Origin of the sequence: Streptomyces coeruleofuscus (assembly GCF_039532725.1) — a bacterium.
In the GTDB taxonomy this organism is placed as follows: Bacteria; Actinomycetota; Actinomycetes; order Streptomycetales; family Streptomycetaceae; genus Streptomyces; species Streptomyces coeruleofuscus.
Genome location: NZ_BAAASE010000003.1, coordinates 455,743 through 686,428, shown reverse-complemented (window position 1 = coordinate 686,428; position 230,686 = coordinate 455,743). Strand labels below are relative to the sequence as shown.

General features: G+C 71.0%; 199 protein-coding genes, 4 tRNA genes and 6 pseudogenes (1 of these 209 cut by a window edge). 128 read left to right on the top strand and 81 right to left on the bottom strand.

Annotated elements, in window-relative coordinates; translation table 11 throughout:
* Positions 1-143: the beginning of a methyltransferase domain-containing protein gene (locus ABFX81_RS14315; RefSeq protein WP_086850800.1), read on the bottom strand. It extends 841 nt beyond the left edge of the window; 143 of the gene's 984 nt are visible here — the first part of the coding sequence; its start codon is at positions 141-143; its stop codon lies off the left edge, out of view.
* Between the two features lie 66 nt (positions 144-209).
* Between ABFX81_RS14315 and ABFX81_RS14310 the strand changes: the two genes are divergently transcribed.
* On the top strand, positions 210-623 hold the full coding sequence (locus ABFX81_RS14310; RefSeq protein ID WP_086850799.1) for a globin domain-containing protein: 414 nt from the start codon (positions 210-212) through the stop codon (positions 621-623).
* Positions 624-638: 15 nt separating this feature from the next.
* Here the strand turns inward: ABFX81_RS14310 and ABFX81_RS14305 are convergent, their stop codons facing one another.
* The 5 genes and pseudogenes from ABFX81_RS14305 to ABFX81_RS14285 form a co-directional block, all read right to left on the bottom strand.
* A complete protein-coding gene (locus ABFX81_RS14305; RefSeq protein ID WP_086850796.1) occupies positions 639-1,307 on the bottom strand; it encodes a DUF8185 domain-containing protein in 669 nt (222 codons plus the stop codon).
* Positions 1,304-1,714 (bottom strand): acyl-CoA thioesterase, encoded by a 411-nt coding sequence (locus tag ABFX81_RS14300; protein ID WP_059419984.1) that lies wholly within the window; start codon positions 1,712-1,714, stop codon positions 1,304-1,306. The genes ABFX81_RS14305 and ABFX81_RS14300 overlap by 4 nt, the downstream gene beginning before the upstream one ends.
* 2 nt (positions 1,715-1,716) lie before the next feature.
* A complete protein-coding gene (ettA, locus tag ABFX81_RS14295; RefSeq protein WP_086850794.1) occupies positions 1,717-3,381 on the bottom strand; it encodes an energy-dependent translational throttle protein EttA in 1,665 nt (554 codons plus the stop codon).
* 322 nt (positions 3,382-3,703) lie between these two features.
* Positions 3,704-4,009, bottom strand: a pseudogene (locus ABFX81_RS14290) (UTRA domain-containing protein); the annotation flags it as partial.
* Positions 4,004-4,360, bottom strand: a pseudogene (locus tag ABFX81_RS14285) (transposase); the annotation flags it as partial. The pseudogenes ABFX81_RS14290 and ABFX81_RS14285, both read right to left, overlap by 6 nt.
* 2 nt (positions 4,361-4,362) lie before the next feature.
* Between ABFX81_RS14285 and ABFX81_RS42190 the strand changes: the two are divergent.
* A pseudogene (locus ABFX81_RS42190) lies at positions 4,363-4,589 on the top strand (IS701 family transposase); the annotation flags it as partial.
* 1 nt (position 4,590) lies between these two features.
* On the opposite strand, the pseudogene ABFX81_RS14280 reads toward ABFX81_RS42190, so the two are convergent.
* The 3 genes and pseudogenes from ABFX81_RS14280 to ABFX81_RS14270 form a co-directional block, all read right to left on the bottom strand.
* Positions 4,591-5,102 (bottom strand): annotated as a pseudogene (locus tag ABFX81_RS14280) (IS701 family transposase); the annotation flags it as partial.
* Positions 5,103-5,283: 181 nt separating this feature from the next.
* On the bottom strand, positions 5,284-6,198 hold the full coding sequence (locus ABFX81_RS14275) for a pentapeptide repeat-containing protein (RefSeq protein ID WP_346138132.1): 915 nt from the start codon (positions 6,196-6,198) through the stop codon (positions 5,284-5,286).
* 230 nt (positions 6,199-6,428) lie between these two features.
* Positions 6,429-6,728: pseudogene (locus ABFX81_RS14270) on the bottom strand (IS5/IS1182 family transposase); the annotation flags it as partial.
* Between the two features lie 50 nt (positions 6,729-6,778).
* Here ABFX81_RS14270 and ABFX81_RS14265 point away from each other — a divergent pair.
* The 4 genes from ABFX81_RS14265 (at position 6,779) to ABFX81_RS14255 (ending at position 8,849) form a co-directional block, all read left to right on the top strand.
* Positions 6,779-7,297, top strand: coding sequence for an HAD domain-containing protein (locus ABFX81_RS14265; RefSeq protein WP_086850790.1), 519 nt, complete (start codon positions 6,779-6,781; stop codon positions 7,295-7,297).
* A 104-nt stretch (positions 7,298-7,401) separates the two neighbouring features.
* A complete protein-coding gene (locus ABFX81_RS14260) occupies positions 7,402-7,803 on the top strand; it encodes a DUF4234 domain-containing protein (RefSeq protein WP_346138131.1) in 402 nt (133 codons plus the stop codon).
* Positions 7,804-7,825: 22 nt separating this feature from the next.
* Positions 7,826-8,236, top strand: a complete 411-nt coding sequence (locus ABFX81_RS42185; protein WP_428837172.1) for a DUF6000 family protein — start codon at positions 7,826-7,828, stop codon at positions 8,234-8,236.
* Positions 8,148-8,849 (top strand): hypothetical protein, encoded by a 702-nt coding sequence (locus tag ABFX81_RS14255; protein WP_086850786.1) that lies wholly within the window; start codon positions 8,148-8,150, stop codon positions 8,847-8,849. Before ABFX81_RS42185 ends, ABFX81_RS14255 begins: the two co-directional genes overlap by 89 nt.
* Positions 8,850-9,295: 446 nt before the next feature.
* On the opposite strand, the gene ABFX81_RS14250 is transcribed toward ABFX81_RS14255, so the two are convergent.
* From ABFX81_RS14250 to ABFX81_RS14215, 8 genes are all read right to left on the bottom strand, one after another.
* On the bottom strand, positions 9,296-9,517 hold the full coding sequence (locus tag ABFX81_RS14250; protein WP_086850784.1) for a hypothetical protein: 222 nt from the start codon (positions 9,515-9,517) through the stop codon (positions 9,296-9,298).
* A 128-nt stretch (positions 9,518-9,645) separates the two neighbouring features.
* Complete coding sequence (locus tag ABFX81_RS14245) at positions 9,646-10,617, bottom strand: N-acetylglucosamine kinase (RefSeq protein ID WP_346138130.1); 972 nt, start codon at positions 10,615-10,617, stop codon at positions 9,646-9,648.
* Positions 10,608-11,873, bottom strand: coding sequence for a family 4 glycosyl hydrolase (locus ABFX81_RS14240; RefSeq protein WP_086854572.1), 1,266 nt, complete (start codon positions 11,871-11,873; stop codon positions 10,608-10,610). Before ABFX81_RS14240 ends, ABFX81_RS14245 begins: the two co-directional genes overlap by 10 nt.
* 61 nt (positions 11,874-11,934) lie before the next feature.
* Entirely contained in the window at positions 11,935-12,828 is an 894-nt protein-coding gene (locus ABFX81_RS14235; protein ID WP_086854571.1) for an ABC transporter permease subunit, read from the bottom strand.
* Complete coding sequence (locus tag ABFX81_RS14230) at positions 12,825-13,769, bottom strand: ABC transporter permease subunit (RefSeq protein ID WP_086854574.1); 945 nt, start codon at positions 13,767-13,769, stop codon at positions 12,825-12,827. The genes ABFX81_RS14235 and ABFX81_RS14230 overlap by 4 nt, the downstream gene beginning before the upstream one ends.
* 33 nt (positions 13,770-13,802) lie before the next feature.
* Positions 13,803-15,140, bottom strand: coding sequence for an extracellular solute-binding protein (locus ABFX81_RS14225; protein ID WP_086854570.1), 1,338 nt, complete (start codon positions 15,138-15,140; stop codon positions 13,803-13,805).
* An 88-nt stretch (positions 15,141-15,228) separates the two neighbouring features.
* Entirely contained in the window at positions 15,229-16,440 is a 1,212-nt protein-coding gene (locus ABFX81_RS14220; RefSeq protein ID WP_346138129.1) for an ROK family transcriptional regulator, read from the bottom strand.
* 239 nt (positions 16,441-16,679) lie between these two features.
* Positions 16,680-17,783 carry a mechanosensitive ion channel domain-containing protein gene (locus ABFX81_RS14215; protein WP_086843135.1) on the bottom strand — a complete coding sequence of 368 codons (1,104 nt, stop codon included), beginning with the start codon at positions 17,781-17,783 and terminating at the stop codon, positions 16,680-16,682.
* A 313-nt stretch (positions 17,784-18,096) separates the two neighbouring features.
* On the opposite strand from ABFX81_RS14215, the gene ABFX81_RS14210 reads away from it, so the two are divergent.
* A complete protein-coding gene (locus ABFX81_RS14210; RefSeq protein WP_086843133.1) occupies positions 18,097-18,633 on the top strand; it encodes an HNH endonuclease in 537 nt (178 codons plus the stop codon).
* 113 nt (positions 18,634-18,746) lie between these two features.
* On the opposite strand, the gene ABFX81_RS14205 is transcribed toward ABFX81_RS14210, so the two are convergent.
* The 4 genes from ABFX81_RS14205 to ABFX81_RS14190 form a co-directional block, all read right to left on the bottom strand.
* The gene (locus ABFX81_RS14205) at positions 18,747-20,102 is read right to left on the bottom strand and encodes an FtsX-like permease family protein (protein WP_086843130.1); all 1,356 of its coding nucleotides are present in this window, start codon (positions 20,100-20,102) and stop codon (positions 18,747-18,749) included.
* A gap of 106 nt (positions 20,103-20,208) precedes the next feature.
* The gene (locus tag ABFX81_RS14200) at positions 20,209-20,895 is read right to left on the bottom strand and encodes an ATP-binding cassette domain-containing protein (protein ID WP_086843128.1); all 687 of its coding nucleotides are present in this window, start codon (positions 20,893-20,895) and stop codon (positions 20,209-20,211) included.
* Positions 20,892-21,425, bottom strand: coding sequence for a helix-turn-helix transcriptional regulator (locus ABFX81_RS14195; protein WP_086843139.1), 534 nt, complete (start codon positions 21,423-21,425; stop codon positions 20,892-20,894). Before ABFX81_RS14195 ends, ABFX81_RS14200 begins: the two co-directional genes overlap by 4 nt.
* A 77-nt stretch (positions 21,426-21,502) precedes the next feature.
* The gene (locus tag ABFX81_RS14190; protein ID WP_346138128.1) at positions 21,503-24,406 is read right to left on the bottom strand and encodes a glycoside hydrolase family 84 protein; all 2,904 of its coding nucleotides are present in this window, start codon (positions 24,404-24,406) and stop codon (positions 21,503-21,505) included.
* A 223-nt stretch (positions 24,407-24,629) separates the two neighbouring features.
* On the opposite strand from ABFX81_RS14190, the gene ABFX81_RS14185 reads away from it, so the two are divergent.
* The 3 genes from ABFX81_RS14185 (at position 24,630) to ABFX81_RS14175 (ending at position 27,342) form a co-directional block, all read left to right on the top strand.
* Complete coding sequence (locus ABFX81_RS14185) at positions 24,630-24,899, top strand: hypothetical protein (protein WP_381032545.1); 270 nt, start codon at positions 24,630-24,632, stop codon at positions 24,897-24,899.
* The gene (malQ, locus tag ABFX81_RS14180; protein ID WP_346138127.1) at positions 24,900-26,993 is read left to right on the top strand and encodes a 4-alpha-glucanotransferase; all 2,094 of its coding nucleotides are present in this window, start codon (positions 24,900-24,902) and stop codon (positions 26,991-26,993) included.
* 61 nt (positions 26,994-27,054) lie between these two features.
* Positions 27,055-27,342 (top strand): hypothetical protein, encoded by a 288-nt coding sequence (locus tag ABFX81_RS14175; protein WP_086847882.1) that lies wholly within the window; start codon positions 27,055-27,057, stop codon positions 27,340-27,342.
* Between the two features lie 163 nt (positions 27,343-27,505).
* Here the strand turns inward: ABFX81_RS14175 and ABFX81_RS14170 are convergent, their stop codons facing one another.
* A complete protein-coding gene (locus ABFX81_RS14170) occupies positions 27,506-28,084 on the bottom strand; it encodes a TetR/AcrR family transcriptional regulator (RefSeq protein WP_086847879.1) in 579 nt (192 codons plus the stop codon).
* A 157-nt stretch (positions 28,085-28,241) separates the two neighbouring features.
* On the opposite strand from ABFX81_RS14170, the gene ABFX81_RS14165 reads away from it, so the two are divergent.
* Positions 28,242-29,684: an FAD-dependent monooxygenase gene (locus tag ABFX81_RS14165; protein ID WP_086847877.1), complete on the top strand. Its 1,443-nt coding sequence runs from the start codon at positions 28,242-28,244 to the stop codon at positions 29,682-29,684.
* Between the two features lie 70 nt (positions 29,685-29,754).
* Here ABFX81_RS14165 and ABFX81_RS14160 read toward each other — a convergent pair whose 3' ends face one another.
* Positions 29,755-30,273: a MarR family transcriptional regulator gene (locus tag ABFX81_RS14160; protein ID WP_086847875.1), complete on the bottom strand. Its 519-nt coding sequence runs from the start codon at positions 30,271-30,273 to the stop codon at positions 29,755-29,757.
* Between the two features lie 106 nt (positions 30,274-30,379).
* On the opposite strand from ABFX81_RS14160, the gene ABFX81_RS14155 reads away from it, so the two are divergent.
* The gene (locus ABFX81_RS14155) at positions 30,380-31,408 is read left to right on the top strand and encodes an EamA family transporter (protein WP_346138126.1); all 1,029 of its coding nucleotides are present in this window, start codon (positions 30,380-30,382) and stop codon (positions 31,406-31,408) included.
* 13 nt (positions 31,409-31,421) lie between these two features.
* Here ABFX81_RS14155 and ABFX81_RS14150 read toward each other — a convergent pair whose 3' ends face one another.
* Positions 31,422-32,000, bottom strand: coding sequence for a TetR family transcriptional regulator (locus ABFX81_RS14150; RefSeq protein WP_086847873.1), 579 nt, complete (start codon positions 31,998-32,000; stop codon positions 31,422-31,424).
* A gap of 71 nt (positions 32,001-32,071) precedes the next feature.
* On the opposite strand from ABFX81_RS14150, the gene ABFX81_RS14145 reads away from it, so the two are divergent.
* Complete coding sequence (locus ABFX81_RS14145) at positions 32,072-32,665, top strand: dihydrofolate reductase family protein (protein ID WP_086847871.1); 594 nt, start codon at positions 32,072-32,074, stop codon at positions 32,663-32,665.
* Positions 32,666-32,741: 76 nt separating this feature from the next.
* Here ABFX81_RS14145 and pepN (ABFX81_RS14140) read toward each other — a convergent pair whose 3' ends face one another.
* The gene (gene pepN / locus ABFX81_RS14140; protein WP_086847869.1) at positions 32,742-35,315 is read right to left on the bottom strand and encodes an aminopeptidase N; all 2,574 of its coding nucleotides are present in this window, start codon (positions 35,313-35,315) and stop codon (positions 32,742-32,744) included.
* Positions 35,316-35,979: 664 nt separating this feature from the next.
* On the opposite strand from pepN (ABFX81_RS14140), the gene ABFX81_RS14135 reads away from it, so the two are divergent.
* Positions 35,980-36,480, top strand: a complete 501-nt coding sequence (locus ABFX81_RS14135; protein WP_086847884.1) for a DUF1203 domain-containing protein — start codon at positions 35,980-35,982, stop codon at positions 36,478-36,480.
* Here the strand turns inward: ABFX81_RS14135 and ABFX81_RS14130 are convergent, their stop codons facing one another.
* A complete protein-coding gene (locus ABFX81_RS14130) occupies positions 36,481-37,497 on the bottom strand; it encodes an aspartate-semialdehyde dehydrogenase (protein ID WP_086847865.1) in 1,017 nt (338 codons plus the stop codon). It lies immediately after the preceding gene.
* A gap of 337 nt (positions 37,498-37,834) precedes the next feature.
* Between ABFX81_RS14130 and ABFX81_RS14125 the strand changes: the two genes are divergently transcribed.
* Together ABFX81_RS14125 and ABFX81_RS14120 are read left to right on the top strand one after the other, a co-directional pair.
* Positions 37,835-38,371: an RNA polymerase sigma factor gene (locus ABFX81_RS14125; protein ID WP_346138198.1), complete on the top strand. Its 537-nt coding sequence runs from the start codon at positions 37,835-37,837 to the stop codon at positions 38,369-38,371.
* Between the two features lies 1 nt (position 38,372).
* Positions 38,373-39,302 carry a hypothetical protein gene (locus ABFX81_RS14120; protein WP_346138125.1) on the top strand — a complete coding sequence of 310 codons (930 nt, stop codon included), beginning with the start codon at positions 38,373-38,375 and terminating at the stop codon, positions 39,300-39,302.
* 76 nt (positions 39,303-39,378) lie between these two features.
* On the opposite strand, the gene ABFX81_RS14115 is transcribed toward ABFX81_RS14120, so the two are convergent.
* Positions 39,379-42,675 carry a S8 family serine peptidase gene (locus tag ABFX81_RS14115; RefSeq protein WP_346138124.1) on the bottom strand — a complete coding sequence of 1,099 codons (3,297 nt, stop codon included), beginning with the start codon at positions 42,673-42,675 and terminating at the stop codon, positions 39,379-39,381.
* 219 nt (positions 42,676-42,894) lie between these two features.
* Between ABFX81_RS14115 and ABFX81_RS14110 the strand changes: the two genes are divergently transcribed.
* From ABFX81_RS14110 to ABFX81_RS14095, 4 genes are all read left to right on the top strand, one after another.
* Positions 42,895-43,362: an NUDIX hydrolase gene (locus ABFX81_RS14110; protein WP_346138123.1), complete on the top strand. Its 468-nt coding sequence runs from the start codon at positions 42,895-42,897 to the stop codon at positions 43,360-43,362.
* Between the two features lie 231 nt (positions 43,363-43,593).
* A complete protein-coding gene (locus ABFX81_RS14105) occupies positions 43,594-45,351 on the top strand; it encodes a TIGR03767 family metallophosphoesterase (RefSeq protein WP_346138122.1) in 1,758 nt (585 codons plus the stop codon).
* A gap of 91 nt (positions 45,352-45,442) precedes the next feature.
* Positions 45,443-46,582, top strand: a complete 1,140-nt coding sequence (locus tag ABFX81_RS14100; protein WP_346138121.1) for a serine hydrolase domain-containing protein — start codon at positions 45,443-45,445, stop codon at positions 46,580-46,582.
* Positions 46,583-46,721: 139 nt separating this feature from the next.
* Complete coding sequence (locus ABFX81_RS14095) at positions 46,722-47,384, top strand: phosphopantetheine-binding protein (protein ID WP_086849293.1); 663 nt, start codon at positions 46,722-46,724, stop codon at positions 47,382-47,384.
* Between the two features lie 84 nt (positions 47,385-47,468).
* On the opposite strand, the gene ABFX81_RS14090 is transcribed toward ABFX81_RS14095, so the two are convergent.
* Positions 47,469-48,509, bottom strand: coding sequence for a hypothetical protein (locus tag ABFX81_RS14090; protein WP_086849295.1), 1,041 nt, complete (start codon positions 48,507-48,509; stop codon positions 47,469-47,471).
* Positions 48,510-48,705: 196 nt separating this feature from the next.
* On the bottom strand, positions 48,706-51,285 hold the full coding sequence (gene pepN / locus ABFX81_RS14085; protein ID WP_086849297.1) for an aminopeptidase N: 2,580 nt from the start codon (positions 51,283-51,285) through the stop codon (positions 48,706-48,708).
* Positions 51,286-51,422: 137 nt separating this feature from the next.
* On the opposite strand from pepN (ABFX81_RS14085), the gene ABFX81_RS14080 reads away from it, so the two are divergent.
* The gene (locus tag ABFX81_RS14080; RefSeq protein ID WP_346138120.1) at positions 51,423-52,061 is read left to right on the top strand and encodes a mycothiol-dependent nitroreductase Rv2466c family protein; all 639 of its coding nucleotides are present in this window, start codon (positions 51,423-51,425) and stop codon (positions 52,059-52,061) included.
* 3 nt (positions 52,062-52,064) lie between these two features.
* On the opposite strand, the gene ABFX81_RS14075 is transcribed toward ABFX81_RS14080, so the two are convergent.
* From ABFX81_RS14075 to ABFX81_RS14030, 10 genes are read right to left on the bottom strand one after another with little or no spacing between them, the layout of a single operon-like run.
* Positions 52,065-52,286, bottom strand: a complete 222-nt coding sequence (locus tag ABFX81_RS14075; RefSeq protein ID WP_086849301.1) for a hypothetical protein — start codon at positions 52,284-52,286, stop codon at positions 52,065-52,067.
* A complete protein-coding gene (locus ABFX81_RS14070; RefSeq protein WP_086849302.1) occupies positions 52,286-53,326 on the bottom strand; it encodes a glycerophosphodiester phosphodiesterase family protein in 1,041 nt (346 codons plus the stop codon). Before ABFX81_RS14070 ends, ABFX81_RS14075 begins: the two co-directional genes overlap by 1 nt.
* A 26-nt stretch (positions 53,327-53,352) precedes the next feature.
* Entirely contained in the window at positions 53,353-54,777 is a 1,425-nt protein-coding gene (locus ABFX81_RS14065; RefSeq protein ID WP_086849304.1) for an FGGY family carbohydrate kinase, read from the bottom strand.
* An 18-nt stretch (positions 54,778-54,795) separates the two neighbouring features.
* Positions 54,796-55,827 (bottom strand): NAD(P)-dependent oxidoreductase, encoded by a 1,032-nt coding sequence (locus ABFX81_RS14060; RefSeq protein ID WP_086849306.1) that lies wholly within the window; start codon positions 55,825-55,827, stop codon positions 54,796-54,798.
* A complete protein-coding gene (locus ABFX81_RS14055; protein ID WP_086849309.1) occupies positions 55,824-56,903 on the bottom strand; it encodes an ATP-binding cassette domain-containing protein in 1,080 nt (359 codons plus the stop codon). Before ABFX81_RS14055 ends, ABFX81_RS14060 begins: the two co-directional genes overlap by 4 nt.
* The gene (locus ABFX81_RS14050; protein WP_086849310.1) at positions 56,881-57,705 is read right to left on the bottom strand and encodes a DeoR family transcriptional regulator; all 825 of its coding nucleotides are present in this window, start codon (positions 57,703-57,705) and stop codon (positions 56,881-56,883) included. The genes ABFX81_RS14055 and ABFX81_RS14050 overlap by 23 nt, the downstream gene beginning before the upstream one ends.
* Positions 57,702-58,790, bottom strand: coding sequence for an ATP-binding cassette domain-containing protein (locus ABFX81_RS14045; protein WP_086849312.1), 1,089 nt, complete (start codon positions 58,788-58,790; stop codon positions 57,702-57,704). The genes ABFX81_RS14050 and ABFX81_RS14045 overlap by 4 nt, the downstream gene beginning before the upstream one ends.
* On the bottom strand, positions 58,787-59,611 hold the full coding sequence (locus ABFX81_RS14040; protein WP_086849313.1) for a carbohydrate ABC transporter permease: 825 nt from the start codon (positions 59,609-59,611) through the stop codon (positions 58,787-58,789). The genes ABFX81_RS14045 and ABFX81_RS14040 overlap by 4 nt, the downstream gene beginning before the upstream one ends.
* Complete coding sequence (locus tag ABFX81_RS14035) at positions 59,612-60,493, bottom strand: carbohydrate ABC transporter permease (RefSeq protein WP_086849315.1); 882 nt, start codon at positions 60,491-60,493, stop codon at positions 59,612-59,614. It abuts the gene before it with no gap.
* 3 nt (positions 60,494-60,496) lie between these two features.
* The gene (locus ABFX81_RS14030; RefSeq protein ID WP_086849317.1) at positions 60,497-61,918 is read right to left on the bottom strand and encodes an extracellular solute-binding protein; all 1,422 of its coding nucleotides are present in this window, start codon (positions 61,916-61,918) and stop codon (positions 60,497-60,499) included.
* A gap of 156 nt (positions 61,919-62,074) precedes the next feature.
* Here ABFX81_RS14030 and ABFX81_RS14025 point away from each other — a divergent pair, with 156 nt between their 5' ends.
* The 3 genes from ABFX81_RS14025 to ABFX81_RS14015 are packed head-to-tail and all read left to right on the top strand — an operon-like array spanning position 62,075 to position 64,977.
* Positions 62,075-63,559, top strand: coding sequence for an FGGY family carbohydrate kinase (locus tag ABFX81_RS14025; RefSeq protein WP_086849318.1), 1,485 nt, complete (start codon positions 62,075-62,077; stop codon positions 63,557-63,559).
* Complete coding sequence (locus ABFX81_RS14020) at positions 63,556-64,188, top strand: histidine phosphatase family protein (protein ID WP_086849320.1); 633 nt, start codon at positions 63,556-63,558, stop codon at positions 64,186-64,188. Before ABFX81_RS14025 ends, ABFX81_RS14020 begins: the two co-directional genes overlap by 4 nt.
* A gap of 12 nt (positions 64,189-64,200) precedes the next feature.
* Entirely contained in the window at positions 64,201-64,977 is a 777-nt protein-coding gene (locus tag ABFX81_RS14015) for an SAM-dependent methyltransferase (protein WP_086849322.1), read from the top strand.
* Between the two features lie 138 nt (positions 64,978-65,115).
* Here the strand turns inward: ABFX81_RS14015 and ABFX81_RS14010 are convergent, their stop codons facing one another.
* Positions 65,116-65,763 (bottom strand): Fe-Mn family superoxide dismutase, encoded by a 648-nt coding sequence (locus tag ABFX81_RS14010; RefSeq protein ID WP_086849324.1) that lies wholly within the window; start codon positions 65,761-65,763, stop codon positions 65,116-65,118.
* Between the two features lie 135 nt (positions 65,764-65,898).
* The gene (locus ABFX81_RS14005) at positions 65,899-67,281 is read right to left on the bottom strand and encodes an amino acid permease (RefSeq protein WP_086849326.1); all 1,383 of its coding nucleotides are present in this window, start codon (positions 67,279-67,281) and stop codon (positions 65,899-65,901) included.
* A gap of 379 nt (positions 67,282-67,660) precedes the next feature.
* On the opposite strand from ABFX81_RS14005, the gene ABFX81_RS14000 reads away from it, so the two are divergent.
* On the top strand, positions 67,661-68,242 hold the full coding sequence (locus ABFX81_RS14000; RefSeq protein ID WP_086849328.1) for a biotin transporter BioY: 582 nt from the start codon (positions 67,661-67,663) through the stop codon (positions 68,240-68,242).
* Between the two features lie 90 nt (positions 68,243-68,332).
* Here ABFX81_RS14000 and ABFX81_RS13995 read toward each other — a convergent pair whose 3' ends face one another.
* Complete coding sequence (locus ABFX81_RS13995) at positions 68,333-69,073, bottom strand: LPXTG cell wall anchor domain-containing protein (protein ID WP_086849330.1); 741 nt, start codon at positions 69,071-69,073, stop codon at positions 68,333-68,335.
* A 274-nt stretch (positions 69,074-69,347) separates the two neighbouring features.
* Between ABFX81_RS13995 and ABFX81_RS13990 the strand changes: the two genes are divergently transcribed.
* Positions 69,348-71,351 carry a protein kinase domain-containing protein gene (locus ABFX81_RS13990; RefSeq protein WP_428837171.1) on the top strand — a complete coding sequence of 668 codons (2,004 nt, stop codon included), beginning with the start codon at positions 69,348-69,350 and terminating at the stop codon, positions 71,349-71,351.
* 88 nt (positions 71,352-71,439) lie between these two features.
* On the opposite strand, the gene ABFX81_RS13985 is transcribed toward ABFX81_RS13990, so the two are convergent.
* On the bottom strand, positions 71,440-72,936 hold the full coding sequence (locus tag ABFX81_RS13985) for an amino acid permease (RefSeq protein WP_346138117.1): 1,497 nt from the start codon (positions 72,934-72,936) through the stop codon (positions 71,440-71,442).
* A 287-nt stretch (positions 72,937-73,223) separates the two neighbouring features.
* On the opposite strand from ABFX81_RS13985, the gene ABFX81_RS13980 reads away from it, so the two are divergent.
* A complete protein-coding gene (locus tag ABFX81_RS13980; RefSeq protein WP_346138116.1) occupies positions 73,224-73,709 on the top strand; it encodes a ribose-5-phosphate isomerase in 486 nt (161 codons plus the stop codon).
* Between the two features lie 290 nt (positions 73,710-73,999).
* Positions 74,000-74,815, top strand: coding sequence for an Fpg/Nei family DNA glycosylase (locus tag ABFX81_RS13975; protein ID WP_346138115.1), 816 nt, complete (start codon positions 74,000-74,002; stop codon positions 74,813-74,815).
* A gap of 16 nt (positions 74,816-74,831) precedes the next feature.
* Here ABFX81_RS13975 and ABFX81_RS13970 read toward each other — a convergent pair whose 3' ends face one another.
* Positions 74,832-76,088, bottom strand: a complete 1,257-nt coding sequence (locus ABFX81_RS13970; protein ID WP_346138114.1) for a GNAT family N-acetyltransferase — start codon at positions 76,086-76,088, stop codon at positions 74,832-74,834.
* A gap of 163 nt (positions 76,089-76,251) precedes the next feature.
* Here ABFX81_RS13970 and ABFX81_RS13965 point away from each other — a divergent pair, with 163 nt between their 5' ends.
* Positions 76,252-77,430: a PP2C family protein-serine/threonine phosphatase gene (locus tag ABFX81_RS13965; RefSeq protein ID WP_346138113.1), complete on the top strand. Its 1,179-nt coding sequence runs from the start codon at positions 76,252-76,254 to the stop codon at positions 77,428-77,430.
* A gap of 87 nt (positions 77,431-77,517) precedes the next feature.
* On the top strand, positions 77,518-77,955 hold the full coding sequence (locus ABFX81_RS13960) for an HD domain-containing protein (protein WP_086853908.1): 438 nt from the start codon (positions 77,518-77,520) through the stop codon (positions 77,953-77,955).
* Positions 77,956-77,970: 15 nt separating this feature from the next.
* Here the strand turns inward: ABFX81_RS13960 and ABFX81_RS13955 are convergent, their stop codons facing one another.
* The gene (locus ABFX81_RS13955; RefSeq protein ID WP_086853904.1) at positions 77,971-79,167 is read right to left on the bottom strand and encodes an acyltransferase family protein; all 1,197 of its coding nucleotides are present in this window, start codon (positions 79,165-79,167) and stop codon (positions 77,971-77,973) included.
* A 620-nt stretch (positions 79,168-79,787) separates the two neighbouring features.
* On the opposite strand from ABFX81_RS13955, the gene ABFX81_RS13950 reads away from it, so the two are divergent.
* Together ABFX81_RS13950 and ABFX81_RS13945 are read left to right on the top strand one after the other, a co-directional pair.
* Positions 79,788-79,982 carry a hypothetical protein gene (locus ABFX81_RS13950; protein ID WP_003990237.1) on the top strand — a complete coding sequence of 65 codons (195 nt, stop codon included), beginning with the start codon at positions 79,788-79,790 and terminating at the stop codon, positions 79,980-79,982.
* A gap of 84 nt (positions 79,983-80,066) precedes the next feature.
* Positions 80,067-82,424, top strand: a complete 2,358-nt coding sequence (locus ABFX81_RS13945) for a protein kinase domain-containing protein (RefSeq protein ID WP_086853903.1) — start codon at positions 80,067-80,069, stop codon at positions 82,422-82,424.
* 54 nt (positions 82,425-82,478) lie between these two features.
* On the opposite strand, the gene ABFX81_RS13940 is transcribed toward ABFX81_RS13945, so the two are convergent.
* Positions 82,479-82,549, bottom strand: a tRNA-Gly gene (locus ABFX81_RS13940).
* 164 nt (positions 82,550-82,713) lie between these two features.
* Between ABFX81_RS13940 and ABFX81_RS13935 the strand changes: the two genes are divergently transcribed.
* The 5 genes from ABFX81_RS13935 (at position 82,714) to clpX (ending at position 87,646) form a co-directional block, all read left to right on the top strand.
* Positions 82,714-82,790: transfer RNA gene (locus tag ABFX81_RS13935), tRNA-Pro, on the top strand.
* Between the two features lie 193 nt (positions 82,791-82,983).
* Complete coding sequence (gene tig, locus ABFX81_RS13930) at positions 82,984-84,390, top strand: trigger factor (protein WP_086853901.1); 1,407 nt, start codon at positions 82,984-82,986, stop codon at positions 84,388-84,390.
* Positions 84,391-84,755: 365 nt separating this feature from the next.
* Positions 84,756-85,361, top strand: a complete 606-nt coding sequence (locus ABFX81_RS13925) for an ATP-dependent Clp protease proteolytic subunit (RefSeq protein WP_030818448.1) — start codon at positions 84,756-84,758, stop codon at positions 85,359-85,361.
* A 109-nt stretch (positions 85,362-85,470) separates the two neighbouring features.
* A complete protein-coding gene (locus tag ABFX81_RS13920; protein WP_086853899.1) occupies positions 85,471-86,178 on the top strand; it encodes an ATP-dependent Clp protease proteolytic subunit in 708 nt (235 codons plus the stop codon).
* Between the two features lie 181 nt (positions 86,179-86,359).
* A complete protein-coding gene (gene clpX / locus ABFX81_RS13915) occupies positions 86,360-87,646 on the top strand; it encodes an ATP-dependent Clp protease ATP-binding subunit ClpX (RefSeq protein ID WP_086853897.1) in 1,287 nt (428 codons plus the stop codon).
* Between the two features lie 60 nt (positions 87,647-87,706).
* Here the strand turns inward: clpX and ABFX81_RS13910 are convergent, their stop codons facing one another.
* Positions 87,707-88,669, bottom strand: a complete 963-nt coding sequence (locus tag ABFX81_RS13910; protein ID WP_346138112.1) for a hypothetical protein — start codon at positions 88,667-88,669, stop codon at positions 87,707-87,709.
* Between the two features lie 137 nt (positions 88,670-88,806).
* Here ABFX81_RS13910 and ABFX81_RS13905 point away from each other — a divergent pair, with 137 nt between their 5' ends.
* From ABFX81_RS13905 to ABFX81_RS13785, 25 genes are all read left to right on the top strand, one after another.
* Complete coding sequence (locus ABFX81_RS13905; protein WP_086853895.1) at positions 88,807-91,431, top strand: valine--tRNA ligase; 2,625 nt, start codon at positions 88,807-88,809, stop codon at positions 91,429-91,431.
* A 126-nt stretch (positions 91,432-91,557) separates the two neighbouring features.
* Positions 91,558-93,078 (top strand): bifunctional tetrahydrofolate synthase/dihydrofolate synthase, encoded by a 1,521-nt coding sequence (gene folC, locus ABFX81_RS13900; RefSeq protein ID WP_086853893.1) that lies wholly within the window; start codon positions 91,558-91,560, stop codon positions 93,076-93,078.
* Between the two features lie 6 nt (positions 93,079-93,084).
* Positions 93,085-93,441, top strand: coding sequence for a DUF4233 domain-containing protein (locus tag ABFX81_RS13895; RefSeq protein WP_086853891.1), 357 nt, complete (start codon positions 93,085-93,087; stop codon positions 93,439-93,441).
* 66 nt (positions 93,442-93,507) lie between these two features.
* On the top strand, positions 93,508-93,921 hold the full coding sequence (gene ndk / locus ABFX81_RS13890) for a nucleoside-diphosphate kinase (RefSeq protein WP_020271915.1): 414 nt from the start codon (positions 93,508-93,510) through the stop codon (positions 93,919-93,921).
* Positions 93,922-94,187: 266 nt separating this feature from the next.
* The gene (locus ABFX81_RS13885; RefSeq protein ID WP_006133575.1) at positions 94,188-95,207 is read left to right on the top strand and encodes a rod shape-determining protein; all 1,020 of its coding nucleotides are present in this window, start codon (positions 94,188-94,190) and stop codon (positions 95,205-95,207) included.
* A gap of 144 nt (positions 95,208-95,351) precedes the next feature.
* Positions 95,352-96,299 carry a rod shape-determining protein MreC gene (mreC, locus tag ABFX81_RS13880; RefSeq protein ID WP_086853889.1) on the top strand — a complete coding sequence of 316 codons (948 nt, stop codon included), beginning with the start codon at positions 95,352-95,354 and terminating at the stop codon, positions 96,297-96,299.
* A 13-nt stretch (positions 96,300-96,312) separates the two neighbouring features.
* Positions 96,313-96,984 carry a rod shape-determining protein MreD gene (gene mreD, locus ABFX81_RS13875; protein WP_086853886.1) on the top strand — a complete coding sequence of 224 codons (672 nt, stop codon included), beginning with the start codon at positions 96,313-96,315 and terminating at the stop codon, positions 96,982-96,984.
* Positions 96,985-97,132: 148 nt separating this feature from the next.
* Complete coding sequence (gene mrdA, locus ABFX81_RS13870) at positions 97,133-99,379, top strand: penicillin-binding protein 2 (RefSeq protein ID WP_086853884.1); 2,247 nt, start codon at positions 97,133-97,135, stop codon at positions 99,377-99,379.
* On the top strand, positions 99,376-100,578 hold the full coding sequence (rodA, locus tag ABFX81_RS13865) for a rod shape-determining protein RodA (RefSeq protein WP_086853882.1): 1,203 nt from the start codon (positions 99,376-99,378) through the stop codon (positions 100,576-100,578). Before mrdA ends, rodA begins: the two co-directional genes overlap by 4 nt.
* A gap of 55 nt (positions 100,579-100,633) precedes the next feature.
* Positions 100,634-102,139: a CHAD domain-containing protein gene (locus ABFX81_RS13860; RefSeq protein WP_086853880.1), complete on the top strand. Its 1,506-nt coding sequence runs from the start codon at positions 100,634-100,636 to the stop codon at positions 102,137-102,139.
* An 87-nt stretch (positions 102,140-102,226) separates the two neighbouring features.
* Positions 102,227-104,191, top strand: a complete 1,965-nt coding sequence (locus tag ABFX81_RS13855) for a TIGR03960 family B12-binding radical SAM protein (protein WP_346138111.1) — start codon at positions 102,227-102,229, stop codon at positions 104,189-104,191.
* 319 nt (positions 104,192-104,510) lie between these two features.
* Positions 104,511-105,008 carry a DUF2975 domain-containing protein gene (locus ABFX81_RS13850; protein ID WP_086851555.1) on the top strand — a complete coding sequence of 166 codons (498 nt, stop codon included), beginning with the start codon at positions 104,511-104,513 and terminating at the stop codon, positions 105,006-105,008.
* Positions 105,008-105,238, top strand: a complete 231-nt coding sequence (locus ABFX81_RS13845; protein ID WP_086600810.1) for a helix-turn-helix domain-containing protein — start codon at positions 105,008-105,010, stop codon at positions 105,236-105,238. Before ABFX81_RS13850 ends, ABFX81_RS13845 begins: the two co-directional genes overlap by 1 nt.
* Positions 105,238-105,708, top strand: a complete 471-nt coding sequence (locus ABFX81_RS13840) for a GNAT family N-acetyltransferase (RefSeq protein ID WP_086851557.1) — start codon at positions 105,238-105,240, stop codon at positions 105,706-105,708. Before ABFX81_RS13845 ends, ABFX81_RS13840 begins: the two co-directional genes overlap by 1 nt.
* Before the next feature lie 98 nt (positions 105,709-105,806).
* Positions 105,807-106,994: a hypothetical protein gene (locus ABFX81_RS13835; protein WP_346138109.1), complete on the top strand. Its 1,188-nt coding sequence runs from the start codon at positions 105,807-105,809 to the stop codon at positions 106,992-106,994.
* Positions 106,995-107,042: 48 nt separating this feature from the next.
* Entirely contained in the window at positions 107,043-107,825 is a 783-nt protein-coding gene (locus ABFX81_RS13830) for a TIGR03936 family radical SAM-associated protein (RefSeq protein ID WP_086851559.1), read from the top strand.
* Between the two features lie 259 nt (positions 107,826-108,084).
* On the top strand, positions 108,085-112,236 hold the full coding sequence (locus ABFX81_RS13825; RefSeq protein ID WP_086851561.1) for an Rne/Rng family ribonuclease: 4,152 nt from the start codon (positions 108,085-108,087) through the stop codon (positions 112,234-112,236).
* A 268-nt stretch (positions 112,237-112,504) separates the two neighbouring features.
* Positions 112,505-112,825 (top strand): 50S ribosomal protein L21, encoded by a 321-nt coding sequence (gene rplU, locus ABFX81_RS13820; protein WP_004931419.1) that lies wholly within the window; start codon positions 112,505-112,507, stop codon positions 112,823-112,825.
* A gap of 14 nt (positions 112,826-112,839) precedes the next feature.
* Positions 112,840-113,094 carry a 50S ribosomal protein L27 gene (gene rpmA, locus ABFX81_RS13815; RefSeq protein WP_010041940.1) on the top strand — a complete coding sequence of 85 codons (255 nt, stop codon included), beginning with the start codon at positions 112,840-112,842 and terminating at the stop codon, positions 113,092-113,094.
* 126 nt (positions 113,095-113,220) lie between these two features.
* Positions 113,221-114,657 carry a GTPase ObgE gene (gene obgE / locus ABFX81_RS13810; protein ID WP_086851565.1) on the top strand — a complete coding sequence of 479 codons (1,437 nt, stop codon included), beginning with the start codon at positions 113,221-113,223 and terminating at the stop codon, positions 114,655-114,657.
* A gap of 153 nt (positions 114,658-114,810) precedes the next feature.
* Entirely contained in the window at positions 114,811-116,307 is a 1,497-nt protein-coding gene (locus tag ABFX81_RS13805; RefSeq protein WP_346138108.1) for an FG-GAP-like repeat-containing protein, read from the top strand.
* 168 nt (positions 116,308-116,475) lie between these two features.
* Complete coding sequence (locus tag ABFX81_RS13800; RefSeq protein ID WP_086846437.1) at positions 116,476-118,026, top strand: alkaline phosphatase D family protein; 1,551 nt, start codon at positions 116,476-116,478, stop codon at positions 118,024-118,026.
* 572 nt (positions 118,027-118,598) lie between these two features.
* Positions 118,599-120,095, top strand: coding sequence for a D-ribitol-5-phosphate cytidylyltransferase (locus ABFX81_RS13795; RefSeq protein ID WP_086846439.1), 1,497 nt, complete (start codon positions 118,599-118,601; stop codon positions 120,093-120,095).
* A gap of 203 nt (positions 120,096-120,298) precedes the next feature.
* Complete coding sequence (locus ABFX81_RS13790) at positions 120,299-122,383, top strand: hypothetical protein (RefSeq protein WP_086846441.1); 2,085 nt, start codon at positions 120,299-120,301, stop codon at positions 122,381-122,383.
* 204 nt (positions 122,384-122,587) lie between these two features.
* Complete coding sequence (locus tag ABFX81_RS13785; protein ID WP_086846443.1) at positions 122,588-123,796, top strand: glycosyltransferase; 1,209 nt, start codon at positions 122,588-122,590, stop codon at positions 123,794-123,796.
* 114 nt (positions 123,797-123,910) lie between these two features.
* Here ABFX81_RS13785 and ABFX81_RS13780 read toward each other — a convergent pair whose 3' ends face one another.
* Complete coding sequence (locus ABFX81_RS13780) at positions 123,911-125,992, bottom strand: hypothetical protein (RefSeq protein WP_346138197.1); 2,082 nt, start codon at positions 125,990-125,992, stop codon at positions 123,911-123,913.
* A gap of 320 nt (positions 125,993-126,312) precedes the next feature.
* Here ABFX81_RS13780 and proB point away from each other — a divergent pair, with 320 nt between their 5' ends.
* The 5 genes from proB (at position 126,313) to ABFX81_RS13755 (ending at position 131,304) form a co-directional block, all read left to right on the top strand.
* Entirely contained in the window at positions 126,313-127,473 is a 1,161-nt protein-coding gene (gene proB, locus ABFX81_RS13775) for a glutamate 5-kinase (RefSeq protein ID WP_346138196.1), read from the top strand.
* Between the two features lie 134 nt (positions 127,474-127,607).
* On the top strand, positions 127,608-128,066 hold the full coding sequence (locus ABFX81_RS13770) for a hypothetical protein (protein WP_059416949.1): 459 nt from the start codon (positions 127,608-127,610) through the stop codon (positions 128,064-128,066).
* Positions 128,067-128,138: 72 nt separating this feature from the next.
* A complete protein-coding gene (locus ABFX81_RS13765; RefSeq protein WP_086843910.1) occupies positions 128,139-129,425 on the top strand; it encodes a glutamate-5-semialdehyde dehydrogenase in 1,287 nt (428 codons plus the stop codon).
* Positions 129,426-129,583: 158 nt separating this feature from the next.
* Positions 129,584-130,144: an SCO2584 family spore wall biosynthesis protein gene (locus ABFX81_RS13760; RefSeq protein WP_487222174.1), complete on the top strand. Its 561-nt coding sequence runs from the start codon at positions 129,584-129,586 to the stop codon at positions 130,142-130,144.
* A gap of 89 nt (positions 130,145-130,233) precedes the next feature.
* A complete protein-coding gene (locus tag ABFX81_RS13755) occupies positions 130,234-131,304 on the top strand; it encodes an SCO2583 family membrane protein (protein WP_086843914.1) in 1,071 nt (356 codons plus the stop codon).
* Between the two features lie 76 nt (positions 131,305-131,380).
* On the opposite strand, the gene ABFX81_RS13750 is transcribed toward ABFX81_RS13755, so the two are convergent.
* The gene (locus ABFX81_RS13750; RefSeq protein ID WP_086843916.1) at positions 131,381-132,505 is read right to left on the bottom strand and encodes a M48 family metalloprotease; all 1,125 of its coding nucleotides are present in this window, start codon (positions 132,503-132,505) and stop codon (positions 131,381-131,383) included.
* Between the two features lie 125 nt (positions 132,506-132,630).
* Here ABFX81_RS13750 and ABFX81_RS13745 point away from each other — a divergent pair, with 125 nt between their 5' ends.
* The 10 genes from ABFX81_RS13745 to ABFX81_RS13700 all read left to right on the top strand — a co-directional run bounded on the left by ABFX81_RS13745 (position 132,631) and on the right by ABFX81_RS13700 (position 137,837).
* Entirely contained in the window at positions 132,631-132,792 is a 162-nt protein-coding gene (locus ABFX81_RS13745) for a hypothetical protein (RefSeq protein WP_086602242.1), read from the top strand.
* A 165-nt stretch (positions 132,793-132,957) separates the two neighbouring features.
* Positions 132,958-133,122, top strand: a complete 165-nt coding sequence (locus ABFX81_RS13740) for a hypothetical protein (protein WP_086602241.1) — start codon at positions 132,958-132,960, stop codon at positions 133,120-133,122.
* Between the two features lie 85 nt (positions 133,123-133,207).
* Positions 133,208-133,951, top strand: a complete 744-nt coding sequence (nadD, locus tag ABFX81_RS13735) for a nicotinate-nucleotide adenylyltransferase (protein WP_086843918.1) — start codon at positions 133,208-133,210, stop codon at positions 133,949-133,951.
* A gap of 16 nt (positions 133,952-133,967) precedes the next feature.
* A complete protein-coding gene (locus ABFX81_RS13730; protein WP_086843920.1) occupies positions 133,968-135,665 on the top strand; it encodes a LytR C-terminal domain-containing protein in 1,698 nt (565 codons plus the stop codon).
* 104 nt (positions 135,666-135,769) lie between these two features.
* Positions 135,770-136,216 (top strand): ribosome silencing factor, encoded by a 447-nt coding sequence (rsfS, locus tag ABFX81_RS13725; RefSeq protein WP_086843922.1) that lies wholly within the window; start codon positions 135,770-135,772, stop codon positions 136,214-136,216.
* A complete protein-coding gene (locus tag ABFX81_RS13720) occupies positions 136,207-136,881 on the top strand; it encodes a histidine phosphatase family protein (protein WP_086843924.1) in 675 nt (224 codons plus the stop codon). The genes rsfS and ABFX81_RS13720 overlap by 10 nt, the downstream gene beginning before the upstream one ends.
* A 74-nt stretch (positions 136,882-136,955) precedes the next feature.
* Positions 136,956-137,028, top strand: a tRNA-Ala gene (locus ABFX81_RS13715).
* Positions 137,029-137,228: 200 nt separating this feature from the next.
* Positions 137,229-137,399: a hypothetical protein gene (locus tag ABFX81_RS13710; protein WP_150480816.1), complete on the top strand. Its 171-nt coding sequence runs from the start codon at positions 137,229-137,231 to the stop codon at positions 137,397-137,399.
* Between the two features lie 3 nt (positions 137,400-137,402).
* A complete protein-coding gene (locus ABFX81_RS13705; protein ID WP_006136074.1) occupies positions 137,403-137,636 on the top strand; it encodes a hypothetical protein in 234 nt (77 codons plus the stop codon).
* 128 nt (positions 137,637-137,764) lie between these two features.
* A tRNA-Ala gene (locus ABFX81_RS13700) sits at positions 137,765-137,837 on the top strand.
* Positions 137,838-137,946: 109 nt separating this feature from the next.
* Here the strand turns inward: ABFX81_RS13700 and ABFX81_RS13695 are convergent.
* Both ABFX81_RS13695 and ABFX81_RS13690 read right to left on the bottom strand, forming a co-directional pair.
* Complete coding sequence (locus ABFX81_RS13695) at positions 137,947-139,563, bottom strand: NADH-quinone oxidoreductase subunit NuoF family protein (protein ID WP_167537343.1); 1,617 nt, start codon at positions 139,561-139,563, stop codon at positions 137,947-137,949.
* Positions 139,560-140,825, bottom strand: coding sequence for a ferric reductase-like transmembrane domain-containing protein (locus tag ABFX81_RS13690; RefSeq protein WP_086853935.1), 1,266 nt, complete (start codon positions 140,823-140,825; stop codon positions 139,560-139,562). The genes ABFX81_RS13695 and ABFX81_RS13690 overlap by 4 nt, the downstream gene beginning before the upstream one ends.
* A gap of 468 nt (positions 140,826-141,293) precedes the next feature.
* On the opposite strand from ABFX81_RS13690, the gene leuS reads away from it, so the two are divergent.
* The 9 genes from leuS to holA all read left to right on the top strand — a co-directional run bounded on the left by leuS (position 141,294) and on the right by holA (position 153,302).
* On the top strand, positions 141,294-144,167 hold the full coding sequence (gene leuS, locus ABFX81_RS13685) for a leucine--tRNA ligase (RefSeq protein WP_086853939.1): 2,874 nt from the start codon (positions 141,294-141,296) through the stop codon (positions 144,165-144,167).
* Positions 144,168-144,305: 138 nt separating this feature from the next.
* Positions 144,306-145,067 carry a hypothetical protein gene (locus ABFX81_RS13680; protein WP_086853940.1) on the top strand — a complete coding sequence of 254 codons (762 nt, stop codon included), beginning with the start codon at positions 144,306-144,308 and terminating at the stop codon, positions 145,065-145,067.
* 72 nt (positions 145,068-145,139) lie between these two features.
* Positions 145,140-145,985, top strand: a complete 846-nt coding sequence (locus tag ABFX81_RS13675; RefSeq protein ID WP_086853942.1) for a DegV family protein — start codon at positions 145,140-145,142, stop codon at positions 145,983-145,985.
* Between the two features lie 119 nt (positions 145,986-146,104).
* Positions 146,105-147,235, top strand: a complete 1,131-nt coding sequence (locus ABFX81_RS13670) for a helix-hairpin-helix domain-containing protein (protein ID WP_086853944.1) — start codon at positions 146,105-146,107, stop codon at positions 147,233-147,235.
* The gene (locus ABFX81_RS13665; protein ID WP_428837170.1) at positions 147,232-149,988 is read left to right on the top strand and encodes a ComEC/Rec2 family competence protein; all 2,757 of its coding nucleotides are present in this window, start codon (positions 147,232-147,234) and stop codon (positions 149,986-149,988) included. Before ABFX81_RS13670 ends, ABFX81_RS13665 begins: the two co-directional genes overlap by 4 nt.
* 4 nt (positions 149,989-149,992) lie before the next feature.
* The gene (locus ABFX81_RS13660) at positions 149,993-150,832 is read left to right on the top strand and encodes an arylamine N-acetyltransferase (protein WP_086849992.1); all 840 of its coding nucleotides are present in this window, start codon (positions 149,993-149,995) and stop codon (positions 150,830-150,832) included.
* A gap of 232 nt (positions 150,833-151,064) precedes the next feature.
* Entirely contained in the window at positions 151,065-151,946 is an 882-nt protein-coding gene (locus ABFX81_RS13655) for a YceI family protein (protein ID WP_086849995.1), read from the top strand.
* Positions 151,947-151,984: 38 nt separating this feature from the next.
* Positions 151,985-152,230 (top strand): ubiquitin family protein, encoded by a 246-nt coding sequence (locus tag ABFX81_RS13650; protein ID WP_078945276.1) that lies wholly within the window; start codon positions 151,985-151,987, stop codon positions 152,228-152,230.
* Positions 152,231-152,312: 82 nt separating this feature from the next.
* Positions 152,313-153,302, top strand: a complete 990-nt coding sequence (gene holA / locus ABFX81_RS13645; RefSeq protein WP_346138106.1) for a DNA polymerase III subunit delta — start codon at positions 152,313-152,315, stop codon at positions 153,300-153,302.
* A gap of 46 nt (positions 153,303-153,348) precedes the next feature.
* Here the strand turns inward: holA and ABFX81_RS13640 are convergent, their stop codons facing one another.
* A complete protein-coding gene (locus tag ABFX81_RS13640) occupies positions 153,349-153,774 on the bottom strand; it encodes a VOC family protein (protein ID WP_086849997.1) in 426 nt (141 codons plus the stop codon).
* Positions 153,775-153,859: 85 nt separating this feature from the next.
* Between ABFX81_RS13640 and ABFX81_RS13635 the strand changes: the two genes are divergently transcribed.
* Positions 153,860-154,255, top strand: coding sequence for a nuclear transport factor 2 family protein (locus tag ABFX81_RS13635; RefSeq protein WP_086850017.1), 396 nt, complete (start codon positions 153,860-153,862; stop codon positions 154,253-154,255).
* 178 nt (positions 154,256-154,433) lie between these two features.
* On the opposite strand, the gene rpsT is transcribed toward ABFX81_RS13635, so the two are convergent.
* Positions 154,434-154,700, bottom strand: coding sequence for a 30S ribosomal protein S20 (gene rpsT, locus ABFX81_RS13630; protein WP_086849999.1), 267 nt, complete (start codon positions 154,698-154,700; stop codon positions 154,434-154,436).
* 238 nt (positions 154,701-154,938) lie between these two features.
* Between rpsT and lepA the strand changes: the two genes are divergently transcribed.
* Together lepA and ABFX81_RS13620 are read left to right on the top strand one after the other, a co-directional pair.
* Positions 154,939-156,807 carry a translation elongation factor 4 gene (gene lepA / locus ABFX81_RS13625; RefSeq protein ID WP_086850003.1) on the top strand — a complete coding sequence of 623 codons (1,869 nt, stop codon included), beginning with the start codon at positions 154,939-154,941 and terminating at the stop codon, positions 156,805-156,807.
* A gap of 262 nt (positions 156,808-157,069) precedes the next feature.
* Positions 157,070-158,944 (top strand): AMP-binding protein, encoded by a 1,875-nt coding sequence (locus ABFX81_RS13620; protein WP_086850005.1) that lies wholly within the window; start codon positions 157,070-157,072, stop codon positions 158,942-158,944.
* Positions 158,945-159,034: 90 nt separating this feature from the next.
* Here ABFX81_RS13620 and ABFX81_RS13615 read toward each other — a convergent pair whose 3' ends face one another.
* Together ABFX81_RS13615 and ABFX81_RS13610 are read right to left on the bottom strand one after the other, a co-directional pair.
* On the bottom strand, positions 159,035-159,505 hold the full coding sequence (locus tag ABFX81_RS13615) for a response regulator (protein WP_086850007.1): 471 nt from the start codon (positions 159,503-159,505) through the stop codon (positions 159,035-159,037).
* Entirely contained in the window at positions 159,502-163,500 is a 3,999-nt protein-coding gene (locus tag ABFX81_RS13610; protein ID WP_086850011.1) for a HAMP domain-containing protein, read from the bottom strand. The genes ABFX81_RS13615 and ABFX81_RS13610 overlap by 4 nt, the downstream gene beginning before the upstream one ends.
* A 267-nt stretch (positions 163,501-163,767) precedes the next feature.
* On the opposite strand from ABFX81_RS13610, the gene ABFX81_RS13605 reads away from it, so the two are divergent.
* Together ABFX81_RS13605 and hemW are read left to right on the top strand one after the other, a co-directional pair.
* Positions 163,768-165,999 carry a SpoIIE family protein phosphatase gene (locus tag ABFX81_RS13605; RefSeq protein WP_428837169.1) on the top strand — a complete coding sequence of 744 codons (2,232 nt, stop codon included), beginning with the start codon at positions 163,768-163,770 and terminating at the stop codon, positions 165,997-165,999.
* Positions 166,000-166,026: 27 nt separating this feature from the next.
* Positions 166,027-167,259 carry a radical SAM family heme chaperone HemW gene (hemW, locus tag ABFX81_RS13600; RefSeq protein WP_346138104.1) on the top strand — a complete coding sequence of 411 codons (1,233 nt, stop codon included), beginning with the start codon at positions 166,027-166,029 and terminating at the stop codon, positions 167,257-167,259.
* Positions 167,260-167,424: 165 nt separating this feature from the next.
* Here the strand turns inward: hemW and ABFX81_RS13595 are convergent, their stop codons facing one another.
* The gene (locus ABFX81_RS13595) at positions 167,425-168,234 is read right to left on the bottom strand and encodes a DUF3097 family protein (RefSeq protein WP_086854044.1); all 810 of its coding nucleotides are present in this window, start codon (positions 168,232-168,234) and stop codon (positions 167,425-167,427) included.
* A 31-nt stretch (positions 168,235-168,265) separates the two neighbouring features.
* Positions 168,266-168,997 (bottom strand): MBL fold metallo-hydrolase, encoded by a 732-nt coding sequence (locus ABFX81_RS13590; RefSeq protein WP_086854046.1) that lies wholly within the window; start codon positions 168,995-168,997, stop codon positions 168,266-168,268.
* Positions 168,998-169,168: 171 nt separating this feature from the next.
* Between ABFX81_RS13590 and hrcA the strand changes: the two genes are divergently transcribed.
* From hrcA to ABFX81_RS13540, 10 genes and pseudogenes are all read left to right on the top strand, one after another.
* Positions 169,169-170,185, top strand: a complete 1,017-nt coding sequence (hrcA, locus tag ABFX81_RS13585) for a heat-inducible transcriptional repressor HrcA (protein ID WP_086854047.1) — start codon at positions 169,169-169,171, stop codon at positions 170,183-170,185.
* Complete coding sequence (dnaJ, locus tag ABFX81_RS13580) at positions 170,185-171,321, top strand: molecular chaperone DnaJ (protein ID WP_346138103.1); 1,137 nt, start codon at positions 170,185-170,187, stop codon at positions 171,319-171,321. Before hrcA ends, dnaJ begins: the two co-directional genes overlap by 1 nt.
* Before the next feature lie 328 nt (positions 171,322-171,649).
* On the top strand, positions 171,650-172,726 hold the full coding sequence (locus ABFX81_RS13575; protein ID WP_086850953.1) for a nitronate monooxygenase: 1,077 nt from the start codon (positions 171,650-171,652) through the stop codon (positions 172,724-172,726).
* The gene (locus ABFX81_RS13570) at positions 172,723-173,463 is read left to right on the top strand and encodes a 16S rRNA (uracil(1498)-N(3))-methyltransferase (protein WP_086850951.1); all 741 of its coding nucleotides are present in this window, start codon (positions 172,723-172,725) and stop codon (positions 173,461-173,463) included. Before ABFX81_RS13575 ends, ABFX81_RS13570 begins: the two co-directional genes overlap by 4 nt.
* A gap of 36 nt (positions 173,464-173,499) precedes the next feature.
* Positions 173,500-173,574, top strand: a pseudogene (locus ABFX81_RS13565) (VOC family protein); the annotation flags it as partial.
* Positions 173,575-173,623: 49 nt separating this feature from the next.
* Positions 173,624-174,181: a hypothetical protein gene (locus ABFX81_RS13560; RefSeq protein ID WP_086850949.1), complete on the top strand. Its 558-nt coding sequence runs from the start codon at positions 173,624-173,626 to the stop codon at positions 174,179-174,181.
* A 72-nt stretch (positions 174,182-174,253) separates the two neighbouring features.
* Positions 174,254-177,493 carry a S41 family peptidase gene (locus ABFX81_RS13555; RefSeq protein WP_086850947.1) on the top strand — a complete coding sequence of 1,080 codons (3,240 nt, stop codon included), beginning with the start codon at positions 174,254-174,256 and terminating at the stop codon, positions 177,491-177,493.
* 123 nt (positions 177,494-177,616) lie between these two features.
* Positions 177,617-177,970 (top strand): histidine triad nucleotide-binding protein, encoded by a 354-nt coding sequence (locus ABFX81_RS13550; protein WP_086603813.1) that lies wholly within the window; start codon positions 177,617-177,619, stop codon positions 177,968-177,970.
* A gap of 12 nt (positions 177,971-177,982) precedes the next feature.
* Positions 177,983-178,888: a ribonuclease Z gene (locus ABFX81_RS13545; protein ID WP_086850945.1), complete on the top strand. Its 906-nt coding sequence runs from the start codon at positions 177,983-177,985 to the stop codon at positions 178,886-178,888.
* Between the two features lie 20 nt (positions 178,889-178,908).
* Positions 178,909-179,901 carry an adenosine deaminase gene (locus ABFX81_RS13540; protein WP_346138102.1) on the top strand — a complete coding sequence of 331 codons (993 nt, stop codon included), beginning with the start codon at positions 178,909-178,911 and terminating at the stop codon, positions 179,899-179,901.
* A 46-nt stretch (positions 179,902-179,947) separates the two neighbouring features.
* Here the strand turns inward: ABFX81_RS13540 and ABFX81_RS13535 are convergent, their stop codons facing one another.
* Positions 179,948-181,261 carry an MFS transporter gene (locus ABFX81_RS13535; protein WP_086855304.1) on the bottom strand — a complete coding sequence of 438 codons (1,314 nt, stop codon included), beginning with the start codon at positions 181,259-181,261 and terminating at the stop codon, positions 179,948-179,950.
* 203 nt (positions 181,262-181,464) lie between these two features.
* Positions 181,465-182,244, bottom strand: coding sequence for an IclR family transcriptional regulator domain-containing protein (locus ABFX81_RS13530; protein ID WP_086855306.1), 780 nt, complete (start codon positions 182,242-182,244; stop codon positions 181,465-181,467).
* A 99-nt stretch (positions 182,245-182,343) separates the two neighbouring features.
* Between ABFX81_RS13530 and ABFX81_RS13525 the strand changes: the two genes are divergently transcribed.
* The 9 genes from ABFX81_RS13525 to ABFX81_RS13485 all read left to right on the top strand — a co-directional run bounded on the left by ABFX81_RS13525 (position 182,344) and on the right by ABFX81_RS13485 (position 190,361).
* Entirely contained in the window at positions 182,344-183,303 is a 960-nt protein-coding gene (locus ABFX81_RS13525; RefSeq protein ID WP_428837168.1) for a 5-dehydro-4-deoxyglucarate dehydratase, read from the top strand.
* The gene (locus ABFX81_RS13520) at positions 183,300-184,589 is read left to right on the top strand and encodes an enolase C-terminal domain-like protein (RefSeq protein ID WP_086855305.1); all 1,290 of its coding nucleotides are present in this window, start codon (positions 183,300-183,302) and stop codon (positions 184,587-184,589) included. Before ABFX81_RS13525 ends, ABFX81_RS13520 begins: the two co-directional genes overlap by 4 nt.
* Positions 184,590-184,728: 139 nt before the next feature.
* Positions 184,729-185,865, top strand: a complete 1,137-nt coding sequence (locus tag ABFX81_RS13515) for a carbohydrate kinase family protein (protein ID WP_346138101.1) — start codon at positions 184,729-184,731, stop codon at positions 185,863-185,865.
* A gap of 226 nt (positions 185,866-186,091) precedes the next feature.
* Complete coding sequence (locus ABFX81_RS13510; protein ID WP_346138100.1) at positions 186,092-187,159, top strand: PhoH family protein; 1,068 nt, start codon at positions 186,092-186,094, stop codon at positions 187,157-187,159.
* Positions 187,160-187,172: 13 nt separating this feature from the next.
* Entirely contained in the window at positions 187,173-187,670 is a 498-nt protein-coding gene (gene ybeY, locus ABFX81_RS13505) for an rRNA maturation RNase YbeY (protein WP_059414063.1), read from the top strand.
* A gap of 8 nt (positions 187,671-187,678) precedes the next feature.
* A complete protein-coding gene (locus ABFX81_RS13500) occupies positions 187,679-188,983 on the top strand; it encodes a CNNM domain-containing protein (RefSeq protein WP_086847387.1) in 1,305 nt (434 codons plus the stop codon).
* Complete coding sequence (locus ABFX81_RS13495) at positions 188,980-189,339, top strand: MmcQ/YjbR family DNA-binding protein (RefSeq protein ID WP_086847389.1); 360 nt, start codon at positions 188,980-188,982, stop codon at positions 189,337-189,339. The genes ABFX81_RS13500 and ABFX81_RS13495 overlap by 4 nt, the downstream gene beginning before the upstream one ends.
* Before the next feature lie 20 nt (positions 189,340-189,359).
* Positions 189,360-189,713 (top strand): cytidine deaminase, encoded by a 354-nt coding sequence (locus ABFX81_RS13490; RefSeq protein ID WP_086847391.1) that lies wholly within the window; start codon positions 189,360-189,362, stop codon positions 189,711-189,713.
* A 171-nt stretch (positions 189,714-189,884) separates the two neighbouring features.
* The gene (locus tag ABFX81_RS13485; protein ID WP_086847393.1) at positions 189,885-190,361 is read left to right on the top strand and encodes a hypothetical protein; all 477 of its coding nucleotides are present in this window, start codon (positions 189,885-189,887) and stop codon (positions 190,359-190,361) included.
* 21 nt (positions 190,362-190,382) lie between these two features.
* On the opposite strand, the gene ABFX81_RS13480 is transcribed toward ABFX81_RS13485, so the two are convergent.
* Positions 190,383-190,721 (bottom strand): P-II family nitrogen regulator, encoded by a 339-nt coding sequence (locus ABFX81_RS13480; protein ID WP_086847395.1) that lies wholly within the window; start codon positions 190,719-190,721, stop codon positions 190,383-190,385.
* Positions 190,722-190,900: 179 nt separating this feature from the next.
* On the opposite strand from ABFX81_RS13480, the gene era reads away from it, so the two are divergent.
* The gene (gene era / locus ABFX81_RS13475) at positions 190,901-191,863 is read left to right on the top strand and encodes a GTPase Era (RefSeq protein ID WP_086847397.1); all 963 of its coding nucleotides are present in this window, start codon (positions 190,901-190,903) and stop codon (positions 191,861-191,863) included.
* A gap of 43 nt (positions 191,864-191,906) precedes the next feature.
* On the opposite strand, the gene ABFX81_RS13470 is transcribed toward era, so the two are convergent.
* From ABFX81_RS13470 to ABFX81_RS13435, 8 genes are all read right to left on the bottom strand, one after another.
* Positions 191,907-193,733 (bottom strand): ABC transporter ATP-binding protein, encoded by a 1,827-nt coding sequence (locus tag ABFX81_RS13470; RefSeq protein ID WP_346138099.1) that lies wholly within the window; start codon positions 193,731-193,733, stop codon positions 191,907-191,909.
* Complete coding sequence (locus ABFX81_RS13465) at positions 193,711-194,184, bottom strand: lasso peptide biosynthesis B2 protein (RefSeq protein ID WP_086839252.1); 474 nt, start codon at positions 194,182-194,184, stop codon at positions 193,711-193,713. Before ABFX81_RS13465 ends, ABFX81_RS13470 begins: the two co-directional genes overlap by 23 nt.
* Positions 194,181-194,561 carry a lasso peptide biosynthesis PqqD family chaperone gene (locus tag ABFX81_RS13460; RefSeq protein WP_086839250.1) on the bottom strand — a complete coding sequence of 127 codons (381 nt, stop codon included), beginning with the start codon at positions 194,559-194,561 and terminating at the stop codon, positions 194,181-194,183. The genes ABFX81_RS13465 and ABFX81_RS13460 overlap by 4 nt, the downstream gene beginning before the upstream one ends.
* 13 nt (positions 194,562-194,574) lie before the next feature.
* Positions 194,575-196,410 carry a lasso peptide isopeptide bond-forming cyclase gene (locus ABFX81_RS13455; RefSeq protein ID WP_086839261.1) on the bottom strand — a complete coding sequence of 612 codons (1,836 nt, stop codon included), beginning with the start codon at positions 196,408-196,410 and terminating at the stop codon, positions 194,575-194,577.
* Positions 196,411-196,519: 109 nt separating this feature from the next.
* Positions 196,520-196,633 carry a keywimysin-related RiPP gene (locus ABFX81_RS13450; RefSeq protein WP_107092234.1) on the bottom strand — a complete coding sequence of 38 codons (114 nt, stop codon included), beginning with the start codon at positions 196,631-196,633 and terminating at the stop codon, positions 196,520-196,522.
* A 108-nt stretch (positions 196,634-196,741) separates the two neighbouring features.
* Positions 196,742-198,079, bottom strand: a complete 1,338-nt coding sequence (locus tag ABFX81_RS13445; protein WP_086839249.1) for a GH1 family beta-glucosidase — start codon at positions 198,077-198,079, stop codon at positions 196,742-196,744.
* Between the two features lie 58 nt (positions 198,080-198,137).
* Complete coding sequence (locus ABFX81_RS13440; protein WP_086839247.1) at positions 198,138-198,404, bottom strand: protealysin inhibitor emfourin; 267 nt, start codon at positions 198,402-198,404, stop codon at positions 198,138-198,140.
* Between the two features lie 20 nt (positions 198,405-198,424).
* Positions 198,425-199,495, bottom strand: coding sequence for a M4 family metallopeptidase (locus ABFX81_RS13435; RefSeq protein ID WP_086839246.1), 1,071 nt, complete (start codon positions 199,493-199,495; stop codon positions 198,425-198,427).
* Positions 199,496-199,816: 321 nt separating this feature from the next.
* Between ABFX81_RS13435 and leuA the strand changes: the two genes are divergently transcribed.
* The 6 genes from leuA (at position 199,817) to ABFX81_RS13405 (ending at position 207,868) form a co-directional block, all read left to right on the top strand.
* Positions 199,817-201,538, top strand: a complete 1,722-nt coding sequence (gene leuA / locus ABFX81_RS13430) for a 2-isopropylmalate synthase (protein ID WP_086839244.1) — start codon at positions 199,817-199,819, stop codon at positions 201,536-201,538.
* A 186-nt stretch (positions 201,539-201,724) separates the two neighbouring features.
* Complete coding sequence (locus ABFX81_RS13425; RefSeq protein ID WP_086839242.1) at positions 201,725-202,423, top strand: TerB family tellurite resistance protein; 699 nt, start codon at positions 201,725-201,727, stop codon at positions 202,421-202,423.
* Positions 202,424-202,605: 182 nt separating this feature from the next.
* Entirely contained in the window at positions 202,606-204,696 is a 2,091-nt protein-coding gene (locus ABFX81_RS13420; protein ID WP_346138098.1) for an MMPL family transporter, read from the top strand.
* A 49-nt stretch (positions 204,697-204,745) separates the two neighbouring features.
* Positions 204,746-205,978: a histidine kinase gene (locus tag ABFX81_RS13415; protein WP_086839238.1), complete on the top strand. Its 1,233-nt coding sequence runs from the start codon at positions 204,746-204,748 to the stop codon at positions 205,976-205,978.
* Positions 205,975-206,637 carry a response regulator transcription factor gene (locus tag ABFX81_RS13410; RefSeq protein WP_086839236.1) on the top strand — a complete coding sequence of 221 codons (663 nt, stop codon included), beginning with the start codon at positions 205,975-205,977 and terminating at the stop codon, positions 206,635-206,637. Before ABFX81_RS13415 ends, ABFX81_RS13410 begins: the two co-directional genes overlap by 4 nt.
* Positions 206,638-206,683: 46 nt before the next feature.
* Positions 206,684-207,868 carry an exo-alpha-sialidase gene (locus ABFX81_RS13405; protein WP_086839234.1) on the top strand — a complete coding sequence of 395 codons (1,185 nt, stop codon included), beginning with the start codon at positions 206,684-206,686 and terminating at the stop codon, positions 207,866-207,868.
* Here the strand turns inward: ABFX81_RS13405 and ABFX81_RS13400 are convergent.
* The 5 genes from ABFX81_RS13400 to ABFX81_RS13380 are packed head-to-tail and all read right to left on the bottom strand — an operon-like array spanning position 207,865 to position 214,411.
* Positions 207,865-208,797, bottom strand: coding sequence for a dihydrodipicolinate synthase family protein (locus ABFX81_RS13400; protein WP_086839232.1), 933 nt, complete (start codon positions 208,795-208,797; stop codon positions 207,865-207,867). The genes ABFX81_RS13405 and ABFX81_RS13400 overlap by 4 nt on opposite strands.
* Complete coding sequence (locus ABFX81_RS13395) at positions 208,794-209,822, bottom strand: oligopeptide/dipeptide ABC transporter ATP-binding protein (protein WP_086839230.1); 1,029 nt, start codon at positions 209,820-209,822, stop codon at positions 208,794-208,796. The genes ABFX81_RS13400 and ABFX81_RS13395 overlap by 4 nt, the downstream gene beginning before the upstream one ends.
* Positions 209,819-211,804 (bottom strand): oligopeptide/dipeptide ABC transporter ATP-binding protein, encoded by a 1,986-nt coding sequence (locus ABFX81_RS13390; RefSeq protein WP_086839259.1) that lies wholly within the window; start codon positions 211,802-211,804, stop codon positions 209,819-209,821. Before ABFX81_RS13390 ends, ABFX81_RS13395 begins: the two co-directional genes overlap by 4 nt.
* Before the next feature lie 8 nt (positions 211,805-211,812).
* A complete protein-coding gene (locus ABFX81_RS13385; protein ID WP_086839228.1) occupies positions 211,813-212,775 on the bottom strand; it encodes an ABC transporter permease subunit in 963 nt (320 codons plus the stop codon).
* A gap of 4 nt (positions 212,776-212,779) precedes the next feature.
* On the bottom strand, positions 212,780-214,411 hold the full coding sequence (locus ABFX81_RS13380; protein ID WP_086839226.1) for an ABC transporter substrate-binding protein: 1,632 nt from the start codon (positions 214,409-214,411) through the stop codon (positions 212,780-212,782).
* 250 nt (positions 214,412-214,661) lie between these two features.
* Between ABFX81_RS13380 and ABFX81_RS13375 the strand changes: the two genes are divergently transcribed.
* On the top strand, positions 214,662-215,375 hold the full coding sequence (locus ABFX81_RS13375; protein WP_346138097.1) for a FadR/GntR family transcriptional regulator: 714 nt from the start codon (positions 214,662-214,664) through the stop codon (positions 215,373-215,375).
* Between the two features lie 41 nt (positions 215,376-215,416).
* Positions 215,417-215,854, top strand: coding sequence for a protein-tyrosine phosphatase family protein (locus tag ABFX81_RS13370; RefSeq protein ID WP_346138096.1), 438 nt, complete (start codon positions 215,417-215,419; stop codon positions 215,852-215,854).
* Positions 215,855-215,899: 45 nt separating this feature from the next.
* On the opposite strand, the gene ABFX81_RS13365 is transcribed toward ABFX81_RS13370, so the two are convergent.
* The gene (locus tag ABFX81_RS13365) at positions 215,900-216,133 is read right to left on the bottom strand and encodes a hypothetical protein (RefSeq protein ID WP_346138095.1); all 234 of its coding nucleotides are present in this window, start codon (positions 216,131-216,133) and stop codon (positions 215,900-215,902) included.
* Between the two features lie 457 nt (positions 216,134-216,590).
* Between ABFX81_RS13365 and ABFX81_RS13360 the strand changes: the two genes are divergently transcribed.
* From ABFX81_RS13360 to ABFX81_RS13345, 4 genes are read left to right on the top strand one after another with little or no spacing between them, the layout of a single operon-like run.
* Complete coding sequence (locus ABFX81_RS13360) at positions 216,591-216,797, top strand: hypothetical protein (protein WP_086848533.1); 207 nt, start codon at positions 216,591-216,593, stop codon at positions 216,795-216,797.
* Positions 216,794-217,009: a hypothetical protein gene (locus ABFX81_RS13355; protein WP_086599578.1), complete on the top strand. Its 216-nt coding sequence runs from the start codon at positions 216,794-216,796 to the stop codon at positions 217,007-217,009. The genes ABFX81_RS13360 and ABFX81_RS13355 overlap by 4 nt, the downstream gene beginning before the upstream one ends.
* 26 nt (positions 217,010-217,035) lie before the next feature.
* Positions 217,036-217,782, top strand: coding sequence for a DNA repair protein RecO (recO, locus tag ABFX81_RS13350; protein WP_086848535.1), 747 nt, complete (start codon positions 217,036-217,038; stop codon positions 217,780-217,782).
* Positions 217,783-217,826: 44 nt separating this feature from the next.
* Complete coding sequence (locus ABFX81_RS13345) at positions 217,827-218,657, top strand: isoprenyl transferase (RefSeq protein WP_086848538.1); 831 nt, start codon at positions 217,827-217,829, stop codon at positions 218,655-218,657.
* A 125-nt stretch (positions 218,658-218,782) separates the two neighbouring features.
* Here the strand turns inward: ABFX81_RS13345 and ABFX81_RS13340 are convergent, their stop codons facing one another.
* The 4 genes from ABFX81_RS13340 to ABFX81_RS13325 are packed head-to-tail and all read right to left on the bottom strand — an operon-like array spanning position 218,783 to position 221,916.
* Positions 218,783-219,202, bottom strand: coding sequence for a Fur family transcriptional regulator (locus tag ABFX81_RS13340; RefSeq protein ID WP_086848540.1), 420 nt, complete (start codon positions 219,200-219,202; stop codon positions 218,783-218,785).
* 58 nt (positions 219,203-219,260) lie between these two features.
* On the bottom strand, positions 219,261-220,163 hold the full coding sequence (locus tag ABFX81_RS13335; protein ID WP_086848543.1) for an iron chelate uptake ABC transporter family permease subunit: 903 nt from the start codon (positions 220,161-220,163) through the stop codon (positions 219,261-219,263).
* Complete coding sequence (locus tag ABFX81_RS13330) at positions 220,163-220,930, bottom strand: ATP-binding cassette domain-containing protein (RefSeq protein ID WP_086848578.1); 768 nt, start codon at positions 220,928-220,930, stop codon at positions 220,163-220,165. Before ABFX81_RS13330 ends, ABFX81_RS13335 begins: the two co-directional genes overlap by 1 nt.
* A gap of 20 nt (positions 220,931-220,950) precedes the next feature.
* Complete coding sequence (locus ABFX81_RS13325) at positions 220,951-221,916, bottom strand: metal ABC transporter solute-binding protein, Zn/Mn family (protein ID WP_086848545.1); 966 nt, start codon at positions 221,914-221,916, stop codon at positions 220,951-220,953.
* Positions 221,917-222,099: 183 nt separating this feature from the next.
* On the opposite strand from ABFX81_RS13325, the gene ABFX81_RS13320 reads away from it, so the two are divergent.
* The gene (locus ABFX81_RS13320) at positions 222,100-223,482 is read left to right on the top strand and encodes a glycine--tRNA ligase (protein ID WP_086848547.1); all 1,383 of its coding nucleotides are present in this window, start codon (positions 222,100-222,102) and stop codon (positions 223,480-223,482) included.
* 61 nt (positions 223,483-223,543) lie between these two features.
* On the opposite strand, the gene ABFX81_RS13315 is transcribed toward ABFX81_RS13320, so the two are convergent.
* On the bottom strand, positions 223,544-224,647 hold the full coding sequence (locus ABFX81_RS13315) for an endonuclease/exonuclease/phosphatase family protein (protein ID WP_086848549.1): 1,104 nt from the start codon (positions 224,645-224,647) through the stop codon (positions 223,544-223,546).
* A gap of 215 nt (positions 224,648-224,862) precedes the next feature.
* Between ABFX81_RS13315 and ABFX81_RS13310 the strand changes: the two genes are divergently transcribed.
* The 4 genes from ABFX81_RS13310 to ABFX81_RS13295 all read left to right on the top strand — a co-directional run bounded on the left by ABFX81_RS13310 (position 224,863) and on the right by ABFX81_RS13295 (position 228,146).
* Positions 224,863-225,477 carry a LysE family transporter gene (locus ABFX81_RS13310; RefSeq protein ID WP_086848551.1) on the top strand — a complete coding sequence of 205 codons (615 nt, stop codon included), beginning with the start codon at positions 224,863-224,865 and terminating at the stop codon, positions 225,475-225,477.
* Positions 225,478-225,566: 89 nt separating this feature from the next.
* Positions 225,567-226,571, top strand: coding sequence for an aldo/keto reductase (locus ABFX81_RS13305; protein ID WP_086848553.1), 1,005 nt, complete (start codon positions 225,567-225,569; stop codon positions 226,569-226,571).
* 26 nt (positions 226,572-226,597) lie between these two features.
* Entirely contained in the window at positions 226,598-227,185 is a 588-nt protein-coding gene (locus ABFX81_RS13300) for a TetR family transcriptional regulator (protein ID WP_086848555.1), read from the top strand.
* Between the two features lie 103 nt (positions 227,186-227,288).
* Positions 227,289-228,146: a GNAT family N-acetyltransferase gene (locus ABFX81_RS13295; protein ID WP_346138094.1), complete on the top strand. Its 858-nt coding sequence runs from the start codon at positions 227,289-227,291 to the stop codon at positions 228,144-228,146.
* Positions 228,147-228,194: 48 nt separating this feature from the next.
* On the opposite strand, the gene ABFX81_RS13290 is transcribed toward ABFX81_RS13295, so the two are convergent.
* Both ABFX81_RS13290 and ABFX81_RS13285 read right to left on the bottom strand, forming a co-directional pair.
* On the bottom strand, positions 228,195-228,401 hold the full coding sequence (locus ABFX81_RS13290; protein WP_086848580.1) for a hypothetical protein: 207 nt from the start codon (positions 228,399-228,401) through the stop codon (positions 228,195-228,197).
* 126 nt (positions 228,402-228,527) lie between these two features.
* Complete coding sequence (locus tag ABFX81_RS13285) at positions 228,528-230,381, bottom strand: peroxidase family protein (protein ID WP_086848560.1); 1,854 nt, start codon at positions 230,379-230,381, stop codon at positions 228,528-228,530.
* Positions 230,382-230,686 lie beyond the last annotated feature (305 nt).

Sequence of the window (230,686 nt, the reverse complement as noted above, 5' to 3'; positions counted from 1 at the left end):
AGGTGGCGCGGGACCGCCGCGAACGCCGCCCGCCACGCCGGGTCGGCGCCCCAGGCCCCGCTCGCGTCGATCCGGCGCACCAGAGCCGCCCGCGCGGAGGCGGCGAGATCGTCCGGTTCCCTGTCGGGTGCATGCCCGCCCATACCCCCACAGTAAGGGCACCGGGGCCGGTCCTAGGGCTTGAGACCTATGTCCCCACGTCTGAGAGCATGGAGGGCGTGAAAGAGATTCGGCGCGGCACGCTTCAGGAGCAGACCTTCTACGAGCAGGTCGGCGGGGAGGAGACCTTCCGTCGGCTCGTCCACCGTTTCTACGAGGGAGTCGCCGAGGACCCGCTGCTGCGGCCCATGTATCCCGAGGAGGACCTGGGCCCGGCCGAGGAGCGCCTCACGCTGTTCCTCATCCAGTACTGGGGCGGCCCCACGACGTACAGCGACAACCGCGGCCACCCCCGCCTGCGGATGCGGCACGCGCCCTTCACGGTGGACCGTGCGGCGCACGACGCCTGGCTGAAGCACATGCGGGTCGCCGTCGAGGAGCTCGGGCTGTCCGAGGAGCACGAGCAGACGCTGTGGAACTACCTGACCTACGCGGCGGCGTCGATGGTGAACGCCCCGGGCTGACGGACAAGGGCGCGGTCAGCGGACGCTGACGTCCAGCGCCCCGAGCCCGGCCTGTCGTACGGCGATCGACCCGTACGGTGTGCGCAGCCGCAGCCACGCGCCCGACGAGAACAGCACCAGTGGCGCCCCGGGCCGCAGGAACCCGAGCGACTGCGCCGCGTGCACGGCGCGGACCGGGAGCCGGGTGTCGCCGACCGTACGGGACCAGATGTCCCGCCCGATCCGGTCCAGTTCGGCCCTCGTGCGCCCCTCCGGGGACAACTCCTGCGTACGGGACCGGAACTCGGCGACGACGGCGGCCACGAGGGACCGCAGCGCGTCGGGCGCCGGCAGCCCCGGCTCGGGCCGCCAGCCGCCGCGTGGCGGCAGGACGCCCGCCCACGGCGGCCCGGTCACCGCGCCCGGCACGAGGGCCGTGGCGCCCCTCTCGTCCACCGACTCCAGCAGCTCACCGGCGGACACGGTCACGTCCAGCGTGACGTCGAGCCCGTCCTCGTACGGCTTCGCCAGCCGCACCGCGCGCACGGCCAGCACGTCGAAGGACGGCGGCCGCCCGAACACGGCAAGGGCGGTGCCCGCCGCCTGGAGGCGCACCGCGGCCCCACGGTCGTAGTGGAGCAGCCGGGAGAGGAAGGCCGCGAGATCCGCCGCCTCCCCCTCGTCGGCCAGGTGGAGCACCGTCATGCGGCGACGGCCTCCTCCTCGTCGTCCGTGTACTCCCGGAGGAACTCGCGTTCCTCCGGGGTGAGCCGGCGCGGGCGCTGTGCCTCGAAGTCGAACGGCACTATCACCGTCGAGGCCCGGACGTAGACCAGGTCGTCGTCCTTCACCTCGTACGTGAGGGTGAAGGACGCCGCCCTGATCTCCGTGACCCACAGCTCGATGTCCACGGGCGTGTGCCGGTGGACGAGCTGCCGCTTGTAGTCGATCTCATGGCGTGCCACCACGGACCCCTGCTTGAAGTCCTTCTCCGGACGGAACAGGAAGTCGATACGGGCTTCCTCCAGGTAGCGGAGGAACACCACGTTGTTGACGTGGCCGTACGCGTCCATGTCCGCCCAGCGCAGCGGGCAGCGGTAGATGTGCCGCAAGATCAGCCCCGGGTCAGCTTCTTGTAGGTGGCGCGGTGCGGACGCGCGGCGTCCGGGCCGAGCCGCTCGATCTTGTTCTTCTCGTACGACTCGAAGTTGCCCTCGAACCAGAACCACTTGGACTCGCCCTCGTAGGCGAGGATGTGCGTGGCGACCCGGTCCAGGAACCACCGGTCGTGGGAGACGACCACGGCCGCACCCGGGAACTCCAGCAGCGCGTTCTCCAGGCTGCTCAGGGTCTCGACGTCGAGGTCGTTCGTCGGCTCGTCGAGGAGAAGCAGGTTGCCGCCCTGCTTGAGGGTGAGCGCGAGGTTCAGGCGGTTGCGCTCACCGCCGGAGAGCACACCGGCCGCCTTCTGCTGGTCCGGCCCCTTGAACCCGAAGGCCGAGACGTAGGCACGCGACGGCATCTCGACCTGGCCCACATTGATGTAGTCCAGCTCGTCGGAGACCACGGCCCACAGCGACTTCTTCGGGTCGATGTTCTCGCGGCTCTGGTCGACGTAGGAGATCTTGACGGTGTCGCCGACCTTGATCTCGCCCGAGTCGGGCTGCTCGATGCCCTGGATCATTTTGAACAGGGTCGTCTTGCCGGCGCCGTTCGGGCCGATGATGCCGACGATCCCGTTGCGCGGCAGGGTGAAGCTGAGGTCGTCGATGAGGACCTTCTCACCGAAGGCCTTGCTGAGGTTGTTGACCTCGACGACGACGTTGCCCAGGCGCGGGCCCGGCGGGATCTGGATCTCCTCGAAGTCCAGCTTCCGCATCTTGTCGGCCTCGGCGGCCATCTCCTCGTAGCGGGCCAGACGCGCCTTGGACTTGGCCTGCCGCCCCTTGGCGTTGGAGCGCACCCACTCGAGCTCTTCCTTGAGCCGCTTCTGCCGCTTGGCGTCCTTCTGGCCCTCGACCTTGAGGCGGGCGGCCTTGGTCTCCAGGTACTTGGAGTAGTTGCCCTCGTAGGGGTAGAGGCGGCCGCGGTCGACCTCGCAGATCCACTGGGCGACGTTGTCGAGGAAGTACCGGTCGTGGGTGACCGCCACGACGGTGCCCGGGTACTTGGCCAGGTGCTGCTCCAGCCAGTTCACCGACTCGGCGTCGAGGTGGTTGGTCGGCTCGTCGAGCAGCAGCAGGTCGGGCTGCTCCAGCAGCAGCTTGCACAGCGCGACCCGGCGGCGCTCACCACCGGACAGGTTGGTGACGGGCCAGTCGCCGGGCGGGCAGCCCAGGGCGTCCATGGCCTGCTCCAGCTGGGCGTCGAGGTCCCACGCGTTGGCGTGGTCGAGGTCCTCCTGGAGCTTGCCCATCTCGTCCATGAGCTCGTCGGTGTAGTCGGTCGCCATCTGCTCGGCGATCTCGTTGAACCGGTCGAGCTTGCCCTTGATCCCGGCGACACCCTCCTGGACGTTCTCCAGGACGGTCTTGTCCTCGGTCAGCGGGGGCTCCTGGAGCAGGATGCCGACCGTGTAACCGGGAGTAAGGAAGGCGTCACCGTTGGACGGCTGCTCGATGCCGGCCATGATCTTCAGGATCGTCGACTTGCCGGCGCCGTTCGGGCCGACGACGCCGATCTTCGCTCCCGGGAGGAAGCTGGTCGTCACGTCGTCGAGGATCACCTTGTCGCCGTGCGCCTTACGCGCCTTGCGCATGGTGTAAATGAACTCAGCCAAGAGAAACCGTCCGGCAGCTTGAATACGGCAGTGGGCAGATACACCCCATCTTGCCGTACCGCCACCCCTGGGTGGAAACGCGTATGGCCGGGGGGCTCTGACCTGGGAATTCGTGGTTGGCAGCCGAGACCCGTCTGTCACTGTCGGTCGCCGTTGGTCGGTCTCGGGCGCCCTCGCACGGCCCAGAGACGGCCCAGGGATGATCACTCGATGGCAGCGTTGTACGGGGGTTGGGCCACCGTCGCGACGTGAACGGCAGGGCTGACCGCCCTCACCGCTTGCCAGACGTGGTCGCGCCGCAGCCCGCGCGCGAAGCCTGTGCCTACCGGTTGATCGGGATCTCGTAGACGATCTCGCAGTGAGCGGCGGGCACGACGATGTCCGCTGTCTCGACGGGTCGCCCCTGGTCGCTGTAATACGTCCGCCGGATGTGCGTGACGAGTGCGGCCTTCTGGATGCCCAGAAGAGAGGCCTCCTCGGCGGTCGCCTGTCGCGGCTCCGGCTGTTCCACGGCGTGGCTGACGGTGACACCGATCGCGGACATGCGGTTCACGACACCTGCCCCTGCGTGCGGGCCTCCCTCGGGGAGAACGACGAGAGTGCCGACGGTGAGGTCGTAGGTGTCGTATTCCTTTTCGCCGAGCACGGCGTCGGGTCGGCGACTCGGTCGGCCGGGGTTGCCCGGCCACGGGTGGGATGTCGTCGACCAGCGGATGGGCGGTATCCCGCGCACGAGCGGCTCCAGGCCGAGGCTGTCGTGCATGTTGGCACCGGAGATGCCCAGTGACAGGGGCAGACCGTTCCGGTCGGTGATCAGGTGGATTTCGATCCGCTCTTGCCGCGGTCGGTCGGATGCGGTCCGGTCAGTGGCCCCCTTTTGCCGCCCGGACCCTGGCAGAGTCGATCGCGCACCGCGACCAGTCCAGTTCACCGCGGGCGCCGAGTTCGTCGAGGACGACCGGTGGAGGCGAGCCCACACAGGAAGCCTTCCAGGCCGCGAAGAACGAGTGCGGCCTGGACCAGTACGAGGTCCGCCGTATACGGGCTGGTACCGGCACATCACCCTGGCCATGCCCGCTCGCGCCTTCCTCGCCGCCATGGCCTCAGCGGCAGCCGAAAAGGGGGCGGCAGAAACGGTTCCGGAGCTCTCGCACCGCTCACCGTGGCAGAAATCCGGCGACTCCTGGCAGTTGACCGTCCCCCGGTGACGGCGAACTCCCGCTCGTCGGGGATCCTCGCTGCCCGGCAGCGACTTCGGTCGGACATCCAGGACTTGGGCAGGTACAGCTCCCGGTCCACCAGGGCCCGGCCCTTGGCTGAGGCGTAGGCGGCGAAGACACCGATCTGGCAGTTCTCGGTGCGGCCGGCGGTGCCGGAGTACTGGCGCTGCACTCCGGCCGAGACCGTGCCTTTCTTGATGAACCGGTGTCGTCGATGATCAGTACTCCAGCCGCGTCCCCGAGCTTCTCGGCGACGTATTCCTGCAGGTCATCGCGTACATGATCGGGATCCCAGCAGGCCCGGCCCAGAAGGTGCTGCAGCCCCGCAGGAGAGCGGTGACCGGCATGTTCGGCCAGCTGCCAGCTGTTCTTCCGGCCCACCGGACCGATCAGGCCGTGCACGTAGGCGCGCATCCTCCGGCGTAGATCCACCCGACCGAACCGATGGCCGACCCGCACGAGTACTTCTTCCAGTTCCGCGGACCAGGCATCGAGCTGCACATCGTCTTGCACGACAAGCACAACGGCCCGCCGCACCCGAGGTCACGAACTTCCACAACCTGACGTGGCATCAGCCGAGTACACTCGGGGACACGGCTCTGACCAGCAGTGATAGCGAACTGCGGCTGGAGTATTAGAACGGCTAACACAATGAGTCGAGGTGGTGGAAATCGGGCTGTGGTCATGCAGGCAACCCTCGGGTGTCCTTGAGGACCGCACCATCGAAACCCGCTGTCGACAGGTTCTTCGCCCCGGTAAGGTCGGCGCCGGTAAGGTCTGCTCCGGTGAAGTCCGCGTCACGGAGATCGGCTTGCCTCAAGTCCGCTCCGCGCAGGATCGCGCGGGGCAGGCTGGCACGGACGAGGCTGGCCCGCTGCAGGTCGGCATCCTCCATTTCAGCCCCAGTCAGATACGTGTTGTCGAATTGCGCCCCGGCCGCCTGGATCCGCCTCAGGTCGGCTCGCACGAGGTGCGACCGCGCCAGATCCGCATTGGTTAGGACCGCGTCCGCCAACTGGGCTTCATTCAGAGTTGCTTCCCGCAAAACTGTGCCCGCCATGACCGCCCCGGTCAGACGGGCGTGCTCCAAGTCCGCGTCACTCAGGTCTGCGGAACTGAAGTCCGCCTCCGGAAAACTGATACCGATGACGCGTTGGCGCGCCCGGTCCCACATCCCCATGTAGCCCAAGTGGCGAAGGCGAACATTGCGCAGGTTGAAGTCGCCCTTGCCGTCAGCCGCGGGATCCCGGTTGGCTAGCACCGTCATGGCCCCATGGACGTCCGTGGCCGGGCGAGCATCGGCTGAGCTGGCCACCTGCCGGTGGGCGTGCTCACGGACGTATGCCGTAAGCAGACTGACGATGGTGGGCTGGTCGGGCGGCGAGTCCCGCATGAGGCGTTCCAGGCCATAGATGCCGCCCAGGCGGACGTCTACAGCCGGTGAGGCGAGGCTGCCGATTGCTGCATTGAACCGGCCGGTCACCTGCCCGCGCTCGGCGATCCGCAGCTGTTCTCCCGACTGCTCGACCGAAACCCAGGTGAACAGCAGGGCGGCAAGAGCCGCGATGCCTGGTAGTGATGAGGCCACCAGCACCACCGACTGCAGTCGGTTCCCCGCTGTACGGTCGTCCGTGCGAGGGCGTCTTGCCGGCCTTGGGCTTCCGTGACGTGTGCTGCGGTGAGAGATTCGGTGCAACTGCGCCAAAGTGCTCAGCCTGGTCATACCGCCCATGGAACCCCGGAACCCGGGGACTGGCATTCCGACGGTGCGGCGAACGACAGCTTCGGGCGAACGGCCGAACGATCACCCCTGTGTCATCGCTTTACTTAACACAGTGAGTGGATTTGGCGCAGGGTGATCAGACAGCAGGCAAGCCTTAGGAGCGCTTCGTGCATGTCGGCTTGCCGTTCCCAGCGGATTCGCAAACGCCGGAAGGCATGGAGCCAGGCGGACCGCTCGACCACCCACCGGTAGGTGCCCAGTCCGGTGCCGTGCCGAGTGCCGCCGCTGGCGATGGCCGGCACGATGCCGCGGGCGCGGACCTGGTCTTGATAGACGTCGTGGTCGTAGCCACGATCGGCGAACGGCGAGTCGGGGCTACGGCGAGGGCGGCCGACTCGGCCACGGTGAGCGCGGCCCGAAGGTACTCCTCATCGCACCGGGTTATCGTGCCGGCGTGACTAGCGCAGTGGAGCGCCCTCTCCTCTTCCTCGACGTCGATGGCCCGCTCATCCCGTTCGGGTCGCCGTCCGGCCCCCCGCGTTCCGCGGCTGCCGAGGCCTCGGCGCCTGCCGATCAGGGGAACCCGCTGCTGCGGCGGCTCGACCCCGGGATCGGGTCGCGTCTCATGGCCCTGGGCTGCCGTCTCGTATGGGCCTCGACCTGGATGGAGGAGGCGAACGAGGTCGTCGCGCCGCGCATCGGTCTGCCGAAGTTGCCAGTACTGGAGTGGCCGGAGAACGGCGCCGAGGCGGTTCCGCGCGGTCTGCACTGGAAGACCCGCCCCCTTGTCGAGTGGGCCGACGGTCGGCCGTTCATCTGGGTCGACGACGAGATCAGCGCCATGGACCGTCTTTGGGTCGCTGCCGGCCATCCTGGGCGGTCGCTGCTTCATCACGTCGACCCGGCCAAAGGCCTCGACGACGCCGACTTCCTCACGCTCGCTGCTTGGCTCGGTGCCGTCGCGCCGGGATGAGCACCGTGCCTCCGTGAGGCACGGCAGGCTGTGGGACCGCGCCGAATTTCACCACGCGCGCGTGGCTGCTGGTCGTGATGCACTGGACTTATGGGAGGTGCGTCATGTCAGGTCGCGCTGGAAAGACCCGCAACATATTTCTTGTCTGGCTGATCTGGCCGCTGATCACGCTGGGCATCTACCACCTGGTTTGGTATTACAAGGTGAATCGCGAGGCCCGGGACTTCGATCACCGCATCGAGGTCGATCCGGTGAAGTCCCTCCTGGCTCTCGCTGTCGGCTGGCTGCTGATCGTTCCCCCCTTCGTATCGGTCTACAACACCGGTCTGCGCATTGCCCGCATGCAGGAGTCGGCCGGGTTGCAGCGGAGCTGCAACCCCTGGATCGGCCTCATCCTTTTCATCCTGGCTGGTCTGTACCCGCTCTACTACCAGCACGAGTTGAACCAGATCTGGGCTCACTACAAGATCCCGGAAGAGGGCGAGCAGGTGCCTCTCGCGGCCTGATTGTGTGACGTGGCGATCTTCGATGGGCCCGCCGGTATCTCAGACTCGGCGGCGCCCTTCTCTGTATGAGTGGCCGCGAACGCTCATCGCTGTTGCCGGCAGGATCGAATTCCGGGAACGCCTCGGGGAACCCCTGCTCGCCAGCAATTGGCCCTACGCCGGGCAGGCTTACTGTGTCGCCTGGCCGCCTTCGGCACCTCTGCCGACGCCGACTCCTGCTGGTTCGTCCACCACCCTGTGCCGCGGCCGAGCCGTCCGAGTGCTCTACCGTGATGGTCCCTGTGGCGTCATATGGTCCCCCTCGGACTGTTCTCCCAGAGGTAGTTGCTCGCGGAAGGAATGCGATGGATGCACGGCGGACCCTGGTGGGCGTGGTGACGGTGTCGGCGTGCCTCGCGCTGACGGCTTGCGGAGCCGAGATCGCTGTCCATAACGCGGCACCGGGACGGGAGAAGACCGTCATCGACGTGCCCGCCGGCACGGTGCTCAGCCCGGTGCGCTGGCCCGACGCCTGCTCGTTCGTCACCGACGCCGAGATCAAAGCGATACTGCCGCAGGCAGGGAAGCTCAGCCGGGAGTCGGACTGGGTCAAGCTCCCCGTGGACGGCGCCCTCGGCGGGAAGGCGGGCGCCGGGCTCGCCTCCGACGGCAAGTGTGCGTACTCGTTCGGGCTGCCGCAGAACGGCGGGTACAAGGGACACATCGAAGGCTGGGGCGCCTTCGACGTCGAGATCCTCGCCGTGGCCGACCCGAAACTGCTCACCCGGTACGTCGCCGACTCCAAAGCCGCGCACCAGAGGGATGCGGTCGTCCTCGAAACGGACGCCAGGACGTTCGGAGCCGATGAGTGCTACTCCCATGCGAGGTCCAAGAAGGAGATACCGACCGTCGTCTGCCGCAAAGGGCCGCTCATGTTCCAGAGCAACGGCGTGGGCTTCAAGTACATCGACTTCGAGGGCGCCGAAGAGGACACGGCCGCCTTCGACAAGATCGTCAAGGAACGGGTGACCCCGGCCGTCTTCCGCGCCATTACCGCGAACCTCTGATCAGTCCCGGCACACAACGTCGGAACGTCGGCGCAGCCGTCCGGAGCCGGGCACGCGGAAGGCCGTCTCCGCGAATCCACCGGGCCGCCGGTCAAGCCCACGACGGCCCAGGTGACGGCCCAAGCCGCCTGACACGGCCCCTCATCGGTGAGGAAACCGCTGGTGAAGGGCATTTTCATGCCCTTTGGGGTAAGGGAAAGTCTGCTCTTGGCCGGGTTCTACCGTCCGTGCCGGTCACCGTGGAGCGGCTCCGGCGCAGTCGCGCTGTCGTCCTCTCCGAAGTCCGGGGCCTGGAAGGGGTTCGTGGCCGGAGGCGGTGATGCCGTGGCCGCGGAGTGGGGCGCCCCTTCCGGGGCGGAGAAGAGCGAGGTCAGATCGATGAGAGGTCTCCTTCTGGTGCCAAGCCCCGGGAGGGACCTGGTGTGCCGTGACCGGGCACAGCGGTGCTAGAGCTTGGTCATCTTGGAGTACGGGCTCAGGATCCGCTTCTGAGCGGAGCCGAAGTCCACGAGGACCGCGATCCCGTCCTCGATGCTGATGACCCGGCCGAGGCCGTACATGTCGTGTGTGACCTGGTCGCCCACGGAGAAGTGCTTCGGGGCCGGAATGACCGGGGCCTTGAAGGGGCTGGTGGGCAGATGGCGCTTAGGTGCAGCAGGCTTTGTCATTGCCCCTAGTATGCGCCCTCGCGTGTTCGGGCGCCTTCGTCTGTCCATCTCAACTGTCCCGCGGGGCCCCGGCCCCTCTCGTGGGAGGGTCTCTCGCCCGCCCCGATCAAGCCCCGATCAAGCCCCGGTCACACCCCGAAGTGCGCCCGCAGACGCCCCTGCGCCCCCTCCCCGGCTCCCACCTCGTCCAGCCCCAGCAGCGCCGCCCCGAGGACAGGACCGGCCGTGACCACCTGAGGGGCCGCCTTGGGGGCTCGGTCGGCCAGCAGATCGGTGATCATGCCGTTGAGCTGCGGGTGCCGGGCGGCCAGCACCCCGCCGCCCAGGAGGACGGGCGTCGGCTCGTCCAGCAGTTCCAGGCGGGTCAGGGCCACCACGGCCATCGCGACCACCTCTTCCGCCTGGCGTTCGACGATCGCGCGGGCGACCGTGTCGCCGTCCGCCGCCGTCGCGAAGAGGACCGGGGTCAGCTCGTGGCGACGAGATTGTTCCAGGTCACCCAGGTGCAGTGCCTCGATGAGGGCGTACATGGAGGACAGGCCGAAGTGGGCGGGGAGGGTGCGGGCCAGGGCCGTGGGGCGCCCGCGGCCGTCCTCCGAGCGCGCCGCGTGCCACAGTGCCTCCTCCGACAGGCCCCAGCCGCCGCCCCAGTCGCCCGAGACCCGGCCCAGTGCCGGGAAGCGGGCCGTGCGGCCGTCGGGGCGCATGCCGACGCAGTTGATGCCCGCGCCGCAGACGACCGCGACTCCCCGGGGTTCCGTCACACCGGCCCGGAGGATGGCGAAGGTGTCGTTCCGGACGGTCACCGTCGTGCCCCAGCCGCGTGCGTCCAGTGCGGCCGCGAGCCGGTCCTCCTCGACCGGGAAGTCGGCGTTGGCGAGGCACGCCGAGACGTGGTCGACGGTGGTGAGTCCGGCGGTGGACAGGGCCTGGGCGACCGTGTGGGCGAGCGTGGTCATCGCCGTGTCCAGGCCGACCGCGGGCGGGCGGAAGCCGCCCCCGCGTGCCGTGGACAGGACCTCTCCGTCCGCCGTCACGACCGCGACGTCCGTCTTGCTGTTGCCGGCGTCGATGGCGAGGACGTGTGCGGTCAGGCCCACGCGAGGTGCTCCCGGTTGTGTGCGATCAGCCGGTCGGTGAGCTCCTCGGCGTACGCGTACTGGCCGATGAGGGGGTGGGAGAGGAGGGCCCGGAAGACGCGGGTCCGGCCGCCGTGCAGAGCCGCCTGAAGGGCCAGGTCCTCGTACGCCGTCACGTTCGCCATGAGGCCCGCGTAGAGGGGGTCCACGGACGGGACCTGAAGGGGGGACGCGCCCTTCGCGCCCACCGCCGCCTGCACCTCGATCACCGCGTCGTCGGGGAGGAACGGGAGCGTGCCCCGGTTGTACGTGTTCACCACCTGGTACGGGGTGCCGCCGCCGCCCAGCAGGGCCGCCGCCAGGTCCACCGCCGCCTCCGAGTAGTAGGCCCCGCCCCGTTCGGCGAGCAGGGCCGGCTTCTCGTCCAGGGACGGGTCGGCGTACATCGTCAGCAGTTGCCGTTCCATGGCCGCCACCTCGGCCGCGCGGGACGGTTTCGTCCCGAGTTCCCGTACGACCTCGTCGTGCGCGTAGTAGTAGCGCAGGTAGTACGACGGGACCACGGCCAGGCGGTCGAGCAGGGCGCGGGGGAGGCGCAGGTCCGCCGCGATCCTGTCGCCGTGCTCGGTCAGCAGCTTGGGCAGGACGTCCTCGCCTTCCGGGCCGCCCAGGCGTACCCCCGTCTCCCAGGTGAGGTGGTTGAGGCCCATGTGGTCCAGGTGGACTTCCGGGGGCTCGACGCCCAGCAGGGCCGCGAATTTGCGCTGGAGGCCGATCGCCACGTTGCACAGGCCCACCGCCTTGTGGCCGGCCTGGAGCAGGGCGCGGGTGACGATGCCGACCGGGTTCGTGAAGTCGATGATCCAGGCCTGCGGATTCGTGCGGCGTACGCGGTCCGCGATGTCCAGGACCACCGGGACGGTGCGCAGGGCCTTCGCGAGGCCGCCGGCGCCGGTCGTCTCCTGGCCCACGCAACCGCATTCCAGGGGCCAGGTCTCGTCCTGTTCCCGGGCCGCCTGGCCGCCCACGCGGAGCTGGAGGAGGACCGCGTCCGCGCCGTCGACCGCCCGGTCGAGGTCGGTCGTGGTGGTGATGCGGCCGGGGTGGTCCTGGCGGGCGAAGATGCGGCGGGCGAGGCCGCCCACCAGGTCCAGGCGGTCCTGCGCCGGGTCCGTCAGGACCAGTTCCCCGACGGGCAGGGTGTCCCGCAAGCGGGCGAAGCCGTCCACGAGTTCGGGGGTGTAGGTCGAGCCTCCGCCGACCACGGTGAGTTTCATTGCGTCCAACCCTTTGCTTGCATTCAGGCGTTTGCTTACGTCCAAGCCCTTCGGCTTGCGCCTAGCCCTTTACGCCGGTGAGCGTGACTCCCTCTACAAACGCCTTCTGGGCGAAGAAGAACACGAGGATCACGGGGGCCATCACCAGCACGGTGGCGGCCATGGTGAGGTTCCAGTCGGTGTGGTGGGCGCCCTTGAAGGACTCCAGGCCGTAGGAGAGGGTCCACGCGCCCGGGTTCTCCGAGGCGTAGATCTGGGGTCCGAAGTAGTCGTTCCACGCGTAGAAGAACTGGAAGAGGGCCACTGCGGCTATGCCCGGTTTCGCCATCGGGAGGACGACCTTCAGGAGGGTGCGCAGGTCGCCGCAGCCGTCCACCTTGGCCGCGTCCAGGTACTCGTCGGGGATCGTGGTGAGGAACTGGCGCAGCAGGAAGATCGAGAAGGCGTCGCCGAACGCCATGGGGATGATCAGCGGCCAGAGCGTGCCGGACAGGTCCAGCTGCTTCGCCCAGAACAGGTACATCGGGATGATGATCACCTGCGGCGGCAGCATCATCATCGAGATGACCAGCATCAGGGCGAGGTTGCGGCCACGGAAGCGGAACTTCGCGAGGGCGTAGGCCACCGGGATCGAGGAGATCACCGTGAGCGCCGTGCCCAGGACCGCGTAGAACAGGGTGTTCCGCCACCAGGTGAGGAAGCCGGGGGTGTCGAGGACCCTTCGGTAGTTGTCCCATTCCCAGGTGTCCGGGATCAGGTCACGGCTGAGCGCCTGGCTGTCGCTCATGAGTGAGGTGAGGAAGACGAAGAGGAAGGGGAGGGTGAAGAAGAGGGCGACCGCGACGCCCAGGGAGTGGACCGCGATCCATTCCAGGAACGCCCTGCGGTGGGCCGTGCGTTCCGCCGGACTGGGCGGTGCCTTCGACTCCAATGGTTTGTCCAGTAGTTGGGTCATCGGTCACCTGCCTGGATCAGACCGCCCTTGCGGCGCATCAGAAGTGCGGTGAAGGCCATGGAGAGGGCGAAGAGCACCAGGGCGACCACGCAGGCGGAGCCGTAGTCGAAGCGCTGGAAGCCCAGGTTGTAGACGAGTTGGGGGAGCGTGAGCGTGGACTTGTCCGGGTAGCCCGGCTCGAACTGGGTGCCCGCGCCCTGGATCACGCCCGAGGCGACCTTTCCGGCGATCAGCGGCTGCGTGTAGTACTGCATGGTCTGGATCACGCCCGTGACGACCGCGAACATGACGATCGGGGAGATGTTCGGGAGCGTGACGAACCGGAAGCGCTGCCAGGGTGTGGCGCCGTCCAGTTCCGCCGCCTCGTACTGCTCCTTCGGTACGTCCAGCAGCGCGGCCATGAAGATGACCATCAGGTCGCCGATGCCCCACAGGGCCAGGAGGGTGAGGGCCGGCTTCGACCAGGTGGGGTCGTTGAACCAGCCGGGGGCGGGCAGCCCGGTCTTCTCCAGGAGCGAGTTGACCGGGCCCGTGCCGGGGTTGAGGAGGAACGCGAAGGCCATGGTGGCTGCCACGGGAGGGGCCAGGTACGGCAGGTAGAAGAGGGTGCGGAAGACACCCGTAGCCGTCTTGATCTTGGTGATCAGCAGGCCCACGCCCAGGCCGAAGGCGACCCGGAGCGTGACCATGATGACGACCAGCCACAGGGTGTTGCGCAGGGCGGGCCAGAAGAGGGGGTAGTGCTCGAAGACGTACGTCCAGTTCTTCGTGCCCGACCACGTCGGCGGCTTGAAGCCGTCGTACTGCATGAAGGAGAAGTAGACGGTGGAGATCAGCGGGTAGGCGAAGAAGACCGAGAAGCCGATCAGCCAGGGGGAGAGGAAGGCGAGGGTGCGCAGGGTCGAGCGGCGGTGTTTCGCGCGCAGGGTGTGAGTGCTCACGGTGCTCACGGCGGTGCTCACGGATTTCATGGCCTACTTCGCCTGCGCGATGTCCGTGTCGATCTGCTCGGCCGTCTTCTTCAGGCCGGCCTTGAGGTCGGTGGCCTTGCCGCTCTCGTAGTCGTAGCCGAACTCCTGGATCGTGGTGAGGTAGACGCCGCCGTTGACGGAGGCGGGGGCGGTGGTGGAGTTCGGGTCGGCGGCGATCTCCAGGAACGTCTTGAAGCGCGGGTCGTACTTCAGGTTCGGGGACTTCAGGGCCGCGAGCGTCGACGGCACGTTGTGGATGGCGTTGGAGAAGTTCACCACCGCGTCCGTGTCCGTGGTCATGTACTTCACCAGCTCCCAGGCCGCGTTCTGCTTCGTGCTGGTCGCCGCGACACCGGCGATGGTGCCGGTGATGTAGCCCTTGCCGTACTGGTCGGCCTGGTCGTCGGGGACGGGCAGCGGGGCCACGCCGATCTCGAACTCCGGCTTGGTGTCCAGGGCCATGCCCAGGCGCCACTCGCCGTCGAGCTGCATGGCGACCTGGCCGGTGTGGAAGGGGTGCTTGGGGCCCCACTCGTCGCCGAGCTTGGAGCGGTAGGTCTCCAGCTTGCGGTAGCCGCCGAGTGCGTCGACCAGCTTCTTCTGCACCGTGAACGCCTTTTCGAAGGCCGGGTCCTTGCCGACGTTCGACTTGCCGTCCTTGTCGAAGTACGTGGGGGAGAACTGGCCGAGGTAGTGCTCGGTGGTGGTCTCCCAGCCGTGGTAGTTCGGCATGAAGCCGAGCTGCTTGTAGGTGTTGCCCTGCGGGATCGTCAGCTTCTCGGCGACCTTCTCGAACTCGGACCAGGTCTTCGGCGGGCTGGTGATGCCCGCCTTCTCGAAGGCCGTCTTGTTGTAGTAGAGGCCGTACGCGTCGCCGAGGAGGGGCACCGCACAGCGGTTTCCTTCGAACTGCGTGTACTCGTTCATCGCCTTCGGGAAGGTCTTCTCCGGGTCGATTCCCGACTTCTCGAAGAACGGGTTGAGGTCCACCAGGGCGCCGGAGGAGCAGAACTTGCCGACGCTGTTCGTGGTGAAGGACGAGATCACGTCCGGCGCCTTGCCGCCGCCGGCGCGCAGGGCCTGGTTGATCTTGTCGTCGGTCATGTTGCCGACGACATTGACCTTGATGTTGGGGTGCGTCTTCTCGAAGCCGGCGACCAGATCCTTGACGGCCTTCACCTCGGCGGGCGCGCTCCAGGCGTGCCAGAAGTTGAGGGTCGTCTCCTTGGAGGCGTCGTCGGAGGCGCCGGAGTCCGCCTGGCCCGTACAGGCCGTGGCGAGGAGGGCGATGGAGGCGGATGCGGCGAGGGCGATAGCTGCTTTTCTGGATATTCCGGGCATGGCGAGGTCTCCCTAGGGCACGGGGAACGGCGTGGGAAAGGGGGGTGGGGTCAGTGAGGGGGGGAGTGTTGAGCGCGGGGATGCGGCGTCAGCGCGAGGTGTCGAAGACCTCGTCGCGTGTGGTCGCGAGCGCGCTCTCCAGCGCGCCGCGCAGCACGGGGTGTTCACGGACGTCGCCCACGACCAGGCGGGGGCGTGACGCGGCCAGTTCCTCCAGCTCGGCCTGGACGAGGGCGCGCAGCGTCTCGCCGCCCGAGGTGAGGGACGCGCCGCTCAGTACGACGAGCTCGGGGTCGAGGACCGAGACGAGGGAGGCCAGACCGGTGGCCAGCCGGGTCGCGTAGGTCCGGAGGAGGCGGCGGTGCGGTTCGTCGTCGGTCTCCGCGGCCCGGGCCACCAGGTGTGCGGCGGCCTCTGTGTACGGGCCCGCGGGGATGTCCTCGATGCCCAGTTCACGGGCCAGCCTCGGGACGGCCTGGGAACCGGCCAGCTCCTGGTAGCCGCCGCTGTTGGCCTTGGTGACCTGGCGGACCAGGGGCGTGCCCGGCACCGGCAGGAAGCCGACCTCGCCGGCGCCGCCGGTCCAGCCGCGGTGCAGCCGGCCGCCCAGGACCAGGGCGGCGCCCAGGCCCTCCTGGTTCCACAGCAGCACGAAGTCCGTGTGGTCCCGGGCCGCGCCGAGCCGCTGTTCGGCGAGGGCGACCAGGTTGACGTCGTTCTCGTACTCGAACGGCATCGGCAGGGCGGCGGCGAGCTCGTCCAGGAGGGTGGGGGAGTGCCAGCCGGGGAGGTGGGAGGCGTAGCGCAGACGGCCGGTGGTGGGGTCGAAGGCGCCGGGGGTGCCGATCACGAGCCGGTGGATGTCGTCCCGGGCGAGGCCCGCCGCCTTCACCGCGCCGTCCAGGGCGTCGGTGACCTGCTGGACGACGGGGGTGCCGGTACGCCTGCCGGGGGTGGGCAGTTCGTGGCGGCCGACCGTACGGCCGGTGATTTCGGCGACCGCGGCGAGGATCCGCTGCGGGGTGACGTCGAGTCCGGCGGCGTAACCGGCGGTCGGGTTGACCTCGTAGAGCTGGGCGTTCGGGCCCGGCCGGCCTTCGGTGGTGCCGGTGGCCAGGACGAGGCCCGCGGCTTCCAGGCGGGCCAGGAGCTGGGAGGCGGTCGGCTTGGACAGGCCGGTGAGCTTGCCGATCCGGGTGCGCGACAACTGTCCGTGCTCCAGCAGCAGGTCCAGGGCGGCCCGGTCGTTCATGGCGCGCAGGACGCGCGGGGTGCCCGGCGTGCCGGCGGTTCCTGCCATGCGTGTCCACACCTGCCCTTCGGCTGCTCAGCTTCTCAGTGATCCGGCGGGGAAGTCCATCCGGCCGACCTGCGCCGGACCACTGTTAGGAAAGTTTCCTATCGGTGGGGAGGAAGGTAAGCCCGGCGCCTCGCGGGCGTCAATAGGGGACGGTTCAGGCAACGCAGTCGTTACCCGGGCATGCGAAGAGGGCGGCACCCGGAAAGCCCGGGTGCCGCCCTCTTCGTGTGGTGGGTCGGCTACTTCGTGGTGCTCGTCGGCGGTGCGGCGGGCGTGAGCGGGGACGCCGCCGCCGACTGCGGGGACGTCGAGTTCGCGTACACCGACGGGGGCGCCATCCCCGCCGTCGGATCGGCGGGCGTCTCCTCCACCGGGGCCGTGGCGCCGCCGACGATCCGGATGCCCGCCGCGTCGAAGGCCCGCTTGATGCGCCAGCGCAGCTCGCGCTCCACGGTCAGGGACTTGCCGGGCATGGTCTTCGCCGAGATGCGCACGACCATGGAGTCCAGCAGGACGCTGTCCAGCCCGAGGACCTCGATCGGGCCCCACAGCAGCTCGTTCCAGGGCTCCTCGGCGCCCATCTTCTCGGCGACCTCGTCCAGGGTGGCCTTGACCCTGTCCAGGTCCTCGCCGGAGTGGACCGTGACGTCGACGTTGGCCGTCGCCCAGCCCTGGGACAGGTTGCCGATGCGCTTGACCTCGCCGTTGCGGACGTACCAGATCTCGCCGCCGTCGCCGCGCAGCTTGGTCACGCGCAGGCCCACCTCGATCACCTCGCCGGAGGCGACCCCCGCGTCGATCGTGTCGCCGACGCCGTACTGGTCCTCGAGGATCATGAAGACGCCGGAGAGGAAGTCCGTGACCAGGTTGCGGGCGCCGAAACCGATCGCCACACCGGCCACACCGGCCGAGGCCAGCAGCGGGGCCAGGTTGATCTGGAAGGTGCCCAGGACCATCAGCGCGGCCGTGCCCACGATCAGGAAGGACGCCACCGAGCGCAGCACCGAGCCGATCGCCTGCGAGCGCTGGCGACGGCGCTCGACGTTGACCAGCAGCCCGCCGAGCCCGGAGCCGTCCACGGACTGGCCGGTCCGGTTCATGCGGTCTATCAGCTTGGTGATCGCACGCCGGACGACGACCCTCAGCACCGCCGCTATCACCACGATGAGCAGGATCCTCAGGCCGATCGCGAGCCACGTCGACCAGTTCTGCTCGACCCAGCCGGCGGCGTTCGTCGCGCTCTCCTGGGCGTCCTGGAGCGAGGGGACTCTCGGGGTCTCCGTATCCGAGGGGGTCGGCGACGGCGACGGGCCGGCGGCGAGCAGGACAGCGGACAGGGACACGGCAGGTACCTCCAAGTACAGCGGTCCGCCCCGGTGCGGTGGTTCAGGGGGGTCGAGGTCACGACTGGGTCACCGCGGGGGCAGAACCACCACACTAACGGGGCATTGTGTGTGCTTCGGCAGGATGTGTGAAGGAGAGACCGTGCTCACCTGGGCTTGAACAGGCCATGATCCTGGGGATGAATGGGATGTGGTCGAAAACACTCCCAGCCCGTTACGGGGACATGGTGGCGCTTTCACCAGGCATGAGGGGAGACTGGCTACGAATCGTCCCGGCGCGAGCCACGCGCCGCCGGCGTCCAAGGAGGCATCCGTGCCGCACGTCCTGGTCCTCAACGCGTCGTACGAGCCGCTAGGTGTCGTACCGCTCCGCCGCGCGCTCGTCCTCGTCCTCGAGAACAAGGCCGTATGCCTCGAGGAGTCCGGCGCCTTCATGCACAGCGCGACCGTCACAGTCCCCGCACCCAGCGTGGTCCGGCTCAAGCGATTCGTCCGGGTTCCCTATCGGGGGCCCGTTCCTCTGACCCGCCGGGCGCTGTTCGCCCGTGACGGGGGCCGGTGCATGTACTGCGGTGGCGTCGCAACCAGCGTCGACCACGTCATCCCGCGCAGCCGCGGGGGCAAACACGTCTGGGACAACGTGGTGGCGTCCTGCCGCCGCTGCAACCACGTGAAGGCCGACCGGCACCTCTTCGAGATCGGCTGGCGGCTGCGCCACAAACCCGCCCCGCCCACGGGCCTGGCCTGGCGCATCATCGGGACCGGCCATCGGGACCCGCGCTGGCTGCCGTACTTGCAGCCGTACGGCGCGGACGACGCCTTGGCCCGGATCGACGGCATTTCCGCCTGAGAGGATCCGGGCTTTCGTATTGCCGCATGACGTTCGTCATGGGCGCGTGCGGCCGGCCGACCGGCCCGGTGAACCCCCGTTCCCCCGGGCCGGCCCGCCTCTGTGGAGGGCGCCTACGCGTACCGCAGCTCCCCCGGGCGTACCGAGCGGCGCAGCAGGGGCAGCGAGGTGGCCGCGGCCAGCAGGCAGGCGGCGTAGGCGGCGACGGGGACCAGGGCGACCGCCCAGGGCACCGGCCGGCCGGCGAGCAGGGCGTACCAGGCGCCGATGGCCGTCCCGCCCAGGCCCGAGAGCAGTACGGCGGGGGCGAGCGGCAGCGCGGTCTCCAGCAGCAGGGCCCGGCCGAGCACCGTGCGCGGCACCCCGGCGGCGGCCTGCGCGGCCAGGCCCCGGCGGCGGGTGGCCAGGGACTCGGCGGTGCCGACGGCGAGGCCGGAGAGGGTGATCGCGAAGGCGACGAGGACGGCGGCGCCGGTGAGGGCGAGGCCGGTGGCGTAGTAGGACGCGGACATGTACACGTTCGGTGAGCTGCGCACCATGTCGCTCAGCACCTGCCGGATGCCCATGAAGCCGGTCCCGACGAGCGTCACCAGCAGCACCGCCGCATGCGTGCGGGCGGCCGACCAGGGGTCGTCGCGCAGCCGTTCCGCCGCGATCAGCGTCGCCGCCGACCGGGCCCGGGGCGCGAGGATCCGCCCGGTCGCCTTCGCGGTGGCCCCGGAGAGCCACACCGCGCCCGCGCCGACCGCGAGGACCACGCCCATCAGTTGCAGCGGCGGCCCGCCGTTCGGCCGGTTGGGGGCGGCCGTGGACGTGGTGGCCACGGTCACCAGCGCCAGCACCGCGACGAGCAGGACCCCGGCCAGGAACAGCAGTCCGGGCCCCCGTCCGCTGCGCGGCCCGACCCGGCGCACCCAGCCGAGCGGGGAGGCCACGACCCGGCGCAGCGCCAGTGCGCCCGCCACCGCGCCCAGCACCGGTACGGCGACGGCGACCAGCGCGATCCCCGCCCAGGCCAGGGCGGTCGGCCGGTCCCACTGGCGCAGCAGGACCAGCACCGACAGGACGGTGGCGGCCGCCGAGCCGAGCAGACAGGCCAGGCCGGTCTCCAGCGCGGCGATCCGCCGGACCTGCCGGGGCGTCGCCCCGGCCAGCCGCAGCCCGGCCAGCCGCCGGTCGCGGTGCACGGCGCCGATCCGGGCGCACTGGCCGAGGAACCCCAGCACGGGCACGAGCAGGAGCAGCAGGCCGACGATCACGCCGGACCGTGTGCCGGGCTCGTTCAGCAGGCCCGCGGCGAGGGGCACCCGGTAGCTGCCCCGCAGCGCGGCCAGGGCTACGGCGGCCATCGCGAAGCCCGTCGCGAGCGCGGCGCCCGTCGCCGTCAGCGCGACCCGCCACCACTCGCCTCGATCGGAACCACGGGTGAGCTCCCAGGCCAGACGCAGATCGGTACGCAGGGATGTCATGCCGTCACCTCCGGGCGGTGGCCGGTGCCGCGGGCCGGTCGCCCGCAGTCGGATGCCCGGCGGGCGGAGCCGGGTCGCGGCTCCTGAAGCAGGCGCACGCAGGTCCTCACGCCGTCACCCCCAGCGGCGTCACAGCGCCGTCCCGCAGCTGGACCTCCCGGTCCGCGTACGCCGCCACCTGGGCGTCATGGGTGATGAGCAGGACGGCCGTGCCCGACTCGCGGGCCGTGTGGACCAGGGCCGTCATGACCTGCTCGGCGGCGAGCGAGTCCAGGGCGCCCGTCGGCTCGTCGGCGAAGACCACCTTCGGGCCGGTGACCAGGGCCCGGGCCAGTGCGGTCCGCTGGGCCTGGCCGCCGCTCATCTCGCCCGGCCGCAGGTCCTCCTGTCCGCGCACACCGAACCGCTCCAGCCACTCACCGGCCCGGTCCCGGGCCCGGCCGCGGTCGGTGCCGGCCAGCAGCAGCGGCAGGGCGACGTTGTCCAGGGCCGTCAGCTCGGGGATGAGCTGCCCGAACTGGAACACCACGCCGAACTCGGTCCGCCGCAGCTCGCTCAGCCGCTTCTCGGGCAGGTCCTCCAGCCGCCGGCCGTCGTACGACACCGAGCCCTCGTCGGGCCGGACGATCCCGGCCAGGCAGTGCAGCAGTGTCGACTTCCCGCTGCCGCTCGCGCCGGTCACGGCGAGGATCTCGCCGCCGTGCAGGTCGACCGAGGCGCCGCGCAGCGCGGGTGTCCTGCCGTGCGTTTTGGTGAGGCCGCTCGCCGAGAGAAGAGGCACGGGTCTGCTCATGCTGCGTCGACCTCCGCGGTCAGGGTGGTGAGCCGGGCCGCCGTGGTGCTCATCCAGCGGAGGTCGGCGTCGAGGTGGTTGAGGGCGTAGTCCGCCGAGAGCACCGTCGCGAGGTCCGCGCCCTTGGCGGCCTTGACCGCCGTGAGCTCCCGCATCCGCTCCATGTGGGCGGCGCGCTGGGCGCTCAGGTACGCGGCCGGGTCCCCGCCCGCGAGGATCGCGACCACGACCTTGGCGAAGATCTCGTTCGCCACGAAGGGCGCGGGCGGCGCGATCTCCCCGGCCCACCGGGACAGTTCACGTGTCCCCTCGCGCGTGGCGCGGTACGTCGTCCGCTCCGGGCCGCCGTCCGAGTCGGTGCCCTCGACCGCGGCGAGGCCGTCCCGGACGAGGCGCTGGAGGGTCGTGTAGACCTGCCCGTAGGCCAGCGGTCGGGCCTGCGGGAACCGTTCGTCGTGGCGTCGCTTGAGGTCGTAGCCGTGGCTCGGACCCGTGGCGAGCAGGCCCAGCAGGATGTGGCGGGTGCTCATGGCGATCATTATGTACTGAGTACATGTACTGAGTGAATAGTGAGTCCGGAGAAGTCCGTCGCGGGACCTCCGAAGGATCAGTCCGTGACGGCGTACGCCTCCGCCGACCACAGCGAATACCCGTACGGCGTGGCCCGCTTCTCGCCCTGCACCCGGACGAAGCGCACGTCGCGCTCGTCCATGCGGACGCTCTCGTGGCCGCCCTTGCCGTCCCGTACCGCGGCCGCCGTGCGCCAGCGGCGGCCGTCGGGCGAGACCTGGACGCGGTACGCCGAGGGGTGGGCGTCCTGCCAGCGCAGTACGACCTGCCCGAGCCGCACCGGGCGGGGCAGCTCGACCTGCCACCAGGCGCCGTCGTCGACCGGGGACGACCAGCGCGTGTCCGGGTCGCCGTCGTTCGCCGCCGACGCGGGGAAGTCGGGTGTCTCGTCACCTGAGGACCGGGCCGTGCCGGTGCGGGCCAGGTCGGGCCCGCCGGTGGGCGGGAAGGCCCGGACGGTGAGCGTGCGGGTGGCTCCCGCGAACCCCAGCCGGATGTCGTAGGACCGTTTCGGCGCACCGCGCTCCACGGTCACCTCGACCGGGACCTCCACCTTCGTGCCGCGCGGCACGGACAGCTCGGACCCGGGCACCCGGACTCGTACGCCCTCGGGTGCCTCGACGGTGAGCCTGCCGCGGGCGTCGGCGGGGCGCAGCGAGCCCAGCCCGGCCGTCAGCCGCCGCGTCCTGCCGGTCTCGGCGTCCACGCGGTCGCGCGTCAGCTCCAGAGAGGTGGCGGGGGAGTCCGCGAACCACGGGACCAGGTGACGCACGCGGGAGGACGCGGGACCGGTGACCCGCACGGCGTCCACCCGTTGCCCGGCCGGTACCTCGGTCGCCCCCGAAGCGGCCAGCCTGCCGGCCCGCCGCCAGCCCCGGCCCGGTACGTGTACCTCGACGTCGCCCTCGGTGCCGGGGTCGGTGAGGGCGGTCACGGCCGTCAACGACCGGGGGTGCGGGAAGCGCAGGGTGCGGCCGTCGCCCGGGTCACCGGGGCTCGGGGGCGGCTCGTGGTCGATGCCCGACCAGGCCGCGTACGCCTTCTGCGCCCGCCCCAGAAAGGGGTCCAGGACGTCCGTGCCGACTCTGACCGGCGCCGGCTCCAGCCGGGCCCGCAGCGCGCCGAGTTCGCGGTACGCCGTCCAGGCCGCCGACGCGTCCCCGGCGCGCTGCGCGTCCAGCATGTCGAGCGCGGTCGTGCCCGCCTCGCCGTAACGGGCCAGTTGCTCCGACCAGGGGGCGACCTCCGGGGCGAGGGCGGTGCCCGTCAGCCGCCGGGGCAGCTCGCGCAGCACGGTGAACGCCTCGCGCAGCCGCCGCGCGGCGTCGCCGTCCGTACCGGGACCACTCGCCGTACGGGCCCGCCAGTACGCCTCGGTCAGCGGGCGCAGGTACGCCGACTCCTCCTCGCCGAGGACCGACGACGCGTCGTTCCCGGCGAGCGCGGCCAGGGCCTCCTCGCGGCGCCGGTCCCCGCCCGCCAGGTCGGCGATCGCGGCGCGCCAGGACTCCCCGGGGCGGTAGGCGCGCGGGTTCCAGGCGTAGTCGGCCGCGGTGAACAGCGGGATGCGGGACGCCTCGGGCTGCTGCATCGCGTTGGCGAGCAGGGCGGCCGAGCCGGCGGCGACGGCCGGCTCGCGGCCCCGGTAGGGGCCGAGGAAGAGGCGGCCGGGCTCGTAGTCGTTGACCGGGTAGTTGTCCATCGTGACCAGCGGATGCCGGAACGCCTCCCGGGCGTCGGCGAGTTCGCCGCCCGTGATGGTGCGGGGCACCACCCCGACACCCGTCCACGCCACCTCGACACGCGTGTCCAGCGAGCTCGCCAGGGCCCGTCGGTAGTCGGTCGTGCCGTCCTCGTAGTACTCGGTCGGCATCAGCGACAGACCGGCGGCACCGGGGTGCCGTTCCGCCAGGTGCCGGGCCACCGCGTTCGCCACCCGGGCCTGCGCCCGCGCGGCCGCCCGGGGGCCGGAGCCGAACCGGCCGGCGTCCGCGTCGCAGTGCCACTCGCTGTAGCTGACGTCCTGGAACTGGAGCTGGAAGGCCCGGAAGCCCAGCGCCCACATGGCGTCGAGCTTGCGGGTCAGCGCGCGCACGTCGTCGTCCGACGCGAAACACATCGCCTGGCCCGGGGCCACCGCCCAGCCGAGCGTGACGTGGTTGCGGCGCGCCCGCTCGGCCAGCTCCCGGAACGCGGCGCGCTGCCCCGCCGGGTACGGCTCACGCCAGCGGGCCTGCCGGTACAGGTCGTCACCGGGGGCGTACAAGTAGCGGTTCTGCTTGGTGCGCCCCATGAAGTCGAGCTGCCCCAGCCGCTGCCGGTGCGTCCAGGCGGTGCCGTAGAAGCCCTCGGTGATGCCGCGCACGGCGGTGCCGGGCCAGTCGCGTACGACGGCGGCGGCGATCGCACCGCCGGGCCGCAGGAGCTGCCGCAGCGTCTGGACCGCGTGGAACAGGCCGTCCTCGCCGGTGCCGGTGAGCGAGACGCCGCTCCTGCCCACGGACAGTTCGTATCCCCCGGACGGGAGGGCGCGGCGGTCGTCCCGGCGGACGGGCTCCGTCCGCACCCGCACGACCAGCGCCCCGGGCGAAGCGGAGTCCGTGATGCGACGGGCTCCGGCCTGTCGCAGCAGGTCGCGCAGGGTTTCGACGGCATGGGGGTCCCCCCTGTTCGAGCGAAGCCGAGAACTTGGGGGAGGGTCCGCCTGTGCGTCGGTGATCAGCGCGACCTCGTCGGTGACCGCGACCGGTGCGCCGTTCGCCCGCAGGGACTGGGGGCGCGGCCAGACGGAAAGGTCCGGACGGGGGGTGTCGGGGGTGGTGGGTGTCGCGGTCGCTTCCGGGACGGGCGGGGCCGCCACCGCGGCGGGCGGGGTGCCGAGGGTTCCGGCGACGACGGCGACGGCGAGAGCCGCCGCCCGCTTCCCACGCCGCAGTCCCACAGGCCCCCTCCACAGGTGTTCGACCGGGAGAACGAGCCCACCACCCGCCCGGTGAGGGTGTCAACGAGAGTGGCCGTTATGGCCGTATTGCCGGACTCTGGAGGGAGTGGAGGAGAGTGGAATGTGAGCAGAAGCACGATGTTCGGCCTGGGGTGTCTGCCTTCGCGTCGACTGGGTAGGGCTGCGATAGCCGTTGAACGCCGTACCCAACAAGGAGGCCCCCGTGGCTGTGATGACCTTCCTTCCGCTCCCGGCCCCGTCCAAACCCGTGGCGGACACGTCCGCCGACCTCGACCCCCACTATGACGACCCCCGCTACGAAGACCCCCACTACTGCATCTTCAGCTCCGAGAGCACCTGCGCCGAGCCCCCGCTGACCAGCGAGCCCCCGCTGCCCGACGCCGAGCCCCTCACCAGTGAGCCGCCGCTCGCCGAATCCGCCCCCCTGACCAGCGAACCCGCCGCCTTCGTCCCGGACTTCACGAGGTCCTAGATGACCGCACCCCGGCCGGCCGAACCGCCTTCCGAGGACCTGTCCCGACTCGCCGATCTGCACGGCGTCGCCACTGCGTACAGCCCGTCCCCGGACCGTACGGTCGCGGCCTCGGCCGCCGCGGTGGCCCTCACCCTGGCCGCTCTCGGCGTGGACGCGAGCACGCCCGGCGCCGTACGCGCCGCGCTCGCCGCCCGGGAGCGGGAACTGGGCGCCAGGCTGCTGCCGCCCACGGTGGTCGGCTGGGGCTCCGGCCCCCCGGCCGCCCTGGCCGCGCTCCCCGAGGGAAGCCGGCTGCTCATCGAGACCGAGCAGGGCGAGACCCGCGCCTCGGCCGAGCACCTCCCGCCCGGTGTCCACCGGCTGACCGTCACCGTCCCCGACGGCCGCACGGCCACCGCCCACCTGGTCGTCGCCCCGGCCCGCCTGCCCAGTCCCGCCGGACGCTCCCACGGACTCCTCGTCCAGCTCTACTCCCTGCTGTCCCGCCGTTCCTGGGGCATGGGCGACCTGGGCGACCTCGCCGAGCTGGCCGGCTGGGCCGGGCGGTCGCTCGGCGCCGGATTCGTCCAGGTCAACCCGCTGCACGCGGCCGTGCCCGGCGCCCCCACCGACCCCTCCCCGTACCGCCCCTCCTCCCGCCGCTTCCCCGACCCCGTGCACCTGCGCATCGAGGACGTCCCCGAGTGCGCGTACGTCGAGGACCGCGAGCGGCTGCGCGCGCTGCTGGAGAGATCCGGCCGGCTGCGCGAAGCGGTGCTGGACAAGGGCGCGCTGATCGACCGCGACGCCGTGTGGGAGCTCAAGCGGGAGGCGCTGGAGCTGCTGTGCGAGGTCCCGCTCGGCCCCGGCAGACGCGCCGCCTACTGCGACTTCCTCGCCGAGCAGGGCCAGGCCCTGGAGGACCACGCCACCTGGTACGCGCTCGCCGAGGTGCACGGCCCGGACTGGCACCGCTGGCCGACCGGCCTGCGCGACCCGCGCTCGGCCGAGACCGTCCGCGCCCGCAACGGACTGATGGACCGGGTGGACTTCTGGTCCCGGCTCGCCTGGCTCACCGACACCCAGCTGACCGCCGCACAGCGCGCCGGGCGCGAGGCCGGGATGCCGGTCGGGATCGTGCACGACCTCGCGGTCGGCGTCCACCCCGGTGGTGCCGACGCCTGGGCCCAGCAGGACTACTTCGCCGCCGGCATGTCGGTGGGCGCCCCGCCGGACGCCTTCAACGCCCGCGGCCAGGACTGGGGCCTGCCGCCCTGGCGCCCCGACCGCCTGGCCGAGTCGGGCTACGCCCCCTTCCGAGAACTGCTGCGCGCCCTGTTCCGCTACGCCGGAGCTCTGCGCATCGACCACGTCATGGGCCTGTTCCGCCTGTGGTGGGTACCGCTGGGCCACCCGCCCACGGAGGGCACGTACGTCCGCTACGACGCCGAGGCCATGCTCGCCGTCCTCGTCCTGGAGGCCTCCCGGGCCGGGGCGCTGGTGATCGGCGAGGATCTGGGCACCGTCGAACCGGGCGTGCGAGAGGCGCTGCGCGAGCGCGGGGTGCTCGGCACGTCCGTGCTGTGGTTCGAACGCGACTGGGAGGGCGACGGCCGCCCGCTGCCCCCCGACCGCTGGCGCGCCGACTGCCTGGCCACCGCCACCACCCACGACCTGCCCTCCACCGCCGCCCGCCTCACCGGCGAGCACGTCGAGCTCCGCGACAGCCTGGGTCTGCTGACCCGCCCGCTGGAGCAGGAGCGTGCCGAGGCCGCCGCCGACACCGCCGAGTGGCTGGCCCTGCTCACCGAGCTCGGCCTGCTGAACGGCACCGGCGGCACCGACACCTCCTCGGAGGAGGCCGAGATCCAGGCCGTCCACCGCTTCCTGCTGCGCACCCCGGCCCGCATGGTCGGCGTCTGGCTCCCCGACGGGGTGGGCGACCGCCGCCCGCAGAACCTCCCGGGGACGTGGGACCAGTACCCGAACTGGCGGCTGCCGATCGCGGACGCGGCGGGCCGTCCCGTGACCTTGGAGGACCTGGCCGCCTCGCCCCGGCTGCACGCCCTCATCGAGGTTCTGCGGCAGCCGCCCGACGCGTCGGGCGGCTGAGGACGTCTCTTACGGCACCCCGGGCGCGCGGCCCCGACCGGCGTTGGATACTTTTGGCACCGTGGACAAGAAGAACGCCCTGCGCGCCGGCGCCCTGGCCGCCGGTACGACGCTGATGATGCTGCTCATGTCGTCGCCCGCCTCCGCGCTCACGCGCGACGACGGTGACGACCCCGGTCAGGGCCTGAGCGTCATCGAGACGCTGGGCCTCTTCGTCGCGGCCCCGATCGTGCTGTACCTGGTCATCCACGGTCTGGTGATGGTCGGGGACAAGTCGCACAAGAAGAAGGACCCGACCAGCTCCAACATCAGGACCAAGGCCGACCCGAAGGCCGACGCCAAGGCCTGACCAGGACTCCCTTCGAGTCCGTCACGCACCTTTTCCGAGGGCGCCGTCCCCGCCGTACGAACGCGCATGCCGCCGTGCGACGACCGGGCGGCGCCCTCGGCTTTCCCGGCGGCCGTAAGCCGGCCGCGAGTCGGCCGTAAGCCGGCCGTGAGTCGGCCGGGAGTCAGGGATTCGGCGCCGTCAGATAGCGCTGCACCGTCGGCGCCAGCCACGCCACGATCTCCTGGCGGCTGAGCGCCACGGCCGGCGGGAGGCGCAGGACGTACCGGGCGAGCGCCATCCCGAGCAGCTGCGTGGAGGTGAGCGCGGCTCGCGCCGGGACCTGCTCGGGGTCAGGGCACACCTGGCGGGCGACCGGAAGCAGCTGCTCCTGGAAGATGCCCTGCATGCGCTCGGCCCCGGCCTGGTTGGTGGCACCGACCCGGAGCAGGGCCGTGAGCACCTCGTTCTCCTCCCACATGGCGAGGAAGTGGGTCACGAGGGCTGACCCGACCTCGTCCCGGGGCAGCGGGCCCAGATCGGGCAGCTTCAGATCGACGGCGACGGCGGCCGCGAACAGGCCCTCCTTGCTGCCGTAGTACCGCATCACCATGGACGGGTCGATGCCCGCGTCCCGCGCGATGGTGCGGATGGTGGCGCGCTCGTAGCCGTCGGCGGCGAAACGCTCGCGTGCGGCGTCGAGGATGGCGGCGCGTGTGGCGTCGGAGCGCCTGGAGGGGGCGGTGGGCTTGTGGTCGGGCATGCCGACGAGCGTATGCCAACACCTGTAGGCCAACAACCGTTGACGAAGCAGGAATCCGGTTCTACGTTGGTCAACGAGCGTTGGTCAACGAGCGTTGGCAAACGTGTGTTGGCCAACAGGCATCGACCAACACGTGTTGGCTTATAGGGAGGCCCTGATGAGCGACACCACCCGCACTGTGATCGTCGTCGGTTCCGGACCCACCGGCCTGCTCCTGGCCGGTGACCTGGCCACCGCCGGCGTCCCCGTCACCGTCGTCGAGAAGCGCCCGCACGGGATCAGCAACCTCTCCCGCGCGTTCGTCCTGCACGCACGGACACTGGAGCAGTTCGACGCACGAGGGCTGGCCGACGAAGTGGAAGCGGTCGGTCGGCGGCTCGGCCGGTTCCGCCTCTACGGCCGGCTCGACCTCGACCTCTCCGCGCTTCCCTCCCGCTTCAACCACCTCCTCGTCCTTCCGCAGTACGAGGTGGAGAAGGTCCTGGAGCGGCGGGCGCTGGAGGCCGGGGCGCGGTTCCGCCACGAGACCGAGGTGACCGGGCTGACACAGGACGCGCAGGGGGTGACGGTGGAGGTCCGGGGGCCCGGCGGAGACGCGGAGGCACTGCGCGCGGCGTACGTCGTCGGCGCCGACGGGATGCGCAGCACGGTGCGGAACGCCGTCGGGCTGCCGTTCCCCGGCCGTTCGGTGATCCGCTCCGTCATGCTCGCGGACGTACGGGTGACCGAGGAGCCCGGGGAACTGCTCACCTTCGACGCCGTCGGTGACGCCTTCGCCTTCCTCGTCCCCTTCGGCGACGGCTACCACCGCGTCGTCTGCTGGGACCGCGGCCGCGAGCTCCCCGACGACGCGCCGGTCGGACTCGACGAGATCAGGGAGACCACCCGGCGCGCCCTCGGCCGTGACTTCGGCATGCACGACCCACGCTGGATGTCCCGCTTCCACAGCGACGAGCGGCAGGCGCCCGCCTACCGGGCCGGCCGCGTCCTCCTCGCCGGTGACGCCGCGCACGTCCACACCCCGGCCGGCGCCCAGGGCATGAACACCGGCCTCCAGGACGCGGCCAACCTCGGCTGGAAGCTGGCCGCCGTCATCGAGGGGCACGCGGCCGACGCGCTCCTCGACACCTACCAGGCCGAACGGCACCCCATCGGCAGGACGGTGCTGCGCAGCAGCGGCGGCATCGTGCGTGCCGCGATGGCCCGGCGGCCCTGGACGATCGCCCTGCGCACCGCCTTCGCCGCCTTCCTCGGCACCGTCGGCCCGGCCCGCCGCAAGGCGCTCGGCCAGGTCACCGGCATCGGCTACCGCTACCCCGCACCCCGCGGCTCCCACCGCTTCACCGGCATGCGCGTCCCGGACGTCGCCCTGGGCGGAGGCGGTCGCCTCCACGAGGCGATGCGGGGCGGCCGGTTCGTGCTGATCACCCCGGAGCCGTACAAGGCCGGGGCCGCCCGTGAGGACCGGCTGGCCGTGGAGCGCTGGGCGAGCGACCGCCGTACGACCGTGCTGGTGCGGCCCGACGGGTACGCGGCATGGGCGGCCGACTCGGCGGACGCCCGGGCGATCGAGGCGGCCGTCACCGCCCACGTGGGGTAGCGCCTCTGCGGGCCGGCGCCGACGTCGGCACCGGCGCGTCGGGTCACCGGCCAACGCGTCGGACGCCGGTTCAGTCCTGCCGGTCCTCCGTCGTGCGGAGCAACTCCCTGAGCAGCTCCGCCAGCTGTCCGGCCTGCTCGGCGTCGAGGCCGGACAGCGCCTCCGTCTGGACGGCGAGTCCTGCACCGACCGCCTCGTCGATCAGCTCCAGGCCCTTGTCGGTGAGGGTGACCTTCAGGCCCCGGCGGTCGTGCGGGTCGGGGGAGCGGCGCAGCAGGCCGGCGCGCTCCAGCTTGTCGAGGCGGCCCGTCATGCCTCCCGTCGTGAGCATCAGCGTGGCCGAGAGCTGCCGGGGCGAGAGCGTGTAGGGCTCGCCGGCGCGGCGCAGGGTCGCCAGGACGTCGAACTCCCCGCGGCCGATCCCGAACCGCGCGTACGCCTTCTCGGTCCGTTCGCTCATCGCGCGGGAGAGCCGGTAGATACGGCCGAAGACCTCCATGGCGGCGGTGTCGAGGTCGGGCCGCACCGTCGCCCACTGGTCGATGATCGCGTCGACGGGGTCCGTGCGCTGCTCGGGACGTTCGGTCATGGCACGAGTATCCGACGGCTTCGGGTCGCCCGCAAGAAAGTGGCTTGACGGCAAGTTGCTTAACGCTAAGCTACTTGCCACTGACCTACTCAGAAGGGTGCGACTCATGCGTCCCCAGGCCGCGCACCGCGCCACGCTCACCGCCCTCACCGCCCTCGCCCCCGTCTCCTGGGGCACGACCTACGCCGTCACCACCGAGTTCCTCCCGCCCGACCGCCCCCTGTTCACCGGCCTCCTGCGCGCCCTGCCCGCCGGTCTTCTCCTGCTGGCCCTCGCCCGGGTGCTGCCGCGCGGCGCCTGGTGGTGGAAGTCGGTGGTGCTGGGCGCGCTGAACATCGGCGCCTTCTTCCCACTGCTGTTCCTCTCCGCGTACCGGCTGCCCGGCGGCATGGCGGCGGTCGTCGGCTCGGTCGGCCCGCTGTTCGTGGTCGGCCTCTCGGCCCTGCTGCTGGGGCAGCGGCCGTCGCCGCGCACGCTGCTCACCGGGATCGCGGCCGCGTTCGGCGTCAGCCTGGTCGTGCTCCAGGCGGCCGGGGCGCTGGACGCGCTGGGCGTGCTGGCGGCGTTCGCCTCCACGGCGTCCATGTCCGCGGGCACCGTGCTCACCAAGCGGTGGGGGCGCCCGGAGGGTGTCGGCCCGCTGGCCCTCACCGGCTGGCAGCTGACCGCGGGCGGCCTGCTCATCGCGCCCCTCGCCGTCCTCGTCGAGGGCGCGCCGCCCGCGCTGGACGGCCGGGCGGTCGGCGGCTACCTCTACCTCGCCCTGGCGAACACGGCGGTCGCGTACTGGCTGTGGTTCCGCGGCATCGGCCGCCTCACCGCCACCCAGGTCACCTTCCTGGGCCCGCTCTCCCCGCTCACCGCGGCCGTCGTCGGCTGGGCGGCACTCGGCCAGGCGCTGACACCGGTGCAACTGGCGGGCATGGCGCTGGCTTTCGGGGCGACGGTGGCGGGGCAGATCGGGCCGCGGCGGAAGCCGTCGGGCCCGGAGGCGGTCCGGGGCACCTCTGGCGGGCCGGTCCTCGGTTCTCCTGGACGGAAGGATCCAAGGGAGCTCAAGGGCGGGTCAGGGCAGGGCGTGACAGGCCAGGGAGTGACAGGCCAGGGCCTGACAGGTCCGGCGCTGCGGCGATAGGCCCCGCTCCCGCTCAGTCCGCCGCCACGATCCGCTCGACCGCGGCCGTCACGAGCTGTTCGCGCTCGGCCTCCGTGAAGACGTCCGGCAGGGTGAGCTGCTCGACGATCAGCCAGTTCAGGGTCAGCATGAGCAGTTTGACGGCCATGGCGTCGCCGGGGAGGCCGGAGGCCTCGTGATAGGCGACGTTGGCGTCGACGTCGGCCCGGACCCGTTCGGTGAGGACCTTGCGCAGCTCGGGGCGGCGGGTGGCCTCCAGCCGGAGTTCGAGGAGCGCGAGGTAGCCGGTGCGGAAGGAGGCGACGCGGCCGACGAGTTCGCGCATCAGCTCCACGTAGGTTTCCCGGTCGCGGCCGGCCGCGCGCTGGCGGGCGATGGTGGCCTCGTCGGGCTGGAGCCGCTCGTAGACACGCGCGCCGGCCTGGGTGAGCAGGTCGTCGCGGTTGGCGAAGTAGTTGGACGCGGTGCCGGCGGGTACGGCGGCCGCGGTGTCCACGGCCCGGAACGTCAGACCCCGTGCGCCTTCTCCGGCCAGCACCTCGATCGCCGCGTCGACGAGGGCGGCACGCCGCTGTTCGTTCCGCCTGACCATTGACACCACTCCATTCGTAGTACTACGTTCAAACCACTTCAGTCAGAGTACTACATGCGGAGTTGAATGATATGCGAAAGCTCGTGTACTACGTCGCTGTCACGCTCGACGGCCGCATCGCCGGGCCGGGCGGCGAGTACGACTTCTTCCCCGGCGGCGACGAACAGCAGTCCGCCGCCTACAGCGCCTGGACCAACAGCCTGTACCCCGAGACCGTGCCGACCGCCTTCCGCGCCGCCGTGGGCCTCGCCGACGCACCCAACCGGCGCTTCGACACCGTCGTCATGGGCCTCGGCACCTACCGCCCCGCCCTCGACGGCGGAATCCCCAGTCCCTACGCGCACCTGCGCCAGTACGTGGTCTCCAGCACGCTCAAGCCCGACATCGACCCGGCCGTCACCGTCGTACCGGGGGATCCGTCGGCCCTCGTCCGCGAGCTCAAACGGGAGGAGGGCACCGGCCTGGACGTCTGGCTCTGCGGCGGCGGCAGGCTCGCCGGCACCCTGCTGCCCGAGATCGACGAACTGGTGATCAAGAACTACCCGGTGGTCGCGGGCGCCGGCGTCCCGGCCTTCGACGGCGCCTTCGACCCCACGGTCTTCGACGTAGCCGAACGCACCGCCTTCCCCAACGGCGTCACCCTCACCCGCCTCACCCGCCGCTAGGGCGCACGCACCAGCCCCGGCACGAACGAGGGGCGCCCGGCACTGCGCCGGGCGCCCCTCATCGCCGTACGGTCGGCTACTGCGCCGCCGCGTCCGCCGCCTGCGCCCTCAGCGCGCGCTCCACGCCCGCGCGCGACTCCGACACCAGCCGCCGCAGGGCCGCGTTCGGCTCGGCGGAGGTCAGCCAGGCGTCCGTCCTGTCCAGGGTCTCCCGGGAGACCTGGACCGTCGGGTAGAGGCCGACGGCGATCTGCTGGGCCATCTCGTGGGAGCGGGACTCCCAGATGTCCTTGACCACCTCGAAGTAGCGGTCCGCGTACGGGGCGAGCAGCTCGCGCTGGTCGGTCTGGACGAAACCGCCGATGACCGCCTCCTGCACGGCGTTCGGCAGCTTGTCGGAGTCCACGACCGAGGCCCACGCCTCCGCCTTGGCCTCCGGGGTCGGCCGGGCCGCGCGGGCCGTGGCGGCGTGCCGCTCACCGGCGGCCGTACGGTCACGGTCGTACTCGCCCGCGATCTCCGCCTCGTCGAACCGGCCGACCGCCGCGAGCCGCTGTACGAACGCCCAGCGCAGCTCCGTGTCGACGACCAGGCCCTCGATCGTCTGGGAGCCGTCCAGCAGGGCGTCCAGCAGGTCCAGTTGCTCGGGCGTGCGGGCCGTCGCGGCGAACGCGCGCGCCCACGCCAGCTGGTGGTCGCTGCCCGGCGCCGCCGCCCGCAGGTGGGCCAGCGTCGCGTCGGTCCAGCGGGCCAGCAGTGCCTCGCGGGCGGCCGGGTCGGCGTACAGGTCGACCGCCAGCTTCACCTGGCGGTGCAGCGACTGCACGACACCGATGTCGGATTCCTTGCCGATGCCGGACAGCACCAGCGAGAGGTAGTCGCGGGCGGGCAGCTCGGCGTCACGGGTCATGTCCCAGGCCGACGCCCAGCACAGGGCGCGGGGGAGGGAGGACTCGAAGTCGCCGAGGTGCTCCGTGACGAAGGCCAGGGACTGCTCGTCCAGGCGGACCTTCGCGTAGGACAGGTCGTCGTCGTTGAGCAGGATCACGGCCGGGCGGCGCTTGCCCACCACCTGCGGCACGGACGTCAGCTCGCCGTCCACGTCCAGCTCGATCCGCTCCTCGCGGACCAGCTTGCCGCTCGCGTCGTCCAGTTCGTACAGGCCGACGGCGATCCGGTGCGGGCGCAGCGTCGGCTCGCCCTTCGCGCCGGCGGGCAGGGCCGGGGCCTCCTGGCGGATGGCGAAGGACGTGACGACACCGTCCGCGTCCGTCTCGATCTCCGGGCGCAGGATGTTGATGCCGGCTGTCTCCAGCCACGCCTTCGACCAGGACTTCAGGTCACGCCCGGAGGTCGTCTCCAGGGCGCCCAGCAGGTCGGACAGGCGCGTGTTGCCGTACGCGTGCGCCTTGAAGTACGCCTGTACGCCCGTGAAGAACTCGTCCTCGCCGACGTACGCGACGAGCTGCTTGAGCACGGAGGCGCCCTTGGCGTACGTGATCCCGTCGAAGTTGACCAGGACGTCGTCCAGGTCGCTGATGTCCGCCATGATCGGATGCGTGGAGGGCAGCTGATCCTGCCGGTAGGCCCACGTCTTCATGGAGTTGGCGAACGTCGTCCACGAGTGCGGCCAGCGCGAGCCCGGAGCTGCGGCCTGGCAGGCGATCGAGGTGTACGTGGCGAACGACTCGTTCAGCCAGAGGTCGTTCCACCACTCCATGGTCACGAGGTCGCCGAACCACATGTGGGCCAGCTCGTGCAGGATGGTCTCCGCGCGCACCTCGTACGCCGCGTCCGTCACCTTCGAGCGGAACACGTACTGGTCGCGGATGGTCACCGCGCCCGCGTTCTCCATCGCGCCCGCGTTGAACTCCGGCACGAACAGCTGGTCGTACTTCTTGAACGGGTACGCGTAGTCGAACTTCTCCTGGAACCACTCGAAGCCCTGCCGGGTCACCTCGAAGATGGCGTCCGAGTCGAGGTACTCGGCGAGCGAGGGACGGCAGTAGATGCCGAGCGGGACGGACTGGCCGTCCTTCTCGTACACGCTGTGCACCGAGTGGTACGGGCCGACGATGAGCGCCGTGATGTACGTCGAGATGCGCGGCGTCGGCTCGAAGACCCAGACGCTGTCCTGCGGTTCGGGCGTGGGCGAGTTGGAGACGACGGTCCAGCCCTCCGGCGCCCTCACGGTGAACTGGAACGTCGCCTTCAGGTCCGGCTGCTCGAAGCTCGCGAACACCCGGCGGGCGTCCGGCACCTCGAACTGGGTGTAGAGGTAGGCCTGGTCGTCGACCGGGTCGACGAAACGGTGCAGGCCCTCACCCGTGTTGGTGTACGCGCACTCGGCGACCACCCGGAGGATGTTGCGACCCTCCAGCAGGCCGCGCAGGGCGATCCGGGAGTCCGCGAAGACCTCGGCGGGATCGAGGGAGTCCCCGTTGAGGGTCACCTCGTGCACGGCCGGGGCCACCAGGTCGATGAACGAGTCCGCCCCGTTCTCCGAGACGTCGAAGCGCACCGTGGTCACGGACCGGTAGGTGCCGCCCTCCTGCGCGCCGGAGAGGTCGAGTTCGATCTCGTACGAGTCAACGGCGAGCAGCTTCGCCCGCTGCTGCGCCTCCTCGCGGGTCAGGTTTGTGCCAGGCACGCGGTCATCTCCTCGGTATGGGTGGGTTGCGCCATCTTTCCACGGCAGCCTCGCATCAGGCGACGACCTGGGCCTCTCGTAGGGATACCCCTCGCCCGGCGAGGGACGGGGCGAACGCGACGCACCGCCGCCGTCTCTCCGTCGCGGTGCCACACCAGGCCGAGAGCCGACTCGGGCACGGGCTCCACCGGTACGAACACGGGCCGATGACCGGCGACCCGCGACCCACGCCGGGCCCTGCCGGTCATCGCGGCCGGGCCGGGGACGGTCGTCCGCCTGCCGGCCCCGGCGGCGTGGTCACACGCCGGCTCGTCGTCTGCGGCCTGGTCTTCAGGGGGGGCGTCCAGGTCTGCGCCCAGACCTGGCTGCCGACCGCCGCGCCGAGGGCCGCGAGCCAAGATCGGCGCTCTTCGCGGGTGCCCGGGGCGGTGCCGCCTGCGAGCGGGGAGATGGGGACGGTCCTCGACACGGGGATCATGCCGGCCGCGTTCACCGGGGGCCGCGCGGCCGACGCACTGGGCCCGACTGCGGTGCCCGGCGTGGGCGGCTGCCCGGCGCTCCTGACCCTGCCGGCGGCCGTACGGACCGGGCTGCCCGGGACAGGGGCAACACGACGTCCGTTTCCCGCCGGTCCGGAGGGCGCGGGCGAGCAAGCCTGATGAGCATGACGACGACCTACACCGCGCAGCCCATCGCCGCGCGCGTCCTGAAGGAACTGCGCACGACGGACGACGCGGGCCGTCCCGCTGCCCCCTTCACCGACACCGAGGGCGGGGCACCCCTCCGCTGCTGCCTGGGCCGCAGCGAGCCGGGCGAGCGCATCGCCCTGGTGTCGTACGCCCCGCTGCGCCGCTGGGCGGCGGAACAGGGCGTCGATCCCGGCGCGTACGACGAAGTGGGCCCGGTCTTCATCCACGCCGACGACTGCCCGGGACCGGACGCCGACGCCGCCCTGCCCTTCACCAACGCCCACCGCACGGTCCGCCGCTACTCGGCCGAGGGGCACATCCTGGGCGGCCGGCTGGTCGAGGAGCCTGGCGACTTCGACGGGGCCCTCACGGAAGCGTTCGACGACCCGGCCGTGGCGCTCGTCCACGTCCGGGCCGTCGAGTACGGCTGTTTCCTCTACGAGGTGCGCAGGGGCCGCGAGGTGCGCAGGGACTAGCTAGCCCTTCAGCTCGGCCGCCACCAGCTCCGCGATCTGGACCGCGTTCAGCGCGGCGCCCTTGCGGAGGTTGTCGTTGGAGACGAAGAGGGCCAGGCCGTTGTCCACCGTCTCGTCGCGGCGGATGCGGCCGACGTAGGACGGGTCCTTGCCGGCGGCCTGGAGCGGGGTGGGGATGTCGGAGAGCTCGACGCCCGGGGCGTCCTTGAGCAGCTCCGTCGCGCGCTCCGGGGAGATCGGGCGGGCGAAGCGGGCGTTGACCTGGAGGGAGTGGCCGGAGAAGACCGGGACGCGCACGCAGGTGCCGGAGACCTTCAGCTCGGGGATCTCCAGGATCTTGCGGGACTCGTTGCGGAGCTTCTGCTCCTCGTCGGTCTCGTTCAGACCGTCGTCGACGATGTTGCCCGCGAGCGGCAGCACGTTGAAGGCGATGGGGCGCTTGTAGACGCCCGGCTCGGGGAAGTCGACCGCCTCGCCGTCGTGCGTGAGCTTGTCCGCTTCGGCGACGACCTTCTGGGTCTGGCCGTGCAGCTCGGCCACGCCCGCCAGGCCGGAGCCGGAGACCGCCTGGTACGTGGCGACGACCAGGGCTTCCAGGCCCGCCTCCGCGTGCAGCGGACGCAGCACCGGCATCGCGGCCATCGTCGTGCAGTTCGGGTTGGCGATGATGCCCTTGGGGCGGTTCGCGATCGCGTGCGGGTTCACCTCGGAGACGACCAGCGGGACCTCCGGGTGCTTGCGCCACGCCGAGGAGTTGTCGATCACGACGGCGCCCTGGGACGCGACCTTCTCGGCCAGCGCCTTGGACGTGGCACCGCCCGCGGAGAACAGCACGATGTCCAGGCCGGTGTAGTCGGCGGTCGCCGCGTCCTCCACCGTCACGCCGTCCAGCTCAGAGCCCGCCGAGCGGGCCGAGGCGAACAGACGCAGCTCCGTGACCGGGAAGTTCCGTTCCTTGAGGATCCTGCGCATGACCGTGCCCACCTGTCCGGTGGCTCCGACGATTCCGACCCTCACGGTGACTCCCTCTCCTGCGTCTCTTCACGTGCTCGTTGCTTGGCCGAGGCTTTTCCATCATGCGGCCGACCAAGGCCCGTCTGTCCACTTCTTTCCCCGGTCTGCCCGGGGAGTGGGACGACGTGTCCCGTTCCATGGTTGCGGACATTCGGCGTCCACCCCCGCTGAGCTGGATAAATTCGTTTGCCGGGGGTCATACGCCGCAAGGTCGCCTGCCCCTGTTGTTCTCGGCCACACGGGAGTGTGACGTACGCCTCTGCCGCCCGTTGGAAAGGGACCGAACGTTCCGGGCGGTACCGGCGTCGTAGAGGAAACACGGCGAGGGGGGTGGCTTGTGCTGCTGCGCGGAAGGGCCCGGCGGGGCCGGGAGGCGCACGCCGGGACCGGTGACGATCCGCTGGACGCGGCACAGGAGCGCCGGGTGCGGGCGGTGCTCGCGCTGGGCGGGGTGCCGCAGGCGGACCTGCCGGACGGGGTGCAGCAGGTCCGCCTGCGGCTGCTGGAGCGGGCCGCGAGCGGCCGGGAGGCGCCGCGGGACGTCTCGGCGTGGGCGGCGGTGGTCGCCTCCAACCTGGCCATGGACTGGCACCGGGCCAAGCGCCGCCAGGAGCGACTCGGGGAGCGGCTGGCCGCCCTGCGGCAGCTGGAGCACCCCTCCGGCGAGGACAGCAGCGTGCTGTCCGTCGCCGTCGCCCAGGGCCTGGACGAGCTGCCCGACGCCCAGCGGCAGGTCGTCGTGCTGCGTTTCTACGCCGACCTGCCGGTCCGGTCCATCGCCGAGCAGCTCGGCGTCCCCGAGGGCACGGTCAAGAGCAGGCTGCACACGGCGGTACGGGCTCTGCGCGCCCGCCTGTACGAGGACGAGGTGGTGTGACATGCCCGCCCGGAACGACGACGGCCGGCGCGACGCCGACTACGACGGCATGGACGCGCTGATGGCAGCGCTCGTCGACGACCCACTGCCGGAGGGGGCTCGGCGGGACCCGGCCTTCATGACGGCCCACCGCGCGGCCATGGCGGACGTGGCACAGCTGCGGGACCAGCTGCTGCTCCTGGGAGACACCCTGGCGCGCGACGCAGGGGCGGACGTGGCCGGGGCCGAGGGGGAGCCCGGCGCCGGGAGCGAGGCCGGGGCGCGGGCTCGGGGGGAGGCGGGGCCGGCGGCCGGCCCGCACGCCGAAGGGCCGGGGGCGGCCGTCGACCCACCGGTGAGGGAGCTGCCCGTGGGGCCCCGGGCAACTGGGGGCCGGCCCGGGCAACGGAGCGGTGCCGGGTCGTCGTCCGGGCGGCGCAGCCGGCCCCGGCCCCTCGTCGTGGTGCTGCGCGGGCTCGCCGCTGCCGCGGCCGCCACCGTCGTCGTGGGTATGGGATGGCTCGTCGTGCAGGGCGGTAGCGGGTCGGGGCAGGACTCGGGCTCCGGCTCCGACTCGGCCGCCGACTCCGCGGCCGGTTCGCGCCAGGGCGTTCAGGAATCCGGGCCCGGGCGCGCCGGCTACCTCGCCTGCGCCCGGCTCGTGGCCGAGGGCACCGTCGCCGAGGTCGAACCCGTCCCCGGCACCGGCCAGGACCGCGTCACCCTGGACGTGGACCGCTACTACAAGCCCGCCAAGGGCCAGGACCGGGTCGTCTTCCCCATGGACGAGGACGCCGCACCCCAGCCGCAGCCGGGTGAACGCGTCCTCCTCGGGATCACGCGCGGGCAGGCCCAGCCGGACCTGTGGAAGGCGGGGGAGAAGGAGATCGCCCCCGAGCGGGCCCGGATCGCCGCCGCCCTTCCCGAGTCGGGGACCCTTCCCTGCGAGTGAGCCGAGTGAGCACACGGCGGAAACGCCGAGGGCGGGCGTCCGTCCGGACGCCCGCCCTCCTGATGCCGTCGAACCGCTACGGCAGGACCTTCTCGATCTTCACACTGCCCACGCCCGCGGCCGTCCCGCGCGCGTTGACGAGCTGGACCTGGCCGAAGAACTCACGCCCCTCGGGCGCGGCCGCCGCGGCGGTGACGCTGCCCGAGACCGTCGCCGAGTCGCCCGTGCCGAGCTTCACCGGCGCCGAACCGTCGACGGTGACGCTGCCGAGGGAGGGAGCGAAGAACACGTCCCGGTAGTCGTACTCGGTCGTGCCGGCCGGCACCGAGTAGCCGACGACCTCGACGGTGTACTTCCCGGCGGCCGGGGAGGGCACGGAGACCGACTCCTCCGAGTCACCGTCCGCGGAGCTGCCGACCTGCTTGCCGGCGGCGTCATAGACCGCGAGGTCCAGGTCGGCGGCGTTGTCCGAGACACCGCCGATGGCGACGTCCAGCGACTTCGCGCCCGCGGGCACCTCGACCGTCGTGGTCTGCGTCTCGCCCTGCTTGATCGACGGACGGGTCGTCTTGGACGAGCCGAGCGGGCCGCCCACCAGCTTGCCGTCGATCGCGGCGAAGCCGTTCGTCACCTTCCAGGAGGCGGCGGCCGGGGTGCCGACCTTCGCCTCGGGCACGGTCACGGTCTCCGGCTCGAAGGCCGCGCCGAGCACGGCGACGTCCAGCTTGTACGGGTTGTCGAGCAGCGGCGACGTTCGGCGCGACTCGACCTCGATCTCCCACACGCCGGGCTGCGGGTTCGCGTAGGAACGCAGGTCCGGGCGGCAGGTGTTGGCCGGGTTCGGGTAGTTCGGGTAGCAGTTGATCGTCGACGTCGGGTCGGAGGGGACGCCGTAGGGGTGGATGGAGATGAACCGGGTCTGGCTCTTGTCCTTCAGCCCGCTCATCGCGACCTCGAGCGTCTTCGCGCCCTCGGGCACGGTGACGTAGTAGTGCTTCGAGCTGTTGCGCTGCACCGAACCGGACGCGGAGAACGTGTACTTCAGCGGCGCCGCGACCACGACCGTGTTCAGGACCTGCCTGTCGATGCCCTCGGTCTTCGGGTCGTCGACCTCCAGGATCGCGCTCTTGATGCCCGCGGACTTCGGCGCGGCCTGGACCTTGACGGTGACCGGCTTGTTCAGCGGCAGCTTCACCTCGTCGGAGCCGACGATGCGGAACGTGCCGCCCGCGTTGTTCTCGAAGTGCAGCTCGTGCCGGATCGCCTTGTCGGCGCCGGACGTACGCGTGACGGTGATCTCGTACGTCTTCTTCTGGCCGGCCTTCAGGCCGCCCTCACGGTCGTACAGGCCCGTGCCGTGGCCCGGGGTCTTCAGGAACTGGTCGATCGCGGTGTCGACCGGCGCCTTGACCGTGTACGCGTGGGAGGTCGCGCCGTCGCGGATCGAGTCCCAGGCGTCCTCGATGTTCATCAGGCCCGCGCCCTCCTCGTACGCCTGCACACCCTTGATGTGGTCGGCGGTCGAGGTGAGGGCCGTGCGCAGGGTCGCCGGCGTGAGCTCGATCTTCTTCTGCTCGGCGGCCGACAGCAGCAGCGCGGCGGCGCCGGCGGCCTGCGGGGAGGCCATCGAGGTGCCCTGGAGCATGCCGTAGCCGGCCGGCAGGGAGTAGCCCGCCTCGGCGACCGGGGCACCCGGCATCCACGTCTGGATGGTGTTGATCGCGGCACCCGGGGCGACCAGGGTCGGGGTGAATCCGCCGTCCTCACGCGGGCCGCGCGAGGAGAACGGCATCAGCGCGTACTTCTTCTCCACGACCGAGCCGTAGTTGGCGGCCCAGGTCTCCTTGGAGACGGACGCGCCGACCGAGATCACCTTGTCGGCCAGGGCCGGGTCGCCGATGGTGTTGGTGCCGGGGCCGGAGTTGCCCGCGGAGATCACCAGCTGGACGCCGTAGGTGTCGATGAGGCGCGTGTACAGCTCGGCGCGCGCGTTGTTGCCGTCGTTCAGCGCCGGCAGGCCGCCGATGGACATGTTGACGATGTCGACGCCGCGCTTGGTGACGAGGTCGATCATGCCCTCGGTGAGCGCGACGTTGGTGCAGCCGCCGGACCAGGTGCAGGCGCGCGAGGAGACGAGCTTGGCACCCGGGGCGGCGCCGTCCATCTTGCCGCCGAACAGGCCGTTCGCGGCGGTGATGCCGGCGACGTGCGTGCCGTGCTCGGACTCGATGACGCCGATGTTGACGAAGTCGGCCTTCGCGCCGGCGCCGTTGTGGACGACGTCCTTGCGGATCTCGACGACGAACGGCTGCCGCTCGGCGATGTCGGTCTTCGGGTCGTCGGTGCCGAAGTAACCGATCTGGAAGCCGTCCCTGTAGGGCTTCATCGCGGTGTCGTCACCGAAGTCGGCGTTGTTGTTCAGGTCCACGCGGACCGTGCCGGCGGCCGGGTCGTACAGCACGCCCCAGGAGTCCGTGGTGTCGCCGTCGCGGTTGGCGTCACCCGCGGCGTCACCGCCGGTGGTGTACGACTCCTTGAAGGTGCTCACCCGGTACGCGCCCGACGGCGCCTTCCACGTTCTGCCGTCGTGCGTGAACGTGGGGCCGGAGACGGAGGTGTCCATCCGGCGCCAGGTGTTGTCGTTGTCGACTACCGGGTCCGTCGCCGTCACCCAGTCGACGATCTTCCGCTCGCCGGTCGTGGTCTTCTGGAGCGCCGGGTGGCCCAGGTCGACGCCGGAGTCCAGGATGCCGATGGTGATGCCGCGGCCGTCCGCCTTCGGGTGGTCCTCGACGAAGTCGACCGCGCCCGTCTCGAAGGACGGGTTGTACGGGTTCTCCGCGGGAGTCTTCTTCCCCGGTGCCGGGTACGTCCCCGCGGCGGCCTTGGCACCCTTGGCGGTGTCCGCGGCCGGCGTCGGGTCGTCCAGCGGGATCTCCTCGCGCAGGTCGATGCCGTGCACGGAGGAGAGCTTGGCGGCGGCGGCGATGGCCGAGTCCGCCCGGGACGTCGGGACGGTGGCGCGGACGTAGCCCAGCTTGTCGTCGGACCGGCCCACCGAGCCGCCCTTGACCGCGTCCAGCTGCCCGGCGACCTGCTCGGTCTGCCCGGGCGCGGTGGCGATCATCATCGTGACGGTCTTGTCGCCGTCCGCCTTCGCCTCGGCGAGCAGGTCCGCGTCGCCCGAACCGAGCTTGTCGTGCGCGGACTTGACGTCGGCGTCGGCCGGGGCGGACGCACCCGGCTCGTCGGCGGCGAAGGCCAGAGGGACCGGCCCGGCCGCGGAGAGCGCGGCGACGAGACCGGCGGCCACGGCGACGCGCGCCACGCGTCTGCGGGCCGATATCAGGTCACGCTGGGGGGTGTTGGTCATCGGCATCCCTTGTAGGTAAAGGAACGTGCGGGAGCGACCGGGGCCGATCGGTCCTGGTCGCGACCGTCCGGAACGCAGGCCCGGACGATCGCACAGCTTTACGCAAGGTGAGGTTCTTTGGGGAGGGTTGACCGAAACGAAATGGATGTATGGGGAAAACCCGCGATGCGTTTTGCGGGCATGAGTCCCGAAGGCGGCGAAATCGGTTAACGTCCCGGAGTGAGACAGAAGTTGAGGGTGGCGGCCTACGCCGTATGCGTCCGTGACGGACAGATCCTGCTCGCCCGCTCCCCCGCCGCCGACGGCACCCCCGAGTGGGTCATGCCCGGCGGCGGCATGGAGCACGGCGAGGACCCCTACGACACCGTGCGCAGGGAGGTCGAGGAGGAGACCGGGTATCTCATCGAGGTCACCGGGCTGCTCGGCGTGGACTCCTCCCACCGCGTCTTCCGCGAAGGCATCGGACGTGCCGTCGACCATCACGCCGTCCGCTTCGTCTACGAGGGCCGCATCATCGGCGGCGAACTGCGCAACGAGGTGAACGGCTCCACCGACCTCGCCGCGTGGCAGGACCTGGACGCCGTGCCCGGACTGGTCCGGGTGGGGATGGTCGACATAGCACTGCGCCTGTGGCGGGAGCGGCCGGTCACCGGACGGCTCGCCGACGTCATGGAGGACGCCGAATAGGTTCAGTACCCCGGGAGATGAACACCGCGTGACCGGCTCCCGGCCGTTCCCGGAGCGGCCGACGACGCGCAGGGTAGTCCAAGATCCACGTACGGTGATCGGCGCTGCGCGTTGCCACCCCGTTTACGCGCAGGTCATTCCCAGTGCCAACGATCCAGTACGAGCGGGATGTTCGCGTGCCGGACATCCCGCGACCACTGCCGACGCGTTCGCACTCGGGGAGAGAAGCGCATGTCGCGCACACGCTCAGTCGCCGGCTCCGGCCAGGGCATCCACCGTCGTTCCGTCCTCGCCGCCACGGGAGCGGTCGCCCTGTCCGCGGGCGTCGGCTACGCCCTGCGGCCCAGCGACAGCCAGGCCGCCACGGGCACCAGGCAAACCACCGAGGCCGTCGCCGCCTCCTCCCGCCGGGCACCGGCCGCGCCGCTGGCCCCGTACACCAAGGGCACGACCGTGGCGTCCGTGTCCACCCCGCGCGGCTCCGGCTACCGGCGTCTGGGCGACGGACCCGGCTGGCAGCGGGTCGTGCGCTCCGACCTGGCCGCGCCCAAGTCCGGCCGCGCCGGGCGCCGTACCGCGCTGGCGGCGTTCGTCCAGCTCACCGACCTGCACATCATCGACGCCCAGCACCCGCTGCGCCTGGAGTACCTGCGCTCCGCCGACGTGCACGCCTGGCGGCCGCACGAGGCGCTGACCGTGCAGGGCGCGATCGCGCTGGTGGAGCGGATCAACGCGCTGCGCGGCGCGCCCGTCACCGGAAGCCCGCTGCACTTCGCCATGACCACCGGCGACAACACGGACAACAACGCCAAGTCCGAGCTGGAATGGTTCCTGAAGGTCATGAGCGGCGGGCGCATCACCCCCAACACCGGGGACCCGCGCCGGTACGAAGGCGTCCAGAACAGCGGCCTCAAGCTGTACTGGCAGCCGGACGCCGCGGTCCGCGACACCGACAAGCAGGCCGGCTTCCCGCACCTCGACGGCTTCCTCAAGGCCGCCATCCGCGAGGTCCGAAGCCCCGGCCTCAACCTGCCCTGGTACTCCACCGTCGGCAACCACGACACCATGCCGATGGGCTGCTACGCCTCGCACGGCGACTCCTACCTCACCGAACTCGCCGTCGGCGGCAAGAAGCTGATGAACGTGTCCGCCGCCGAGGCGCAGCGGCTCCAGACGCTCATCAAGAAGGCCCGGGACCCCGAGGGCGTCCGCTACCACGACTTCCTCAAGACCCACGCCCGGTCCACACGCTCGGTCACCCCCGACGAGAGCCGCGCCCCCTTCACCCCCACCGAGTACATCCGGGCGCACCTGGACCCGGCCTACCGCGGCATCGGCCCGGCCGGCCACGGCTACTCCTCCGCCAACCTCGACACGGGCACCCAGTACTACGCCTTCCGCGTCTCCGACGACGTCATCGGCATCAGCCTGGACACCACCGACGCGGGCGGCCACTACGAAGGCTCCCTCGGCACGGCCCAGTTGAAGTGGCTCGACCGGACACTGCGGGAGAACAAGGACTCCTACGCGGTGATCTTCAGCCATCACACCAGCAAGACGATGACGAACACCCGCACCGACCCGGCCCGCCCCCACGAGCGCCGGCACAACGGCCAGGAGGTCCTCGCCCTCCTCGGCGGCCACCGCAACGTGCTCGCCTGGGTGAACGGCCACATCCACAAGAACGTCATCACCCCGCACGCGATGTCCTCCGGCGGCTCCTTCTGGGAGATCTCCACGGCGTCCCACGTCGACTACCCCCAGCTCGCCCGCATCATCGAGCTGACCGACAACAAGGACGGCACGGTCTCCCTGTTCACCACGCTGGTGGAGTCCTCGGCCCCGCACCGCACGGACTTCTCCGACCTCTCCCAGACCGGCCTCGCGGCCCTCTACCGCGAGCTGTCCCTCAACGCCCCCGGCGCGAGCACGACCCTCGGCGGCGACCCGGAGGACCGCAACACCGAGCTGGTGCTCAAGAAGGACTGAATCCCGCCCAACCCGCCCCGTCCGGTCAACTCCGGCCCGGCGGCTCGGGTCCCACCCCCTGACACCGCTCGACATGACGGGGGTAGGGGACATGAACAGACGCACACGCACGATCCTGACGGCGGCGACGGCCGTGGCACTGTCGGCGGCCCTGGCGGGCCCCGCGGTCGCGGCCCCGCAAACGTACGGCCACGACGCGACGCGGCAGGCGGTCCGGGCGGCGGTCGCCGACGGCGTCCCGGGCGTGACCCTGAGAGTGCAGCGAGGGCACGGCGCCTGGGCGGCCACGGCCGGAGTGGGCGACCTCAAGACGGGCAAGCCGCGTTCGACGCGCGACCACTACCGCGTCGCCAGCATCTCCAAGACGTTCGTCGCCACCGTCGTCCTGCAACTGGAGGCGGAGGGGCGGCTGTCGCTGGACGACACGGTGGACAAGTGGCTGCCGGGCGTGGTGCGGGGCAACGGCCACGACGGCCGCAAGGTCACCCTCCGCCAGCTCCTGAACCACACCAGCGGCATCTTCGACTACCTGGCGGACCCCGGCTTCCAGCGGACGTACATGACCGCGGACGGCTTCATGAAGCACCGGTTCGACGAGGCGGACCCCGAGGAACTGCTCGCCTTCGCCCTGGCGAACGAGCCGTACTCCGCGCCGGGCAGTTCGTTCGAGTACTCCAACACGAACTACCTCCTGGTCGCGCGGGTGATCGAGAAGGCCACGGGCAACGACTACGGCGACGAGATCGACCGGCGCATCATCGCCCCGCTGCACCTGACCTCCACGTCCGTCCCCACCACCCGGGTCACCCTGCCGCGGCCCAGCAGCCGCGCCTACTCCAAGCTGGCCGAGACGGACACGGGCCCGACGTACGACGTCACGGAGCTGAACGCGCGTCTGGCCTACGGCTCGGGCCAGATGGTCTCCAGCTCGGCCGATCTGAACCGCTTCTACTCGGCCCTGCTCCGCGGCAGGCTGCTCCCGCCCGAGCAGCTGGAGGAGATGAAGACCACGGTTCCCTCCAGCCGGGAGACCAGCCGCTACGGCCTGGGGCTCGTCGACCGCGAGCTCAGCTGCGGCGTCCACGTCTGGGGCCACGACGGCGGCATCAGTGGCTCCAACTCGGACGCCGTGACGACCGAGGACGGCCGCCACACGCTCGCCGTCAACTTCAACGGCGACTGGTCGGGCAGCACCGAGGCGATCATCGAGGCGGAGTTCTGCGACACGTAGGACGGTGCCGTCCGTCCGCTTGGTGAGAGGCCCGCTCACCATGCGAGAAGACGGCCGGACCCCCCATCCCTCGGCTGCCTGGCTCCGAATCCCTAGCGAGGAAGGGCACGCGACAGTCGCAGCCGAGGGGGCCCTCCTCATGAAGGGACAACAACTCCAGGAGGCGGCCAGGGGCGTCATGGAGGGAGCCCGGCCCTGCGAAGAGCCGCCGCATCCCGCGGTGTCCGCCGCGGCAGAGCGGCTCGCCGCACTGCTGGCGGATGTCGCCCGGCTGGACGAGGTACCGCTCGACGGCAACTTCTTCGATGATCTCGGCGCCGACTCGTTGGTGATGGCGCACTTCTGCGCGCGGGTGAGGAACCAGCCGGACCTGCCGCCGGTGTCGATGCGCGACGTCTACCGGCATCCGACCGCCGGCAGTCTCGCGGCCGCGCTGCTCGACAGCACCCCGCCGCCACCCGTATCCGAGACGCCCGGCCCGCCGGTACTGCCCAGGGAACAGGCCGAGGCCCCGGCACCGGCGCCGCCGACGGGCCGCCCCGACCACGTGCTCTGCGGGGCACTCCAGCTTCTGGCCTTCCTCGGCTACGCCTTCCTCCTCGCCGCCGTCACCGCCCAGGGCTACGAATGGATCTCCGCGTACGCGCACCTGCTCGACGCCTACCTGCGGAGCGTGGTGTTCGGCACCGCGCTGCTCCTCGTGCTGTGCGCCCTGCCCGTGATCGCCACTCGCGCCGGCCGGAGCGGGGCGGGGCGTTGCCCCTCACCCTTTGTTCGAAGCTGCCGCCGCGACAGATCATGATCAGTCGCCGCCGGAGTGGGAGGAGGGGCCGCCGGCGACTCCGGCGGCCCCTCCTCTCCCCTCCCGGCCCTGCCCGGCCGGTCACTACCGGGGCAGTACCACGACATACGCGGCCGGATCGCGGTCGGCCGAGGCCATCAGGGCCGTGCGGACCACCGCCGCCTGTTGTTCCAGTGAGTCGCGGAGCTTCCTGGGCGTGATGTGGACGACGGTGATGCCGAGGCGCTCCAGGTGCTCGCGCTTGCGGGCGTACTCGGACCACAGGGCGTCGTCGTCCTGCCGGGGCGCCCGCGTGTCCAGCTCCAGCGCCACCGCCTGGTCGGGCCAGTACGCGTCCAGGCCCCCGAGGTAGGGGCCGCCGGGCAGGCGCAGGTCCACGTTCCAGACCGGGTCGGGCAGGCCGTACTCGCGCACCATCCGGTACAGGCGGTCCTCCGCGATCACCCGGCCCTCGGCCAGCAGGGAGTCCACCGCGTCCACCACGTGCGGACGGCTCAGCAGCCGCGCCTGGTTCAGCTCCCGCACCACCGCCGCCGGCTCGCAGTGGGCGCCGCGCACCGCCTCCGTCATCAGCCGGCGCACGGTGCCGGCGTCCGCGAGCCCGGCCACCGCGTCGGCCAGCGCGCGGGCGACCGGGGCCACCGGCAGGCCCGTGACCTGCTCGGGGGCGGGCAGCGCGGCACTGCGGACGATGCGCGCACAGCCCGTCGAGCGCAGCCGGCGCAGCCGCGGGACCAGGACGTCGATCGCGTCCAGGGACGGCAGCGGGGGAGTGGAGGAGAAGCCGTGCAGCGTCAGGGCGGCCAGGCCGGTGATCATCGCATCCGGGTAGGCCGGGGCGTGCCCCCCGCTCGCGCCGGGCTGGGCGGGGACGCCCGTGCCGCGCTCCCGCGCCGCGTACATCAGCACCGCGTGCAGCCGCTCCTCGCTGGTCGGCGGGCCCGGGTGGAGCAGGACGACGCCCGGGAGGAGCTGCTGCCACGGTCCGCCGGGGCGGCACTGCTCGTTCGTCCCGGACGTCGTCACGCCGTGCGAGCGGAGCTGCGCGACCGTCATCACGCGGAGCCGGCCGCGGCCGGACACGTCATGCAGGGGGCGGGGGGAGAGCGGGGTGTTGTGGGTCATGACCCGCAATTTCCCGTGCTCCGACCGCCTTTTAACCGCTGTTACAGGCCCGTCGACAAATACGGACAACCCAGCCCTAAAGGACGGGTGTTCGGATGCCGAAAGCCCCTGGTCCGTTCGGGTGCGGACCAGGGGTTACGGCTTGCGGGGCACGCATCTCGTAACGATGGCGGAACGCCCGGATCTCAGGCCAAAGCTACTGGTCGGAGGCCGCGTCGCAGTCCTGCCCCCGCAGCGCCCGCGCCAGGTCGTCCCGGGCCTCCAGCACCAGCCGGCGCAGGGCCGGAGCCGCCTCCCGGTGGGCCTCCAGCCACGCGTCCGTGGCGTCGAGGGTCTCCCGGGACTGCTGGAGCGAGGGGAACATGCCCTGCACCACGTGCATCCCGATCTGGATCGACCGCTCGGCCCACACCCGCTCGATCGCCGCGAAGTACTTCCCCGCGTACGGCGCGAGCAACTCCCGCTGCGAGCCCTGGGAGAAGCCCGCGATGGTCGCCTCGACCATGGCGTTGGACAGCGCGTCTGACTCCACGACCTGCGCCCACGCCTGCGCCTTGACCGCCTCCGACGGCCGGGCGGCCAGACAGCGCACCTGGTGGCGCTTGCCGGACGCCGTGTCGTCCCGGGCCAGCTCCTCGGCCAGCGTCTTCTCGTCCACCACCCCGTGCGCGGCCAGCGGCTCCAGGAACACCCACCGCAGCTCCTGGTCCAGGTCGAGGCCCTCGACCGACGCCGTGCCCGCCAGCAGGTCGCCCAGCAGCTCGAAGTCGGCCTCGGCGGCGGCCGTCCGGGCGAAGAAACGCGCCCACGCGAGCTGGTGCTCGCTGCCGGCCTCGGCCGCGTACAGCTCGCGCCGCGCGCCCTCGGCGAGGAGGCGGGCGGTCGTCTCCCGCCGGGCGGGCGCCGCGTAGTGCGTGACCGCCGACTCGGCCCACGCGTGCAGCATCTGCACCACGCCGATCTCGGACTCGCTCCCCGCGAACCGCAGCACCAGGTCCACGAAGTCCCTCGCCGGGAGCAGCGCGTCCCGCGTCATGTTCCACAGCGCCGACCAGCACAGGGCGCGCGCCAGCGGGTCGGTCACGGACCCCAGGTGCTCGCGCAGCGTCGCCAGCGAGGTCTCGTCGAAGCGGATCTTGCAGTACGTCAGGTCGTCGTCGTTGACCAGGACCAGGTCGGGCGCCGCGGCGCCGGACAGTTCCGCCACGACCGTCCGCGGGCCGTCGACGTCCACCTCGGCGCGCGCGTACCGCTCGACCGCTCCGCCGTCCGTCGCCCGGTACAGGCCCACCGCCACCCGGTGCGGGCGCAGTTCGGGATGCGACTCGGCCGCCTCCTGCACCACCGCCAGCTCCTGGACGCGGCCCTGCGGGTCCAGCAGCAGCTGCGGGGTCAGCGAGTTCACCCCGGCCGTCTGGAGCCAGGACCGCGCCCAGGCGCTCATGTCCCGGCCGCTGGTCTCCTCCAGCACCGACAGCAGGTCACCGAGGCGCGTGTTGCCGTACGCGTGGCGCTTGAAGTAGCGCCGGGCGCCCTCCAGGAACGCGTCCTGGCCGACGTACGCCACGAGCTGCTTCAGCACCGACGCGCCCTTGGCGTACGTGATGCCGTCGAAGTTCAGTTTGGCGTCCTGGAGGTCCCGGATGTCCGCCGTGATCGGGTGTGTGGAGGGCAGCTGGTCGGCCCGGTAGGCCCACGACTTGCGGCGGTTGGCGAAGGTGACCCAGCCGTTGACGAAGCGGGTCGCGCCGACCAGCGAGAACTCGCCCATGAAGTCCGCGAACGACTCCTTCAGCCACAGGTCGTCCCACCACTCCATGGTGACCAGGTCGCCGAACCACATGTGCGCCATCTCGTGCAGGACGACGTTGGCCCGGCCCTCGTAGGACGCCTGCGTCACCTTGCCCCGGAAGATGAACTCCTCCCGGAACGTCACCAGACCCGGGTTCTCCATCGCGCCCAGGTTGTACTCGGGCACGAACGCCTGGTCGTACTTCCCGAACGGGTACGGATAGTCGAAGTGGTCGTGGAAGAAGTCCAGGCCCTGCTTGGTGACCAGGAAGACGTCCTCGGCGTCGAAGTAGGGCGCGAGACCCTTGCGGCACAGGGCGCCGAGGGGGATCTCCAGCGTCGTGCCGTCGGCGAACGTACGGGAGTAGCTGTCCGTCACGTAGTGGTACGGGCCCGCCACCACACACGTGATGTACGTCGAGATCGGCTTGGTCTCGGCGAACCGCCAGACCCCGTCGGCCCGTTCGCCCACACCGTTGCTCCACACCGTCCAGCCCTCCGGCGCCCGCACCTCGAAGCGGAACGGGGCCTTGAGGTCGGGCTGCTCGAAGTTGGCGAAGACGCGGCGCGAGTCGGCCGGCTCGTACTGCGTGTACAGGTACACCTCGCCGTCCTCGGGGTCGACGAAGCGGTGCAGGCCCTCGCCCGTGCGGGAGTAGGCGCACTGCGCGTCGACCACCAGCTCGTTGTCGGCGGCCAGGTCCTCCAGCATGATCCGCGAGCCGTCGAAGACCTCCCCGGGGTCCAGATCACGGCCGTTGAGTGAGACGGCCGTCACACTCGGGGCGATCAGATCGGCGAAGCTGCTCGCGCCGGGCTCGTTGCAGCGGAACCGGACGGTCGTGACGGACCGGAAGGTGCGGGGCCCGTCGGCGTCGTCCGCACCGACCGCGGACCGCAGGTCGAGGGACACCTCGTACCCGTCGACGCCGATCAGGGCGGCCCGCTCCCGGGCCTCGTCGCGGGACAGATTCTCACCGGGCACGGGCGGAACTCCTCAAGCGTCGTCGGATAGGGCTGAACAGCGACGATCCTGCCACGTACCCCTGACGCGAGGCAGCCGGGAATGACCGGGGCGAGCGGTGGCGTTCCCGGAGAAACGGTTTCCTCATGAGGAGAGACATGTCGGACAAGACCCCCGTCGACTTCTGGTTCGACCCGCTGTGCCCCTGGGCGTGGATGACCTCCCGCTGGGTGCTGGAGGTGGAGAAGGTCAGGGACATCCAGGTCCGCTGGCATGTCATGAGCCTCGCCGTGCTCAACGAGGACAAGCTCGACGAGCTGCCCGAGGAGTACCGCGAGCTGCTCGAGACCAAGGCGTGGGGTCCCGTCCGGATCGTCATAGCGGCGCAGCAGGAGCACGGCGCCGAGGTGCTGGGCGACCTCTACACCGCGCTCGGCACCCGCTTCCACAACCAGGGCGAGGGCCCCGGCAAGGAGACGGTCGCCGCCGCGCTGAAGGACGTCGGCCTGCCCGAGTCCCTCATGGAGCACTGGGACGGCACCCGGTACGAGCCCGAGCTGCGCGCCTCCCACAAGGAGGGCATCGACAAGGTCGGCCAGGAGGTCGGCACCCCGGTCATCGCCGTGCCCGGCGCGGACGGCGAGCAGATCGCCTTCTTCGGCCCGGTCGTCACCCCGGCCCCCAAGGGCGAGGAGGCCGCCCGCCTCTGGGACGGCACCCTCGCCGTGGCCTCGGTGCCGGGCTTCTACGAGATCAAGCGCACCCGCACCAAGGGCCCGGACTTCTCCAACCTCTAGAGGTCACACCGAGGCGTCGGCTCCCGGGTTCTGCAGTTCCTCCGGGAGCCGGCCCCCGCCGGCCTGATGGCCCCAGGGCTGGTACCACCGGCAGCCCGCCGCGGTGCAGCGCCACAGGTCCGTGCGGTGCGTCCCGAGCGCCTTTCTCTCCTCGGGCTTGAGCGGCGTGAACACCTGCGTTCCGCTGCCGCCACAGGTCGGGCAGTGCTTGTCCTTGAAGAACATCAGCCCCTCCTCGCCATCACCGCCAGGTCGGGGAAGTCGGTCACCACCGCGTCGACCCCCCAGCGGTAGTACAGCGCGTACTCGGCGAACGCGTCCCCGAAATCGGTGCTTCCGGTGCCGCGCCGGAAATCCGCCGGCAGGAACTGGTTCTCCGCCCGGAAGGTGTACGGCCCCACGCGCAGCCCCGCCGCGTGGGCGTCCGCGAGGAGTGACGTGCCGACGAGCGACGACTTGTCCGGGCCGATCCAGTCCGCGTACTCCGCGATGTCCGCCAGCCCGTCCGGCGTCATCATCTCCCGGTAGGTCGTCGTGGGCAGGTCGTACGGCCCGCCCGTGGTCCCGAGGGCCTGCCACAGCGGTACGCCCAGGCCTGTCATGCGCTTCAGGCTCGTCGGCTCGAAGGACTGCACGACGCACTCGCGTCGGCCCAGCCGGTTGCGGCGGATCGCGGACGCCAGCTTCGGCTCCAGGGGCAGGCCGATGGAACGGAAGTACGTCGGGTGCTTGGTCTCCGGGAAGACGGCGATCGTCCGGCCGTGCGTCTTCGACAGCTTCCGCGCCAGGTCCACGACCTCCTGGAAGGTCATGACCTCCTCGCGCCCGTCGAAGACCGTGTTGCGGTTGCGGACCTGTGGCAGCCGCTCCACCGCCCGCAGCGTCTTCAGCTCGGCGAGGGTGAAGTCCTCCGTGAACCAGCCGGTCACGGACCGGCCGTCGACCGTCTTCGTCGTGCGGCGGTCCGCGAACTCCGGGCGGCGGGCCACGTCGGTGGTCTGGGAGATCTCGTTCTCGTGCCGGACCACCAGCACATGGTCCTTCGTCGGCACCAAATCCGGTTCGATCCAGTCGGCGCCCGTGTGCACGGCGTACGTGTACGAGGCGGCCGTGTGCTCGGGGCGCCAGCCGGCCGCGCCGCGGTGCCCGATGACCAGCGGCCCCCGGGCAGTGACCGCGTCCGCGGGTGCCGCGAGCGCGGGTACGGTCGCGGCCGCCGGCGTGGCGGCGGCCGCGAGCAGGAGAGATCGGCGTCTCAGGTGCATCCAGTTCCCTTTCGCCATCCGGATGTTCAGCTCCTTGCCCGGACCCGTGCCCGGGCAAGCCGGACCAGGTGCTCCTCGTACCCTTTCGTGTAGTACGCGGCCCGGCTCCGGTCCGGCTCGACGACCTGCGTCGGCCGCGTCCACACCCGCGCGTCCAGCGGCACCCCGTACCGCTCGGCCGCCGCGAGGACCGCGCCCCGCGCGCCCACCTCGCCCTCGACGACCCGCAGGGGCCGGCCGAGCACATCGGCGAGCAGCCGCATCCAGGCGGGGCTGCGGGTGCCACCGCCGCAGACGGCCAGATTCCCTGTGAGGCCCGCCGCCTCCAGGCAGTGCCGGGCCGCGTACCCGATGCCCTCGCAGGTGGCGCGGACCAGGTCGCCCCGGGTCGACTCCAGGGAGACACCCGTGAGTTCGGCGCGCAGCCGTGGCTCGACGAAGGGGGCGCGTTCGCCGGAGGGCGCGAAGTACGGCAGCACACGGACGCCGTTCGCGCCCGGCGGGGACTGAGCCAGCAGGCCGTCCACCTCGTCGTGCCGCACCCCCGTCGTCGACAGCACCCAGTCCAGGGCCGCCGTGCCGACCATCGCGGGCATGGCGCGCAGCCAGTACCCGGGCCGGTCGGTGGAGATGTACAGGCCGGCCGGTTCGCCCGTCAGGTCCAGCTCGGTCGTGGCGACCAGACTGGCCAGACAGGTCCCCACGATCAGCAGACCGTCCCCCGGGGCCGTCACCCCGGCGCCCAGCGCGCAGGCCGGCAGATCGTACGGTCCGTTCGCGATCCGGGTGCCCGACGGCAGGCCCTCGCCCCGCGCCCCGGCCGTCGCGACCGGGTCGCTCACCGGGGCGAGCAACCCACGGCGGTGCGTGAGCCCCAGCAGCTCCACGACCCGGTTGTCGTACGTCCGGGTGCGCGGGTCCAGGAAGGGCATGGACGCGTCCGACACATCCGTCGCCGGACCCGCTCCCGTCAGCCGCTGGAACACCATGTCCTTGCAGTACAGGGCCGCCTTCGCGGCATCCAGCGCCTTCGGTTCGTTGCTGTCCAGCCAGGCCAGCAGCGGCCCCGGACAGCCCGGGAACATCGCGCTGCCGGTCCGCCGGAACACCGTCTCGAACGTACCGTCGGCCAGCCACCGGTCGACCAGTTCGTGCGCCCGCCCGTCCATCCAGGAAGCCGCCGCCCGCACGGGCCGCCCCTCGCCGTCGACCAGCCACACCCCGTCGCCCTGCCCGGTGAGCCCGGCCAGCTCGACCGGCCCCGGGACCCGTCCGGTGACCTCGTCCAGCACGGCGACGACCGCCCCGTACACCTCCTCCATGTCCTGCTCGACGAACCCGCCGTGCAGTTTCAGGTCCACCGGGCGGGAGGACACGGCCAGTTCCCGGCCCGTGCCGTCGAAGGCCGCCGCCTTGACCATGGACGTGCCCACATCGATACCGACGTACATGCGGCTCTCCTCCAGGTCTCAGGTCAGACAGTGGGCGAGTGGCTCTCCACGGACCCAGCGGCCCACTTCCTCGGCGGCGATCCGCGCGGCCTTCTCCGCGACGGCGCGCGAAGCGCCGCCCAAGTGCGGGGTGAGCACCACGCGTTCGGAGAGTCCCGGCAACCGGGACTCCGCCGGCAGCGGCTCCCGCTCGTACGTGTCGAGCGCCGCCGCCGACACCTGCCGGCTCTCCAGCGCGTCGCACAGCGCGCCCTCGTCCAGCAGCGGGCCCCGGGCCACGTTCACCACCACCGCGCCGGACGGCAGCAGCCCCAGCTCCCGGGCGCCGATCAGACCCCGGGTCTCGGGGGTGAGCCGGGCGTGCAGGGTGATCACCTGGGAGCGGCGCAGGAGTTCGTCCAGCGAGGTCACGCGCAGTCCGTGGATCTCGCCGTGCACGTACGGGTCGTACACCATCACCCGCGCCCCGAACGCGCACAGCACCCGCGCGACCCGGCTGCCGACGGCCCCGTACCCGACCAGCCCGACGGGCAGGTCCTCCAGCTCCAGACCGCTCTGCTCGTACGTGTAGTACGTCGCGCCCTCCCAGCTGCCCTGCCTGGCCAGCGGGTCGTGGGCCTGGGGGATGCGGCGCAGGGCGGCCAGCATCATGCCCACCGTGAACTCGGCGGTGGCGGCGGCGTTGCGGCCGGGCGCGAAGCACACCCGCACGTCACGCCGCTCGGCGGCGTCCAGGTTGACGTTGACCGGTCCGCCCCGGCAGACCACGACCAGCCTCAGATCCGGGCAGGCGGCGAGCACCTTCTCGGTGACCGGCCCCATCTGCGTGACCAGCACCTCCGCCCCGGCCAGCGCCTCGATCATCTCGTCCTCGGCGTCACTGGCCTCCTGCACCTCGGCGACCGGCCCGAACGGCTCCAGCGGCCAGCCGAGCCTCAGTTCCCTGACGTCCGCCCGCCCCACCTCGTGCTCCACCGCCCGCGTGATCAGCGACGGCAGGACGAAGTGGTCACCGGCGGCCACCACACGCACGCTGTTTCCGGCAGTCATCGCAAGGAGTCTCCTGTCTCGGCGTCGAAGACATGGGTGTGCTGGAGGTCGGCGGCGACCCGGACCCGCTGGTCGTGGGTGAGCCGCACCTCGGGATCGGTGAGGACGACCAGGTGCCGTTCGACACCGTCGAGAGCGAGGGTCGCGATGCCCGACTCCAGCAACGGCTCATGGGCGACGACCCGGGCGGGCAGGCCGTCCTCGGCGATGAGCCGGACGTCCTCCGGGCGGATCCCGACCACCACCTCCCGCCCCGGGTCCACCGGCACGGGCAGCGCGATCCGCACCGAGTCGGAGAGGCGGGCGTGGCCGTCGCGGTCGGCGATGCCGGGCAGCAGGGTGATCGCGGGCTCGCCGACGAAGTCCGCGACGAACACGTCGGCCGGGCTGTCGTAGATCTCGTAGGGGGTGCCGAGCTGCTGGATGACGCCGTCCTTCATCACGGCGATCCGGTCGGCGAGGGAGAGGGCCTCCTCCTGGTCGTGGGTGACGAGGATCGTGGTGTGGCCCAGGTCCTTCTGGATGCGCTTGAGTTCGCGGCGGGTGGTGTCGCGCTGGGCCGCGTCCAGGTGGGACAGCGGCTCGTCGAGCAGCAGCACGTCCGGTTCGCGGATCAGGGCCCGGGCCAGGGAGACCCGCTGCTTCTGGCCGCTGGACAGGCCGGCCGGGCGAGCGTGGAGGAGGTCGGTCAGGCCGACCCGTTCGGCGATCTCCTTCACCTTGCGGTCGACGTCCCCACGAGCCTTACGTCCCCGGGCCTTCAGCCCGAACGCCAGGTTCTCCGCCACCGACAGCGGCGGATACAGCGCGTAGTTCTCGAACGCGACCCCGATGTTCCGCTGCTGCGCGGGCCGTTCGACCACCGACGCGCCGCCGACCAGGATGTCCCCGCCGGTCACCGGCTCAAGACCGGCGATCATGCGGAGAGTCGTCGACTTGCCGCAGCCGGACGGCCCGAGCAGTCCGAGCAGCTCCCCGGAACGCAGCGCGAGGTCGAGGCCGCGCACCGCGTCCACGCCCGGACGACCCCGGGCCCGGTAGGTCTTGCGCAGATCACGTAGCTCCAGCTCGGTCATCGCTGCCCTTCGTCGCACAGACCTCGTAACGGACCTTGTGCTCGTCCAGGTCCCGCAGCGCCTCCGCCGACGCCCCGTCGTCCACCAGGAGCAGATCGAAGCGGGACAGCGGGACGACCCGGTGCAGGGCGACCCGGCCGAGCTTGGTGTGGTCGATCAGCAGGACGTTCCGCGCGGCCGCGTCGAGCATCGCCCGCTTCACGGACACGATGTGCTGCTCCTGGTGGTAGGCGTAACCCCCGTGCACCGCAGACGTCGACGCGAAGCACACGTCCACCCGCAACTGCTCGACCGCCTCCACGCAGGACACGCCCAGGAAGGAGGAGTGCAGCGGGTCGTAGTCGCCGCCGAGCGCCATCAGGTGGATGCCCCGCTGGTCGGCCAGCAGGTTGATCGCCTCCAGGAAGTTGGTGACGACCGTCAGCGGCGTGACCTCGCCCGTGCGCAGGCGCCGGGCTATCTCCAGGGTGGACGTGGAGTCGTCCAGCAGGATCGCCATGCCGGGCTCCACCATCCGCAGCGCGTGCTCGGCGACGGCGGCCTTCTCCGCCCGCATGGTCTTCAGCCGGTACTGCACGTTCGACTCGAAGACCCCCGACGGCTGCGCGGTCACCCCGCCCCGGAACTTCCGTACGATCCCCTGCCGTTCGAGCTCGTCGAGGTCCCGGTGGATGGTCATCAGGCTCACCCCGAACCGCTCGGCGAGCTCCGCCGCCGTCGCCGAGCCGTCGGCCAGCACCTGCTCGGCCATGGCGGCCTGCCGCACCGCCGGCCCCTGCTGTCCACCCATGCTGCTGCTCATAGCTGTGTCTCTATCCGTCGTCCCGGGCGCTCCGGCCGGTCGGCCTCGAACAGCAGCAGGTTCTCAGGCCGGACGACGAGCCGTACCGGATCGTCCGGACGAAGGCGTGCCGCGTCCGCCCGGGGGGCCACCAGCGACACCCGCTGTTCCCCGGTCCCGAGCCGGACGGTGACCTCGACGGACCGGCCGAGCACCTCGGTGACGTACACGGTCCCGGTCAGCTCGTGGCCCTCGCCGTGCAGGGCGATGTCCCGGGGGCGGATGCCGACGAGGACGTCCGTGCCCGGCGCGGCCCGCGCCCGGACCGGCAGCTCCACGCCGCCGTCCGACCGCACGCCGCTCTCCGTCACCACCCCCGGCAGCAGATTGATCCGGGGCCGCCCGAAGGCCCGCGCCACCTCCGTGTCGTGGGGGCGGTACCAGATCTCCTCCCGGGTGCCCGTCTGCACGATCCGGCCCTGCCGGATGACCCCGATCCGGTCCCCGAGCGCCAGCGCCTCGACGGAGTCGTGGGTGACGTACAGCGTGGTGGTGTGCTGCACGGCCCCGATCGCCTTCAGTTCGGCCCGCATCTGCTGGCGGAGCTTGGCGTCGAGGTGGGAGAGCGGCTCGTCGAGGAGGAAGGCCCGGGCGGGGCGGACCAGCACCCGGCCGAGGGCGACGCGCTGCCGCTGCCCGTTGGACAACTGGCCCACCGGCCGGTCCAGCAGCCCCGAGATCCCCAGCAGTTCGGCGATCGCGCCGATCCGCTGCCTGGCCTCGGCGGCGGGCAGCCGGTGCCGGGGAGAGCGCAGGGGCGAGGCCAGGTTGTCGTAGGCCGAGCGGTGCGGGTAGAGGGCGTAGCTCTCGAAGCACATCGCCACGCCCCGGTCGTACGGCTCGACGCCCCGCATGTCCTCGCCGTCGAGCGCGACCGTGCCGGAGTCGGGTTGTTCGAGCCCGGCGACGGTCTTCAACGTCGTGGTCTTGCCCGCGCCGGACGGGCCCAGCAGGCAGAAGAACTCGCCCTCCCGCACCTCCAGTTCCAGTCCGTCGAGCGCGACGGTCTTCCCGTACGCCTTCCGTATCCCGCTCAGCGTGATCATGACTTCACCGCCCCGAACGACAGGCCCCGTACCAGATACCGCTGGATCGTCAGCGCCAGCAGCAGCGGCGGTACGACGGACACCAGCGCGGCGGCGGCCGTCAGGTTGTACTTGGGCCGGTCCCCGCCGAGGAAGGACAGCGCGCCGACCGTCACCGTCTGGGCCTCGTTGGAGGTGAGGATCAGCGGGAACACGAAGTTGTTCCAGGCGAAGATGAAGGCCAGTAGTGACACGGCCGCGATGCCCGGCTTGACGAGCGGCAGGGCCACCTTGAAGAACGCCTGCTTGCGGGTGTAGCCGTCCAGCAGCGCCGCCTGCTCCAGCTCGGGCGTCAGATCGGCGAAGTACGACCGCATGATCCACACGATCAGCGGCAGGGTGACCAGTTGCAGCACCCACACCATGCCGACGTACGTGTCGAACAGCCCGAGCTTCTGGTACAGCACGAACAGCGGGATGATCACGGTCAGTTCGGGCGCGAAGCGGAACGACAGCAGCGTGAACATCAGGTTCTCCGAGCCCTTGAACCGCCACCGCGCCGAGGCGTACGCCGCCGGCAGTCCGACCACGAGCGACAGCACCACCGCGCCGACCGACACCACCAGGCTGTTGACGAAGAACCGCACGAACGGGATGCCCTCGCTGTCGCCGAGGACCGTCCGGTAGCCGTCGAGGGTGGGCGAGAAGGAGAAATAGGTGGAGAAGAGCTGGTCCGCCGGCTTCAGCGACAGGATCACCATCCAGGCGATCGGGAACAGCGCGAAGACGAAGTAGAGGACGAGGGCGGCGTCCGCGAGCCACCCCAGCGCACGCTTCTTCACTCAGGTCACCTCCGCGGCCCGCCGCTGGATCTTCCCCAGGTGCTTCACCAGCACCATCGCGGCCAGGTACACCACGGCCCACAGCACGATCGTGTAGCTGATCCCGAAGGAGTACCGCTGGAAGCGGATCGCCTCCAGGTACGCCCGGATCTGGAGGACGACGGTCGAGTCACCGGGCCCGCCCTCGGTGAGGGCGTAGATGATGTCGAACACCTTCAGCGAGTCCATGAACCGGAAGATCACCGCGACCAGCACGTACGGCCACAGCATCGGCAGCGTCAGCCGCCGGAAGGTGTACCACCACCCCGCGCCGTCCACGGCCGCCGCCTCGAACGGGGAGGTGGGCAGCGACCGCAGACCGGCGAGGGCGAGGATCGCCACGAAGGGCGTGTACACCCACACGTCCACGGCGATCGACGACAGGAGGGCACCGGTCGGGGTGTCGGTCCACTGCACCCCGCCGAGACCGAAGGGCCTCAGCAGGTAGTTGACGACCCCCACGGACGGCTGGAGCATCAGCTTCCAGATGATCGCCGCGATCACCGGGGCGATCATCAGCGGCAGGATCAGGATCTTCTCCAGGACCCGGCCGAGGAGACTCGACCGATGCAGCAGCAGGGCGACGGCCACCCCGAGCACGGTCTCGACGAGGGCCGCCCCGACCGCGTACAGCACCGTCACCCAGGCGGAGTTCCAGAAGGCCTCCTGCGTGAAGACGGTCGTGTAGTTCTCGAACCGCACCATGTCCGGCTGCGGTTTGCTCGCCGAGAAGTCGAACAGCGTGTAGTACAGGCCGAGCCCGAACGGGTAGAGAATCCCGCAGGTCAGCAGCAGTGCGGGCACGATCAGGACGTACGGGCGCAGGGTGAGCCGCCACCCCATCGGCTAGCCCACCTTGCCGGCGAGGTCGTCCGCCAGCCCGTCCAGCACCGACTGCGCGCCCTTGCCGCCGTAGATCTCCTGGAGGGCCGCGGCCCAGCTGGTGGTCGCGTCGAAGAACTGCGCCTGCGGGGTGAACTGGATCTTCGTCTGGTCGACGACCGTCTCGAAGGTCTCCAGGAAGCCCGGCAGGTGCCTCATCTTGTCCTTGTACGCGGCGTCGTCGGCGACCGACTTGCGCACCGGGTCGATGTGGTTGTGCGTGATGGCGCCCTTGCGCAGGTGCTCCTTGCCGGTGGCCCACTGGAGGAACAGCCAACTGGCGCCCTTCTTCTCGCTCTTGGCGTTCATGCCGAGCGACCAGATCCACATGTTGGTGGCCAGCGACCCGTCCGGACCTTTTGGCCCCGGGTGGAAGGCGATCTTCCCGGAGGCGGGGCTGGCGCCCTTCACCGCCTGGAAGTAGGCGGCCGTGTCGGCGTCGAACAGCATCCCGGCCTTCTTGGCGCCGAGGTCGCTGGAGCACTGGTACCAGGTGTACGACGTCCAGGACGGCGGTCCGCCCCGCTTGACCATGCCTGCCCAGTCCTCGGTGAACGCGACGGCCTCGGGGCTGTTCATGGCGGGTGTGAGCTTCCCGCCGTCGACCGTGAAGTCCTTCAGCCCGTTGCGGGCGTACATCGTCATGAAGCCCGGGTGGATGGTGGCCCAGCTCCTGGAGCCGCGTACGGCGATCCCGTACATCCCGTCGAAGCCGGCGCCCGGTGCCTTCCGCTTGATGGTGCCGGCGAGTTCGGCCAGCTCGTCGAAGGTCTCGGCCGGCTTCAGCCCCAGTTTCCCGAACACCTCGGTGTTGTAGGCGACGACGTTCGTCTCCCAGCCCCACGGCAGCGCGTACTGCCCGCCCTGGCCCAGTGGCGCGCCCGCCTTCAGCGACCACTGGTCGGCCTGGAGCAGGTTCGGGAAGAAGTCCGCCTGGTCCCACTCGGCGCCCGTCGCCGAGGAGTTGCGCATCCAGGGCCCGAGGTCCTCCAGCCAGCCCGGCGGACCGTACTGCCACACCATGTACGCGCCGAGCATGAAGACGTCGTAGGAGGCACGCCCGCTGGACAGGTCCACGGTGAGCTTGTCGAAGTAGTTGTCCTCCGGGAAGACGTCGTACTCGACCTTGATGCCGGTCTTCGCGGTGAAGGACTTCAGGTCGGCGATGAGCGCGTCCGTGTACGGGTGCTTGTTGAGCAGCGCCTTGACGGTGGTGCCCTTCTCCCGCTTCCAGTCGAAGGAGCCGGTGACGTCGTCGGCGGCGGACCCGTCGCCCTTGCTGTCGTCCCCGCCGAAACCGGCGCCGCAGGCCGTGAGCAGCGGGGCCGCGGCAGCCCCGGCGGCGAGTGCGAGGAAGCGCCGCCGGTCGTGCACGTGCGTGTTCATCCGTACCTCCACGTGGGGGCTGGTCAACACGTCGAGTCGACTCGTCAACAGAGGGTGGAACGGCTGAAGTTGGGCGTCAATCCCTCGCGCACGGGAAAATATCGAGGCACAGTGAGAACTTCACACTTCCGGCTGCGACGTCGTGGGAGGTTCCGGATGGCGGACGAGGATGCGGGCTGGCTGGGGATCGACCTGGGCACACAGAGCGTCCGCGTGCTGCTCCTCACCGCCGACGGCAGGGTCCTCGGCAGCGGCTCGGCCCCGCTGACCGGGCGGCGGGAGGGGGTGCGGCACGAGCAGGACCCGGAGCGGTGGTGGTCGGCGCTGTGCACGGCGTCCCGGGCGGCACTCGGCTCCGCGCCCGGCGTCCCGGTCGGCGGCCTCGCGGTGTGCGGCACGTCCGGCACGGTCCTGCTGACGGACGGCTCGGGCCGTCCGGTGAGCCCCGCGCTGATGTACGACGACGGCCGCGCGTCGGCCGAGGCCGCGCGGGCCCGGGAGGCCGGGCTCGCGGTCCAGGACACCTGGGCGCTGCCGAAGGCGTTGTGGCTGGTGGGGGAGTACGGCCCCGGCCTCCGGCTCGCCCACCAGCCCGACCTGGTCGTCACCCGCCTCACCGGCGATCCACCTCCGGCGGACTCCAGCCACGCCCTCAAGACCGGCTACGACCTGCACGCGGAGGCCTGGCCGGAGGCCGTTCTGGCCCAACTCGGCGTCCCGGACCGTCTGCTGCCAGACGTCGTACGCCCGGGCACGCGCCTCGGCGAGGTCTGCGCGCACGCCGCCGACGCCACCGGCATCCCCGCCGGCACCCCGGTGCTCGCCGGGATGACGGACGGCTGCGCGGCGCAGATCGCCTCGGGCGCGCTGCGCCCCGGCTCCTGGAACTCGGTGCTCGGCACCACGCTCGTGCTGAAGGGAGCCGCCCGCGACCCCGTCCGGGACCCCACCGGCGTGGTCTACAACCACCGCGCCCCCGACGGCACCTGGCTGCCCGGCGGGGCGTCGAGCGTGGGAGCGGGGGCCCTCGCGGCGCACTTCCCGGAGGCCGACCCCGCCACGATGGACGAGCGGGCGGCGGCGTTCGAGCCGTCCCGCGCGGTCGCGTACCCGCTGGTGTCGCCGGGGGAGCGGTTCCCGTTCCGGGCGCCGGAGGCGGTCCCCCTCGTCCTCGGCGAACCGGAGGGCGACGCCGGCCTGTGGGCCGCGCTGCTCCAGGGCGTCGGCTTCGCGGAACGCCTGTGCCTGGACTACCTGCACCACCTGGGCGCCCCCCTCGACGGTCCGCTCACCTTCACCGGCGGCGGCGCGCGCAGTCCGTACTGGAACCAGCTCCGCGCCGACATCCTCGGCCGCCCGGCCCGCGTCCCGGAACAGACGGAACCGGCCCTGGGAATGGCGGCGTTGGCCGCGTACGGGGCATGCGAGGGTCATGGGGCTTCCGGAGCCGGATCCCTCGCCGGCGTCGCCGAGCGCATGGTCCGCGTCCGCACCGTCCTCGAACCCCGCGCCGACCGCACCGCCCGCTTCACCGAGCCGTACGCTCGCCTCGTCGACGCACTGGAGACCCGCGGCTGGCTCCCCGCCCCCGTCGCGGCACACGCCCGCACCCGCCCGCACCTGGACACCGGGAAGTCATGACCACCACGACCACGACCCTCCTCCTCGCCCGGCACGGGCAGACCGTCTGGCACGCCGAGAACCGGTACGCCGGTGTCAGCGACATCGGCCTCACCGACACCGGCCGCGCCCAGGCCGAGGCCCTCGGCCGCTGGGCCGCCGCCCACCCCGTCGACGCGATCTGGACGTCGCCGCTCTCCCGGGCCGTCGCCACCGCCGAGCCCGCCTGCCGTGCCCTGGGCCTCGTCCCGCAGCGCGAACCCGGCCTCAGAGAGTGCGACTTCGGAGTCGTGGAGGGCCGTACGCTCGCCGAGTTCGAGGCCGAGGACCCCGGCCGGGCCGCGGCCTACCGCGCCGACCCCGTCGCGCACCCCTTCCCCGGCGCCGAGGACCCGACCGCGGCAGCGGCCCGCGGGGCCGGTGCGCTGCGGCGTATCGCCACCGCCCACCCCGGCGGACGCGTCCTCGTCGTCGCCCACAACACCCTGCTGCGCCTGGTGCTGTGCACACTGCTGTCGATCCCGGCCGGGGAGTACCGCAGAGTGTTCCCGCGGTTGCGGAACGCGGCGATCAGCGAAATGCGCATGAACCCCGACGGTTCCGCCGCACTCCTCTCACTCAATGTGCCGTGCGGGACGGACGTGCCGTAGCACCATGAGCCCATGACGCAGATCGACACCTCGGTGCCGCACTCGGCCCGGATCTGGAACTACTGGTTGGGCGGCAAGGACAACTACCCGGTGGACGAGGCGGCTGGTGACGCCTACACCGCCGTGTTCCCCGGCATCGTCACCATCGCCCGCGGCAGCCGCGCCTTCCTCGGCCGCAGCATCCGCCACCTCGTCCACGAGGCCGGGGTACGCCAGTTCCTCGACGTCGGCACCGGCCTGCCGACCGTGGACAACACCCACGAGGTGGCCCAGAGTCTCGCCCCCGAGTCGCGGATCGTCTACGTCGACAACGACCCGCTGGTCCTCGCCCACGCCCGTGCCCTGCTCACCTCCACGCCCGAGGGCGCGACGGCGTACGAGCCCATCAGCCTCTTCGAGCCGGAGCGCATCATCGAGGCGGCAGGCAAGACGCTCGACCTCACCCGCCCCACGGCCCTGATTCTGAGCGGCATCCTCGGCCACGTGGCCGACTACGACGAGGCCCGCGACCTCGTCCGCCGCCTCCTGGCCGGCCTGCCCTCCGGCAGCTACCTCTCCCTCAACGAGGGATCGCGCGGTACCGACCTGGCCTACGAGCAGGCCCAGGACGCCTACAACGAGACCGGCGCGGTCCCGTACTACCTGCGGCCGGTCGAGCAGATCGAGGCCTTCTTCGAGGGCCTGGAGCTGGTGGAACCGGGCGTGGTCTCGGTACCGCTGTGGCACCCCGAGCCGGGCGCTCCCACCGAGCCGATCGGCCAGCACGGCGGCCTGGGCCGAAAGCCGTAGCGCACGCACACGTCGTGGCGCACGCACGGAAAGCCCCCGCGAGTCACGTCCTCACGGGGGCTTCCTTCCATTCCGCCTGCCGTTCGTGAAGGGTGAGAAGACGATCACGAGGCAGGACGACTCGACAGCGCGTCGCCGTCAGGGCGTCAGCAGCAGCACGTCCGCCCGGGACTTGGCGGCCTCGTAACGCCGGGCCACGTCCTGCCAGTTGACGACCTGCCACATCGCCTCGATGAAGTCGACCTTCTGGTTCCGGTACTGGAGGTAGAAGGCGTGCTCCCAGGCGTCGAAGACGAGGATCGGGGTCGAGCCCTGGCCGACGTTGCCCTGGTGGTCGTAGACCTGCTCGACGATCAGCCGCCCGCTCAGCGGCTCGTGGGCGAGCACGCCCCACCCGGAACCCTGGGTCGTCGCGGCGGCCTTGGACAACTGCGCCTTGAAGCCCGCGAACGACCCGAACGACTCGGTGATCGCGTCCGCGAGCTCACCCACGCCATCGGCGGCCAGCGGCTCACCGCCACCGTCCTTCGGGCCGGTCATGTTCTGCCAGTAGATGCTGTGCAGGATGTGCCCGGACAGGTGGAAGGCCAGGTTCTTCTCCAGCCCGTTGACCGACCCCCACGTCTCCTTGTCCCGCGCCTCCGCAAGCTGCTCCAGGGTGTCGTTGGCGCCTTTCACATAGGCCGCGTGGTGCTTGTCGTGGTGCAGCTCGATGATCTCGGGGCTGACCACGGGGGCGAGCGCGGAGTAGTCGTACGGGAGCTCGGGCAGCGTGTAGACGGGCATGGGCGGGATCCCCTCCGGACCTCTTATTGCAATGCTCTTGCAACTGCACGCTAACAGTAAGAGAGTGCAAGTGGGTGCTCAGGACACGCAAAAAGGCCCCCGCCTGTGTCGCGGGGGCCTTGTGTGCCGGGATGCCTACTGCCGGGCGCGCGCCTTCTGCCACGCGAACCCGACGGCCGCCAGGGCCAGCGTCATCCCGCCCGTCGAGTAGAGCTGCACCCGTGTGTCGGGCTGGCGGGCCATCAGGACGAAGACGGCGGCCATGCCGGCCAGCGCGATCCACGTCAGCCACGGGAACAACCACATCCGCACGACGAGCTTCTCCGGCGTCTCCCGCTCCAGGCGTCGCCGCAGGCGCAGTTGCGAGACGGCGATGAAGATCCAGACGACCAGGATCACCGCGCCGATCATGTTCAGCAGCCAGGAGAAGACATCGTTCGGCCGCCAGTAGCTCAGCAGCACGCACAGGAACCCGAAGACGGAGGAGGCGAGAACGGCGATCCGCGGGACCCCGCCCGAGACCCGGCCCAGCGCCTTCGGGCCCTGGCCGCGCTCCACCAGCGAATACGCGATGCGCGAGGCGCCGTAGATGTTGGCGTTCATGGCGGACAGCAGCGCCACCAGGACCACCACGTTCATCAGCTGGCCGGCGCCCGGGATGCCGAGTTCGTCGAGGGCGGCGACGTACGGGCCCTTCTCGACGACCTCCTTCGAGTCCCACGGCACCAGCGTGACGATGACCGCCATCGAGCCGACGTAGAACAGCGCGATGCGCCACATCGCCGTACGGACCGCGCTCGCCACGCCCTTGACGGGGTTCTCCGACTCGGCCGCCGCGATGGTGACCGTCTCCAGCCCGCCGTAGGCGAAGACCGAGGCGAGCAGGCCGATGACCAGGCCCTCACCGCCGTTGGGGAGGAAGTCGGTGAGGTGCGAGGCGCCGGGGGAGTCCGTGCCGGGCAGGATCCCGAGGATCGCCAGGACGCCGAGTGCCAGGAACAGGGTGATCGCGCCGACCTTCAGGGCCGCGAACCAGAACTCGAACTCGCCGAAGTTCTTCACGGCCGCGAGGTTCGTGCCGCAGAAGACCACCATGAACAGCGCGACCCACGCCCACTCCGGCGTGCCCGGCAGCCAGCCGCTGACGATCTTCGCGGCACCGATGCCCTCCAGACCGACGGCCGTGCACAGCAGCACCCAGAACGCCCAGCCGGCGGTGAATCCGGCCCAGGGGCCGATCGCCCGCTCCGCGTGTGCCGAGAACGAACCCGACGACGGATACGCGGCCGACATCTCGCCGAGCATCCGCATCACCAGCATCACGAGGACGCCGGAAAGGGCATAGGCGACGACGATCGACGGACCAGCGGCGGCGATACCCGCGCCGGAGCCGACGAAGAGACCGGCGCCGATCACCCCGCCAAGGGCGATCATCGACAGGTGGCGCTGCTTCAGGCCGTGGGAGAGGGAGACGTCGTCCGCGCTGGGCGGTGTCCCGGTGGTGGTGCTGCTGGGCATGGGCGCGGCTCGTCCAATGCGTGAGAGGCATGAGAGGGCAAAAACGCCGCCAGTCTGGGTGGTCCCTCCGCCCCGCGGGGAGGGATGTCCATCATGCGGACGCATGGAACGCGTGCTGTGAGTGACCGTGAACGGAGGGTTGACATGCGTCCGAAGGGCGTTTTGGTAAAACCCTACAGTCGCCTTCCCGACCGCCAGGTGATCGAAGCCTCGCCACCTCCGTGACCGGCATCACTCCGCGCCCCGTGTACCCCCGCCCTTTGTCCGAAGCCGACCAACCGCGCGATCTCGCCTTTGTCGAGCGCTGACGGTGAACCGGGCGAGTCCGCTGGGATAGCGTCACCGTGTCCCGAACGGCCCTCACTCCCGCGGAGTCCCCATGAGCACCGCTGCCGCCACACCCGCCCGCACCGGGAAGGTCCTCGCCGACCTGCTGCCCGCCTCCCGTGTCCGGGACGCGGCCCTCGTGCTCGGCGGAGCCGCGCTCACCGGCCTCGCCGCGCAGATCGCGCTGCCCGTGCCCGGTTCCCCGGTGCCGGTGACCGGCCAGACCTTCGCCGCGCTGCTCGTCGGCACCGCCCTCGGCGCCGGCCGCGGCTTCCTCTCGCTGGCGCTGTACGCCGTAGCGGGCCTCGCCGGTATGCCGTGGTTCGCGCAGGGCACCTCCGGCGTCGCCCCCTCCTTCGGCTACATCCTCGGCATGATCCTCGCCTCCACGGTGGTGGGCGCCCTGGCCCGCCGCGGCGCCGACCGCTCGATGCTGCGCATGGCGGGCACGATGCTGCTCGGCGAGGCGATCATCTACGCCGTCGGCGTTCCCTACCTGGCCCTCGCCACCGGCATGTCCGCGGCCGCCGCGATCGCGGCCGGCCTCACGCCGTTCCTGATCGGCGACGCGCTGAAGGCGGCGCTGGCGATGGGAGCGCTGCCGACGGCATGGAAGTTCGCCGACAAGCGCTGAACCTGCAGCGGTACTTGACGAGAGGCTCGCCGGGGGAGGTTTCCCTCAGCCCGGCGAGCCTCTTGTGCGTTGCGGTGCTGTGCGGCCGGGTCAGACCTCCTGCCGTGCCGGCCGCCGCCGCGACCACCACATCCCGGCCGCGCCCGCCGCGAGCAGCGACGCACCGGCCGCGCCCAGCGGCAGCAGATCACGCGCCGGACCGGTCTTCGGCAGCTCCTTGCCGCCCGGGGAATCCGGCTTGCCGGGGGAGACCGGCTCGTTGTCGGTGCCGAGCAGCAGCGGCGTCGCCGGTGCGTCCGGCGAGGGATTGGTCGTGCCGAACGGTACCGGGCCCTGCTGCCAGAACGTCTTCTTCCCGTCGCTCGCCTGGACGGGCAGACAGATCTTCCCGGTCTTTCCCAGGTCGTACGTCGCGTCGACGGCGTACGACTTCGACTTACCGGCCGCGAGATTGTCGATGGGGCAGCTGAAACCGCTGTTCGAACCCTCCGGAAGATTGTTCTCGGCTATCGGGGAGCACCCCTGGACGTTCTTGACGGTGAGTCCGTCGAAACCGACGACCAAAAGCTGGATCTTCCCGCTGTCCTTGTTTCCCTCGTTCTTCACCGTGGCGGTGAGCGCTGTCTTTTCGGAGCCGTTGTCGACCGAGATCTTCTCGGGCAGCAGCGTGGTCAGCTTCACCCCCGCCGGTGCCTCGTCAACGACCTTTCCTCCCTTGCTGCTCGCGGGCCCTTCGTCTTCCGCGCCGGCCGTTCCGGAAAGGATCACCACCGCCGAGAAAGATGCCGCTACCAGCGATCCCGTGACCGCCGCCGTGCGACGAGAACTCATGTTCGCCCCCCTTGCGTCCCCCTGGGACTGTCCCCGGACTGCCCTCGGACTGTCCCGGACTGCGCCTGAATTCGCAGTACTCAAAGAGCTACCACAAGATTTCCCGGCACTATCCTGATGGGGCATGAAGTGTGACCGTTGTGTTTCACTGGAGTCGGTCGCGGCGTCGCGGAGGGGGTGCAGCGGATTGCCGGGGAATGCGAACATCGGCGGTGTTCCAGGGGTATTGGTGACGGGGCGCTATCGGCTGGTCGAAAGTATCGGCCAGGGGGGAATGGGGCGGGTGTGGCGAGCCGCCGACGAAATACTCGACCGGCAGGTCGCCGTCAAGGAAATGCGTATCGACGGCCTCGACGCGGAGGACAGCGGGACGCGCCGCGAACGCACCCTGCGCGAGGCCAGGGCCACGGCCCGGATCGACCACCCCAACGTCGTGCGGGTCTACGACGTGGTCGACGAAGGTGAACGCCTGTGGATCGTCATGGAATTGGTCGCCGGCCGCTCCCTCGAACGGATCCTCGCGGAGGAGGGCCCCCTGGGCCCGTGCGATGCGGCCCGGATCGGGATCGGCCTGGTCGCGGCGCTACGGCAGGTCCACGCGCGGGGAGTACTGCACCGGGACATCAAGCCGGGCAACGTGCTGGTGGAGAACGGGAGCGGCCCGACCGGACCGGGACGCGAACGACGCGTCGTCCTCACGGACTTCGGTATCGCCGCGATCCAGGACGCCAAGGCGCTCACCATGGTCGGCATGCTGGTCGGCTCGCCCGACTACATGGCCCCCGAGCGCATCTCCGGCCGCCCGCAGGGCCCGCCGTCCGACGTCTGGTCCCTCGGCGCGACCCTCTGCGCGGCCCTGGGCGGCCGTTCCCCCTTCGCCCGCGACACCACGCTGGCGACCCTGCACGCGGTCCTGTACGAGGAGCCCGAACTCCCCGCCGCGTACGGCCCGTTGCGCGGCATCCTGACCTCCCTGCTGGAAAAGGACCCGTCGGCCCGCCCGGGTCTCGAGGAACTGGAAGAGGCCTTGGAGCCGGTCGCGTTCCCGCCGCCGACGCCTACGGTGCCGGTGGGGGCAGGCCGGGAACGACGGGAGTGGGCAGCGAACTTGCCGGACCCGGTGTCGGATTCGGCGCCCGCGCAGGAACCGGTAGCGGTAGGGCCGGGTCGTCGGCCCGAACACTCACCCGACCAGAAACCCGAGCCGCACGAGCAACCCGACTCGGGCAAGCGACCCGACCCGCCGGCATCGGACGAGCAACCCGAGCCGGACGGACAACCTGCCCCGGAACCGGAACGGGAGCCGCGGACATCGGCCCTCGCGCCGCCACCACCCCGGCCCCCCACTCCGAAGGACCCCCGCCAACCCGCTCCCACACCCACCCCGCAGACGACACCACCGAACACGGCGGGTCCGCCGAACCCCGCCGTCAGTAACACCACCACCGCCAGCACCACCACTGCCGCTACCACCACCACGACCACCCACGGCCCGAGCCGCGTCTCCCTCACCCGAGCGCAGGCGGCGACGGAGTGCCGCCCCCACCCCGCCCCGACCCCCACCGCGATGCCGCCGGGCGAACTCCCCGGTCCCGCCACACCGGCCGCCGCCCGCCCCCGTGCCGGCCACCGCCGCACCATGCTCGCCGCCGCGGCAGCCACGGTCGCGACGGTCGGCGCCGTCGTGGGAATCGTGCTGGCGACGACATCAGGCTCACCGGGCGACGACAACCCCCGCGCGGGCTCCTCGGCTTCCGCACCCCTCACCACAGCCCCCGCCACGGACCCCACCACCGAACCCACCCCCGACTCCACGCCCTCGGCCACGGTCGGAGGCACATCCAGGCCGCAGAGCCTGCCGCCGGGCGCGCACCGTGAGGCCGGTGGATTCGCCTGGGCGACACCCGAGGGCTGGCGGCGGGACGTGAAGACGGGGGCGGAGGTGCACTACACCTCCCCGGACGGCACGCAGGAACTCGTCGGCAAGTCGTCCCTGGCCCGCGGCGACCTGCTGGAGACCTGGCAGACCTCGGAGCGCAACGCCCAGCAGGGGAAGGACTACCGCAAGATCCGCCTGGAGGAGACGACGTTCCGCGACCACCCGGCGGTGATCTGGGAGTACACGTTCACGCTGCGGGGTGTCCACTGGCACGCCCGCCTGCTCGGCTTCAACGTGGACGGCAAGTCGTACCAGATCAACACCTGGTACGACTCCGGCATCGAACCGGAAGCCCTCCGCACGTACGAGAAGGTCAAGGACAGCTTCACGGTGCTGTAGGCGGCAACGGAAAAGGCCTGCGGCGCGTGTTCTGGCGGAACACGCACCGCAGGCCCCGGTTCACCACCAACGGCGAGCGCCGGAAGGGTCAGCCGGCCGAGACCTCGTCCCGGCTGTCGTCCTGGGCCTGCGCCTGTGCGGCGTCAGCGGCGGCGGCCCGCCGCCCCCCACGCACCTTCTCCTTGACGAAGGCGACGACGAGGACGAGCGCCGCGACGAGCAGCGACAGCACGATGGTCTGGCGCCCGTCGTGCTCGGTGTCGGTGAGCATGTAGCCGAGGATGAACACGATCAGCGCGGCCGTCGCCCAGGTCAGGTACGGGTACAGCCACATCTTCACGACGAGCTTCTCGGGCGCCTCGGCCTGGATGATCTTCCGCATCCGCAGCTGGGAGAAGCAGATCACCAGCCACACGAACAGGGCGACCGCGCCACTGGAGTTCACGAGGAAGAGGAAGACGGAGTCCGGGAACTTGTAGTTGAAGAAGACGGCGACGAATCCGAACGCCACGGAAGCGAGGATGGCCGTCCGCGGCACGCCGTTGGCGGTCGTGCGGGCGAAGGACTTCGGGGCGTCGCCGCGCCGGCCGAGCGAGAAGGCCATGCGGGAGGCGGTGTAGAGGCCGGAGTTGAGGCAGGACAGCACCGAGGTCAGCACGATGAAGTTCATGATCTGACCGGCGTGCGGAATGCCGAGGGAGTCGAGCGCGGCGACGTAGGAGCCGTCGTCGGTGATGGACTTGCTGTCCCACGGCAGCAGGGACACCACGACGAAGATCGAGCCGAGGTAGAACACGGCGACACGCCAGATGATGCTGTTGGTGGCCTTGGTGACGGCCTGCTGCGGGTTCTCGGACTCACCGGCGGCCAGGGTGGCGATCTCGCTGCCCATGAAGGAGAAGACGACGAGCAGCACACCGGTGAGGATCGCCCCGGGACCGTGGGGCAGGAAGCCCCCGTGCTCGGTGAGGTTGCTCAGCCCGGCCTGCTCACTGTCCACACCCGGCAGCAGCCCGAACACGGCCAGCCCGCCGATGACGATGAACGCGGCGATCGCGACCACCTTGATGCCGGCGAACCAGAACTCGAACTCGCCGTACGACCCGACGGAGACGAGGTTGGTGGCGGTGAGCACCACCATCACGATCAGGGCCCAGGCCCACTGCGGCACGGCCGGGATCCACCCCTCCAGGATCACGGCACCGGCGGTCGCCTCGACCGCCAGCACGACCACCCAGAAGAACCAGTACAGCCAGCCGATGGAGAAACCGGCCCAGGGCCCGAGCGCCCGGTCGGCGTGCGCGGAGAAGGAACCCGAGGTCGGGTTGGCGGCCGACATCTCACCGAGCATCCGCATCACCAGCACGACGAGCGTGCCGACGAGGGCGTACGACAGCAGGATGCCGGGCCCCGCGGTGGCGATACCCGAACTGGACCCGACGAACAGGCCCGCCCCGATGACACCGCCGATGGCGATCATGGACAGATGCCGGTTCTTGAGCCCTGCCTGGAGCCCGGGTTCGCCACCGGGTTCTCCGGGGCCGGGTTCGTTTCCTGTCGTCTTGAGAGTCGGCTGCGAGGTCATGGAACGGTTTTCCTTTGCGCCGGGGAGCTGTTTTCCGTACGCACCGCCTCAGCCGTACGAACGGGGTGTGTCGCGGCAAGACGGTGCACAGGGGCTCATACGAGCGGTGTAAGAGCGGTGTACGAGCGCGTCCAGTGAATCGGAGGCGAACGATGGGGAGAACCTTTGAATCCAGATTGTTACTTGAGGTTTTCCTGAGCTTCTATAACGCGGCTCACATTCGCCTCACGTTTTCGTGAGCGCCACCCCGCGCGCCTGCCCCGAAACACCCGTGTCACACTCGTCCCATGCGCGTGTACCTCGGCTCGGACCATGCGGGCTACGAACTCAAGAACCACCTCGTCGAGTGGCTGAAGGCGGCGGGTCACGACCCCGTCGACTGCGGCCCGCACATCTACGACGCCCAGGACGACTACCCGCCCTTCTGCCTCCGCGCCGCGGAGCGGACGGCCGCGGACCCCGAGGCCCTCGGCATCGTCATCGGCGGCTCCGGCAACGGCGAGCAGATCGCCGCGAACAAGGTCAAGGGCGTCCGTGCGGCCCTCGCCTGGAGCGAGGAGACGGCGGCACTCGGCCGCCAGCACAACAACGCCAACGTCATCGCCGTGGGCGCGCGCATGCACTCGCAGGACGAGGCGACGGCGTTCGTCGAGACGTTCCTCAACACACCGTTCTCCGGTGACGAACGTCACATCCGTCGAATCGACATGCTCGAGACGTACGAATCAACAGGCGACCTCCCGCCCATCCCGCCCCACCACCCCCAGCCGTAAGCCCCGCCGGTCCGGAGGCACACACCTGCACGACCGAGGCCAGGCGCTCACCCCGAGCGGGCGCAGCCCCCGGCCCGGGGCGCCAGGCCGCCGACATACCCCACGGCCGCCCGACCCGACCCCCGAGCCCGGCGCACAGCTCCATGCCCGAAGCCGACGTGGTGCTCAGCGTCCGGGCCTCCTGGGGCCGGCATCTGCGCCCAGTCCTGTGCCCAGTGGGCGAGGTCAGCCTCTCGACCGACCGAGTCGGGCGGCCGGGTGGGCAAAGGCGACGATCACAGGAGAAATCGGTGCCGGAAGGCCACACCATCCACCGACTGGCCCTCGACTACGCCAGGGCCTTCCTCGGCACGGCCCCGAAGGTAACCAGCCCCCAGGGCAAGTTCACCGACGCCGCCTCCCTCCTCACCGGCACGGAACTCACCCACACGGAAGCCCACGGCAAACACCTCTTCCTCGGCTTCGGCTTCCACGACGCCGACTGGATCCACATCCACCTCGGCCTCTTCGGCAAGGTCGCCTTCGGCCCCGCCCCGGCGCCCCCACCCACCGACACCGTCCGCCTCCGCCTCGCGAACGACACCACCTACGTGGACCTCCGCGGCCCCACCACCTGCGCCCTCATCACACCCCCGGAGAAGCAGGCGATACACGACCGCCTCGGCCCCGACCCCCTCCGCGACGACGCCGACCCGGACACCGCGTACCGCCGCGTCTCACGCAGCCGTACGACCATCGCCGCCCTGCTCATGGACCAGAAGGTCATCGCCGGCGTGGGAAACGTCTACCGCGCGGAGGTCCTCTTCCGGCACCGCATCGACCCGTACCGCGCGGGCAAGGACATCACCCCGTCCGAGTGGCACGCGATCTGGACCGACCTGGTCGAGCTCATGCACGAGGGCGTCCGCAACAACCGCATCGACACGGTCCGCCCGGAACACACCCCGGAGGCGATGGGCCGCCCGCCCCGAGTGGACGACCACGGCGGCGAGGTGTACGTCTACCGCAGGGCCAACCAGCCCTGCCACATCTGTGGCGGCGAGATCCGCACCGCCGATCTCGCCGCCCGCAACCTCTTCTGGTGCCCGACCTGCCAACGCCCCTGAAAAAGCAGCTCCGCCCTCAGAAACCGTGCGGCAACCACGGCGCCGCCACACCGGCCCCGAACCCCAGCGAGGCCTCCGCCAGCGCCCCCCGCCGCACCTCCCGCACACGCCCCGCCGCCCCCAGCGCCCCGAGGCTCACCCCGCCGAGATAGGCCGCCCCCAACTCCCGTACGGACAGGGCGACATCCGCCGCATCCGTCGTACGCGCGCAGGACGCCCCCTTCGCATCCCCGCTGAGCCGCCAACGCCCGGCGTTCCAGGGGCAGAACGCGTCCTCCACCTCGAACACCACATCCACCGGCGCCTGATACGTCCGCGCCTCCAGCGCGGCTCCGACATCCACCAGCCGTACGTGCAGCGAATCCCGCAGCCTCGGCTGACACCGCCGTATGTCGGACACCCAGTGCTGCCACGCGTCGTCGACCGGCCGCCCCCGCATCACCAGCGTCGACGTCAGGTCGATGCCGAACAGGAACCTCAGCATCGCCGCGTCCGCCGCGGGATCCAGCGCGGCCGAGTTCTCCACCACCACGCTGCCGTTGGGCCCGGCGGGCCCCCAGTTCGGCCTGACGCGGTACCGCGCGTACCCGACCGTCTCCCCGCCCCGCTCGGCGAGCACGCACTGGAGCGGCGACGCCCCGTCCCGGTCGCTCTCCGGATCGAGCACGCCCAGCCGCTCCCAGCCGGGCTGCCGCGCGAGCATCCCCGGCCGCGACGGCACCAGCCGCGCGTACACCGCCTCGCACACATCGACGACCTCGGCGGGAACGGCGTATCGCAGACGCACCTCGTCCGTACCCGCGGGCAGCGACGGCAGCCGCACCCGGCTCGTGTCGATCTCGGCGTTCAAGTGGAAGGTGGCGATGCCGTATCCGAACCGGCCGTAGATCGCCGGTTCGGAGGCCGTGAGCACGGCCAGCGGCTCACCCCAGGCGCGGACGTCGTCCAGCTGCCGCCGCATCATCGACGTCAGGACACCGCGCCGGCGGTGCGTGGCGGCCACGCTCACCATCGTGACGCCCGCGGCCGGCATCGAGGCCCCACCGGGCACGGTGAGCCGGAAGCGGAACGCCCCGGCCGTCCCCACGCAGTCGTCCCCGTCCCAGACACCGAGTGAACGGTCGAACTCGGTCAGGGAGTTCCACAACTCCCGCTCCTCGGCGGACTCCGGCACCCCGCCGAAGCCGCGGATGAGGGTGTCGTACCACTGGTCCCAGTCGTCCTGCCGAAGTACCCGCGGGGTCGCCGCGGAGCCGGCCGTGTCAGTCGTCATGGACCATGCCTAGCAGGGCGATGCGGGACGAGCGAGGGAATTTCCCCGGGGTGGCGCAGGGAGGCGCGCGGGGTGAAGTTCACTGTGAAGTCGGCCCTCGGACGGGGGACAAGTAGGACCTCCCGTGCCAAGTGCCCGGTCCGATGGATAGGGTCCCGAACTAATGGCAGCAGGACGAGAGCGGCGCGCGGAAGCCGAGACGTTCACGGCCCGGTTGAAGAAGCAGTGGCACCGGGCCCGCGTCGGCGTGCGCCGGGCCGCCGTGGACTACTTCCGCGGCGACGGCTCGGACTGGATCGCCCTGGCCGGTCTGCTCATGACCGTCCCGCTGATCACGGCGGCGACGCTGGCGAACTCCGTGTGGTTCTCGCCGGCCGCGCTGGTCCTGCCGGTCGTCGTGGGCGGCCTGCTGCTGCGCCCGGCGAGCCTGCTCGGCCTGTACGCGGCGGCGGCCACGGCGCTGATCGTGGAGTCGGTGCAGCTCGGCCCCTACACGGAGGGCCCGTCCCGGGTCACTCCGGGTGTGGTGCTGGTGGTCGCGGCCTGCGGTTTCTTCGGGCTGCTGCTGGCCCAGTTCCGCAGCCGCGTCGGCGTGCCCTGGCGGCGCGGCGGCACCATGCTCTTCGACCTGCGCGAACGCATCCGGGTGCAGAGCAAGCTGCCCGGCCTGCCCGACGGCTGGCACCGCGAGATGGCGCTGCGCCCGGCGGGCGGCCAGTCCTTCTCGGGCGACTTCGTGGTGGCCGCGCGCACCAACGGCGGCCGTACGCTCGAGGTCGTCCTCACCGATGTCTCCGGCAAGGGCATGGACGCGGGCTCCCGGGCGCTGCTGCTGTCCGGCGCGTTCGGCGGCCTGCTCGGCTCCCTCCCGCCGCACGCCTTCCTCCCGGCCGCCAACGGCTACCTGCTCCGCCAGGACTGGGACGAGGGCTTCGCCACCTCCATCCACCTGGTCCTCGACCTGGACTCCGGCGACTACGAGCTCTACTCCGCCGGCCACCCGCCGGGCCTCCAGCTCAGCGCGGGCAGCGGCCGCTGGGAGGAGAAGACGGCGGAAGGCCCGCTCCTCGGCGTGTACGACGGTGCCCAGTTCGACCCGGTGAAGGGCTCGCTCCGCCCCGGTGACGTGCTGATGCTGTTCACGGACGGCCTGGTGGAGACCTCCGACCGCGACATCGTCGAGGGCATCGACCGCCTGACCGGCGAGGCCGACCGTTACGTCGCGGGGGGCTTCCACGGCGCCGCCTGGCACCTCATCGAGGCGGTGGCCAAGGACGTCAACGACGACCGGGCGCTGCTGCTGATCTGCCGGGAGGGCCCGACGGCGGCCGCCGCCCGCTGAGGCGCCGTTCTCCTCAGGCGCGCACGGGAGCCGAGTGCGCACGGGAGCCAGGTGCACACTGGAGCCGTGACCGAGACACCCCGCACCATGACCCTGGCCCAGGTCGAGGCCACCGCCCGCGCCGCGCACGCCGGCCAGACCGACAAGGCCGGACGGCCCTACGCCGAGCATCTCCAGGCGGTCGCGGAGGGCGTACGGGCGCGGGGCGGTGACGAGGAACAGGTCGCGGCGGCCTGGCTGCACGACGCCGTCGAGGACGAGGCGCTCTCGCCCGAGTGGCTGCGTGAGGCCGCGCTGAGCAGTCGTACCAAGGACATCGTCCTGGCGGTCACCAAGCGGTCCGGGGAACCGCCCGAGGCGTACGCAGCGCGCATCCTCGCCACGCCCGGCGCGCTGCTGGTGAAGGAGTCGGACCTGGCCCACAACGCGGACCCGGCACGCCTCGCGGTCCTGGACGAGGACACCCGCAAACGACTGACCGAGAAGTACGCGCGGATGCGCGCACTCCTCGGTCTCGTCGGATGAATCGCGGAACGGGCGTCAGGCGTTGACCTTCTCGCGCTCCCGCTCACGTTCGCGCGCGGTCCGCTCCGCGCTCTGGCGCTCACGGGCGAGCTCGGCCGCGTCCCGCTTGAAGGCCCACTCCATCTTCGGCTCCATCGCGAAGCGGAAGAGACGCTGCACCGGCTTGGTGCACAGCACCGTCACGACGGCGGCCGCGGCGACGGTCACGGCGATCTCGCCGAGCGGCTGGTGCATCCACGTCGGCTCGAACCAGCCCTGGTAGTCGCCGGCCTTCACCAGGAAGCCGTGCAGCAGGTAGCCGTAGAGCGTGCCGGCGCCGAGCGCGGTGAACCACATGTGGCGGCGCGGCACCCAGGCGAAGAAGCAGGCGGTCAGTACCAGGGAGCAGCCGAACATCGCGAGCACCATGACCGGGCCGGTCCACCACGGCGCGCCCAGTTCCTGCGCGGAGTCCCGGTGGTAGAACCACGCGGTGTTCATGCGCGGCACGGCCCACCAGCTGACGGCCAGCGCGGCGGCGAACACGGGCACCGAGGCGATCCGCACGGAACGGCGGCGCACCATGTGGAAGTGCTCGGGCTTCATCACCAGGCCCAGCACGAAGAACGGCAGGAACTGCAGGACCCGCTGGAGGTCCAGGTCGTCACCGATCTCCGGGGAGACGGTCGCGACCATCGCGAGGCCGAGCGCGAGCGGCAGCGGCCAGCGCGCCATCTTCCAGATGGGGGTGGTCATCCGCCAGATGAACAGCGCGCACAGGAACCAGGTCAGGTACCAGGGGTCGAGAAGGCTGATCTCCTGGTGCGGGTCGTTGTCGATCCACCGCTTGAAGACGGGGTAGGCCGTCTCGAAGAGGATGTACGGCACGGCGACGCCGGTGATCAGGCGCTTGAGCCGGTCGGGCCGCATGTCGAAACTGCGCGAGAAGTAGCCGGAGATGATGATGAACGCCGGCATGTGGAAGGCGTAGACGACCTGGTACGCGGCCTCGAGTATCCGGCTGTCGCCCTTGAGCGGCTCCCAGGCGTGGCCCATGGCCACCAGCACGATCGCCAGGTACTTGGCGTTGTCGAAGAACGCGTCGCGCTGCTTGCCGCTCTGCTTCTTCTGCGGGCTCTGCGGCGAGCGCGGGCTCGGCACTCCGTCGGCCGACGACTGTGCCGGGGGAAGTGGCGCCCTGCGGTCGCCGTTCGGTCGCAGCGAGTTCGTCACAGACCCTCCCACCAAGAACTCGGGGAGACGATCCGGGACCTCGCTGCGCTTGCGGGGGACGAGGCAGCGTGGAACATCTGAGGCACCCTAGCGTTCCCTGCGGCTATTCGTAAAACGCCGGATGTGAATCCTGGCTATTCGCTGTGGGTACCCCCGGATTTCGGGTAGTTGACATCACTGTCGGAGTGATGACCAACACATCGGCCGACAGCGGACTGTGCTCATCGCCCCAGCCCTGCTTGTCGTGATACTTCCGGACTAAGTGACGCATAAGACCAGCAGGCGACTCCGGCGGAATGTCCACTTCCGCACCCTTCGAAGCCTCCTCGCAGGGTTGTTGAGGGGCTTGCGGGGCAATTCGAATTAGCTGCGAACGTGTTGTGTGGGCATGGAAACGATTCGGCTGAATTCCCTGTGCGGGCGGCGCATCGAATTGCCGTACGAGTCCCGGGCGTTCGGTCCCGGGCCCCAAGCGGCGCACACCGGTTCGGACACGAGAGACGTGGTCGATGCGTCACGGGCCGCATAGCCCGGCCGCGTTGGTGGCACGATGGTTCTGGCGGGGTGCGCTGGTCGCGTCCCGGGCCGGGAGAGCGGACCGACCGAGGGTGTGATCAGTTGTGGCCATTTCACTGTCTGTGGTGCTGCTGTTGGCGATCATCCTTGTGGTGTTGCTGAGAGGGGGATCCATCAAGGCAGGCCCAGCGATCGTGGCGGTCCTCTTCGGCTTCTTCCTCGCCTCGACCGGGATGGCCGACGACATCCAGCGATTCCTCAACTCGATAGCGGAGACCATCAACTCCATCAGCTTCTGACCGGGTCGGTACCGCGGAGCCGAGGAGCCTGCGGATACGCTCCTCCCCGACGACGGCAGTGCGTGACGGGGGGAACGTACGGGGATGGCGCTGCGCGACTCCGACCCGGCCGAGGTGGGTGGCTACCGCATCGAGGACCGCCTCGGCTCCGGCGGCATGGGTGTGGTCTACCTGGCCCGCTCGGCCTCCGGCCGGCCCCTCGCGATCAAGGTCGTGCACGGCCAGTACGCCGACGACGACGAGTTCCGCGCCCGTTTCCGCCGCGAGGTGGCCGCCGCTCGCCAGGTCAGCGGGGCCTTCACGGCCCCTGTCGTGGACGCGGACGCCGACGCGGCGCGCCCCTGGATGGCCACGCTCTACATAGCGGGCGCGGACCTCGGCACCCACGTCCGCGAACACGGCCCGCTCCCGCTGCCCCGCCTGCGCGAACTCGCCGCCGGACTCGCCGAGGCACTGCGCGACATGCACCGCGCCGGAGTCGTCCACCGCGACCTGAAGCCGGCCAACGTGATGCTCGCCGACGACGGCCCCCGTGTCATCGACTTCGGCATCTCCCGCGCCGCAGAGTTCGCCTCCGCCGACGTCCTCACCCAGACCGGCCGCGTCATGGGCACGCCGCCCTTCATGTCCCCGGAACAGTTCGCGTCCCCCCAGGACGTCGGCCCGGCCGCCGACATCTTCTCCCTCGGCTCGGTCCTCGCCTACGCGGCCACCCGCCGGGGTCCGTTCGACAGCCCCAGCCCGTACGAGACGGCTCTGCGGGTCGTCGAGGGCGAGCCGGACCTCACCGGCGTACCGGACGAGCTCCTTCCGTTCATCCGCTCCTGCCTGGAGAAGCACCAGAAGTCGCGCCCCGCCGCGGACGACCTGTTCACCCTGCTCCGTGGGGGCGCGACCCCCGGCACCGCCCCACCACGTCCGGTACAGCCCTGGCCGGGCACCCGCCCCACCGAGCCCGCGGTCGCGGCATGGCCGGAGGCGCCCACCACCGGCCGGGGCGACGCCCCGCTCCACCTGCCCACGGAGCCGGACACCGAGCGGGAGGAGGACCGCCGCCACCGGCCCGGCAAGACACCGACGGAGCAGCGCGGTCCGGCCCCCGATCCGGCCGGGACACCGGCACCGGAGGCCGGACGCACCCGCAGGCGTCGCAGGCACGGGCTGCTGCTGATCACGGCCGCCGCGGCAGTCGCACTCGCCGCGCTCGTCACCACCACCCTCACCCTGACCCGCGACCGAGACCGCGACCGCGCGCCCTCGCCCACCGCCGAGCCGGCCGACCTCCCCGCGGGCTGGAAGCCCTGGGCGACCGCGGCGAAGGCAGCGCCGGGCAGCGACCGCATCCTGGGAGGCCCCGACACCTCCCTCAGGGGCTGTGCCGCCGTCGGTACCTCCCTGGTGTGCGCCGGCGCCGACCTCATGGCGACCCGCTTCGCTCTCGCCGACGGCCGCAACACGTGGTCCCGGCCCGTCGACCGCACCCCCGACGCCGGCTCCGGTGACGAGGGCGCGCTCATCGGGACCGGCGACGGCCGCGTCTACGGCTACGAGGCCGACGACCAGAACTCTGCGAACAGCATCCGGACCACTTACACGGTCAACGCCTTGGCCGCCGACACCGGCAAGGTGCTCTGGAGGACTGAAACCGGCGCAGGCGAGACGGCGACCGTGCCCGACAGCGCGCAGGGCGCGGCCACCGCCGTCCCCGAAGGCGTGGTCACCTTCTACGGGGCTCAGAGCGACCAGTACGCCCTGCTCGACGCCGAGACCGGCGACGTCCGCTGGAGGCAGCCGAAGCCGGACTTCCCGGACTGTGAGCTGCTCTCGGCGGCCCGCCGTGCCTACCTCCTCTGCGCGACCGCGCAGGAGGAGGGGAAAACCGGCCGCAGCACCGTCTCCCAGATCGACCCGGCCACGGGAAAGGCCCGCTGGACCGTCGAGGTCGACGGCTCCGCGCAGGTGCTCGGCCAGCACGACGGACGCCTGGTGCTCGCGGACACCCTCGACACGAGCCGCGAGCTCACGCTGATCGACGTCTCCTCCCACGTGCTCACCGTGCGGCGACTCGCGCAGCCCCGGCCCGTGGACGCCGCCGCGTACCTGGTGCGCGGCACCGTCTACTTCACGCGGGCGAGCGGAGGCGTCCGCGCGGTCTCCCCGCGAACCGGCCGGACGCTGTGGGAATCGAACTCCTCCGTGGAGCAGCAGGGACCCCCGGCCGCCTCCGCCACCCACGTGTACCTGGCGTCTCCCAGCGGCCGCCTCGCCGCTCTGAACGCGAGGACCGGCAAGATCGAGGGCACCCGCTCCGGCCGCGACGACAGCGGTCGCGCCAACAGCATGTTCGTCACCGCGGGCGCCCCGCTCGTCCTCGTCGGCGACGCCCTGTACGTCCCCTACGGCATCCGCGCCGTCTACACGGTGAACGTCCGCGACCTCTGAACCCCGGAAACGACCTCGGGCCCGGTTCCGAAGAACCGGGCCCGAGGCCTACAGAGCGGGCGACGGGAATCGAACCCGCGTAGCTAGTTTGGAAGACTAGGGCTCTACCATTGAGCTACGCCCGCACAGCGCGCGCCGCAGGTCGGGTGACCGCGGCACTGAAGGCATCGTAGCGGGTCGGGCCCGTCCGTCGCACACCGCATTCCCGCCGTGGCCGACGCGGCACGGACCCTGTGGAAATGCGTCGGCCGCACCGCCTGGCGGCATGTACCCTACGTGTCGCACCAGACGGGGTGTGGCGCAGCTTGGTAGCGCGTCCGCTTTGGGAGCGGAAGGCCGTGGGTTCAAATCCCGCCACCCCGACCAGCCGGCCGATCACCTCGCGTGATCGTCTCCTGATCATTCGCGTGATCGCCTTTTGGGCGGTGTAGTCGCTGCCGTTACTATGCAAGCTGCACGCCCGTGTGTCTCATCGTCTGAAGTCCTCCGGGCGGCGAAATCCGCCGGGCCGCTCTGGCACCGGCAGAACCCAAGAAGTCAGCCACAAGGAGACCGAACCGTGAAGAGCGCCGTGGAGACCCTGAACCCGACTCGGGTTCGGCTCACTGTCGAGGTGCCCTTCGAGGAGCTCAAGGACAGCCTCGACGCGGCGTACAAGAAGATCAACCAGCAGGTCACGGTGAAGGGCTTCCGCAAGGGCAAGGTCCCGGCCCGGGTCATCGACCAGCGGTTCGGCCGCGGTGCGGTGCTGGAGGAGGCCGTCAACGACGCGCTGCCGAAGTTCTACACCGACGCCGTCAACGAGGCCGAGCTGAGCCCCCTGGGCCAGCCGGAGGTCGACATCACGGAGCTGAAGGACGGCGAGACGCTGAACTTCACCGCCGAGGTCGACATCCGCCCCGCGATCGAGATCCCGGACTACTCCGGCATCGAGGTCGAGGTCGACGCCGTCGAGGTCACCGAAGAGGACGTCGACAAGGCGGTCGAGGAGCTCCGTGAGCGCTTCGCCTCCACCGCGCCGGTCGAGCGTGCCGCCGAGGACGGCGACGTCGTGACGATCGACCTGGAGGCCAAGGTCGAGGGCGAGGTCCTCGAGGACGGAGTCGCCGACGGCGTCTCCTACACCATCGGCTCCGGCGAGCTGCTGGACGGCATCGACGACGCCGTGAAGGGCCTGGAGGCCGGTGGCGAGGCCACCTTCACCTCCGAGCTCAAGGGCGGCTCGGCGGCCGGCAAGGAGGCCGAGGTCACCGTCAAGGTCACCCAGGTCGCCAAGCGTGAACTGCCCGAGCTGGACGACGAGTTCGCGCAGCTCGCCTCCGAGTTCGACACCATCGAGGAGCTGCGCGCCGACAGCCGCAAGCGCCTGGAGAACATGAAGCAGTACGACCAGGCCACGCAGGCCCAGGAGCGCGTCCTGGAGAAGCTGCTCGAGCTGGTCGAGGTCCCGGTCCCCGAGAAGCTGCTCGAGGACGAGGTCAACACGCGCAAGCACAACCTCGAGCACCACCAGCTCGGCCAGATGGGTCTGGACCTCGCGAAGTACCTGGAGATCCAGGGCAAGAGCGAGGAGGAGTTCGAGACCGAGACCCGCGAGGCCGCGGTCAAGGGCATCAAGACCCAGTTCGTCCTCGACGAGCTCGTCAAGCAGGAGAAGCTCAACGTCAACCAGGAGGAGCTCACCGAGCACCTCATGCGGCGTGCCGCCTCCTCCGGCATGTCCCCCGACCAGTTCGCCCAGGCGGTCGTCGAGGGCGGCCAGGTTCCGCTCCTGGTCGGCGAGGTCGCCCGCGGCAAGGCCCTGGCCGTCGTGGTCGAGAAGGCCACGGTCAAGGACACCAACGGCGAGATCATCGACCTCGACGACGAGGAGGAGGAGTCCGAGGCCCAGGCCACGGAGGCCTCCGCCGAGGAGACCCCGGCCGAGACCGCCGAGGAGAAGGCTGAGGAGAAGACCGAGGGCTGAGCCCCCGGGCACTTCGTGATGCCGTAAGGACGGGCCCCGAGAGACACACAGTGCCTCTCGGGGCCCGTTGCGCTACATGGCCTCAGGGGCGCGGGGCTGTATCGATGTGCGGCTCCGCCGCGTGGGCGCGATCGACCACGACGAGCCCGCAGCCGCCCACGGGGCGAACCACCCCCGGCGAGCCCGCGCAGCGCTACGCCCCCGGCGAACACTCCCATCTCCGGGATTCCCCGAAGGGACCCGCGCGTTAGGGTCCATGAGTACCAGGGCAGTGGAGTCTCCGATACGGCTCCCGCCCCGCAGGGAACACGTGAAGACGGCCCGGCGCCGTCGTAAGACGAGCAGGTGGATACGTGACGAATCTGATGCCTTCAGCCGCCGGCGAGCCTTCCATCGGTGGTGGCCTCGGCGACCAGGTCTACAACCGGCTGCTCAACGAGCGGATCATCTTCCTCGGCCAGCCGGTCGACGACGACATCGCGAACAAGATCACCGCGCAGCTGCTGCTCCTTGCCGCCGACCCGGACAAGGACATCTACCTGTACATCAACAGCCCCGGCGGTTCGATCACGGCCGGCATGGCGATCTACGACACCATGCAGTTCATCAAGAACGACGTGGTGACCATCGCCATGGGTCTCGCGGCGTCGATGGGACAGTTCCTGCTCAGCGCGGGCACCCCCGGCAAGCGCTTCGCGCTGCCGAACGCCGAGATCCTGATCCACCAGCCCTCCGCCGGCCTGGCGGGCTCCGCCTCCGACATCAAGATCCACGCCGAGCGGCTGCTGCACACCAAGAAGCGCATGGCCGAGCTCACGTCCCAGCACACGGGGCAGTCGGTCGAGCAGATCACCCGCGACTCGGACCGCGACCGCTGGTTCGACGCCTTCGAGGCCAAGGAGTACGGCCTCATCGACGACGTCATTCCCACGGCCGCCGGCATGCCGGGCGGCGGCGGCACCGGGGCCTGAGAGGTCCCCACGGGGCCTGTGGAGCCCCGTGAGGCCCACGGAGCCCTCCCGGGCCCCCGCGACCCCAGACAGCCCCAGCCGACCGCCTCAGCCCTTTTCAGGAGACACCGTGAACCAGTTCCCCGGCAGCGGGATCTACGACCGTATGCAGGCCGTGCAGGACATGAACGCCTCGCAGGGCCGCTACACCGGCCCGCAGGCCGAGTCCCGCTACATCATCCCGCGCTTCGTCGAGCGCACCTCCCAGGGCATTCGCGAGTACGACCCGTACGCGAAGCTCTTCGAGGAGCGCGTGATCTTCCTCGGCGTCCAGATCGACGACGCCTCCGCCAACGACGTCATGGCGCAGCTGCTGTGCCTGGAGTCGATGGACCCCGACCGTGACATCTCGGTCTACATCAACAGCCCCGGTGGTTCCTTCACGGCGCTCACCGCGATCTACGACACGATGCAGTACGTGAAGCCGGACATCCAGACGGTCTGCATGGGCCAGGCGGCCTCCGCCGCCGCCGTCCTGCTGGCCGCCGGCACCCCGGGCAAGCGCATGGCCCTGCCGAACGCGCGCGTGCTGATCCACCAGCCGTACAGCGAGACCGGCCGCGGCCAGGTGTCCGACCTGGAGATCGCAGCCAACGAGATCCTCCGGATGCGTACGCAGCTGGAGGAGATGCTGGCCAAGCATTCGACCCAGACGATCGACAAGATCCGCGAGGACATCGAGCGCGACAAGATCCTCACGGCCGAGGACGCGCTGAGCTACGGCCTGATCGATCAGGTCATCTCCACCCGGAAGATGGACAACTCGAGCCTGCGCTGAGGCGAGAGGCTGTATCGTCTGCCGCCCCTTGGCATGGTTTGGGACGGTCCACGTCAAAGCGAACCGCGCCAAGGGGGGCCCGAACGAGGGGCCCGGCAAGGTACCGTCGGACATAAGGCAGCACCAGGAGTCCGCTGGACGTCGGCGTCCAGGAGTCTCCCAGGCGAAGGGGAAGCACACCGTGGCACGCATCGGTGACGGCGGCGATCTGCTCAAGTGCTCGTTCTGCGGCAAGAGCCAGAAGCAGGTCAAGAAGCTCATCGCAGGGCCCGGTGTGTACATCTGCGACGAGTGCATCGACCTCTGCAACGAGATCATCGAGGAAGAGCTGGCGGAAACCAGCGAGGTCCGCTGGGAGGAGCTCCCGAAGCCCCGCGAGATCTACGAGTTCCTCGAGGGGTACGTGGTCGGCCAGGAGGCCGCCAAGAAGGCCCTCTCCGTGGCGGTCTACAACCACTACAAGCGGGTCCAGGCCGGTGAGAACGGCGGGGCGAACGGCCGCGACGACGCCATCGAGTTGGCGAAGTCCAACATCCTCCTCCTCGGCCCCACGGGCTCCGGCAAGACCCTCCTCGCGCAAACCCTCGCGCGGATGCTCAACGTCCCCTTCGCGATCGCCGACGCCACGGCCCTGACGGAGGCCGGCTACGTCGGCGAGGACGTCGAGAACATCCTGCTCAAGCTGATCCAGGCCGCCGACTACGACGTCAAGAAGGCCGAGACCGGGATCATCTACATCGACGAGATCGACAAGGTCGCGAGGAAGAGTGAGAACCCCTCGATCACGCGCGACGTGAGCGGGGAGGGTGTACAGCAGGCCCTGCTGAAGATCCTGGAGGGCACCACGGCCTCCGTCCCGCCGCAGGGCGGCCGCAAGCACCCGCACCAGGAGTTCATCCAGATCGACACGACGAACGTGCTGTTCATCGTGGGCGGTGCCTTCGCGGGCCTGGAGAAGATCATCGAGTCCCGGGCCGGCGCCAAGGGCATCGGCTTCGGCGCGCAGATCCGCTCCAAGCGCGAGATGGAGTCCAAGGACCAGTTCCAGGAGGTCATGCCGGAGGACCTGGTCAAGTTCGGCATGATCCCCGAGTTCATCGGCCGCCTCCCCGTCATCACCTCGGTCCACAACCTCGACCGCGAGGCCCTGCTCCAGATCCTCGTCGAGCCGCGCAACGCGCTCGTCAAGCAGTACGAGCGGCTCTTCGAACTCGACGGTGTGGAGCTGGACTTCGAGCGCGAGGCCCTCGAAGCCATCGCCGACCAGGCCATCCTCCGCCAGACCGGCGCGCGGGGCCTGCGCGCCATCATGGAGGAAGTCCTCCAGGGCGTGATGTACGAGGTCCCGTCCCGCAAGGACGTGGCCCGGGTCGTCATCACGGCGGACGTCGTCCAGTCGAACGTGAACCCGACGCTGATTCCGCGGGATGCGCGGGGGCGGGGGCCGGGGGAGCAGAAGACGGCCTAGTCACACACTGCACGCGAAGGCGCCCAGCACTTCTGCTGGGCGCCTTCGTCGTTGCCGGTGTCAGGCCTTGACGCGGACTTCCCCGCGGACCTTGGTGGTGAGGTCGATCGCCACGTCCTTGGTGACGCCCTGCGCCGCGTCACCTGGCGACACGATGGCGATGGTGCTGTAGTCGGCCCACGCGCAGAACCAGTTGGTCTTTTCCTGCTTGGTCGCCCGGTCCTGCCCCTTGACCGACTGGCACTTCATGACCGCGCCGTCGAGGTCGGCCGCCTCGGGCTCGCCGATCAGTTCGGGCTTGCCCGACCCGGTGGAGGACTCCTTCTCGGCCGACTTCTTGAAGTTGGCGAAGAACAGGTCCAGAGTCGCCTCCGGGTCGGAGATTTCGCCGTAGGCACCGGCCACCGAAAGGGTCTTGGCCGTCGCCATCTTCGCCGCGGACGACGGATCGTCGGGGTCGTAGTCGCTCAGGTCCACTGTGGAGTAGAGGCCCGCCGCGGTCTTGGCGTTCTTGACGCCGCTCTTCTCCAGCTCCGAGGTCGAGTCGGCGCCGACGGTCGACCCGTCCTTCGTGGTGCGCTTGTAGTCGCTGAGTACCGTCGCCGGCGTCGTGAGCTTGTGGGGCCCGTCGTCCTCCAGGCCACCACCACCCCCGCCGATCACGAAGTACGCGCCCACACCGATCGCGGCGACAACCGCGACCGCGCCGATGATGATGCCCGTCTTCTTCTTGCCGCCGCCCGGGGCCGGGGGCTGGGGCATGCCGTACGGGGCCTGGCCGTAGGGCGGCTGCGGCTGCTGGCCGTACGGGGGCTGCTGGCCGTACGGTCCGGGCTGCTGGGGCGGGACGCCCTGCGGGGGCTGCTGCGGGTAGCCGTAGCCGGGCTGGGGCGGAGGGGCCTGCTGGGGGTAGCCGTAGCCGGGCTGGGGGGCCTGCGGCGGCTGGCCGTAGGGACCCGGCTGCCCGTACGGTCCGGGCTGCTGGGGCTGCCCGCCGTACGGGCCCGGCTGGTTGTAGCTCATTTCTGGGTTCCCCTCCAGATGCTTATGTGTTCGAGACATCCTGGCGCAGACCCGCCGTGTCCATGGCATCGGGCCCCCCACCGTTACAAAGCAAACGCGTTTCGGGACGGGGTGGTGACACCTCTAAACTGACCCCCGTGACCGAGAACGCTCAGCAGCAGCCACCAGCGCCCAGCACCGACCTGCCGACCCAGTACGCGCCGGCCGACGTAGAGGGGCCGCTGTACGAGCGCTGGGTAGAGCGGGGTTACTTCGAGGCGGACGAGAAGAGCGACAAGCCGCCGTACACGATCGTCATTCCGCCGCCGAACGTCACGGGCAGCCTGCACCTCGGGCACGCCTTCGAGCACACTCTCATCGACGCCCTGACCCGCCGTAAGCGCATGCAGGGCTACGAGACGCTGTGGCAGCCCGGCATGGACCACGCCGGCATCGCCACGCAGAACGTCGTCGAGCGGGAGCTCGCCAAGGAGAACAAGTCCCGGCACGACCTGGGCCGTGAGGCCTTCGTCGAGCGGGTCTGGCAGTGGAAGGGCGAGTCCGGCGGACAGATCAGCGGACAGATGCGGCGCCTGGGAGATGGCGTCGCCTGGTCGCGTGAGCGGTTCACCATGGACGAGGGCCTCTCCCAGGCCGTCCAGACCATCTTCAAGCGGCTCTACGACGACGAGCTGATCTACCGCGCCGAGCGCATCATCAACTGGTGTCCGCGCTGCCTGACCGCCATCTCGGACATCGAGGTGGAGTACCAGGACGACGACGGCGAGCTCGTCTCCATGAAGTACGGCGACGGGGACGACACCATCGTCGTCGCCACCACCCGCGCCGAGACCATGCTCGGTGACACGGCCGTCGCCGTTCACCCCGAGGACGAGCGCTACCAGCACCTGATCGGCAAGCTGGTCAAGCTGCCGCTGACCGACCGCTCCATCCCGGTCGTCGCCGACGAGCACGTCGATCCGGAGTTCGGCACGGGTGCCGTCAAGGTCACCCCGGCGCACGACCCGAACGACTTCGAGATCGGGCAGCGCCACGACCTCCCGGCCCTGACGATCATGGACGAGCACGCCGTGATCACCGCCCACGGCCCCTTCCAGGGTCTGGACAGGCTGGAAGCGCGGTCGGCGATCGTCGCGGCCCTGCGCGCCGAAGGGCGGATCGTCGCCGAGAAGCGGCCGTACGTCCACTCGGTCGGCCACTGCTCGCGCTGCAAGACGACGATCGAGCCCCGGCTCTCCATGCAGTGGTGGGTCAAGGTCGGCCCGCTGGCGAAGGCCGCCGGTGACGCCGTCCGCGACGGGCGCGTCAAGATCCACCCGCAGGAGATGGAGAAGCGCTACTTCGACTGGGTCGACAACCTCCACGACTGGTGCATCTCGCGGCAGTTGTGGTGGGGCCACCGCATCCCGGTCTGGTACGGCCCGAACGGCGAGGTCGTCTGCGTCGGCCCCGACGAGCAGCCGCCGAGCGGAGAGGGCTGGCGTCAGGACACCGACGTCCTCGACACCTGGTTCTCCTCCGGCCTGTGGCCGTTCTCCACGCTCGGCTGGCCCGAACAGACCGAGTCGCTCGCGAAGTTCTACCCGAACTCCGTCCTGGTCACCGGCTACGACATCCTCTTCTTCTGGGTCGCCCGGATGATGATGTTCGGCCTGTACGCGATGGACGGCACCCCGCCGTTCCACACCATCGCCCTGCACGGCATGGTCCGCGACCAGTTCGGCAAGAAGATGTCGAAGTCCTTCGGCAACGCGGTCAACCCGCTGGACTGGATGGACAAGTACGGCAGCGACGCCCTGCGCTTCACCCTCGCCCGGGGCGCGAACCCGGGTGTCGACGTCCCGATCGGCGAGGACTGGGTCCAGGGCTCGCGCAACTTCGCCAACAAAATCTGGAACGCGACGCGCTTCGCGCTGATGAACGGCGCGACGGTGGACGGCCCGCTGCCGGACCCGTCGACGATGTCCTCGACGGACCGCTGGATCCTCTCCCGCCTGAACACGGTCGTCGCGGAGGTCGACGCGTTCTACGACGACTACCAGTTCGCGAAGCTGTCCGACTCCCTGTTCCACTTCGCGTGGGACGAGGTCTTCGACTGGTACGTCGAGCTGTCCAAGACGACGTTCCAGGCGGGCGGCGAGGCGGCCGAGGTCAGCAAGCGTGTCCTCGGTGAGGTCCTCGACGTCACGCTGAAGCTGCTGCACCCGGTGGTCCCCTTCGTCACCGAGACTCTGTGGACGACGCTCACCGGCGGCGAGTCGGTCGTCATCGCCGACTGGCCGAAGGACAGTGGCTTCCGGGACGCCGGCGCCGAGCGCGAGATCGAGAGCCTCCAGTCGGTCATCACCGAGGTCCGCCGCTTCCGCGCCGACCAGGGGCTCCAGCCCGGCCAGCGGGTCCCGGCCCGGCTGACCCTGGACGGCACGCCGTTCGCGGCGCACGAGGCCGCCATCCGCCAGCTGCTCCGGCTGCAGCTGGAGGGCGACGCCTTCACGGCCACGGCGACCCTGCCGGTCGCCGGCGCCGAGGTCGCCCTCGACCTCTCCGGCACGATCGACGTGGCGGCGGAGCGCAAGCGCCTCGCGAAGGACCTCGCGGCGGCGGAGAAGGAGAAGGCCCAGGCCGGCGCCAAGCTCGGCAACGAGGCGTTCCTGGCGAAGGCCCCGGACCACGTGGTGGAGAAGATCCGCACCCGCCTGTCCAAGGCGGAGGAGGACATCGCCCGGATCCAGGCGCAGCTGGAGAGGCTGCCGCAGGCGTAAGGGTTCGTACGGTCGTGGAGGCCCCGGTGCTGGTGAGCGCCGGGGCCTCCACGCGTTCGACCCGGGCGAACACCCCGACACAAACCACCCCCGAGCAATGTCACCGCCGCTCCGTAGACTGGCCCCGTGAGCGAGTTCCCTCCAGACCACGACGACGACCAGCCCGACCCCCTCGACACCTTCGACGAGATCATCGCGGAGGAGACCACCCGCGACCCCGACCTCGCCGTCATCGAAGCCGGCAGCCGAACGCTGCGCACCCAGGGCGGCCCGCCCGACGCCGACATCCCGACCCGGCCCGCCGACCCCGAGGTCGACAAGGCCCTGCGCGAGGTCGAGGCGGAGCTGGCCACACGCTGGGGCGAGACCAAGCTGGAGCCGTCCGTCAGCCGTATCGCCGCGCTGATGGACGTGCTGGGAGAGCCGCAGCGGTCGTACCCGTCGATCCACATCACGGGGACGAACGGCAAGACCTCCACGGCCCGCATGATCGAGGCCCTGTTCGGCGCCTTCGAGCTGCGGACCGGCCGCTACACCTCACCGCACGTGCAGTCGATCACCGAGCGCATCAGCCTGGACGGCGCCCCCATCTCGCCCGAGCGGTTCATCGAGACGTACCAGGACATCAAGCCGTACATCGAGATGATCGACGGGCAGCAGGAGTACCGGCTGTCCTTCTTCGAGGTGCTCACCGGCATGGCGTACGCGGCGTTCGCCGACGCGCCCGCCGACGTCGCCGTCGTCGAGGTCGGCATGGGCGGCTCCTGGGACGCCACGAACGTGATCGACGGTGACGTCGCCGTCGTGACGCCCATAGACCTCGACCACACCGACCGGCTCGGCACCACGCACGCGGAGATCGCGGCGGAGAAGGCCGGCATCGTCAAGCAGGGTGCGACCGTCATCCTGGCGCAGCAGCCGGTCGACGCTGCGCAGGTGCTGCTGAAGAAGGCCGTCGAGGTGGACGCGACCGTGGCCCGGGAGGGCCTGGAGTTCGGTGTCGTCGAGCGGCAGGTGGCCGTCGGCGGGCAGCTGGTGACGCTGCGCGGGCTCGGTGGTGAGTACCCGGAGCTGTACCTGCCGCTGCACGGCGCGCACCAGGCGCACAACGCGGCCGTCGCGCTCGCCGCCGTCGAGGCGTTCTTCGGCGTCGGCGCGCAGCGGGCCGAGCAGCTGGACCTGGACATGGTCCGCAAGGCGTTCGCGGCGGTCGCCTCGCCGGGGCGGCTGGAGGTCGTGCGGCGTTCCCCGACCGTCGTGCTCGACGCCGCCCACAATCCGGCGGGTGCCCGGGCGGCGGCCGAGGCCATCGGTGAGGCCTTCCAGTTCAGCCGGCTCGTCGGTGTCGTCGGCGCGAGCGGCGACAAGAACGTGCGCGGGCTGCTGGAGGCCTTCGAGCCGGTGTTCGCCGAGATCGTGGTCACGCAGAACTCCAGCCACCGTGCGATGGACGCCGACGAGCTGGCCGGCATCGCCGTCGAGGTGTTCGGTGAGGAGCGCGTCCAGGTCGAGCCGCGGCTGCCCGACGCGCTGGAGGCCGCGATCACGCTGGCCGAGGAGGAGGGCGAGTTCGCGGGCGGCGGTGTGCTCGTCACCGGTTCCGTCATCACCGTCGGCGAGGCCCGACTGCTCCTGGGGAGGGGCTGAGATCCCGTGCGTACGCTCTGTTCGTCGACTCTGATCGGCGAGTTCTTCATCATCGGCTTCGCCGGTCTGGTCGCCATGAAGGACCCCGACCTGTCCATGACGACCGTGTGGACGGTCAGCGGTGTCGCGATGTTCCTGTGTCTGGTGCTGTGCGGCCTGGTGACGCGCCCGGGCGGGGTCGCGCTCGGCTGGGCGTTGCAGATCGCGCTCATCGCGTCGGGCTTCGCCGTGCCGATGATGTTCTTCCTGGGCGTGGTCTTCGCGGCCCTGTGGTGGGCGTCCGTGCACTACGGGCGGAAGGTGGACGAGGCGAAGGCGAGATTCGCCGACCGGTCCGGCTCCTCCACACCTGACGCTGCGTAACAGGCGCCCCGACACGCCGGGTAATCTCGTCCCACCCGCACAACCTTGATACATAAGGAGCCCGTCGTGAGCCAGCGCACCCTCGTCCTCCTCAAGCCCGACGCCGTCCGTCGTGGCCTGACCGGCGAGATCATCAGCCGCATCGAGCGCAAGGCGGGCTGGACGATCACCGCGCTGGAGCTGCGCACCCTGGACCAAGACACGCTGGAGCAGCACTACGGCGAGCACAAGGGCAAGCCCTTCTACGAGCCGCTGGTGGAGTTCATGGCCTCCGGCCCGGTCGTGGCGATGATCGTCGAGGGTGAGCGGGTCATCGAGGGGCTGCGCGCTCTCGCCGGCCCGACCGACCCGATCGCCGCGGCCCCGGGCTCCATCCGCGGCGACTACGGCGTCATCGTCCGGGAGAATCTGATCCACGCCTCCGACTCGGAGGAGTCCGCCGAGCGGGAAGTGAAGATCTTCTTCCCGGGTCGCGCCTAAGACGCGTAGGGCGTGCAAAGTCTGGGGGCGTCCGCTCCCAGACTTTTCTGGCATATACGTGCCGATCGAGGGAACGATCGCCCCCGAACGCCCGTCTCCACAAGCGAACCCGCACAGCATCTGCTGACATTGGCGGAGACCCTCCCGCAGTGTTCGCGAAGGCGCGTCTACGATGGAAGCCTTCACGTCACAGCACCCACCTTTGCCTACCTGAAAAGCCCTCAAAAGCTAGTGGGAAGGCCAGACGAATCCTGATGGGGAACTCAATGTCGTTCATCGGCCGTGACATGGCTGTCGACCTCGGGACCGCCAACACGCTGGTGTACGTCAGGGGTCGCGGGATCGTACTCAACGAGCCGTCCGTCGTCGCGATCAACACCAACACCGGTGGCATCCTCGCGGTCGGTGCCGAAGCGAAGAAGATGATCGGGCGCACGCCCGGCAACATCGTTGCCGTTCGTCCGCTGAAGGACGGTGTGATCGCCGACTTCGAGATCACCGAGCGGATGCTCCGCTACTTCATCCTGAAGATCCACAAGCGGCGGTATCTGGCTCGTCCGCGGGTCGTCGTCTGTGTGCCCTCGGGCATCACGGGCGTCGAGCGCCGCGCCGTCATCGAGGCGTCGTCCCAGGCCGGCGCCCGCCAGGTGCACATCATCGAGGAGCCCATGGCCGCGGCCATCGGCTCCGGCCTGCCGGTCCACGAGGCCACGGGCAACATGGTGGTCGACATCGGCGGCGGCACCACGGAGGTCGCGGTCATCTCCCTCGGCGGCATCGTCACCGCCCAGTCCATCCGTGTCGCGGGCGACGAACTGGACAACGCGATCATCCAGCACATCAAGAAGGAGTACTCCCTCCTGCTGGGTGAGCGCACGGCCGAACAGATCAAGATCACGATCGGTTCGGCGTACGACCTGGACACCGACGAGCACACCGAAATCCGAGGCCGGGACCTGGTCTCCGGGCTGCCGAAGACCGTCGTCATCTCCGCGGCGGAAGTCCGCAAGGCGATCGAGGAGCCGGTCAACGCGATCGTCGACGCCGTCAAGACGACCCTCGACAAGTGTCCGCCGGAGCTGTCCGGCGACATCATGGACCGAGGAATCGTTCTGACCGGCGGTGGAGCGCTGCTGAGGGGCCTGGACGAGCGGCTGCGCCGGGAGACCGGTATGCCGATCCACATCGCCGAGGACCCTCTGGACAGCGTGGCGCTCGGTTCCGGAAAGTGCGTCGAGGAGTTCGAGGCGCTCCAGCAGGTGCTGGACGCCCAGCCGCGCAGATGACGTAACTCTTCGATTCCGCCGTACGGGACGATCTCCTCTCGTACGGCGGATCGTTGATATAGATGCATAAGCTCCCACAATGCAGCCCCTCGGGTTTCCCTGGGGCTTCCCGAATTCCTATGAGGAAGGGCACGGCCGCCGCACGTGAGGGACACACGAGAGAGCCGGCTGCTCCTGGTGCTGCTGATCGCCATCGCGTTCGCGTTGATCACGGTGGACATTCGCGGTGGGGAGGATTCCCCGGTCGACGGTGCCCGGAAGGGCGCGGCGACGGTCTTCGGCCCGATCGAGAGCGGCGTGGCGGCCGCGGTCGACCCGGTCGGCAACGCCGTCTCCGCCATCCGGGACTCCGGTGAGCGGCACGACCGGCTCGCCGTGCTGGAAGAGGAGAACGCGGCCCTGAAGGCGCGGCTCGGCAGCGACGACCGCAGCCGCAGCCGCCTCAAGCAGCTCGACAAGATGCTGAAGATCTCCGGCCGGGGCCAGTACGGCATCAAGGGCGCCGAGGTCATCGCCATCGGAGCCGCGCAGGGCTTCTCCTGGACCATCACCATCGACGTCGGCGCCAACGACGGCATCAAGCGCGACATGACCGTCCTGAACGGGGACGGGCTCGTCGGCCGGGTCACCACCGTCGGACCCAACACCGCCACGGTGCTGCTCGCCAGTGACCCCGACTTCACGGTCGGCACCCGGATGGAGGACAGCGACGAGCTCGGCTTCGCCTCCGGGCAGGGCGACCGCCCGCTGCGCGTGGAACTCCTCAACGGCAAGGCGGAGGTGAAGAAGGGCGACCGTCTGGTCACCTTCGGTTCGCAGGCCGACCGGCCGTTCGTCCCCGGCGTGCCCGTCGGTGTCGTCTCCCGCGTCGACCCGTCCGGCGGCGGGCTGACCCGCACGCTCTACGTCACGCCGTACGCCGCCTTCAGCAAGCTCGACATCGTCGGTGTCGTCGTCGAGGCCCCGAAGAAGGACCCGCGCGACACGGTTCTCCCGCCCAAGCCGAAGCCGACCCCCAGGCCGACGGTGACGGTGACCGTGACGCCGTCCGCCGAGGCCCCCGTGGACGGCCAGAACCAGCAAGAGCAGTAGGAGCTGTCACTTCATGCGCGTCAACCGGATCCTGCTCTCCTCCGCCCTGGTCGTCGTCGCCCTGGTCATCCAGGTGAGCGTCCTCGCCCGCCTCCAACTGCCGGGCGCCGTGCCCGACCTGATGCTCCTCACCGTCCTCGGCCTGGCCCTGGTGTACGGCCATGTGGGCGGCGCCCTCGTCGGGTTCGGCGCGGGCCTGCTCGCCGATCTGGCCCCGCCCGCCGACCACGCCGCCGGGCGCTACGCCCTCGTGCTGTGCGTCATCGGCTATCTCGCGGGCCTGGTGAAGCCGGATACGGGCCGGCTGAAGTCCGCGACCGGCCCCATGGTCGTGGTGGTCGCCGCCGCCCTGGGCTCCACCCTGCTGTACGCCGGGGTCGGTGCCCTCGTCGGTGACACCGCCGCCCGCCATGTGGGCCTGGGGAGCCTGCTCTTCACGGCCGCCCTGTACGACCTGCTGCTCGCCCCGTTCGTGGTGCCGGGGGTCATGGCACTGGCCAGACGCGCCGAGAACGATCCGCTCGCCGAGACCGGCTCCGCGGCCAAGGCCACGGACATCTCCTCCGGCTGGCTCTCCGGCGGCACCGGTCTGAGGATCGGCAGCCAGCGGAACGGGCTGCGGGTGAAGGCGGCCCGGGCACGGATGGCGCGGGCGGGGCGCATCAAGGGGGTCAAGCGGCTGTGACCGCAGGAAAGTTCACCCGAACGCGCCGCTCCGGTAGGAACGCCGGCTCCGGGGCCCGTCGTTCCTCACTCGTATCCGCACACGCGTGCCCGGAGACACCTTCGTACCCGCACATCCGTACGCGCACCGAGAGGGGGAGGCGGCCGCAGTGACCAACATTCCCGAGACCGGCCGGAACTCACGGGTCCAGATCCGGCTCGTCGTCATCCAGGTCCTCGTCCTCTCCCTCCTGCTCACCCTCGGCGGACGCCTGTGGTACCTCCAGATCCGTGAGGGCGCGGCGTACGCCAAGGAGGCATCGGGGAACCACGTCCAGCAGGTCGTCCAGCCGGCCGTCCGCGGCTCCATCCTGGACGCGCGCGGCGTGGCCCTCGCCGACAACGAGACGCGACTGGTCGTCTCCGCCTCCCGCACCGACCTGCTGAAGATGCCGGACGACGGCAAGGACGTCCTCACCAAGCTCGCCTCAGTCCTGGGCATGAAGCCCAAGGAGGTCCAGGAGAAGGTCCGGCTGTGCGACGCCGAGACGCCCCAGCCCTGCTGGAACGGCTCGCCCTACCAGCCCATCCCCATCACCGACGAGGCCACCCCCAAGCAGGCCCTCCAGATCCGCGAGCGCGCCGAGGACTTCCCCGGCATCACCGCCGAGCCCCAGGCCGTGCGCCGCTACCCGAGCCCGGGCAAGGCCAACACCGCCCAGGTCCTCGGCTACCTCTCGCCGGTCACCGACGAGGAGATCAAGAAGGCGCAGAACACCAACTCGCCGTACCTGCGCTCCGACCAGGTCGGCCGCTCCGGCCTGGAGCGCCAGTACGACAAGGAACTGCGCGGCAAGGCCGGCGTCACGCGCTACGAGGTCGACAACCTCGGCCGCGTCATCGGCCAGGCCGAGGCCGACCCGGCCCACCCCGGCGACAACCTCGTCACCAGCATCGACGCCCGCGTCCAGCGGATCGCCGAGTACCAGCTGAACGAGGCGATGAAGGAGGCCCGCAAGCAGCACGACCGCAACACGGGCACGAACTACAAGGCCGACTCCGGCGCCGTCGTCGTCATGGAGGCCAAGACCGGCCGCGTCGTCGCCATGGCCTCCAACCCGACGTACGACCCGAACGCCTGGGTGGGCGGCATCTCCGCCAAGGACTACACGCGGCTCACCGGCAAGAACTCCAACTACCCGCTGCTCAACCGCGCGATCCAGGGCCAGTCGGCCCCCGGCTCCATCTTCAAGGTCATCCCGACCGCCGCCGCGGTCAACGCGGGCTACTCCTTCAACGGCCCCTACCAGTGCTCCAGCTCGTACTCGATCGGCGGCCAGGTCTTCAAGAACTTCGAGTCCAAGGGATACGGCCCGATCAGCCTCGGCCGCGCCCTGGAGGTCTCCTGCGACACGGTCTTCTACCGGCTCTCCCACGAGGAGTGGAAGCGCGACGGCGGCACCAAGCCCAAGAAGAAGACCAACGACTGGTTCTACAAGACCGCCCACCAGTTCGGCCTCGGCAAGGAGACCGGCATCGACCTGCCCAACGAGGTCACCGGCCGCGTCCCCGACCGCAAGTGGAAGCTGGACTACTGGAAGGCCAACAAGGACGCCTGGTGCCGCACCGGCAAGCGCAACGGCAGCTACGCCGAGAAAATCGCCTACGAGAACTGCCTCGAAGGCAACCGCATGCGCGCCGGTGACTCCGTCAACTACTCCATCGGCCAGGGCGACACGCTCGTCACGCCGATCCAGATGGCCACGATCTACGGAGCCATCTCCAACGGCGGCACGATGTACACCCCCTCGGTCGGCAAGGCCGTCATCAGCGCAGACGGCAAGACGGTCACCCCGATCAAGCCCCAGGCGCACGGCAAGCTGCCGATGACGCAGAAGACGCGCAACGAGATAGACGATGCCCTCGCGGGAGTCGCCACCCGCGGTACGGCCGCCTGGAGGTTCGGCGGCTGGCCGCAGGACAAGATCCCGATGCACGCCAAGACGGGTACGGCGGAGGTCTACGGCAAGCAGACGACCTCCTGGTTCGCCACGTACACCAAGGACTACACGGTCGTCATGACGATCTCCCAGGGTGGTACGGGCTCCGGAGCCTCCGGCCCGGCTGTCCGCAACATCTACAACGCGCTGTACGGCGTCTCCCCGGAGGGCGACATCGACCCGAAGAAGGCGCTGCTGCCCACCCCGCAGAAGACCCTGCCGAAGGTCAAGACGGACGGCACCATCGCCTCCCCGAAGGTCCCCAAGGACCCGGCCAAGGACCAGGAGGCGAAGAAGAAGGACCCGAACGCCCCGGCCGACCCGCTCCAGCCGGCGACGGCGGCCCCGCCGACGCCGGAGAACCGTGACACCCGAAGGCGCCGGCGCCGGCGGGGAAGCCGGAGGTTGCCGACATGACCGGCGGTGTGAACAGCTTCCAGGTCTCCGGCTACGGCCCCGAGCGCTCCGGCTGGACCAGGCTCCTGGCCCGCGACTCGGTGGCGCGGCGCCTCGACTGGCCGATCCTGCTGTCGGCGACGGCCCTGTCGCTGCTCGGCACGCTCCTGGTGTACTCGGCGACCCGCAACCGCACGGAGCTCAACCAGGGCGACCCGTACTACTTCCTCGTCCGGCACCTGCTGAACACCGGCATCGGCCTCGCCCTGATGGCCGGCACGATCTGGCTCGGCCACCGCGGCCTGCGCACAGCCGTGCCGGTCCTGTACGGCCTCTCGGTCCTGCTGATCCTGCTGGTGCTCACCCCGCTCGGCTCCACGATCAACGGCGCCCACTCGTGGATCAAGCTCCCCGGCGGCTTCTCCCTCCAGCCCTCGGAGTTCGTGAAGGTCACGATCATCCTGGGCATGGCGATGCTGCTGGCGGCCAGAGTCGACGCGGGCGACAGGCAGTACCCCGACCACCGCACGGTCGTGCAGGCGCTGGGCCTGGCCGCCGTGCCCATGGTCATCGTGATGCTCATGCCCGACCTCGGGTCGGTCATGGTGATGGTCATCATCGTGCTCGGCGTGCTGCTCGCCTCCGGCGCCACCAACCGGTGGGTGTTCGGGCTGCTCGGCGCGGGCGCCATCGGCGCGATCACCGTCTGGCAGATCGGGGTGCTCGACGACTACCAGATCGCCCGCTTCGCCGCCTTCGCCAACCCCGAGCTCGACCCGGCCGGCGTCGGCTACAACACCAACCAGGCGCGCATCGCCATCGGCTCCGGCGGTCTGACCGGCTCCGGCCTCTTCCACGGCTCGCAGACCACCGGCCAGTTCGTGCCCGAGCAGCAGACGGACTTCGTCTTCACCGTGGCCGGGGAGGAACTGGGCTTCCTCGGCGGCGGACTGATCATCCTGCTGCTCGGCATCGTGCTGTGGCGGGCCTGCCGTATCGCCCGGGAGACCAGCGACCTGTACGGCACGATCGTCGCCGCCGGCATCGTCGCCTGGTTCGCCTTCCAGACGTTCGAGAACATCGGCATGACGCTCGGCATCATGCCGGTCACCGGACTGCCGCTGCCGTTCGTGTCGTACGGCGGCTCGTCGATGTTCGCCGTGTGGATAGCGATCGGTCTGTTGCAGTCCATCCGGGTCCAACGCCCGATGTCGGCGTGAACACCGGCGGGGCGGCCCCCTGCCGCCCCGCCCCCGTGCCCACTAGATTCGGTCCATGGCGGACACCAAGCGCGAGATCGAGCGGAAATACGAGTCCGAGGACAGCGGACTCCCCGACCTGACCGGTGTCGCCGGGGTCGCGGCCGTGCTCGACAAGGGCGTCGCCCACCTCGACGCCACCTACTACGACACCGCCGACGAACGCCTCGCCGCGTCGTCCGTCACCCTGCGCCGCCGCACCGGCGGCTCGGACGCGGGCTGGCATCTGAAGTTCCCCGTCGCCCCCGGCGTCCGCGACGAGATCCAGGCCCCGCTCTCCGACACCCTCCCCGGCGAGCTCGCCGGGCTCGTCCGCTCCCGCGTCCGCCACGGCGAACTGCTGCCCGTCGTCCGGCTGCGCTCCGACCGCGACGTACGCCACCTCGTCGACGCCGACGGCCGGCTGCTCGCCGAGGTCAGCGTCGACGCCGTACGGGCCGACCGGCTCACGGCCGGCGGTGGCGAAGCGCAGTGGACGGAGATCGAGGTGGAGCTCGCCGACGGGGGAGACCCCGCCTTCCTCGACAAGGTGGAGAAGCGGCTGCGCAAGGCGGGCATCCGACCGTCGGCCTCGGCGTCGAAGCTGGCGCGGGCCCTGGCGGAGACGGCACCGCACCAGCGGCGCGCGTCCGCCCCGGCCGGGGAACCGGTGACCGCCTCGGACCACGTCCTGGCGTACGTGCGCGCCCAGCGGGACGCCATCGTCGAACTCGACCCGGCCGTGCGGCGGGACGCCGAGGACTCCGTGCACTGCATGCGCGTGGCCACCCGCCGGCTGCGCAGCACCTTCAAGTCCTACGGCGAGATCCTCGACCGTACCGTCACCGACTCCGTCGGCGACGAGCTGAAATGGCTGGCCGGTGAGCTGGGACTGGACCGGGACCGCGAGGTGCTGACCGAACGGCTCACGGCGGCCCTCGACGAGGTGCCGGCCACCCTGGTCCGCGGCCCGGTCGCGGAGCGGCTGCACACCTGGGTGAGAACCGAGCACGGCGGGGCCCGAGTCCGGCTCATCGGCGTCCTGGACTCCCGCCGCTACCTCGCCCTGCTCGACACCCTGGACGCGCTGATCGCCGACCCGCCCCTGGGGAAGGCGGCCGGCAAGAAACCCCGCAAGCCGATCGCCGAGGCCGTGCAGAAGGACTTCCGCAAGGTCGCCGGGCTGGTCGAGCGGGCCGTGGAACTGGAACCCGGCACCGACCGCGACGTCGCGATCCACGAGGCCCGCAAGAAGACCAAACGCGCCCGCTACGCCGCGGAGGCAGCCCGACCGGCCCTCGGCAAGCCCGCCAAGGACCTGGTCAAGTCCATGAAAGCGCTCCAGATCCTGCTCGGCGAGCACCAGGACAGCGTGATGGCCCGGCAGGCACTGCGCGAACTGTCGGCGGTCGCCCACGCGGCCGGGGAGAGCTCCTTCACCTACGGCCTGCTCCACGAGCGCGAGGAGCAGCGGGCGGTGCGCGTGGAGACCGAGCTGCCCGGATTCTGGGAGCGGATCGAGGGCGGGGCGGCGGGCCTGTGATCTCCCGCGCGTACGGAGCTGCGGCCCGGTCGCGTTAGTCTGGATGGTCACCCTGTCCGTTCAGTCCAGCTCACGAAGGTGCGCGACATGTCTGCCGAAGTCGCTGCGTCGGTGTTCCCGCAGCTCGAAGCTCTGCTCCCGCACGTGCAGAAGCCGATCCAGTACGTCGGCGGAGAACTCAACTCCACGGTCAAGGACTGGGACTCCTGTGACGTCCGCTGGGCGCTCATGTACCCGGACGCCTACGAGGTCGGCCTGCCCAACCAGGGCGTCCAGATCCTCTACGAGGTCCTCAACGAGCAGCAGGGCGTCCTCGCCGAGCGCACCTACAGCGTGTGGCCGGACCTCGAGGAGCTGATGCGGGAGCACGGCGTCCCGCAGTTCACGGTGGACAGCCACCGGCCCGTGAAGGCCTTCGACGTGCTGGGCCTGTCCTTCTCCACGGAGCTGGGCTACACCAACATGCTGGCGGCCCTGGACCTCTCCGGGATCCCCCTGGAGGCCAAGGACCGCGGCCTGGACGACCCGATCGTCATGGCCGGCGGCCACGCCGCGTTCAACCCCGAGCCGATCGCGGACTTCATCGACTGCGCGGTGATCGGCGACGGCGAGCAGGCCGTGCTCGAGGTCACCGCGATCATCCGCGCCTGGAAGGCGGAGGGCCGCCCCGGCGGCCGCGAGGAACTGCTGTTCCGCCTGGCGAAGACGGGCGGGGTGTACGTGCCCGGCTTCTACGACGTCGAGTACCTGCCGGACGGCCGTATCGCCCGAGTCGTACCGAAGCGCAGCGGTGTCCCGTGGCGGGTCTCCAAGCACACGGTGATGGACCTCGACGAGTGGCCGTACCCCAAGCAGCCCCTGGTGCCGCTCGCGGAGACGGTCCACGAGCGCATGTCGGTGGAGATCTTCCGCGGCTGCACCCGCGGCTGCCGCTTCTGCCAGGCCGGCATGATCACCCGCCCGGTCCGCGAGCGCTCCATCACGGGCATCGGCGACATGGTCGAGCAGGGCCTGAAGGCGACGGGCTTCGAGGAGGTGGGCCTGCTGTCCCTCTCCTCGGCGGACCACTCGGAGATCGGCGACATCGCCAAGGGCCTCGCGGACCGCTACGAGGACGACAAGGTCGGCCTCTCCCTCCCGTCCACCCGCGTGGACGCCTTCAACATCGACCTGGCGAACGAACTCACGCGCAACGGCCGCCGCTCCGGCCTCACCTTCGCCCCCGAGGGCGGCTCTGAGCGCATCCGCAAGGTCATCAACAAGATGGTCTCGGAAGAGGACCTGATCAGGACCGTCGCGACGGCGTACGGCAACGGCTGGCGTCAGGTGAAGCTGTACTTCATGTGCGGCCTGCCGACGGAGACCGACGACGACGTCCTCCAGATCGCCGACATGGCGACGAAGGTCATCGCCAAGGGCCGCGAGGTCTCGAAGTCCAACGACATCCGCTGCACGGTCTCGATCGGCGGCTTCGTCCCCAAGCCCCACACCCCCTTCCAGTGGGCCCCGCAGCTGTCGGCGGAGGAGACGGACGCCCGCCTGGAGAAGCTGCGGAACAAGATCCGCGGCGACAAGAAGTACGGCCGCTCCATCGGCTTCCGCTACCACGACGGCAAGCCCGGCATCGTCGAGGGCCTGCTGTCCCGCGGCGACCGCCGGATCGGCGCCGTCATCCGCGCGGTCTACGACGACGGCGGCCGCTTCGACGGCTGGCGCGAGCACTTCTCGTACGACCGCTGGATGCGGTGCGCCGAGAAGGCGCTTGTCCCCTTCGGTGTCGACGTCGACTGGTACACGACCCGTGAGCGCACGTACGAGGAGGTCCTCCCCTGGGACCACCTGGACTCCGGCCTCGACAAGGACTGGCTCTGGGAGGACTGGCAGGACGCCCTTGACGAGACGGAGGTCGAGGACTGCCGCTGGACGCCGTGCTTCGACTGCGGGGTCTGCCCGCAGATGGACACCCAGATCCAGATCGGCCCGACGGGCAAGAAGCTCCTGCCCCTGACGGTCAAGAACGCGGAACCGGCGCCGAGCGGTCACGCGCACTGACGCGCTGACGGTCGTCCGACGGCGGCACCGCTTTCGTCTCGCCGCACGGGGAGCCCCCTCCGACCCGGAGGGGGCTTTTTCTCTTCCGACAGGCCGGGCCGGCAGGTGAGAGGCCGGCCGTTCGGGGGACCCGCTGGGCAGGCGGGGTCGGCGGCGTTCCCCTTGGGGGCCGGCCCGGCTCAGGTTCCCCCGGTTCAGCCATGTGCTGGGGGAGCCGTGTACGCCATGGGGGAGCCGTGTACGTCGAGGGCTGACGTCCCATTGCCTCGCATATCGATTTTCGATAGATTTCCATCGTAGCTCGATCGAAGGAGTGGCGATGGGGAAGCTGGCCGTGGCGGCGTTGCGTGTGGTGCTCGTGGTGCTGCTCGCGGGGTCGTTGTTCGTGCAGGGGGTGATGGTCCCGCTGCTGGCCATCGACATGAACGGGCTCAAGCCCGAGTACGCGTACCTGCGCACGCCGATCCTGGTGATCCTGGTCCTGGGTGTCGTGACCGCCCAGGTCGTCCTGGTCTGTGTGTGGCGGCTGGTGACGATGGTGCGTCGCGGGACGGTGTTCTCCACGGCCGCCTTCCGGTACGTGCACATCGTGATCGGCGCGTTCGTGGCGGCCGCCCTGCTGGTCTTCGCGCTCGCGGTCGTCCTCGCGCCGGGCGAGGCCGTCGCTCCCGGGGTGGTGCTGCTGCTCTGCGGGGTCGTCGTGGCCGTGCTGGGTGTCGCGCTGGTCGTGCTCGTACTGCGGATGCTGCTCGCCCAGGCCGTCGCACGGGACGTCGAAGCGGCCCGGATGCAGGCCGAGTTGGAAGAGGTCATCTGATGCCGATCGCCGTCGACATCGATGTGATGCTGGCCAAGCGGAAGATGTCCGTGGGCGAACTCGCGGAACGCGTCGGCATCACCCCCGCCAACCTGGCGGTCCTCAAGAACGGCCGCGCCAAGGCGGTCCGCTTCTCGACCCTCGCCGCCCTCTGCGAGGTCCTCGAGTGCCAGCCGGGGGATCTGCTGCGCTGGGAGGCGGACGGGGCCGCCGACCGGACAATGTCCTGATGGAGAACATCAGCATCCGCCCGGCCCGGACCGGCGAACTGGCGACCGCGGCGGCACTTCGCTGGGAGTGGCTCGTCGAGAGCGGCGGCGAGGCCCCCGGCGAACGCGAGGAATTCTTACGGCACTTCGTCGACTGGGCCCGGGACAACGCGGGCTCGCACCGGTGCATGGTGGTCGTGCGTGACGACGGCGTCGTCATCGGCATGGCCTGGCTGGCGGTGGTGCAGCGGGTGCCCACGCCACGGGCGCCGCGGCGGGCCTCCGGCGACCTCCAGTGCGTGTACGTCGTACCGGAGGCGCGTGACGGCGGGCTGGGCGGACGGCTCATCCGGGCGGTTCTGGACGAGGCCCGGGAGCTCGGGCTGGAGCGGGTGACCGTGCACTCGACCCGGCGGGCGATCCCCGCGTACGCGCGGTGCGGTTTCCAGGAGTCGCCCCGGCTCCTGCAAGCCCGGGCCGCGGACGCGTGAACCGTATGATCATGACGCCAGGTGGAGGATCTGCGGAAGAACGGGGCGGGGCTGTGCGGTGCTGGAGCCGGACGGGGCGCTGAGGCGTCTACGACGGTATGGATCTGGAGAAGTCGGCCCGAGAGGGCTCCGAGACGCGAGTCGATCTGCGGAAACGGGTGCCCGAACCGTCCGCGCCGCCGGTGCGTGAGGCGGCGCCCGAGGGGTGGCTCGCCGTCGCGATCCGGATTCCCGTGCGGATCGTCGTGCTCCTGCTGGTCGTCCCCGTGCGGATGGTGTGGGACGCGCTCGTCGTGGTCGGGCGGTTCCTGAACGACGTGCTGTTCCGGCCGCTGGGCCGGGCGCTGCTGTGGCTCGGGCGGGCGGTGTTCGTCTGGCCGTTCGTGGGGCTGTGGCGGTATGTCGTCGTGCCGGTGGCCAAGGCGCTCGGGTGGCTCGGGAACGTGCTCCTCGTCGTGCCTCTGGTGTGGCTCTACCGGTACGCGCTGACGCCGGTGGGACACGCGATCGCGTGGGTCGCCACCGGGGTCGTCAGGGGCGTCGGCGCCGCGCTCGGCTGGGTGTACTCGTATCTGCTCACGCCGGTCGGGCGTGCCGTGATGTGGGTGCTGAAGGGGCTCGGCGCCGTGCTCGCCGCGGTCGGGGCCGGCGTGTACGCCGTCGTGGCGTGGCTCGCCCGGTACCTGGTCGTCGTACCCGCCGTGTGGCTGTACACGTGGGTGCTCGCGCCCGTCGGGCGGGCGATCGTCTGGTGCGGCAAGGGGCTCGTGTGGCTGGTGAGCACGATCGTCACCGGCATCGGTACGGTCCTCTACTGGATCGCCCGGATCCTGCTCGTCCTGCCCGCGCTCGCCGTCTGGCGCTGGGTGTTCGCCCCGGTCGGACGCGTCCTCGCCGTCATCGGACGCGAGATCCGGGACGCTCTGGGGCACGCCTGGCGCGTCGCCGGGTACGTCTCGCTCGCCGTCGGGCGGTTCCTCGCGACGCTCTTCCGGTGGATCTTCGTCGAGCCGGTGCGCTGGGTGTACCGGAGCGTGCTGACGCCCGTCGGGCACGTCGTGCGGGACGTCGTCCTGCGGCCCGTCGCCGAGGCCGCCCGCAGTGTGGGACGGGCCACGCGGCAGGCGCTGGCCTCAGCCCGGGAGTCCGTACGCCAGGCGCGCGCCGACTTCCGGCGGATGCTCTTCGGGGAGCCGGCGCAGCCGCAGCCGGTCGACCTCGGGGAACCTTCGGGCCGCGAGGCACGTACTCTTGGTAGAAGTACGACCGCTCTCACGAAGGACTGAACGACACTGGGCAAGCGACAGCCCGAAGGCCCGCCGCCCGCACCCGCGGTGCAGCGCATCCGACTGCGCTACACCAAGCGCGGCCGCCTCCGGTTCACCAGCCACCGTGACTTCCAGCGCGCCTTCGAGCGTGCGTTGCGCCGTGCCGAGGTGCCGATGGCCTACTCGGCGGGCTTCACACCGCACCCGAAGGTGTCGTACGCCAATGCCGCACCCACCGGCACGGGCAGTGAGGCGGAGTACCTGGAGATCGCGCTCACCGCGCCCCGCGACCCGGAGCGGCTCAGGGCCCTCCTCGACGAGTCGATGCCCACCGGGCTGGACATCGTCGAGGCGGTCGAGGCCCGTACCTCGGGTCTCGCCGACCGGCTGACGGCTTCCGTGTGGGAGCTGCGACTGGACGGCGTGCCGCAGGAGGACGCCCGCCGAGCGGTGGACGCCTTCAACGCGGCCGAGACCGTCGAGGTCCAGCGCCTCATGAAGAACGGCGTCCGTACCTTCGACGCCCGCTCCGCCGTCGCGGGCCTGGAGATCCGCGACCTCGCGGAAACGCAGAGTTCCCAGGCTGATAGGCCGACCGACCAGCCCTGTGCGATACTGCGGCTGGTTGTTCGGCACGTGACGCCTGCCGTACGACCCGACGACGTCCTGTCCGGTCTCCGCGCCGTGGCCGACCTGGCGCCGCCGGTCCCCGCAGCGGTGACCAGGCTGGCGCAGGGGCTGTTCGATGAAGAGACCGGCACGGTGACCGACCCGCTCGCGCCCGACCGCGAGGCAGCGGAGGCCCACTCAACGGCCGAACCGACTGCCGCCGCGACGGCGTCGGCGTAAGGAAGGTTCCGCGTAGGGACGGACGTCGTAGCGCCGCCCTCGGACTCGGGAGCCACCTGGGTCGGGCAGCGTACCGACCAGAAGACTTTCGCCAGGCCGTACGCATTCGGCGTACGGAACCGGCGAGACAGGACACAGAGAGCTCCCGTGCGGCGCCCGCGCCCCGGACGGCGGCGACGCGCACAGCGCGAGCCGCGGACGTCACCGGCACAGCCGGACCAGGCGCGGCGCCCGGGAGCCTGACGGGAGAAAAGCCCGCATGCTCGGACCGACCGAACCCACAGAGTCCGCCACGGACTCCGAACAGAACACCCCCAGCGACACCCTGCCGCCTCGCCGGCGGCGCCGTGCCGCGTCCCGGCCGGCGGGTCCGCCCGTCGGCACCTCCTCCGACGCTCCGGTGGAGACCGTCACGCCGGCCATACCGGCCGCGGAGCCCGAGGACCTCGCGGCCGACGCCGTAGAGGACGGCGAGGTCGAGGAGGCCGCCGCCGAGGAGACGGCCGTGGCGGCGCAGGAGACTTCCGAGGCCGCGGAGAGCGCCGAGGAGGCCGCGCCCGCCGCTCCGAAGCGGCGCCGTGTGGTCCGTCGTGCCGCCGCGCCCGCCGGGGCTCCCGCGTCCGCCGAGGCCGCCGAGACCGTGGTGCCGGTGACCGCTACGGCTCCGGCCGGCTCCGAGGCGCCGGAGCAGGCCGAGGCCCCCGCACCCGCCGAGGGGTCCGAGGACGCCGCTCCCCGGCGCACCCGGCGTCGTGCGACGCGCACGGTGACCTCCCCCGCCGCGACCCCGGCGGAGACGGCGACGGCGACGGCCGCCGTCGCAGAGACCGAGCCGGGCGTCCCTGAGGCCGCCGCGGCCGCTGACGGCGCCGACACCACGGAGGCCGCCGAGGAGGCTGCTCCGCGCCGGACTCGGCGGCGTGCCACCCGACGCGTGACCGCGCCCACCGCAGCGCCTGCCGCCGCGGACGCGGCCGAAGAAACCGCCGACGCGGGCCGGTCCGGCTCCGTCGCCACCACCGACGCGCCCGCCGAGGCCGTCGCTGCCGCGTCTGGTGGGCCCGCCGAGGCCCCCTCCGGCTCGCCCGCCGAGGAGGCGAAGGCACCTGTGACCGATTCCCCTGCCGCTGAGTCCGACGGAGCGTCCGAGGCCGCCGCTCAGGCTTCCGAGCCCGCCGAGGACGCCGCTCCGCGGCGGCGCCGCCGGGCCGTCCGCCGGGCCGCCAGTGGTTTCGCCGAGCCCGCGCAGTCCTCGCGGGGTTCCCGGTCCTCGAAGTCCGCGCAGGCCGACGCCGGTGACGACGAGACGTCGGCGCGGCCCGCGCGGCCCGCTGTCGCCGTGTTCCAGGCGCCCGTGTTCACCGAGCCCCAGTTCCAGACGCCGGAGCGGGCCGCCGCCGCGGCCGCCGCCGAGGCGGCCGGGTCCGATGAGCCCGAGGAGGCGGAGGAGTCCGCGTCGGCCGAGGTGCGCGAGGAGCAGTCCGGCGGGTCGCGCCGCCGGCGTCGTCGCCGGGGTTCCGCGGACGAGCCCGAGGCCCAGGCCGCCGAGGCCCCCGCTGCCGAGAGTGCCGCCGTCGACGAGGCGGAGGAGCCCGAGGAGTCCGCCGAGGGCGAGGACCAGGACGACTCCGAGGGCGCCGGCTCGCGCCGTCGCCGTCGCCGGGGCGGCCGCCGCCGTCGGCGCGGTGAGTCCGCCGAGAGCGACGCCGAGGGCGGCGAGGGCACGGACGCCGAGTCCGAGCAGGCCGCCGAGGACAGCGCGGAGCAGGCCGAGGAGGACCAGGACGAGTCCGACGAGGCCGCCGACCGTGACGAGTCGGGCGGCGGCTCCAGCAGCAGCCGCCGGCGCCGTCGTCGTCGCCGCCGTGCCGGTGACACCGCGGCCGACGCCGCCGAGCCCTCCGAGGACGACCCGGAGCGCACGGTCGTCAAGGTCCGCGAGCCCCGCCCCAAGGCCGAACCGTCCGACGAGGTGCAGTCCATCAAGGGCTCGACCCGTCTGGAGGCCAAGAAGCAGCGCCGCCGGGAGGGCCGCGAGCAGGGCCGCCGCCGCGTTCCGATCATCACCGAGGCCGAGTTCCTGGCCCGGCGCGAGGCCGTCGACCGCGTGATGGTCGTCCGGCAGCACGGCGACCGTACGCAGATCGGCGTCCTGGAGGACGGCGTGCTCGTCGAGCACTACGTCAACAAGGAGCAGTCGACCTCGTACGTCGGCAACGTCTACCTCGGCAAGGTGCAGAACGTGCTGCCGTCGATGGAGGCCGCCTTCATCGACATCGGCAAGGGCCGCAACGCCGTCCTGTACGCCGGTGAGGTCAACTTCGAGGCGCTCGGCATGGCCAACGGCCCGCGGCGCATCGAGTCCGCCCTGAAGTCCGGGCAGTCCGTGCTCGTCCAGGTGACCAAGGACCCCATCGGGCACAAGGGCGCCCGCCTGACCAGCCAGGTCTCCCTCCCCGGGCGCTACCTCGTGTACGTGCCCGAGGGCTCCATGACCGGCATCAGCCGCAAGCTGCCCGACACCGAGCGGGCGCGGCTGAAGACGATCCTCAAGAAGATCGTCCCCGAGGACGCGGGCGTCATCGTGCGCACCGCCGCCGAGGGCGCGAGCGAGGACGAGCTGCGCCGGGACGTCGAGCGGCTCCAGGGGCAGTGGGAGGACATCCAGAAGAAGTCCAAGAACGGCGGCAGCTCAAATGCACCGTCGCTGCTGTACGGCGAGCCGGACATGACGGTCCGGGTCGTGCGCGACATCTTCAACGAGGACTTCTCCAAGGTCGTCGTCAGCGGCGACGAGGCGTGGTCGACCATCCACGGGTACGTCTCGCACGTCGCGCCGGACCTCGCCGAGCGGCTCCAGAAGTGGACCTCCGAGGTCGACGTCTTCGCCACGTACCGGATCGACGAGCAGCTCGCCAAGGCGCTGGACCGCAAGGTGTGGCTGCCCAGCGGCGGTTCGCTGGTGATCGACCGGACCGAGGCGATGGTCGTCGTCGACGTCAACACCGGCAAGTTCACCGGCCAGGGCGGCAATCTCGAGGAGACCGTCACCAGGAACAACCTGGAGGCGGCCGAGGAGATCGTGCGCCAGCTCCGGCTGCGCGACCTCGGCGGCATCATCGTCATCGACTTCATCGACATGGTGCTGGAGTCCAACCGGGACCTGGTGCTGCGGCGCCTGCTCGAATGCCTGGGCCGGGACCGCACGAAGCACCAGGTGGCCGAGGTGACCTCGCTGGGCCTCGTGCAGATGACCCGCAAGCGGGTCGGGCAGGGGCTCCTGGAGTCCTTCTCCGAGACCTGCGTCCACTGCAACGGACGCGGTGTCATCGTGCACATGGAGCAGCCGACCTCCGCCGGAGGCGGCGGCAAGCGGAAGAAGCGTGCGCGTGCCGGTGCCGCCGAGCCGCACGTGCACGAGGCGGCCGTCGAGACCGCCGAGGAGGAGGCGGAGACCGAGGCCGAGGTCGGTGCCGAGATCGCCGAGCCGATCGCGCTGCCCGAGCCGGTCTTCGAGCCCGACGAGGAGCTGTACAGCAGCGCCGCCGAGGCGGAGGCCGCGGCCGGTCGCGGGCGGACGCGACGCCGGACGAGCCGGCGGGCGTCGGCTCCGGCGGGTGCGCCGCGCGGCGAGACGGCCGAGCCGAAGGCCCGGCAGGACAGGCAGGCCGAGCAGGCCGAGGCCGAGGTGCCGACGGCTCAGGACGTGACGACAGCCGAGGAGGTCGCCCGTCCGGTGCAGCCGGAGCCGGCCGCCGAGGCGCACGCCGAGCCGATGGCCGTCGAGGACCCGGTCGTCGAGGCCCCGGCCGCCGAGGAGGCCGCGCCCAAGGGCCGTGGCCGTCGTCGGGCGACGCGCAAGGTGTCCGCACCGGCCGGTTCTCCGGCGGGGGCGGAGGCGACCGTGGTGACGGTTTCCGAGACCGCGCCCGCCGCGTCCGAGGCCACGGAGGCGCCCGAGCAGGCCGAACAGCCCGCGGCGACTGCCGAGGCGGCCGTCGAGGCGCCCGCCGAGAGCGCCGCCCCGGCCCGTCCGCGGCGCCGTGCCGTGCGCAAGCCCACCGTGTCCACCGCGTCCGAGGAGGCGGCCGTCGTGGTCGTCCCGTCGGCCGCGGCCGAGGAGGCCCCCGAGGCGGCCGAGGCCGCCGTGGCTGAAGGCACCGCCACGGAGGAGGCCGCCGAGGAGTCGGCCCCGGCCAAGAAGACGGCCCGCAAGACGGCGAAGAAGGCCACGGCGAAGAAGGCCGCCACCAAGAAGACCGCGGCGAAGAAGACCGCGGCCAAGAAGACGACGGCGAAGAAGGCGGCGGCGAAGACCACCAAGACCGCCGCCAAGAAAACCACGTCGAAGAAGACCGTCGCGGCGGAGCAGCCCCGCTCCTCCGTCTCGGCCTCCACCGACGAGGACTGACCGGCATCGACGCCCGCCGGGGCGTGCGCGAACCTGCGTACGCCCCGGCGGACGTGACCGGCGTGACCGGTCGCACAGGGGCCGGGCACGGCTCGGTTTGACCCCTTCGGCCGCAGCCCCGTAACCTTGACCGTCGGCGTGTCGAATGACGCGTCACATCCCCGTAAACCTCATCCTCCGGGCGCCGGGCGCCCAGGAGAGGCCGCTCTTTGTGTCGGGCGGCTGGCCTGCGGGGGTGCCGTTTCCCCGAGCGAGAGAGTGAGTCCGCGTGTACGCCATCGTGCGCAGCGGTGGTCGCCAGCACAAGGTTGCTGTCGGCGACATCGTTGAGGTTGACAAGATTTCCACTGCCAAGGTTGGCGACACGGTCGAGCTCTCGACCCTGCTCGTTGTCGACGGCGACGCCGTGACCAGCGACCCGTGGGTGCTGGCCGGCATCAAGGTCCAGGCCGAGGTCGTGGACCACCACAAGGGCCAGAAGATCGACATTCTGCGCTACAAGAACAAGACCGGTTACCGCCGTCGTCAGGGCCACCGCCAGCAGTACACGGCGATCAAGGTCACTGAGATCCCCGCGGCTGCGAAGTAAGGGACTGAGGAGAGATGGCACACAAGAAGGGCGCATCGTCCACCCGTAACGGTCGTGACTCCAACGCTCAGCGCCTCGGCGTGAAGCGTTTCGGCGGTCAGGTCGTCAACGCGGGTGAGATCCTGGTCCGTCAGCGCGGCACCCACTTCCACCCCGGCGCCGGTGTCGGCCGTGGCGGCGACGACACGCTGTTCGCCCTCCAGGCCGGTTCGGTGCAGTTCGGCACCCACCGTGGCCGCAAGGTCGTGAACATCGTTCCGGTCGCCTGACCGGAAGCTTTCGCGAGGCGGACCTCACTTCCCTCACGGGAAGCGGGTCCGCCTTTCGCGTGTTACGCAGAGAACAACCCCGTACAACCCGTACGCAACGGCCGTACATCACTGGAGGCACCCACCATGACCACCTTCGTGGACCGCGTCGAGCTGCATGTCGCCGCGGGTAACGGAGGTCACGGCTGTGCCTCCGTCCACCGTGAGAAGTTCAAGCCGCTGGGCGGGCCCGACGGCGGCAACGGCGGGCGCGGCGGGGACGTGATCCTCACCGTCGACCAGTCCGTGACCACGCTCCTCGACTACCACCACTCCCCGCACCGCAAGGCCACCAACGGCAAGCCCGGCGAGGGCGGCAACCGCTTCGGCAAGGACGGGCAGGACCTCGTCCTGCCGGTTCCGGACGGCACGGTCGTGCTCGACAAGGCGGGCAACGTCCTCGCCGACCTGATCGGGCACGGCACGTCGTACGTCGCCGCGCAGGGCGGCCGGGGCGGGCTCGGCAACGCGGCGCTGGCGTCCGCGCGGCGCAAGGCGCCCGGGTTCGCGCTGCTCGGCGAGCCGGGGGACGTGCGGGAAGTCGTCCTGGAGCTGAAGACGGTCGCCGACGTGGCGCTCGTCGGGTATCCGAGCGCCGGCAAGTCGTCGCTGATCTCGGTGCTGAGCGCCGCCAAGCCGAAGATCGCCGACTACCCGTTCACCACGCTCGTGCCGAACCTCGGTGTCGTCACGGCCGGCTCGACGGTGTACACGATCGCCGACGTCCCCGGGCTGATCCCGGGAGCCAGCCAGGGCAAGGGCCTGGGCCTGGAGTTCCTGCGGCACGTGGAGCGGTGCAGTGTGCTCGTGCACGTCCTGGACACCGCCACGCTGGAGTCGGACCGCGACCCGGCCTCCGACCTCGACCTCATCGAGGAGGAGCTGCGGCAGTACGGCGGGCTGGACAACCGTCCGCGGATCGTCGTCCTGAACAAGGTCGACGTACCGGACGGCAAGGAGCTGGCCGAGCTGGTACGGCCCGACCTGGAGGAGCGCGGGTACCGCGTGTTCGAGGTGTCCGCCGTGGCGCACATGGGGCTCAAGGAGCTGTCGTTCGCGCTCGGTGATCTCGTGGCGCAGTCGCGGGCGGCGAAGCCGAAGGAAGAGGCCACGCGGATCGTGATCCGGCCCAAGGCCGTGGACGACACCGGCTTCACGGTGACGCGCGAGGCGGACGGGCTGTTCCGGGTACGCGGCGAGAAGCCCGAGCGCTGGGTGCGGCAGACCGACTTCACCAACGACGAGGCGGTCGGCTACCTCGCGGACCGGCTCAACCGGCTCGGGGTCGAAGAGGAGCTGATGAAGGCGGGCGCCCGGAGCGGCGACGGCGTCGCCATCGGTCCCGAGGAGAACGCGGTCGTCTTCGACTGGGAGCCGTCCGTGATGGCCGGGGCCGAGATGCTCGGCCGACGCGGTGAGGACCACCGGTTGGAGGAGGCGCGACCGGCCGCGCAGCGCCGCAGGGACCGGCAGGCCGAGCGGGACGACGCGCAGCGGGAGTTCGACGACTTCGAGCCGTTCTGAGCGTCCCGAGTTAACGAGAAGCAAATTCGCAACGGACTTCAAGGCAACCAAGTCGTTCTTCGGTGAGTCGTACTGGGCAGCGCGGATGAGGATCTTGTTCCTCTCCGTGCCGTAACTGCCCAGCGGATCACCGGAGTTCACGTGCCCCAGTCCATGAGCAAGCGCAGGATCGGCCGAGGAGCAGGAGTGGCGGCGGCCGTCGCGGTCGTCGCGGCCGTCACCGCCCCGGTGGCCGCACAGGCCGCCGACGCCGCTCCCACGACCCCGACCGGCGCGGCGAAGCTCCACGACGACTTCAACGGCGACGGCTACGCCGACCTCGCCGTGGCCGCCCCGACCGCGACCGTCGGCGGCAAGAAGGGCGCCGGCTACGTCGCCGTGGTCTACGGCACGAAGAACGGGCTGGACACGACGAAGAGGCAGGTGTTCAGCCAGAGCACGGCCGGCGTGCCCGGCAGCCCCGAGACGGACGACGCGTTCGGCAGCGCTCTCGCCACCGCCGACCTCGACCGCGACGGGTACGCGGACCTGGTGGTCGGCGTGGGAAGCGAGGACACGGCCGACGGCGGCGAGGAGTCCGGGCTGGTCGAGGTTCTGTGGGGCGGTGCGAAGGGCCTGTCCGGCGGGGCCGTCCTGGCCACCGGGAAGGCCTACGACTGGCTCGGCCGCCAGGGGCGCCTGACCGTCGGGGACATCAACGGCGACGGTGCCGAGGACCTGGTGACCGTGGAGAACCAGATCAACCTGCGCGTGCTGAAAGGCCCGTTCGCCCGGGACGGCTCCACGACCCAGGGCGAGCAGCTCCTGACGGACGAGTTCGACAGCCGCTACCTCGACCTGGCCACCGGCGACGTCAACGGCGACGGTGTCACGGACGTGGCCGGCGCGCAGATCGACGGCGACGAGTTCGACGCCCGCCGGGTCGTGTACTGGCTGGGCACCGAGCAGGGACTCACGCCGTACAGCACCGTGCAGGGCGCCGACGGCTACCGGCTCAAGGGCGGCGAGAACCTCGACATCGGGGACGTCGACCGGGACGGCTACGACGACATCGTGGTCGGCCGGGCCGTCGACGGGTACGACAGCGACCTCGACACCCCCGCGGCGAAGGGCGGCCGGGTCACCTGGATCCCGGGCGCCCCGGACGGGCCCGACGGTGTGAAGGCCAAGCACCTCAACCAGGACAGCCCCGGCGTGCCCGGCAGCGCCGAGGCGGGCGACGGCTTCGGCACCGACGTCCGGGTCGCCGACGTCAACGGCGACGGATTCCCGGACGTGGCGACCGGGCTGCCCGGTGAGAACCTGGGCACTGTGGCCGACGCGGGAGCCGTCGTCGTGCTGCCCGGCACCGAGCGCGGGCTCACCGGCACCGGCGCCCAGGCAGTGACGCAGGACACGCCCAACGTGCCGGGCACGCCCGAGAAGGGCGACGCCTTCGGCAGGGCCGTCCACCTCGCCGACGCCAACCACGACGGCCTGGCCGACCTGGCCGCGGGCGCGCCGGGGGAGAACGGCAACGCCGGGTCGGTGTGGTACTTCAAGTCCGCCCCGGCAACCGTCGTGAGCCCCAACGCCACCACGACCTTCGGCAACACACTCCTCGGCACCACCGCCACGGAGGCCCGGCTCGGCACCGGCTTCGCCGACTGATCACCTGTCAGACCCGCCCCGGCAACGGCTTGTTCCAGCGCTGGCGGCGGGTCTCCTTTTGGCTGCTCATTTGTCATGTACGTGAACCCCGGCGTTCAGCGGGCGGACCGCCCGCGAGCGTGAAGCTTCCCAGTGTCCAAGTGGCCAGCGAGGTAAGGGAGTCAGCCGATGACCGGAGCAGTATCCCCCGACCGACGCCGATTTCTGACCGCCGGTGCCGCGGTCCTCGGTGCCGCGGCCTCCGCGCAGTTGTGGCTTCCGGCCACCGCCCACGGGGCCGAGACGCCGCTGCCCGACGGCGTGTTCAGCCTCGGCGTCGCCTCCGGAGACCCGCTGCCGGACGGCATCGTGCTGTGGACCCGGCTCGCCCCGGATCCCCTGAACGGCGGCGGTATGCCCGACCGGGTGGTGCCGGTGGAATGGCAGCTCGCGGAGGACTCCCGGTTCAGAAAGCTCGTCCGCCGGGGCACCGCCCAGGCCCGGCCCGAGTACGGGCACAGCGTTCACGTGGACGTACGCGGGCTGCGCCCGGACCGTACGTACTGGTACCGCTTCCGCACCAGCGGGCAGCTCTCGCCCGCCGGCCGCACCCGTACCGCGCCCGGCCCCTACAGCTCCGGTGGCTCCCTGCGCCTGGCGCTGGCCTCCTGCCAGAACTGGCAGCACGGCTATTTCACGCCGTACGCCGACATGCTCGACCAGGACCCGGACGTCGTGGTGTTCGTCGGCGACTACATCTACGAGTCCACGCCGTCGGCGACGGCACTGCGGCGGCACGAGGGGAGCGGCGAGCCGTTCAGCCTCGTCCAGTACCGCAACCGGTACGCGCAGTACCGCACCGACCCGGACCTCGCGGCGATGCACGGACACGCGCCGTTCGTGGTGAGCTTCGACGACCACGAGGTGGACAACGACTTCGCCGGCGAGATCCCGCAGGACCCGGACAAGCAGCCGCACGACGCGTTCGTGGCCCGGCTGACCGCGGCCTACCAGGCGTTCTACGAGCACATGCCGGTCCGGGCGACCGCCGTCCCCAACGGCCCGCACATCCGGATGTACCGCCGCCTGGAGTTCGGCCGCCTGGCCCGGCTCAACGTCTTGGACACCCGCCAGTACCGCAGCGACCAGGCCACCAGTCAGGCCGGCGCCCAGGACCCGTCGCTGACCATGCTCGGCGCGCGGCAGAAGCAGTGGCTGCTGAACGGGCTCCAGGGCTCGCCGGCCCGCTGGAACCTGATCGCCTCGCAGATCATGATGGCCGAGACGGACCTCCAGGTCGGCGAGGGCAAGCTCTGGTTCTACGACGCCTGGGACGGCTACCAGGCCGAACGCAACCGGTTCCTCCAGGAGTTCAAGAAGGTCCGCAACCCCGTAGTGCTCTCCGGCGACCGGCACCTGACGATGATCAGCGACCTCAAGGTGGACTACGCCGACCCGGACTCCGCGGTCGTCGGCGCCGAGTTCGTCGGCACCTCCATCTCCAGCAACGGCGACCAGGACCAGGCGGCCTTCCGCAGGGAGTGGGACCCGCGGCGCCCGGACAACCCGCACTGGAAGCTGCTCGACGCTCACCGCGGCTACCACCTCTTCGACGTCCGCCGCGACGGCATCGACGCGCAGGTGAGGGTGGTCGACACCGTGCGGCAGCCGTCGGCGACGCCGAGCACGCTGGCCAAGCTGCGGGTCGAGGCGGGCCGGCCGGGCGTCGAGGTGGTCTGACCCGGCCCCTGACGCTCCCGTGAGCCCGGTACTCCTCGGAGTGCCGGGCCCTTCGTCGTAGGAGACGGGCGAGCCGTGTGAGAAGTCCCGCCCGGCTCGTCGCGTATTGCTCTCGCCGAGACCCAAATGCTGCGGAATCTTGACCAGGAATTCCGCGGCAATGAACGGCCGGGCGAGCCGTATTCGCGCCCGGGCCTATGAAGAACGCGTGCAGCCCCTCGCCCGGGGACGTGAAGATCCGCGCACCACGGCAGCGGGGCCCGACGCGGCGAGCGGCGGGGCCGGTACGCAGGGCGCCTTCAAAGCGCGTACCGTGCACCGGACATCGTCCAAGGAACTCGTGAAGGTCCTCGGTCACCGCCGTCCCGAGCGGCTCCGACGTCGCTGAGCATCTGTGGAGTTACTCACAGCGCATTTCCCCGGGGCCCGCGCAGCCGTCTCACCAATCACCAGGAGTGGGAGGTGAATGACGGGTTGCGCGCACATATGCGGCAGAGGTCGCTCACCTTGCACTGCGGTAACCACAAGTGGGACCATTTCGAAGTTCCCTGTCGCCCCAAGGTAGGTCACCTGTGTCCCAGCACATAGCCAAGCCCCGTACCACCGCAGTGATCCTGGCCGGTGGCACCGGTCAGCGCGTGGGTCTGTCGATCCCCAAGCAGCTGCTGAAGATCGCCGGCAAGGCAGTCATCGAGCACACGCTGACCACTTTCGAGAACGCCGACTCGATCGACGACATCATCGTGCTGATGGCGCCGGGCTATGTGCCCGACATCGAGAAGATTGTCGCGAAGGCCGGATTCAAGAAGGTCTCGAAGGTCATCGAGGGCGGCGCCACGCGGAACGAGACCACCGAGCGGGCCATCTCGGCCCTGGGTGAGGGCCTGGCCGAGGGCGAGGACGCCAACGTCCTCTTCCACGACGCCGTTCGCCCCCTGCTGTCGCAGCGCGTCATCGACGACTGCGTCACCGCGCTGGAGCGCTACCAGGCCGTCGACGTGGCCATCCCCTCCGCCGACACCATCATCGTCACGCGCACGCACGGCGAGGACGGCGAGTTCATCACCGAGATCCCGGACCGCTCCCGGCTGCGCCGCGGCCAGACGCCGCAGGCCTTCAAGCTGTCCACGATCAAGCGGGCCTACGAGGTCGCCGCCGGCGACCCCAACTTCCAGGCCACCGACGACTGCTCCGTCGTGCTCAAGTACCTGCCGGACGTGCCGATCCACGTCGTCGCGGGTGACGAGTACAACATGAAGGTCACCCAGCCCGTCGACGTCTTCATCGCCGACAAGCTCTTCCAGCTGGCCTCCACGGCCGCGCCCGAGCAGGTCTCCGAGGAGGCCTACCGGGAGCTGCTGACCGGCAAGACGGTCGTCGTCTTCGGCGGCTCCTACGGCATCGGCAAGGACATCGCCGAGCTCGCCGAGTCCTACGGCGCCAAGGTCTACGCGCTGGGCCGCTCCACCACCGGCACCCACGTGGAGAACCCGGAGGAGGTCGACGACGCCCTGTCCAAGGCCTACGCCGAGACCGGCCGCATCGACTACGTGGTGAACACCGCGGGTGTGCTGCGCATCGGCAAGCTCGCCGAGACCGACAACGCCACCATCGAGGAGGCGCTGAAGGTCAACTACCTGGCCCCGGTGCAGATCGCCCGTTCGTCGTACAAGTACCTGTCCGAGACCAAGGGCCAGCTGCTGCTCTACACCTCCAGCAGCTACACCCGCGGCCGTGCCGAGTACAGCCTCTACTCCTCGACCAAGGCCGCCATGGTGAACCTCACCCAGGCCCTGTCCGACGAATGGGCAGGCGACGGCGTCCGCGTCAACTGCATCAACCCCGAGCGCACCGCCACCCCGATGCGCACCAAGGCCTTCGGCCAGGAGCCGGCCGGCTCGCTGCTGTCCTCCGAGGCCGTGGCGCGCACCTCGCTGGACGTGCTGCTGTCCGAGCTGACCGGGCACGTCATCGACGTCCGTCAGCAGGACCCGACCGCCGGTGCGGCCCGCGCCTCCGGCTTCGAGCAGGCGCTGGCCACGGTGCTGGACCGGCAGGACGGCGTGTAATAATTGGCGCCAAATAGACTTCGGTAATTCAGGCCTCTGCGCCCTCCTGTTAACGCGGTTCGTCAACAGGGGTGTTCGCAGGGGCCTGAATCCATACCGTCTCGCGAATATTCACAGACCAGCCGCATTCTCGAACCAAGACCGGCACACCCCTCCCAAGAGCAGGTTTCTCCGTGATATCCACCGCTATTCGCGTCGCCCGGGTGGGCAGCGCGGCCGAGCTGGCCGCGGCGGTCCTCATGGTGGCGGGCTTCCCCGCCCTCATGCTGGCCGCGCTCGTCCCGAGCGTCCCCGCCTTCGCGGCAGCGGCCGCCGTGACGTACCTGGCGGACCACTATCTGCACCGCAAGGGCAGCTACCTGATCAACCGCCTCGGCAAGGTCCGGGCCGGCCTGTCGATCCGCTTCCTGATCCGGCAGCTGCTGCTCGTCCTGCTGCTGGCCCGGTTGTCCCTCGCGGACAACCTGATCTACTACGGCGCGATCGCCTGCTTCATCGCCTTCTACGGTCTCCAGGCCCCGCACGGCGCGCTGGTCCAGCTGATCCGCAACCGCCGCCGCATGCCGGTCGCCACCCGCAACGTCGACCTGAAGTCCCGCATCCGCATCCCGGACGCCCCGCCGCGCCGGCTGCTGCACCGCTCCGCCGAGAAGATGCTGCACCTCGACCTCTTCGCGGTCGTCGGCATCCTGCTCGCCGCGCAGGTGAAGTCGGCCCTCATCGGCTTCGTCGGCATCGCCATCACGGTGGCCGTCGCCACCCTGTACGTCGTGGCGCTCATGCCGTACGTGCGCGGTCGGAAGATCCCGCCGAACGCCGAGCGGGTGCTGGCCGCCATCGACGACTGGCTGGGCGAGTACAAGCCGGAGACGGTCCTGTACTTCTCGGGTTCGAAGGACTCCGCCTACCAGGTCAACATGTGGCTGGACACCATGGAGAACCTGGACTCCAAGCCGCTGATCATCCTGCGCGAGCGGGCCATCCTGAACAACCTGGCCCCGACCACGGTCCCCGTCATCTGCGTGCCCGGAGGGGTGCACCTGATGAACATGGACCTGTCCACGGTGCGGGTCGCGCTCTACGCGGCGAACGTCGGCAAGAACATCCACATGCTGCGCGTGCCCACCATCAAGCACGTCTTCATCGGCCACGGCGACAGCGACAAGCTCGCCAGCGTCAACCCGTTCAGCAAGGTCTACGACGAGGTGTGGACGGCCGGCCGCGCGGGCCGCGACCGCTACGCCATCGCCGATGTCGGTGTCCGCGACGACGACATCGTCGAGGTCGGCCGCCCGCAGCTCGCCCCGATCCAGACCTGGCAGGGCGTGCCCGAGGGCCGTATCCCGACCGTCCTGTACGCCCCCACCTGGGAGGGCTGGGACGACAACCCCGGCAACACCTCGATCCTGCTGGCCGGCGAGAACATCGTGCGCAGGCTGATCACGGCCGACCCGCCGGTCCGCGTCCTGTACAAGCCGCACCCGTTCACCGGCACGCGCAGCAAGGAGGCCAAGGCCGCGCACCAGCGCATCACCGCCCTGGTCCAGAAGGCCGCCGCCGAGCGCGCCGCCGACTCGCGTTTCGCCACCGACAGCGCCGCCCAGGCGCAGGCCAAGGCCGAGCTGGCCCGGATCGAGGCCCGGATCGCCCAGCTGGCCGGTACCGGCGGCGACAAGGGCCGCGACGAGGCCGAGGCCACTCGTGACGGGCAGGTCGACGTCGCCCGGCACGAGGAGGTCGCCCGGCTGCGCGCCGAGCGGAACGACGCCTACTGGCGTTCCTTCCCCACCTGGGAGCACCGCGTCATCACCGGCTCCGAACCGCGGCTGTACGACTGCTTCAACGTCTCGGACGCGATGGTCTCGGACATCTCCAGCGTGGTCTCCGACTTCATCGCGAGCGGCAAGCCGTACGCGGTCACCGACTCCGCGGAGCTGGGTGCCGAGGAGTTCAAGCGGAACAACACGGCGGTGCGTGCCGCGGTGATCCTGTCCAACAGCGCGGCCGAGCTGGGTGAGCTGCTCGGCGCGGTGCGCGACCCGGCCGCCGATCCGCTGGCCGAGGACCGCAAGGAGCTCAAGCAGTACCTGCTGGGCCCGGACGAGCCGGCCTCCATCGACCAGTTCAACACCGCCGTCGCGAACCTCGCGATCAAGGCCGAGACGCGCAACGTCGGCCAGGAGTCACGGATCGCGGCCGCCACCGCCGACGCGGAGGAACTGGCGAACGCCGTGCCCGGGCAGCGGGTGTCCTCCGCCGGTGACACGGACGGCGTCGGCACGGGCTGAACCGCCCCCGCCTGCTTCAGAGTTCGGCCCCCGAGGAGTGTTCCTCGGGGGCCGAACTCTTTCTCGTTCCCGCTGCCTGCCGGTTCACCATGTGACGTGACTCACTGATGCAGGTGATCGAGGCAACCGCTTGCCTCGATCACCCGTCTACCAAGTAGCGAATGAGGAGATACGGGGGGAATATCCCATTGACTAGGGGGAAACGTGACCGTGGCGCAGCCTGATGTGAGTGTGATCATCGGTGCGTACGAAGCGATGCCGTACCTGATCGAGTGCCTCTCGTCCGTCGAGGCACAGACCATCGATCCGGAGCGCATCGAGGTCATCGCGGTGGACGACGGATCGACGGACGGCACGGGGGAGTACCTGGAGGAGTTCGCCGAGCGCGCTCCCATGCACGTCCTGGTGATCCGGCAGGAGAACTCCGGCGGCCCCAGCGGCCCGCGCAACGTCGGTCTGGGCAAGGCGACCGGGCGCTACGTCTTCTTCCTCGACGCCGACGACCGGCTGGGCCCCGAGGCCCTGGAACGGATGGTCGACATGGCCGACCGGGCCGGAACGGACGTCGTCCTCGGCAAGGTCGAGGGCGTCAACCGCTCGGCGCCGAAGTCCATGTGGGGCAAGACGGTGGAGCGCACGGACGTCTTCTCGTCCAACATCAAGTTCACGCTCAGCGCGCAGAAGCTGTTCCGCCGCGAGCTGCTCGACCGGCACGGCATGCGGTTCGACGAGTCGCTGTTCACCGGCGAGGACGCGCTGTTCACGATGGAGGCGTACCTGCGGGCGGACGGCGTCTCCGTGGTCGCCGACCACACCTGCTACTACCTGGTCGGCCGTGACGACGGCAAGCACGTGACGAAGAGCGGCAGTTACACGCTGCGCTTCGACTCCGCGCGGGCGCTGATGGACCTGATCGCCGAGCTCGTCCCCGCGGGCGGCCGGCGTGACCAGCTGATGATCCGGCCCTTCCTCGTCACGCTGCTGCCGCAGTTCGGGCCCAAGTACCTGACCGACAGCGAGGAGATACGCCGGCACAAGTTCGAGCTGGCCAAGCCGCTGATGGACACGTACTGGACCGAGGGCGTCGCCCAGCGCCTCAAGGTCCACGAGCGGCTGCGGCTGCACCTGGTCGCCGAGCAGCGTCCCGAACTGCTGCTGGACGTCGTGAAGTTCGTCAAGGCCAAGAAGCAGGCGGCGGCCCTCCTGGAGAAGAAGGGCCGCCGCGTCTACCTGGCCTATCCGCACTTCCGCGACCGCGCCGCGGGCATCCCCGACTCGGTGTACCTCGCCGAGCCGCGCGAGGCCCGCGCCTTCCCGGGCTACCGCGAGGGCGGCGTCGACACGTTCGTACGCCGGGCGGTGCGCAAGGCGCGGCGGGTGCTGACGTCGCGTGAGGTGCGGCAGGCGGCCTAACACGGGCGCGGGGCCGGTGGGTCGATCGCCCACGGCCCCGCGCCTGCTTCACCGGTCGGTTCGTCGTGCCGTCCGCTGCTTCGTCGTGCTGTCTGCTGGTTCGTCGTCAGTCCGCTAGCGCGGTGCGGCCGTCGGCAGGCCCGCCCCGTCACTCGCGGGCTCCGTGCGCTGGCCGGGCAGTTCCGCCGTCAGGCGCTCCGCCACTCGTGCCCGGTGGGCCCGGGCCTCCTCGCACAGGGCCCGTACGGCCGCGTCGAAGCGCTCCTGCGACGGCGGATCGGCGGGGCCCAGCAGGCGCAGCTTCAACGCGGCGCGTGCCCGGGCCAGGTCGTCCTTCTCCGGGTGCCGGACCGTCTCCAGAAGGCCCGGCACCCCGGCCGCGTCCGGCGTCAGCACGGTCGCCGCCGCCACCGTCGGGAACGCCGTACGGAAGGCCTCCTCGGGCAGCCCGCTGGTGTTCGCCACCGCGTACGGCTTCTCGCTCGCCAGGAAGTCGCTGATCACGCTGGACACGTCACTGATCAGCAGGTCGGCCACGTTGAAGCAGGAGTACAGCGCGGGCCGGGCGTCCGTGATGATCTGGTGCTCGCCCTCCGGCAGCGAGGCCCAGTACGCCTCCTCCCAGGCCGCCGTCGCCCGCGCCACCGCCTCCGCCCGGCCCGGCTCCGGCGCCGACTGCACGCGCATCCGCTCCACCGTGTCGGCCCCGGCCCGGAAGACGGTCGTCGTGAGCCGGTCCAGCTCCTCGGTGAGCCGGGCCAGTTCGGCACCGCCCGTGGGACGACGAGCCCCTGTCCGCTCCCGGTTGGCCGCCCGGATGAGCTCCCGGATACGCAGGTCGGCCGCCCCCGCGCGCGGGTCCACCGACCCCGTCAGCGGATGCGGCTTGTACAGCAGCCGCACGCCCGGGTCCGCGAGCAGCGCCCGCACCAGGTTCTCCCCGGCCGCGATCACCGACGTGTTGCCGGGGTTGCCGTCCCAGCCCTCCCAGGTCGGCGCGTAGAGCACGGTCGTGCAGTGCCGGTCAGCGGCTCCGCCGCGGGGCCCCGCCGCCGGACCGGCGTACGGCCGCACGGCGTCCAGCTGCGGGCGGCCCGTCTCCACCACGTCCTTGTCCTCGACGCCCACCTCGGCCAGCGCGTACCGCTCGCGCGCGGCGGGCCCGGCCACCCAGACCTCGTCGTACGCCTTCGCGTACGGGTTGCAGGACGACAGCTTGTCGCTCTCGCCGTGGTTGACGAAGGTGTGCCTGATCGTGGGGATGCGCAGCACCTGGGAGGTCTTGCCCGAGTTCGCGGGGTGGATGAGGACCTGGAGCGTGGAGTGCTCGAGGCGCATCAGCGTGGACACCTTCGGCAGGCACACGATCGGGATGTCCGTCGCCGCGATCTTCTGCACCATGAACCGCTCGCGCAGGACGATGACCGGCTTCCCGTCGGTCTTGGCGAGCGGCTCCAGCCACATGTTCGCCTGGTAGGCCGAGGAGGCACCGCCGGAGAAGTACAGGCCCACGGTCGGCCGGTACTCGGCCAGCCACGCGTCGAACCAGTCGAGCACCTCCTGCTCGCCGGCCGGGCGGCGCCCCGGCAGCAGCCGCAGGAGCAGTGCGCCGAGCCCGGTCAGCGTGAGCGCGAGGGAGAGCGCGATGCCCGCGGCCGCGTACACCGGCTCGTCGCCCGGCGCGGCGGCCAGCAGCCCCGCCGTCGCCGGCAGGCCGAACACCAGCAGCCGGTGGCCGGGACGGCGCAGCAGCATGGACGGGGCCTTGGACAGCCGCAGGGCGGAGGCGTCGATGTTCCGGGTCACCACCGGCAGGGTGCGGGTCCGGCGCACCAGCACGGAGACCGCCTGGACCGCGCAGTGCAGCACGTAGAAGGCGAGCAGTCCGGCCACGAGCGGGGTGTACACGGTCTCCCGGTCCTGCTCGCCGAGCCGCAGCAGGCCCACGACCAGCAGCAGGTCCCGCAGGACGTGCCGCACGGTGATGTCCGCGTGCGACTTGGCGAACAGCGACAGCACTCCGCGCTGCCACCGGTACAGCACGCCCTCGGTGGCGAGGGAGACGGTGGTCGCGGCGAGCAGCAGCGGTACGTGGGGCAGCAGCGCCGCGACCGCCTGAGCGGCGAACGCGGCGGCCAGGACGATGGTGACCAGCCCCTTCAGCAGGGCCGGTGGGCGGGGGAGAGGTAGGGGCACTGCGGTCACTCCAGGAGCGTCGGGTCGGCGCAGGTCGGCCGCCGGGTTAACGCGCGGCGACCTCCTGACGACACGCGTGTGTCGTCAGGGCGTAGAGGGCGGCTGCCGTCCCGTGGTGTCGTGGGACCGTAGCGGAAGATCGCGTTCCTGTCGCGTGGTGGGACCGAAGAAGGGTGACTGCCGCCCTCCCGTGACGCGGGCGGCACCGTCCGTAGCGTGGACCGGCGCCGCGCCCCGCCCGACCGTCCCGTAGATTTCCTGGTGAGCGACCGAATCGACGCGAGGGGACGGACGGCGACGTGGCAGGGGCAAGGCAGGCCGTGGGCGAGGCCCGCAGGATCGTCGTCAAGGTCGGGTCCTCCTCGCTGACGACCGCGTCGGGCGGCCTGGACGCCGACCGCGTGGACGCGCTGGTCGACGTGCTCGCCAAGGTCCGAAACCAGGGGGTGGCCCGTAGGGCCTCGGTTGAGGGCGGTGGTGGGAGACGGGCGGGCGGCGGGGAGCGGGAGATCGTCCTGGTCTCCTCGGGCGCCATCGCCGCCGGCCTCGCCCCGCTGGGCCTGAGCCGCCGCCCCAAGGACCTCGCCCGGCAGCAGGCCGCCGCCAGCGTCGGCCAGGGTCTGCTGGTCGCCCGCTACACCGCCTCCTTCGCCCGCTACGGCGTCCGCGTCGGCCAGGTGCTCCTGACCTCCGACGACATGAGCCGCCGCGCCCACCACCGCAACGCCTCGCGCACCCTCGACAAGCTCCTCGCGATGGGCGCCCTCCCGATCGTCAACGAGAACGACACCGTCGCCACGGACGAGATCCGCTTCGGCGACAACGACCGCCTCGCCGCCCTGGTCGCCCACCTCGTCCACGCCGACCTGCTGGTCCTGCTGTCCGACGTGGACGGCGTCTACGACGGCGACCCCGGCAAGCCCGGCACCTCCCGCATCGCCGAGGTACGCGACCCGGCGGAGCTCGCGGGCGTCGAGATCGGCAGCGCGGGCAAGGCCGGCGTCGGCACGGGCGGCATGGTCACCAAGGTGGAGGCCGCCCGGATCGCGGCCGCCGCCGGCGTGCCCGTGGTTCTCACCAGCGCCGTCCACGCGGCCGACGCCCTGTCCGGCCAGGACACCGGCACCTACTTCCACCCCACCGGCAAACGCTCCGCCGACCGGCTGCTGTGGCTCCAGCACGCCTCCACCCCACAGGGTGCACTCACCCTGGACGACGGTGCCGTCGAGGCCGTCGTGGAGCGCCGCAAGTCGCTGCTGCCCGCCGGGATCGCCGCCGTCGAGGGCGAGTTCAGCGCCGGTGACCCGGTCGAGCTGCGGGACACCACGGGACGGGCCGTGGCCCGCGGGCTCGTCAGCTTCGACGCCAAGGAGATCCCCCGGCTGATCGGCCGCTCGACCCGCGAACTGGCTCGCGAACTGGGACCCGCGTACGAACGCGAGGTCGTACACAGGGACGACCTGGTGCTCCTGCACCCGTAATGTGTCAAAACGTCCGCCCCCGGTGGTGGACGTTCCGCAAAACCGCCCCGCGATCTCCTGCGGCCTGCTCAACTTTGTCTCGGGGACATATTCCACAGCAGCGCCACTGTGCAAAGGAGGCCGTCGTGAGACGAGTGCGCCCTGGGGCCACAGCGTCCCGTGGTGGTGCCGGCTCCCGCGCGGCCGGTGAGGAGCGGGCCCTGACGAGCGTGGCGGCCGGGGACCGGTTCGAGGGCGAGGAACCCGCGGACACGCCGCGCCTGTGGCACGTCACCCTCAGCGTCTCCGGCAAGGAGGCCCCGCTCCCCGAGGTCCGGCGCGCCCTGGAACAGCTCGCCCACGACCATCCCTTCCTCCTGACCAGCCGATACGCGGTCGACCACGCGGAGATCCGCTACTGGGAGGAGGCCCGCGACCTGCACGACGCGGCCGCCGTCGCCCTGCGCCTGTGGGGCGAGCACCGGCAGACCGCGGGGCTGCCGCCCTGGGAGATCGTCGGCCTGGAGGTCATCGACCGCGCCACCTACCACCAGCGCATCGCCGAGGGGTACGGCCCGCCCCCTGCCTCGCCCGTCGGAGTGCACCCGTTCTGATCCGGTCCACGGAGTGTCTCGGGCTGTGGAACGCACGATGAACGGACGCGTCCGGCACACTACGCTTCCCTTATGACCACGCTTTCGCCGTACGACTCCATGTCCCCGGTCACCGAGGCCGCCTACCGTGCCAAGGCCGCCGCCGCGAGCCTCGCGCCGCTGCCGAGGGCCGACAAGGACGACGCGCTGCTCGCCATCGCCGACGCGCTGGAGGTCCGTACGAGCGAGATCGTCGAGGCCAACGCCAAGGACGTCGCCAAGGCCCGCGAGGCCGGCATCAGCGAGGGCATGATCGACCGGCTCACGCTCACCCCCGAGCGGGTCCGCGCCATCGCCTCGGACGTCCGCGACGTCGCCGCGCTGCCCGACCCGGTCGGCGAGGTCGTGCGCGGCTCCACGCTGCCCAACGGCATCGACCTGCGCCAGGTCCGCGTGCCGCTCGGCGTCGTCGGGATCATCTACGAGGGCCGGCCGAACGTCACCGTCGACGCCGCCGCCCTCTGCCTGAAGTCCGGCAACGCGGTCCTGCTGCGCGGCTCCTCCTCGGCGTACCAGTCGAACAGCGCCCTCGTGCGCGTCCTGCGCGACGCCGTGGGCGGTGCCGGGCTGCCCGCCGACGCCATCCAGCTGGTGCCCGGCGAGAGCCGCGACAGCGTGCGCGAGCTGATGCGCGCCCGCGGCCTGGTCGACGTGCTCATCCCGCGCGGCGGCGCCTCGCTGATCAACACGGTCGTCCAGGAGTCGGTCGTCCCGGTCATCGAGACCGGCACCGGCAACTGCCACGTCTACGTCGACGCCCAGGCCGACCTGGACACGGCCGTCGAGATCCTGATCAACTCCAAGGCCCAGCGCGTCGGCGTCTGCAACGCCGCCGAGACCCTGCTGGTCCACCAGGACATCGCCGCCGAGTTCCTGCCGCGGGCCCTGGACGCCCTCGCGGAGGCCGGGGTCACCGTGCACGCCGACGAGCGCGTGCAGGCCTACGCCAAGGACTCCAAGGCCACCGTCGTCGAGGCGACGGCCGAGGACTGGGAGACGGAGTACCTGTCGTACGACATCGCCGCGGCCGTGGTGGACTCGCTGGACAAGGCCGTCGAGCACATCCGGCTGTGGACCTCCGGCCACACCGAGGCCATCGTCACGACCTCCCAGCAGGCAGCCCGCCGCTTCACCCAGCTGGTCGACTCGACCACGGTCGCCGTCAACGCCTCCACCCGCTTCACCGACGGCGGCCAGTTCGGCTTCGGCGCGGAGATCGGCATCTCCACGCAGAAGCTGCACGCCCGCGGCCCGATGGGGCTGCCTGAGCTGACCAGCACGAAGTACATCGTCACCGGTGACGGGCACGTACGGCGCTGACCACCTGACGCGTGGGTGTGTGATGCGGCGCATGTGTGTGCGGCAGGGGCGGACCTGCCGGGCGTGCGCCGTGCGGCACCCCGTGAACGCCGTCTCAACCGGCGGATGAATTTCCATACCGTCTGCCCAAAATGACCCCCCAGGTCTACTCTGGAACCGTGCCGGAGGACGTGGGGGGCACGCCGTTTCCTGACGGCCGGGAGCCCGACGACGACCACGACCGCGGGGTGTCGGACGAAGAGTTCGCCTCCGTGGTCTTCGACGAGGCCTTCGTACGCGCGGCCGTGGTGCACGAGCCGACCGCCGTGGAGCGCCTCCTGGCCGCCGCCAAGGCGAGAGCCGAGGCGGAGGCGCGCCGCGCCCACTCCAGAGGCGAGCGGTACGACGACGGGTACGGCCCGGACGGGTCCGGCCATTTTGGCCATGAGCTGGACGACCTGGACGACCCCGATGTCCTCGAGGACCACTACGGCGGCACCGGGCCGTACTCCAAACGGGTCCGCTGGCACCGCCCCGTCGCCTGGGTGCTCGCCCTCGTGATGGGCATCGGCATGGTCGCGCTGGCCTTCACGGCGGTGTACCGGGGAGCGTCCTCCAACCGCCAGGACCCCGTGCCGGCGCCCACCTCGACCGGGCTGGGACAGGGCAGCGGGGCGGCTCCCTCCGCTTCCGCGGACTACTCCCAGCCGGCCGTCTCGGTGATCCCGCGCAACCCCTGACCGGAACCCGCTCACATTGGTGAGGACCTGTCAGAACTTGTGGTGCGGCAGGGCGTTTACCCGAGCTTCCGGAGACCTACCCTGAAGATATGGGCGGGCCAGGAGACCCACCTGAGGGGACACCCGAGGGCGCTCCCGGAGGTGGAGAGGACGAGTACCGATCCGTCGTCTTCGACGAATCGTTCGTCCGCGCTGCCCGCCTCCAGGAGTACTCCGCCCAGGAGCGGATCAGCGACCACGCACCCGCCGTGCGCCGCGTCGCTCCCCTGCGCCGGGGCCTGTCCCGGCAGGCACTGGTCCTGGTCCTGCTGATCGCCGTCGCCTTCGGCACCGCGATCTACATGGGTGTACGGCACCCCTACCAGACCCCCGCCGCCCAGGAGACCGCCGAACCCCTGCGGATGACCGTCATCCCGCTCGCCCCGGAGGGCAAGGTGCCGGGCACGGCCGACACGGCGTACCTGTACGAGCGCAGCCCCGCCGCACAGTTCAAGACCGGCGCGGAGGGCGTGCCGCTGCCCGCCTCGCGGCGCACCGCGCACTTCTCGGACAGCCAGGTCGTGGCCGCCCTGACCACCGCCAAGGACTACATCGTCCGCTCCGCCCTCGACCCGGACGTGCTCACGGGCCGTGAGGTCCGCGCCGTCCGGGTCCTGCTGGCCCCCGACCAGCTGGACCAGTTCGATCAGAGCTTCGCCCGGCCCACCGCGGACGGACGTCACGCGCCCACCGGCTGGCTCGTCCGCTTCGACCCCTCCCGCGCCGAGCTGGCCGACCGCAGAGTGCGCGTCCAGGGCACGCTCCAGGCCGCCGAGGCCGACTCGTCCACGCTCGAGGTCACCGCCGACCACACGTTCGTGTACGCACTGCGGCCCGCCGGGGCCGGTGACAAGGCCGAGGCGTCCCTGTTCACCGTCCGGCGCGAGCTGCACTTCCGCTTCGACCGCGACGACCTGCGCCTGCACCAGGCCCAGCTCGTCGTCTCCTACGTCCAGGCCGGCCCGCTCTCCTGCGCCGAGGACTCCACGAACCACCTGCGCCCCCTCCTGGCCGGGCAGACGGCCAAGGAAGGCGGCCCCGCCGGCACGGACCCCTACGCCACGGGCAGTGCCACGGCCCTGTGCGGCTCCCTGGCGACGAGCGCGCAGCCGAGGGTGTGACGGCGGGAATCCGGGCTTCCGGGGCGCTGCAGCCGGCGCTGGGGGCTGTGGTCCTCCCGGTGCTCCCCCGGGCGCCTCAGCTCTCGTCGCGCGGCGGCCGGTCGTCCCCCGGCGAGTCCGACGTGCCCGGCGTCCCGGGCCCCTGAGGCGGCTGCTGACCCGGGCTCGTGAAGCCGCCGAAGCCGCGGCGGACGCGGTCGCCCAGGTCGCCGGCGCCGCCGGCGAGGTCGGTGACCAGCTTCATCAGCGGGTCCTTGGAGTTCTTCACATGGGTCGTGTAGTGGTTCGCCGAGTCCCGCCAGGAGTCCCGGACCGAGGTGTCCTTGTCCTCGTCGCGCCGCGGGTAGTGGCCGTCCATGATCCGCTGGTAGTCCCGCGACTCGGCCCACTTCTTCAGCTCGGCCGCCCGCACGGTGGTGAAGGGGTGGGAGCGCGGCAGCACGTTCAGGATCTTCAGTACCGAGTCGCGCAGGTCGCCCCCGGCCTCGTACTCATCGGCCTGGGCGAGGAACGCGTCCACGTTCATCTCGTGCAGGTGGTTACCGCCCGCGATCTTCATCAGACCCCGCATGGACGCCTGAAGGTCCTGCCCGACCAGCAGCCCCGCCCGGTCCGCGGACAGCTCCGACTTGCGGAACCACTCGCGCAGCCCGGTCACGATCGCCATGATCGCGAGGTTGCCCAGCGGGATCCAGGCGACCCGGACGGCCAGGCTGGTCAGGAACAGCAGGATGGTCCGGTAGACCGAGTGCCCGGACAGCGCGTGCCCCACCTCGTGGCCGACGACCGCCCGCATCTCCTCCTCGTCGAGCAGTTCGACGAGGCCCGTCGTGACGACGATGATCGGCTCGTCCAGGCCGATGCACATCGCGTTCGGCTGCGGGTCCTGGTTCACGTACATCGGCGGGACCTTCTCCAGGTCCAGGATGTAGCAGGCGTCCCGCAGCATCACGTTCAGATGCGAGAACTGCTGGTCGGACACCCGCACCGAGTCGGACAGGAACAGCAGCCGCAGACTGCGCTCGGGCAGCAGGCCGCTGAGCGCCTTGAACACCGTGTCGAAACCGCTCAGCTTGCGCAGCGCCACCAGGGCCGAGCGGTCGGCAGGGTGCTCGTACGTACGCGAGGAGATTCCGGGGAAGCGCCTGCGCTGCCTGCTCGGCACGTGCTCGTGCCCGTTGTGCTCGTGGCCGTCGGACATGTCTTCCCCCATGTGCGTCTGTGTGACCTTTACGGCCCCTTGTGCGGCCTTTTGCTTCCCCGAGGCAGAGCCCAGCCTAGGCGGAGTTACGGTGGTCGGGCAGTACAGCGAAGGAGACCGCCGCCATGGAGCACCATCCCGCAGCCGCCTGGCTCGCAGAGGCCGCGACGGCCGCCGAGCGGCAAGGAGGGCCGGGGATGCTGCGGTACGTACTGATCGTGATGATCCTGGGCTGTGTGCTGACCGCGTGGTTCCTGCTGCGTGGCTACAGACGGAAGGACGACTGAGGCACCGGGAAGGTTCCCCGCACGAGGCCCCGGGACCGGGCCGGGCGGGAGCGGGCGCCGCCTCCGTGTCACGAACAGGCGGAGTCGGGGTGATCGCGGTCGGGGCGCCCGCTTACGATGAGCCGACGTCTTTAACCCGCCCACATGCGATAGGTCCTGCCGAAGATGAGCTTCCACAGCACCGCTGCCCAGTTGGTCACCCTCGCCGCCGAGGGCGAGGAGCACGGCGGAAACCACGAGAGCCTCAGCCCCTACCTCACCGGTGGTGCCGCTCTCTTCATCCTGCTGCTGATGCTGTGGGTCACCACCCGCTTCAACCGCGACCGCTGAGCCCGGCGGGGCGCCCCGCGCGGGGCGCCCAGGGGAACCCGGGGGCGGCCGGAGCCCTCAGGCAGGGCCGGTAGGGTCTGCACGCATGGGAGAGCAGGACATGCCTACCGGTCCGGCGAACGAGACGCCGCACGACCCGGCACAGGACACGGCGAGCGGTACCGAGCGACACTCGGAGCCTCGCCGTGCCGTCACGGCCCACCGCCAGATCGACGGCCCCGGAAACGACCGGCCCCGGCTGGGCAAACGCCGCCTCGGCGTGATGGGCGGCACCTTCGACCCGATCCACCACGGGCACCTCGTGGCGGCCAGCGAGGTCGCCGCGGCGTTCCGCCTCGACGAGGTGGTCTTCGTCCCGACCGGCCAGCCGTGGCAGAAGTCCCACCGCAAGGTCTCCCCGGCCGAGGACCGCTACCTGATGACGGTCATCGCGACCGCCGAGAACCCGCAGTTCTCGGTGAGCCGCATCGACATCGACCGCGGCGGCCCCACCTACACCGTGGACACCCTGCGCGACCTGCGCGCGCTCAACCCCGAGACGGACCTGTTCTTCATCACGGGCGCCGACGCGCTGTCCCAGATCCTCACCTGGCGGGACAGCGAGGAACTGATCTCCCTCGCGCACTTCATCGGGGTCACCCGGCCGGGCCACCACCTGAACGACCCAGGACTTCCGGAGGGCGGCGTCTCCCTCGTCGAGGTCCCCGCCCTCGCCATCTCCTCCACGGACTGCCGTGCGAGAGTCGCCAAGGGCGACCCCATCTGGTATCTGGTGCCGGACGGAGTCGTGCGCTACATCGACAAGCGCGAGCTGTACCGCGGCGAGTGAGCCGAGAGGGGCACCGGTGAACGACCGATACGACCCGGGGTACGGGGACGACCAGTACGAACTCGTCGGCTACGACGAGTACGGCCGGCCTGTCTACCGCCAGGTCCCGGCACAGCAGACCCAGCAGCAGACGTACGACCCGTACGCCCAGCAGCAACAGCAGGGCTACGGCTACGACCCGTACGCCACGACAGGGCAGCAGCCCCCGGCCGCGTACGACTACGGCACCGGTCAGCAGCAGCCCGTCTACGGCTCCTACGACCACCCCTACGCCTCCGGGCAGCACCAGGGCGGCACCGCGCCTCACGACCCCTATGGCCAGGCCGCGGCCGGCGCCGGTACGGCCCAGCAGCCCCGGGTCGCCGAACAGACCGCCCACATCCCGCAGCAGGCGGGCCCGGCCGACGACGAGGACGTCCGGGGCGGTCCCCAGCGGGATTACCACACCGAACAGTTCGCCTTCGTCGAGGATCCCGACGACAACTCCGAAGACGTCATCGACTGGCTGAAGTTCACCGAGAACCGCACCGAGCGCCGCGAGGAGGCCCGGCGCCGCGCCCGCAGCCGGATCGTCGCCCTGGTCGTCGTCCTCGCGCTCGCCGCCGTCGGCGGCGTCGGTTACCTCTGGTACGCGGGGAAGCTGCCCGGCCTGTCCTCCGGCGACTCCACGACGGGCACCGCCACGGCCGCGGGCGCCCAGAAGCGCGACGTGATCGTCGTCCACCTGCACGACACCAAGGGCAGCGGCACCGCCACGGCCCTCCTCGTGGACAACACCACCACCAAGCGGGGCACCACCGTCCTGCTGCCCAACTCCCTCACCCTGACCAGCGACGACGGCACCACGACGACGCTCGCCAAGTCGGTCGAGGACGACGGCTCCGACGGCACCCGTGACGCACTCGACACGGTCCTCGGCACCGACATCCAGGGCACCTGGCGCCTGGACACCCCCTACCTCGAGAACCTCGTCAACCTCGTCGGCAACATCGACGTCGACACCGACACGGACGTCCCCGACCCCGGCGCCAAGAAGAAGGGCGCCGCTCCCCTGGTCAACGAGGGCAAGGCCCAGACCCTCAGCGGCAAGATGGCCGTCGCATACGCCACCTACCGCGCCCCCGGCGAGGCCCAGAACGCCCAGCTGGAGCGCTTCGGACAGGTCCTGCAAGGCGTACTGCGCAAGATGTCCTCCGACCCGCAGGCCGCGACGACCACGATCCAGACCCTGGCGCAGATCCTGGACCCGTCCCTGACCGACAAGGACCTCGGCACCTTCCTCGCCGGGCTCTCCGACCTCGCCAAGGGCGGCGACTACCGGACGGACCTGCTGCCCGTCCAGGCGGACGGCACGCTCAGCGCCCAGGCCAGTGAGGGCGTGGTCAAGAACGTCCTCGGCGGCACCGCCAAGAGTCCCGACAAGGACGCCGCCGTCAGCGTCTCCGTCCAGAACGCCAGCGGTGTGAAGGACAACACGGAGAAGGCCCGCGTCGTGCTCCTCAACGGCGGCTTCACCTTCCTGGAGGGCGGCACGCCCGGCTCCGCCCAGGCCACGTCCAAGGTCACCTACGCCGACGCCGCCGGCAAGGCCGACGCGGCCGAGGTCGCCAAGACCCTGGGCCTGCCCGAGGGCTCCGTCACCAAGGGCAGGATCTCCGCGGGCGCCGACGTCGCCGTCGTCCTCGGCCAGGACTACAAGCCGTCGTCCGACTAGCCGGCAGGAGTGCGCCCCCCACCCGGTCCACGTAATCGCGTGGGGGGCGCACGGCGGTCCGTGAGACCCTAGGTGGCAAGTGACCGCCGACGGAAAGCCTTGTAGTGACCGTGACCGACCGCTCTCACGAGCTGATCAACACCGCCGCCCAGGCGGCCGCCGACAAGCTGGCACACGACATCGTCGCCTACGACGTCAGTGACGTGCTGTCCATCACGGACGCCTTCCTGCTGGCCTCCGCTCCCAACGACCGTCAGGTCAAGTCGATCGTCGACGAGATCGAGGAGCGCCTCAGCAAGGAGCTCGGCGCCAAGCCGGTACGCCGCGAGGGCGACCGCGAGGCCCGCTGGGTGCTGCTCGACTACGTCGACATCGTCGTCCACGTCCAGCACAGCGAGGAGCGCGTCTTCTACGCCCTGGAGCGGCTCTGGAAGGACTGCCCCGAGCTGGAGCTGCCCGAGGACGCCAAGGCCACCCGCGGCAAGGCCGAGGAGCACGCCAAGCTGCGAGCGGCCGAGGAGGCGGCGGAGCTGGAAGGTGACTGGCGGTGACCTCCTTCAGTGAGGCGTCCGCCGGCAAGGGCCGGGGCCGCCGCATCATCCTCTGGCGGCACGGCCAGACCGCGTGGAACGTGGAGCGCCGCTTCCAGGGCACCACGGACGTCGAGCTCACCGAGACCGGCGTCGCCCAGGCCCGCCGCGCCGCCCGGCTGCTCGTCGGCCTGAAGCCGGCCGCGATCGTCGCCTCCGACCTGAAGCGGGCCGCGAACACGGCCGCCGAGCTCGCCGCGCTCACCGGCCTCGACGTGACCCACGACGAGGCGCTGCGCGAGACCTACGCCGGTGTCTGGCAGGGCCTGACGCACGAGGAGATCATCGCCCGGCACGGCGAGGAGTACGCCGCGTGGAAGCGCGGCGAGCCGGTGCGCCGCGGTGGTGGCGAACTGGAGACCGAGGTCGCCGACCGCGCCGCCCCGGTGGTGCTGCGGCACGCCGAGAAGCTCCCCGAGGACGGCACGCTCGTCGTGGCCAGTCACGGCGGCACCATCCGCACCACCATCGGCCGCCTCCTCGCCCTGGACCCCCACAACTGGGAGAGCCTCGGCGGACTCTCCAACTGCTGCTGGTCCGTCCTCGGTGAAGGCGCCCGCGGCTGGCGCCTGCTGGAGCACAACGCCGGCACGCTGCCGGAACCGGTGCTCGGCGACGACGACTGACCCGGATTTCACTTTCCGGCAGGTCGCAGGCTAAAGTTCTTCTTGTTCGCCCGGCCCGCCGGGAACGAACAAGAGGGGCTATAGCTCAGTTGGTAGAGCGCCTGCATGGCATGCAGGAGGTCAGGAGTTCAATTCTCCTTAGCTCCACGTCAAGATCCCGTTCCCGTCCAGGGGGCGGGATTTTTCGTGCCCCGGGTTGAGTCACTCGGGCCCGCTGAGGCGTATACCTCTACGGCCGCGACGCCTGCCGTGTCCGGACTGGTACTGAGGCGTCGCTGACCGTATTGCTCCGGCCGTGGCAGAATCAAACGGCCGGAAGGGGGCGCGGCCCGACGGGAGGAGTAGCGATGCCTGCGAGCATCCAGGAGGTCGACCACCTCCTCGGAGCAGCATTGACAGGGGATATGTCGACCCGCCTCAGCTGCCCTTCCTGCGGATCCGCGCACGTGGCCCAGATGCTCGGCGACAACGGCGGGATCTCCTACGTGTGCACGGCCTGCGGCCACAGCTGGAGCTGATCGATGGGTGCACACAGGCGGAAATGCGACTGGTGTGGCAGCGGGACTCCGATCGTCCGCGACATGGAGCCGATCAATCCCGACTACCAGTACTGGTGCGAGGAGTGCGCGCGGGCGCTGATCATAAAGGGCGACCCGATCGAGACGTACCGCGAGCTGGAGGGCGAGCCGATCTACGGCCGGCTTCTGGAGGAGCACTGCACGCTCAAGCGGTTCTATTCGTTCGTCACGGCGTAGAGCCCGCAAGGTCGGTGTGAATCCGACATAGCGGGCATCCCCGTACGAGGCGAAATCGATTTGGTGTTGGGCCCGCTGGACCAGTAAAGTTGGCGTCGCCGCCGGGGAAACCCGGAGGGACGCAGCAAGGGGCTATAGCTCAGTTGGTAGAGCGCCTGCATGGCATGCAGGAGGTCAGGAGTTCAATTCTCCTTAGCTCCACAGCAGATGAGAAGGCGGGCCATCCGATCGGATGGCCCGCCTTCTTCGTGTGCGGTGTCCCAGTGCGCGTACGGCGGGCTCCCCTGGGGGAAGCCCGCCGTACGTGTGCTCAGCGGCCGAGAGCGCGGCGGCCGCGGCCCTGGGACAGGACGGGGAGGTTGCGGGACGGCGCGCCGCCCTGAGCGCGCGTGTCCTCCTCGATGCGCAGGGCCAGCGCCGGGCAGCGGCGCACCGCGCGTAGAGCCTTGTCCTCGGCGTACCGCGGCACCTTCGCCTGCGCCACGGTCGGGAAGCCGTCGGCGCCGAGCTGGAACACCTCGGGGAGGATGTCCGCGCACAGGCCGTGGCCCCGGCACAGCGTCCAGTCGACGAAGATCTTCTGGCGGCTGGGGCCGTTCTCCTCGGACTCGCCGCCGCCCGGGATGCCCGTAGGGGCCCTGCCGCCCTCGAAGAGCGGCAGAACGCCCTCCACGGGCCGTCCGCAGCCATTTCCGAGGACATGGGCGGCCAGGTCGTCCGTGAACGCCTTGATGGTCGACTCGATGAACATCGCGGAGCCGTCGGGATGCGAACACGCGCCGCGCCGCTTCACGTTCTTGGCGACCTGCTTGAGGGCTTCCAGGGCGGCCGGTCCGCCGCCGTTGAGGATGTCCTCCAGGCCGCGCGCGGCGGCCGGCAGGCCGAGGTAGCAGGGGCCGCACTGGCCCGCGCTCTCCTCCGCCAGCCATTGGGCGACACGCAGTGACTCGCCCAGGGGGCAGGTCTCCTGAGTGATCGGCAGGATCGCGCCGGCGCCGAGCGCGCCGCCCACCGCGTCCAGGGAGTTGCGGGAGACGATCGCCTCGTTGACCGTCGCCGCGTCGATCCACTTGCCGTGGTAGCCGCCGGTGAGCACGCCCTGCGGCACCGGCGGGGCACCGGCGAGCTGGAGGACGTACCGCAGCGGCACGCCCGTCGGGACCTCGATCACCATGGGGCGGGCGACCGCCCCGGAGACCGTGAGCATGACGGTGCCCGGCTCGTCGTACAGGCCGGTGTTGCCGTAGCGCTCCGGGCCGATGCGGGCGGCGATGGCCAGTTGGGCGAAGGTCTCGGCGTTGGACAGCAGCGTGGGCGCGCCGCCGACGCCGTTCTGCGAGGCGCTGACCTTGCGGCCCGGCGGGATGGCCGGGCCGCCGTCGATGGAACGGATCAGCGACGCGGCGGCGCCGGTGACCATCCGGACCGGATTGCGCTGCACACGCGCGCGAAGTGCCGATCTGCGGCCGTTGCTGAGGCCGCGTTCGGCCAGCGCGGCCTCCATGGAGCGCTGTGTGGACTCACGGGTGACCCCCACCACGAGCGTGCGGGCACCCAGCGCCTCCGCGCACAGCAGTGCGCCGTCCAGGATCAGATGGGGAGCACGGTTGATCAGCACCGTGTCCTTGCGGCAGGCCGGCTCGTCCTCGCTTCCGTTCACGACGACGACCGGCCGGACGCCGCGTTTGATCGCGGCCTCGGCGACCGAGCGCAGCTTCTTGTGGAAGGGGAAGCCCGCGCCGCCGCGGCCCTTCAGGTTGATGCGTTCGGCGAGTTGCGCGAGCTGCTCGCCGCCCATCGGCTCGAGTGGCCCGTGCACCTTCAGGTGCATGGGCAGATCGAGCCGATCGACAAGGTCGAAGCCGGACGTGAGCTGGGGAAGGCCGACCACGCGGACTTCGGGTACGTCAGGCAAAGCCTCGTTCACTTAAAGCCTCCGGAAGGCGTGTTCCAAGGTTCGCCCGATCCCGGTGCGTCGAAGTCGTAGGACGCACCGGGCAGTGTTTCAGTGGCGGGACCGCTGTTGTACGTGTCGTTCGGGTAGTACGTGTCGTAGACGGCATTCGTCTCACCCGTGTCGTACACGTCACTCGATCCATAGCCGGAGGCGCCTGGATTGTCATAGGCCGGAATGCTTTGACCGGTGTCCTGCGAGGGGTCGTAGGGCGGGATGTTGAAGCCCGTGTCCTGGAGCGGGTCGTAGGCCGACGGCGGGGCCTCGCCGACCGGCGGCGGGGACGGGATCGGCCAGTTGCCCGAGGTGCTGGAGGGGCCGTCCACGGTCGGGATGGTCTGGGTGGGCTGCATGTCCAGCGGCAGTTCCATGCGGTCGGTCGGCCCCGGCGCGAACGCCTGCTGGCCCGCGGGCGGGCTCGAGACGGCCCGGTAGGCCGCGGCGAAGCCGCTCGTGGACTCCTGGGGGGTGGCGCGCTCCGCCTTCTCGTACCGCGGCCCCGACGAGGAGGCCATGGCCCCCACGGGCGTGTCCCGGCCCTCGTAGCCGGGCAGCGCGGAGCCGGTGCCCGCCCGGGCCCGGCTCTCCTCCAGGTCCCTGCGGCCCAGGCCCTCCCCGGGCCCGATGAGCTGGGCGAACTTGTCGGCGACCTTGCGCTTCACCGGGCGCGGAGCGGTGCGCAGGGCGAGGGCTCCGGCCACGCCGACCAGGGACAGGCAGTACAGGATGACGAAGATCGGCTTGGCTTGGCGACCCGCGTAGAGGCCGTGGACCAGCGCGGCGCACCAGGCCGGGTAGGCCAGCATGTGCATGGCCCGCCAGCGGGCCGCGACGGGCGCCGGGGACGCGAAGCGGTTGCGCAGCACGCCCGTGATGCCCACGAAGATCATGAGCATGCCCGCCAGGGTGCCCAGGCCGATCAGGAAGGACCTGCCCGCGACCACCTCTTCGTCGGTGAACAGCAGCCCGAAGGGGATCACCGCGGCGATCCACGAGGTGTGGGACAGCGCCAGTTTCACCCCGATGTGCACCAGCAGGAAGGCGATCGAGGCGACGGCCGTGGTCCGGTGCACGGCCTGCGCCAGGATGCGCCTGCGGGCGTCGAGGAGGATCCGGTCCTGGGCGACCAGGCCCCAGATCACCGAGCAGGTCAGGCATACCAGGGACAGCACGCCCGCGCCGAAGTTGAGGAACTCGGCGAAGGAGTCGTCTGCCGTGGAGTCGTTGGGGTTCACGACCGGCCTCCCCACATCCCGGTGACCGGGTGTAGCGAGCTGTTACTGCGATGAGGGTTCATGGGGGCAACTCCGAGCGGTTCGGGAAAGCGGTCCCGCTGCCGCACTCTAAAGCCGCGCCATACCGATGGGTACGAGGTTTGAGTTATTGCGTTGTTATCAAAGGACAATGTGGTTGTTGTGATGTCCCTTAGCGACTGTTACGCGAAGTAACTTTTGACCCTGGTTCAGCTTTTCGGGCAACGAGACGGCCCACCGGAAGCGCGTCGCGACGCGCTGGGGGCCTGCGGTACCCTAACGCCATGCGTGCCGTACGCCTTCTGCTTAGCGGGCCGCGCTGATCAGTCCCGGCCACCGGACGAGTCGAGTGGCCGGAATCGGCGCGGCGTCCCCTCCTGTGCGAGGGGATTTTTCGTTTCTCGAACGACACAGCCGTAGGCAGAGACGATCGATGGAGCTTTGAGGATCATGAGCGAGACGAACCCCGCTGCCGCCTCCGAGGTGGCAGCGCCGCACCGCTACACGGCCGCCATGGCAGCCGAGATCGAGGCACGCTGGCAGGACTTCTGGGACGCAGACGGCACCTACGGTGCGCCCAACCCGAAGGGCGACCTGGCGGGCGACCGGTCGATCGTCGCCAAGCCCAAGAAGTTCGTCATGGACATGTTCCCGTACCCCTCGGGTGCGGGCCTGCACGTCGGACACCCGCTGGGCTACATCGCCACGGACGTGTTCGCGCGCTTCCAGCGCATGACCGGCCACAACGTCCTGCACACCCTGGGCTTCGACGCCTTCGGCCTGCCCGCCGAGCAGTACGCCGTGCAGACCGGCACGCACCCGCGCGCGTCCACCGAAGCCAACATGGAGAACATGAAGTCCCAGCTGCGCCGGCTGGGCCTGGGCCACGACAAGCGCCGGTCGTTCGCCACGATCGACCCGGAGTACTACAAGTGGACCCAGTGGATCTTCCTGCAGATCTTCAACTCCTGGTACGACCACGAGGCCGGGAAGGCCCGCCCGATCGCCGAACTGATCGGCCAGTTCGAGTCGGGTGAGCGGCCCGTACCGGGACACACGCGCGCGTGGAGCGAGCTGAGCGCCGCAGAGAGGGCCGACGTCCTGGGCGAGTTCCGGCTGGCGTACGCCTCCGACGCGCCGGTCAACTGGTGCCCGGGGCTGGGCACCGTGCTGGCCAACGAGGAGGTCACCGCCGACGGCCGCTCCGAGCGCGGCAACTTCCCGGTCTTCAAGGCCAAGCTGCGCCAGTGGAACATGCGCATCACGGCCTACGCCGACCGGCTGCTGGAGGACCTGGAGGAGCTGGACTGGCCCGAGGCCATCAAGCTCCAGCAGCGCAACTGGATCGGCCGCTCCGAGGGCGCCCGCGTCGACTTCCCGATCGACGGCGAGCGCATCACCGTCTTCACCACCCGCCCGGACACCCTGTTCGGCGCGACGTACATGGTGCTGGCGCCCGAGCACCCGCTGGTCGAGAAGTTCGTCCCGGCCGCCTGGCCGGAGGGCACCCACGAGGTGTGGACCGGCGGCCACGCGACCCCCGGGGAGGCCGTCGCCGCCTACCGCGCGCAGGCCGCGTCCAAGTCCGACGTGGAGCGGCAGGCCGAGGCCAAGGACAAGACCGGCGTCTTCATCGGCGCCTACGCGACCAACCCGGTCAACGGCGAGCGGATCCCGGTCTTCATCGCCGACTACGTGCTGATGGGCTACGGCACCGGCGCGATCATGGCGGTACCGGCACACGACACGCGTGACTTCGAGTTCGCGCGCGCCTTCGAGCTGCCGATCAACTGCGTCGTCGAGCCGACCGACGGCCGCGGCACCGACACCTCGACGTGGGACGCGGCCTTCGTGTCGTACGACGCGAAGATCGTCAACTCCACGGGGGAGGGTGTCTCCCTGGACGGCCTGGGGGTCGTCGACGCCAAGGCGCGCATCACCGAGTGGCTGGAGCGGTCCGGCACCGGCGAGGGCACCGTCAACTTCCGGCTGCGCGACTGGCTGTTCAGCCGCCAGCGCTACTGGGGCGAGCCCTTCCCGATCGTCTACGACGAGGACGGCATCGCCCACGCGCTGCCCGAGTCGATGCTGCCCCTGGAACTGCCCGAGGTCGAGGACTACTCGCCGCGCACGTTCGACCCGGACGACGCCGACACCCAGCCCGAGACCCCGCTGTCCCGCAATGAGGACTGGGTCAACGTCACGCTGGACCTGGGCGACGGCCCGAAGAAGTACCGGCGTGAGACCAACACCATGCCCAACTGGGCCGGTTCCTGCTGGTACGAGCTGCGCTACCTGGACCCGCACAACAGCGAGAAGCTGGTCGACCCGGAGGTCGAGCAGTATTGGATGGGCCCGCGCGAGGGACAGCCGCACGGCGGTGTCGACCTGTACGTCGGCGGCGCCGAGCACGCCGTGCTGCACCTGCTGTACGCGCGCTTCTGGTCCAAGGTCCTGTACGACCTGGGGCACGTCTCCTCCGCCGAGCCGTTCCACAAGCTGTTCAACCAGGGCATGATCCAGGCCTACGTCTACCGCGACAGCCGTGGCATCGCGGTGCCGGCCGCCGAGGTGGAGGAGCGCGACGGCGCGTACTACTACCAGGGCGAGAAGGTCTCCCGGCTGCTGGGCAAGATGGGCAAGTCCCTGAAGAACGCGGTCACTCCGGACGAGATCTGCGAGGAGTACGGCGCCGACACACTGCGTCTGTACGAGATGGCGATGGGCCCGCTGGACGTCTCCCGGCCCTGGGACACGCGCGCGGTGGTGGGCCAGTTCCGGCTGCTCCAGCGGCTGTGGCGCAACATCGTCGACGAGGCGACCGGCGAGGTCACCGTCGTCGACGCCGAGCCGGACGAGGAGACGCTGCGCGCCCTGCACAAGGCGGTCGACGGCGTGCGCGGGGACCTGGAGGGCATGCGGTTCAACACCGCCATCGCCAAGGTCACCGAGCTGAACAACCACCTGACCAAGGCGGGCGGGGCGGTGCCGCGCACCGTGGCCGAGCCGCTGGTGCTGATGGTCGCGCCGCTGGCCCCGCACATCGCCGAGGAGCTGTGGCGCAAGCTGGGGCACGAGGACTCCGTGGTGCACCAGGACTTCCCCGTGGCCGACCCGGCGTACGTGGTCGACGAGACCGTGACCTGTGTGGTGCAGATCAAGGGCAAGGTCAAGGCGCGGCTGGAGGTCTCGCCGTCGATCTCCGAGGACGAGCTGGAGAAGGCCGCGCTGAGCGACGAGAAGGTCGTCGCCGCGCTGGGCGGGGCCGGGATCCGGAAGGTGATCGTGCGGGCGCCGAAGCTGGTGAACATCGTTCCGGCATAGCCGCCAGGCAGTGCGGACCGCTCTCAGGGTGGTCCCCTACGGGCAGGTTCGGGGTTTTTCTGGAACTCCGGGCCTGCCTGTTGCGTTTACCGTTGAAGAGCGGCGTGAGACGTGCCGATACGCCCTGAGGAGGAGCCGGTGGAAGCAGTGATCGCAGTATTCGCCTTGCTCTTCGTGCTCTTTCTCGGGCTCGGTGTGTACGCCACGGTGAAGGTGGTCGGCGCCGCCAAGCGCGGCGTGGACCGCGGCATCACGCAGGCCCGCCGCACGGTCGAGGACCACACCCTGCGGGCCAAGTCCTTCGCCCAGCCGGGTGCCGCGGGCGAACTCGCCCAACTCCGGCTGAAGCTGCGCACCTCCATGCGTGCCACCCAGGACGCGCTGCACGCGGCCGTCGCCGAGGACGAGTCCCTGAAGGAGTCCCTCGGCCTCTTCGAACGCCTCAGTGCGCACGGGCACGAGCTGGACGACGAGCTGAAGCGCCTGGAGTCCGAGCCCGACCGCGGCGCGCTCGGCGGGCGGCTGCCCGAGCTGCGGGAGCGCACCGAACGCATCACACAGTCGGCGGACGCCCTGCGCTGGGCCGCCCGTGACCGCGCCCACCGCTTCGCGGAGGACGACCTGGACGCACTCAGCGCCCAGATCCACATGGAGGCCGGGGCGCTGCGGCACTGGACGACGCCGGAGTCCCAGCAGCCCGCCTCCTCTCCGGAACCGCAGCCCGCCGCGAAACCGTGGCCCGAGGCTCCCGCCGCCGATACCGCGACGGCCGGGCAGACCTGGCCGGAGACCCCGCAGTCGAGCCCGGCGGACGAGCCGGCGCGGCCCGCCATCGCCCCGCCGGGGCCGCGCCCCACCTACCCCTGGCAGAAGAAGCCCCGCCCCGAGAGCACCACTTGATCCGGCCAGTCGCGTCACAGGGCACGGGGGCCGGGCTGCCGCACGGGCGCTACGGCAGGTAACCTCCAGCTCATGTCCCGCCATGTCGCGATCGTCACCGATTCAACGGCCTACCTGCCGACCCGGACGATGGAGCGCCACGGCATCACAGCGGTACCTCTGACCGTCGTCCTCGGCGACCGGGCGCTGGAGGAGGGCACCGAGATCTCGACCCGCGCCCTCGCCCAGGCTTTGCAGAAGCGGCGTCCGGTGACGACCTCGCGGCCCAGCCCCGCCCTCTTCGAGGAGACGTACCGCAAGGTCGCCGAGTCCGGCGCCACCGGCATCGTCTCCCTCCATCTCTCCGCCGAGCTCTCCGGTACGTACGACGCGGCCGTGGTCGCCGCGCGGCAGGCGCCGGTGCCGGTGCGGGTGGTGGACACCGGCATGATCGCGATGGCGCTCGGCTTCTGCGCGCTCTCGGCGGCGGAGACGGCGGAGTCGGGCGGCACGGTGGACGAGGCCGTCACAGCCGCGGAGAAGCGGGCCGCGGGCACGTCCGCCTACTTCTACGTCGACACCCTCGACTACCTGCGCCGCGGCGGCCGTATCGGTGCCGCGCAGGCCCTGCTGGGCTCGGCGCTCGCGGTGAAGCCGCTGCTGCAACTGGCCGACGGCCGTATCCAACCGCTGGAGAAGGTGCGGACCGCGTCGAAGGCGATCGCCCGCCTGGAGGAGATCGCGGCCGAGCGCGCGGGCAGCGCCAAGGTCGACGTCGCCGTTCACCATCTCGCCGCCCCGGACCGGGCGTCGGCCCTCGCCGACCGGTTGCGGGCGCGGGTGTCCGGGCTCGCCGATCTGCATGTCAGCGAGGTCGGGGCGGTGATCGGGGCGCACACCGGGCCCGGGTTGCTGGGGGTCGTGGTTTCGCCGCAGTGAACGGTCACGGCGGGCCCTGATCACCCGTGTGGGTGGCCGGGTTGTCCACAAGTCGGCCGTTGTCCCCGGGAATTGCGCAAGATCATCGCGGGGGTGCCGACGTGGCCGATCCTCGTCGCATGGCACTTCGATCACGTTCACGCACAGCGACTGCGACCAGTGGGCCCGGCCGTGGACCGGCGTCCGACGGCCGCATCCGTCACCGCCGTCACCGGCCTGTCGCACACGGCCGGGCACGGCATCGTCTTGCCTCGGCGGAGGAACTCCGCCGCCGCGCGGAGGTGCTGTTCGGCGGGCATGCCGAAGGGGGCGGGGAGCGGCGGGAGTCGGGCCATGGTCCGCCCGAGGAGAGGATTGCCGTAGGACGTGCTCGACACGGGCAGGATCAGCCGGGAATCGTTGCGGAAGCCGCTGTGGATGCCGGTGTGGCGTCTGTCCGTGTCCCCGACGGTGCCGACGGCGGTGGGGTGGGCGCCGGGGCTGTCGGCGGGGACGGTCGCCTTGCGGAAGGGACCTGGCGGGAGCGGGCTGGGCTCGCGGTGCGGGAGCGCATGCCCGTGTGGTTGCAGGCGAGGTGCGGCCTGGAGCGGCGGAGCGTGCTCGCGCTGACGGTGGTGCTCGTCGTCGCGGCGGCGTTCGCCGTGCAGCACTTCTGGGCGGGCCGGACCCAGTCCGTACGGCCGCCCGAGGTGGTGCGAGCGGCCGCACCCTACGGAGAGCAGGCACAGAGCGGGCCGGCGGAGCCGGGACGCGGAGCGGGCGCGCCCGCAGGAGCGGCGAAGGCGGCAGAGGCGGCCGAGATCGTCGTGGACGTCGGCGGCAAGGTCCGCGAACCCGGGATCCACCGGCTGCCGGCCGGCTCGCGCGTCGCGGACGCGCTGCGCGCGGCGGGCGGGGTGAAGCCCGGCACGGAGACCGACGGTCTCAACCGCGCCCGGTTCCTCGTGGACGGCGAGCAGGTGATCGTGGGCGGACCGGCTGCCGCCGCGGGGACCGGGACGGGCGGTACGGCTGCCGGAGGCACGGCCGGTGCGGCGGCGGGCGGCGTGCTGCCGGGGGCTCCCGTCTCCCTCAACGCGGCCACCGCCGACCAGCTCGACACCTTGCCGGGCGTCGGCCCGGTGCTGGCGCAGCACATCATCGACTACCGCACGCAGCACGGAGGTTTCCGTTCCGTGGACGAGCTGCGCGAGGTGAACGGCATCGGCGAACGCCGCTTCGCCGACCTGCGGAATCTCGTACGGCCATGAGCGGGGCTCCCGAGCTGCCGGCGCGGCGGGACGAGGCGGCACCTGAGGCCTTCACCGCCGGACCGGCCCCTCCCACCGGGTCCGCTTCTCCCGCCCGGTCGTCCGTGCACGCCTCCTCCGGAAAGCGGCTGGGCAGCGCCCGTCCGAGGCAGGAAGGACCCACGGACCTACGGCTCGTCCCACCCGCCCTCGCGGCCTGGGGCACGGCGGCCCTGGTGCTGGACGCGCCGCCGGGGTGGGTCCTGGGCATCGTGACCGGATGTCTGGCCGCCGTCGGCCTGCTGCCCCTGGCCCGGCGAGCAGGGTGGGCCTCCTGGTCGCGGGCTTCGGCCGCCGCCGTGCTGCTGTGCGTGGCCGCGGCTGCCGCCTCGGCCGGGCTGCACGGGGCGGATCTGCGCCGGGGGCCCGTGCCCGGCCTGGCGCGGGAGTACGCGACGGTGACCGCCGAGGTCGAGGTCACCTCCGACCCCCGGCTCACCCGGCCGAAGGTCCGGGGCGATCATGTCGCTCCGACCGCCGTGCTGATCGACGCCGAGGTACGGCGCGTTCAGGAGGCGGGTGGCGCGACGGTGGCGACGCGGGCGCCGGTGCTGCTGATCGTCGACGTGGAGTCGGCCGGCCGGATCGTCGAGGATGGGCGGTCGGCGCCCGCGGGCGGGGCGACCGGGGCCGTCGGGGGTGGGCAGCCGGTACCCGGGACCGGGGCGGTCGGGGGTGGGCAGCCGGTACCCGGGGCGGTCGGGCATGGGCGGCAGGCGACCGGCGGGCCGGTGCGGTCGCCGTGGCTGGGGCTGCTGCCGTCGACGCGGCTGCGGGTCGGCGCGCGGCTGGCGCCCGCGATGACGGGCGGAGACCGGGTCGCGGCGGTGCTGCGAGTGCGGGGCGGGGCCGGACCGGTGGTGGTGGGGCAACCCTCGGCTGCTCAGCGGCTCGCCGGGCGGTTGCGGGCCGGGCTGCGGGAGGCGACCGACGGGCTGCCGGCGGATGCCCGGGCTCTGTTGCCGGGGCTGGTCGTGGGGGACACCTCGCGGGTCACCCCGGAGCTGGAGGAGGCCTTCAAGGAGACCGATCTCACGCACACTCTGGCCGTATCCGGGGCCAACTTCACCATCCTGCTCGCCCTGCTGCTCGGGCCGCCGGGCCTGGCGCAGCACGTCGAGCGGCGGGGGCTCGCGCCTCGCCTCGGTGTCTCCCTGCGGGCGACGGCGGTGCTCGGGGGCGTGCTCTCACTCGGGTTCGTCGTCGTGTGCCGACCGGACCCGAGCGTGCTGCGGGCCGCGGCCTGCGGAGCCGTCGCGCTGCTCGCCCTCGCGACCGGTCGCCGCAGGTCGCTCATCCCGGCACTGGCGACTGCGGTTCTGCTGCTGGTGCTGTATGACCCGTGGCTGGCCCGGAGTTACGGCTTCCTGCTCTCCGTCGTGGCCACCGGCGCCCTGCTCACGCTCGCGCCGCGCTGGAGCGCCGGGCTGCGGCGGCGCGGGGTGCCGCCGCGGCTCGCCGAGGCGCTGGCCGCTGCTGCCGCCGCGCAGGCCCTGTGCGCGCCCGTCGTGGCCGTGCTGTCGGCGCGGGTGAGCCTGGTGGCGGTGCCGTGCAATCTGATCGCGGAGTTCGCGATCGCGCCGGCCACCGTGCTGGGCTTCGCGGCACTGGCCACGGCACCGGTGACGATGCCGGTGGCCAAGGCCCTGGCGTGGTGCGCGCACTGGCCCGCCGAGTGGATCGCGGAGGTCGCCCGTACCGGGGCGGCGCTGCCGGGAGCGGGAGTGGACTGGCCGGGCAGTTGGGCGGGTGCGGCGCTGCTCGCGGCCCTGACATCGGCGGTGCTGCTCGTGGGGCGGCGGCTGCTCGGGCACCCCTGGTGGTGCGGGGTCTGCGGCCTGGCGCTGGTGCTGGTGGTCGTGCAGCCGCCGCCGCTGACCCGGGTGGTCACGGGCTGGCCGCCGCCCGGCTGGCGGCTGGTGATGTGCGACGTGGGGCAGGGCGACGCCATGGTTCTCGCGGCGGGCGAGGGCAGCGGCGTGGTGGTGGACGCCGGACCCGATCCGCAGCTCGTCGACCACTGCCTGCGCTCACTCGGCATCACCAGGATTCCGCTGGTCGTGCTCACCCACTTCCACGCCGATCATGTGGCGGGCCTGCCGGGGGTGCTGCGCGGACGGGCGGTGGGCGCGATCGAGACGACCGGCTTCGAAGAGCCCGCTGATCAGGCCGCGTTCGTACGGAGACAGGCGGCGGCCCGGCGGGTGCCCGTGACGCGGGCCGCCGCCGGGGAGCAGCGCCGCACGGGGGAGTTGTCCTGGCAGGTGGTGTGGCCGCCCCCGAGCCGGCCCCCGACGCATCCACCGGGCTCGCGTCCGCACCTGCTCCCGGCCCACCCGGTGCCGGAGGGGCCGAACGACGCCAGTGTCGCCATGCTGGTCCGGTCGGCCGGGCTGCGCCTGCTGCTCCTCGGGGACCTCGAACCCCCGGCCCAGCGGGCACTGGCGAGATCACCGGCCGCCGAGGAGCTGGAGAGCGTGGACGTGCTGAAGGTCGCCCACCACGGCTCGGCCTACCAGGACCCCGGGCTGATACACCGGGCGGCCCCGCGGCTGGCCCTGATCAGCTGCGGTGCGGACAACAGGTACGGCCATCCGGCGCCCGGCACGGTCGCGGCGCTGCGCGCCGGGGGTGCGGCGGTGCTGCGGACGGACCGGGACGGCGCACTGGCGGTCGTAGGAGGGGGCGGGGAGCTGAGGGTGGCGCGAGACTGAGCACATGCACTCAGCACAGGTTGATGCCTATCTCCGCCGCCTGGGAGTCGAGCACCCGGCGTGGCCCACCGTCGACGTGCTCCGCGAACTGCACCTGCGCCACCTGCGGACCGTGCCGTTCGAGAACCTGTCGATCCACCTCGGCGAGGAGATCGTGCTGGAGGAGAAGCGGCTGCTGGACAAGGTGGTGGGTGCCCGGCGGGGCGGATTCTGTTACGAACTCAACGGAGCCTTCGGGGCGTTGCTGGCCGCTCTGGGCTACGACGTGGCACTGCTCGCCGCGCGGGTCTACGGGGACGAGGAGCGGCTCGGGATCCCGTACGACCATCTCGCGCTGCGGGTCCGGACGGTGGACGGGGGCGACTGGCTGGCCGACGTCGGGTTCGGGGCGCACAGCCACCTGCCGCTGGCGTTCGGGGAGAGGGGAGAACAGCAGGATCCCGGGGGCACGTTCCGGATCGTCGAGGCGCAGCCGGACGCGGCGGGGGTGCGCGGTGGGCACCACACGGTGGAGGCGGCGGACCTGGACGTCATCCGCGACGGCAGGCCGCAGTACCGCCTGGAGGTACGGCCGCGGGTGCTCGGGGACTTCGTGGCCGGGGCGTGGTGGCACAGCACGTCGCCGGTGTCGCACTTCACGCGGTCGCCGGTCTGTTCGCGGGTCACGGAGGACGGAGGGCGGATCACGCTCAGCGGCCGCAGGTTCACGGTGACCGGGGCCGACGGCGGCCGTCAGGAGCGGGAGCTGGGGACGGACGAGGAGGTCCTCGGGGTGTACCGGGAGCGGTTCGGTATCGAACTGGGCTCAGTGCCGACGGTTCGGGGCAGCGGCCAGGAGAGCTGATCCCAACAAGAGAGGCAAGAAGGGAGAAAAGGGCGATGGGGTAGTGAGGGCAGAAGGGGCAGAGAGGTGCAGAAGCACCACTTGGGCCACATGGTGCTACTCGTGCGTAGTCCCAGCACAAGTGCTGGATTCCCGTGATGTGGTCTCGTGTTGCCTCGAATGCCTCATCGGTGGTCGAATGCCTCCTCGGTTAACCGTGATCAAACAGCTGACTTCGAGTCGCGAGGTGTCCATGATCGGCCGCTGGCTGGGAAGCCGAACCAATCGAGTGCAACGGACGAGTCCCCTGGCGGCGGTGCTCATGCCGCCGAGCGCCGGGGTGCTGGCCTGCCGGGCACTCGACCCGGTCAACGAACCGGTCAGACACGCGGAGTTCGCGGTCACCGACACCATGGGGCGTCCCGTGGTCAGCGGGGGAGCGGATCCGTTCGGGTCGTTCATGACGACGGTGCCCGCGGGGGAGTACCGGCTCGCCGTGTCGGCGGAGGGGTACACGCCCTACCGGGCGACCACCCAGGTCGCCGAGAACTCGCTCGCGTCGCTCGGTGACGTGACGCTCCAGGTGGCCCGGCCGGCGGAGCTGCCGGGGCCCGGCGACTGGGAGATCGAGTCGGCGCACTCCTCGATCGGCTTCACCGCGCGGCACATCGGACTCGCGCGGATCCACGGACAGTTCAAGTCCTTCGCGGGAGTCATACGGATCACCGAGCCGGTGGAGCATTCGGCGATGCACGTGGTGATCGACGCGGCGTCCATCGACACCAACATGAGGATGCGCGACGACCATCTGCGGTCGGCGGACTTCCTGGACGTCGCGAAGTTCCCGACCCTCGAGTTCTACAGCGACCGGTTCGTGCACAAGGGCGGGAACCGGTGGGCCGTGACGGGGGCGCTGTCGCTGCACGGCGTGACGCGCACGGTCACGCTGGACACGGAGTACCTGGGGCTGGGCAACGGCATGGAGGGCGAGGTGCGGGCGGCCTGCCGGGCCACGACCGAGCTGCACCGGGACGACTTCACGGTGAGCTGGCAGACGATGCTGGCCCGGGGCATCGCGGTGGTGGGGCCGAGCATCAAGGTCGACCTCGACGTGCAGGTCGTGCGCAAGGGCTGAGCGGCCGGGCCGTGAGCCGGTGTCGGACAATGGCCGGCGTGAGTGATGTGCGACATGTGCTGGTGCTGCCCGACCGTGATGCCGCGGAAGAGGTGGTGGAGGCGTTGCGGGAGCGGTTCGCGGTCGTCGAGGAGCCGCAGCTGGTGCGGGACGCGCTGGCCGGTGAGGACGACGCCGAGGACGCGCAGTGGCTGGTCGTCCTGCGGGACGAGGAGGAGCGGCTGGATCCCGGGGAGCTGGACCGGTTCGCCGGGGAGTGGGAGGGCTGGCGGGAGGAGCCGTAGGTCCGTGGAGGTCTGGTCCGCCGGCATGGAGCCGTAAGTCCTTCGGGGCCCGTTGTCAGTGCCGCGTGGGATGCTTGTCGCGATGGCCAGGAAGACTGCGAATGACGACCCTCTCGCCCCCGTGACGCTCGCCGTGGGCCAGGAGGAGCTGCTGCTCGACCGTGCCGTGCAGGAGGTGGTGGCCGCCGCGAAGGCCTCCGACGCCGACACGGACGTACGGGACCTGACCCCGGACCAGTTGCAGCCCGGCACGCTCGCCGAGCTGACGAGTCCGTCCCTCTTCGCGGAGCGCAAGGTCGTCGTCGTACGCAACGCGCAGGACCTGTCGGCCGACACGATCAAGGACGTGAAGGCATATCTCGGGGCGCCCGCCGAGGAGATCACCCTGGTGCTGCTGCACGCCGGCGGGGCCAAGGGCAAGGGGCTGCTCGACGCGGCGCGCAAGGCGGGCGCGCGCGAGGTGGCCTGTCCGAAGATGACCAAGCCGGCGGACCGGCTGGCGTTCGTGCGGCAGGAGTTCCGGGCGGTGGGCAGGTCCGCCACGCCGGAGGCGTGCCAGACGCTCGTCGACGCCATCGGGAGCGACCTGCGGGAGCTGGCGTCGGCGGTGTCGCAGCTGGTCGCGGACGTCGAGGGGACGATCGACGAGGCGGTCGTCGGGCGGTACTACACGGGCCGGGCCGAGGCGTCGAGCTTCACGGTCGCCGACCGGGCGGTCGAGGGGCGGGCGGCGGAGGCGCTGGAGGCGTTGCGCTGGTCGCTGTCGACCGGAGTGGCGCCCGTGTTGATCACGAGTGCGCTGGCGCAGGGCGTCCGGGCGATCGGCAAGCTGTCGTCGGCGCGTGGCGGACGGCCGGCCGATCTCGCCCGGGAGCTGGGCATGCCGCCGTGGAAGATCGACCGGGTGCGGCAGCAGATGCGGGGCTGGACTCCGGACGGGGTGGCCGTGGCGCTGCGGGCCGTGGCCGAGGCGGACGCGGGGGTGAAGGGCGGCGGGGACGATCCCGGGTACGCCCTGGAGAAGGCGGTGGTCACCATCGCACGGGCGGCGCGGTCCAGGGGCCGGGGGTAGTCCCAGCAGGACTCCGCCCCGAGCACCCGGGTCATCGAGCCTCCGCTCAGACCACCGGCTCCCCGATCCCCAGCAGGTTCCCCTCGCTGTCATGGAACCAGGCGCCGCGTTCGCCCCGTGCGCCCTTGCTCGGGTAGTTCCCCTCGATCTCGGCGATTCCGCCCTCCGTGCGGAAGCCGGGCACGTCGACCTCCTCGAAGACCACGCCGCGCCGCTTGAGCTCTGCCACGGCGGCCTCGAGATCGCCGACCTCCAGCGCCATCTGCGTGAAGGTGCCGGGTGAGGCTCCCGTGGACCGGAACAGCACGAACTCCGCGCCGCCGCACCGGTACAGCAGCCCGCCGGGCCGTTCGTCGGCCGGTTCCAGGCCGAGTTTCTCGGAGTAGAAGCGCCGTGCCCGGTCCAGGTCCTGGGCGGGAAGTCTGGTCGCCACACGGGCCACGGCCAGCACGTTCATGTCGTCTGCGTCCATGTCTCCACTGTGCCGCCGGAGCCGTCCGGAGGGAGAATCGGGAGTGCAGCCGTACTCGCCAAGTGACGGAGAGGTGGCGACGGACATGGCTGAGCACCCGCACGCAGCGCTGGTCCGCGAGGGATTCGATGCCTTCTCACGCGGTGACATGGACGGCTTGCGCGAGCTGATCGCCGGCGACGCCACACACCACGTGCCCGGCGATCACCCGTTGTCGGGCGACTTCAAAGGGGTGGACGCGATCATCGAGATGTACGAACGGCTGGGCGCGGAGACCAACGGGACGGCGCGTGCCGAACTGATCGGCATCTGTGTCGACGGCCGTGGTCACGCGGTCGGCATGACCCGCTTCACGGCCGAGCGCAACGGCAAGCGGCTGGACGACACCGGATGCATCATCTTCCGGATCGTCGGAGACAAGGTCACCGACCTCGACGAGTGTGTCGAGGACATCGACGAGAACAACGCATTCTGGTCCTGAACAGGCCGAAGGCCGGGTGCCCTCCCATGGGGAACAGGAGGACATCCGGCCTTCGCTTCAAGCTGTTGGATCCGCGCCCGCGTGGCGAACGCAGGCCGCGCGCGGACCCGAGGGGTGCCGGACGGGAGCGGATGAGAGAGGGCCCGCTCGATTCCCTCCGGCGTCACATCAGACGTCGTCAGCCCTTGAGCGCGGCGACCTTCTGAGCCAGCGCCGACTTCTTGTTGGCAGCCTGGTTCTTGTGGATGACGCCCTTCGAGACGGCCTTGTCGAGCTGACGCGCGGCAGCGCGCTGGTACTCGGTGGCCTTCTCGGCGTCACCCGCGGCAGCAGCCTCACGGGCCTTGCGGATCGCGGTCTTGAGGGAGGACTTGACGGCCTTGTTGCGCAGCCGAGCCTTCTCGTTGGTCTTGATCCGCTTGATCTGGGACTTGATGTTCGCCACGAATGAGCCTTCTCAGGTTCTGGCACGGGGCCGCACGGATGCCGCACGGTCTGTACCGGGTGATTTCTTGAGGAGTGCCTCCTGCGAGAGGGCATGAGGCACAGCCCCCCACGGTACCAGCGGGCTCATTCATGGCCCAAACCCGTCCATGGTCCCCACCCGTGGGACCATGGAGGCTACGTATCGATCCGACCCGAGACCGCAGACACTGCGGACGCCTCAAGAATCAGGACCCTGCGTGCCCGCGATCCCCAGCCACGTGCCCGAGCCGAGCCGTACCGACCCGGCTCTGATCCGCAACTTCTGCATCATCGCGCACATCGACCACGGCAAGTCCACGCTCGCCGACCGGATGCTCCAGCTGACCGGAGTGGTCGAGCAGCGGCAGATGCGTGCTCAGTACCTCGACCGCATGGACATCGAGCGTGAGCGCGGCATCACGATCAAGTCCCAGGCGGTGCGACTCCCGTGGGCCCCGTCCCACGACAAGAGCAAGACGCACATCCTGAACATGATCGACACCCCGGGGCACGTCGACTTCACCTACGAGGTCTCGCGATCGCTCGCCGCCTGTGAGGGCACCATCCTCCTGGTCGACGCCGCCCAGGGCATCGAGGCGCAGACCCTCGCCAACCTCTACCTGGCGATGGAGAACGACCTCACGATCATCCCCGTGCTGAACAAGATCGACCTGCCGGCCGCGCAGCCCGAGAAGTTCGCCGAGGAGCTCGCCCACCTCATCGGGTGCGAGCCCGACGACGTGCTCAAGGTCTCCGCCAAGACCGGGCTCGGCGTCGAGGAGCTGCTGGACAAGGTCGTCGAACAGGTCCCGGCCCCGGTCGGCGTGAAGGACGCCCCCGCGCGTGCCATGATCTTCGACTCCGTCTACGACTCCTACCGGGGCGTGGTGACGTACGTCCGTGTCATCGACGGGCAGCTCAACAAGCGTGAGCGCATCAGGATGATGTCCACCGGTGCCACGCACGAGCTGCTGGAGATCGGCACCAACTCGCCGGAGATGCTGGCGTCCGACGGTCTCGGCGTCGGCGAGGTGGGCTACCTCATCACCGGTGTGAAGGACGTGCGCCAGTCCAAGGTCGGTGACACCGTCACCAGCCAGCACAAGGGGGCCCAGGAGGCGCTCGGCGGGTACAAGGATCCCAAGCCGATGGTGTTCTCCGGCCTCTACCCCCTGGACGGCTCGGACTACCCGGAGCTGCGCGAGGCCCTCGACAAGCTCCAGCTCAACGACGCCGCGCTGGTCTACGAGCCGGAGACCTCCGCCGCTCTCGGCTTCGGCTTCCGCGTCGGTTTCCTCGGCCTGCTGCACCTGGACGTGATCCGGGAGCGGCTGGAGCGCGAGTTCGGGCTCGACCTGATCGCGACCGCCCCGAACGTGGTCTACCGCGTCCTCATGGAGGACGGCACCGAGCACACGGTCACCAACCCGAGCGAGTTCCCCGAGGGCAAGATCTCGGAGGTCTACGAGCCGGTCGTGCGGGCCACCATCCTGGCGCCCAGCGAGTTCACCGGCTCGATCATGGAGCTGTGCCAGACCCGGCGCGGTGTCCTGCTCGGCATGGACTACCTCTCCGAGGAGCGGGTCGAGATCCGCTACACCCTGCCGCTCGCGGAGATCGTCTTCGACTTCTTCGACCAGCTGAAGTCCAAGACCCGCGGCTACGCCTCGCTCGACTACGAGCCCACCGGCGAGCAGACCTCCAGCCTGGTCAAGGTCGACATCCTGCTGCACGGCGACAAGGTCGACGCCTTCTCGGCGATCACCCACAAGGACCAGGCGTACGCCTATGGCGTGCGGCTGGTCGCGAAGCTCAAGGAGCTCATCCCGCGGCAGGCCTTCGAGGTGCCGGTCCAGGCCGCCATCGGCTCCCGGGTCATCGCCCGCGAGACCATCCGCGCCATCCGCAAGGACGTCCTCGCCAAGTGCTACGGCGGTGACATCTCCCGTAAGCGGAAGCTGCTGGAGAAGCAGAAGGAGGGCAAGAAGCGGATGAAGATGGTGGGTTCCGTGGAAGTTCCGCAGGAGGCGTTCATCGCCGTCCTGTCGAGCGATGACAGCGCGGGGTCGGGCAAGGGCAAGAAGTAGTCGCGAGTTACCGTGGGTTACACCGCGAACCGGGTAAAACAGGGGCCCGTCGTGCGAAAGTGCGGCGGGCCCTGTGCGTACGCGGGGTAGCTCTCTGTATGAAGTGACAGGCCGCGGACCCTTACGAAGCGGCCGGTCGACCTTTACTCTGATCCCTGCTCGATAGTTACTCGCGAGTTAAACAACGCTCGCGAACAGCAGCTCGTGAGTGAAAACCAGCCGCACCTGAGCCAGCCGCACTGTCGCGGGCCCGGAGGATGTCGTGAGCGACACACAGACACTGATCGAGAACCGTCCGCCGTCCGTGGCGGGCCTCTTCCTGGAGCGCGTGGCGGCCACGCCGGACGCCGAGGCCTACCGCTATCCGGTGCCCGCGTCCTCCGGACAGGGGCCGGACGAATGGAAGTCGCTGAGCTGGGCGCAGTCCGCCGAGCGGGTCTACGCCATCGCGGCCGGGCTCATCGAGCTGGGCGTGCAGTCCGAGCAGCGCGTCGCCCTCGCTTCCAGCACCCGCATCGAGTGGATCCTCGCCGACCTGGGCATCATGTGCGCCGGCGCGGCCACGACCACGGTCTACCCGCAGACCAACGCCGAGGAGTCGGCGTACATCCTGTCGGACTCCGAGAGCCGGGTGCTCATCGCGGAGAACGTGGAGCAGCTGGCCAAGGCGCAGGAGAAGCGCGCCGAGCTGACCGATCTCACGCACGTCGTGGTCATCGACCCGGCCGGGGTCGAGACCGCCGACTGGATCCTCACCCTCGACGAGCTGGAGAAGCGCGGCGCGGCCCGGCTGGAGAAGGACCCCGATCTGATCAAGGAACGGGTCGGCGCCATCACCAGGGACCAGCTGGCCACCCTCATCTACACCTCCGGCACCACCGGCCGCCCCAAGGGCGTGCGCCTGCCGCACGACAACTGGTCGTACATGGCCAAGGCGACCGCCGCGACCGGGCTGATCAGCAGCGCGGACGTGCAGTACCTGTGGCTGCCGCTCGCGCACGTCTTCGGCAAGGTGCTCACGTCGGGACAGATCGACGTCGGGCACGTCACCGCCGTGGACGGCCGCGTCGACAAGATCATCGAGAACCTGCCGGTGGTGCAGCCGACGTACATGGCGGCCGTGCCGCGCATCTTCGAGAAGGTCTACAACGGCGTCGCCGCGAAGGCCCGCGCCGGCGGTGGCGCAAAGTACAAGATCTTCCAGTGGGCCGCCGAGGTCGCCCGCGAGTACGCCAAGGTCTCCCAGGACAACTTCCGGCGTACCGGGACCGCGTCCGTGCCGTTCGGGCTGGGCGCGAAGCACAAGGTCGCCGACGCGCTGGTGTTCGCCAAGATCCGGGAGGCCTTCGGCGGGAACTTGCGGGCCTGCGTCTCGGGTTCGGCGGCACTGGCACCCGAGATCGGGTACTTCTTCTCCGGCGCCGGCATCCACATCCTGGAGGGCTACGGCCTGACCGAGTCCTCGGCCGCGTCGTTCGTGAACCCGGGCGAGGCCTACCGCACCGGTACGGTCGGCAAGCCGCTGCCCGGCACGGAGGTGCGGATCGCCGACGACGGGGAGATCCTGCTGCGCGGCCCGGGCATCATGGAGGGCTACCACAAGCTGCCCGAGAAGACCGCCGAGGTGCTGGAGGCGGACGGCTGGTTCCACACCGGGGACATCGGGGAGCTGTCGCCCGACGGGTACCTGCGGATCACCGACCGCAAGAAGGACCTCATCAAGACGTCGGGCGGCAAGTACATCGCGCCGGCGGAGGTCGAGGGGCAGTTCAAGGCGGTGTGCCCGTACGTGTCCAACATCCTCGTGCACGGCGCCGACCGGAACTTCTGCACGGCGCTCATCGCGCTCGACGAGGTCGCGATCACGGAGTGGGCCAAGGAGAACGGGCTCGGGGGGAAGCCGTACGCGGAGATCGTTTCCTCGCCGGTCACGGTGGAGATGGTCGACGGGTATGTGAAGCAGCTCAACGAGGGGCTTCAGCGGTGGCAGACGATCAAGAAGTTCCGGTTGCTGCCGCGGGATCTCGATGTCGAGCACGGTGAGATCACGCCGAGTCTGAAGCTGAAGCGGCCGGTTGTGGAGCGGGAGTACAAGTATCTGATCGAGGAGATGTACGAGGGGTCTCGCGAGGCGTAGGGGGTGGTGGGGGTTGTGTGGCGGCTGCGGGTTCGTCGTGGCTTGTCGCGCCCACGCGGCGGAGCCGCAAATCGACACAGCCCCGCGCCCCTAAGTGCCCTTTTCCACCCGGCGTTTCAGGTCCTGGACCTCCGCGCGCAGGCGTTCCACCTCTCTGCCCTTGCGATAGAGGTCCAGGAAGACGCTGACCTTCGCCCTCAGCACCCACGGGTCGAAGGGCTTGGTCACGTAGTCGGCGGCGCCTGTCGCGTAGCCGCGGAAGGCGTAGCCCGAGTCGTCGTCCGCGCCCGTCAGGAAGATGATCGGGACGTCGCGGGTCTGGTCCAGGCGCTTGATGTGGGCGGCCGTCTCGAAGCCGTCCATGCCGGGCATGCGGATGTCGAGCAGGACCAGCGCGATGGGCTGCCGCAGCAGGGCCTTCAGCGCCTCCTCGCCGGAACGGGCGCGCACCAGCGGCTCGTTGAGGGAGGCGAGGACGGCCTCCAGGGCGGTCAGGTTGTCCTCCATGTCGTCGACCAGGAGGATTCCGGCGCGTTCGGGGTGGCCGGCCGTGGTGTTCATGCTTCTTCTTCCCCGTCCTCGGGGCTCAGCAGCTCGCAGACGACCGTCAGCAGCCGGTCGATGTCCACCGGCTTGGGCACGTAGTCGTTGGCGCCGCGGGCGATGGACTTCTCGCGGTCGCCGGGCATCGCCTTCGCGGTCAGGGCGACGATGGGCAGGTCCGCCCAGAGCGGCGTGCGGCGGATGGCGGAGATGGTCTCGTAGCCGTCCATCTCCGGCATCATGATGTCCATCAGGACCAGTTCGACGTCCGGGCTGCGCTCCAGCGTCTCGATGCCCTCGCGGCCGTTCTCCGCGTACAGCACGGTCATGCCGACGCGGCCCAGGACGTGGGTGAGGGCGAAGACGTTGCGGATGTCGTCGTCGACGATCAGCACGCGCCGCCCGGCAAGGATCCGGCCCGGCCTGCCGGACGTCCACGCCTCCAGCCTGGTCGGCAAGGGCCAGGAGTCGTCCGTGTCGTTCGGGGCCGGGAACGGTCCGGCGGTGGTCGGCTGGAGGGTCAGGGGCAGGGGCAGTTCGGGACGGTCCTCCGGGGCAGGTCCCGGGGCCGTGTGACCGGGGCTCACGACAGGCACGTACAGGGTGAACGTCGAGCCCTTGCCGGGTTCGCTCTCGGCGACGATCCGGCCGCCGAGCAGGCCCGCGATCTCCCGGCTGATGGACAGGCCGAGCCCGGTGCCGCCGTACTTGCGGTTGGTGGTGCCGTCGGCCTGCTGGAACGCCTCGAAGATCACGGGGAGTTTCTCCGGCGCGATCCCGATGCCGGTGTCGGACACGGCGAAGGCGATGACGTCGTCGGTGTCCCTGACGTAGCGATGCTCGGTGTCCTTCACCCGGTCCACCCGCAGCTCGACCTTGCCCGACGCGGTGAACTTGATCGCGTTGGAGAGGAGGTTGCGCAGGATCTGCTGGAGCCGCTGCTCGTCCGAGTACATCTCGCGCGGTACGTCCTCGCCGACCGCCAGTTCGAAGGCGAGCCCCCGGTCGATGGTGAGGGGGCGGAACGTGGCGTGGACGTAGTCGAGCAGCTTGATGAGGGGGAGCCGCTTGGGGCGTACGTCCATCCGGCCGGCCTCGATCTTCGACAGGTCCAGGATGTCGTTGATCAGCTGGAGCAGGTCCGAGCCCGAGCGGTGGATCGTCGTCGCGAACTGCACCTCCTGGTCCGAGAGACGACCGTCCGGGTTGTCGGAGAGCAGCCGGGCCAGGATCAGCAGGGAGTTGAGCGGTGTGCGCAGCTCGTGCGACATGTTCGCCAGGAACTCCGACTTGTACTGCGAGGACGTGGCCAGCAGGGCGGCCTTCTCCTCCAGTTCGGCGTTGGAGCGCTGAAGTTCGCCCTGCTGCTTCTGGAGTTCGTCCGAGCGTTCCTGGAGCTGCATGGCGAGGCGCTGGGACTCGCCGAGCAGGGACTCCGTGCGGGAGTTGGCGATGATCGTGTTGATGGCGACGCCGATGGTGTTGACGAACTGGTCGAAGAAGGCCAGGTGCACGTCGGAGAAGCGGGAGAAGGAGGCGAGTTCGATGACGCCGAGGAGCTTGTCCTCGAAGAGGATCGGGATGATGACGATCGTCGTGGGAGCCGCCTCGCCGAGGCCGCTGTTGATCTTGATGTAGTCGGGCGGGGCGCCCTCGACCAGGATCCGCTTCTTCTCCCGGGCCGCCTGCGCCACCAGGCCGTGCACCGGGAGGGCGCCCGTCTCGACGGTCGCGTCCTGGGCGGCGCCGTAGCCGGCGATGAAGGCGAGCCCCTTGGTGGGAACCGTCGCTCCGTCCTCTTCCGGGTCGGCCAGGTAGAACGCGCCGTACTGGGCGTTCACCAGCGGGGTCAGCTCGCGGAGTATCAGGTCGGCGACCTCCATCAGGTCGCGGTGGCCCTGCATCAGGGCGGCGAGCCGGGCCAGGTTGGACTCCAGCCAGTCCTTCGCGCGGGTCGTCTCGCGCAGGTTGGCCACCATCAGGTTGATGTTGTCCTTCAGCTCGGTGACCTCGCCGCGGGTCTCGACCGTGATCGAGCGGGACATGTCGCCCTGGGCCACGGCGGAGGCGACCTCGGCGATCGCGCGGACCTGGGTGGTGAGGTTCGAGGCCAGCTCGTTGACGTTCGTCGTCAGGCGCTTCCAGGTGCCGTAGACGCCCTCGACCCGGGCCTGGCCGCCGAGTTGGCCCTCGGAGCCGACCTCGCGGGCCACGCGCGTGACCTCCGAGGAGAAGGAGGACAGCGTGTCGACCATCGTGTTGATCGTGGTCTTCAGCTCCAGGATCTCGCCCCGGGCGTCCACGTCGATCTTCCGGGACAGGTCGCCCTGCGCCACGGCCGTCGCGACCTGGGCGATGTTGCGCACCTGGGAGGTGAGGTTGTCGGCCATGGAGTTGACGTTGTCCGTCAGGTCGCGCCAGACGCCGGAGACGCCCAGCACCTGAGCCCGGCCGCCGAGCCGGCCGTCGGTGCCGACCTCGCGGGCGACGCGGGTGACCTCGTCGGCGAAGGCGCGCAGCTGCTCCACCATCGTGTTGACGGTGTCCTTCAGTTCGAGGATCTCGCCCCGGGCGTCGACCGTGATCTTCTTCGACAGGTCGCCGTTGGCCACGGCCGTGGTGACCTGGGCGATGTTGCGGACCTGCGAGGTCAGGTTCAGCGCCATGAAGTTGACGTTGTCGGTGAGGTCCTTCCAGACCCCGGAGACGCCCCGGACCTGGGCCTGACCGCCGAGGTTGCCCTCGGTGCCGACCTCGCGGGCGACGCGGGTGACCTCGTCGGCGAAGGCGGAGAGCTGGTCGACCATCGTGTTGATCGTGGACTTGAGCTCCAGGATCTCGCCCTTGGCCTCCACCGTGATCTTCTTGCCGAGGTCGCCCTGGGCGACGGCCGTGGACACGAGCGCGATGTTCCGCACCTGGGAGGTGAGGTTGTCGGCCATGAAGTTGACGTTGTCGGTGAGGTCCTTCCAGACCCCGGAGACGCCCCGGACCTGGGCCCGGCCGCCGAGGTTGCCCTCGGTGCCGACCTCGCGGGCGACGCGGGTGACCTCGTCGGCGAAGGCGGAGAGCTGGTCGACCATCGTGTTGATGGTCGACTTGAGCTCCAGGATCTCGCCCTGCGCGTCGACCGTGATCTTCTGGGACAGGTCGCCGTTGGCCACGGCCGTCGTCACCTGGGCGATGTTGCGGACCTGTGAGGTCAGGTTCGACGCCATGAAGTTGACGTTGTCGGTGAGGTCCTTCCAGACCCCGGAGACGCCGCGCACCTGGGCCCGGCCGCCGAGCTGGCCCTCGGTGCCGACCTCGCGGGCGACGCGGGTGACCTCGTCGGCGAAGGCGGAGAGCTGGTCGACCATGGTGTTCACGGTCAGCTTCAGCTCCAGCAGCTCGCCGGTCGCCTCCACCGTGACCGTGCGGGTCAGGTCGCCGCGCGCCACCGCCGTCGTGACCGCCGCGATGTCCCGCACCTGGGCCGTCAGCCGGGCCGCCATCGTGTTGACGGCCTCGGTCACGTCCCGCCAACTGCCCGAAAGCCCCTGCACCTTGGCCCGGCCGCCGAGCCGCCCCTCGGTGCCCACCTCGCGCGCGACCCGTGTCACCTCGCCGGTGAACAGGGAGAGCTGGTCCACCATCTTGTTCACGGCCTGACCGAGGCGCCGCAGGTCGCCGCGTAACTCCCGGGTGCCGTCGTGCAGATCGACCCGCTGGGTCAGATCGCCGCCGGCCACCGCGTCCAGCACGCGTGTGGCGTTCGCCGCCGGGGCGACCAGGGCGTCGAGCAACTGGTTCACGTCGTTGACGCGGGACGTCCACAGACCCTGACCCGGGCTGGCCGAGAGCCGCTCGTCGAGCCGGCCGTACCGCACCAGCTCCCGTCTCACCCGGCGCACCTCGGTGGTGAAGTGGACGCTGCGGTCCATGATCTGGTTGAAGACCGCGGTGAGTTCGGCCACCATCCCGTGGCCGGTTTCCGGCACTTTCGTGAAGTCGCCATCGCGTGCGGCTGTCATGGCCGCGAGTAGGGGACGGAGATCGGATGCACGAATCTGACCGTCTTCGTACCCGTCTTCGACAACAGGAGTAGCACTGTTCTCACTCATGGCGGCCCACTTCGGTAACTCGGCGCTTATGGGCGTGGCCAGTCTGTCACCCTGTCGGCATCGACTGTGGCGTATTCGTACGAACTGCCCGGGGAGCTGTCCATGGGGGCCATTCCGACGCAACGGGAGACCGCTTCCCGTGCCTCAGAGGCGCCTGCCCACGCTTCGGAGACGCCGGTGCCCGTGCACGAGGGGGCCGTCTCCGAGGAGTGCGCACTGTCTTCCGAGGCGCCGGGGCCCGCATCCGAGGCGCCGGGGCTCGCATCCGAGGCGCCCGTGCTGACCAGTGAGGCGCCCGTGCTCGTGTCCGAGGATCCCATGGCCGCGTCCGAGGTGTCCGTGGTCGCCTCAGAGGCGCCTGAGAAGGAGCGCGCGCGGGCGTACGCGACCCTGTCCGGCAGCTCCCTCGCGCCGGGCTCCGCCCGCGCCCTGCTGCGCGCGGCGCTCGCCGAGTGGACCGGGCTCGGACTGCCCGGCGCCGAGCACCTCACCGACCGTCTCGCCGACGACGCACTGCTCGTCGTCAGCGAGCTCGTCACCAACGCCGTCGTGCACGCCGGCACCGACGTCGAGCTGGAATGCCGGCTGGAAGCCGACGACGAGGACACGGCCGCGCTCGTCGTCGAGGTCTCCGACCACCACCCCTCACGCGCCCCGCGCGGCGGCGAGCCGGAAACGCCGCACGACACCCCGGAGTACGGGCGCGGCCTGCGGCTCGTCGGGGCGCTCTCCGAGGCCTGGGGCATCACGTACCGCACGGGCCGGAAGACCGTGTGGGCGAGGCTGCCCGCCGGGGGTTGCGCCGCGGCCGAACAGATCGAGGCGTACGCCGGGGAGCACGCGCTGGCGCGCGGGCTGCGGGTGGCGGAGATCCTGGCACCGGAGCCGCCCCCCGGAGAGGACGGCCGGGAGGACGACCGGGGCCGACGACGTGCCGGACGTGGTGCGAACGAGCCACCGGATGGGCCCTTGCGGGACGCGCGCGACGCACGGGACGCGGAGGACCCCGGCGGCTCCCACGACCTGCGGGACTGGCACGACCTGCGGGACTGGCGGGACCGGTACGAGGACTGTGACGGCCGTGACGGTCGCGACGGCGCCTGGCTGGGCCGGGGTGCGCTCTCCTTCCTCGCCGAGGCCTCCGACCTCCTCGCCGGACAGCTGGACGAGGACCTGGTCGCCGCCCTCGCCGGGCAGTTGATCGTGCCCCGGCTGGCCGACTGGTGCGCGGTGTGGCTGGAGGACGAGGCCACCGGCGGTGGCTGGGGCGGCGGGGCCGGAGCGGGCGGGCCCCGGCTGGCCCGGGTCTGGCACGGCAGCGAGAACCGCATCGAGGAGCTGCGCCGGGCCCTGGAGAAGGACGCGCCGCACCCGTCCGACCCGGTGGGGTCCGGGCCGGTCGGCTACCCCTGGCCCGGCGAGGCGCTCGGTGACGAGCCCGGCGAGCCGGGCTCGGCCCTCGCGTACCGGCTCGTCGCCGGCGGACGCCCGCTGGGCACCCTCGTCATCGGACGGTCCGGTGCCGCCGGGTTCCCCGACGAGATCACCGGCCTCGCCGAGGACCTCAGCCGCCGGGTCGCGCTCGCCATCGGCGCCGCCCGCCAGTACGCCCGCCAGGCCACCATCAGCGCGGTACTCCAGCGCGGACTGCTGCCCGGCGCCGTGGCCGAGATCCCCGGCGTGCGCAGCGCCCTCGTCTACGAGCCGTGCGACAAGGGCGGGCCCAGCGGCGACTTCTACGATCTGTTCCCGGCCGGTGACGGCCGCTGGTGCTTCGCCGTCGGCGACGTCCAGGGCAAGGGTCCCGAGGCCGCCGTCGTGATCGGCCTGGCCCGGCCCTGGCTGCGGCTGCTGGCCCGGGAGGGCTACCGGGTCGCCGACGTCCTGGACCGCCTCAACCAGCTCCTGCTCGACGACGCCATGGAGGCCGCGGACGCGGCGGCCCGCGCGCTGGTGGCCGCGGGCGCCCGCCCGACCCCGCCCGGCGACGGCCCCCAGACGCGCTTCCTGTCCCTGCTGTACGGCGAGCTGGTCCCCTTCGACGGCGGCGTCCGCTGCACCGTCGCCTCGGCAGGGCACCCGCTGCCCCTGCTGCTCGGGACGGGCGGCGAGGTCCACACGGCCGCTCAGCCCCAGACCCTCCTGGGCGTCGTCGATGACGCCACGTACACCAGCGAGACCTTCGAGCTGCGGTCCGGCGACACGCTGCTGTGCGTCACCGACGGCGTGACCGAGCGCCGCTCCGGCTCCCGCCAGTTCGACGACGGGGACGGGCTCGCGGTAGCGCTGGCCGGGTGCGCGGGGCTGGACGCCGAGCTGATAGCCGAGCGGATCAGGCGGCTCGTGCACGAGTTCGGGGCGCGGCCCCCGGCGGACGATCTGGCGCTGCTGGTGCTCCAGGCCGAGTGACCGCCCGGGTGCTGGACAATGGAACGTATGCCTTCCGCACTCCCCGACGGCGAGCCCGTCCCCGACGACGGCGCGCTGCCCGCGTCCGCCCTCGCCGGGGCCGCCGACCGCCCGCTCGGGTTCTACCTGCACGTCCCGTACTGCGCGACCCGCTGCGGCTACTGCGACTTCAACACCTACACGGCGACCGAGCTGCGCGGCACCGGTGGCGTGCTGGCCTCGCGCGACAACTACGCCGAGATGCTGGTGGACGAGGTCCGGCTGGCGCGGAAGGTGCTGGGGGACGACCCCCGGCCGGTTCGCACGGTGTTCGTGGGCGGGGGTACGCCCACCCTGCTCGACGCCGGTGACCTGGTGCGGATGCTCTCGGCCGTCCGTGACGAGTTCGGTCTCGCGGAGGACGCCGAGGTCACGACCGAGGCGAATCCCGAGTCGGTGGATCCGGCGTATCTGGCGGCGCTGCGCGAGGGGGGCTTCAACCGGATCTCGTTCGGCATGCAGAGCGCGAGGCAGCATGTGCTGAAGGTGCTGGACCGGACGCATACGCCGGGGCGGCCCGAGGCGTGTGTGGCCGAGGCCCGGGCGGCCGGGTTCGAACATGTGAACCTCGACCTGATCTACGGCACGCCTGGGGAGTCCGACGACGACTGGCGTGCGTCGCTGGACGCGGTGCTGGGGGCCGGGCCTGACCATGTCAGCGCGTACGCCCTGATCGTCGAGGAGGGGACGCAGCTGGCTCGTCGGATCCGCCGGGGCGAGGTGCCGATGACCGACGACGACGTGCACGCCGACCGGTACCTGATCGCGGACGAGATCCTCTCGGGCGCGGGCTTCGCGTGGTACGAGGTGTCGAACTGGGCCACCTCGGAGGCGGGGCGGTGCCTGCACAACGAGCTGTACTGGCGGGGGGCCGACTGGTGGGGGGCCGGGCCGGGCGCGCACAGCCATGTGGGCGGGGTGCGGTGGTGGAACGTGAAGCATCCCGGGGCGTACGCGGGGGCGCTGGCTGAGGGACGGTCGCCTGGGGCCGGGCGTGAGGTGCTGTCGGAGGAGGACCGGCGGGTCGAGCGGATTCTGCTGGAACTGCGGCTGCGGGAAGGGGCGCCGTTGTCGTTGCTGCGGGAGCAGGGGCTTGCGGCCTCGCGGCGGGCGTTGTCGGACGGGCTTCTGGATGCCGCTCCGTATGAGGAGGGGCGTGCCGTGCTGACGTTGCGGGGGCGGTTGCTGGCCGATGCGGTGGTTCGGGATCTCGTGGACTGAGGTGCTCGGCGTCGGTGCTGGGGCCGGGCGGCGGAACGGGGTGCCGCTCTCTGTGGGACGGGTGCCGCCCTGGGGGCACCTCCCAGGCCCTTAAGGCACTGGGGGAGGCACGATTGCCCGCAGCCAAGCGTGCTCAGCGCCCGCCCGCGGCCCGCCGCTCAGCAGCTACGCCGGTGTCGTCACGAAGTCGATCAGTTCCTCCACCCTGCCCAGAAGCTCCGGCTCCAGGTCCTTGTAAGACCGGACCCCCGACAGGATCCGCTGCCAAGCCGCGCCCGTGTTCTCCGGCCAGCCCAGCGCCCTGCACACGCCCTTCTTCCAGTCCTGGCCGCGCGGGACCCGGGGCCAGGCCTCGATGCCCAGGGACGACGGTTTCACCGCCTCCCAGATGTCGATGTAGGGGTGGCCGACGACCAGGGCGTGGTCGCTCGTCACCGACTCGGCGATGCGCCACTCCTTGGTGCCCGGCACCAGGTGGTCCACCAGGACGCCGAGGCGGGCGTCGGGGCCGGGGGCGAAGGAGTCGACGATGGACGGCAGGTCGTCGACGCCCTCCAGGTACTCCACGACCACGCCCTCGATGCGCAGGTCGTCGCCCCAGACCTTTTCGACCAGCTCGGCGTCGTGCCGGCCCTCGACGTAGATGCGGCCGGCGCGGGCCACGCGTGCGCGGGCACCGGGGACGGCGACCGAACCGGAGGCCGTGCGGGTGGGACGTGCGGGGCCGCCCGCAGAGGGGCGGATCAGTGTCACGGCCCTGCCCTCCAGGAGGAAGCCGCGCGGCTCCATGGGGAACACGCGGTGCTTGCCGAAGCGGTCCTCCAGTGTCACCGTGCCCGCCTCGCAGCGGATCACCGCACCGCAGAAGCCGGTCCCGGCCTCCTCGACGACCAGACCCGGCTCCGCCGGAACCTCGGGCACCGGCTGCTGCGGCTTCTTCCACGGCGGGGTCAGATCGGGCGAGTACTGGCGCATTCGAATGACGATAGGAGAAGCCGGCGGGTGGTCACGGAGACACGCCGAAACGCGCCGCCAGCGAGTCCCGCTGGGCGCGGACGAACGCCGCGTCCACCACCGCTCCGTGACCGGGCACGTACAGCGCGTCCTCCCCGCCCAGGTCGAGCAGCCGGTCGAGGGCGGCCGGCCAGTGCGACGGCACGGCGTCGGGGCCCGCCTGCGGCTCGCCGGACTCCTCGACCAGATCGCCGCAGAACACCACCTCCGGATCACCCGGCACCAGCACCGCCAGATCGTGCGCGGTGTGCCCGGGGCCCACGTTCGCCAGCAGCACCTGGCGCCCGCCGCCCAGGTCGAGGGTCCACTCGCCGGAGACCAGGTGGCGGGGCGGGACCAGCCGGTCCGCCGACTCCTGCGCGGTGGTCTTGGCCAGGCCGTTCCGTACCCCGTCGGCGCGCAGCTCCTCGCGGTCCCGTACGCGCGTGAGCACCGCGTCCACGCCCACCGCGCCGAACACCTCCGCGTCCGTGAAGGCCGCCACACCGAAGACGTGGTCGAAGTGGGGATGGGTCAGCGCGAGATGCGTCACACGGTGACCGGTGAGCGACCGCGCCTGCTCGCGCAACCGCGCGCCCTCGGCCGGGCTCGACCCCGCGTCGATCATGAGTACCGCGCCCTCGCCGGCGACCAGCCCCGCCGTGCAGTCCCACACCGGAAGCCGGCACCGCCCCACTCCGGCGGCCACCCGCTCCCACCCGAGCTCTTCCCAAGTCACCGTCATACGGCGACGCTAGCGGTGACCCCCGCCCTGGGCACGACAGCACGCGACCAGCCTTGCCGGGGGTGTACCCCACGGCCGTACACTGGGCGGGGAATGCTGGCACTCGCACGCGCAGAGTGCCAGGCACGACAGGCAGGACACCGGGCGGACGACTTCTGGAGGTGTGCGCGAATGCTCAGTGAACGCAGGCTTCAGGTGCTGCGCGCCATCGTCCAGGACTACGTCGGCACCGAGGAGCCGGTCGGCTCCAAGGCCCTCACCGAGCGGCACAGCCTCGGCGTCTCACCGGCCACCGTCCGCAACGACATGGCGGCCCTCGAGGACGAGGGGTACATCGCCCAGCCGCACACCAGCGCCGGGCGCATCCCCACCGACAAGGGCTACCGGCTGTTCGTGGACAAGCTGGCCGGCGTCAAGCCGATGACCGCGCCCGAGCGGCGCGCGATCCAGAACTTCCTCGAGGGTGCCGTCGACCTCGACGACGTCGTGGCGCGTACGGTACGGCTGCTGGCCCAGCTCACACGCCAGGTCGCCGTCGTGCAGTACCCGTCGCTGACCCGCTCGACCGTGCGGCATGTGGAGTTGCTCTCCCTCGCGCCCGCGCGCGTGATGCTCGTGCTGATCACGGACACCGGGCGGGTCGAGCAGCGCGTGGTCGACTGCCCGGCACCCTTCGGCGAGGCCTCGCTCGCGGATCTGCGCGCGCGGCTCAACAGCCGTGTGGCGAACCGCCGTTTCACGGATGTGCCGAGTCTGGTGGAGGATCTGCCGGAGGCGTTCGAGCACGAGGACCGGGGTACGGTCTCCACGGTGCTCTCCACTCTCCTGGAGACACTCGTCGAGGAGAACGAGGAGCGGCTGATGATCGGCGGCACCGCCAATCTGACCCGCTTCGGTCATGACTTCCCCCTCACGATCCGGCCGGTGCTGGAAGCGCTGGAGGAGCAGGTCGTGCTCCTCAAGCTGCTCGGCGAGGCGCAGGATCCGGGCGTGACCGTACGTATCGGTCATGAGAACGCCCACGAAGGACTCAACTCCACGTCCGTCGTGTCGGTCGGCTACGGTTCGGGCGGCGAGGCTGTCGCCAAGCTCGGCGTGGTCGGACCGACCCGCATGGACTACCCGGGAACGATGGGAGCGGTACGCGCAGTGGCACGGTACGTCGGACAGATCCTGGCGGAGTCGTAGTGGCCACGGACTACTACGCCGTACTCGGCGTGCGCCGCGACGCGTCGCAGGAAGAGATCAAGAAGGCCTTCCGGCGGCTCGCGCGCGAGCTGCATCCGGACGTCAACCCCGATCCGAAGACCCAGGAGCGGTTCAAGGAGATCAACGCCGCTTACGAGGTGTTGTCGGACCCGCAGAAGAAGCAGGTCTACGACCTCGGCGGCGACCCGCTCTCGCAGGCCGGAGGCGGTGGCGCGGGCGGCTTCGGAGCCGGTGGCTTCGGGAACTTCTCGGACATCATGGACGCGTTCTTCGGGACGGCGTCGCAGCGCGGACCGCGCTCGCGCACCCGCCGCGGCCAGGACGCCATGATCCGCATCGAGATCGAGCTCGACGAGGCGGCCTTCGGCACGACGAAGGACATCCAGGTCGACACGGCGGTCGTCTGCAACACCTGCAGCGGTGAGGGCGCGGCGCCGGGGACCTCCGCTCAGACGTGTGACATGTGCCGCGGCCGCGGTGAGGTGTCCCAGGTCACGCGGTCCTTCCTGGGCCAGGTCATGACCTCGCGGCCCTGCCCGCAGTGCCAGGGCTTCGGCACGGTCGTCCCGACCCCCTGCCCGGAGTGCGCCGGCGACGGCCGCGTCCGCTCCCGTCGCACGCTGACGGTGAAGATCCCCGCCGGTGTCGACAACGGCACGCGCATCCAGCTCGCCGGCGAGGGCGAGGTCGGCCCCGGCGGCGGCCCCGCGGGCGACCTGTACGTCGAGATCCACGAACTGCCCCACTCGCAGTTCCAGCGGCGCGGCGACGACCTGCACTGCACGGTCACGCTCCCGATGACGGCGGCCGCCCTCGGCACGAAGGTGCCGCTGGAGACGCTGGACGGCCTGGAGGAGGTCGACATCCGCCCGGGCACCCAGTCCGGCCAGTCGATCCCGCTGCACGGCCGCGGTGTCACGCACCTGCGCGGCGGCGGACGCGGCGACCTCATCGTCCACGTCGAGGTCCAGACCCCGAGCAAGCTGGACGTCGAGCAGGAGCGCCTGCTCCGCGAGCTGGCCAAGCTGCGCGGCGAGGAACGGCCCACGGGTCAGTTCCAGCCGGGGCAGCAGGGACTGTTCTCGCGGTTGAAGGACGCGTTCAACGGGCGGTGACGCCGGCGGCCCGGCCGCTGCTGGGGGTCCGGGGGTCGGCCCCCGGGCAGGCACGGTCAGCCGGGGCAGCAGGGGTTGTTCTCGCGGTTGAAGGACGCGTTCAACGGGCGGTGACGCCGGCGGCCCGGCCGCTGCTGGGGGTCCGGGGGTCGGCCCCCGGGCAGGCACGGTCAGCCGGGGCAGCAGGGGTTGTTCTCGCGGTTGAAGGACGCGTTCAACGGGCGGTGACGTCGCCTCCCCAGGGGGTCGGCAGGTGCCTGTTCCTCTGGTCTATGCCACACGGCAGGCCGGTTTCGGAGTAGTCCGGAGGACGTGACAACATGCGGTCATGTCCTCCGCGCTGACCGATCTCTTCCCCCACCCGATCGTGCAGGCCCCCATGGCGGGCGGCGTCTCCGTACCGAAGCTCGCCGCCGCCGTGTGCGAGGCGGGCGGGCTCGGGTTCCTCGCCGCCGGGTACAAGACCGCCGACGGGATGTACGAGGAGATCAAGCAGCTCCGGAGCCTCACCGGCAGGCCCTTCGGAGTGAACCTCTTCATGCCGCAGCCGGAGTACGCCGACCCCGCCGCCATCGACGTCTACGCCCACCAGCTGGCCGGCGAGGCCTCCTGGTACGAGGCCGAGCTCGGCGACCCCGACAGCGGCCGCGACGACGGCTACGAGACCAAGCTCACGGTCCTGCGCGACAACCCCGTGCCGGTGGTGTCGTTCCACTTCGGCACGCCGAGCCGGGAGGTCGTCGACGCCCTGCACCGGGTCGGCACCTTCGTCCTGGTCACCGCCACCACCCCCGACGAGGCCCGGGCCGTCGAGCGGGCGGGCGCGGACGCGGTCATCGCGCAGGGCATCGAGGCCGGCGGCCACCAGGGCACGCACCGCGACATCCCGGAGACGGACGGTTCCGGCATCGGGCTGCTGTCGCTGGTCGCCCAGATCCGGGAGACCGTGAGTCTCCCGATCATCGCCGCCGGCGGCATCATGCGCGGCGGCCAGATCGCCGCGGTCCTCGCGGCGGGCGCGAGCGCGGCCCAGCTCGGCACCGCGTTCCTCGCCACGGCCGAGTCGGGCGCGAACGCCCTGCACAAGCAGGCGCTGACCAACCCCCTGTTCGTCCGTACGGAGTTGACCCGGGCCTTCTCCGGGCGCCCGGCACGCGGCCTCGTCAACCGCTTTCTGCGCGAGCACGGCCCGTACGCGCCCCCCGCCTATCCCGAGATCCACCACCTCACCTCGCCGCTGCGCAAGGCCGCCGCCAAGGCGGGGGACGCGCAGGGCATGGCCCTGTGGGCCGGGCAGGGGCACTGGATGGCGCGGGAGCTGCCCGCCGGGCAGCTGGTGGAGGTGCTGGCCGGTGAACTCGCCGCGGCCCGGACGGCGTTGTCGGGCGGAGGCGGCATCCGATGACGGCTCCGGTGTTCGTGGTCGAGCACTTCGACGCGGTCGGGGGCGGCCGCCATGTCCTCGACGGCCCGGAGGGACGGCACGCCGTCTCCGTGAAGCGGCTGCGCGCCGGTGAGGACGTCGTCCTCACGGACGGGGCCGGGCGCTGGGCGGACGGTGTCGTGCTCGACACCGAGGGCAAGGACCGGCTGATCGTCCGGCTGGACCCGGTGACCGAGGAGCCGCCGGAGCAGCCCCGGGTGACCGTCGTCCAGGCGCTGCCCAAGGGCGACCGCGGGGAGCTGGCCGTCGAGACGATGACCGAGGTCGGCGTCGACGCGATCGTGCCGTGGGCGGCGGCGCGCTGCATCACCCAGTGGAAGGGCGAGCGCGGGGCGAAGGCGCTGGGGAAGTGGCGGGCCACCGCCCGGGAGGCAGGCAAGCAGTCGCGCCGGGTCCGGTTCCCCGAGGTCGCCGAGGCGGCTACGACCAAGCAGGTCGCGGCGCTGCTGGCGGAGGCGCAGTTCGCCGCCGTGCTGCACGAGAGCGGGGATTCGCCGCTGGCGACGGCCGAACTGCCGTCGTCCGGTGAGATCGTGCTGGTGGTGGGGCCCGAAGGCGGCGTGGCCCCGGAGGAGTTGGCGCTGTTCGCACAAGCGGGGGCCGAGGCGTTCCGCCTCGGGCGCAGTGTGCTGCGCACATCGACCGCCGGGACCGCGGCCGCGGCCGTGCTCCTGGCTCGCACCGGCCGCTGGACCTGACCCCTTCCGGCGAACGGCCACCGCTCCCTGGTCGTCCTGCGCGTCGCCCACCTCAGGGACCCGGAAGGCAACTTGGTGGAACTCCAGGAGTGGCTGCTGCTGCGCGGCTGACGCCTTTGCGCCCTACCGCGCGGCCCCCGACGGTGGCAGGCTGCCCTCCATGGGGGCTTTGAGGAGGATTTGGCGAGGGCCGCGCAACCGGAGGGTGGCGGTCGCGGTGACATTCGCGGTGGCTGCCGTCGGCGGCGCGGTCGCGTGTGAACCCGGTGCCGGGATCAGCTCCGCGTCCGTCGCGTACACCACCGACGAGGCCGTCACCAAGGAACTCAACCGGCAGAAGGCGGGGGTGCGGTGGCTGACGTGCACCGCCACCTACGGGAACTCCGGCCAGGGCGGGAAGCCGTCGCCCTCGGCGAGTGAGAAGACCGTCGCGACCGTCGACTGCGAGGGCGAGACGGACGACGGGAAGGACATCACCGTCGACGGCAAGGTGACCCACGCGGTGGACGGCGCCTGTGTGCGCGGGAACATCACCGCCAAGGTGGACGGCAAGGTGTGGTTCGAGGTCGACGGGCTCGGCGACTGCAACTCCACCAGCCCGCCGCCCGTGGGGGGCGGGCCCACGAACGGGCAGCCCGGCGCCACCGTCACCGTGACCGTCACGCAGACCATCTGGTGCGACAAATACCCCGACTGCCGGCCCGTCGAGGGCAAGTGACGTGCGCCAGGGGCGAACGGCAAGTGATCCGAAGTCTGTCCGCAAGGCGCCGTCCCTGCATAGGGTGATCGGGTGACACAGTCCGCATCGCCTGCTTACCTCCGGTTCCCCCACGTGCACGGTGACCTGGTCGCCTTCACCGCCGAGGACGACGTGTGGCTCGCTCCTCTCGACGGCGGACGGGCCTGGCGGGTCAGCGCCGAGAACGTGCCGGTGACCCTGCCCCGTATCTCGCCCGACGGCACCACCGTCGCCTGGACCTCCACCCGCGACGGCGCCCCCGAGGTGCACATCGCCCCGGTCGACGGCGGCCCCGCCAAGCGCCTGACGTACTGGGGCAGTCTGAAGACCCAGGTGCGCGGCTGGACCCCGGACGGCGAGGTGCTCGCGATCAGCTCCCAGGGCCAGGCGAGCCTGCGCCGCACCTGGGCGCGTGCCGTGCCGCTCGACGGCGGCCCGGCCACGACCCTGCCGTACGGGCCGGTCGGTGACATCGCCTACGGGCCGAGCGTCGTCCTGCTGTCCGCGCCGATGGGGCGCGAGGCCGCCTGGTGGAAGCGGTACCGGGGCGGTACCGCCGGGAAGTTGTGGATCGACCCCGACGGAGAAGGCGAGTTCGTACGGCTCCACGAGGGGCTGGACGGGAACATCGAGTACCCGCTGTGGGTCGGGGACCGGATCGCCTTCCTCTCCGACCACGAGGGCACCGGCGCGTTGTACTCCTCCCTCGCCGACGGATCCGACCTGCGCCGGCACACGCCGCATGGGGGCACCTCCCGCTCGAGCGAAGCCGAGAGTGGGGGAGGCTTCTACGCCCGGCACGCGGCGACCGACGGTACCCGTGTCGTCTACTCCAGCGTCGGTGAGCTGTGGGTGCTGGACGACCTGGACGGGGCCGAGCCGCGGCGGCTCGACGTGCGGCTGGGCGGGCAGCGCGTCGATCTCCAGCCGTTCCCGGTCAACGCCTCCCGCTGGTTCGGATCGGCGTCCCCGGACCACACCGCGCGCGGCAGTGCCGTGTCCGTACGCGGTTCCGTCCACTGGGTCACCCACCGCTCCGGCCCGGCCCGCGCGCTGGCCGCGACGCCCGGGGTGCGGGCCCGGCTGCCGCGGGCGTTCCGCGCGGACGGCGAGGAGTGGGTGGTGTGGGTGACGGACGCCGAGGGCGACGACGCCCTGGAGTTCGCGCCCGCCACCGGCCTCACCCCGGGGGCGACACCGCGCCGGCTCGCCGCCGGGCAGCTCGGCAGGGTACTGGACCTCGCCATGGCACCGGACGGCAGCCGCGCGGCCGTGGCCTCCCACGACGGTCGCCTGCTGCTCGTCGAGAGGGAGACGGGCGAGGTGCGGGAGGTGGACCGCAGCGAGGACGGTGACGTGTCCGGGCTCGTCTTCTCGCCCGACTCGTCCTGGCTCGCCTGGTCCCACCCCGGTCCGCGCCCCCTGTCGCAGCTGAAACTCGCCAACACCACCGACCTGTCGGTCACCGAGGCGACCCCGCTGCGCTTCCAGGACTACGCGCCGGCGTTCACGACGGACGGCAAGCACCTCGCGTTCCTGTCGACCCGCTCCTTCGACCCGGTCTACGACGAGCACGTCTTCGACCTGGCCTTCGTGGAGGGCGCCCGGCCGCATCTGATCACGCTCGCGGCCACCACGCCCTCCCCGTTCGGGCCGCAGCGGCACGGCCGGTCCTTCGAGACACCCGACCGGGAGGAGACCCCCGACAGCGAGGGCACCCCCACCACCCGCATCGACCTCGAAGGCCTCGCCGACCGCATCGTGCCCTTCCCGGTCGAGGCCGCCCGCTACTCCAACCTGCGCGCCGCCAAGGACGGTGTCCTGTGGCTGCGCCACCCGGTCGCCGGTGTGCTCGGCGCGTCCCGGGCCACCCCGGACGACCCCGACCCCAAGTCAGAGCTGGAGCGGTACGACCTCGCCCAGCAGCGGATCGAGCATCTCGCCGTCGACGCCGACCACTTCGAGGTCAGCGGCGACGGCAAGCGGGTGCTGCTGTGGACCGACGGGCGGCTCAAGGTCGTCCCCAGCGACCGGCGCGCCTCCAGCGACGACGACAGTGACACCAACATCACCGTCGACCTGGGCCGCGTGCGCCAGTTCGTCGACCCGGCCGCCGAGTGGCGGCAGATGTTCGACGAGAACGGCCGCATCATGCGGGACCACTTCTGGCGGCCTGACATGAGCGGCGTCGACTGGGCCGGCGTCCTCGACCGCTACCGGCCGGTCGTGGACCGGCTCGCCACCCACGACGACCTGGTCGACCTGCTGTGGGAGGTGCAGGGCGAGCTCGGCACCTCGCACGCCTACGTCACCCCGCGCGGCGGATTCGGCGGCGGTCCCCGCCAGGGCCTGCTCGGCGCCGACATCTCCCGCCACGAGGACGGCAGCTGGCGCGTCGACCGCATCCTGCCCTCCGAGACCTCCGACCCGGACGCCCGCAGTCCGCTGGCCGCGCCCGGCGTCGCCGTACGCCCCGGGGACGCGATCCTCGCGATCGCCGGACAGCCGGTCGACCCGGTGGCAGGACCCGGCCCGCTGCTGATCGGCACGGCGGGCAAGCCGGTGGAGCTGACCGTCTCCCCGTCCGGCGGGGGCGATCCGCGGCACGCCGTCGTCGTCCCGATCGCGGACGAGGAGCCGCTGCGGTACCACGCCTGGGTCGCCGACCGGCGCGCCTACGTCCACGAGAAGTCCGGCGGCCGCCTCGGCTACCTCCACGTACCGGACATGCAGGCGCCCGGCTGGGCTCAGATCCACCGCGACCTGCGCGTCGAGGTCGCCCGTGAGGGCTTGGTCGTCGACGTCCGCGAGAACCGCGGCGGCCACACCTCCCAGCTGGTCGTCGAGAAACTCGCCCGCCGCATCGTCGGCTGGGCCGTCCCCCGCGGCATGCGCCCCTACAGCTACCCCGAGGACGCCCCCCGCGGCCCCGTCGTGGCCGTCGCCAACGAGTTCTCCGGCTCCGACGGCGACATCGTCAACGCCGCGATCAAGGCTCTGGGCCTGGGCCCGGTCATCGGCACCCGCACGTGGGGCGGCGTCATCGGCATCGACAGCCGGTACCGGTTGGTGGACGGCACGCTCGTCACCCAACCCAAGTACGCCTTCTGGCTCGAGGGCTACGAGTGGGGGGTGGAGAACCACGGGGTGGATCCCGACGTGGAGGTCCTCCAGCGCCCGCAGGACTACGTGGCGGGCAGGGATGCCCAACTGGACGAGGCGATCCGACTCGCGCTGGAGGCTCTGGAGACCGGTCCCGCAAAAACGCCTCCGGCTTTGCCGACCTCCTAAGGGGCGCGGGGCTGTCTCGATTTGCGGCTCCGCCGCGTGGAGGCGACCAGCCACAACGCACCCGCACCCGACGACGATACGATGCCCGGCAAGACCGAGATTCGGCCAACCCCCGGAGGGAACATGGCAGGGGAACCCCAAGACGACTGCCTCTTCTGCAAGATCGTCGCGGGGACGATCCCGGCGACGATCGTCCGCCAGACGGAAACGACCGTCGCGTTCCGCGACATCAACCCCCAGGCCCCCACCCACGTCCTGATCATCCCCAAGGCGCACCACGAGAACGCCGCCGCACTCGCCGCCGCCGACCCGGCCCTCACCGCGGACGTGCTCCGCGAGGCCCAGGCCGTCGCCGACGAGGAGAAGCTGGACAGCTACCGCCTCGTCTTCAACACCGGCAGCGGCGCCGGCCAGACGGTCTGGCACGTGCACGGCCACGTGCTCGGCGGCCGCGGCCTCGAATGGCCTCCCGGATAACAGGACGACGCCTTGTCCGTACGCGAACTCGTGGTTCTCGGCACCGCCAGCCAGGTCCCGACCCGCCACCGCAACCACAACGGCTACCTGCTCCGCTGGGACGGCGAGGGCATCCTGTTCGACCCCGGCGAGGGCACACAGCGCCAGATGGTGCGAGCCGGGGTCGCCGCGCACGACCTGAACCGGATCTGCGTCACGCACTTCCACGGCGACCACGCTCTCGGCCTCCCCGGGGTCATCCAGCGCATCAACCTCGACCAGGTGCCGCACGAGATCACCGCCCACTACCCGAAGTCCGGGCAGCGCTTCTACGAGCGGCTCCAGTACGCCACGCCCTACCGCGCGACCGTCGTCATCACCGAGGCCCCGGCCGACGGGGACGGCGTGCTCGCGGTCACGCCGTCGTACACGCTGGACACCCGCAGGCTGTCGCACTCGATCGAGTCGTACGGCTACCGGATCACCGAGCACGACGGCCGCCGCATGCTGCCCGAGCGGCTCGCCGCGCACGGCATCAAGGGGCCGGACGTCGGCCGGATCCAGCGCGAGGGTTCGCTCGGCGGGGTCTCCCTGGAGGACGTCAGCGAGGCGCGGCGAGGGCAGCGGTTCGCGTTCGTCATGGACACCCGGCTGTGCGAGGGAGTGTACGCGCTCGCCGAGGGCTGCGACATGCTCGTCATCGAGTCGACCTTCCTCGACGAGGACGAGCAACTCGCGGTGGAGCACGGGCACCTGACGACAGGTCAGGCCGCCCGGGTGGCCCGGGACGGCGGTGTGCGGCACCTCGTGCTGACCCACTTCAGCCAGCGCTACACCGACCCGGACGAGTTCGAGCGGCAGGCGCGGGCGGCGGGGTACGAGGGAGAGCTGACCGTGGCGCACGATCTACTGAGGGTGCCGGTTCCGAAGCGTCGGTGAAACGCCCGTACGATGAATTGATGTCCCTCCCCAAAGCCGAACTGCACCTTCATATCGAAGGCACCCTGGAACCGGAACTCGCCTTCGAGCTCGCCACGCGCAATGGCCTCACGCTGCCGTACGCGAACACGGAAGAACTGCGCGAGGCCTACCGGTTCGAGGATCTCCAGTCGTTCCTGAACCTGTACTACGAGCTCATGGCCGTCCTGCGCACCGAGCGGGACTGCGAGGACCTGGCGAACGAGTACCTCGAACGCGCCGCCGCCCAGGGCGTGCGGCACGCGGAGATCTTCTTCGACCCGCAGGCCCACACCAGCCGCGGGCTGGAACTCGGCACGGTCGTCGAGGGGCTGTGGCGGGCGCTGGGCGACAGCGAGTCCCGGCACGGCGTCTCGACGCGGCTGATCATGTGCTTCCTGCGCGACGAGTCCGCCGAGTCGGCCCTGGCGACCCTGGAGGCGGCCAAGCCGTACCTGGACCGGATCACCGGCGTCGGACTCGACTCGGCCGAGGTCGGGCATCCGCCGGCGAAGTTCCGCGAGGTGTACGAGACCGCCGCCGCGCTCGGGCTGCGGCGGGTCGCGCACGCCGGTGAGGAGGGGCCGCCGGAGTACATCACCGAGGCGCTGGACGTCCTCGGCGTCGAGCGGGTCGACCACGGGCTGCGCTGCGTGGAGGACCCGGAGCTGGTGGAGCGACTGGTGCGGGAACGGGTGCCGCTGACGCTGTGTCCGCTGTCGAACGTCCGGCTGCGGACCGTCGACACCCTCGCCGACCATCCGCTGCCCGCCATGCTGGACGCCGGCCTGATGTGCACGGTGCACTCGGACGATCCGGCGTACTTCGGCGGCTACGCCGGCGACAACTTCGACGCCGTGCGCGGCACCCTCGGCCTGAGCGAGGAGCGGCTGCGCGAGCTCGCCCGCAACTCCTTCCTCGCCTCGTTCCTGGAGGACGACGAGGAGCTGCGGGCTCGGTATCTCGCCGAGGTGGAGGCCTACGAGTTCCGCTGAGGAACCCGCGGCCTCGCAGGACCCCGGCCCCAGAGGACCCCCGGCCTCAGAAGACCTCCGACCCCGCCTGGCCGTAGGCGCGCTGGGCCGGGACGGCCGGGGTGTCCACGGGGATCTCCACCACCTGCTGTTCCCGGGCGCCGATCTCGGGGACCGCGCCGGTGGGGGTGCCCGTGGTGGCGGCGACCAGGGCGGCCGGGTGGCCGCCGCGGCGGCGGATCGCCCCGGCCAGCAGCGGCCGCCCGCTCGTGTGCAGGGCGACGGCGGTCATCGGCAGGGCGATCACCAGCAGACCGGCGGCCAGGATCGCGCCCATGGCCGGGAACCCGGCCTGCGCCGACAGCACGCTGCCGGTGAGCGGCCCGGCGGCCGTGCCCAGCGAGGACGCCGAGCCGACGAGCACCGCCCAGCGGCCGCGCGGGTCGAGCGAGGCGGCGAGCCCGATCACGTACGACAGCACCACCGGATACAGGGTGTTCCAGGCGATCTCGCCGGTCGCGAAGCTCGCCAGGTCGGTCGCGGAGGCGCTGAGCACGATGCAGCCGGCGATGAGGACCGTGCCCGCCCCGATCGGCACCGCGCGTCCCAGCCGCGCCCCGAGCGCGCCCGCCGCGAGGACGCCGGTCAGCCCGGTGCCCAGCGCCACGGCGAACACCGCGCCGACGGTGGCCTCGCCGAGGTGGGCCTGGGTCAGCCCGATCTGTCCGCTCACGCCCCACAGGGAGTTCTGGGCGAGCGACCAGCACAGCATGGCGGCGGCCAGCACCAGGCCCGAACGGGCGTGGGGTAGCCGGGCCTTGTCGTGCCGCGCGGGCGCGGCGGGCATACCGGCGGGCAGGCGGCCGGTCAGCGGCCACACGGCTAGGGCCGTGAGGGCGATGGCGGCCAGGGGCAGACCGTGCCCCGGGCCGAGGTGCGGGACCGTCAGATACACGGCGCCCGCCAGGGCTGAGACGGTGAGCAGACCGGCCGTGGAGGCCCGGTGCGGGTCTCGCTGGGCGGCTATGAGGGTGGCGGCGACGGTGGTGGCCGTGCCGGATCCGAACCCGCCGACGAGGGCACCGGCGACGACGGCCGGGACGGCGGTGGCCAGCGCGGCACCGCTGTAGCCGAGCAGGGCCAGTGCCAGCCCGAGCCGGGCGAGGGCGCGGGCCCCGATCCGTTCGACCCGTGAGGCCAGGGCGAATCCGGCGGTCGCCGAACTCAGCAGCAGGGCACTGCCGACGGCGCCGGCCTGGGTGGCGGAGAGCGGAAGGCCCGAGTCGAGTCTGCCGACGGTGGTCGGCAGCAGATACGGGGCGAGGTACCCGGCCGTGAAAAGGGCGACGAGGGGCCAGGGGGTGGTGCGGGGGGCGAACACGGGCGTTCCCAGGGCATGCGAAAGGAGCGGCGGAGGAGGGGGATTGGGCGACGACCGTCGACGGACAGGAACGCGCGGGCAATTTGTATCAAGCAAGTAGTCGTACGAGTTAACCCACGGGGTGTGATGTAGCGCACGTTGCGTTTGGTGCGGTGAAGTCCGGGTAGACGAGCGCCTTTCCCGAGGTGGCGTGCGGGTTTCCGCTAACGCCAGCGCACCGACCCGGACCCCGGAACCGTCGCCTCCGCCTTCGCCCGGATCTCCCGCATCACGGCGACGATCCGCTCCTCGTGCTCCGGCGTGAGCCGGGCCACCGGCACCGAGCAGCTGATCGCGTCCAGCGCCGGGGTGTCGTAGCGCAGCGCGAACCCGAAGCCGACGATGCCGGTCACGCCCTCCTCCCGGTCCACGGACCAGCCACGCACCCGGACCCGGGCGAGGTCGGCCGCCAGGGACTCCCGGCTGGTGTGCGTGTTCGGGGTCAGCGCCTCGTACGGCGCCTCGGGCAGGTCCGCGTCCGGGCGTTCCGCCAGCAGGGCCTTGCCCAGGGCCCCGGCGTGCGCGGGCAGTCGCCGCCCGACCCGGCTGATGGTCCGCAGGTACTCGTGCGACTCCCGCGTCGCCAGGTACGCCACGTCCCGGCCGTCCAGCCGGCCCATGTGGATCGTCTCGCCGAGCGCCTCGGACGCCTCGTCGAGGTACGGCCGTACGACCCGGACCCGGGGGTCGGAGTCGAGGTAGCTGGTGCCCGTGAGGAGGGCGTGGATGCCGATGCCGTACAGGGAGCCGGTGACGTCGGTGCGGACCCAGCCGCGCGAGATCAGGGTCTGGAGCAGCGCGTACATCGAGCTGCGCGGTACGCCGAGTTCGTCGGCCAGCTCCTGGAGCCGTGCCGGGCGGTCACCTCGGGCCGCGAGGAGTTCCAGCAGCTCGACCGTGCGGGCCGCGGACTTCACTTCGCGGACGCCCCCTGTGTCTGACATGCGCCGATCGTAATCGCGCCGGCCCGGGCGGTTGACGTTCGCGTACCCAGCCATCATTCTCATACATAAATGGCGTCTACATAAGGAGATGGCGAGGGGATGACCGAGGAGATGACGGTGAGCGCCGGCCCGGGTGGGGTCGCGCACCGGCTGCGGGAGGGCATGGCCGGCGGCGTGCTGTCGTTCCCGCTGACCAGCTTCCGCGACGACGGCACCCTCGACCCGGACGGCTTCCGCGCCTACGTCGCGGACCGGCTCGCCACCTCGCCCGGCGCCGTCTTCCCCGCCTGCGGCACCGGCGAGTTCTTCTCGCTCGACGAGGAGGAGTACCGGCAGGTCGTCACCATCACGGTCGAGGAGGCGGCGGGACGCGTACCGGTCGTGGCCGGGACCGGGTACGGCTGGGCGCAGGCCGTGCGGTTCGCGCGCATCGCCGAGGAGGCCGGTGCCGACGCGCTCCTCGTGCTGCCGCACTACCTCGTCGCCGCCCCGCAGGACGGGCTGGTCGCCCAGCTGGAACAGATCGCCGCCCGCACCCGGCTGCCGCTGATCGCCTACCAGCGCGGACAGGTCGCGTTCACCGCCGGGTCGCTCAGGCGCATCGCGGCCCTGCCGGGCGTCATCGGCCTCAAGGACGGCCACAGCGACCTCGACCGGCTCCAGCGCCTCACCCTCGCCGCGCCCGAGGACTTCCTGTTCTTCAACGGCGCCGCCACCGCCGAGATCCAGGCCCGCGCCTACGCCGCCGTCGGCGTCCCCGCCTACTCCTCCGCGGTCCACGCCTTCGCCCCCGAGATCTCCGACGCCTTCTTCGCCGCCCTGCGCGACGGCGACCACGGCACCGTCGACAAGCTGCTGCGCGGCTTCTACGTCCCGCTCGTCGAACTGCGCGACCGCGTCCCCGGGTACGCCGTGTCGCTGGTGAAGGCGGCGGCCCGGCTGCGCGGCCACCCGGTGGGTCCCGTGCGCGCCCCGCTCACCGACCCCTCGCCCGCCGACCTGGCCGCCCTGACCGCCCTCCTCGAAGCGGGACTCGACCTCGTGGGAGCCGCTCTGTGAACCTCGCCATCACCGACGTACGGCTGACGCCGATCCTGGTCGCGGACCCGCCGCTGCTCAACACGCAGGGCGTGCACCAGCCGTACACGCCCCGGCTGATCGTCGAGGTCGTCACGGCGGACGGGGTCACGGGCCTGGGGGAGACCTACGGCGACACCAAGTACCTGGAGCTGGCCCGGCCCTTCGCCGAGCGGCTGAAGGGACGGCAGGTCAGTGATCTGAACGGGCTGTTCACGCTCGCGGACCAGGTCGCGGTGGACGCCGCCCGGGTCGAGAACGCCGTCGACGTCGGCGGGCTGCGCGGCGTCCAGACCGCCGACAAGCTGCGTCTTTCCGTCGTCTCCGCCTTCGAGGTGGCCTGCCTCGACGCCCTCGGCAAGACCCTCGGACTGCCCGTGCACGCGCTGCTCGGCGGCAAGGTGCGCGACGCCGTCGAGTACAGCGCGTACCTGTTCTACAAGTGGGCCGGCCACCCTGAGGGCGTCGCCTGCGAGAAGGACGACTGGGGGGCCGCCGTCGACCCGGCCGGGGTGGTGGAACAGGCCCGCCGGTTCACCGAGCGGTACGGCTTCACCTCCTTCAAGCTCAAGGGCGGTGTCTTCCCGCCCGACGAGGAGATCGCGGCCGTACGGGCGCTCGCCGAGGCGTTCCCCGGGCACCCGCTGCGGCTCGACCCCAACGGCGCCTGGTCCCTGGAGACCTCGCTGAAGGTGGCGCGGGAGCTCGGGGACGTCCTGGAGTACCTGGAGGACCCGGCCCTCGGCATCCCCGCCATGGCCGAGGTCGCCGAGCGGACCGGGGTGCCGCTCGCCACCAACATGTGCGTGACGACCTTCGCCGAGATCAAGGAGGCGTTCACCAGGGGCGCCGTCCAGGTGGTGCTCTCGGACCACCACTACTGGGGCGGACTGCGCAACACCCAGCAGCTCGCCGCCGTCTGCCGCACCTTCGGCGTCGGTGTGTCGATGCACTCCAACACCCACCTGGGCATCTCGCTCGCCGCGATGACCCACGTGGCCGCGACCGTCCCGAACCTCCACCACGCCTGCGACTCCCACTACCCCTGGCAGTCGGAGGACGTGCTCACCGAGCGGCTCGCCTTCGAGGGCGGCAAGGTGCCCGTGTCCGACGCGCCCGGGCTCGGCGTGGAGCTCGACCGTGAGCGGCTGGCCGCACTGCACCGGCGGTGGCTGGACGACGACGGGGCGCTGCGGGACCGCGACGACGCGGCGGCCATGCGGGTCGCCGACCCGGAGTGGGTGACGCCCTCGATGCCCCGCTGGTAGCCCCGGCTCTCCGGTCGCCCAGGGGGCGCGCGGCGTCCGGCGTGGGCTGACGGAACGAGGGGGACTGGCGTGATCGGCGTCACGTTGTCAGTGATGTGGTGCAGACTGGCCTGATCCGCACCACGTCAGGGAGCGCATCGTGATCGCGTCCACCGCCCCGGCAGGAAAGGGCCCGGCCGGAAAGGGATCGCACCGCCAGACCCAGGTCGATCCCCTCGCCCCGCTGCGCGCGCCGGACGACCCGCCCTGGGACGTCTACCTCACCGGCACCGTCTTCCTCGACATCATCTTCACCGGGCTCGACTCCGCCCCGGTGCGCGGGACCGAGTCCTGGGCGCGCGGGATGGGGTCGAGCCCCGGCGGCGTCGCCAACATGGCCACCGCCCTGGCCCGCCTCGGCCTGCGCACGTCCCTCGCGGCGGCCTTCGGCGACGACCACTACGGCGACTACTGCTGGGACGCCCTGGAGCACGGTGAGGGCATCGACCTCTCCCCGTCGCGCACGGTGCCCGGCTGGCACTCCCCGGTGACGGTCTCCATGGCCTACGAGGGGGAGCGCACGATGGTGTCGCACGGCCACGAGCCGCCCCCGGAGGAGCCCGCCCCCGAGTGCCCGCCCCGCGCGCGTGCCGCCGTCGCCTCCCTCGCCCCCGGCGTGAGCGCGCCCTGGATCGCCCAGGCCGCGAGCAAGGGCACGCGGGTCTTCGGCGACGTCGGCTGGGACGACACCGGCGCGTGGGACCTGGCGGCGCTGACCGACCTGCGGCACTGCGAGGCGTTCCTGCCGAACGCGGAGGAGGCCATGCGGTACACGGGCGCGGACTGCCCCAGGGCGGCGGCGCACGCGCTGACCGAGCACGTGCCGCTCGCGGTGGTCACGCTCGGGGCGGACGGCGCGTACGCGGTGGACCGGCGTACGGGGGAGACGGCGGAGGTGCCGGCGATCGAGGTCGAGGCGCTGGATCCGACGGGGGCGGGGGACGTGTTCGTCGCCGGGTTCGTGGCGGGGACGCTGGCGGACTGGCCGCTGGCGGACCGGCTGGCCTTCGCCGGGCTGACCGCGGCGCTGTCCGTGCAGGAGTTCGGGGGGTCGCTGTCGGCGCCGGGATGGTCGGAGATCGCGGCGTGGTGGCGGCGGGTGCAGTCGGTGGAGGGGCAGTCGGCGGTGGCATTGGAGAGGTACGGGTTCCTGGCCGACCTGGTGTCGGAGGAGCTGGTGAGGCCCTGGCCGTTGCGGCGGGCCGTGCCGACGATCGGCTTCCGGCGCTCGGCGTGACGCCCTGGCCGCCCAGGGGGTTCCGCCCCTTGGACCCCCGGCCCATGCCGGGAGGGACCGTCGCCCCGGATCGCCCGAGTCAAGAGCCGCTGTCGCCCCCGGTTGCAAACCCCACCCCAAAACCCCTACGGCGTTGTCAGTCCCCCGTCGTACCCTGGGAATCGCGAGGCCGCCCTCAGCTACGCGGCCGTGAAGAGGAGGAACCGCAGGCCTTCAGCGCCGGCCCATGACTCAGACACCCACAGCTCACACCCCCGCGCAGGAGCAGGCGAGAGCACAGTTCACCGTCCCTGCCCAGCACCCCATGGTGACGGTGCTGGGGTCCGGCGACGCCCTCCTGCGCGTGATCGAGAAGGCCTTCCCGGCGGCCGACATCCACGTCCGGGGCAATGAGATCAGCGCGGTCGGCGACCCTGTGGACGTCGCCCTCATCGCCCGCGTGTTCGACGAGATGATGCTGGTGCTCCGCACCGGACAGCCGATGACGGAGGACGCAGTGGAACGCTCGATCGCCATGCTCAAGGCGAGCGAGAACGGGGAGAGCGACGGCCAGGAAACCCCTGCCCAGGTGCTCACGCAGAACATCCTGTCCTCGCGAGGCCGCACGATCCGCCCCAAGACGCTCAACCAGAAGCGCTACGTGGACGCGATCGACAAGCACACGATCGTCTTCGGCATCGGCCCGGCGGGTACCGGCAAGACGTACCTGGCGATGGCCAAGGCCGTTCAGGCCCTCCAGTCCAAGCAGGTCAACCGCATCATCCTGACCCGCCCGGCGGTCGAGGCCGGAGAGCGGCTCGGATTCCTCCCGGGCACGCTCTACGAGAAGATCGACCCGTACCTGCGCCCGCTCTACGACGCGCTGCACGACATGCTCGACCCGGACTCGATCCCGAGGCTCATGGCCGCGGGCACGATCGAGGTCGCGCCGCTCGCCTACATGCGCGGCCGCACGCTCAACGACGCCTTCATCATCCTGGACGAGGCCCAGAACACGAGCCCCGAGCAGATGAAGATGTTCCTCACCCGCCTCGGCTTCGACTCGAAGATCGTGATCACGGGTGACGTGACGCAGGTCGACCTCCCGGAGGGGACGAAGAGCGGTCTGCGGCAGGTGCAGGACATCCTGGACGGCGTCGAGGACGTCCACTTCTCCCGCCTGTCGTCCCACGACGTCGTCCGGCACAAGCTGGTGGGCCGTATCGTCGACGCGTACGAGCAGTACGACACCAAGCACGGCACCCAGAACGGCGCGCACAAGAGCCGAGGCAAGTCCGGGCACAAGGGGAAGTAGCAGCCACAGCACCATGTCGATCGACGTCAACAACGAGTCCGGTACCGAGGTCGACGAGCAGGCGATCCTCGACATCGCCCGTTACGCGCTCGCGCGGATGCGCATCCACCCGCTCTCCGAGCTCTCGGTGATCGTCGTGGACGCGGCCGCCATGGAGCAGCTGCACATCCAGTGGATGGACCTGCCGGGCCCCACGGATGTCATGTCCTTCCCGATGGACGAGCTGCGCCCGCCCTCCAAGGACGACGACGAGCCGCCGCAGGGGCTGCTCGGCGACATCGTGCTGTGCCCCGAGGTCGCGGAGAAGCAGGGCAAGGAAGCCGACACGCAGCACTCCATGGACGAGGAGCTCCAACTGCTCACCGTCCACGGGGTGCTGCACCTGCTGGGCTACGACCACGAGGAACCGGACGAGAAGGCTGAGATGTTCGGCCTCCAGGCGGCCATCGTGGACGGCTGGCGCGCGGAGCGGGGCCTGACCGGCCCGTCCCCGGCGCCGACGGTCTCGTAGCGCCGCCGATGAGTCCGCAACTCGCCCTGGGCGCGGTCGCCCTGGTCATCGTGGCCTGGCTCTTCGCCTGCGCGGAGGCGGGCCTCGCGCGGGTCTCCAGCTTCCGCGCCGAGGAGGCCGTGCGCTCCGGCCGCCGGGGCAGCGCCAGGCTGTCACAGGTCGCCGCCGACCCGACCCGCTACCTGAACGTGGCGCTGCTGGTGCGCGTCGCCTGCGAGATGGCCGCCGCCGCGCTGATCACGTACGGCTGCCTGATGGAGTTCGACAACACGACCGAGGCCCTCCTGATCGCCATCGCGATCATGGTCCTCGTGTCGTACGTCGCCGTCGGCGTCTCCCCGCGCACCATCGGCCGCCAGCACCCGCTGAACACGGCGACGGTCTCGGCGTACGTCCTGGTGCCACTGGCCCGGGTCATGGGCCCGATCCCGTCGCTGCTGATCCTCATCGGCAACGCGCTCACCCCCGGCAAGGGCTTCCGGCGCGGTCCCTTCGCCTCCGAGGCGGAGCTGCGCGCGCTGGTCGACCTGGCCGAGAAGGAGTCGCTCATCGAGGACGACGAGCGCCGCATGGTGCACTCGGTCTTCGAGCTGGGCGACACCCTCGTCCGCGAGGTCATGGTCCCGCGCACGGACCTGGTGGTCATCGAGCGCTACAAGACCATCCGCCAGGCCCTCACCCTCGCCCTGCGCTCCGGTTTCTCCCGGATCCCGGTGACCGGCGAGAGCGAGGACGACATCGTCGGGATCGTGTACCTGAAGGACCTGGTCCGCAAGACGCACATCAGCCGCGACGCCGAGTCCGAGCAGGTGTCCACGGCGATGCGCCCGGCGTTCTTCGTGCCCGACACCAAGAACGCGGGCGACCTGCTGCGCGAGATGCAGAAGGAACGCAACCACGTCGCCGTCGCCGTCGACGAGTACGGCGGCACCGCCGGCATCGTCACCATCGAGGACATCCTCGAGGAGATCGTCGGCGAGATCACCGACGAGTACGACCGCGAACTGCCGCCGGTGGAGGACCTCGGCAAGGACCGCTACCGGGTCACCGCCCGCCTCGACATCGGCGATCTGGGCGAGCTGTACGGCCTGGAGGCGTTCGACGACGAGGACGTCGAGACGGTCGGCGGTCTGCTCGCGAAGGCGCTGGGCCGGGTCCCGATCGCCGGAGCGTCCTCCGTCGTGGAGCTCCCCGACGGCCGGGAACTGCGCCTGACCGCGGAGGCCGCGGCGGGCCGCCGGAACAAGATCGTGACGGTGCTGGCGGAGCCGGTGGACCCGGCGGATCCCGTGGAGGAGGAGAAGCCGGAATGACCCCGCAGGAACTGCGCGCCTTCTGCCTGTCCTTCAACGCGGCCGTCGAGGACTTCCCGTTCAGCCCGGAGATCTCGGTCTTCAAGGTCCAGGGCAAGCTGTTCGCCCTGTCGCACCTCGACGCGCGCCCCCTGAAGGTCAACCTCAAGTGCGACCCGGACGACGCGATCCGGCTGCGCCACGAGCACGAGGGCCTGATCGTCCCGGGCTGGCACATGAACAAGCGGCACTGGAACACGGTCACGGCCGACGGGGGACTCCCCGACCGGCTGGTCCGGGAGCTCGTCGAGGACTCCTACGACCTCGTCGTCGCGGGCCTGCCGCGAGCGGACCGCCTCCGCCTCGACCGGCCCTGACGCTTCCGTATGCTCGGATCATGACCGACAGCAGCGCGCTCGACCCCGAGGACCGCAAGATCGTCACCCTGGCCCGTTCCGCACGGGCCCGCAACGGCGTGCCCGAGGGGGCGGCCGTGCGGGACGAGACCGGACGTACGTATGTCGCGGGGACCGTGGCCCTCGACTCCCTGAAGCTCACCGCCCTCCAGACGGCCGTGGCGATGGCGGTGGCCTCGGGCGCCAAGTCGCTGGAGGCCGCGGCCGTGGTCACGGAGGCGGAGACCGTGTCCGACGAGGACCGGGCGGCGGTACGGGATCTCGGGGGCGCGCGGACGCCGGTGCTGGTGGCCGGGCCCGACGGGACGGTGCGGACGACCGTGACCGCCGGCTGAAGTCCGCTGTAACCGGCGGTAATTAGGCGCGAATTCAACCTTGCCGCTGTCTGCCCCACGCGCATCAATGGGATCCGTACATTCCGACGGACCGTCAGGTTCGGCGCTCGCGTGACGTGCCCGCACTCACCTGCCGAGCGTCCCCCCACACGGAAACGGAGCCGGAATCCCATGAGACGCAAGCGAACAGGAGCAGGCGCGGCCCTGGCGGCCGGGGCCCTCGCGGTCACCGGGCTCGCCTTCGCCCCCGCCGCACTCGCCGTCACCCCCCAGACGGCGACGATCAGCGCCGACTGCGGCACCTTCGGCAGTGGCGAGGCCGCGCTCACGGCCACGCAGGACGGCACCGCCGCCACCCTCACCGTCAAGTCGTCCGCGATCACCGCGCCGATCGCCCTCGGCGAGGACTCGATCGCGTCCACGCTCACCCTGGTGAAGGCCGGCGGCGGCACCGTCGACTTCACCGGCACTCAGAACCCGGCGATGGCCGCCGGCGCCCCGGTCGAGGTCGGCCCCCTCAGCGGCACCGTGGCCTCCGGCGACAGCCTGGAGGCCTTCGGCGGCTCGCTGAAGATGACCGTCTTCGGCATCACGATCACCTGCACGGCGACCGGGCCGCAGTCGCCGGGCCCGTTCGTCTTCGACTGATCCCGGCGGGCCGGGCGCGACCTACAGCGCGTCCGGCCCGCGCTCGCCCGTCCGCACCCGCACGACCGTGTCCACGGGCAGCGCCCACACCTTGCCGTCGCCGATCTTGCCGGTGTGCGCGGCCTTCACGACCGCGTCGATGACCGCCTCGGCGTCCGCGTCGTCGACGACGACCTCGATGCGGATCTTCGGCACCAGGTCGACCTGGTACTCGGCGCCGCGGTACACCTCGGTGTGGCCGCGCTGCCGGCCGTAGCCGCTGGCCTCGCTCACGGTCAGGCCGTGCACGCCGAGCTCCTGCAAGGCGTTCTTGATCTCGTCGAGGCGGTACGGCTTGACGATCGCGGTGATGAGCTTCATGCCTGGGGACCTTCTGCGCGGGGGAGACGACGGAGGGGGAGACCGGGGCGCCGTGGCCCAGGATGCCGTGATCGTAGGCCGTCTCGGAGTGCACCGTAAGGTCCAGCCCGGACTGCGGCCGGAGGCACTCGGCGGGAGGTTCGGGCGCCTGTGCGGCAGGGCTCTGTGGATCAGGGAGAATGGGCGCCATGAGCGTTCGTACCCAGTCATCCGAAGAGCCGGCCGAAGCTGTCCACAGGGCTGGCTTCGCCTGCTTCGTGGGCCGTCCCAACGCGGGCAAGTCCACTCTCACGAATGCTCTGGTCGGCCAGAAGGTGGCGATCACGGCGAACCAGCCGCAGACGACGCGGCACACCGTGCGGGGCATCGTGCACCGCCCGGACGCCCAGCTGATCCTGGTCGACACCCCGGGGCTGCACAAGCCGCGCACGCTGCTGGGCGAGCGGCTGAACGACATCGTGCGCACCACGTGGGCCGAGGTGGACGTGATCGGCTTCTGCCTGCCGGCGAACGAGAAGCTCGGCCCCGGTGACCGCTTCATCGCGAAGGAACTGGCGTCCATCCGGAAGACGCCGAAGATCGCGATCGTCACGAAGACCGACCTGGTGGACAGCAAGACGCTCGCCGAGCAGCTCATCGCGATCGACCAGCTCGGCAAGGAACTCGGCTTCGAGTGGGCCGAGATCGTCCCGGTGTCGGCGGTCGGCGACAAGCAGGTGAACCTGCTGGCCGACCTGATCGTCCCCCTCCTGCCGGAGGGCCCGGCGCTCTACCCCGAGGGCGACCTGACCGACGAGCCCGAGCAGGTCATGATCGCGGAGCTGATCCGGGAGGCCGCGCTGGAGGGCGTCCGCGACGAGCTCCCGCACTCCATCGCCGTGGTCGTCGAGGAGATGCTCCCCCGCGAGGACCGCCCCGCCGACAAGCCCCTCCTCGACATCCACGCCTTCGTCTACATCGAGCGCCCCAGCCAGAAGGGCATCATCATCGGCCCCAAGGGCAAGCGCCTGAAGGAGGTCGGCATCAAGTCCCGCAAGCAGATCGAGGCCCTGCTGGGCACGCCGGTCTTCCTCGACCTGCACGTGAAGGTCGCGAAGGACTGGCAGCGGGATCCGCGGCAGTTGCGCAAGCTGGGGTTCTGAGGAGCCGGCTCCTCGTGCCGGGGGACGCGACGCGTGCGGACGGTCACCCGGTCCCGCCCTTCAGGCCGGCCGTGCGCGGCACACGGAGATCGCCGGTCTGCTGAGCGCGGATGAGCGACCGGTAGTGCTCACTGCTGTCGAGGAGATCCCCGTGGCTGCCCGTGGCCACGACCCGGCCGGCGTCGAGGACGACGATCAGGTCCGCGGCGCGGATGGTCGACATGCGGTGCGCGATCACGAGCAGCGTGCACTCCCGCGCGGTCTCCCGCATCGACCTGCGCAGCGCCGCTTCGCTGACCGCGTCCAGATGGGCGGTCGGCTCGTCCAGCAGGAGCAGGCGCGGCCGGGCCAGCAGGGCACGGGCGATCGCGATCCGCTGCCGCTCGCCACCGGACAGCGCCATACCGTGCTCACCGGCGTCGGTGTCCAGCCCCCGCGGCAGACGGGCGATCAGGTCCGTGAGGTGTGCCAGCTCGACCACCCGGTCCAGCTCCTCCGGCCCGGCGTCCGGGACGGAGTAGGTCAGATTCTCCCGCAGCGTGCCGTACAGCACCGGGGCATGCTGTTCCACCAGGCCGACCCGGGCCCGGTGTTCGGCTCGGCCGATCACCTGTATGTCACCGCCGTCGAAGAGGATGTGGCCGCGGTCCGGATCGTAGAACCGCTCGATCAGCGCGAAGACGGTGGACTTGCCGACTCCTGAGCTGCCGATCAGGGCGACATGGCAGTGCTCCGGCGCCTCGAAGGTCACGCCGCGCAGGACGGGGCGTGACGGTTCGTAGCCGAACCACACGTCGCGGAACTCCAGCGCGGCCGCCCGTGGCCTGCCTTCCCGGCCTCCCGCTGGGCGGGACGCCGGAGCCCCGGCTCCCGGCACGGCGTCCTGCTCCGTGGGCAGCTCCAGCACTTCCGTGACCCTGCGGTACGCGCCCACGCCCTGCTCCATGGTGCTGAGGGACTGGAACAGCATGCCGATCGGCTCCACCAGGTAGATCATGTACAGCAGGAAGGCGGCGAGATCGGCGACCGACCCCTGCCGGTCGGCGACCCGTATGCCGCCGATGAGCAGCACGACGACGAACGATCCCTTGACGGCCAGCTGGATCGCCGGTGCCACCACGGCGTCCAGCTTCGCCATCCGCACGCTGCCCACGTAGGCCGACCTGGCGCCCCCCGCGATGCGGTCGGTCTCACGCTGCTCGGCGCGGCTGGCCCGGACGGTGCGGATGGCACCGAGCGCGCGCTCCAGATCAGCGGTCATGGCGCCCGTCGCCCGCTGCGTGGACAGCGACGCCACCTCGATGCCGTGCAGCACCGAGACGACGATCACGGTGGCGATCGCCACCATGCCCAGCACGACGAGGAACATCAGCCAGTCGAGCCAGATCATCAGCACCACGATGCCGATCAGCCCGATGGCCCCGGTCACCGCTTCGGTGAAGCCCTCCGCGACGAGCAGCCGCAAGGTCGTGCTGTCGGTGCTGGTGCGCGAGATCAGATCGCCTATGCGGTGGCGGTCGTAGACGGCCATGGGCAGCCGCAGAACGTGCTTGATCAGGCCGAGCCGGATCCCCAGCACGATCCCTTCGCCCGTCCGGGCCAGGACGAACTGGGCGAGGCCCTGCACCAGTGCCTGGGCCAGGAAGAGGACGACGAGCAGCGCCAGGGCGGGCCCGATCGCGCTGCCGGACGCGGTCGCCTCGATCACCTGCTTGACCAGCAGCGGCTGGGCCAGGCTCAGGGCAGAGGCGCCCAGCGTCAGCAGGACGGCGAGGGCGACCCACCGCCGGTGGCCGTGCAGCAGGCGCAGGAAGTCCCACGGGGCGGTCCGGCGTCGCTCGTCGGTCTCATCCGTCGCTTCGGGCTTCATGGATCACGGCCTCACGGCTGACGGGACCAGGAACGCAGGGCACGGTGAACAGGGGGCGGAAGTAGTCGGGCGGGTGGGGCTCTCCCACCGGCACCCCCTCCGCCTCCACCCACGCGTGCGCACCGAAGGGCGGCAGGCGCCGTGCGCCCACGCACCAGGTGGGCCACTGGCCGTGCAGGCGGCACAGCAGGATCGTGGCCAGGGACCGGGGCAGGCACCCCTCCCGTCCTCCGCACGCCAGGCTGACCGCGACCACGGAGTCCCGGGCGGCCCGGGTCTGTTCGATGGTGGCCGGACGGGCGCCCCGGCGCAGCCACTCCAGTACGACCCGGATGCGCCGGGGGCGCCGGCGGGCCAGAAGCCGTGCGGCGCCCACGGCGAGCCGGACCGGGATCCGGCGCCGCAGGGGCACCGAGCGCGGATCGTGGAAGATCGCCTCCGGTGAGGTCATCGGCCCTTCCTCCCCGGCCGCCGGCCGCGTACGTGCGGCCATCGGCCGTGCGCCCGGCGCCTCCCCGGCCGCGGCGCTGGGGCCGGCTGAGTTCCGGCGCGCTCCTCCGGCCCGCCGGTGTTCTCCTCGCCCAGGCCCGCCGAGTGCAGTCCGCCGACCAGTTCATGGACGTCCCGGTGCGCGGTGGCGATGTCCACCGCGTACTCCTCGCTGAGCGTCCGCGCGGCATCGGCTTCGGTGCCGCCGTGCAGCAGCGTGCGCAGGGCGATGGCGGCGCTGGGATTGAGCGTCCAGTACTGGTCGCGCTCCTCGTCGAGGAGCGTGATCCCGTAGTCCGTCTCGGCCGTGAACACACCCTCACGCAGCTTGAATGTCATCGGCCCTCTCCATTCAGCCCGGAACGGCGGTGGTGGCGGTTTCCAGCGTGCGGAGCCACATCTCGCACACCACGGTCTGGTACAGCGCGTCGAACGGCAGGGTCGGGGGCAGCGGCCCCCCGCACGTCTCGCGCAGCACCGTCGCGTCGATCAGACCCAGGCGGGCCAGCCGGGAGTCCTCGCACAGGGCCAGCAACTCGGCACGCTGCTCCCGCATCCCGACCTCCGCCTCGTAGGAACCCTCGTCCTTGGTGTGGCGGGTCAGGCTCTCGTCGGGAACGATGCCGCGCATCGCCTCGACGATGAGCGGCTTGTACCGCCAGGGGGTGATCCTGTCCTGCGGCCGCACGGCCAGGCCCGCTTCGATCACGCGGTCGTCGTAGTAGGGGGCGGCGAGGGTGAGCCCGGCGCGGGTGGCCAGCTGACCCACTTGCCGGACCATGCGGGAGTTGTTTGCCAGGGCTTCCAGCTCGATGTGCTGTCCGCGCCGCTCGGCCAGTGGTTCGGCGGTACGCGCCGCCGTGCGGATCAGCTCTCGGACGGCCTCGACGGCATCCGGCGTCGCCCAGGGAGGGAGCCGCGGTGGCGTCCCCCAGTCCAGCGCGGGCGCCTCCAAGGGGGGCGGTGCGGCGGTGAGCAGGTCGCCGGCCCGGGCGAGCCAGGCCTGGTAGGAGGTGTTGTCCCACAGCTGCCGCAGCGCTTCCCGGTACGGCCACGGGCCCTGGGCGGCGAAGCCACGCAGGCGCTGCAACGCGGTTCTGGGATGTGTGCGGATCAGCGTGTGCAGATGCGCCGGCGAACCGGCGAACAGCTCGTCCCCGCCGAAGCCCGTCAGGTGCATACCGGAGCCCCGTGCCGCGGCCAACCGTGGGATGACCAGGCAGCGGCTGGGATGCATCATGGCCGGGCACGGCTCGTCGAAGCGCTCGTCCACGTCCCGAAGGCCCTCGTACACCATCGGCAACTGGTCGCCGGCGATGACGTGGTGATCGACGCCGCCCAGTCCCGCAACCGTCCGGCGAGCCCAGGGCACGTCGTCGCACAGGGGGTCGAGGCCGTCGGCGGTGTAGGCGATGACCTTCGCCGTGCCGCGTGCGGCCAGAGCACACACCGAGGTCGAGTCCAGCCCGCCCAGATCGCAGCTCACCACGTCCCGGCCCCGGACGCGGACCTCCACCGCCGCCGACAGGGCCTCCCGCAACGCCGACGCGCCCTCGGCCATGGGCACCACCGGCTCCGGAGGCGCCCACCACGCGACGGGCCGTTCCCGGCCGTCGGCGTCGAGCGCCAGGTAGTGGCCGATCCCCAGGGCGCTCACGTCACGCCAGACCGGCTCGCCGGCCAGCGGGTGGGGCGCGCACGGATTCAGCAGGCGGGCCGCCAACCACTGCTCGTCGGCCTCCGCGTCGAGCAGAGCGGCCAGGACGTCGGCCCGGTCCGCGGCCACGCCGGCGTCACCGATCCTGGCGTGGAACACCCGTCGAAAGCCGGTGAGGCTCCCCTGGACACGCACCCGTCCGCCGATCGAGGCGACCAGATGGGAACTCCCGGCCATGCCACGGGACAGACCGTCCAGACCGGCGATCGTACTGATCCGGCCGGCCGCCCGGGTGAGCCGGTCGGCGGTCATGGCGTGTTCACCGACGACCGCGATCTTCACCCGGCCCGCCTCGCCGACGGACATGGCACCGGGAGACCAGCGGCCGAGCAGCCACGGCCGTCCTGACGGGTGGGTGACCTCCTGGACCTTCCGGGTGCGCAGTGCGGCCGACACCCGGCCCGCCGAAGCACAGTCCGGAAGGACGACGAACCAGCCCGGCCCCTCGCCGGAATCAGGAAAATCGGCCATGCCGGTCCCTTCGTGTACGCCCAGCCACGAGGTGATCAAGGCATAGGGGCGGCAGGACCTGCGTCCTGCCGCCACATGGAAGTCCCGCGCCGGTGAGACAACCGGCGGATCAGAAGAACCTCCTCCGGAAGAACCAGAACCTCTCCGGTCCAGCCCTGAAGCCCAGACCGGTCTTGCGGAAGGAGCCGACCGCAGTCAGCGTCGGACGCTCGTAGGTGCGCATGTCGTTGCACCTCCTGAACTGCGCGCGTCGCTATCGGTTGTCTCTTCCACAGTAGACGTCGAATCGCCCGAATGCCCAAAAAGACCGATATGATTATCGGTTCAATATTTAGGAGTCCTCAGCGGTGTTTCGCCGGGTTTGTGCGTGCAGTACATCCCGGAACCATGCGTACGACGCCTTGGGAGTCCGCTCCAGCGTCCGGAAGTCGACGTGCACCAGTCCAAAGCGGCGTGCGTAGCCCTCCGCCCACTCGAAGTTGTCGAGCAGGGACCACACGAAGTAACCGCGCACGTCGACGCCCGCCTCCATCGACCGGTGCAGGGCCCGGAGATGGCCGTCCAGGTAGGTGATGCGGTCCCGGTCGTCGACGCCCGGGTACGAGCAGCCGTTCTCGGTGATGACGACGGGCGGGAGGCGGTCGCCGTAGCGGTCGTGGAAGGTGGTGAGGAGTTCGGTGAGGCCCTCGGGAACGACGGGCCAGCCGAAGTCCGTGACCGGGTGGCCCTCGATCTCCCGTACCGAGAAGGGGAGTTCGGCGGGCATGCGGACACCGCCGAACTCGATCTCCGTGCCCCGCGGGGCGCCCACCCGGGTCGGGGCGTAGTAGTTGACGCCGTACCAGTCGAGCGGCTCGGCGATCACCTTCAGGTCGGCCTCGACGTCCCCGGGCATCAGCTCGCCGATGCCGTCCGGGTACCGGCCCAGCAGCAGCGGGTCCGCGAACAGGCGGTTCAGCAGCAGGTCGTAGAACTCGGCCGCCTCCACGTCCGGCGCCTCGGTGGACGCCGCCCAGGTCGGGCCGTGCGAGTTGGCGATGCCGATGTCCGTGGCGCCGGAGGCACGCAGGGCCCGTACGGCCAGGCCGTGGGCCAGCAGCTGGTGGTGGGCGGCCGGGAGCGCGTCGAACAGCAGCTGCCTGCCCGGTGCGTGCACGCCCAGGGCGTGGCCCAGCAGGGTGTGTTCGGCGGGCTCGTTGAGGGTGATCCACTTGGTCACCCGGTCCCCGAGGCGGCCGGCGACCAGCGAGACGTAGTCGGCGAAGCGCGCGGCCGTGTCCCTGTCCAGCCAGTCGAGGTCCGCCGGCAGGTCCCAGTGGAACAGCGTCGGCACCGGGCGGACGCCCGCCGCGCACAGGTCGTCCACCAGCCGGTCGTAGAAGTCCAGCCCCTTCTCGGACCGCACCCGCGGCCAGGAGACCGAGAAGCGGTAGGCGTTCACTCCGAGACCGGCCAGCAGGGCCACGTCCTCGCGGTGGCGGTGGTAGTGGTCGCAGGCCACCGCCGCGGTCGAGCCGTCCTTCACCCGTCCCGGCTCGGCCGTGAAGGCGTCCCACACGGACGGCTCGCGTTCGTCCGCCGCGCCCTCGATCTGATGCGCCGAGGTCGACACGCCCCAGAGGAAGCCGGCCGGGAAGCGGGGGATCGGATTGCCTGCGTCAGTCGCCATGCGCTGGATCATCCGTACCGGCGGTAATGGAAGTCAACGGCCGTGTGGGAACTGACCGTTACGCCCCCTCCTTCAGTACCCGCGAGATCAGTTTCCGCTGTTCGTCCGTCAGCCGCGGGTCGGCCGCGTAGACCGTCTTCCCGTCCACCGTGATCTGGTAGCTGAAGCCGTCCGGGACCCCGATCGGCGGCGTGCTCCGGCCGGCGGCGACCGCCTGCTCGGCCAGGGCGTGCCAGTCGGGGGCATCGGGCCGGCCCGAAGTGTCCACCTCGGCATGCCGCTCGATGCCCGCGAACCCGCCCGTGCGCCTCACCTGAATACGCATGGCACCTGTCTAGTACGGAACTACAGGGTCCGCACCCCGACCTGCTCCCAGGCCTTCGACACGGCCTCCAGCTCCTCCCCGTCGCCGAACCGCTCCCGCGCGGCCTTGACGGTGAGCGTGGCGAAGTCGGCGAACATCGCCTGCTGCTTCAGCTCGCCGCCGGTCAGCACGTCGTACCAGACCTGCCCCGCGCGCTCCCAGGCGTGGCCGCCGAGGGCGGTGGCCGCGAGATAGAAGGCGTGGTTCGGGATGCCCGAGTTGATGTGGACGCCGCCGTTGTCGCGGCCGGTGCGGACGAAGTCGTCCATCGTCGCGGGCTGCGGGTCCTTGCCGAGGACGTCGTCGTCGTACGCCGTGCCCGGCTCCTTCATGGAGCGCAGTGCCTTGCCCGTCACGCGCGGGGCGAGCAGGCCAGCGCCGATCAGCCAGTCGGCCTCGGCGGCGGTCTGGCCGAGCGTGTACTGCTTGATGAGCGAGCCGAAGACGTCCGACACCGACTCGTTCAGCGCGCCGGGCTGGCCGAAGTAGGTGAGGTTGGCGGTGTACTGCGTGACGCCGTGCACGAGTTCATGGCCGATGACGTCGATCGGGATGGTGAAGTCGAGGAAGATCTCGCCGTCCCCGTCGCCGAAGACCATCTGCTCGCCGTTCCAGAAGGCGTTGTTGTAGTCGCGGTCGTAGTGCACCGTCGCGTCCAGCGGAAGGCCGTTGCCGTCGATCGAGTCGCGCTGGTACGCCTTCAGGAGCAGCTCGAACGTGGCACCGAGGCCGGCGTAGGCGCGGTTGACGGTGGCGTCCTTGCCGGGCTTGTCGCCTTCCCCTCGCACCTTGTGTCCGGGCAGGTCCGTGCCGTGCCGGGCGTCGTGGACCGTGCGGTGCGGCCTGGCGGGCTCGGCCCCGGCGGGCGGGGCCACCGACGGGGCGCCGATGACCGTGGTCAGCCGGCGGTGCGTGCGCTCCAGGGCGTCGCGCTCCAGGGTCCGGCGGGCGGGCCCGGCGAGTGCGGGGTCCTCGGCCTGGGAGAGCTTGTCGAGGACATGGGGTGGGACGATGGTGCAGAAGACGGGCTCGAAGCCCCCGTGAGTCGTCATGCCCGGCACCTTTGCACTGCGTGATGAAGCTGTCACTAGTAGCCACCATGATTGGTGAAATACCGGGACACAAGCCTTCACTCTCCGTGGCGAAGTGGTATAGCGCACTTTTTGTCCCGTATGTGCGTCCGGTCCCGCATACTGATACGGATCCGCGCACACGGAGGGCCTCGACTAGCATGCTGCGCATCATGCGTTTCGGGCTGCTTCTCCTTAGCTGCCGCGGCGAGGGCCTGTAGTCGAGGCCGACTCCCTCCCCGCGGAGCTTGGTGCTGCGTCGTCGGCCGTCCTTCCGGACACCCTCTGAGGAGCCCCCGCATCATGGCGAACCGCCAGCAGCCCAGTTCCATGCCGACCCACAAGTACGGCCGCTACGAGCAGGTCGACATCCCGGACCGCACCTGGCCGGACAATCGCGTCACCACCGCCCCCCGCTGGCTCTCCACCGACCTGCGTGACGGCAACCAGGCCCTGATCGACCCCATGTCGCCCGCCCGCAAGCGCGCGATGTTCGACCTGCTGGTCAAGATGGGCTACAAGGAGATCGAGGTCGGCTTCCCGGCCTCCGGCCAGACGGACTTCGACTTCGTACGCTCCATCATCGAGGAGCCCGGGGCCATCCCCGACGACGTCACCATCTCCGTACTGACCCAGGCCCGCGAGGACCTGATCGAGCGCACGGTGGAATCGCTGAAGGGCGCCAAGCGCGCGACCGTCCACCTCTACAACGCCACCGCCCCCGTCTTCCGCCGGGTCGTCTTCCGGGGCTCCAAGGACGACATCAAGCAGATCGCCGTCGACGGCACGCGGCTGGTCATGGAGTACGCGGAGAAGCTGCTGGGCCCGGAGACGGAGTTCGGCTACCAGTACTCGCCGGAGATCTTCACCGACACCGAGCTGGACTTCGCGCTGGAGGTCTGCGAGGCGGTCATGGACGTCTGGCAGCCCGGTCCGGGCCGCGAGATCATCCTCAACCTGCCCGCCACGGTGGAGCGTTCGACCCCGTCGACCCACGCGGACCGCTTCGAGTGGATGGGCCGCAACCTCTCCCGCCGCGAGCACGTCTGCCTGTCGATCCACCCGCACAACGACCGCGGCACGGCCGTCGCCGCCGCCGAGCTGGCGCTGATGGCCGGCGCCGACCGTGTCGAGGGCTGCCTGTTCGGGCAGGGCGAGCGCACCGGCAACGTCGACCTGGTCACCCTGGGCATGAACCTGTTCTCCCAGGGCGTCGACCCGCAGATCGACTTCTCCGACATCGACGAGATCCGTCGCACGTGGGAGTACTGCAACCAGATGGAGGTCCACCCGCGCCACCCGTACGTGGGCGACCTGGTCTACACGTCCTTCTCCGGCTCCCACCAGGACGCCATCAAGAAGGGCTTCGACGCGATGGAGGCCGACGCGGCCGCCAAGGGCGTCACCGTCGACGACATCGAGTGGGCGGTCCCGTACCTGCCGATCGACCCCAAGGACGTCGGCCGCTCCTACGAGGCCGTCATCCGGGTCAACTCGCAGTCCGGCAAGGGCGGTATCGCGTACGTCCTGAAGAACGACCACAAGCTGGAACTGCCCCGCCGGATGCAGATCGAGTTCTCGAAGATCATCCAGGCGAAGACCGACGCCGAGGGCGGCGAGGTCACGCCGAAGGACATCTGGGCGACCTTCCGGGACGAGTACCTGCCCAACCCCGAGAACCCGTGGGGCCGGATCCAGGTCAAGAACAACCAGTCGACGACCGACACCGACGGCGTGGACACGCTGACGGTGGAGGCCACGGTCGACGGCCAGGACACCGTCCTGTCCGGCTCCGGCAACGGGCCGATCTCGGCCTTCTTCGACGCGCTCCAGTCCGTGGGCATCGACGTACGCCTGCTGGACTACCAGGAGCACACGATGAGCGAGGGCGCCTCCGCGCAGGCCGCCTCCTACATCGAATGCGCGATCGACGACAAGGTCCTGTGGGGGATCGGAATCGACGCGAACACCACGCGCGCCTCGCTGAAGGCGGTCGTCTCGGCCGTCAACCGCGCGACTCGCTGACCAGTCCCGACGTTGATTCGAGGGCTTCGTCCGCCGTTGTCCGGCGGGCGGGGCCCCGTCGTATACCGGCCAATCCCTGTGAGGGTCACGGAAAGGTCTCCTCCGGGGTACTGACTCCTCCTCATGGATGTGGCTAACATCACGCAAGCGCGGCGACGCTGCCGTGCGGCATGACGGAGGTGCGACGTGCTGCCAGGACGGGGACGAAACGGCCATGCCGCCAGGCTTTCGAGCATCCTGGGCACCCGTATCGCGTGGACGCCCGCCGGTGACGGGGAGTTCTTCTGCCCCGGCTGCGGCGGCGACCGCAACTACCAGCGGCTGACCGGACAACGCCGCTTCACCTTGCTCGGCCTGCCCGTGCTGCCGCGCGGCGAGACCGGCCCGGTCGTGGAGTGCGCCGCCTGCCGCCGCCACTTCGGCATGGACGTCCTCGACCATCCGACCACCACCCGCTTCTCCGCGATGCTCCGCGACGCCGTGCACACCGTGGCCCTCGCCGTGCTGGCCGCGGGCGGCGCCGGTTCCCGTACGGCGCTGGAGTCCGCGGTGCTCGCCGTGCGCGCGGCCGGCTTCGACGACTGCACGGAGGAGCAGCTGGCCGCCCTCGTGGAGGCGCTGGAGGCGGACACCGGCCGGATCACCGGGGAACCCTGTGGTGCCGGGCTGGCCATAGAGCTGCACGAGGCGCTGGACCCGCTCGCCCCGCACCTCGCCACGGTCGGCCGCGAATCGATCCTGCTCCAGGGGGCGCGCATCGCCCTGGCGGACGGGCCGTACACCCCGGCCGAGCGGGACGTGCTCGCGACGGTGGGGGCGGCGCTCACCATCTGCTCGGACGACGTGACACGGGTGATGGCGGCGGCGGCGCGTACGCCGTCGTAGGGCAGCGCGTCCCTTCGGCCGCTCGTCGTCCTCGCCCCCGCGTTACTCCCCGGGGAGTAATCCGCCGCCCGTACCGCCCTGCGCAGTAGCCCCCGACTCGGCCTCGGGCCCGACGAATCCGCCCCCGTGCGCCGGGAGTCTGGAGACCGTTCCAGACACCCGGACCGGAGGGAGCCCGAACAGTGGGGGACACAAGGAACACCGCACGGCGGCGAGCCGTGCCCTGGGTGGTGGTCGGGCTGTGGCTCGCCGCCCTCGTGCTGGTCGGGCCGCTCGCCGGGAAGTTCGCCGGCATCCAGCAGAACCGCGCGGTCGACTACCTGCCCGACAGCGCCGACTCCACGCAGGTCGCGCGGATCCAGGACCGGCTCCCGGGAGGCGAGTCGACCGACCTGGTGCTCGTGTACCACCGGGACGGCGGTCTGACCGACGCCGACCGGCGCACGGCCGCCGAGCAGATCGCCGAGGTGCGCGGCGCCCACGACCTGACCGGTGAGCCGCGGGGCGTGCCGTCCGAGGACGGCTCCACCCTGATGTACCCGGTGTCGAGCACCCAGCCGGGCCAGGACGAAGAGGCCCGGAACGCCTTCGTGGACGGCGTGCGCGAGGTCGCCGAGGGGAGCGGTGGGCTGAGCGTCGAGGTCGGCGGGCCGGGGGCGCTGAACACCGACATGGGCAAGGTGTTCGAGACGATCGACGGCACCCTGCTGCTGGCCACGCTCGCCGTCGTCACCGTCCTGCTGATCCTGATCTACCGCAGCCCGTTCCTGTGGCTGGTGCCGCTCGCCGTCGCGGGCGTCGCCGCCGCCACGGCGATGGCCGCCGGGTACGGACTCCACGAACTGTTCGACGTCACCGTCACCGGCCAGAGCGGCGGCGTGATGACCGTGCTCGTCCTCGGCGCCGGCACCGACTACGCGCTGCTGCTCATCGCCCGCTACCGCGAGGAACTACGGCGCCACGAGCGGCCGTACGACGCCATGCGCACCGCGCTGCGCGGCTGCGGACCGGCCATCCTGGCCTCCTCCGGGACCGTCGCGGCCGGGCTGCTGTGCCTGCTGGCCGCCGATCTCAACAGCAGCAGCGGCATGGGGCCGGTCGGCACGGTCGGAGTGCTCGCGGCGCTGGTCGCGATGACGACCCTGCTGCCCGCCGTGCTCGTGCTGCTCGGACGGCGGGTCTTCTGGCCTCTGATCCCCGCCTTCGGCAGCGAGCCCAAGGCCCGCCGGTCGCTGTTCGCCGCGATGGGGACCTCGGCGACGCGCCGGCCCGTCACCGTGCTCGTCGGTGGCGGCGTCCTGCTCGGTGCTCTCGCGCTGGGCACGTTCAACCTGTCCGGCAGCATCAAACAGGAGGACTCCTTCACGGAGCGGCCCGAGTCGATCACCGCGATGCAGACGCTGGCGCGGGAGTATCCGGAGCGCAGCAGCCGGCCGGTGACCGTCATCGCCCCCGACGAGCGGACCGACGTGGTGTTGGACCGGGCCCGTGAGACCGAGGGTGTCGCCGAGGCGGTTCCCGGGCGCAGTGGTTCGGGGTGGACCGAGATCGCGGTCTTCACGACCGCCTCGCCCGAGACCCCGGCCGAGACCCGGACCATCGAGGCCCTGCGCGCCGGGCTCGACACCGCGGGCGCCTTTGTCGGCGGGCCCAGCGCGCAGCAGATCGACCTGGCCGACAGCGAGTCGCGGGACCGCAAGGTGATCGTGCCGCTGGTGCTGGCCGCCGTGTTCGTCATCCTGGTCGGTCTGTTGCGGAGTCTCGTCGCGCCGTTGTTGCTGCTGACGGCGGTGGTCGCGGTGTGGGGAGCGGCGCTCGGCATCGGGGGGCTGGTGTTCGAGCCGGTGTTCGGGTTCGGCGGTACGGATCCCGGGCTGGGGCTGCTGTCGTTCGTGTTCCTGGTCGCTCTCGGGGTCGACTACGGCATCTTCCTCATGCATCGGATGCGGGAGGAGTCGGTGAAGGGTGCCGAACCGGAGGCTGCGGCGCTTACCGCGTTGCGTACGACCGGTGGGGTCATCGCGTCTGCGGGTGTCGTGCTCGCGGCGACGTTCGCTGTGCTGACGACGCTGCCGTTGGTCGGGCTCGTCGAGCTCGGGTTCGTCATCGCGGTCGGGGTGCTGCTGGATACCTTCCTCGTGCGGACGTACTTGGTCACCACGGCGAGTGTGCTGCTCAAGCGGCGGATGTGGTGGCCGGGGAGGCTCTCGCGTGCACCGGAGCAGCCTGTTGGAGCCGAGCAGGGGCGGGTGCGCAGCCCTGCGTCGCGCTGAGCAGATCAAGCGCCCCTCCCCTCCCGGAGGGGCGCATTCCTGGACGAGGATGAGGTCCGTGCAGGTGCCCACGACAGGTAATCGGATCATGGCGGTGATCAACCGTGATCCGCTGACCGCTCCGCACGCCGTGCGCAACGACGCGCTGCTCGCCGTCGTCGCCGCCCTACTCGCGGTCGCACTCGCGCTGTTCGTCGACGACGGCCGCCGGCCCGACGAGCTCGGGTGGGCGCTGTTGCTCGCCTGCCACGTGCCGCTGGCGTGGCGGCGCCGCCGTCCGCTGCTCGTGCTGCTCGTGATCGTGGCCTGCGTCGCGCCCTACCACGCCCTCGACAACACCCACACGGCACCGACCCCGGCCACCTACATCGCCCTCTACACCGTCGCCGTCACCGGACGGCCGCTGCGTACCGTCCTGGTCGGCGTCGGCGTCATCACCCTCTCGACGAGCGTGATGCTCACGGTGAGCATGCACGAGGCGCTGAGGGTGCTCCAGATCTCCGGGTGGGTCGTCGCCGTGCTGTTCTGCGGTGCCGACGTGCGCTTCTACCGCCAGTACGTCGCCTCCATCGTGGAACGCGCCGAACGTGCCGAACGCACCCGCGAGGAGGAGGCCCGGCGGCGGGTCGCCGAGGAGCGGCTGCGGATCGCCCGGGACCTGCACGACCTGCTCGCGCACACCATCACCCTCATCGGCGTGCAGACCTCCGTCGCCGCCCATGTGCTGTCCGCCGACCCCGAGCGGCTCGACCGGGAGACCGTGGCCAAGGCGCTGGACGACATCGCCGAGACCTGCCGCAGCGCCCGCGGGGAACTCCGTACGACGCTGGAGGTGCTGCGCGAGCACGGTTCTCCGGACGCCCGCGGTCCGCTGCCCGGCCTCGACGGTCTGACCGACCTGGCGGAGGCCGCGCGGCTCGCCGGTGCCCGGGTCGAGCAGACCGTACGGATACGACAGGCACCGCCCGCCGTGGGCGCCGCCGCCTACCGCATCGTGCAGGAGGCGCTGACCAACGCGGTGCGGCACGCGGGACCCGAACCGGCCGTCCGTGTCGACCTGGTGGAACGGGAGGGCGCCCTGCACCTGTCGGTCAGCGACGACGGCACGGGACCGGCCCCGGCCGGCACCCCGGGCTTCGGACTGGTCGGAATGCGCGAGCGGGCGCGCAGCGTGGGTGGCACACTCGACGCCGGTCCGCGTGCGGACGGCGGCTTCGAGGTGACCGCCGTGCTGCCGCTGACGAAGACGGGGACGGGGACCACGGGGGAGGGGACCGGATGACCATCCGAGTGCTGCTCGCGGACGACCAGACGCTGGTGCGGGAGGCGTTCGCGATGCTCGTGGAGTCGGCCCGGGACATGGAGGTCGTCGGCCAGGCCGCCACCGGCCGGCAGGCCGTGCGACTGGCCCGCAGCGAGCGGGCCGACCTCGTGGTGATGGACATCCGCATGCCCGACCTGGACGGCATCGAGGCGACCCGGCTCATCGCGGCCGACGAGGACCTCGCGGGCGTCCGCGTCCTGGTCCTCACCACGTACGACACCGACGAGAACATCGTGGACGCCCTGCGCGCCGGCGCCTCCGGGTTCCTGGTGAAGGACACCAGGCCGGCCGAACTCCTCGACGCCATCCGTACGGTCGCGGCCGGGGAGTCCCTGCTGTCGCCCGGGCCCACGGCACGGCTGATCGAGCGGTTCCTGCGCAGCCCCTCGGCACCGGAGACCGGAGGGCCGGAGTGCCTGTCCGGCCGTGAGCGTGAGGTGCTGTCGCTGGTCGCGCGCGGGCTCAACAACACCGAGATAGCCGATGCGTTGGGCCTGAGCCCGCTGACCGCCAAGACCCACGTCAGCCGCATCATGGGCAAGCTGGCGGCCCGTGACCGGGCGCAGTTGGTCATCGTTGCGTACGAGTCGGGGCTGGTGACGCCGGGGAGCATCTGACGGACAGGTACTGTCCGATGCTCCGTCACGCTCCGTCAGGAGAGGGATGACACTCCTCAGACGCACACTCCTCGTCACCGCCGTCCTGTGCACGCCCCTCACCGCCACGACCCACGCCTCGGCCACCCCCGGCTGCACGTCCTCGGTCCCCTACGTCTCGGGCGAGGGCGGCTACGACACGTACCGCATCCCGGCCACCGTCACGACGGGCAAAGGCACCGTCCTCGCCTTCGCCGAGGGCAGACGCGGCGGCGCGGGCGACACCGGCGACATCGACGTCGTCCTGCGGCGATCGGCGGACGGCGGCTGCACCTGGGGCCCGCTCACCGTCGTCGCGGCCGGGGACGGCGACACCCGGGGCAACCCGGCACCCGTCGTCGACCCGCGCACCGGCGCGATCGTGCTCCTCACCTCCTACAACAGCGGCGAGGTGACGGAGGCCCGGATCATGCGCGGCGAGGTCACCCCCGAGCAGAGCCGACGAGTGTTCGTGCAGCGCAGCCGGGACGACGGCCGGCACTTCACCCCGCCCCGTGAGATCACCGCGCAGGTGAAGGACCCGTCCTGGCGCTGGTACGCGACCGGTCCCGGCCACGCCATCGCCCTCACCCGGGGCCCTTACGCGGGCCGCCTCGTCGTCCCCGCCAACCACTCGGCGTCCCCGCCGTCCGGCTCCCAGGACACCGGCCAGGAGCCCCGCTACTACGGCGCCCACGCGCTGCTGAGCGACGACGGCGGCCGGACCTGGCGGCCGGGCTTTGTCGACGACTCGTACGAGGGGACCCACAACGCCAACGAGTCCACCGCCGCCCAACTGCCGGATGGCCGGGTGTACTTCAACGCCCGGGACCAGCACGGCACGAGCCCGGGCAATCGCCTCGACAGCCACTCGCCGGACGGCGGCCGGTCTCTCGACCGCCCGTACACCGTGCAGCCCACCCTGAACGAGGTCCCGGTCGTCCAGGGCAGCGTCCTGCAACTCCCCGGCCGCCGCGGCCCGTTGCTGTTCTCCGGCCCGTCCGTCCCCACCGCCCGCCGGGCGATGGCCGTCTGGCGCAGCACGGACGGCGGCGCCACCTTCACCAAGGCGCTGACGCTCTCCCGGCGGCCCGCGGCCTACTCGGACCTGGTGCCGCTCGGCCGGAAGACGGTGGGGATCCTCTACGAGACGGGCGCACAAGGGGCCTACGAGACGATCGAGTTCCGGCGCCTCCCGGCCGACGGGCTCTAGAGCAGCCCCGCCGTCGCCAGGTACTTACCGACCCGCTCCACCTCGGCCTGCGACAACGGCACCTGCGGCTCCGCCGTGGCCGGGCAGTCGATCACGCCCCGCAGGTGCAGCGCGGCCTTGAAGGCGCCGATCGCCGAGGAGCCGGGGCCCATGCGGGCCGGGTCGCCGACGGTGACCATGCCGAACAGGGCGCACAGCCGCTCCTGTTCGGCACGGGCCTCCTTCCACTCACCGGCGCGGCACAACCGGTCCAGGCGGGCGTAGCCGTGCGGGTCGACATTGCCGAGGCCGGGCACCGTGCCGTCCGCGCCGACGGCGAGCGCCGCGTCGACGATCAGCTCGGAGCCGGTCAGCACGCTGAAGCCGGTGATGCCCTGGTGGGCCCTGGCCCCGGTCACGACCTGGCGGAAGGCGGCCAGGTCGCCGCTGGAGTCCTTGAGCGCGGCCAGGACACCGTCGGCGGCCAGCTCCAGCACCACGTCCGCGGGCAGCTTCGTGTGGACGGCGACGGGAATGTCGTAGGCGACCACCGGCACCGGGCTCGCCCCCGCGACCGCGCGGTAGTGGCGGGCGATCTCCGCCGGGTGGGTCCGGGCGTAGAACGGGGCGGTGACGACCACCGCGTCCGCGCCCGCCGCCGACACCGCCGCGACATGGCCGAGGACCCGGGCCGTCGTCATGTCGATCGCCCCGGCGAGCACCGGGAGCTGCCCGCCCACGTGGGCCGCGACCGACTCGACGACCAGCCTGCGCTGCGCGTCCGTCAGATACGCCGCCTCCGACGTCGAGCCGAGCACGAACAGGCCGTGCACCCCGCCGGCCACCAGGTGGTCGACGAGCCTGAGCAGCGAGGGGACGTCCACCTCGCGGTCCGGTGTCAGGGGCGTGCAGACGGGCGGGATGACACCGGTCAGCGAGGTGATCGTCATGGGGCCTCCATCGGGTCGCTCCGGCGGACGAGGTCGCGGGTCGACTCGTCCTCCTGGACAGGATGGTGGCAGCGGAAGCGGTGCGCGGGGGCCGACGCGGCCGAGAAGTCCGGCATCACCCCCGCGCACGTCCCGTCCGCCTTCCAGCAGCGCGTGCGGAACGGGCAGCCGCTCGGCGGGCGCGTCGCCGACGGGACCGGACCGGCCAGCGGGATCGGCTCGATCGGGTCGAGCAGGCCGGGCGTGGCGGAGAACAGGGCCCGGGTGTACGGGTGCCGGGCCCGGTCGGTGACCAGGGCGGCCGGGGACTCCTCGACGATCCGGCCCAGGTACATGGTGATCACACGGTCGCTCATCCGCCGTACGGTCTGGATGTCGTGCGAGACGAACACCAGGGCCAGGCCCAGACGTTCCTTCAGGTCCAGCAGCAGATTGAGGATCTGGGCGCGGACCGACACGTCCAGGGCACTGGTCGGCTCGTCCGCCACGACCAGGTCCGGGTCCAGCGCCAGCGCCCGGGCAATGGCGACGCGCTGGCGCTGCCCGCCCGACAGCTGGCCCGGCAGGGCGTCGGCGAGTGCCCGGGGGAGGCCGACCAGGGACATCAACTCCCTGACTCGATCGTCGCGTTGCTGCCTCGTGCCCCGGTCGTGCACGTCCAGCGGGTCCCGCAGGATCTGCCGTACGGTCAGGCGGCGGTTCAGGGCCGTCGACGGGTCCTGGAAGATCATGCCGGTGCTGCCGCCGACGGCCCGGCGGCGTTCGGCGGGCGGCATCGCCCACAGGTCGCGGCCCCGGAACGACACGGTCCCGCGTGTCGGCCGCTCCACCCCGACCAGCACCTTCGCCAGCGTCGACTTCCCGCAGCCCGACTCGCCCACGACGCCGATGGTCTCGCCGGGCGCGATCGCCAGGTCGGCGCCGGTCAGGGCGTACACCCGGTCGCGGGTGAACAGGCCGCCGCTGCGGGCCTTGTGCACCACATGCGCGTCGGACAGCTCCACGAGCGCGGGCCGTGTATTCATGACACCGCCTCGCTCTCGGTCGTCGCCAGCTCTATGGCCGGGTGGTGGCAGGCCGCCGTGTGCGCCGGTGTACCGGTCAGGAGCGGGGCCGTCGTCCGGCAGATCCCGCTCGCCCGCGGACACCGGTCGGCGAACCGGCACCCGGCCGGGAAGTCGGCGGGGGAGGGCACGACCCCCTTGATCTGCGTCATCCGCTCCTGCGCCGACTCCAGCGACAGCACGCTGCCGAGCAGACCGCGCGTGTAGTGGTGGGCCGGGGCCTCCACCAGGTCGGCGGTCACGCCGATCTCGACGATCTGCCCGCCGTACATCACCGCCACCCGGTCGGTGACGTCCGCGACCAGCGCCAGGTCGTGGGAGACGAGGATCAGCGCGAAGCCGAGCTCCTCGCGCAGTCGCAGCAGCAGCTCTATGACCTGGGCCTGCACGGTCACGTCGAGGGCGGTGGTCGGCTCGTCGGCGACGATCAGCTTCGGGCCGCGGGACAGGGCCATGGCGATCAGGACGCGCTGCCGCTGCCCGCCGGACAGTTCGTGCGGATAGCTGCGCAGGGTGCGCCCGGGGTCGAGGCCGACCATCGTCAGCAGCTCGGTGGGACCGCGCCGCCCGCCCCGCCGCACGACCTGCTTGAGCTGCGCGCGGATCGTCATCGCCGGGTTCAGCGACGACAGGGCGTCCTGGTAGATCATCGCCATCTCGTGGCCGAGGAGCTTGCGGCGTACGCGCATCGGTTCGGCGAGCAGGTCGCGCTGGCCGAACCGGACCTGGCCGCCGACGCGCGCTCCCTTCGGCTGGAGGCCCATGACCGCCAGCGCGGTCAGTGACTTGCCGCAGCCCGACTCGCCGACCAGGCCCAGCACTTCGCCGGGATGCACCTCGAAGCTGATGCCGTCCACGATGTCCACGCCGCCGTGCCGCTGGTCGAAGCCGATGGTGAGGTTCTCCACCGCCAGCACCGGCTGTCCGTCCCGGGGCAGCTGACGGGCCCGGGCCCGCAGCCGCCGGGCCGCCTCCGTCAGGCCGGGCAGCCGCACGACCTCCCCGCTGCCGGGCTCCGGCGCCTGGAGCCGGTCGTGCTCGTCGAGGCCGTCGGGGACGTCCACCTCCCGCGCCGACGGGGCCGCCCACGCGTCGGACACCCCCTCGGACAGGATGTTCAGCGACAGCACCGTGACCAGCATCAGCAGCCCGGGGAAGACCGTCGCCCACCAGCCGCCGGTCAGCACCATGTTCTTGCCGTCCGAGATGACACTGCCCCAGGACGGGTCGGGCGGCCGTACGCCCGCTCCGATGAAGGACAGCGACGCCTCGAAGACGATCGCCTCGGCGACCTGCACCGTGCAGAACACCAGCACGGGCGCGGCGCAGTTGATCGCCACGTGCTTCAGCACGATGTGCGGGGTCCGGGCACCGATCACCCGTTCCGCCGTCACGTAGTCCTCGCCGTACTGGTCGAGGACGTTCGCCCGGACGACCCGCGCCACCGGCGGCGTGAACAGGAACGCGATCGCGCAGATCAGCACCGTGATGCCACCACCGAACACCGCCACCAGCACGGCGGCGAGCGCGATGCCCGGGAACGCCATGACGACGTCCAGGCAGCGCATGAGCGTCTCGTCGACGGCCTTGCGGGAAGTCGCCGCGACGGCTCCGAGCAGCGCCCCGGCCACCAGCGCCAGGCCGGTGGCGCCGAGCCCGATCGCGAGCGACCAGCGCGCCCCGTACATCAGCCGGCTGAGGATGTCCCGGCCGAGGCTGTCCTGGCCCATCCAGTGCCCGGCGGACGGATGCCCGGTGCCGTCGACGGGCGGCTGCTGGTCGAGCGGGTCGTGCGGGGCGAGCAGCGGGGCGAGCAGCGCCAGCAGCACGACGACCGCCAGGAAGCAGAGGGCGGCCTTCGACAGCAACGGCAGCCGGCGCCAGCCGCGCAGCCGGAGGCCGGGCCGGGACAGCGCCTCGGTGAGGCTCTTGCGGGTCATCATGCGGGTCATCACGTGGTCGCATCCCTCAGTCGCGGGTTGACCAGCAGGTAGAGGACGTCGATGACGAGGTTCACGACGACGAACCCGGCCGCCGTGGTCAGGACGACGCCCTGGACGACGGCCGGATCGCCGTTCTTCACCGCGTCGATCATCAGCTTGCCCATGCCGGGCAGCGAGAAGATCGTCTCGATGACGACCGCGCCGCCCAGCAGATAGCCGACGCGCAGCCCGAGCACGGTGAGGGGGTTGATGAGCGCGTTCCGCAGCACGTTCCGCCCCACGACCACGCGCGGCGGCAGCCCGCTCCCGATCGCCGTCCGTACGTAGTCCTTGTCCAGCTCCTCCACCACGGCCGTCCGCACGATCCGGGTCAGCTGTGCCGCCACCGGAAGGGAGAGGGCGAGGGCGGGGAGCGCCATGGTCTTCAGCCAGCCGGTGAAGGAGTCGGCCGGGTTGATGTAGCCGCCGGTCGGGAACCAGCCCAGGTCGACCGCCAGGTACTGGATCATCAGCAGCGCCAGCCAGAAGCCGGGCGCCGCGACACCGGTCAGCGACACGACCCGGATGATCTGGTCGGGCAGCCGGTCCCGGTAGATCGCCGCGGTCACCCCGCCCACGAGGGACAGCACGACCGCGACGCCCAGGCCCAGGAAGGTGAGCTGGAGGGTGAGCGGCAGTGCGGTGGTGACCTGGTCGATCACCGGCGCCCGGGTCAGCGCGCTGGTGCCCATGTCGCCGTGCAGCAGGTCGGCGACGAAGCCGGCGTAGCGCACGGGCAGCGGGTCGAGCAGGCCGTGTTCCTCGCGGAAGTCGTGCAGTTGCTCCGGAGTCGGGTTGGCGCCCTGGAAGAACGCGGACGCCGGGTCGACGTCCGAGAACCGCATCACCAGGAACACGAACAGCACGATGCCGAGCATCAGCGGCACGAGCAGGGCGACGCGGCGGAGCAGGATCCGCAGGACTGCCGTCATGCCGCTAGGCCCACTTGGCCTGGAGCAGGTTGATGCCCGGGTACGGCTGCGCCCTTATGCCGCTGAGCCGCTTCGGGTCCCAGGCCGTCATCAGCTCGTTGTGGACGACCGGGTAGAGAACAGCCTGTTCGGCGACGACGTCGATGTAGTCCTGGACCATCACCTTCTTCTTCTCGGGATCCGGCTCCCGGGTGGCCCGGTCCATGTCCCTGAAGAGAGCCTTGGCGACGGGGTCGCCCGCCCACCGCGTGTACTGCATCCACAGGTTCTCGGGCCCGTAGTTGTAGTGCATGATCAGGTCGGCGTCGAGGCCGAACTGGTTGGGGTTCGAGGCGGCGGCGACGACCTGGTAGTCCTGCTTCTGGTCCATCTTCGTGAACACGGCCGTGGTCTCCTGCGGGGACAGGGTCGTCTTCACACCGATCGCGTCCCAGGACGCCTTGACGGTCGGCAGGCAGTCGACGATCCAGCTCACGTTCACCGCGAGGATGTCGATGCTCAGCCCCTTGACCCCGGCCTCCTTCAGCAGCGCCTTCGCCTTGTCCGGGTCGTAGTCGTACACGGTCTTCGCCCGGCGGTAGGACGGGTTGCTCTCGTCGAGGAAGGAACTCGACGGCTTCCCGTGGCCCTTGAGCGCGACCTCCACCATCTTCTCGGTGTCGATGGCGTAGTGCAGGGCCTGGCGTACGCGCACGTCGTCGAAGGGCTTGTGCCGGGTGTTGAACATCAGGAACAGGTTGTTCATCCCGGCCCCGCCGGCGACGGTCAGCCCGCTGCTCTCGAGCTGCGCGATGTTGGCGTAGGGGATGTTGTCCGCGATCTGCGCGCCCGCGCTCGACCCCGAGATCTTCGCGACGCGGGGTGCCGCGTCCACGATCGTCAGCCAGTTCATCTTCCGGAAGGCCGGCTTGCGCGGGCCGTTGTAGCCGTCGAACGCCTCGAAGGTCGTGTTCGACTTCGGGTGGTGCGCGGTCTGCCGGTACGGTCCCGAGCCGATCGCCTTGCCCTTGATGGCGTCGTCCCAGGCGCCCGGCTCGGAGAACACGTGCTTCGGCATGATCTTGGCGAGGGTCAGCCGTGAAAGCCCGTCCGGGAACGGGAACTTGAGCACCAGCTCCACGGTCCGCCCGTCGATCTTCCGGACCTCCTTCAGCCAGCTCGCGAAGAAGCCCTTGGCGAGGGTCTGGGTGTCCGGGTCGAGGATCCGCTCGAAGACGAAGACCACGTCGTCGGCGGTGACGGGCTTGCCGTCGTGGAACTTCGCGCCCGCCCGCAGCGTGAACTTCCAGGACGTGCCGTCTGTGTCCTTCGGCACCTCGGTCGCCAGGGCCGCGTACGGCTCACGGGAGATCGGGTCGGTGTCGAGCAGGCCCTCGTAGATGTGGTTGTTGGCGGCCATGCAGAACGCGGACGCCGTCTGGGTGGGATCCCAGCTTCCGTCGTTGCCGTAGCCGATCACCGCGGTCAGCGTCCGGTTCGCCCCGCTGCCGCCCCCACCGGTGTCGTTGGTGGACTCCGGCCCGGACGAACACGCCGACAGCGACGCGGAGACGGCGGCGGCCGCGCCCAGCGCGCCGGTGTACTTCAGGAACGTCCGGCGGTGCGGCGCCGGCACGTCGTGGGTCACGTCGCGCACGGGGTCCTCCAGCGAGAGGTCTGGAAAGGAAGCGAGGGGGCGAGCAGAGGAGATACGACGTCCTACGTCCTGCGGTCAGCGCGACCATAGGAGGGGCCGTGGAGGCGGTCAAGGGATGGCACACGAATGGCGTATCTGCCAGAGGTCGGACCAATGGCGCTGTGAAATGAGGCGAGTTGACGGTCTATCAGGGCAGGTCCGGCACCGGGTACCGCCAGAGGTGGGACGTGGGACGTCCGGGGCGCGTACGATGCGGCGCATGTCCGAGGAGCCCAGGACCAGCCGGATACAACGCCAGGTCGTGCAGCTCATCCTCGACCGCAGACTCACCGCCGGCGCGCCGCTGCCCACCGAAGCCGAACTCATGGAGGACCTCGGCGTCAGCCGCAACTCCGTCCGCGAGGCACTCAAAGCCCTCCAGGCCCTCGACATCGTCGAGATCAGACACGGCTACGGCACCTACGTCGGCCAGGCCTCCCTCACCCCCCTCGTCGACGGCCTGACCTTCCGCACCCTGGCCCGGCACGACGACGACACCGGCGCCCTCGCCGAGATCCTCCAGGTCCGGGAAGTACTGGAGGAGGGCCTGATCCGCCGGGTCGCCGCGACCGTCACCGAGGCGGAACTGGACAGGCTGGAGGGCGTGGTGAGGTGCATGGAGTTCGCGGGCGGCACGGGCCGCTCCTTCCCCGAACTCGACCGCGAGTTCCACGAGATCCTGTACGCCTCCCTCGGCAACGCGCTGGTCCCGCAGCTCCTCGGCGCGTTCTGGACGGTCTTCCGCCGGGTCTCCGGCGCCCGCGGCTGGACCGACGACCCGTCACCCGAGATCACGGTCCGCCGCCACCGCGACATCGTCACGGCCCTGCGCGCCCGCGACGTCGAGGGCGCGCAGCGGGCGATGGCAGTGCACTTCCGGGGGATCGAGGCGCGGGCGGCGGAGGAGTCGCGGGGGGTGGGGTGATTCCGCTCCCGGGCGAGCGGGCGCGGAGCATGATGAGGGGCATGACCGAGCTGTGGAGTGAGAGTGGCGCCGGAGTCCTGCGACTGCCTTCCGGTCGGTTGGTACGGGGGCGAGGCCTCCGCCACCCCCTGGACCCCGCCGCGCCCACCCCCTCCTACGGCCTCTACCTGCTCGGCAAGCAGCCTCCCGAGGTCCCCTGGGAGTCCGGCTGGCTCCGCTGGCCCGATTTCCGCCTCCCGTCGGACCGGGCAGCCGCCCGCGGGGTGCTGGCCGACGCCTGGGAACGGGCCGCCGGGGAGCGCGTGGAGATCGCCTGCGGCGGAGGACGCGGCCGCACGGGCACGGCGCTGGCCTGCCTGGCGGTGCTGGACGGGGTGCCGGGGGAGGAGGCGGTGGCGTACGTGCGGCGGCACTACGACCGGCATGCGGTGGAAACGCCCTGGCAGCGGCGGTACGTACGGAGTTTCGGCGAGACGTGAGCCCCCTGGCGGTGCTCCGAGCGCTCGTGTTCTACGGAAAGGCTCTTACTCGGCCCCGCCCTGGCCGGCTTCGGCCGTGATGCGCTCGGAGCAGGTCCGGACGAGTTCCTGCTCGGCGTCGTTGAGATGGTCGGCGAGCAGGGGCTCCGCCTTCTCGGTGGCGCCGGCCCTGAGGGCGGCGAGGATGTCCCGGCTGCGGGCCGGGTAGGACTCGTGGAACTCCCGCGGAGCGCCCATCACATGGAAGCCGAGGCGCAGTTCCGCCAGGATTCCACGCATCAGTTCGTTCAGGCGGGCGCTTCCGGGACCAGCAGCTTCTCGTGCGTGCGCAGCCGGAACGCCTCTCCGAGGGTGTTGCGCGAGAGGGCGCGGGGGCCCGTCCCACAGTTGGCGTTCGTAGAGGCGGCGGGCCGGGCTGCCCTGGAGGACGTTCCGGCGTACTTGTTCACCGTCGGCGTCGGTCCGGGTCAACACAGCGCGGAGGACCGCCGAACGCAGGCCTCGGAACATCCCGTACCCGTATCCACGGCCGGATTATGTCAGCGGCCGCTTATCACAATCGGTTACCTGCCCAGCGCTTGGAAAATACCCCTCGCCGCATGCCGAGAACCGTTGGCCATTGCCGAACCCCTTGGTGCCGCGCCGCAGTTGTAAGGCACAGACCCCTCCCGAGTGTAGGCGCGGAGCGTCACCGCGGGGATGCGAAGAGTGAAACTCCGAAAGGAGGGGGAGCACGGTGGAGGCACGACACTCGGCGCTCTGCGTCGAAGAAGCGGAGGATGCGGTGAAAGAATTGCGGACAGAACTCGCCAAGGCCGGAATTACCCTGCCGTCATTGGGGCTGGACCCGGTAAGTCTTGCGCGGGAAGCACCCTGTCCGCTCGTGGAATTGGGCCGGTGTTCCGTTCGGACCGCCCGGCGGCTCGCGGCGGTGCCGCGATGAAGCCCCCGGTCGGCGCGTATGTCGTGGACACCCGCAGCGGCCGCATCGGCATCGTCATGGGGCATGAGGGGCCCTACGTGCAGCTGAGGCCGTACGGGGGCGGGAAGGAGTGGGACGCCGACCCCGGTGCCGTCCGGCACGCCACCCCGGCCGAGCGGCTGCGCGCGGCGACGGCGTACGCCAACGCCCGCAGCAGGGGCGAGGTCCCTTGACGCGCTGACCCTGCGAGAATGACGGCATGAGTCTGTTCCGCGACGACGGCATCGTGCTGCGCACCCAGAAGCTGGGTGAGGCGGACCGGATCATCACGCTGCTCACCCGGGGTCACGGACGCGTACGGGCGGTGGCCAGGGGCGTGCGCCGGACGAAGTCGAAGTTCGGTGCGCGCCTCGAACCCTTCTCCCACGTCGACGTGCAGTTCTTCGCCAAGGGGAGCGAGCTGGTCGGGCGCGGGCTGCCGCTGTGCACGCAGAGCGAGACCATCGCCCCGTACGGGAGCGGGATCGTCAGCGACTACGCGCGGTACACCGCGGGGACCGTGATGCTCGAGACCGCCGAGCGGTTCACCGACCACGAGGGCGAGCCGGCCGTGCAGCAGTACCTGCTGCTCGTCGGCGGGCTGCGGACCCTCGCCCGCGGGGAGCACGCGCCGCACCTCGTGCTGGACGCGTTCCTGCTGCGGTCCCTCGCCGTCAACGGGTACGCCCCGAGCTTCACCGACTGCGCGAAGTGCGGCATGCCCGGGCCCAACCGGTTCTTCTCGGTCGCGTCGGGCGGTTCCGTCTGCGGGGACTGCCGGGTACCGGGCAGCGTCGTACCCTCGCCCCAGGCCCTGGAACTCCTCGGCGCGCTGCTTACGGGAGACTGGGAGACCGCGGACGCCTGCGAGTCGCGGTACGTCCGGGAGGGCAGCGGGCTGGTGTCCGCGTATCTGCACTGGCACATGGAGCGCGGGCTGCGCTCCCTGCGCTACGTGGAGAAGTAGGCCCGTACAGAAGTAAGCAAGCAAGCACGAGGAGCGAGAGACACATGGCCGTACGCGGGATCCTGGGGCGGCAGCGCCGGGAGTACAGGACGCCGGAGCCGCACCCGTCCGGCGCACGGCCGCCGAAGCTCGGAGAGCTCGTACCACAGCATGTGGCGATCGTCATGGACGGCAACGGGCGCTGGGCGAAGGAGCGGGGCCTGCCGCGCACCGAGGGCCACAAGGTCGGCGCCGAGCGGGTGCTCGACGTGCTCCAGGGCGCCATCGAGATGGGCGTGGGCGCCATCTCCCTGTACGCCTTCTCCACCGAGAACTGGAAGCGGTCGCCGGACGAGGTGCGCTTCCTGATGAACTTCAACCGGGACTTCATCCGCAAGACCCGCGACCAGCTGGACGAGCTGGGCATCCGGGTGCGCTGGGTGGGCCGTATGCCCAAGCTGTGGCGCTCGGTCGCCAAGGAGCTCCAGATCGCCCAGGAACAGACCAAGGGCAACGACAAGCTCACGCTGTACTTCTGCATGAACTACGGCGGGCGCGCCGAGATCGCCGACGCGGCGCAGGCGCTGGCGGCCGATGTGAAGGCCGGGAAGCTCGACCCGTCGAAGGTCAACGAGAAGACCTTCGCGAAGTACATGTACTACCCGGACATGCCGGACGTGGACCTGTTCCTGCGCCCGAGCGGTGAGCAGCGCACCTCGAACTACCTGCTCTGGCAGAGCGCGTACGCCGAGATGGTCTTCCAGGACGTGCTCTGGCCGGACTTCGACCGCCGCGACCTGTGGCGGGCGTGCCTGGAGTTCGCCTCGCGGGACCGGCGGTTCGGCGGGGCCATCCCGAACGAGGAGCTGCTGGCCATGGAGGGCAGGCAGGAGTAGTCCCGCAGAGCAGCGCTTCACAGGCACGGGTGGCGCAGTTCCCTCAGGGGCGCGGGGAACTGCGCGACCGGCCACCATGGACCCGCACCCGTGAACCGGGTCTCACCCTCACGGCGAACAGCGGCTCAGCCGCCGGAGGCAGCCGCGCAGTCGGCGCACGTGCCGAAGATCTCCACCGTGTGGGCCACGTTCACGAAGCCGTGCTCGGCGGCGATGGCCTCCGCCCACTTCTCCACGGCCGGGCCCTCCACCTCGACGGCCTTGCCGCAGCCGCGGCACACCAGGTGGTGGTGATGGTCGTCGGTGGAGCACCGGCGGTAGACGGACTCGCCGTCAGCGGTGCGCAGGACGTCGACCTCACCGGCGTCGGCGAGGGACTGCAGGGTGCGGTAGACCGTGGTGAGCCCGACCGAGTCGCCTTTGTGCTTGAGCATGTCGTGGAGTTCCTGCGCGCTGCGGAACTCGTCGACCTCGTCCAGGGCCGCCGCCACGGCGGCACGCTGCCTGGTGGCGCGGCCCTTCACGGACGGTCCAGCGGTCGTCACCGTTGCCTCCTCACGTCTGCCTTGCCCGGGCCATTGTGCCAGCCCGGGGTGGGGGCGGTCAGACGCCGACTTCGTCGGTTGTCTTCCGGGTGCCCGGAATCGCGCACTCGGCAGGGTCGTGGGCGGGATCCGCGGCCGTCCGGGCGCGGGCGCGGCGGCGGGCCAGCGGAGTCGCGAGCGCCGTCAGCACGACGAAGGCGCCGATGGTCAGCAGCACGATCGTCGCGCCGGGCGGGACGTCCTGGTAGTACGACGTGACGGTGCCGCCGATCGTCACGCTCACGCCGATGGCCACGGCGATCACGAAGGTCGCGGCGAAGCTGCGGCCGATCTGCTGGGCGGCCGCGACGGGCACCACCATCAGCGCGCTGACCAGGAGCAGGCCGACCACGCGCATCGCCACCGTCACCGTGACGGCCGCGGTGATCGCCGTCAGCAGGTTCAGGGCGCGCACCGGCAGGCCCGTCACCCGCGCGAACTCCTCGTCCTGGCTGACCGCGAACAGCTGCCGGCGCAGGCCGAGGGTGACCAGGACGACGAAGGCGGCCAGAATGCAGATCGCCGTGACGTCCGACTCGGACACCGTCGACAGGGAGCCGAAGAGGTACGACGTCAGGTTGGCGTTGGAGCCCGTCGGCGCGAGGTTGATGAACATCACACCGCCTGCCATGCCGCCGTAGAACAGCATCGCGAGGGCGATGTCGCCGCGGGTCCTGCCGTACCAGCGGATCAGCTCCATGAGGACCGCGCCGATGACGGAGACGAGGGTCGCCATCCACACCGGGGACCAGGTCAGGAGGAAGCCGAGGCCGACGCCGGTCATCGCCACGTGGCCGATGCCGTCGCCCATCAGGGCCTGGCGGCGCTGGACCAGGTAGATGCCCACCGCGGGGGCCGTGATGCCGACCAGGACGGCGGCGAGCAGCGCCCGCTGCATGAAGGCGTAGTCGAGGATCTCCATCAGCTCAGCAGTCCCGTGCGGATCGGTTCGTGGCCCGCGGGTGCGTGCGGGTGTACGTGGTCGTGGCCGGGCAGGGCGTGCTGCCCGACCGCCTTGGGGGGCGGGCCGTCGTGTACGACGCAGCCGTCGCGCAGGACGACCGCCCGGTCGATGAGGGGCTCCAGGGGGCCCAGTTCGTGCAGCACGAGCAGCACGGTCGTGCCCTGGGAGACCTGCTCGCGCAGCGTGTGCGCGAGGACCTCCTGGCTGGCCAGGTCGACACCGGCCATCGGCTCGTCCATGATCAGCAGTTCCGGCTCGGAGGCGAGCGCGCGGGCGATCAGGACGCGCTGGTGCTGGCCGCCCGAGAGGGCGTTGACCGAGTCCTTGGCCCGGTCCGCCATGCCGACGAGCTCCAGGGCCGCGCGCACGGCCGCGTGGTCCGTCTTGCGCAGCACGCCGAAGCGGGCCCGGGACAGGCGGCCCGAGGAGACCACCTCGGTCACCGTGGCGGGCACCCCGCCCGCGGCCGTGGTGCGCTGCGGGACGTAGCCCACGCGGTGCCAGTCGCGGAACCGCCTGCGGTCCGTGCCGAACAGCTCGATCTCGCCGGCGCCGGTCTGCACCTGGCCGATGATGCTGCGCACGGCCGTGGACTTGCCGGAGCCGTTCGCGCCGAGCAGCGCGACGACCTCACCGTGGTGCACGGTGAGGTCGATGCCGCGCAGGACGGGGCGCGAGCCCAGGTCCGCGCGGACGCCGCGCAGGGATATGACGGGCTCGTTCATGCCGTCCTCCGATGGGTCGATCACTTGGCTCCCAGGGCCGCCTGAAGGGCCTTGAGGTTGGCTTCCATGACCTGGAAGTAGTCGTCGCCGCGGGACTTGTCGGTGATGCCCTCGAGCGGGTCGAGGACGTCCGTCTTGAGCTTCGCGTCCTTGGCGAGGGTCTTCGCGGTCTTGTCGGAGACCAGTGTCTCGTAGAAGACGGTGGTGACGCCGTCGGCCTTGGCCTCCTGCTGGAGCTCCCTGACCCGGGCGGCGCTGGGCTCGCTCTCGGGGTCGAGGCCGGAGATGGCCTCCTGGGTGAGGCCGTAGCGCTCGGCGAGGTAGCCGAAGGCGGCGTGGTTGGTGAAGAAGACCTTGGTCTTCGTGTTCTTCAGGCCGTTCTCGAAGTCGCCGTTGAGCCCGTTCAGCTTCTTGACCAGGGCCGCGGTGTTCTTCTTGTAGTCGGCCGCGTGGTCGGGGTCGGCCTTCTCGAAGGCCTTGCCCACGCCCTCGGCGACCTCGGCGTACTTCACCGGGTCCAGCCAGACGTGCGGGTCGCGGGCGTGCTCTTCCTCCTCGGCGTTCCCCGCCTCCTCGCCCTCGCCCTCGTGCTCGTGCTCGGTGCTGCCGTGGTCCTCGAGGGTGGTCAGGCCGGCCGCGTCGATCTTCGTCTTGATGCCGGTCTGTGAGACGGCCTCGTCGACGGCGGGCTGGAGGCCCTTGAGGTAGAGCGCCGCGTCGGCCTCTTCCAGCTGCGCCCGCTGCTTGGTGCTGATCTCCAGGTCGTGCGGCTCCTGGCCGGGCTCGGTCAGGCTGGTGACGTTCGCGTGGTCGCCGCCGATCTGCTCGGCGAGGAAGGCCATCGGGTAGAACGACGCGACGACGTCGAACTTGTCCGAGTTGCCCGTCGCCGCGCTGTCGCTGGAGCAGGCGGAGAGAGCACCGAGGCCGAGAGCGGTGGCCGCGGTGACCGCGGTGGCGGATATGAGGCGTCGTCGTACGTTCATGACACTCATTTTCAACAAATATGGAAACCGTTGTCAACAAACCAGCTGAGCGGATCCGGGGAGGGGGTCTGGCGGTCGCGGAGGGGGGAGCGATTTGATTGAGGGGGCGCCCCCGCCGGTAACCTGAAGCATTCGCTGGAAGCAACTCGCTTCGTCGCCCGTCGTCGTAATGAAGAGAGCACCGTGGCCGCCGACAAGATCGACACCATCGTCAGCCTGAGCAAGCGCCGTGGCTTCGTATTCCCCTGTAGTGAGATCTACGGCGGTCAGCGCGCCGCTTGGGACTACGGCCCCCTGGGTGTCGAGCTCAAGGAGAACCTCAAGCGCCAGTGGTGGCGCTACATGGTGACGTCGCGCGAGGACGTCGTCGGTATCGACTCGTCCGTGATCCTGGCCCCCGAGGTCTGGGTCGCCTCCGGCCACGTCGCCACCTTCACGGACCCGCTGACCGAGTGCACCTCCTGCCACAAGCGGTTCCGCGCGGACCACCTGGAGGAGGCCTACGAGGCCAAGCACAAGCGCCTGCCGGAGAACGGCCTGGCCGACGTCAACTGCCCCAACTGCGGCAACAAGGGCCAGTTCACCGAGCCCAAGCAGTTCTCGGGCCTGCTGTCCACCCACCTCGGCCCGACCCAGGACTCCGGCTCCGTCGCCTACCTGCGGCCCGAGACCGCCCAGGGCATCTTCACCAACTTCTCCCAGGTGCAGACCACCTCGCGCCGCAAGCCGCCGTTCGGCATCGCCCAGATGGGCAAGTCCTTCCGCAACGAGATCACGCCCGGCAACTTCATCTTCCGCACCCGCGAGTTCGAGCAGATGGAGATGGAGTTCTTCGTCAAGCCGGGCGAGGACGAGAAGTGGCAGGAGTACTGGATGGAGCAGCGCTGGAACTGGTACACCGGTCTCGGCCTGCGCGAGGAGAACATGCGGTGGTACGAGCACCCGAAGGAGAAGCTCTCCCACTACTCCAAGCGCACCGCCGACATCGAGTACCGCTTCCAGTTCGGCGGCAGTGAGTGGGGCGAGCTGGAAGGTGTGGCCAACCGCACCGACTACGACCTCGGCGCCCACTCCAAGGCCTCCGGCCAGGACCTCACCTACTTCGACCAGGAGGCCGGCGAGCGCTGGACCCCGTACGTCATCGAGCCCGCGGCCGGTGTCGGCCGCGCGATGCTGGCGTTCCTCCTGGACGCCTACATCGAGGACGAGGCGCCCAACGCCAAGGGCAAGATGGAGAAGCGCACGGTGCTGCGCCTCGACCCGCGCCTGTCCCCGGTGAAGGTCGCGGTGCTGCCGCTGTCCCGGAACCCGGAGCTGTCCCCGAAGGCCAAGGGCCTCGCCCAGGCCCTGCGCCAGCACTGGAACATCGAGTTCGACGACGCCGGCGCCATCGGCCGCCGCTACCGCCGCCAGGACGAGATCGGCACGCCGTTCTGCGTGACCGTCGACTTCGACACCCTGGAGGACAACGCGGTCACCGTCCGCGAGCGTGACTCGATGAAGCAGGAGCGCGTCTCCCTCGACCAGATCGAGGGCTACCTGGCGGCCCGCCTGGTCGGCTGCTGATCGCCTCTCGTACGTACGCCGGTGCCGGGTCCCTCTTCGAAAGGGCCCGGCACCGCCGCGTTCAGAGGTCCAGGTCCGCGTAGACGGCCGCGTGGTCCGAGGCGCGGTTCCACTTCGAGGTGACGGTGTCGAAGGACTTGATCGTGGACGGCGCCCAGATGCCGCGCCGTTCGACCTCGACGTGCTGCACCTGGTCCCACAGCGGCGGCGGCAGCATCAGGTAGTCGAGCTTCTGGTTCTCGGAGGTGCCCGTGCCGTGGGTGCCCGGGGCGCCCCGGTACTCGGGGTGGCTCATCACGTCCCGCAGACCGGTGCCCAGCAGGGCCCGGATCGCCTCGCTGGACGGTTCGTCGTTGAGGTCCCCGGCGACCACGACGTACGGGGAACGCTCCAGGGCGCTCTGGTAGATCGACGCCACGCGCCGGGCCTGGGCGATGCGCAGTTCCGGGTCGTCGCCGCTCTGGCTCTTCAGGTGATTGCCGAGCAGCCACAGCGGGGTGCCGCCGATCTGGATCTCGTACTCGGGGCAGTCCCGGCTGAAGAGGTACTCGCCCGGGCGGTCCGGGTCGGGGTCGAAGACGTGGGACCGCACGGACGTGATCGGGTGGCGGCTGAGGATCCCCACGTCGATGCCGCGCGGGTCGTTGCCGTCGATCACCATGTCGTAGGGGTACGGGGTCTTCTTCAGATCGCCGCCCAGCACCTGCTCGTTGAAGCGGCGCAGGGTCGTGCGGTCCTCCACCTCCACCGCGAGCAGGATGTCGGCGTCGACCTCGGCGATCACCCGGCCCGTGTTGTGCACGGACTCCCAGTCGAGGTCGTCACGGACCAGCTCCACCCAGCCGGTCCACCCCGAGCGGCCCTTGGCGACGATCTCGAAGGTGACGTGCTCGCCGCTGCCCCTCGTCTTGAACAGCGTGCCCTGGCCGCGGGTCTCGTTGACGAAGAACGGCCTGTCCTTGCGCGAGTCGTGTACCCGGTGCTTCTTGAGGAGCTCGGCGATGCGCTCCTTGGTCTTGTCGTCGTAGGTCTTCTTCTCCAGGAGGGAGATCAGCTTGGAGTAGTCGCTCAGGATCTCCCGGCGCTGCTTGTCGCCGGGGAGGCGGAAGACCTTGGGGCGGCGGAAGAGGTTCTCCGTGTTGAAGGTGGCGATACGGATCGTCATGGCGCGCTCCCTCGGGCGGCGCAGGAGTTCCGCGCGGCCGGTGGGCAGGCGCCGCCGGGGAGACTGCTCGCCGGCTCTTCCATTCTCGGAGCGGGATGGGAGGGATGTCGACCGGTGGGGCGCCTGAGCGCTTCTGTGGCAGGCCCTGATTGGTCCTTCAGCGCTGCTGCCGATTGGCCCTGTTTCCGCGAGCGGCGCGGCGCCAGGGTGAGCGCATGAGCATCGCCTTTCTGCTGACCACTCTCGTCGTCGTCGCCACGCCGGGCACCGGAGTCGTCTACACCCTCGCGGCCGCGCTCTCCCGGGGCCGGCGCGCGAGCATCGTCGCGGCCGTCGGGTGCACGCTCGGGATCGTGCCGCATCTGCTGGCCACGGTCACCGGGGCCGCCGCCCTGCTGCACGCCAGCGCCACCGCCTTCCAGGTGCTGAAGTACGCCGGGGTCGCCTACCTCCTGTACATGGCGTGGGCGACGGTGCGGGACAAGGAGGCGCTCGTGGTGCAGGAGGAGCGGGCGGCGCCGGTGTCCGCGCGGCGGGTGATCGTGCGGGGTGTGCTGATCAACATCCTCAATCCGAAGCTGACGATCTTCTTCTTCGCGTTCCTGCCGCAGTTCGTGAGCCCCGGTGAGCCGCACGCGGTGGTGCACATGGCGGCGCTCGGCGGGGTGTTCATGCTGGCGACCTTCGCGGTGTTCGCCGGTTACGGGGTGCTGGCCGCGTCGGTGCGCAGCCATGTGATCGGGCGGCCCCGGGTGATGGCCTGGCTGCGGCGGGGGTTCGCGGGGTCCTTCGTGGCGCTGGGCGCGAAGCTGGCGGTCACGGCGCGGTAGCCAGGGCAGGGCCGCAGCACCCGAGACGGATGACAAGTATGGAATGACAGATATTGAAATCTGTCATCCGTCATGGCACAGTGGACGGCATGACGATGCGAACCCGAACCCTCGGAACCACCGGCCCCCAGGTCTCCGCCCTCGGCCTCGGCTGCATGGGCATGTCCGCGCTGTACGGCGAGGCGGACCGGGCCGAGTCCGTCGCGACCATCCACGCGGCGCTCGACGCGGGCGTCACCCTGCTGGACACCGGCGACTTCTACGGCATGGGCCACAACGAGATGCTGATCGGGGAGGCCCTGCGCACGGCCTCCGCCGCCCGGCGTGAACAGGCCCTGGTCAGTGTGAAGTTCGGCGCCCTGCGCGACCCGGACGGCGGCTGGTCCGGCTACGACGGCCGGCCCGCCGCCGTGAAGAACTTCGCCGCGTACTCCCTCCAGCGGCTCGGCGTCGACCACATCGACGTCTACCGCATCGCCCGCCTCGACCCCGACGTGCCGATCGAGGAGACGGTCGGCGCGATCGCGGAACTGGTCGAGAAGGGGTACGTGCGGCACATCGGCCTCAGCGAGGTCGGCGCCGACACGATCCGCCGGGCCGCCGCCACCGCGCCGATCTCCGACCTCCAGATCGAGTACTCCCTCATCTCGCGCGGCATCGAGGACGAGATCCTCCCCACCACGCGCGAGCTGGGCATCGGCATCACGGCGTACGGCGTGCTCTCCCGGGGCCTGATCTCGGGCCACTTCACCGCCGACCGGCAGCTCGGCGCGGGCGACTTCCGGGCGATGTCGCCGCGCTTCCAGGGGGACAACCTCCGGCACAACCTGAACCTCGTCGAGGCGCTGCGGAAGATCGCCGAGCAGAAGGGCGTCAGCGTCGCGCAGATCGCCATCGCCTGGGCGCTCTCCCGCGGTGAGGACATCGTGCCCCTGGTCGGCGCCCGCCGCCGCGACCGGCTCACGGAGGCGCTGGGCGCGCTGGACGTGACGCTGGCCGCGGCCGACCTGGCCGCGATCGAGGAGGCCGTACCGCCCGGCGCCGCCGCGGGCGACCGCTACCCGGCGGCCCAAATGGCACACCTCGAGAGCTGAACCGGGCTCCGGGTACGGTCAGGGGCATGGCACCGACCAGCGAGATCCTGACCGCCGAGCGCATCCTCGAGGCGACCGAGGAGGTGCTGCGCCGCCACGGCCCGGCCAAGGCCACCGTGGTGGACGTGGCCCGCGCGCTCGGCGTCAGCCACGGCAGCGTCTACCGCCACTTCCGCACCAAGGCGGCGCTGCGCGAGGCGGTCACCAAGCGCTGGCTGGACCGCACCTCCGGGGAGCTGTCGGGCGTCGCCGCGGGGGACGGCGCCCCGGAGGCCCGGCTGCGGGACTGGCTCGCCGCGCTGTTCGCCGCGAAGCGCCGCAAGGCGGGCGGGGACCCGGAGCTGTTCGCCACGTACACGGTCCTCACGGGCGAGAACGGCGCGGCGGTCGGTGAGCACATCGCCGACCTGACGTCCCAGCTCACCCGCATCATCCAGGCCGGCGTCGAGACCGGCGACTTCGCCGCCGCCGACCCGCAGGCCACGGCCCGCGCCGTCTTCCAGGCGACGGGGCGCTTCCACGACCCCGGTTACGCCCGGGAGTGGGAAGAGCCGGGGGCCGAGGCCGACTTCGCCTCGGTCGTCGACCTGCTGGTGCGAGGCCTGCGGCCCTAGAAGGATCGCCGTATCCACCGGATGCGCCCTGGCGAGCAGAGGCACAGGATGGGAAGGGAGGGGTGGGTCGCCGCGCGGGGGCGCGAAGAAGGGGATGGCGATCATGGATCTCGTACTGCGCCCGGGCACCGCGGACGACGCCGCGGAGTGCGGAAGGATCTGCTACGAGGCCTTCGCCGGCATCGCCGGGGAGCATGCGTTCCCACCTGACTTCCCGAGCCCCGACGTGGGTGTCGCGGTGATCGAGGGAGCCCTGACGCACCCCGGTTTCTACAGCGTCGTCGCCGAGCTCGACGGGCGGATCGTGGGCAGCAACTTCCTCGACGAACGCTCGACCGTCGTCGGGGTCGGGCCCGTCACCGTCGACCCCGGCGTGCAGAACGCGGGCGTGGGCCGCCGCCTGATGCGGGACGTGATGGAGCGGGCCGACGAGCGCGGGGCGCCGGGCATCCGGCTGCTGCAGACCGGCTACCACAACAGATCGTTCTCGCTGTACGTCGTCCTGGGCTTCGTCCACCGGGCCACGGTCGCCTGCGTCCAGGGCCCGCCGATCGGGCGTGCGCTGCCCGGCTACACGGTGCGGGAGGCCACGGACGCGGACCTCGGCGCCTGCAACGACGTGTGCCGGCAGGTCCACGGCTTCGACCGGGGCGGAGAGGTCGCCGACGCGCTCAAACAGGGCACCGCCCGGGTCGTCGAGCGCGCGGGACGCGTCACCGGGTACGCCACCGACCTGGCCTTCTTCGCGCACGCCGTCGGTGAGACCACCCCGGACCTCCAGGCCCTGATCGCGGCGGCCCCGCAGTTCGCCGGGCCGGGCATCCTCGTCCCCGTGAGCGACAGTGTGCTGCTGAGGTGGTGCCTGTCCAACGGCCTCAAGGTCGTTCAGCTGATGAGCCTGATGACCATCGGCCTGTACAACCAGCCCGACGGGGCGTACCTGCCCTCGATCCTCTACTAGGTCCCGTCTCGTCAGCCGCGGACGCCGGACCCCTGATCGCCAAGGCGTTCAGGCCGCCGTCGGATCCACTGTCGCCTGATGGGCCTCCGCCAGGTGTTCCTCCGCCTTCAGCCAGGGCAGGAACTGGGCGCCTCTGCGCCAGCCGCAGGTGTCGCAGCTGATCGTGCGCTGGACACCCGTGCGCCGAACGCGCACCACGTGCTCCCGGCCGTGCTGGTCCCAGCGGCTGACCTTGCTGGTGTCGATGTGCGCCACGACGCCTCCCGCGTCCAGGAACCCGGCGGATCCGGTCTGCTCGCAGCAAGGAGTGTGCAGCAAGACCAACATCAACAGGGCTTCGCCCGGCAGCGAGTTATCCAGTTGTGAGACGCGTCATGGCTGTCAGGAACCGCCCGTGCCGGACCGTGCCGTGTGCCAGGGCGCGAACGCGTTGGTCACCCCCGCCAGGGCCGGGCGCAGCTCCGGGTGGTGCCGGAGGATCACCGTGGCCATGGTGTTGTCGTCGATCCAGGCCATTCCGGCCTTGGAGTACACCGCCGGCGTGTAGTACTCGGTGAAGAAGCGGTCACTGCTCATCCTGACCGAAGCCATCAGGATGAAGATGCGGAACGCGGTGTTGCTGAAGGTGAACCCGGCCGGAAGCCTCTCGGCGTACATCCCGATCGTCAGGTCGACCTTCTCGATGTCGTTCCCGTACAGCCGCTTGATCTCCTCGGCCCACTCCGGATTGTCTGTCAGGTCCTCGAAGCTTGCCGCGGGCTTCATCCGCAGAAGCCGTCGGAACTCGTTGTAGCGCGGCACGCCCAGCTCCCGGCTGCGCAGGATGTCGGTGGCGGCAAGGTCCTGCAGGTGGCCGTCGGGGCGCTGGAACTCCTGGAGAAACTTCGGGAAGTTGTGCAGGGTGACCAGACCCGGGGGGAGCGTGCCGAAACTGTAGAGCAGGTCGGCCATGTTCGTGGTCTCGAGGACCTTCAGCGCCTCGGGCCCGGAGATGTCGCGCAAGGTGCAGTGGCGCAGGGTCTCGTCGTCGGCGGCGGAGCGCAGGTGCCAATCGTCGCGGATCAGCGGATGCATGCGGTAGATGGCCACGAACTCCTCGGTGAGGGCGAACGGGCCGCCGTACTGATCCGTTCTGGCGCCGGGGATGCCGCTGACGAGCTCGCTGTCGCTGATCCGGCCGAGAAGGTTGTGGACGCGTTCCCCCGCGAGGCCCCACCAGTTGGTCCGCAGGGCCTTGACGGTCGTGGGATGGCTGATCACAGCCGGCGTCCACTCCACGGTGTGGATCTTGGCGATGAGCGCGGCGTTGACGAGCCGGGCTCGCTGGAACAGTTCCTCGTCGTCCCAGGACGGATACGCGGCATGCAAGTGGTCGCAGATGGCGTTGTGTTCCTGGGCGAACAGGTTCTGCATCAGGACCAGGCCCAGCCAGAAGCCGGGCACCCGCGACGGGTCGCGGGAGGGGTCGGGGAACGGGGTCTGCTCGTCGTCCCACAGCCGCAGCCTGCCCAGCTCACCGGTGCGCAGCCGGCGTTGCTCCGCCTCACTCGACCCGTAGACCTGCGACGCGTCCCACCAGTGGGAGGAAACGTTGACGCGCGTGTCGGGCATGTCGGCACCCGCCCGCGGGTCCCGGGTCGGGTCGTCGGGTGTCCGTGTGATCCGCATCGGGCGCTCCGGCCAGGGATCGTCGTCCATGAGGGGCACTTCCCAGGGCCGGTCCTCAGGGCTCGTACCGTGGCTGAACCAGTCGCGGATCATGAACTGCAACCAGGTGGAGACGAGGGAGTTCACCGACTCGGCCGGGATCAGCTCGTGACGGGTGAGCAGGGCTCGGCTGACCTCGCGCGGGTTGGGCCGGGAGAGGACGTCCTCGGGCGTGGCCGACGGGATCTTGTCCAGCGGGATGTTGCGGTTGAAGCGTGTGCCCGCCATGCCCATCCGAGGGTCGTCGAGGTCGTTGAAGCTGCCGTCGGCGCTTCGGTTGACCTTGTGTTTCTCGGACTTCGGCCCGGGATCGGGAAGGTTGACCGAGGGCAGCTGCGTGGTGTCGTGGAGGTTCTCCTGACGGAGCTTCACGCGCAGCCCGTAGAGGACCGCCAGTCCGGGAAGCACGGCCGGCTTGTCCCAGCCGATGCGCCGGTCGACATACTCGGCGAGGTCGCCGGCGATTCTCCGCGGAAGAGACGCGAATGCGGAGCGGGAGCGGCGGAAGAGGGAGCGTTGTGTGCTCATGGCGGTACTCCTTGGGGCACTCCTGGTGGGTGTTCCATCGGGCTGACCACACCGGCCTTGTAATTGCGATGACCTCTGCCGCCATGGCGCACATGCGTCTCGGCATCTGAATCGGCGTGAAATTCACACTAGGAGAAGTTCCGCTCGCCTGCATGTCGGAACAGCACCGCTACACGGCCCGGTCGCAGCGCTGGGCCGGTCTGCGTGAAATAGGCAATTATTGACGCTTACATATTCGCCGTTCGCGACCTTCTTGAGGTCCGGTGAGGCGTCCGCTGCGCAGATGCGGGCCCTGGTGGCGGCAG

Bases quoted from the DNA above. Each gene is read 5' to 3' on its own strand.
- ABFX81_RS14150 (WP_086847873.1), bottom strand. From the start codon at position 32,000: ATGGTCAGGCGGAACGAACAGCGGCGTGCCGCCCTCGTCGACGCGGCG.
- malQ (WP_346138127.1), top strand. From the start codon at position 24,900: ATGACCGCACCCCGGCCGGCCGAACCGCCTTCCGAGGACCTGTCCCGA.
- ABFX81_RS14000 (WP_086849328.1), top strand. From the start codon at position 67,661: ATGAGCACCGCTGCCGCCACACCCGCCCGCACCGGGAAGGTCCTCGCC.
- ABFX81_RS14025 (WP_086849318.1), top strand. From the start codon at position 62,075: ATGGCGGACGAGGATGCGGGCTGGCTGGGGATCGACCTGGGCACACAG.
- ABFX81_RS13800 (WP_086846437.1), top strand. From the start codon at position 116,476: ATGACCGGAGCAGTATCCCCCGACCGACGCCGATTTCTGACCGCCGGT.
- ABFX81_RS14135 (WP_086847884.1), top strand. From the start codon at position 35,980: ATGACGACGACCTACACCGCGCAGCCCATCGCCGCGCGCGTCCTGAAG.
- ABFX81_RS13335 (WP_086848543.1), bottom strand. From the start codon at position 220,163: ATGGAGATCCTCGACTACGCCTTCATGCAGCGGGCGCTGCTCGCCGCC.
- ABFX81_RS13705 (WP_006136074.1), top strand. From the start codon at position 137,403: ATGGGTGCACACAGGCGGAAATGCGACTGGTGTGGCAGCGGGACTCCG.
- ABFX81_RS13395 (WP_086839230.1), bottom strand. From the start codon at position 209,822: ATGAATACACGGCCCGCGCTCGTGGAGCTGTCCGACGCGCATGTGGTG.
- ABFX81_RS14095 (WP_086849293.1), top strand. From the start codon at position 46,722: ATGAAGGGACAACAACTCCAGGAGGCGGCCAGGGGCGTCATGGAGGGA.
- ABFX81_RS14205 (WP_086843130.1), bottom strand. From the start codon at position 20,102: ATGACATCCCTGCGTACCGATCTGCGTCTGGCCTGGGAGCTCACCCGT.
- ABFX81_RS13490 (WP_086847391.1), top strand. From the start codon at position 189,360: ATGACCGACAGCAGCGCGCTCGACCCCGAGGACCGCAAGATCGTCACC.
- ABFX81_RS13965 (WP_346138113.1), top strand. From the start codon at position 76,252: ATGGCAGCAGGACGAGAGCGGCGCGCGGAAGCCGAGACGTTCACGGCC.
- ABFX81_RS13825 (WP_086851561.1), top strand. From the start codon at position 108,085: ATGCTCGGACCGACCGAACCCACAGAGTCCGCCACGGACTCCGAACAG.
- ABFX81_RS13295 (WP_346138094.1), top strand. From the start codon at position 227,289: ATGGATCTCGTACTGCGCCCGGGCACCGCGGACGACGCCGCGGAGTGC.
- ABFX81_RS13495 (WP_086847389.1), top strand. From the start codon at position 188,980: ATGACCCCGCAGGAACTGCGCGCCTTCTGCCTGTCCTTCAACGCGGCC.
- rpmA (WP_010041940.1), top strand. From the start codon at position 112,840: ATGGCACACAAGAAGGGCGCATCGTCCACCCGTAACGGTCGTGACTCC.
- ABFX81_RS14195 (WP_086843139.1), bottom strand. From the start codon at position 21,425: ATGAGCACCCGCCACATCCTGCTGGGCCTGCTCGCCACGGGTCCGAGC.
- ABFX81_RS13325 (WP_086848545.1), bottom strand. From the start codon at position 221,916: ATGAACGTACGACGACGCCTCATATCCGCCACCGCGGTCACCGCGGCC.
- ABFX81_RS13400 (WP_086839232.1), bottom strand. From the start codon at position 208,797: ATGACGATCACCTCGCTGACCGGTGTCATCCCGCCCGTCTGCACGCCC.
- ABFX81_RS14220 (WP_346138129.1), bottom strand. From the start codon at position 16,440: ATGGCAGGAACCGCCGGCACGCCGGGCACCCCGCGCGTCCTGCGCGCC.
- ABFX81_RS13455 (WP_086839261.1), bottom strand. From the start codon at position 196,410: ATGGCCGATTTTCCTGATTCCGGCGAGGGGCCGGGCTGGTTCGTCGTC.
- ABFX81_RS13385 (WP_086839228.1), bottom strand. From the start codon at position 212,775: ATGACGGCAGTCCTGCGGATCCTGCTCCGCCGCGTCGCCCTGCTCGTG.
- ABFX81_RS13740 (WP_086602241.1), top strand. From the start codon at position 132,958: ATGAGCTTCCACAGCACCGCTGCCCAGTTGGTCACCCTCGCCGCCGAG.
- ABFX81_RS13990 (WP_428837171.1), top strand. From the start codon at position 69,348: ATGGGGCGGGTGTGGCGAGCCGCCGACGAAATACTCGACCGGCAGGTC.
- ABFX81_RS14100 (WP_346138121.1), top strand. From the start codon at position 45,443: ATGAACAGACGCACACGCACGATCCTGACGGCGGCGACGGCCGTGGCA.
- ABFX81_RS13665 (WP_428837170.1), top strand. From the start codon at position 147,232: ATGAGCGGGGCTCCCGAGCTGCCGGCGCGGCGGGACGAGGCGGCACCT.
- ABFX81_RS14255 (WP_086850786.1), top strand. From the start codon at position 8,148: ATGGATGCACGGCGGACCCTGGTGGGCGTGGTGACGGTGTCGGCGTGC.
- ABFX81_RS13485 (WP_086847393.1), top strand. From the start codon at position 189,885: ATGAGACGCAAGCGAACAGGAGCAGGCGCGGCCCTGGCGGCCGGGGCC.
- ABFX81_RS13945 (WP_086853903.1), top strand. From the start codon at position 80,067: ATGGCGCTGCGCGACTCCGACCCGGCCGAGGTGGGTGGCTACCGCATC.
- ABFX81_RS13370 (WP_346138096.1), top strand. From the start codon at position 215,417: ATGACCGAGCTGTGGAGTGAGAGTGGCGCCGGAGTCCTGCGACTGCCT.
- ABFX81_RS13710 (WP_150480816.1), top strand. From the start codon at position 137,229: ATGCCTGCGAGCATCCAGGAGGTCGACCACCTCCTCGGAGCAGCATTG.
- ABFX81_RS13410 (WP_086839236.1), top strand. From the start codon at position 205,975: ATGACCATCCGAGTGCTGCTCGCGGACGACCAGACGCTGGTGCGGGAG.
- ABFX81_RS13510 (WP_346138100.1), top strand. From the start codon at position 186,092: ATGACTCAGACACCCACAGCTCACACCCCCGCGCAGGAGCAGGCGAGA.
- ABFX81_RS13310 (WP_086848551.1), top strand. From the start codon at position 224,863: ATGAGCATCGCCTTTCTGCTGACCACTCTCGTCGTCGTCGCCACGCCG.
- ABFX81_RS14115 (WP_346138124.1), bottom strand. From the start codon at position 42,675: ATGACCAACACCCCCCAGCGTGACCTGATATCGGCCCGCAGACGCGTG.
- ABFX81_RS13480 (WP_086847395.1), bottom strand. From the start codon at position 190,721: ATGAAGCTCATCACCGCGATCGTCAAGCCGTACCGCCTCGACGAGATC.
- rodA (WP_086853882.1), top strand. From the start codon at position 99,376: ATGACCGGCGGTGTGAACAGCTTCCAGGTCTCCGGCTACGGCCCCGAG.
- ABFX81_RS13590 (WP_086854046.1), bottom strand. From the start codon at position 168,997: ATGACGGTGACTTGGGAAGAGCTCGGGTGGGAGCGGGTGGCCGCCGGA.
- ABFX81_RS13415 (WP_086839238.1), top strand. From the start codon at position 204,746: ATGAGGTCCGTGCAGGTGCCCACGACAGGTAATCGGATCATGGCGGTG.
- ABFX81_RS14200 (WP_086843128.1), bottom strand. From the start codon at position 20,895: ATGAGCAGACCCGTGCCTCTTCTCTCGGCGAGCGGCCTCACCAAAACG.
- ABFX81_RS13845 (WP_086600810.1), top strand. From the start codon at position 105,008: ATGCCGATCGCCGTCGACATCGATGTGATGCTGGCCAAGCGGAAGATG.
- ABFX81_RS13615 (WP_086850007.1), bottom strand. From the start codon at position 159,505: ATGAACACCACGGCCGGCCACCCCGAACGCGCCGGAATCCTCCTGGTC.
- ABFX81_RS13595 (WP_086854044.1), bottom strand. From the start codon at position 168,234: ATGCGCCAGTACTCGCCCGATCTGACCCCGCCGTGGAAGAAGCCGCAG.
- ABFX81_RS14145 (WP_086847871.1), top strand. From the start codon at position 32,072: ATGCGAAAGCTCGTGTACTACGTCGCTGTCACGCTCGACGGCCGCATC.
- ABFX81_RS14105 (WP_346138122.1), top strand. From the start codon at position 43,594: ATGTCGCGCACACGCTCAGTCGCCGGCTCCGGCCAGGGCATCCACCGT.
- ABFX81_RS13345 (WP_086848538.1), top strand. From the start codon at position 217,827: ATGGCCGTACGCGGGATCCTGGGGCGGCAGCGCCGGGAGTACAGGACG.
- ABFX81_RS13855 (WP_346138111.1), top strand. From the start codon at position 102,227: ATGTCTGCCGAAGTCGCTGCGTCGGTGTTCCCGCAGCTCGAAGCTCTG.
- ABFX81_RS13445 (WP_086839249.1), bottom strand. From the start codon at position 198,079: ATGGCGACTGACGCAGGCAATCCGATCCCCCGCTTCCCGGCCGGCTTC.
- ABFX81_RS13970 (WP_346138114.1), bottom strand. From the start codon at position 76,088: ATGACGACTGACACGGCCGGCTCCGCGGCGACCCCGCGGGTACTTCGG.
- ABFX81_RS13315 (WP_086848549.1), bottom strand. From the start codon at position 224,647: ATGACGATCCGTATCGCCACCTTCAACACGGAGAACCTCTTCCGCCGC.
- ABFX81_RS14035 (WP_086849315.1), bottom strand. From the start codon at position 60,493: ATGGGGTGGCGGCTCACCCTGCGCCCGTACGTCCTGATCGTGCCCGCA.
- ABFX81_RS13375 (WP_346138097.1), top strand. From the start codon at position 214,662: ATGCGGCGCATGTCCGAGGAGCCCAGGACCAGCCGGATACAACGCCAG.
- ABFX81_RS14065 (WP_086849304.1), bottom strand. From the start codon at position 54,777: ATGTACGTCGGTATCGATGTGGGCACGTCCATGGTCAAGGCGGCGGCC.
- ABFX81_RS14060 (WP_086849306.1), bottom strand. From the start codon at position 55,827: ATGACTGCCGGAAACAGCGTGCGTGTGGTGGCCGCCGGTGACCACTTC.
- ABFX81_RS42185 (WP_428837172.1), top strand. From the start codon at position 7,826: ATGGGCCCGCCGGTATCTCAGACTCGGCGGCGCCCTTCTCTGTATGAG.
- ABFX81_RS14310 (WP_086850799.1), top strand. From the start codon at position 210: ATGGAGGGCGTGAAAGAGATTCGGCGCGGCACGCTTCAGGAGCAGACC.
- ABFX81_RS14225 (WP_086854570.1), bottom strand. From the start codon at position 15,140: ATGCCCGGAATATCCAGAAAAGCAGCTATCGCCCTCGCCGCATCCGCC.
- recO (WP_086848535.1), top strand. From the start codon at position 217,036: ATGAGTCTGTTCCGCGACGACGGCATCGTGCTGCGCACCCAGAAGCTG.
- ABFX81_RS13995 (WP_086849330.1), bottom strand. From the start codon at position 69,073: ATGAGTTCTCGTCGCACGGCGGCGGTCACGGGATCGCTGGTAGCGGCA.
- mreD (WP_086853886.1), top strand. From the start codon at position 96,313: ATGCGCGTCAACCGGATCCTGCTCTCCTCCGCCCTGGTCGTCGTCGCC.
- obgE (WP_086851565.1), top strand. From the start codon at position 113,221: ATGACCACCTTCGTGGACCGCGTCGAGCTGCATGTCGCCGCGGGTAAC.
- ABFX81_RS13805 (WP_346138108.1), top strand. From the start codon at position 114,811: ATGAGCAAGCGCAGGATCGGCCGAGGAGCAGGAGTGGCGGCGGCCGTC.
- ABFX81_RS13460 (WP_086839250.1), bottom strand. From the start codon at position 194,561: ATGACATTCAAGCTGCGTGAGGGTGTGTTCACGGCCGAGACGGACTAC.
- ABFX81_RS13635 (WP_086850017.1), top strand. From the start codon at position 153,860: ATGGCTGAGCACCCGCACGCAGCGCTGGTCCGCGAGGGATTCGATGCC.
- ABFX81_RS14120 (WP_346138125.1), top strand. From the start codon at position 38,373: ATGCCCGCCCGGAACGACGACGGCCGGCGCGACGCCGACTACGACGGC.
- hemW (WP_346138104.1), top strand. From the start codon at position 166,027: ATGCCTTCCGCACTCCCCGACGGCGAGCCCGTCCCCGACGACGGCGCG.
- hrcA (WP_086854047.1), top strand. From the start codon at position 169,169: ATGCTCAGTGAACGCAGGCTTCAGGTGCTGCGCGCCATCGTCCAGGAC.
- ABFX81_RS13985 (WP_346138117.1), bottom strand. From the start codon at position 72,936: ATGACCTCGCAGCCGACTCTCAAGACGACAGGAAACGAACCCGGCCCC.
- holA (WP_346138106.1), top strand. From the start codon at position 152,313: ATGGCCAGGAAGACTGCGAATGACGACCCTCTCGCCCCCGTGACGCTC.
- ABFX81_RS13540 (WP_346138102.1), top strand. From the start codon at position 178,909: ATGTCCCTCCCCAAAGCCGAACTGCACCTTCATATCGAAGGCACCCTG.
- ABFX81_RS13745 (WP_086602242.1), top strand. From the start codon at position 132,631: ATGGAGCACCATCCCGCAGCCGCCTGGCTCGCAGAGGCCGCGACGGCC.
- ABFX81_RS13285 (WP_086848560.1), bottom strand. From the start codon at position 230,381: ATGAGCACACAACGCTCCCTCTTCCGCCGCTCCCGCTCCGCATTCGCG.
- ABFX81_RS14055 (WP_086849309.1), bottom strand. From the start codon at position 56,903: ATGACCGAGCTGGAGCTACGTGATCTGCGCAAGACCTACCGGGCCCGG.
- ABFX81_RS14235 (WP_086854571.1), bottom strand. From the start codon at position 12,828: ATGACCCAACTACTGGACAAACCATTGGAGTCGAAGGCACCGCCCAGT.
- era (WP_086847397.1), top strand. From the start codon at position 190,901: ATGGGCGCCATGAGCGTTCGTACCCAGTCATCCGAAGAGCCGGCCGAA.
- ABFX81_RS13530 (WP_086855306.1), bottom strand. From the start codon at position 182,244: ATGTCAGACACAGGGGGCGTCCGCGAAGTGAAGTCCGCGGCCCGCACG.
- ybeY (WP_059414063.1), top strand. From the start codon at position 187,173: ATGTCGATCGACGTCAACAACGAGTCCGGTACCGAGGTCGACGAGCAG.
- ABFX81_RS13560 (WP_086850949.1), top strand. From the start codon at position 173,624: ATGGGGGCTTTGAGGAGGATTTGGCGAGGGCCGCGCAACCGGAGGGTG.
- ABFX81_RS13925 (WP_030818448.1), top strand. From the start codon at position 84,756: ATGCCTTCAGCCGCCGGCGAGCCTTCCATCGGTGGTGGCCTCGGCGAC.
- ABFX81_RS14080 (WP_346138120.1), top strand. From the start codon at position 51,423: ATGTCGGACAAGACCCCCGTCGACTTCTGGTTCGACCCGCTGTGCCCC.
- ABFX81_RS13860 (WP_086853880.1), top strand. From the start codon at position 100,634: ATGGCGGACACCAAGCGCGAGATCGAGCGGAAATACGAGTCCGAGGAC.
- ABFX81_RS13840 (WP_086851557.1), top strand. From the start codon at position 105,238: ATGGAGAACATCAGCATCCGCCCGGCCCGGACCGGCGAACTGGCGACC.
- ABFX81_RS13465 (WP_086839252.1), bottom strand. From the start codon at position 194,184: ATGACCTCACCGGAGGCGATCTTCCACGATCCGCGCTCGGTGCCCCTG.
- ABFX81_RS13300 (WP_086848555.1), top strand. From the start codon at position 226,598: ATGGCACCGACCAGCGAGATCCTGACCGCCGAGCGCATCCTCGAGGCG.
- ABFX81_RS13330 (WP_086848578.1), bottom strand. From the start codon at position 220,930: ATGAACGAGCCCGTCATATCCCTGCGCGGCGTCCGCGCGGACCTGGGC.
- ABFX81_RS13755 (WP_086843914.1), top strand. From the start codon at position 130,234: ATGGGCGGGCCAGGAGACCCACCTGAGGGGACACCCGAGGGCGCTCCC.
- ABFX81_RS14240 (WP_086854572.1), bottom strand. From the start codon at position 11,873: ATGAAACTCACCGTGGTCGGCGGAGGCTCGACCTACACCCCCGAACTC.
- ABFX81_RS13910 (WP_346138112.1), bottom strand. From the start codon at position 88,669: ATGAGCTACAACCAGCCGGGCCCGTACGGCGGGCAGCCCCAGCAGCCC.
- ABFX81_RS14050 (WP_086849310.1), bottom strand. From the start codon at position 57,705: ATGAGCAGCAGCATGGGTGGACAGCAGGGGCCGGCGGTGCGGCAGGCC.
- ABFX81_RS13610 (WP_086850011.1), bottom strand. From the start codon at position 163,500: ATGACAGCCGCACGCGATGGCGACTTCACGAAAGTGCCGGAAACCGGC.
- ABFX81_RS13660 (WP_086849992.1), top strand. From the start codon at position 149,993: ATGCACTCAGCACAGGTTGATGCCTATCTCCGCCGCCTGGGAGTCGAG.
- ABFX81_RS13305 (WP_086848553.1), top strand. From the start codon at position 225,567: ATGACGATGCGAACCCGAACCCTCGGAACCACCGGCCCCCAGGTCTCC.
- ABFX81_RS14010 (WP_086849324.1), bottom strand. From the start codon at position 65,763: ATGCCCGTCTACACGCTGCCCGAGCTCCCGTACGACTACTCCGCGCTC.
- ABFX81_RS13525 (WP_428837168.1), top strand. From the start codon at position 182,344: ATGACCGAGGAGATGACGGTGAGCGCCGGCCCGGGTGGGGTCGCGCAC.
- ABFX81_RS13570 (WP_086850951.1), top strand. From the start codon at position 172,723: ATGACGGCTCCGGTGTTCGTGGTCGAGCACTTCGACGCGGTCGGGGGC.
- ABFX81_RS14160 (WP_086847875.1), bottom strand. From the start codon at position 30,273: ATGACCGAACGTCCCGAGCAGCGCACGGACCCCGTCGACGCGATCATC.
- ABFX81_RS14045 (WP_086849312.1), bottom strand. From the start codon at position 58,790: ATGATCACGCTGAGCGGGATACGGAAGGCGTACGGGAAGACCGTCGCG.
- ABFX81_RS14005 (WP_086849326.1), bottom strand. From the start codon at position 67,281: ATGCCCAGCAGCACCACCACCGGGACACCGCCCAGCGCGGACGACGTC.
- ABFX81_RS13655 (WP_086849995.1), top strand. From the start codon at position 151,065: ATGATCGGCCGCTGGCTGGGAAGCCGAACCAATCGAGTGCAACGGACG.
- ABFX81_RS13405 (WP_086839234.1), top strand. From the start codon at position 206,684: ATGACACTCCTCAGACGCACACTCCTCGTCACCGCCGTCCTGTGCACG.
- leuA (WP_086839244.1), top strand. From the start codon at position 199,817: ATGGCGAACCGCCAGCAGCCCAGTTCCATGCCGACCCACAAGTACGGC.
- ABFX81_RS13355 (WP_086599578.1), top strand. From the start codon at position 216,794: ATGAAGCCCCCGGTCGGCGCGTATGTCGTGGACACCCGCAGCGGCCGC.
- ABFX81_RS13550 (WP_086603813.1), top strand. From the start codon at position 177,617: ATGGCAGGGGAACCCCAAGACGACTGCCTCTTCTGCAAGATCGTCGCG.
- ABFX81_RS13980 (WP_346138116.1), top strand. From the start codon at position 73,224: ATGCGCGTGTACCTCGGCTCGGACCATGCGGGCTACGAACTCAAGAAC.
- ABFX81_RS13390 (WP_086839259.1), bottom strand. From the start codon at position 211,804: ATGATGACCCGCAAGAGCCTCACCGAGGCGCTGTCCCGGCCCGGCCTC.
- ABFX81_RS13670 (WP_086853944.1), top strand. From the start codon at position 146,105: ATGGCACTTCGATCACGTTCACGCACAGCGACTGCGACCAGTGGGCCC.
- ABFX81_RS14070 (WP_086849302.1), bottom strand. From the start codon at position 53,326: ATGCACCTGAGACGCCGATCTCTCCTGCTCGCGGCCGCCGCCACGCCG.
- ABFX81_RS13470 (WP_346138099.1), bottom strand. From the start codon at position 193,733: ATGAAGCCCGAAGCGACGGATGAGACCGACGAGCGACGCCGGACCGCC.
- ABFX81_RS13575 (WP_086850953.1), top strand. From the start codon at position 171,650: ATGTCCTCCGCGCTGACCGATCTCTTCCCCCACCCGATCGTGCAGGCC.
- ABFX81_RS13450 (WP_107092234.1), bottom strand. From the start codon at position 196,633: ATGCGCACCTACGAGCGTCCGACGCTGACTGCGGTCGGCTCCTTCCGC.
- ABFX81_RS13365 (WP_346138095.1), bottom strand. From the start codon at position 216,133: ATGCGTGGAATCCTGGCGGAACTGCGCCTCGGCTTCCATGTGATGGGC.
- ABFX81_RS14250 (WP_086850784.1), bottom strand. From the start codon at position 9,517: ATGACAAAGCCTGCTGCACCTAAGCGCCATCTGCCCACCAGCCCCTTC.
- ABFX81_RS13640 (WP_086849997.1), bottom strand. From the start codon at position 153,774: ATGGACGCAGACGACATGAACGTGCTGGCCGTGGCCCGTGTGGCGACC.
- ABFX81_RS14165 (WP_086847877.1), top strand. From the start codon at position 28,242: ATGAGCGACACCACCCGCACTGTGATCGTCGTCGGTTCCGGACCCACC.
- ABFX81_RS14260 (WP_346138131.1), top strand. From the start codon at position 7,402: ATGTCAGGTCGCGCTGGAAAGACCCGCAACATATTTCTTGTCTGGCTG.
- ABFX81_RS13675 (WP_086853942.1), top strand. From the start codon at position 145,140: ATGTCCCGCCATGTCGCGATCGTCACCGATTCAACGGCCTACCTGCCG.
- ABFX81_RS14015 (WP_086849322.1), top strand. From the start codon at position 64,201: ATGACGCAGATCGACACCTCGGTGCCGCACTCGGCCCGGATCTGGAAC.
- ABFX81_RS13435 (WP_086839246.1), bottom strand. From the start codon at position 199,495: ATGACGACTCACGGGGGCTTCGAGCCCGTCTTCTGCACCATCGTCCCA.
- ABFX81_RS14030 (WP_086849317.1), bottom strand. From the start codon at position 61,918: ATGAACACGCACGTGCACGACCGGCGGCGCTTCCTCGCACTCGCCGCC.
- ABFX81_RS13835 (WP_346138109.1), top strand. From the start codon at position 105,807: ATGGATCTGGAGAAGTCGGCCCGAGAGGGCTCCGAGACGCGAGTCGAT.
- ABFX81_RS14155 (WP_346138126.1), top strand. From the start codon at position 30,380: ATGCGTCCCCAGGCCGCGCACCGCGCCACGCTCACCGCCCTCACCGCC.
- ABFX81_RS13500 (WP_086847387.1), top strand. From the start codon at position 187,679: ATGAGTCCGCAACTCGCCCTGGGCGCGGTCGCCCTGGTCATCGTGGCC.
- ABFX81_RS13960 (WP_086853908.1), top strand. From the start codon at position 77,518: ATGACCCTGGCCCAGGTCGAGGCCACCGCCCGCGCCGCGCACGCCGGC.
- ABFX81_RS13850 (WP_086851555.1), top strand. From the start codon at position 104,511: ATGGGGAAGCTGGCCGTGGCGGCGTTGCGTGTGGTGCTCGTGGTGCTG.
- ABFX81_RS14020 (WP_086849320.1), top strand. From the start codon at position 63,556: ATGACCACCACGACCACGACCCTCCTCCTCGCCCGGCACGGGCAGACC.
- nadD (WP_086843918.1), top strand. From the start codon at position 133,208: ATGGGAGAGCAGGACATGCCTACCGGTCCGGCGAACGAGACGCCGCAC.
- ABFX81_RS13885 (WP_006133575.1), top strand. From the start codon at position 94,188: ATGTCGTTCATCGGCCGTGACATGGCTGTCGACCTCGGGACCGCCAAC.
- leuS (WP_086853939.1), top strand. From the start codon at position 141,294: ATGAGCGAGACGAACCCCGCTGCCGCCTCCGAGGTGGCAGCGCCGCAC.
- ABFX81_RS13765 (WP_086843910.1), top strand. From the start codon at position 128,139: ATGACCACGCTTTCGCCGTACGACTCCATGTCCCCGGTCACCGAGGCC.
- ABFX81_RS13750 (WP_086843916.1), bottom strand. From the start codon at position 132,505: ATGTCCGACGGCCACGAGCACAACGGGCACGAGCACGTGCCGAGCAGG.
- ABFX81_RS14305 (WP_086850796.1), bottom strand. From the start codon at position 1,307: ATGACGGTGCTCCACCTGGCCGACGAGGGGGAGGCGGCGGATCTCGCG.
- ABFX81_RS14170 (WP_086847879.1), bottom strand. From the start codon at position 28,084: ATGCCCGACCACAAGCCCACCGCCCCCTCCAGGCGCTCCGACGCCACA.
- ABFX81_RS13440 (WP_086839247.1), bottom strand. From the start codon at position 198,404: ATGCGTATTCAGGTGAGGCGCACGGGCGGGTTCGCGGGCATCGAGCGG.
- ABFX81_RS14090 (WP_086849295.1), bottom strand. From the start codon at position 48,509: ATGACCCACAACACCCCGCTCTCCCCCCGCCCCCTGCATGACGTGTCC.
- ABFX81_RS14075 (WP_086849301.1), bottom strand. From the start codon at position 52,286: ATGTTCTTCAAGGACAAGCACTGCCCGACCTGTGGCGGCAGCGGAACG.